This is a genomic window from Texcoconibacillus texcoconensis (assembly GCF_014202575.1).
Taxonomy (GTDB): domain Bacteria; phylum Bacillota; class Bacilli; order Bacillales; family Salisediminibacteriaceae; genus Texcoconibacillus; species Texcoconibacillus texcoconensis.
This window is the reverse complement of the sequence record NZ_JACHHB010000001.1, coordinates 57,672-288,357: the sequence shown is the minus strand read 5'-3', so window position 1 is coordinate 288,357 and position 230,686 is coordinate 57,672. Positions and strand designations below refer to the sequence as shown.

Genomic DNA, 230,686 nt, shown 5'->3' with positions numbered 1-230,686 from the left:
AGATGTAACGGCGCTTAAGGAGTGGCGTGAGGACCCAAGTATGTGGTCAAAGAAGTGGGAATAAGTAGAAAGTGAGGAAGAGGATGCGAAAACTATCAGCGCAAGAGTTTGACGACAGAGTCGATGTTTTTGATGCTATGGCGAAGACTTCTTGGTTGTCTCCTGTTCATGACCAGATGATCAAAGAGAGTGGCTCATGGAAAGGGAAAACAGTTCTTGATGTAGGTTGTGGAACTGGACAAATGTTGAAAAAAAGAGCAAATCAAGAGTCGGAGCTCATGGGTGTTGACTTATCAGTCGAGATGATTAATGCTGCTCGTCATCTTTTCGATACTTGTCATCCTTCAGTGGATGCGACGTTTCTCGTTGGTGATGTAGAATCTTTACCAATAGAAGATTCAACTTGTGATATCGTATTTGCATCTTGCATTCTCTTTTTTCTTCCCAACCCTTCATATGCGATTGTGGAAATATCTCGTGTATTAAAGCAAGGCGGTGTGCTGATTACACTCAATCCGACAAAGGAAATGTCTGCATCCAACATCGAACGTTTTCAAAAAATACATGGTTTACCTCGAAATGAAAGGGAACTTTTAAATCGTTGGTGTGAAGTGGCACAACGCCGCCATCGCTTCAATAAACTGGACTGGGCGTACCTATTAAGTGATAAACCTTTAACACCGGTGAGTCATTTGTCTGTGTTAGATGGTTTAGCGGTGATTTTGAAAGCAAAAAAGACAAAGTTGTTTTGATGTATTAGCTTGGATCTCAAAATGGAGAAAACAAAAAGAAGCTTTCGCTTAAAGGGTTTCCATTATAGCGAAAGCTTCTTTTTTTCGAGGTTTATGACTCATAAAGTCGGTAAACAAGGTCTTCATCAGGTGTCACAAACAGTGTCGTTTGATTATCGTATGTGACATAACCAGGCTTTGCTCCATTTGGTTTTCGCACGTGACGAATTTTCGTATAGTCAACGGGTACTTGACCAGAAGACCGTCCCTTACTGAAATAAGCGGCTAAATGTGCGGCTTCAATCAAAGTGTCCTCTCCAAAATCTGCACTTCGGATGACGACGTGTGACCCGGGAATGTCTTTTGTGTGTAGCCACGTATCATCTTGACGTGCGATTCGATTTGTGACGTATTCATTTTGTTTATTATTTTTACCGACGAGGATCTCTACCCCTTCTGATGAACGATACTTTTCAGGTTTCGGGGTTTCTTGTTTCTTTTTCTTCTTCTTCTTTTTCTCTGTTTTACGAGGCTTTAAGTAACCTTCGTCTGCCAATTCCTCTCGAATTTCTGCAATATCTTTCGGCGCAGCTGACTCGACTTGTTGTAACAGTCGTTCGAAGTATGCCATATCTTCTTTGGCTTTTTCTATTTGCCCTTCAACGACCGCAACAGAATTTTTGGCTTTGTTATACAGCTTAAAATAATGCTGTGCATTTTCAGACGGGGATTTACTCACATCGAGAGGGATCGTGATTGTCCCTTGATTTTCATCGTAATAATCAATGACCTCAATTTCCTCATCGCCTGTTTTTGCTAAGTGCATATGTGCGGTTAATAATTCACCATAATGTTGGTATTTCTTCGCTTTTTCGGCATCATTCAACGTTTTATTAAGCTTTTTAATTTTCTTCTTGTTTTTTGCGTATTCATTACGGAGCCAGCGATCTAAATCGTTTGCTTGTTGTTTAACACGATCTCGTTCAGCTTTTCCGTAAAAATAACGATCTAACATCTTGCTAACTGAATCAAACGTTTTTTTCGTTCCATTCAAATACGTCAAATCGAGGACGGAAAAATGCTCACCTTTAGATGTTTCTAAAATTTGCGGTGCATAATCATCGTTTTTCACCGCATCAAAGACGGAGGAAAATGCTTTCGGCAATGTCTCCCGATTAGCAAAGTGTGTCCGGTGAATGATTTCTTTACTAACAAGGGGGGAGAGACCGCTAAATGTATCAACGAGCTGTTGGTCGAGCTTCCCTTCTTGAAAATGTACTTTTTTAAGTAACGTGTCCTCGTCCACTTCAAGTGGGTTGAGTTTATCTTGCTTTGGAGGTGCTTGAAAAGCATGTCCAGGCAAAATCGTTCGTACACTTGAAACGGAAGGTGGAACGTGCTTGATCGCATCAATGACTTTTTGTTCTTTTTCATCGACAAAAATGATATTACTGTGACGCCCCATCAGTTCAAGGTGTAGTGTTTTATAAGACGTATCTCCTAATTCGTCGCGTCCTTTAAAAGATAAACGGATAATCCGTTCCATTCCGTCTTGTTCAATCGATTCTAAAATGCTTCCTTCAAGATGTTTGCGAAGTAACATACAAAACATCGGCGGCTCAGGTGGATTTTCGTAGCGCGCCTCGGTGAGATGAAAACGAGAGAACGATGAGTGGGCAGAGAGTAATAACGTATGGTTTTGTCCGTGGGCACGAACGGTCATCGTTAACTCTGTTTTAAATGGCTGATGGATTTTGCCAACGCGACCTGATACGAGAGAACGGTTCACCTCTTCTGTTACCGCTCGCGTAACAATTCCGTCAAATGACATCCATCCCACCTCCTTTTACACAGACTAAATTCATTATAGCAAGGATCGATTGTGAAAAGAAAGGGCGTAATACGGAAAATGAGGCATGTTCTTGAGGTTGTCCGAATAAAGATAGCTTGTATAAGGTCGTAAACAAGCAGTGAGCAAAACGGTGGGGTGAAGCGTATGAATTGGCATGCAATGACTGAAGAGGATGTATTACAGCGTGTTGAAAGTAATGAAAACGTCGGCCTATCAAATCGAGAAGCGAGCGCGCGCCTAGCTGAGTTTGGAACGAATGAACTAAGCGAACAAAAGCCTCGCTCTCCGTTTAGTGTTTTCGTGTCGCAATTTAATGATTTTATGATTTTCATTTTGTTAGCAGCGACATTGATCTCTGGTTTACTTGGTGAATATATCGATGCGATCACAATCTTAATCATCGTCTTTATTAACGGATGTCTCGGTTTTTTTCAAGAACGAAAAGCTGAACGTTCTTTACTTGCATTAAAGAAGTTATCTGCACCTGAGATGACAGTGCTTCGTGAAGGGAGTTGGGTTAAAATTCCTTCTCGTGATGTTGTCGTAGGTGATGTAGTGAAATGTTCTACTGGAGATCGAATCGGTGCAGACGTACGTTTTATTGAAACGTCAAGGTTAGCGGTAGAGGAATCGGCTTTGACAGGGGAATCGGTGCCTGTTCAAAAAGCACAAGTAGCGTTAGAGGAAGAGGATATCAACCAAGCTGATAAAACGAACATGGGCTTTATGGGTACGCTCGTGACGAGTGGACAAGGAAAAGCTGTCGTCGTTGCGACAGGAATGAATACAGAGATGGGGAAAATCGCTCACTTAATGAGTTCAGAGTCCAATCAAATCACCCCTTTACAAAAGCGGTTAGAGGAACTGGGGAAAGTGTTGATTGCAGGTGCGCTCGTTTTGACGGCGCTTGTCGTTTTGTTTGGGATTTATCAAGGACATGAATTGTATACGATGGTTTTAGCAGGCGTATCACTAGCAGTAGCCGCAATTCCTGAAGGGTTGCCGGCGATTGTAACGATTGCGTTAGCATTAGGTGTACAACGGATGATTAAGCGGAATGCCATTGTGAGAAGGCTTCCAGCTGTAGAAACGTTAGGTTGTGCAACCGTCGTTTGTTCTGATAAAACAGGGACATTAACAAAAAATGAAATGACCGTTACGCAACTTTGGAGTGTCGATGGAACGATCGATATGCAAAAAGGGGATGGTTCGTTAGCATTTACAAACGATGATTCTTCTCAGCGATTTCCAAAAACACTTAGGCGGTTACTTTATTTTGGAACCCTTTGTACTGAAGCGGATATAACAAAGCCAGAACAAAGTGCGATTGATAAATTGCACGCACATGACATAAGTGGTGACCCAACGGAAGTGGCGATGGTCGTAGCCTCAGCAAAGGCAGGATTTGATAAGCGAGACATCGTAAAAGACGTAGAAATTGAAAAAGTGTTTCCATTCGACTCAAAACGAAAAATGATGAGTATGGTCGTAAAAGATAAGCAAACGCAAAAACGTTACGTTGTTGCGAAAGGTGCACCAGATGTTTTAACGAAACATGCACGAGCGATTGAAACAGAAAAGGGTCAAGAAAAGCTCACTTCTTCAGCAGTCAAACAAGTAGAAGAAGCTGTTGAAGAAATGGCGCAAGCAGCATTACGAACAATCGCAGTAGGTTACCGTGAACTTAGAGAAAATGAAAAGTTCGTTCATGAATCAGAAGCGGAACAGCAATTAACCCTTGTTGGTATTGAAGGGATGATCGATCCACCTAGACCGGAAGTAAAACAGGCGATTACGAATAGTTTGCAGGCAGGGGTAAGAACGGTGATGATCACAGGTGACCATCGCGTGACAGCTGAAGCGATTGCTAAACAAATCGGTTTACTACCAGACGGTGGGCGTGTCATGGATGGGCGAGAGCTAGACGAAATGAGTGTACGGGATTTGAAAGATATCATTTCAGATGTCTATGTGTTTGCTCGTGTTTCACCAGAACATAAATTGAAGATTGTCAAAGCGCTTCAACAAAACGGAGAAGTTGTAGCGATGACTGGAGATGGCGTCAATGATGCGCCGGCAATTAAAGCCTCGAACATCGGTGTAGCAATGGGGATTACGGGTACCGATGTTGCAAAGGAAGCCTCGTCTCTCATTCTTCGGGATGACCACTTTGCAACGATTCAAGCGGCGATTAAAGAAGGGCGTAATATTTACGACAACATTCGTAAATTTATTCGATACATGCTCGCATCAAATGTTGGAGAAATTCTCGTTATGTTATTTGCGATGATGTTAGGGATGCCCTTACCGCTCGTAGCGATTCAAATTTTGTGGATCAACCTTGTTACCGATGGTTTGCCTGCAATGGCATTAGGGATGGACAAACCAGAAAGTGATGTCATGAAACGAAAGCCACGTGATACAGAAGAGAGCATTTTTGCACGCGGACTCGGCTGGAAAGTGATTAGTCGTGGGTTCATGATTGGGGTTGTAACATTGATTGCCTTTTGGTGGATGTTAGAAGTTGAAGGGACAGGTTTACAAGAGGCACAAACAGTGGCATTTGCGACACTTGTGATGGCGCAATTGATCCATGTTTTTGACTGTCGTAGTGAGTATTCAGTGTTTCATAGAAATCCATTTGGAAATCTTTATTTAATCGGTGCTGTATTATCATCTGTTGTTCTTTTACTCCTAGTCATTTATGTACCAGCATTTCAACCGATCTTCCATACAGTTTCATTAACGTTTAACAGCTGGCTATTCATCCTTGCAATGGCTGCTTTACCAACGGTCGCTTTGGCAGGGGGAGCTACGATTCGTCGCAAACGTTAAATGATTGATCGTCCACCGTGAATGCGGTGGACGATTTACTTTATCCTTTATGTCATGTACACTAAAGATTTGAAAGGAATGGTTCCTCAAATGGTCTAAATCATGCATCCCCTTGTTGTTACTTGAAAAATTGTATAGAATGGAAGAGTGGATGTGGTAGATATGGTTGTAAGTATGACAGGATATGGTAGATCTGTGAAGGCTAGTGAAGATCTTAAAGTCACAGTCGAGATTAAGACGGTAAATCACCGATTTTGCGAATTTCATGTTCGGATGCCAAAATCACTTTTTATGTATGAAGATCGTATAAAAAAGGTAGTCGGTGAATATATCCAAAGAGGGAAAGCGGACGTGTTTGTTAGCGTAGAAGGGAATGGGTTTGTTAAACGTTCACTTCACGTTGATTGGGATTTGCTTGATTCATACCATCGTATGTACGAGAAAATGAATGAGGCGTACAAAACATCACAAACGTTCCCATTGGATCGTTTGCTATTAACCGATGAAATTGTTCATGTTGATGAGTCAGATGACATATCAGAAACGGTAACATCTCTATTAATCGATGCTTGTCATGAGGCTGCAAGCGCACTGCGATCTATGCGAGAGAAAGAAGGAAAAGCGCTGTATAACGACATATATGAACGGCTAAACAATATAGCATTCTGTAGTCAAGAGATTGCCCAATACGCGCCACAAGTCCAAGAACGTTACCGTGAACGATTGCAAAAACGTGTCGATGAATTTTTATCAGGTCAAGACATCGAGATAGATGAAGGGCGACTTATGACTGAAGTAGCTGTTTTTGCTGATAAATCCAACATCGAAGAAGAGTTGACCCGTCTTCAGAGTCACGTAAATCAAGCAAAACGTGTTTTAGCAGATGAGGAAGGTGCCGTCGGTCGCAAGTTGGATTTTATTGTTCAAGAATTGAACCGCGAATGCAATACGATCGGTTCGAAAGCAAATGATATACATATTGGACAGCGAGTTGTAGAGTTGAAATCGGAAGTAGAGAAAGTGAAAGAACAAGTTCAAAACATTGAATAAATTCGCACCATTGAATGAAGCACTCATTTATAATGCGAAAATCTTTAATAGTAGGCAGGGGAAATTATGAATAACAACATCCATCTTATAAATATCGGATTTGGCAACATCGTTTCCGCAAACCGGATCATTTCGATTGTTAGTCCGGAATCTGCACCGATAAAACGTATTATTCAAGAAGCGCGTGATAGAAATGTGTTAGTAGATGCAACTTACGGGCGCAGAACGCGTGCGGTGATCATCTCTGATAGTGATCATGTCATTTTATCTGCGGTTCAGCCTGAGACGGTTGCGCAACGAGTAATCAATTCAAAAGATGACGCAACAGAAGAATAAATGAGTGTAAATTGAAAAATGGTAATATCAATATCAAGTTGTACAAGTGGAGGTACGTATGAAGAAAAAGAAAGGTATGCTCATCGTCCTTTCTGGGCCAGCCGGTGTAGGAAAAGGTACTGTATGTAAGGCCTTGAGAAATGAAGGTACCGATATTCAATATTCAGTGTCTGCGACAACGCGTGCGCCTCGCGAAGGAGAAGTAGACGGGGTGAATTACTTCTTCAAATCGAAAGAAGAATTCGAAAAGATGATTGAAGGCGATCGGTTATTAGAATGGGCAAAATATGTCAATAATTATTATGGGACGCCGCTTGATTATGTGGAAGAGACGATTGAAAAAGGTTATGATGTCATTTTAGAAATTGAAGTTCAAGGGGCATTGCAAGTAAAACGTAGATACCCATCAGGTGTGTTCATCTTTTTGGCGCCACCAAGTTTAAAAGAGTTGCGTCAGCGTATTGAAGGGCGCGGAACAGAAACAAAAGAGTTAATTGATAATCGTATGAATGTAGCAAAAGATGAGATCGAATTAATGGATCAATATGATTACATTGTTGAAAACGATCAAGTTGAACATGCGGTAGAACGTATTAAATCTATTGTGACAGCAGAGAATTGTCGCAAAGATCGATTAATTGAACAATATAAACAGATCGTGGAGGTGGAATGATGCTTTATCCATCGGTTGACTCCTTAATGGAAAAAATCGATTCAAAGTACACACTTGTGTCGATTTCAGCGCGTCGTGCACGAAATTTACAAGATCAAGGCCCAGACACTGCGTTAGTCGATCGACCGAAGTCAAGGAAACTTGTTGGTGTAGCTTTAGAAGAGATTGATCAAGACAAATTAACTTATCAAAAAAACGAGCAATAAACCAGTCATGGAGCTGACTCATAAAGGTATGAACGTCCCCTTTTGAGTCAGCTCCGTTTTTTGTCAAATGGTCTTATTTCTTGTATTGTAATGATATAGAATAAGGTTAGAACGTAACTTCAGCGGTTGCCACCTATGAGGTTTTGTTAGGAGGAGGAACGAACATGCTTGAAAATAAAAATGTCTTGTTGTGCGTAACAGGTGGAATTGCCGCTTATAAGGCGGCGGCATTGACGAGCAAACTTATACAAAAAAAAGCAAATGTTAAAGTGTTGATGACTGAATCAGCACAACAGTTTGTTACACCGTTGACATTTCAATCGCTAGCACGAGACCGTGTATATGTAGATACCTTTCGAGAAGAGGATCCGAGTGTTATTTCGCATATCGATGTTGCAGACTGGGCGGATGTTGCAATCGTTGCTCCAGCTACCGCAAATGTGATTGGGAAATTGGCAAATGGGATTGCAGATGACATGGTGACGACGACATTGTTAGCGACGAGAGCAGAAGCGTTTATTGCTCCAGCAATGAATGTACATATGTACGAACACCCTGCTGTTAAGCGAAATATGGATACTTTACAACAGGATGGGTACCGATTTATCGAACCTGGTGAAGGCTTCCTTGCCTGTGGCTACGAAGGGAAAGGTAGAATGTCTGAACCAGAGGAAATTGTAGAACACCTAAGTAATCATTTTCTGTGCGTAGAAAACCCAGTATGGCAAAACAAAAAAGTACTCATCACAGCAGGGCCGACTCATGAACACGCAGATCCTGTTCGTGTATTGACAAACCCGTCGACAGGAAAAATGGGCTATGCAATTGCTAGAGAAGCGGCGCGTCGGGGGGCTCAAGTGACGCTAGTGTCAGGTCCTACACAATTGCCGGATCCTAGTGGCGTGAACGTGATACGTGTCACAAGTGCAAACGACATGTATGAACAAGTATTGAAACACTATGAAAGTTCAAATGTAGTTATTAAGGCAGCTGCTGTCTCCGACTTCAGGCCGAAAAACGTTCAGGAGCAAAAAGTGAAAAAAGAGCAAGGAAGCGAAACGATCCAACTAGAACGGACAAGCGACATCCTTGCTGAACTAGGAAAGCAAAAAAATGGGCAATTTCTCGTCGGATTTGCAGCTGAATCGACAGATGTTTTAGCTTATGCACGTGAAAAATTACAACGAAAAAACCTTGATCTCATTGTCGCCAATGATGTGTCTAAGTCAAATAGAGGTTTTGCTGCTGATATGAATGAAGTGACACTGATCGGCCCGAAACAATTTGAAAAAAACATCTCGTTAGCGCATAAAGAAAAAGTCGCTGAATCCTTGTTAGACCAAGTTGCCCATCTTCAATGGGGCGGAGTGAAATGATTGCTAATGTGATCGTTGATGTACCTGCACAACAAATTGATCGAACCTTTGATTATGAAATTCCACCCCGTTTTGAACAAGTTGTTCAACCAGGTGTTCGCGTCGCTGTCCCGTTTGGACCACGGAAAGTACAAGGGTTTGTCGTTTCTTTATCAGAAACCTCGCAATTTGATCGTTTAAAACCAATATCTGATGTTTTTGATATTAAGCCAGTTTTAACCTCGGAACTTTTAGAACTTGGAGATTGGCTCAGTGTGACGACGCTTTGTTTTAAAGTGACGGCTTTGCAGGCGATGCTTCCCGCTGCTTTACGGGCGAAATATGAAAAGACGTTATCACTCTCTGATTCGATTGATAAAGAGACGCTATCTCCTGAAGTTCGTCAATTGTTTTCTCGCCAAAACGTCGTACGGTGGGACGAATTGCAAAAATCAGCTCATGAACAATTGCTAAAAGACATCCAACGTCATATCAAAAATCACCAAATTGTCGTTAACGAACATGTAGGGTCCAAAGCGACGATGAAAAAAGTACGGGTGGTTGAAAAGGCGGTATCTGATGAAACGCTAAAAGAAACATTGGAAAACTGGGGGAATACGGCGAAAAAGCAGCGCGAAGTGCTTGAATATGTATTTCATTATTCCGAGGTAATCGTAGTCTCAGAGCTTGTCCGAATTTGTGAAACATCTAGCTCTGTCGTTAAAGCACTTGTAGATAAAGGGTTGCTTCATGAAAAGGTAGTCGAACAAAAACGTGATCCATTTGAAGGACGTTCGTTTGGCCAGACAGAACCTATGGCATTAACAAGTGAACAACAACAAGTCATGACATCGATTTTACGAGATGTGCAAAAAGAAACGCATCGAACGTTTTTACTTCGAGGGGTCACTGGCAGTGGCAAAACAGAAGTCTATTTGCAAGCTATTGAAGCCGTTTTGCAAAAAGGAAAAGAAGCGATCGTACTCGTTCCAGAAATATCTTTAACTCCGCAGATGGTAACCCGTTTTAAAGAGCGATTTGGCTCTGACGTCGCAGTTTTACATAGTGGATTGTCGCAAGGAGAAAAGTTTGATGAATGGCGGAAAATTCGTGATCAAGAAGTGAATGTGGCGGTTGGTGCTCGTTCAGCAATTTTTGCCCCTTTTACACGCTTAGGGATGGTCATTATTGATGAAGAGCATGAGACAAGCTATAAACAAGAAGAAATGCCACGTTACCACGCACGAGATGTTGCTATAGCGCGTGGAAAGTATCACAAGTGCCCTGTCGTACTCGGTAGTGCAACCCCTTCATTAGAAAGTTATGCCCGTGCCCAAAAAGGGGTGTATGAATCACTGGAAATGGCAGAACGAGTCAACAACATTGCCATGCCTTCTGTTCACATTGTAGATATGCGTGAGGAATTAAGAAGTGGGAATCGTTCGATGTTTTCAAATGACTTGATCGAGGGGATGAAAACAAGGATTGAGCGAGGCGAACAAACGGTTCTCTTTTTGAACAGGAGAGGGTATTCGACTTTTGTCATGTGTCGAGACTGTGGACACGTCGTACAATGTCCGCATTGTGATATTTCCCTCACTTACCATAGGTCGACGGGTTCTCTGGATTGCCATTATTGCGGTTATCGTGAAAGGGTACCGAATACCTGCCCATCTTGTGAAAGCGAAGCGATTCGTTTCTTCGGGTCGGGGACGCAAAAAGTAGAAGAAGCTTTAAATGATGTTTTACCCGAAGCAAGAGTGATTCGAATGGATGTTGATACGACGAAACGAAAAGGTGCGCACGAAAAATTATTAAATGCCTTTGGTAGAGGAGATGGAGATATTCTACTAGGTACACAGATGATTGCTAAAGGGCTTGATTTTCCTAACGTTACGCTTGTCGGTATTTTAGCTGCGGATACGATGCTTCACTTGCCAGACTTTCGCGCAACTGAGCGGACGTTTCAATTATTAACGCAAGTAAGTGGCCGAGCAGGGAGACACGAAAAGGAAGGGGAAGTCGTCGTCCAAACGTATGACCCTGAACACTATAGTATCCAACTCATGCAAAACCACGATTTTGTGTCGTTCTTTCAACGGGAAATGCTCACCCGTAAAAGAGGGCAATACCCTCCGTACATGTTTTTAACTGTTATTACTGTAAGTGATACAGAATTGATGAAAGTAGCACAAACGACAGACCGAATTGCGCAATTTTTGAAGGAACGATTGCAAGAACCTTCAGTTGTATTAGGTCCTGTAGCTTCACCGATCCCGCGGATCAACGATAGATATCGCCACCAATGCGTGATAAAATACAAACATGAACCGAAGCTAACCTCTTTTTTACAAGATATTTTGTCGATGTACCAAACGGAAATGACGCGAACTGATTTAACAATTACGATCGACCAAAATCCATATATGATGATGTAAGAGACATTCATTTTGAAAGGCTATCTCGTAAACTTTGTTGTTTCTGATCAACTCGGAGGTGCGCAAAGTGGTTAAATGAGGTCACGTTCACTGTTTCGTTCGCTGCGGACATTGATTCCGCTATGTACTTGAAAAAGGCTCATTTTGAGCATTTTACGGACATGAGTTCCGCTATTTGTAAAAATAAGCCCATCATTGCCTACAAAAGAGGGGGTTAACGGAATGTATGTCCGTTCGCCCCCTAAAAATGGCTGATTTGGTTGAAATAACGGAACGTATGTCCGAGAACCACGTGCAACATTTACCTGAGGCAAAAATCAGTAACGTCAACCTGCAGATAGGCTGAATAGAAAGTGACTTAGGTTTTTTAAGGAGGACAAAAATATGAAAATTGTTTTCATGGGGACACCGGACTTTGCATCTCCGGTGTTACGTTCGTTAATAAATGAAGGGTATGATGTTTGTGCTGTCGTCACACAGCCAGATCGACCTAAAGGAAGAAAAAAGACATTAACTCCACCCCCGGTTAAGGAGGAAGCAGAAAAAGTAGGGATACCAGTTTTACAACCAGAAAAAATTAAGCAACAAGAGGCTTATGAACAAGTTCTCGCATATGAACCTGATTTAATTGTCACAGCTGCTTTCGGTCAAATCTTACCGACAGAAATTTTGACGTCTCCGAAATATGGCTGTATTAATGTGCATGCATCACTACTCCCGCGTTACCGTGGAGGGGCTCCTATTCATCAAGCGATTATTGATGGAGAAAAAGAGACAGGGATTACGATTATGTACATGGTGGAAGCATTAGATGCAGGGGATATTCTCTCTCAAGAAGCGATTCCAATCGAAGAAGATGACCATGTTGGAACGTTACACGATAAATTAAGTGATCTTGGAGCAAAGCTACTTCTTGATACGATACCGAAGTTAGTACGTGGAGAGATTGAACCACGTACCCAACGTGAAGAGGAAGTGACGTATGCACCGAATATTCGTCGCGAGCAAGAACGGATTGATTGGACACGCTCTAGCCATGACGTGTATAATCACGTCCGTGGTATGAACCCTTGGCCAGTTGCATATACCACATGCCTTGGGGAACGTTTGAAAGTATGGTGGGTTGAGAAACAATCAATTACAGGGGATCGTCAACCAGGTGAGATACTGGCAATTGATGATCAGGGAATCATCGTACAAACAGGTGATCAAAAAGCTGTGAAGTTGACACGTGTTCAACCTGCAGGAAAAAAACCGATGGATACGGCAACATTTTTACGTGGTGCAGGTCAAACGTTAACCGTCGGGATGAAATTAGGAGAATGAAATGAAAAAGATGAACGTACGTGAAGCAGCATTAGAAGTGCTTGAAAAAATTGAAAAAAATCAAGCTTATAGTCATTTACTTCTTAACCATACGATAAAAAAAGCGAATCTCTCGTCAAAGGATGTTCCACTTTTGACGGAGATCGTATACGGCACGTTGCAACGAAAAAAAACGATTGATTTTTATTTATCATCATTTGTGAAACGAAAGCTCGATCGTATAGATACGTGGGTGCTCGTTCTTTTGCGTATATCGGTTTACCAAATTCACTATTTAGAAAAAATTCCCGATCGAGCCGTTGTACATGAAGCTGTTGAGATTGCAAAGCGACGAGGCCATAAAGGGATTGCCAATATGGTAAATGGAACGCTTCGTTCGATGCAAAGGTCAGAGTGGCCTGAATTCTCAACAATCAAAGATCCAGTTGAGCGATTGGCTGTTGAAACGAGTCACCCAGACTGGCTCATGGAGCGTTGGATTGATCAATATGGTTTCGATAAAGCCCGTGATTTAGCGGTTGCAAATTTACAGTCTGCACGACAAACAGCCCGTGTTAATACAACAAAAACATCAGTCGACGAGGTTTTAAATCGCTTAGCTGATGAAGGGATTCATGCAGAGAAAGGACACTTAGCTTCTGATAACATCGTCGTCATGAAAGGAACGATTGCTGCAACGGACACATTTAAAGATGGTTTTGTGACAATTCAAGACGAAGGGTCGATGCTTGTTACGGAAGTGCTAGCCCCAAAACCAGGAGAAACGGTCCTCGATGCTTGTGCAGCCCCAGGTGGGAAAACGACACACATCGCTGAACGATTGTTAGGTCGTGGGAAGGTCCATGCGTTGGACGTTCACGACCATAAAGTGTCATTGATTGATGAGCAAGCCAAAAGACTTGGTTTATCATCAATAATAAAAGCACAAACGCTGGATGCTAGGCGTAGTGGTGAACAATTTAAACAAGGGCAATTCGATCGAATATTACTCGACGCTCCTTGTTCAGGTCTTGGTGTTTTGCGTCGTAAACCTGATATAAAATGGACAAAATCTGTCCAAGATATTGAAAATATCACAAATGTTCAAACTCAGTTGTTAGATGCCGTTGCTCCACTATTAAAAGTTGGGGGAACCCTCGTTTATAGTACGTGTACGATTGATAAAAGTGAAAATGACTGGCAAATCGAACAGTTTTTAAAACGAAATCCGGAATTTATTGTACATGCGAACGAAGAGGTGCTTTTACCAAAGCAGATTGGTCAACATCTTCATGACCATGGAAAAATACAACTGTTTCCAGATGATACAGATACAGACGGATTTTTTATTGTCAAGTTAGAAAAACAACATTAAGGTGTGAAATAAATGAATTTACAACTAGCGGAAGTGGAAAAACATCAAGCATTAGGAGTGAAACCTTCTATTTTGACTCTCCGTTTTGACCATTTGCAACAGTGGTTAAAAGAACAAGGGGAACCATCATTTCGAGCGTCACAAATTTATCAATGGTTATATGAAAAACGCGTGACATCTTTTGAAGAAATGTCAAATTTATCGAAGGATTTACGGGGGAAATTAGCGAATGATTTTACTTTAGACACGTTAAAATTGATCACGAGTCAAACTTCTTCGGATGGAACAATTAAATTTTTGTTTGAACTTCAAGATGGTTACTCGATTGAAACGGTTGTGATGCGTCACAATTATGGAAATAGTGTATGCGTGACAACCCAAGTAGGTTGTCGACTCGGATGTACGTTTTGCGCTTCCACGCTCGGTGGGTTGAAGAGAAACTTACAAGCAGGAGAAATCGTTGCACAAGTTTTAGAGGCTCAACGTCATATGGATCAACAAGACGAGCGCGTGAGTTCTGTTGTTGTGATGGGAATTGGCGAGCCGTTTGATAACTTTGATCCACTTATGGATTTCTTGAAAATCATTAACCATGACAAAGGATTAAATATCGGAGCTCGTCACATCACGGTATCAACGAGCGGGGTTGTGCCAAAAATATATCAATTTGCAGATGAGAAATTGCAGATCAACTTTGCTGTTTCCTTACATGCTCCGGATACAGAAACACGTTCAAGGTTGATGCCTGTAAACCGTGCTTATCCATTAGATCAACTGATGGAATCTCTAGATTATTACATTGAGCAAACAGGTCGTCGCGTCACCTTTGAATATGGGTTGTTCGGTAGTGTCAATGATACGTCGGAGCATGCAAAACAGCTTGCGAAACTCATTAAGAACATGAAATGTCATGTGAATTTAATTCCAGTTAACGAGGTGCTAGAGCGGGACTATGTACGTACACCGAAAGAACAGATTGATGAATTTGAGAAAACGTTAAAAGACGAAGGAATCAATGTCACTGTTCGTCGTGAACAAGGTCATGATATTGATGCAGCTTGCGGTCAGTTGCGTGCTAAGGAGCGTCAAGAAGAAACGAGGGGATAATGATGGATGCTGTATTTCGCACACATGTAGGACAATTACGTGCCCATAACGAAGATGATGGGGATTATCTGAATAATCAACAAGGGCAATTACTCGTACTTGTTGCAGATGGTATGGGTGGTCATCAAGCAGGAGACGTAGCTAGCAAGATGACAAAACAGGCTTTTCGTAACAAGTGGGAGCAAGTCAACGAATACCTATCCGCCGATGAATCGAAAACATGGTTAGAAACAGCAACAAAGGAAGTTAACGAGGAGTTAATTTCGTATGCCAGAGAAAATCCTGAATGTTTAGGAATGGGAACGACGCTCGTCGTTGCGATCTGTTCTGATTCTTTCGTGACTCTCGCCCATGTTGGGGATTCTAGGGCATATCTTGGACAAGGGGATTCTTTTCAGCAAGTAACAGAGGACCACTCGCTTGTCAATGAGCTCGTAAAATCTGGACAAATTACCGAATCAGAAGCTGAACACCATCCGAGGAAAAATGTATTGATGCGTGCCTTGGGTACCGATGATGACGTGAAAGTGGATATCAATGCCGTAGAATGGGGACAAGGTGATTCTTTACTTCTATGTTCTGATGGATTGACGAACAAGGTAAGTGATGAAGAAATTCAAGAATATGTAAAAGGTGGTCAGGTTACAGAGATCGCTGACCGTCTCATCGATGTTGCAAATGAACGTGGTGGAGAGGATAATGTGACAGTTGCACTCGTTCAACATGGCAATGAGAAAAAGAGCGAGGGTTCATCATGACAAAAGAAATCATTAACGACCGCTACGAGCTTCAAGAAGTGATCGGTGGCGGAGGAATGGCTGATGTTTACCTTGCTTACGATACGATTTTAAATCGAAGTGTTGCCGTTAAAGTGTTAAAACTTGAATTTTCTCAAGACCAGGACTTCATTGCACGTTTTCGTCGAGAAGCACAAGCTGCGACAAGTCTATCTCACCCTAATGTTGTCAATATTTATGACGTTGGTGAAGAAGGAAACTGGTACTACATTGTGATGGAATATGTGTCTGGGATGACTTTAAAGCAATGGATTCAAAACCAAGGGCGTTTGTCTTTGCAAGAAACGGTGCAAACGATGCGGCAAATCATTGCGGCAATCTCTCACGCTCATGAAAACCGGATTGTCCATCGTGATATTAAGCCTCATAATATATTGATACGAGACGACGGGGCAGCAAAAGTGACTGACTTTGGGATCGCTCGTGCAGTGAGTGAAGCAACGATCACTCGAACGAATTCGGTTCTTGGTTCGGTCCATTATTTATCCCCAGAACAAGCGCGTGGAGGTCACGTTACAGAGAAATCGGACTTATATGCACTAGGGGTCGTAATGTATGAAATGCTAACAGGAAAAGTCCCGTATGAAGGGGATACGGCTGTTTCTGTTGCGATTCATCATTTGCAAACCCCTTTCCCTTCTGCGCGAGAAAAGAACCCTTCAATACCGCAAAGTGTAGAAAATGTCATTATTAAAGCAACGGCTAAAGATCCGTTACAACGTGTGGCATCCGCTGGGGAAATGGAAATCGACTTGACCACGGTGTTAAATCCAGAAAGAAGTGATGAACCACCTGTGACCATTGATGAGGGAATAGATGAGCAAACGAAGGCGATTCCGATTGTCAATGAACAAGATGAACAGCATGTAGATGATCAGGAGACGCTCATCACAAAACCTAATCAAGACAAAACGAGTGAAAACTTTGATAATACTGAAAAGAAAACAAAATCAAGACGTCGCAAATACACAATTGGCGGTTTAATAGCTTTCGTGCTATTGATCACTAGTTTTTGGTTGCTTTCGCAATGGCTTTACGTAGAGGAAGTTACGGTTCCTGATGATTTAGTCGGTGAACCTTACGAAGATGCGATTCGTACATTAATGGACTTAGACCTCGATGTAGAACGGGAGTTAACGTATGATGATGAAATTGAAGAAGATCATATCGTACGTCATCGACCTGATGCAGGTTCAACAGTTAAAGTGAACTCGACTGTGACCCTGTATGTGAGTGAGGGGAAAGAGCCAATTGAAATGCCAGATGTCATAGGGCGTTCAGAATCTGCAGCTTTGCGGGGATTACATGCATTTGATGACATTGAGATTACGTATGAAACAACGAGTGACGTCGATGATGGCACGGTTTTAGATCAAGACCCTAGCCCAGAAGAGCAAATTGTCGCAAGTGAAACTTCGGTTACACTCACTGTTAGTGAGAGACCGTCCATTCACCTTAATAATTTACTCGGATTGAGTCGCGAAGATGTGCGAGAGTATTTTGCTGAAGAGGAATATCTGATCGGTGATTTTGTTCAGGAATATTCGTCAACCTATGAAGAAGGAAGAGTGATTGACCAAGACCCTAGCGCGTTTACTGAAATAGATGAAATGACGGAAGTCACTGTCATCTTCTCGCGTGGTCCTGATCCTGATGAAGATGATGGAGACTTGGAAATGAGTGAGGATTTTGTTAATGGGCACATCCCGTTTAACATTGACGTACCCGAAGGGGGAGAGGAAGGAACCTTCGATGTTCGTCTCTCGATTTTGGATTCGACGACAGATGAACCCATTGATATTTTAAATCAACCTGTTGACTTACCGAATGAATTTAATGTGCCATCAACATTAGAAGAAGGGGAAGTTACTCTTATTTTCTTAGAAATTGACGGTGAAGAACATGGTGACTCACCATTTGAATATTCGTTTAACGAACTTGAGGAATTTGAAGACAATGAATAAATGAACATACAGGAGGTTTCCATGGCGGAAGGTAGAATCGTCAAAGCTTTGAGTGGCTTTTATTACGTGAAAAATGAATCAGGGATTTTCCAATGTCGAGGGCGGGGTGTGTTTCGTAAACAAAAGCTCACTCCACTTGTCGGCGATTACGTTGAATTTGCAGCAGATAACCATAAGGAAGGGTACGTAACGGTACTTAAAGAAAGAAAAAATGAATTAAAACGACCGCCAATTTCAAACGTAGACCAAGCGATTCTTGTGTTTTCTGCGCGTGAGCCTGATTTCAGCGCTCAACTGCTTGATCGCCTTCTTGTCCATGTCGAAGCAAGTGGAATCGACGCGATGATTTGTATTTCGAAAATGGACTTGCTAACTGAAGAAGAAAGAAAGTCTTTGGAAGATATGGGTCAAATGTACCGAGATCTTGGTTATGAGGTTGTTCATACGTCTGTGTATGTAGATGAGATGATTCAGTCTCTACGCCCTTATTTAGAAGGGAAAGTGTCGCTTTTTGCAGGTCAATCTGGTGTAGGTAAGTCTTCACTTTTAAACGCATTAAGACCAGAGTTAGACCTACAAGTAGGAGACGTATCAAAGCATTTAGGGCGTGGTAAGCATACAACTCGACACGTTGAATTGATCCCCGTTAATTCGGGCCTTGTTGCAGACACGCCAGGCTTTAGCGCACTAGACTTTGAAAATATGACCGAAGTAGAACTCAGTCATTGTTTTCCTGAATTCCTCATGTACGTAGATGATTGTAAATTTCGCGGTTGTCTACATGTGAATGAACCGAAATGTGCCGTAAAGACAGCGTTAGAAGCTGGAGAGATTTCTCAGTTAAGGTATAATCATTATGTTCGCTTTTTATCAGAAATTCAAAATCAAAAACGGAGGTACTAGTTATGGTTAAAGTCGCTCCTTCAATTTTAGCATCTGATTTTTCAAAACTTGGAGAAGAGGTTCGTGATGTCATAAACGGTGGTGCAGATTATATTCATGTCGATGTAATGGATGGTCATTTCGTTCCGAACATATCGATTGGGGTCCCGGTCGTTGAAGCGTTAAAACCAGTGTCAAACGTGCCACTGGACGTGCATTTAATGATTGAAAACCCTGACCAATATATCCCGCAATTTGCTAATGCGGGAGCAGATATCATCACTGTTCATATTGAGGCAAGCCCTCACATACACCGAACAATTCAGCTTATCAAAGACCAAGGTGTACGTGCTGGTGTAGCAATAAATCCAGGTACGCCGGTCGAGATGATTGCACCTATCTTGGCAGATGTAGATTTAGTTTTGCTTATGACAGTTAACCCCGGATTTGGTGGTCAATCATTTATCGATCGTGTCACTGATAAAATCCAAGATGTTTATAAGAGCGCGCAAGAAATTAATCCAACGGTTGAAATTGAAGTTGATGGAGGAATCAACGAAGAAACAGCGAAGTTATGTCGAGAGGCAGGAGCGAATGTTCTCGTTGCCGGATCTTCTGTTTATAAGAGTGAACAGAGGAATCTTGCGATTGAAGCGATTCGTGGATAAAAGAAAAAATAGAAATCACAAGGGGAGCCTATTGAAGGCTGAGAGGAAGTTCGTGACTTCGACCCTTCGAACCTGTGAGATGATGCTCGCGTAGGAATGTGACTTGTGAAGGAAACACAGCTTACAATCTTGGGAGCTGTGTTTTAATTTTGTTAAGGGAGTGATCCATATGCGTAATACAAATACGTTATATTACGTCGAAATCGCCGTGATGGCAACGCTAGCAGTTGTGCTTAGTTTTATTAAGTTTGGTGGTTTTTGGGCGCAAGGAGGTTCAGTGTCGCTTGCGATGATTCCATTAATTGTCATTGCTTTCCGGCGCGGAATAAGAGCTGGTGTTTTAGCAGGTCTTTTATTCGGACTTATATCACTTATTTTGCCAGGTGCTTTTATTGTTCACCCTATTCAAGCGATGCTAGATTACCCAGTTGCATTTAGTGTTGTCGGATTAGCAGGGTTGTCGGTATTTCGAAAAGGACGTCAAAAACCATTGCGCATGACTTATATAATAACAGGCGTTTTTGTAGGGGTTAGTTTACGCTTTTTGTCACACTTTGTAGCAGGAGTTGTTTGGTTTGCAGAAATGGCACCAGAAGGTATCCCTGTCGTGACGTATGTGTTTTTGTATAATATCTCTTATTTAATACCTGAATTCCTTTTATCAGCTGCTGTGTTGTTGTTATTAAATCGACGGAATTCGTCTTTATTCCAAGCGTCATAAGGAGGTTGACATGGAATACATTGTTGTTGCGGGCGGTCCCATCTCGCATATGCCGCGGTTCACAGAGGTGAAAAAAAGGTACCCGAACGCAAATTGGGTTGGTGTTGACCGTGGTGCCTACCATATCGTTGAAGCAGGGATCGAATTATTGCAAGCATTCGGTGATTTTGATTCATTATCTGAAGATGAACGTGACGTTCTTTCTTTGCATACAGTGAAGAGAGATGTCTATCCGCGCGAAAAAGACCGAACAGATTTGGATATCGCGCTCAACTGGGTTGTTCAGCAAAACCCAACCTCTGTGACCATTTTAGGTGCGACAGGGGGGAGACTTGACCACTTTATGGTCAATATCCATTTGTTAACAAAACACGATTATGTTAAGCATCAAATTGTTATTGAAGATGTGAATAATCGTGTCCGTGTTGAGCAACCGGGAACGTACTGTTTACCGAATTCAGGAAGATATCGTTACGTTTCATTTATCCCGTTAACGGATGTTGTAAGTGGATTGACACTAGACGGTTTTTATTATCCGCTCAATGATGAACAAATAATACGAACATCTAGTTTAACGATCAGTAATGAATGGAAAGAAGATAAAGGATTTTTTTCCTTTACTGACGGGATTTTAACGGTGATTGAAAGTCGAGATTAAGAAAAATCGGTACTATTTCCGCTCGTTTGAATATACTTAATAATAACGAGACGAAATATGGTACGTTCTCAACGGGCGTTCTCCTAAACGAAAGTATTGTTGACAGTTCATGCAAGGAGGGGGAAAGATGAAATTTTATACGATTCGGTTGCCCAAGTTTTTAGGAGGGTTTGTACGCGCAGTATTAGGAAGTATACGTAAAGAGTAGTCAAAAAAGCACCGATGATGGTGCTTTTTTGTTCTTAAAAACGACTTTTATTTTAAATCGGATTGTAGAATAATACTATCGCTATTAATGTCTCTAAGAAGGAGCTCATCCATCTTATGGTACCCTCAAAACCATGTGTGAAGATAACAAAGTTACTCATATCTCAAACAAGAATTAAAGGGGGAGATAATTTTTCACCCATAAATGTAACCCCTTATTTGTAACGGAGAAGCATAAGTAGTTCTATCAACGACCGATTTTGGATAAAAAAATTTCTGAGCTCGTTATGGAAGGTAAAGATTCTTGAAAAAAACAAAAACGGCACAGGCTTCAGCCTTGTACCGTTTAGTCTCAGTCGTTTAGCGATTATACACGCTGAACTTTTCCAGATTTTAAAGCTCGAGCAGAAACGTACGCGCGTTGTGGCTTGCCATCAACCATAATACGTACTTTTTGCACGTTCGCTCCCCAACGGCGCTTTGATTTGTTCATCGCGTGGGAACGCTTGTTACCAGAACGTGCTTGTTTTCCTGTAACGACGCATTTACGTGCCATAAAATTCTCCCTCCTTCAACGATCGATGGGATGAATGATATCTAGTCATTCTAAATACTTGACAATGTTAGCATAGGAATGTAAAGTTTGCAAGCATAAACTTGATAATTACAAGGTCACAGCCTTTACACATGCCTTTTTTATTTTACTGTATCATTGCCCGCTTTTAAAAAGAAAAAGATTATAGTAAAATAAGCTTAGCCATAAAGGCAAAATTCCAAAGGAGGATTTTTGCATGTCTATCGAAATGAAAACAAACTACGGAAAAATTGATGTATCGAAAGATGTTGTTGCGATTATTGCTGGTGGTGCTGCTATTGATTGCTATGGTATTGTCGGCATGGCATCGCAAAAACAGCTTAAAGATGGTATTACTGAACTATTAGGGAGAGAAAATTTCAGTAGAGGCGTTGTCATAAGGCATGGAGAAGAGGACGATTTACATATCGACATGTATATTATAGTCAGTTACGGGACGAAAATTTCTGAAGTGGCTTATAATGTCCAGACAAAAGTGAAGTACCAACTCGAACAAATGCTTGGTCTTCAAGTTGACTCTGTCAATATTTTTGTCCAAGGTGTGCGAGTGACAAATTCATAGGTGAAGTTAGGAGGAACATTAGTGTCGGTGAAGAATTTAGAAGCAGAAATGTTTGCCCAAATGCTTATCGAAGGTGCGAACAACTTATCTAATCATTCAAAAAAAATAGATGCATTAAATGTATTTCCTGTTCCAGATGGTGATACAGGAACGAATATGAACTTGACCGTTACTTCTGGCGTCAAAGAAGTGAAACAAGCAAATGCAAATCGAGTCGGTCAAGTTGCAGGTTCGTACGCAAAAGGGTTGTTGATGGGCGCGCGTGGAAACTCAGGCGTTATTCTATCCCAACTATTCCGTGGGTTCTCAAAATCTGTGGAAGGCAAAGAAACCCTCGATGCCCAAGGTTTAAGTAAGGCATTTGAAAATGGTGTCAACATGGCTTATAAAGCGGTCATGAAACCTGTTGAAGGTACAATTTTGACCGTGGCTAAGGATGCAGCAAATCGAGGAATAGAAGTTGCGAAAACATCCGAGGATGTCGTAGAAGTCATGGATGCCGTCGTAAAAGAGGCGGAAGCATCACTTGAGCGAACACCTGATCTCTTACCTGTTTTAAAAGAAGTCGGTGTTGTAGACTCTGGAGGACAAGGACTACTAACGATCTATGAAGGCTTTCTTTCTGTTTTAACTGGAGAGAAAATCGTTGATTTAGTACAAAATGAACCTTCGATGGATGAGCTTGTGAAGTTTGAACACCATTCTGCGCAAAGCCATATGGCAACAGAAGATATTGAATTTGGCTATTGCACGGAAGTGATGGTGAAGTTTGAAGACGAAAAAACGTCGCAATATCCATTTGATGAACAAGAATTTAGAAGTGCTTTAAATGAACTCGGAGACTCATTACTCGTTGTAAGTGATGACGACCTATTGAAAATACATATACATGCAGAGTATCCAGGTGATGTGATTACGAAAGCTCAAAAACATGGTTCGCTCGTTAATGTAAAGATTGAAAATATGCGCGAGCAACATTCAGCGATCCTTGACTATGAAGGTGAAAATGAGCCCAAACCAGTTCAAGCACCGACTGAAACGAAGGAAGAGCGACAGGAATATGCGATTATTGCTGTAACAATGGGAGAAGGGATTGCGTCGTTGTTTAAAGGCGTGGGTGCTAGCCACATTATTGAAGGCGGCCAAACGATGAACCCGTCGACGGAGGATTTTGTAAAGGCGATAGAAGAAGTGAATGCTGAGAAAATCATTTTACTTCCAAACAACAGTAATATCGTTATGGCAGCCGAACAAGCTGCGTCTGTCGTAGATGCTGAAGCGGTCGTTGTTCCATCGAAGTCTGTTCCTCAAGGGCTTACAGCTCTGTTGTCTTTTAATCCTACGAGCGATTTACAGGACAATAAAGAAGAAATGAGCGAAGCACTTTCTGAAGTGAAAACAGGTGAAGTGACTTATGCTGTGCGTGATACAAGCATCAATGGTATTGCTATTAAAGAGGGAGATTATATGGGGATCTCTGAGAAAGACATCACTTCAACGGACCCATCTGTACAAAAAGTGACTGAAGAATTGCTAACATCACTAATTGATGATGAATCTGAAATTGTCACAATTATCAAAGGTGAAGACCGAGATGAACAAGAAGGACAAGCTGTTGTTGATTTTGTAGAAAAGATGTTTTCCGATGTTGAAGTAGAACTTCACGACGGAAAACAACCGTTGTATTCGTACATTATTTCTGTTGAATAAATATATTTCTCAATGTATGGAGGTGGTCGGATGGGTCATGTGCGCATCGTTACTGATTCCACCGCCGATATTCCTAAGGAAAAAGCAGATGAACTTGGGATCACTGTCGTTCCTTTAAAAGTCCACATCGATGGTGTAACTTATGAAGATGGGGTTGATTTATCTGCCTTGTCATTTTATGAAAAATTGCCAAGGACTGAATCAATCCCAACAACTTCACAACCAACACCGCATCAGTTTGAAATGATTTATCGAGAATTGGCTGAAAATGATCCGGATTCAGAAATTATATCTATCCATTTATCATCCCAACTGAGTGGTACGTATCAATCAGCCTATATAGCATCGCAAACGGTCGGTGAAGAGTTGTCGTTGACTGTTGTTGATTCAAAACGCGCTTCTTATGCGATTGGTGTAATTGTTGTAGAAGTGGCGAAACTGGCGAAAGAAGGAGCTAGTAAACAAGCGTGTCTCGATCGTATAAATGAGTTGTTAGAAGAAACAAAGGTCTACTTCATGGTCGATACACTAAAATATTTAGAAAAAAACGGACGGATAGGACGTGCCTCAGCGCTTGTTGGTTCGTTATTGAAAATTAAACCAATTCTGTCTTTAACGACAGAGGGTGAAGTTTATCCTCATGATAAAGTGCGTGGACAACAAAAAGCGTTGAAGCGTGTATTTGAACAGTTTGAAGAACATTTTGGAAATGACGCTGTTCATGTTGGTATTTCACATGCGAATGTTGAAGGATATGCACGGGAATTGATGGAAAAAATGAAGCAACAATTCAATGTCACAGACGAATGTATCACTGACATTGGACCTGTTATCGGCGCCCATGTAGGCCCTGGAACAGTGGCTATTTCTGTTGCTCGTACACGTTCTTAATTCCTGTTAGTGTTCTATCTTTTAGAGTCGCTTCCCATAAAGTGAGGCTTTCCTTGCTTACGTGGAGAAGTGGCTCTTTTTCTTTTATCTAGCGTGCTAGACAGCGGTTTGTTAAGATATTGATAGTAATGATTGCGGTTGTTGAGTCGGAGAAGGAGGAAGAGGATGAAGTTTCGAAGTGTTTTCGATATTATCGGTCCAGTTATGATTGGACCTTCAAGTTCTCATACAGCTGGTGCAGCGAGGATTGGCCGCGTTGCAAGGCACTTATTTCAAAAAGAACCAGAATGGGCGATGATTCATTATTATGGATCTTTTGCAAAAACGCACCAAGGACATGGCACAGATGTTGCGATCGTCGGAGGGTTACTCGGTTATGAAACTTATGATGACCGAATTCCGTCTGCATTGGCCGTTGCCGAAGAAAAGCAGGTTGAAATCAAGTTTATTGAGGAAGAAGCGCAAACAGATGACCCAAATACGGTGAAAATTCGTCTCGGCTACGGTGAAGATGAGATGGAACTTGTCGGGGTTTCTGTAGGCGGTGGGAAAGTCGAAATTAAAGAGTTGAATGGCTTTGCCCTTCGTTTAAGTGGGAACCACCCCGCTATACTTGTCGTTCATAATGACCGCTACGGTGCGATTGCATCTGTCTCAACAGCATTAGCGAACGAAGAGATCAATATCGGGCATATGGAAGTGTCTCGAAAAGAAAAAGGAGAACAGGCACTAATGGTTATTGAGGTCGATCAAAACGTCGGTGACGATGTGCTTGAGCAATTACAGCAGCTAGATACGGTAGAAAAGGTGACAAAAATTCATGATTAGCCAAGCATTGGAAGGTAGGGAAAGTCGATGTTTCGTAATGTTGCAGAACTTGTAGAAAAGGCAGAAAAGGAACAAAAGCTGATTTCCGATGTGATGATCAGTCAAGAAATGGCCTGGTCTGAATTATCATATAGCGAAATTTATGAACGGATGGAAAGTCAGTTAGATGTTATGGAACAAGCGGTTAAGCGTGGTATTGAGGAAAATGTGACCTCAGTTTCTGGTTTAACGGGTGGAGACGCGAAAAAACTACACTCTCATATACAGTCCGGCAGCTCTTTGTCGGGAGGACTTATGCTTGATGCGGTCAGTAAAGCAATGGCAACAAATGAAGTCAATGCAGCGATGGGCACGATTTGTGCGACACCAACTGCTGGCTCTGCTGGGGTCGTTCCAGGAACGTTATTTGCAGTTAAAGAACGCCTTGAGCCAACGCGTGAACAAATGGTGCGTTATTTGTTTACAAGTGGTGCTTTCGGATTTGTCGTAGCAAATAATTCTTCGATCTCTGGTGCTGCCGGAGGGTGTCAAGCAGAAGTGGGATCTGCTACAGGTATGGCAGCTGCCGCCATCGTTGAGATGGCTGGTGGTACACCGAAGCAATCGGCTGAAGCGATGGCGATGGCATTAAAAAATATGCTAGGTCTTGTTTGCGACCCTGTTGCTGGCCTTGTTGAAGTCCCGTGTGTTAAAAGGAATGCGATGGGCGCTTCAAATGCACTTGTGGCAGCTGATATGGCGCTAGCAGGCATCGAAAGCCGTATTCCTTGTGACGAAGTCATCGATGCGATGTATCGAATTGGTGAAACGATGCCAAGTGCACTAAAAGAAACAGCGGAAGGAGGGTTAGCGGCGACGCCAACGGGTCGAAAGTTGCAAGCTGAGGTGCTGAAAACGTCGTCGCCTTCGCCGTGAATGAAGAATTAAATATTCCTACTACAACGGTCAATGGAATTGGTAAACAAAAGGCGGAATCGTTAAAAGAATTAGGGATTGAGACGGTTTATGACTTACTTATGTATGTCCCTTTTCGTTATGAGGATTTTAGCGTTCGGCCTTTAGAAACAGTGCGACATGACGAGAAAGCGACGGTACAAGGGAAAATTTATGGTGAACCTGTCGTTCGCTACTTCGGGAAGAAGAAATCTCGCCTGTCCGTTCGTTTACTTGTTGGCCCCTTAATGGTGACAGTCGTTGCTTTTAACCAAGCGTATTTACGTGATCGCTTAACGCCAGGGCAGGATGTTGTTGTGACAGGGAAATGGGATCAACATCGGATGACGATAACGGCTCAATATATTAAATCTGATCGTGAAGTAAGTGATCAGTCTTATTTGCCTGTCTATCCGTTGAAAGGGAATTGGAAACAGCAAACACTTCGTCGTTATATTCGCTTAGCTTATGAGCAATTCAGTCATTTGCTTGATGATACGCTGCCAAACCAGCTAAGAGAAGCTTACCGTCTCATGTCTCTTTCTGAATCGCTACGTGCGCTTCATTTTCCAGAGGGGGAAGCGGACCTTAAGCAAGCAAGGCGTCGCATGGTTTATGATGAACTTCTTCGGTTTCAACTCAAGGTGCAAGCGTATCGTAAACAAAAACGAGAAGAGGAAGAAGGAAAAGTGTCTGCGGGCCCTCGCGAAGAGATGGATCGTTTTATCTCTTCGCTCCCATTTACATTAACGAATGCCCAAAACCGTGTATTAGATGAAGTGTATACGGATATGAAATCTCCTTATCGCATGAATCGTTTGTTGCAAGGAGATGTAGGATCTGGGAAGACGATTATTGCTGCTGCAGCTTTATATGCAACGGTAATGAAAGGGTATCAAGGAGCGCTAATGGTACCGACAGAAATTCTTGCTGAACAACATACGACCTCTTTAACAGAATTGTTTGAGCCATTAGGTATTCGAGTTGGTCACTTATCAGGTTCACAAACAAAGAAACAGAAGCGCGAACAATTAGAAAGAGTCGCCTCAGGGGAAATTAATGTCGTCGTTGGTACGCATGCTTTGATTCAGGAAGGTGTTCATTTCCACAACCTTGGTCTTGTCATTACTGATGAACAACACCGATTTGGTGTTGAACAGCGACGTATTTTACGAGAAAAAGGGGAAACGCCGGATGTCTTATTTATGACTGCAACGCCGATTCCTAGAACACTAGCGATTTCTGCGTTTGGCGATATGGATGTTTCCGTGATTGATGAATTACCTCCAGGACGTAAACCAATTGATACTCGTTGGGCGAAACCGAATATGTTAGATGACGTCCTTCGTTTCATACGACGAGAAGTTCAGAAGGGGCGCCAAGCGTATGTGATTTGCCCTTTGATCGAGGAATCTGATAAGTTAGATGTTCAAAATGCCATTGATGTTCATGCCCAACTTCAATTAGCTTTTCAGGATACGAATGTGGGTCTTATGCACGGTCGGTTAGGTGCTGAAGAGAAAGATGCCGTTATGGGAGAGTTTGTCGATCAAAAAGTACAAATTCTTGTCTCGACAACGGTTGTTGAAGTTGGTGTAAACGTACCTAACGCCACAGTCATGGTCATTTATGATGCAGAACGCTTCGGTTTGGCACAGCTCCACCAACTGCGCGGGCGTGTAGGGAGAGGTGCTGAACAATCTTACTGTGTTCTTCTAGCCGACCCTAAATCTGATGTCGGTAAAGAGAGAATGCAAATTATGACGGAGACAAATGATGGATTTGAACTTTCTGAACGCGACTTGGAATTGCGAGGGCCTGGAGACTTGCTCGGAAAAAAACAGAGTGGTCTTCCTGAGTTTTCCGTTGCGGATTTGACGAGAGACCAACGTACATTAGAAGTCGCTCGCCAAGATGCGATTAAATTAATTGCTTCAGAAGCTTTTTGGTCAAGGGAGGAATACGTACCACTTAGAGAGTGGCTTGAAGCTGAAGGCGTATTGGAACAAAAAGCATTAGATTGAAAATCTGTTATATTTCATTCTTGAAATCATTCAAACCTGAATATATACTACTATTAGTACCTAGTCACAAATACTTGGAAGTGATGTCGTGAAGCTATCTAAGAAAAAACGTCAACCTTTATTGAAGGAAAAGATAGAATCGAATCCATTTATGACCGATGACGCGTTAGCTGAACATTTCGGAGTAAGCGTACAGACGATACGACTCGATCGTTTGGAACTCAATATTCCTGAAGTGCGTGAAAGAATTAAAGATGTTGCACAGCAACAATCTGTTAAAGCTTTACCTTTAGAAGAAGTGATCGGTGAAGTGATTGACTTGCAACTTGATCAGTACGCGTTATCGATCTTTGATGTTCGTCGTGAACACGTGTTTTCACGTAACCGTATTGCAAGAGGACATCACCTTTTCGCGCAAGCGAACTCATTAGCAGTGGCTGTCATCGATGATGAACTCGCATTAACGACGAAGTCGAACGTATCTTTTAAACGGCAGGTTGTAGAGGGAGAGCGAGTTGTTGCCAAAGCGAACGTAACAGGAACGCAAGGTGATCGTACTGAAGTTCAAGTACATAGTTACGTTGATCAAGAGCTCGTTTTTCAAGGAACGTTTGAACTGTATCGAGCAGACTCAGAAGAAGCGTAAGAAAGGTGTGGGGTTATGAGAATTGCTGTGGATGTAATGGGAGGAGATCACGCCCCTGATGAAATTATCCAAGGATGCCAAGACGCCATTGAATCCTTTGATGATATTCAATTAACCTTAGTAGGTGATAAAGCGCGAATTCCTTCACAATTAACAAAGGATGAGCGCATCAGTGTCATTCATACAGAAGAAAAGATTGAAAGTGAGGACGAGCCTGTACGAGCTGTTCGTCGAAAGAAACAATCTTCAATGGTCTTAGCCGTTCAAGAAGTGAAAGAGAAAAGAGCAGATGCTGCGATTTCTGCAGGGAATACAGGGGCACTTATGACTGCAGGCCTCCTACATATCGGTCGCCTTAAAGGTATCGAACGACCTGCACTAGCACCGATGCTTCCGTCATTAGAAAGTCAAGGTTTCTTACTCCTAGATGTTGGGGCAAATATGGATGCTAAGCCTTCTCACCTTGTGCAATATGCTGTTATGGGGAGTAAGTACATGCAATATGTACGTGGCGTGCAATCTCCGAGCGTTGGCTTATTGAATGTTGGAACAGAAGCAGGAAAAGGTTCAGAATTAACGAAAGAAGTATATGATCAACTGCAAAGTGCGCCCGTTTCTTTCGTTGGTAACGTTGAAGCGAGAGATTTGTTAAGTGGTGCAGCTGATGTCGTCGTGTGTGACGGTTTCTCTGGAAATCTCGTACTGAAATCGATCGAAGGGACAGCACTTTCACTTTTTTCTCTTTTAAAACAGGAATTAACATCTTCAATGAAAAACAAATTAGCAGCAGGTGTATTGAAACCTTCCTTTAAAGCTGTTAAAGAACAAATGGATTATTCTGAATATGGAGGGGCCGGCTTGTTCGGTCTAAAAGCACCTGTTATTAAAGCGCACGGTTCTTCTGATGCACGAGCGGTTGTTAGCGCAATTAGGCAAGCTCGTACGATGGTCTTAGAACGTGTTGTTGAAACGATTGCTGAAGAAGTTTCAAAAATGAATGATGAAAAGGAGTAAATCATGGGAAAAATTGCATTTTTGTTTCCAGGTCAAGGATCTCAAAGTGTAGGAATGGGTCAGTCATTTTATGAGACAGAAGAAGGTAAATCGGTGTTTGATCGCGCTGATGAGGATTTAGGGACGTCTTTAACACAAACCATGTTTGAAGGGCCTGAAGAAGAGCTGGTTCAGACGGCAAATACACAACCGGCACTTTTAACTGTCAGTACAGCTGCACTTGAGCGCTTGAAATCTGCAGGCGTTACCCCAGATTATGTAGCAGGTCACAGTCTTGGGGAATACAGTGCGCTAGTTGCCGCGGGTTCATTATCATTTGATGACGCTGTGTTAGCAGTGAGAAAGCGCGGAGAATGGATGGAAGAAGCTGTGCCTAACGGCCAAGGGGCAATGGCTGCCATTTTAGGGATGGAACAGTCAGCACTTCAAGACGTCGTTAACCGTGTTAATGATGAAGGTGGTGCTGTCGACTTAGCAAATATCAATTGCCCAGGACAAATTGTGATCTCTGGTGAAGCTGAAGCTGTGAAAAAAGCAGCAGACTTGGCAAAGGAAACAGGGGCGAAACGAGCGACATTGCTACCAGTGAGTGGCCCTTTCCACTCTAGGCTTATGAAGCCAGCTGCTGAGCATTTGGAAGGTCATTTGGCAAGCATATCGCTTGTGGATGCATCGGTGCCAGTTGTCACAAATGTGACCGCGCAATTTGAAACGACAGGAGATTCACTAAAAGACTTGCTTGTACAACAATTATACTCTCCTGTTCGTTGGCAAGAATCCATTCAAACCCTCGTCGATGAAGGGGTCGATACGTTTGTTGAAGTCGGCGCTGGGAAAGTCTTGAGTGGACTTGTGAAGAAAATTCATCGTCGTGCAAAGGTTTTGCCTGTGTATGATGAAAAGAGTTTACAAGATGCAGTAAAGCGACTAAATGAGGAGTGATTGATCATGTTAAAAGGGCAAACGGCACTCGTAACAGGAGCATCCCGCGGGATCGGCCGTGCGATTGCGATTGCATTAGCAAATCAAGGTGCAAATATTGCGGTAAATTATGCTGGCAACGAAGAAAAAGCCAATGCAGTTGTCGATGAATTAAAAGAACTTGGTGTCAATGCGATGGCCATTCGTGCGAATGTTGCTGATGAAGAAGATGTACAATCAATGGTGAAAGAAACGGTTTCCCATTTTGGCTCACTCGATATTCTCATCAACAATGCAGGGATTACAAAAGATGGTTTACTTATGCGCATGAAATCAGAAGACTTTGATACTGTTGTCGATACGAATTTAAAAGGTGCTTTCCATTGTGCAAAAGCGGTATCAAGACAAATGATGAAGCAACGTTCAGGAAGAATTATCAACATTTCATCCGTCGTTGGTGTCTTAGGTAATCCTGGACAAGCGAACTATGTAGCAAGTAAGGCTGGTGTACTCGGTTTGACGAAGTCACTTGCACGCGAACTTGCGAATCGTAACATCCTTGTCAATGCTGTCGCTCCAGGGTTCATTGATACGGATATGACTGAATCGTTAGACGAGGAAACACGTGAACAATTGCTTGCGCAAATTCCTTTAAATCAATTAGGAAAACCTGAAAATGTTGCAGATGTTGTCACATTTTTATGTGGAAGTGGAGCAAATTATATGACAGGGCAAACATTACACGTAGATGGTGGCATGGTGATGTAAACTTTTATGTTTACTCATGATAAAAATAGTAAATATCAAAAATAAGGATCTAGTTTTTTGTTGATGTTTATCCTATAATTACTGAGAGGAGGTGAATGAAATGGCTACAACTTTAGACCGCATTGCAAAAATCGTTACAGATCGTCTTGGTGTAGACGAAGCAGATATTAAACCAGAAGCGACTTTCAAAGAGGATTTAGGAGCAGACTCCTTAGACGTTGTTGAACTCGTTATGGAATTGGAAGATGAATTCGACATGGAAATTTCTGATGAAGATGCTGAAAAAATCGCCACTGTTGGTGACGTCATTCAATACATAGAAAGTCAACAATAGTGTTAGGAGTTTGAAAGGCTGACTCTCTTACTCCCTCTTTTCGTCCGAACGTTGGGCTACGGTGGGAAAGAGAGTCAGCCTAACTAGAATATAAAGGCTAATGATTACGAGAAGGATTGATGGGGGTACTCATGCAACAGTCGTCTAGAAAAGTCCGTAGAAGACCGTCGAAACGATCAACAAAAAAGATGCAAGTAACGAATGCGCAAAAGTCCAAATACAAACAGTTTTTACGTTCGGTAGGCATTGAGTGTGAACGTGTTGAATTGTTCATTCAAGCTTTTACCCATTCATCCTATGTGAATGAGCATCACATCCGCACATTTGACGACAATGAAAGGCTAGAATTTTTAGGAGATGCTGTCTTAGAATTAGCGATATCTCAATACCTATTTAAGACGTTTGATAAAATGAGTGAAGGAGAAATGACGAAGCTTCGAGCAGCAATCGTTTGTGAACCGTCGTTAGCTACGATTGCCAACGATTTATCCTTTGGTGAATACGTCTTCTTAGGTAAAGGTGAAGAGATGACAGGGGGACGTGATCGTTCTGCATTGTTAGCAGATGTTTTTGAATCCTTTGTCGGTGCTCTTTATTTAGATTTAGGTATGGAAGCTGTTTATACATTTTTAGAGAAGACCGTTTATCCAAAAATTCAAGAAGGTGCTTTTTCTCATAGGATGGATTATAAAAGCCAACTACAAGAGTTTATTCAACAAGACCGTCACGGTACACTTGAATACCATATTGTGCAAGAAAAAGGTCCAGCACACTGTCGAGAGTTTGTCTCTGAAGTTTGGCTAGATGAAGAAAAGCTAGGAGAGGGTGTTGGACGTTCGAAAAAAGAGGCAGAGCAGCAAGCTGCACAACGAGCCTTATCGAAAGTCTCACACAATAAGGAATAGTATAGAAACAAAAAAAGGGTCCGACTCCTCTAGACGTTACGCCATGGAGGTGTCAGCCCTTTTTTTCTGTGATTAGATGAATGGGATTGTAAAACCCCAGGGTTACTCGAGAGTTTGTATTTGCTGGAGGCGGAAAATTTGATAAGTGGACACTGGTTCCGTTAATGTCTGAAAATAAGCTTTTTTATCGGTTTGACGGACATAGAATCCGTTATTTATGAAGAAACATCGATAAAGAAACTGAAATGAGGATAATAACGGAACATATGTCCGCCATACTCCAAAAAGATGTGTTTTTGAGGTAAATAACGGAATCAGTGTCCATTGAATGCTCGTGTGCGAGGCGCTTCAGCTTTTCTTATTGTCTAGCTACAGGCGCTATCGGCTCGAGGTCACTTCAGGCCTTTTCAGAAGGCAAAAAGCGCCTTTACTTCCCCGCTAGTCCAAAGAGCGTTACACCGGCGGTTAAGCTTCGATTTGCCTCGACGGATACGCTACAAAGCAATGCTAGAAGAGGAAGAGGCAGTGCTTGTCGCCGATATTCAAGCGCCTTTCGCTTTTTTTGTTGTCTAGCTTCAGCGCCTACGAGCTCGAGGTTGCTTCAGGCCTTTTCAGAAGGCAAAAAGCGCCTTCTTGCAAAGTCCTTCCAGCACTTGTCGCTCGTGATCGAGGCGCTTCAGCTTTTCTTGTTACTTGCGCCATTTGCCGAATTCGGCTACGATTGCGTCCATTTCGCTTACGCTGATGCGTTCAGATTTCATCACCATGTCGTACATTTCCTTGACATCATCATATTTATCAAGACTAATCACATCCGGGTCTAATGCTTGGGCATTGACGACTTGAAGTTTTTTTCGAATAGCTTCAACCATGTGAGTTAAGTTTTCTTCATTTTTTTGTTGTAGATCCATTTGTTAACACCCTTTCCTTTCACAACTGCGTGATTTTTTGTAGTATAACATGACTGCGACACAAAAAATACACATGTCCGAAAACGAAATCGTTTTTCATTGTAATCTTATGCAATTTTTCCTTCAATTCGCTTTTATAAAGAACAACCTTCATTCTATGTCACGTTTGTGATAAGATATAACAGTTAAAAAACGCCGTTCTTGCGGTGGATTCATTGAAAAGTTGAGGTGTACGTCATTGTTCCTCAAACAATTAGACTTAGTAGGTTTTAAATCTTTTGCCGACAGACGAACGATTGATTTCGTTCCTGGTTTAACGGCAGTTGTTGGGCCCAATGGAAGCGGGAAAAGTAATATATCTGACGCTGTTCGTTGGGTTTTAGGAGAACAATCAGCAAAGAACTTACGCGGTTCAAAAATGGAAGATGTCATTTTTTCAGGAAGTGACACTCGGAAACCGCTAAATGTAGCAGAAATAACGTTAACGTTAGATAATAGCGATCATTACTTAGCGATAGATTATAGTGAAGTAAGTGTCACCCGACGCGTTTATCGCTCTGGAGATAGTGAATATTTAATCAATAACCACCCTTGTCGCTTAAAAGACGTGATCGACTTATTTATGGATTCGGGTCTAGGAAAAGAAGCGTATTCCGTTATTGGACAAGGGAAAGTAGAGGAAATATTAAGTAGCAAAGCAGATGAGCGCCGGGCAATATTTGAAGAAGCAGCTGGTGTATTAAAATATAAAACACGTAAAACGAAAGCAGAAAAAAAGCTTACTGAGACAGAGGAAAACCTCTATCGCGTGGAAGATATTTTACATGAGTTAGAAACGCAAGTGAAACCTCTTGAAGAACAAGCATCCGTTGCCAAAGAGTACCTTGCGAAGACAGAAGAATTAAAACAAGTTGAAGTTGGTTTACTTGTCAAAGAAATCGAGCAACTTCATGAGCAGTGGGTTGCGGAAAAAGAAAATCGTAAACAGTTAGCAGATACATATCAATCTTGGCATACGAAAGTTCAAGAGAGTGAAGCAAAACTTGAGGGAATGCGTACTGATATTCAAACATTAGACGATTCTATCGAGGAATTGCAAAGTGTACTTCTAACAACGAGTGAAGGTTTAGAAAAGGCTGAAGGAAAACGAGCTCTAATTAAAGAAAGAAAAAAGCACGCTGAAGAAAATCGCGATCAGTATGAACAAGACATCGCCAAGTTACACCAAGAAAAAACACGCCTTGAGCAAGATATTGAAACACAATCAGAAGTAACGAATCAGCGTGAAAATCAACTCAAGGAGTTGATAAGAAAACTAAACGCTGAAAATCAGCAACTAGAAGAGATGGATAAGCAGGCAAGTGTCGATATCGAAACACGAAAGGCGGAGTATATCGACCTTCTCAATGAACAAGCATCGATTCGAAATGAAATTCGCTACTTAAGTGACCAAAAGGAAAAACAGCGTGTTAAATATGAGCGCCTTGAAAAAGACCATAAGGACATTTTAGAAAAGCGCCAACATGTCCAAAATGAAATAGATGAGCAACAGAAACAAATTGCTTCAGTTCAAGAAAAAATCGATGAATATTATCGTGAATATAAAGAAATTGAAGCCAATTTGAAGCGCCACGAACGCACCTATGAAGACGAAGAAAAGAAACTTTATGATCAACACCAACGTGCACAACAATTGCGTTCACGTAAAGACGTGTTAGAAGAAATGCAACAAGATTATAGTGGATTCTTTCAAGGTGTTAAGGAAATGTTGAAACAACGAGACGGTCAATTTTCGGGGATTCATGGCGCTGTTGCGGAACTGATTCATGTCGAGCAACGTTATGAACAGGCGCTTGAAATGGCTTTAGGTGCTGCCCAACAACATGTCGTCGTACAAGATGAAAAAACGGGTCGAGATTCTATTCAGTATCTAAAACAGCGGCGTCTTGGTCGGGCAACATTTTTACCTTTGGATGTGATGAAACCGCGGAAAATCTCATCATATGAAGAAGACATACTTACAAACGATGAGTCGTTTGTCGGTGTTGCGAAATCACTCGTTCAATATGACGACGTGTACGAACCAGTCGTTGCGAACTTAATTGGTAACGTCATTGTAGCGACAGATGTAAAAGGGGCACAACGTTTAGCGAAACAAATCCGGTATCGTTATCGAATTGTGACCTTAGAAGGAGACGTCATTAACCCAGGTGGTTCAATGACTGGCGGTAGTGTTAAACGGCAAAATAGCCAATTACTCGGTCGGCAGAGGGAAATGGAACAACTTGATCATGATTTAAAGGAGATCGACTCCTCCATCGATAAACACCAAAAACAGATCGCAGAAATCAAAGAGAAGCGCACCCTCTTAGAAGAAGAGCTCGAGCGTTATCGAGCGCTTGGAGAAGAGACACGTGTACAGGAACAAGAAGCGAAAAGTCGTTTACAAACGCTAGAGATGGAAGCGAGCAATTATAATGATCGTTTATCTTTATTTGATCAAGAGAAGCAAGAGTTTGAAAAAGATGATGAAGAAAAACGAACACGTATTGCAGAGTTAGAAGAAAAACTGACCGATGTGAGTGAAAAAGCTGAATCAATCGATGCAGAGATTCAACGCCATTCAGAACAGCAAGCAATCAAGCAGTCATCGAAAGAAGAACTTCGTCAATCAGTGACAGACTTAAAAATTCAACAAGCTAAAGAACAAGAACAGCTTCAACACCAGCAGGAGATGTTGGCGAGGTTAAAGGAAGAAAAAACGGAAATTGAAGCGTCACTGGAAGAAAAACAAGAAACTTTACGTGCTTTAGATGATAAAGGGGACGAAGAAGAGACGTTCGATTCGTTAAATGAAAATGTTGAAGTTAAGCGTCAAGAAAAGGAAAAGACGACGACGCTCATTTCCCACCGCCGTCAAGAGCGTCTTGAACGGCAGCAAGCGCACGATGACTTGGAGCGTGAATTAAAAGAAGCACGCCGGACATTGAAACAATATGACGAACAAACCAACCAATTGGATGTAAAAATCAACCGACTGGACGTAGAGTTGGATCATCGCTTGCAGAAATTAGAAGGAGATTATGAACTAACGTTCGAAGCAGCGAGAGAGCAATTTTCCTTGACGTTAGATCTCGAGGACGCTCGGGAGCAAGTGAAGTTGATTAAATGGGGTATTGATGAGCTTGGTACGGTTAATTTGGGCGCCATTGAAGAGTACGAACGTGTGTATGAACGTTATGAGTTTTTACTCAACCAGAAGCAAGATTTACTAGAAGCAAAAGATACACTTCATCGTGTCATCTCAGAAATGGATGAAGAAATGACGAAACGCTTTCAGAGAACGTTCGAGCAAATTAAAGAACAGTTTCAACAAGTGTTTGTTGAACTCTTCGGAGGTGGACAAGCAGACTTACTGTTAACCGACCCTGAAGACTTATTGAATACAGGTGTCGATATTATTGCCCAGCCGCCAGGGAAGAAATTGCAGCACCTTGCCCTTTTATCTGGCGGTGAGCGGGCGCTAACAGCAATTGCATTACTGTTTTCAATACTGAAGGTTCGACCAGTTCCGTTTTGTATTTTAGATGAGGTGGAAGCGGCGTTAGATGAGGCGAATGTTGTTCGTTTTGCGCAATATTTAAATACGTTTAGTGAAAATACCCAATTTATCGTTGTGACACACCGAAAAGGGACAATGGAAGCAGCAGATGTACTTTACGGTATAACGATGCAAGAATCAGGCGTATCCAAGCTTGTATCTGTTCGTTTAGAAGAAGCAGGTGAGCTGATAGAATCGAATGAACAAAAACGATTGGAGGAAACGCGATGAGTTTTTTTAAAAAATTAAAAGAAAAGATTACAGGTCAAACTGATTCTGTTACTGAAAAATTTAAAAATGGCCTTTCAAAAACGAGAGAGTCCTTCGTTTCAAAAATGAATGACCTCGTGAGTCGTTATCGTACAGTGGATGAGGAGTTTTTCGAAGAACTCGAAGACTTACTTATCTCTGCTGATGTGGGCGTGAATACGGTCATGGAACTGATTGATGATTTACGTGGCGAAGCGAAAAGGCAAAACATTAAAGACGCAAAAGATATTCAGCCTTTAATCTCTGAAAAGCTAGCTGAACGTTTACAAAAAGATGACAGTGAAAATGCTCTTAATGTGAAAGAAGATGAAATGACAGTGATTTTGTTTGTTGGTGTCAATGGTGTTGGGAAGACGACGACAATTGGGAAGGTAGCCCACCGCTTTAAAGAAGAGGGGAAATCTGTACTTCTAGCCGCAGGCGATACGTTTCGTGCAGGTGCGATTGAACAATTGAGTGTATGGGGCGAACGCGTCGGTGTTGATACAATCAAGCAACAAGAAGGTTCTGATCCAGCTGCGGTTATGTATGATGCCATTCAAGCCGCAAAATCACGTCAAGTGGATGTTTTGTTATGTGATACCGCAGGCCGTCTGCAAAACAAAGTGAACTTAATGAAGGAGCTAGAAAAGGTCAAGCGCGTCATCAGCCGCGAAATCCCTGATGCACCACACGAAGTACTGCTCGTACTTGATGCGACGACTGGACAAAATGCACTTTCGCAAGCGAAGACGTTTTCTGAGGCAACAGATGTTTCAGGAATTGCGTTGACAAAGCTTGATGGTACCGCAAAAGGTGGGATTGTCCTTGCGATTCGCCAGGAATTGGATATCCCAGTTAAGCTCGTTGGTTTAGGTGAAGGGATGGATGACTTGCAGACCTTTGATGCGGAACAGTATGTTCATGGTCTTTTTGCTGACTTGGTAAACGGTGAAGAAGATGATGAGGAAGAAACGTCTACGTAAATATTACTAGGGATTTTAGTACCCACTTGACAGTGAAGGTTGATTCATGTATATTTTCATGTGTAAAGGTTTTTCACTTAACAAGGATGATGTCAATGATCGACAAGACCGTGAGAATCAACCTTCTGTATGACTTTTATCAATCGCTACTCACCGAAAAACAAGATCAATACATGACGATGTATTATCAAGATGATTGGTCGTTAGGTGAAATTGCGGATCATTTCCAAGTCAGTCGCCAGGCTGTTTACGATAATATCCGCAGAACGGAAGCGCAACTCGAGGATTATGAGTCGAAGCTTCGATTGCTTGAAAAGCACGAAGCTCGTAAGCAAGGATTCAATGAATTGAAACGCCTTGCAGAGGATCCTAGTTCCGTTTCGGAGATCAACCAGGTGATTGAGTCTCTTGAGAATCTAGAATAGGAGGCAACATCATGGCGTTTGAAGGATTAGCTGAACGACTCCAAGGGACGCTCGATAAAATCCGCGGTAAAGGGAAAGTCACTGAAGCAGATGTCAAAGAGATGATGCGAGAAGTGCGCCTCGCCCTATTAGAAGCGGACGTAAACTTTAAAGTTGTTAAACAGTTTGTCAATCGGGTGAAAGAGCGAGCTGTAGGACAAGAAGTAATGAAAAGTCTCACACCCGGACAACAAGTCATCAAAGTCGTTAATGATGAGCTTAAAGAGCTCATGGGTGGCGAACAAAGTAAAATCAACGTCGCCGATAAACCACCAACAGTGGTCATGATGGTTGGTTTACAAGGTGCCGGTAAGACGACGACGACGGCAAAACTTGCGAACCATCTTCGCAAGGATCATAACCGTAAACCACTCCTAGTAGGGGCCGATGTTTATCGTCCAGCGGCCATCGACCAATTAGAAACATTGGGTAAGCAACTCGATATGCCAGTGTTCTCTTTAGGTACCGAGGCGAATCCAGTCGACATTGCCAAACAAGCGATGGAAGAAGCGAAAGCGAATCACAATGATTACGTCATTATTGATACAGCGGGACGTTTACATGTTGATGAAGAGTTGATGGAAGAACTAGAAAACATTAAAGCTGTCACTGAGCCAGAAGAAGTGCTCCTTGTTGTCGATGCGATGACAGGTCAAGATGCTGTTAATGTTGCGGACAGTTTTAATAATCAACTCGATCTTTCCGGTGTCGTGATGACGAAATTAGATGGTGATACGCGCGGTGGTGCAGCGATTTCGATTAAAGCAGTCACCGATACACCGATTAAATTCGCCGGTATGGGTGAAAAGATTGATGCATTAGAGCCTTTCCACCCGGATCGTATGGCTTCTCGAATACTCGGGATGGGCGATGTATTATCGTTGATCGAAAAAGCCCAGACTGATGTTGATGAGGAAAAGGCAAAAGAATTAGAGCGTAAGATGCGCTCGAATGATATGACCTTTGACGACTTTTTAGAACAACTCTCGCAAGTAAAGAAAATGGGACCTCTTGATGAAATATTAGGTATGATGCCTGGTGCTAATAAGATGAAAGGTCTCAAAAATGCGAAAGTTGATGATAAACAATTGGCTCACATCGAAGCGATTATTCGTTCGATGACGAAAGAAGAAAGAGATAACCCTTCCGTCTTAAATGGAAGTCGTAAAAAACGAATTGCACGCGGTAGTGGAACAAGTGTGCCGGAAGTGAACCGTCTCTTGAAACAATTCAATGAGATGAAGAAAATGATGAAACAAATGTCAAGTATGCAAAAAGGCAAGAAAAAAGGCGGCGGCTTAAACTTACCGTTTATGTAGTACCAAAAGTGAAAGGCGTCCGCCTATTAGATAAAAAAACTTGTTAAGTTTTTTTCCTTTACTAGTTTTCAACTAGGTAGGTTTATGATAATATATCAAATTGTGTTTATATTTTTTGGAGGTGCAAGTAATTATGGCAGTAAAAATTCGCTTAAAACGTATGGGGGCAAAAAAATCTCCATTTTATCGTGTTGTAGTAGCAAACTCTAGTGCTCCGCGTGACGGACGCTTCATCGAAGAAATTGGAACATACAACCCATTGCAAGAAGCAGGGAATTTCAATGTTGATGAAGAAAAAGCACTACGCTGGATGCTAGATGGTGCACAACCATCTGACACAGTTCGTAACTTGTTCTCAAGCGTTGGTTTAATGGAAAAGCTCCATAACGCGAAAAACGAGAAGTAATTCGTTTCTGTATCAATAACCCGTAAAGGTGAGATCAATGAAAGAATTAGTTGAGTCGATTGCGAAAGCTCTTGTCGATTATCCTGAAGATGTTCAAGTTCGTGAAGAAGAAACGAACGGTTCGATTACTGTTACGTTGTCTGTTCACACAGATGACATGGGGAAAGTGATCGGTAAACAAGGGCGCATCGCCAAGTCGATTCGCTCTGTCGTCTACGCGGCAGGCGCGAATCAACAAAAACGTGTTTATTTGGAGATAGGCTAAAGGGGGAGGGTAACCTCCCTCTTTTGTCATATTTTACTTTCTATACACAAGTACAACGTTCAATGACGAAAGCTTTGTTGTTGGATGAAAGCTTGATGACTCCCTGGAGGTGTGTGACCATGGAAATTATAAAAAAAGTTGTCGTTAAACAAATTCTTACTGAAGACAGTCGAAACAAGATGAAAGAACAGTTACTAAGTAGGCAGTATCGTCTCAACAATGAAATTCAACAATTGGAGTTTGTACAACAACGGCAAATGCGTGACACGAAAGCCGATAGCTCGAAACAAGCGAACATCCAAGAAGGCTTTAAACGCGAAATGACTCGTCGCAAAGAGCGTCTACGACAAATCGAGGTTCAATTGAGTCAATTAGATGACCTAGAACTTGGATCAGAAGTAAAAGAAGGAACGTTACAAACGATTGAAAATATTGAAGAAGGTGACGACTGGCAGGGTGTAATGGGTGGTACTGAAATCGTGATTAAAGATGGTGTCGTCCATGAAATTCGTAAAGGAGGCATTTTGGACGATGAATAATACGCTCGATGTGGGTAAAATTGTAAATACCCACGGTGTTCGAGGTGAAGTACGTGTCATCGCAAATACAGACTTCCCTGAAAAGCGCTTTGCACCAGGTACGCAATTACTGACATCCGATGGAAAAACAGAGCTAACTGTTGCGAGTCATAGACGTCATAAGCAGTTCGATTTACTTACATTTGAAGGCTATGAAGATTTAGATTCCGTCGAGTCGTTGAAAAACGAAACGTTATTCGTTCGTAAAGAAGAACTTCATGACCTTGATGAAGGCGAATTTTACTATTTTGAAGTGATTGGTTCACAAGTCGTGACTGTTGACGGTGACGTTGTAGGAGAGGTCACGAGTATTATGTCACCAGGTGCCAATGATGTATGGGTCGTTAAAAAGCAAGGGAGTCAAGATGAACTGTTAATCCCTTATATTGACGATGTTGTCAAAGGCGTTGACATTGATGCAAAAAAGGTCGTCATAGAAATGATAGAAGGGCTGGATGAATGATGAAAATGACCGTTCTTAGTTTGTTTCCAGAAATGTTTGAAGGGGTTTTTCAAACATCGATTTTAAAACAGGCGCAAGAACGAGGTGCTGTTTCTTTGGAAACAGTCAATTTTCGCGATTACTCGAAAGATAAGCACAACCGTGTTGATGATTACCCATACGGTGGCGGTGGCGGAATGGTATTAAAACCACAACCAGTCTTTGATGCCGTTGAAGATATATGCTCTTCTGATACAAAAAAACCCCACGTCATTTTGCTTTGTCCTCAAGGTGAACGATACTCACAAAAGAAGGCAGAGGAGTTGGCAGAAGAGGATCATCTCGTTTTGATATGCGGGCACTATGAAGGTTATGATGAAAGAATTCGAACCGAACTTGTTGATGAAGAGATTTCAATCGGTGACTTTGTGCTCACAGGTGGGGAGATCGGTGCGATGACCATCGTCGATAGTGTCACCCGTCTTCAACCAGGTGCTTTAGGTAACGAGCATTCTGCTGTCAGTGACTCATTTAGTACAGGTTTGTTAGAGTACCCACATTATACTCGCCCGGCCAACTTTCGTCATCTACCTGTTCCTGATGTGTTGTTATCAGGGCATCATGAACGAATTGAAACATGGCGTCATAAAGAAGCGCTAAGACGTACATATGAGCGTCGTCCAGATTTACTAGAAGAAAGAAAGTTGACAGATCAAGAAAAGGCTTGGTTGAGAGAATTCTCTAATGAAACATAATTACTTCTTGTTTTAAAGGACAAATTGTGATATTATACCTTTTGTGGCTGTTAGACAGCTACATAACAAGGTGTTCCGCTGCTGCAACGCAATTGTTCAATTATTGAATAAGTATAGCGCAAGAGCATCTGGAGGAAGGAGGCGAACAGACATGGAACAAATCATTCGTGAAGTAACTCAAGACCAGTTAAAAACGGATCTTCCTGAATTCCGTGCAGGTGATACTGTACGCGTACACGTGAAAGTTGTTGAAGGCTCTCGTGAGCGTATCCAGGTATTCCAAGGTGTTGTAATCAAGCGCCGCGGTTCAGGAATCAGCGAAACGTTTACTGTTCGTAAAATTTCCTACGGTGTAGGAATTGAGCGTACATTCCCACTTCATTCACCTCGTATCGATAAGATCGAAGTGAGTCGTCGCGGTAAAGTACGTCGTGCGAAACTTTACTACTTGCGTAACCTACGCGGTAAAGCTGCGCGTATTAAAGAACGCTAAAGAACGAAAGGAGCTAGGTGTATACCGATGCTCCTTTTTTTCGTTTTAGAATCTCTTGTTCTGTTCATATCATACTTATTTTAATTATTTGAGTGTTTAAGGGGCGAATGATTATAGGCCGTTCTGTAAAGATAAAATGATTGTGTATTGGCGTGAGGTCATTTTTTCGGTAAAATAGAAAAGGTAACGATTTTATAGAGACAGCGATGATATATTCCGATATGGAGGATTTGATAATTGATGAGTAAATCAGAATCATTGGAGTGGATAAAAGCCATTGCGGTTGCCTTGTTATTAGCAGTTGTGATTAGAATGTTTTTCTTTGCCCCGATCGTTGTGGATGGGCAATCAATGATGCCAACTTTAGACCATAATGACCGTATGGTTGTAAACAAAATTGGCTACAGCCTTTCAGAGCCTGATCGGTTTGATATCGTTGTTTTTCATGCGCCATCTGATAAGGATTATATTAAGCGTGTCATCGGTTTACCAGGAGATACGGTGGCTTATGAGGGTGACGTGTTGTATGTGAATGATGAAGCACAGGACGAGCCATACTTAGAAGAGTATAAACAACAAGCGAGTAAACGTCCATTTACGGGGGATTTTCACCTTGAGGATGTAACAGGAGAAACAGAAGTTCCAGAAGGTCATGTATTTGTATTAGGTGATAATCGTCAACATAGTAAAGATAGCCGTCATATAGGAACGATTCCCTATGATGAAGTGGTAGGAAAAGCGAACTTCGTATTTTGGCCATTTTCTGATATACGAAATGTAGAGTAGGTGATGTTGTGTCAATCCAATGGTATCCAGGTCATATGGCAAAAGCTTTACGGCAAGTATCCGAGCAGTTAAAGCGTATCGATGTCGTCATTGAACTGCTTGATGCTCGTATCCCGTATTCATCGAGAAATCCAAAAATCGATGACCTTGTAGAAAACAAACCACGTCTTATCTTATTAAATAAGGCGGATATGGCTGATAAAGAAGTGACGAAGCGTTGGCGTGAATATTACGAAGCGCAAGGAGCGAAAACGTTAGAAATAAACGCGCAAGATGGTTCTGGTGTTCAGCATATTCCTGATCAAGTAAATGAGCTTGCTTCTGATATGATTGAAAAAATGAAGAAAAAAGGAATGAACCCGCGTCCAGTTCGAGCGATGATTTTAGGGATTCCCAATGTTGGGAAATCGACATTGATCAATCGTTTAGCTAAACGTAAATCAACGAAAATTGGTGATAAGCCAGGGGTTACGAAAAGTCAGCAATGGATTAAAGTAGCAAAAAAAATTGAACTTTTAGATACACCAGGGATTTTGTGGCCGAAGTTTGAAGAACAAGATGTAGGATTTCGTCTTGCTTTAACAGGTGCGATCAAAGAGGAGATATTTGACGTTCAAGATGCGGTCGTATTCTTATTACGTTATCTAAGGTCATCTTATCCGGAACAATTACAAGAACGTTACCAAGTATCTATCGATTCAGATGATATTGTTGAATGGTTTGATGAAATCGGAAAGCGTCGCGGTTGTCTAGTATCAGGGGGAAATATCGACTATGAACGAACCGCTGAAGTCATATTTCGAGATTTCAGATCAGGAAGACTCGGCCGAATGACATTAGAAGAACCTCCAAGCTAAAGAAAGACACGCTCATTGGGGCGTGTTTTTTTCTGTATATAAGGGTTATTAAACAATCTTTGTAGATAACCGATATAAAAAGTAAATGTAAAGGGAGCAAAAAGTATGAAAAAAGAAACGATCTCAGAAATCGAAGCACAATTACACGAAATTGAAGATGAAAATGATCCAAGAATAATAACCTGGACTGAAGATAGCCGAAAAGGTGTTCAGTCTTTATTAAAGCGCTGGAAAAAACGGCAGGACAAAAAGAGACATCAAGAGGAAAAGCACATTGAAATGCTAATGTACGAGCAACGTTTACGTAAGGAAGGATATCATTACATTGCTGGCATTGACGAAGTAGGCCGTGGGCCGTTAGCTGGGCCGGTCGTCTCTTGTGCTGTCATATTACCAGAGAATGCAAATTTACTAGGTTTGACTGATTCAAAACAACTTTCTATCGAAGAGCGAAACCGTTTATACGAACAAATTTATGAACAAGCATTGGCGGTATCTGTCAGCTGGGTGACAGCAGAGGAAATCGATGAAATGAACATTTATCAAGCATCTAAATATGCGATGGAACAAGCGGTAGCATCACTTGACCCTAAACCAGAGTATTTACTTACCGATGCGATGACGCTAAGCACAAACTTGCCGCAACAATCACTTATTAAGGGGGATGCTTTGTCACTCTCAATTGCGGCAGCTTCTGTTGTTGCTAAAGTCGAACGTGACCAGTATATGAGTGAGTTAGCTTCAATATACCCAGCATATGGTTTTGAAAGGCACATGGGTTATCCGACAGAAATGCATGTCAATGCCCTCAAAACATATGGGGTAATAAAAGAACATCGACGTTCGTTCGCACCTGTAAAGGACATTGTTTCGCAATAAGGAGGTTTATTTATGAATGTGATCGGTCAACAACTGTCAGGCGTTCAGTTAGGCCAAACAAAATCATCTGTGCAACTTCGACCAGGGCAAATGTTTCAAGGGCAAATTCATAAACTTTACCCAGGAAACTTAGCGCGACTTTCAATTGGTGATGTTGCATTAACCGCTCGGTTAGAAGCTTCACTAGAACAAGGGATGCGTTATTGGTTTCGAGTGCAAGGGAGTAGCGATAGCTTACCTAGGTTAAAAGTATTGGAAAATGTTAACGCATTAACGGAGCGCGGGTCTGCAGAAGACCGCTCTCATCAAGATTCTTTATTACGACAAATCGGTTTACAGGATACGAAAGCGAATCGAATGCTTATTCAGCAGTTTACACAAACAAACCTTCCTTTCTCTAAGCAAAATATACAAGATGCAGGTCAAATATTGCAGCAAACGAACATGGTTAATCAATCAGGTGTAGAGTTGATGCAAACGATGCTTGAGCGCCGTTTGCCAATAACAGAAACAACGTTTCAAAGTTTGCAAGCTTGGCACGCTACAGAACCTTTAGGTGAAACGATGTTAAAGCTGCAACAAACGCTTTCTCAAGAAGGGAATAAATATGCTATATTGCAGCAACTAAATGGGCAATTGTTACAAATGCTATCGCAGGCACAAATGGGGAGAAACGAACATCCACTCATGAACATTTTACAAATGGTCGGAAATGAATCAATGAATGATCGCAGCGTCGCTACAGGAGCAGAACAAATCCTTCGCCAACTCGGTCTCTTCCCACAAGACCAACCGATTACACAAGTGTATGAGCAGTTCAAATCCGCTGTCTTAAATGAACAAAATCGTCAGATTGTCAATCAATTATGGCCACATTTAGCATCGAATCAAGGCGTCCCACTTGCTAACATGGAAGCGAGCACTGTATTTACAACGTTGATGAGTACAATTCGACCTGAAGCTTTAGCAGATCGGCAAATGTTCAATCAATTTGTTCAGCTTCTAGGAGGTTCAGCGACTCAAGAACAAGCATTACAGCAGTTTCAGCAAATGATTCAGTCACCGACAAGCCTTACTAGTGAGATGCGTGGGGCGATTGAAGAATGGCAGCAGACAACGCGAGCAAACATTGGCTCACCAACTCATTCGAATCCCAATTTTCCATTCCAATCGCTCTTACAACAGTTAGGGATGTCGTTTGAGTATGACTTGCAAAACCAAGCTCAACAAGGGAGAGTTTCACAAAGTTTTGATGCTACACAGCAACTTAAACCTTTATTGATGCAAACTTTACAGTTACCACTTTCAAGTCAAATGCTCGAGCAAGCAGAGTTCTTGTTACAACGTTTAACAGGGCAACAATTGCTAGCCTCTGAACAAAATGGACCACTCCAGCAAATTATTAGCCAGTGGCCTGTGAAATATTCGGATTCATATCAAGACATTACTGTTCAATGGGAATCAAAGAGAACCCCTGATGGAAAAATTGATAGTAATCATTGTCGAATTTTATTTTATCTTTATTTAGAGAAATTAGATGAAACGGTGATTGATGTACAAATCCAAAATCGTATTGTTGCTTTACAAATCTTTAATGAAGAAGATAAACCGACAGACTTAATTGAAGCGTTAAAACCCCATTTACAACAACAGCTTGCGTCTTTAGATTACCGCCTATCAACGGTGAAATGGGTTCAACCTAAAGAGAAAAGCCAAGTGGCACAGCCATCGAACCACCACGAAATGCGGATCGATGAAAGGTCTTATCAAGGATTGGATGTGCGTGTATGAGTAATCATTACAAAAGCATACAAAAGTCACAACAACGTGCTGTGGCCCTTAATTATGATGGTGAAAAGGACGAGGCGCCAAAGGTGAAAGCAAAAGGGCGCGGCTATGTGGCAGACCAATTGGTGGATATTGCCGAAAAAAACAATATCCCTATTCAGGAAGATTCATCGCTCGTTGAATTGTTAGCTCAATTAGAAGTGAACGAACAAATTCCTACAGAGCTATATGAAGTTGTCGCTGAATTATTTGCTTTTATTTATCGCATTGATCGACAAATGGACACGAAATCTAACGCCAACGAGTAAACATCACATAAATCCTCTCCTTTAGGAAATGATAAACGTACCATGTTAAAGGGAGGGATAGTATGAGCTCGAGAAACCGTCTGCTCGTCGATCAACTTGATCAATATATGAATACGTACCGCGAAGAAATCGCTCATGAATTTGGTATCTTCCACTCGGCACAAGAAACGGACCGTTTAGCCGATCAAACATCTAAAAAAATGGCCGAGAAAATGAAAGATGAAAAGGATGAAAACTGTTAATAATAGAACCCTATTGTAAATCATAATGTTAAAAGTAGCTGACATTGAGGTAGAATCCCCTTTGTCAGCTTTTTCATTCGACAAAATGTGCTTTAAAATTGGTGGTGCTCTTTCTTTTTTGAAATCTTTGTTTGAATTTTGTTTATAATGGAGGAATTGTCCTTCTTGTGTAGAATGTAATTGAAAGTAAGACTGTTATAGTTTTAACAGCAAACTATCCACGTACATCAAGATTGGAGGCAAGTTTATGAATATCCATGAGTATCAAGGGAAAGAAATTCTCCGTTCTTATGGCGTTGCTGTGCCAAACGGAAAAGTGGCGTTTTCTGTCGAAGAAGCTGTTGAAGCGGCAGAACAATTGAATTCAAATGTTTCCGTTGTTAAAGCTCAAATTCATGCTGGAGGGCGCGGCAAAGCTGGTGGCGTAAAAGTTGCCAAAACAAAAGATGAAGTGCGTACATATGCTGATGAAATTCTCGGTAAAACGCTTGTAACACACCAGACAGGACCTGAAGGAAAAGAAGTGAAACGCCTTCTTATTGAAGAAGGGTGCGATATTAAACAAGAATATTACATCGGTCTCGTTGTTGATCGTGCGACTTCGAGTGTTGTTATGATGGCATCTGAAGAGGGTGGAACAGAGATCGAAGAGGTGGCTGAAAAAACGCCAGAAAAGATCTTTCAAGAGGTGATTGACCCAATTGTAGGTTTAATGCCTTACCAAGCACGACGTTTGGCTTTTAATATCAATATTCCAAATGACCTCATTAAAGAATCTGTGAAATTTATGCTTGGTCTATATCAAGTATTCATTGAAAAAGATTGCTCAATTGCAGAAATAAACCCCCTTGTTACAACAGGGGATGGACGGGTAATGGCGTTGGATGCAAAATTAAATTTTGACTCTAATGCGCTGTATCGTCAAAAAGAAGTATATGAATATCGTGATTTAGATGAAGAAGATGAAAAAGAGATTGAAGCATCTAAATATGACCTTAGTTATATCTCTTTAGATGGAAACATCGGCTGCATGGTAAATGGTGCAGGTCTAGCTATGGCAACGATGGATATCATTAAATATTACGATGGAGAGCCAGCTAACTTCCTTGATGTAGGAGGTGGCGCATCAGCCGAAAAAGTCACTGAAGCTTTTAAAATCATTCTTTCCGATACGAACGTTCAAGGCATTTACGTGAATATATTCGGTGGCATTATGAAGTGTGATGTGATTGCTGATGGAATCATTGCTGCAACGAAAGAAGCAGGCTTAAAGATTCCACTCGTTGTAAGACTAGAAGGTACCAATGTTGAACGAGGAAAGCAAATGTTGGAACAATCAGGATTGAATATTACTGCAGCTGATTCGATGGCTGACGGTGCGGAAAAAATCGTATCACAAGTAAAATAGAAAGGCGGGGGCAACGATGAGTATCCTTATCGATAAAAATACAAAAGTAATCGTCCAAGGGATTACCGGCTCAACAGGCTGGTTTCATACAGAACAGTCGAGAGCATATGGGACGAATATCGTCGGAGGTGTGACACCAGGAAAAGGGGGTACAGACATCGAGGGTATCCCGGTTTTTGATACTGTCAGTGAGGCTGTCGAAAAGACGGGTGCAAATGCATCTGTGATCTATGTTCCACCAGCTTTTGCAGCTGATGCTATTATGGAAGCGACAGATGCAGGTGTCGATATCGTGATTACGATTACAGAAGGTATTCCAGTTGTTGATATGATCAAGGTCAAGCGTTTTATGGAAGGGAAAACGACACGACTAATTGGGCCTAACTGCCCAGGTGTCATTACACCAGAAGAATGCAAAATTGGTATTATGCCAGGTTATATTCATAAACGCGGGCATGTTGGTGTTGTGTCTCGTTCAGGTACGTTAACTTATGAAGCTGTTGGTCAATTATCTAATGAAGGAATTGGTCAATCAACGGCTGTAGGTATCGGCGGGGACCCGGTGAATGGCACGAGTTTTATCGATGTCTTAAAATTGTTTAATGACGACCCAGATACCCATGCGGTGATGATGATCGGTGAAATTGGCGGAACAGCTGAGGAAGAAGCGGCAGAATGGATAAAAGAAAACATGACAAAGCCTGTTGCTGGATTTATCGGTGGGCAAACTGCACCACCAGGTAAGAGAATGGGTCATGCAGGTGCAATTATTTCTGGTGGAAAAGGAACAGCAAAAGAAAAAATTTCAAGTCTCGAGGCAGCTGGTGTAAAGGTAGCGGATACACCAGCAGTGATGGGTGAGACGCTGATTTCAGCATTAAAAGAGAAAGGGATTTATGACAAATGTGTGACTCATGAAGTATAATGGTTTTTATCCCAATTTTACTCAAGCATTTCTGAAGCACATAGGGAAGTCGGTACGTTTTTTTTCGTGCCGACTTCTAATAATGAGAACGTTACCGAAAATTCAATGAAGATGGATTGGAGGATGAAAAATGAATGAATTTGAGAAGCGGCTTCTTCATTTACATACCTGTTGTGATGGTCGCTCAAAACTTGTGTCGCAAATTGTCGTGAATGACCCGGATTTATCGGACCTGTATCATTTTTCTATTACTGACTTTCAACGCGTAACAACATCGACTTTTCGTACATTAAACGTTTTATATGACCGATTGCAGAGAAGTTCTATTGATTCCTTATTAGCTCACTTTAGTCATCAACATATCGTCCCTCTTATATTTTCTCACCGAGATTATCCCCCTTTGTTAAAAGAAATTTACGATCCTCCATTTGTCATATACGTTAAAGGAAATATAACATATTTACATGAATCAAAGAGTTTAGCTGTGGTAGGTACTCGTGACCCATCTGAGCGCTCATATCGTTTATTAAGTCAGCTTATTCCCCCTCTATGTAAAGAAGGTATTATGGTTGTCAGCGGTCTTGCATTAGGCGTAGATGGATACGCTCACCAACTAACATTGCAGAACGGAGGGAGGACGATCGCTGTCCTGGGTGCAGGTTTTGACCACATTTACCCGAAACAACATCGCTCACTAAGTCAAGGAATTGCCCAAAATCATCTTCTCCTCAGTGAATATCCTCCACACACACCGCCAGCGAAATGGCGCTTTCCCGAACGAAATCGAATCATAAGTGGACTAACGAAAGCAACATTTGTCGTCGAAGCAAAAAAGCGTAGTGGCTCATTAATAACAGCATATACGGCTTTAGAACAAGGGAGAGATGTCTATAGTTTACCAGGACCGATCGATGACCCTCGAACGGAAGGGTGTCACCGCTTAATTCAAGAAGGAGCATTATGTATTCATGATGCTAATGATATAGTTAATGAATTCGTTTTGAAGTAAGAATGAATTTCATAATAGATTAAAGATCATCTCCGAACATGGATGGTGATTTTCACTGCAGGCGGACGCTTTCCCGAGGGCTTGTCTTCAGCTAACTTATGCTCGGCCAGGCCTTGCATAAGTGGATCTTCAGACTGCGCTCTATCCTCTGGGAGTCGCCGCCTTTCGTTTCAATCACTCGTTGCCAAAACGAACGTTAACTTTCGTGATAACTGATTACATTCGTGATGTTTGTTAAACCCCTTCATTATGAAATTGGATCGTAAGATAACTCAATTAGAAAGTTTTCTAAAAGATTATTACTTTGCAATACAAACGAACTATTCCAAGTACGATACAAATGATATAGTACGCTATACGAAAACAGCGGTAAGAAAAAATTGAAATCATTTTTTAGTGGTGCTAAAAGGCGGATAAACGATGTTTTACCAAAATAAAATAGAACCATTTCCACAATTTTACCGTTTTGATGTTTGACAAACCGTAAAAGAGTGGTTAATAATAGGGAAGATTTCATTTTACCTCTAAAAGGGGGAGGAAAACAGAAAATGTCCGATTACTTAGTGATCGTTGAATCTCCCGCAAAAGCGAAGACGATAGGGAAATACTTAGGAAAGAAATATGCCGTAAAGGCTTCTATGGGACACGTGATAGATTTACCGAAAAGTCAAACAGGTGTCGATGTTGAAAACAACTACAAACCAAAGTACATTACGATTCGCGGTAAGGGTCCTGTTCTTAAAGAGTTAAAGACGGCGGCAAAAAAAGCAAAAAAAGTGTATCTCGCAGCCGACCCCGATCGTGAAGGGGAAGCCATAGCTTGGCACCTTGCACATAGTCTAAACATTGAAGAAGACGCAGATTGTCGTGTTGTCTTTAACGAGATTACTAAAGATGCGATTAAGGACGCTTTTAAAACACCACGTAAGATCGATATGAATCTCGTTGACGCACAGCAAGCACGTCGTGTTCTTGATCGTCTTGTTGGTTATAACATCAGTCCTTTGCTTTGGAAAAAAGTAAAGAAAGGGCTAAGTGCTGGACGAGTCCAATCGGTCGCTGTGAAAATGATTATTGATCGAGAGAAAGAAATACAAAACTTTGTTCCTGAAGAATATTGGTCAATTGAAGCTGCCTTAAATAAAGGGAAAGATACGTTTTCTGCAAAGTTCCATAGTCTCGATGGAAAGAAAAAAGATTTGAAGTCGAAGGAAGATGTAGACGACATTCTTTCACGAATCGATGGTAAACAGCTGACAGTAAAACAAGTGAAAAAACGGGAACGTAAGCGTAATCCTGTTCAACCATTTACGACATCATCTTTACAGCAGGAAGCAGCGCGTAAACTAAACTTTCGTGCGAAGAAAACGATGATGGTCGCTCAACAATTATATGAAGGTATCGACCTCGGGAAAGAAGGTACAGTCGGTCTCATTACGTATATGAGAACAGACTCAACACGTATATCAGATACCGCCAAAAAAGATGCGAAAGAATACATTGAAACCCATTTTGGATCAGAGTATACGAAAAAAGGCGAACGTAAAAAACAGCAAAGTTCGAATGCACAAGATGCGCACGAAGCTGTGCGTCCGACTGCAGTCTTAAAAGATCCAAAGTCGGTTAAGCAGTATCTATCGAGAGACCAGTATCGCCTTTATAAATTGATATGGGAGCGAATGGTCGCTAGTGAAATGGCGCCAGCGATCATGGATACGATGGCTGTCGACTTAGAAAATGGTGGCGTCATGTTTCGAGCGAACGGTTCAAAACTGAAATTTCCTGGTTTTATGAAAGTATACACCGAAGGAAATGATGACGGGAAGAAGGAAGAAGATCGACTCCTCCCTGAGATGGAAGAAGGAGAAGACATTTCTTATGAGAAAATTGAACCGAGTCAACATTTTACGCAACCACCACCTCGTTATACAGAAGCTCGGCTTGTAAAGACGATGGAGGAGCTAGGAATTGGCCGACCATCTACGTTTGCGCCGACGTTGGATACGATTCAGCGTAGGAACTATGTTTCATTAGATAATAAGCGTTTTGTCCCAACAGAATTAGGGGAAATTGTTTTGCAACTTATTGAGGAATTCTTCCCTGAAATTCTCGATGTGGAGTTCACGGCGAAGATGGAAAATGACTTAGATTCGGTAGAAGACGGTCAACAGCGTTGGGTTCAGATTATCGATGAATTTTATCAAGATTTTGAACAACGACTAAAGATAGCGGAAGAAGAAATGGAAGAAGTCGAAATCCGTGATGAGCCGGCTGGAGAAGATTGCGAAAAATGCGGGCATGAAATGGTTTATAAAATGGGACGCTATGGCAAGTTTATGGCATGCTCAAATTTCCCGGAATGCCGCAATACAAAAGCGATCGTTAAAGAGATTGGTGTCGATTGTCCAAGTTGTGATGACGGACAAATTGTTGAAAGAAAAAGTAAAAAGAATCGGATCTTTTATGGTTGTGATCAATATCCAAATTGCGAATTTGTTTCGTGGGATAAACCGATCGCAAGAAAGTGTCCGAAATGTGAGCATATGCTAGTTGAGAAGAAAACGAAGAAGGCTGTTCATGTTCAATGTACAGAATGTGATTATAAAGAAGAAGCAAACTAAACAAGGGCTTCAACTTTTAGGGTATGACACAAAAGTGTCGTACCCTTCTAAAGTGTTTATGGAATCGAATTTGAAGTTTTTTTGGTAGAGTACTGGAAATGATTCAGAATTTTGTGAAAAAAATGTAAAGTTCATTGATGGGGCTACTAAATTGTGATAAAATTTAGTAGCTCTAGATGTTAAGAGAAAAGGTGCTGATCGTGGGGATGAACTCAGAATTAGAACTGTTTACTCGATACTTGCAAATTGAAAAGCATGCTTCCTCACATACAATCGAAAATTATCAAAAAGATATTAAACAGCTTCTTCATTTCATGACTGAACACGGTCTTGAACGTTACTCTGCCGTGACTTATACGTTCGTTCGCCAATATTTAACCTATCTCCATAAACAAGGTTATGCCAAAAAATCAATTGCTCGTAAATTGTCATCACTTCGTACATTATATGAATTTTTATTGCGAGAAAAATATGTAGAAGAAAATGCATTTGCGTTAGCTGCCTCACCTAAAACAGGGTCACACCTTCCAGATTTCCTTTATGAAGAAGAGTTGAAACCGTTATTCACCTCTATTGACACATCAACTCCTCTTGGGCAAAGGAACTTGGCTCTTCTCGAAATTTTATATGCGACTGGGATCCGTGTTACAGAGTGTGTAACGTTGTCGGTTCGTGATTTGGACCCAGCCCTAGCAACTTTGTATGTTCAAGGGAAAGGTAGAAAAGAGCGTTACGTCCCGGTTGGTGGTTTTGCGGTTGAAGCTGTGCTCAATTACATGAATGAATCGCGTCCTCGTTTATTAGATAAAGCAAAAAACGAAACAGAAGCGCTGTTTTTAAATTATCGTGGTGGCCCTTTAACTGATCGGGGAGTCCGCTTAATATTAAAAAAGCTTGTCGATGATGCAGCGCTTTCTTCTCGGATGAGTCCGCATGTGATTCGACACACATTTGCTACGCATTTGTTAAATGAAGGGGCAGACCTTCGAGCAGTTCAGGAATTGCTAGGTCATAGTCACTTATCATCGACACAAATTTATACACATGTAACAAAGGAACATTTAAAAAACGTGTATACATCAGCACATCCGCGTGCATGATGTTGATGTTCTTTATGAAAGAAAGGGAGGATGACCATGAGTAATTCTTCATTTCACGCGACGACGATCTTTGCTGTCCAACACAATGGAGAAGCAGCTATGGCTGGTGACGGCCAAGTTACGTTTGGAAATGCCGTTGTGATGAAACATACAGCAAAAAAAGTGCGTCGACTTTATAATGGAAATGTTGTCGCAGGGTTTGCAGGCTCAGTTGCTGATGCTTTTACGCTTTTTGAAAAATTTGAAGCAAAACTTGATGAATTTAGTGGTAATTTGCAACGAGCGGCAGTGGAACTTGCGAAAGAGTGGCGAAGTGATAAGGTGCTTCGACGCCTTGAAGCGATGCTTATTGTCATGGATCGTGAGCAATTATATTTAATTGCCGGAACAGGTGAAGTGATTGAACCAGATGACGGGATTCTAGCGATTGGTTCAGGAGGGAATTATGCACTAGCAGCAGGACGTGCGCTGAAAAAATCCTCTTCACATTTAAGTGCCAAAGAGATTGCAGAAACATCGCTTCAAACTGCAGCGGATATTTGTGTTTATACAAATGATCAAATTATCGTCGAGAATCTTTCCTAATAGACAAAAGTTTGCATGAAAAATGAGGAGGGAAACAAGATGAGTGAAGCATTTACTCCGAAACAAATAGTCGAGAAACTGGATCAATATATCATCGGTCAAAATAAAGCCAAAAGATCTGTTGCTGTTGCACTTAGAAACCGCTATCGACGTAGTCAGTTAAATGATAAAATGCGCGATGAGATTACACCGAAAAATATTTTAATGATTGGGCCGACAGGTGTCGGTAAAACCGAAGTTGCCCGCAGACTCGCAAAACTAGTTGGCGCACCGTTTATTAAAGTGGAGGCAACGAAGTTTACAGAGGTTGGTTACGTCGGTCGTGATGTGGAATCAATGGTTCGAGATCTCGTTGAATCAGCTGTACGGATCGTAAAAGATCAAAAGATGTTAGACGTCAAAGATCGTGCAGAAGAAAACGCCAATCAACGAATCGTTGAACTACTTGTTCCTAAAAAACAAAAAGACTCGTCTTATAAAAACCCACTAGAGATGTTATTCGGAGGGCAAGCACAACAAGAATCGACGGATGAAGAGGATGATGAAGCATCGATTCGTGAACAAAGGCGTCGTACTGCTCATCAACTCGCACTCGGTGAACTGGAAGACCATTATGTCACGATAGAAGTCGAAGAACGTAATTCTTCCAATTTCATGGATATGTTTCAAGGTTCAGGTATGGAACAAATGGGGATGAATATGCAAGAAATGCTTGGCGGCATGATGCCTGGCAAAAAGAAAAAACGTCGCCTAACAGTACGAGAAGCCCGTAAAGTGTTAACGGAAGAAGAAGCAGGTCGATTGATCGATATGGATGAAGTCTCACAAGAAGCTGTGTCTAGAGCAGAAAACTTAGGGATGATCTTTATTGATGAGATTGATAAAGTCACAGGAAAAAGTGATCAGCAAAACGCGAATGTGTCTAGGGAAGGTGTACAACGAGATATTCTTCCGATCGTTGAAGGTTCAACAGTAATGACGAAGTACGGGTCTGTGAAAACGGACCACATGCTATTTGTTGCTGCGGGGGCATTCCACTTTTCGAAACCTTCTGACCTTATCCCGGAACTGCAAGGTCGTTTTCCGATTCGCGTTGAGTTAGGCAACTTAAATGTAGATGATTTTGTGAAGATCTTAGTTGAACCTGACAACGCATTAATCAAGCAATATCAAGCTTTATTGGAAACGGAAGGTATACGTGTTACTTTTTCTGACGAAGCTGTGTATAAGATTGCAACAATTGCGACAGAAGTCAACCAAGAAACAGAAAACATTGGTGCACGAAGATTGCACACGATTATGGAGCGTTTACTCGAAGACCTTTCATTTGAAGCATCAGAAATAACAATGGAAGAAATCACGATCACCCCTCAATACGTGGAAGAAAAACTCGATCAAATTGCTAAAAATCGTAACCTAAATCAGTACATATTATAGGTAGGAGGAAGAGAAATGAATTTACTTTCAAGAACGCGCAGAATTAATGAACTCTTACAGAAAAGTGCGGGTCAATCTGTTAACTTCAAAGATATGGCCGTAACTTTAAGAGATGTCATTGAAGCTAATGTGTTTATCGTAAGCCGACGTGGAAAACTTCTAGGCTACGCGATTAAACAAGAAATTGAAAATGAAAGAATTAAAAGCATGCTAGAGGAACGCCAATTTCCTGAAGAATATACGAGTGGGTTGTTCAAAATTGAAGAGACTTCCGCGAATCTAGATATTAACAGTGAATTTACAGCTTTCCCTGTAGAAAACAAAGAACTATTTGCTAACGGCTTGACAACTGTCGTTCCAATTGCAGGTGGAGGTCAACGTCTCGGGACGTTGATCCTAGCTAGATTGGACGAGTCATTCGATGATGATGACTTGCTTCTAGGTGAATACGGTGCGACAGTTGTAGGGATGGAAATCCTTCAGGAAAAAGCGGAAGAAATTGAGCAAGAAGCAAGAAGCAAAGCTGTTGTACAAATGGCGATTAGCTCACTTTCTTATAGTGAATTAGAAGCGGTTGAACACATTTTTGATGAGCTTGAAGGAAATGAAGGGCTCCTTGTTGCAAGTAAAGTTGCAGACCGTGTTGGTATTACTCGCTCAGTGATCGTCAATGCGCTCCGAAAATTAGAAAGTGCAGGTGTCATTGAATCCCGTTCATTAGGTATGAAAGGGACGTACATCAAAGTACTAAATGACAAATTTCTTGTAGAATTAGAAAAAATCAAGGAAGCATAAATGAATGAATGAATGAATGAATGTAAAGGCCTGTCGTTTTTCGACATGGTCTTTTTTTAATGGTAGAATAGAAAAAAATTGAATTTTTACATCTGTATGGAATTTATCCTAAAAAGTTTTAAGGGAAAACGCTGATAAGTCATGGTTGAATCTTTCTTTCTATGTTAATGTTTTAATAGAAAGTTTGTGTCGAAAAATGTCTCAGTGTGTTTTCGTATGGAAATTCATTGTGAAAATAGCAATGAGTCTTTACTCATGTTTGAAGCACCTTAAAGCCTTTAACTATCTGAAAAGGTGGGACTTTTTTATCGAACTCTAGTCAATTTTATTCACGAATAGACAAGGTAGAAAATCTTCTATAAAATACTACAAGTGGAGGTTCCAATCGACAAAATTGGAGGAAAAACGCCATGGATATTTTTGGGAATTCGACAAATCAATTGTTGGAAAATGCGCTAAAAGCAACGACTACAAGGCAAAAAACGATCGCACACAATATTGCGAACGTTGATACACCGAATTACAGTGCGAAAAAAACGGTTTTTAATCATGAATTAAACCAAGCAATGGATAATGAGCGTCTGCAAGCCCATCGAACCAACGAAGGTCACCTGTCTTTTGGAGGTATTCGTTCGGATGAACCACAAGTCGTAAAAAGGAACAATACGATGTATAACCACAACGGGAACAACGTCGATATTGATCATGAAATGACCGCGCTTTCGAAAAATCAAATTAATCATAATGCATTAGTGGATCAATTAAACGGTCGCTTTAATAAAATTCAGATTGCACTTGGACAAGGGAGGTAGTGAAGTTGTCGATTTTTAGTGGTTTAAACACCTCAGCATCCGGGTTAACGTCTCAACGGGCGAGAATGGATGTAGCATCATCAAACATAGCGAATGCAAACTCGACGCGAGCGGAATTTGTCGATGGGGAATGGCAACCATATCGAAGGAAAATGACAGTGTTGGAACCGAATCAACAATCGTCTTTCTCCTCTCACTTAGGGCGTGCGATGCAGACAACGGATTCGACTGGCCAAGGTGTAAAAGTAGGACAAATTGTCGATGATCCTACTCCGTTTAAGCAAGTTTATCAACCAGAACACCCTGATGCCAACGAGGATGGTTATGTAGCAATGCCAAACGTTGATCCATTAAAGGAAATGGTAGACTTAATGAGTGCATCAAGATCATACGAAGCGAGCGTGACAGCTGTTGATGCTCATAAAAATATTTTAATGAAGGCATTAGAAATAGGACGTTAACGTTTAAGGAGGTAGTGAAATGGAACCCTTAACAAACCATGCGGTACAGATGATGCGACCTCAGGCGTCAACACCAACAGCTGGGACGACACAGCAAAGGACCTCTACACATGAAGCGCAACAATCATTTAAGCAGATGTTAAGCGATTCGATTCGTGGTGTGAATGAATCACAAAAAACATCAGAAGTAGCTACACAACGAATGGCACGTGGTGACGACATTGACCTTCATGAAGTCATGATTGCAGGTCAAAAGGCTGATATTACATTAAGAACGGCAACGGAAATACGAGATAAAGCTGTAGAAGCATATCAAGAAGTCATGCGTATGCAAATTTAAGTTTGAGGCCCTTCTGTACATTTGGAGGGGGGTCTCAAATTTTCATGTCGTTGGAGAGTCATAGTAACCAAGGTTCATAATAAATGAAGTCTTAAATAAGACAAAAGAAATAAGACATTGAAATAGAGATGTTGCAGTGGGATTGGGAGGAAACATGAACGAAAAGCTTACGCAATATAAAGAGCGAACGTTATCATTTTGGCAATCGAGAACTGTCAAACAAAAAGGAATCATGGTTGGGTCAATTGTATTTATACTTATGCTTATCGCGCTTTTTGCTTTCTTTGGTTCTAGAACCCACTATGTCCCTCTCTACAACAACCTCACTGTTCAAGAAACGGGTGAGATTCAAGCGCAATTAGATTCAATGAATGTTTCGTCACAAGTAAGTGATGGTGGAACAACGATTAATGTCCCTGAATCACGCGTCGATGATTTGAAAGTTCAACTTGCAGCTGAAGGTGTTCCTGAGAGCGGAAGCATTGATTATTCTTCATTCGAAGAAAATATGGGATTCGGAACAACCGACAATGAATTTAATGTTTTAGAACGTGCGGCAATGCAAACAGAAATTGAAAATTTAATTCGTAATATCGAAGGTGTAGAAAATGCACAGGTGATGATTACCTTACCTGAAGAAAGCGTTTGGGTAGCTGAGGAAGGTGATGTCGCAACGGCTTCTGTATTGTTAAATTTACGGCAAGGTTACTCTTTGGACCAAGAAGAAGTGGCTGCATTATATCACCTTGTCTCAAAGAGTGTGCCGAATTTACCACCTGAAGAAGTGGCGATTATGGACCAAAACTTCCGAGACTATGCACTAGATGATCGTCAGTCAGGCTCAGGTATTAATTCACCCCTTGAGGCATATGACCAACAACGAGCGATTCAAAGAGACATCGAACGAGATATTCAAAGAGAAGTTCGGCAAATGCTCGGAACGATGATGGGACCTGATAAAGTTTTAGTGACTGTGTCAACAGATATGGATTTCACACAAGAAAATCGAGAAGAACATTTAGTTGAACCTGTTGATGAAGAAGAGATGGAAGGGATCGCGATCAGTGCCGAAAGGGTTACGGAAACCTATGAAGGAGATGACGCACCAGCAGAGGGAGGCGTTCCTGGTACTGGTGAAGATGACGTTCCGAACTTTCCTGCTGGCGCAGCAGGTGGTGGTGGCAACTATGAAATGCAAGAAGAACGAATTAATAATGAAGTGAATCGAATTTATCGTGAAATATCTGAAAGTCCTTATAAATTAAGAGATATAGGAATCCAAGTGATGGTTGAACCACCAGACCCAGAAGATCCTAACTCATTGCCACAAGAACGAATTGATGATATTGAAGAAATTCTTAACCAGATTGTTCGCACATCTTTACCACAAGATGTTGTTGACGATTGGGGAGATGCCGATGTTGGTGATCGTGTATTTGTCTCATCACAAGCGTTTATAGGGCAGCCAGAAATGCCTGAACCTGAAACAGGTATACCAGGATGGTATTACGTTGTGGGGGGACTTGTAGCACTCATTCTTCTTCTTTTAGTCTTGTTATTCCGACGTCGACCAAGGGAAGATAGTGAAGAACGAACTTCGTTCAGTGAAGAAGAAATGCCCGCCAATATTCCTGATATAAATGACGAGGAAATGACGGAGGAAAAAGCCCGTCGTGAGCAGCTCGAACGCTTAGCGAAGGAAAAACCAGAAGAATTTACAAAATTGATACGTTCCTGGTTATCAGACGATTAAAAAAGGAGGGAGACTGTCATGAAAAATAAGAAGGAGTTGACAGGGCGTCAAAAAGCGGCGGTTCTTTTAATCTCCCTCGGTCCAGATGTTTCAGCTCAAGTTTATAAACATTTAACTGAGGAAGAAATCGAAAAGTTAACGCTTGAGATAGCTGGTGTTCGTAAAGTGGACTCAGACATGAAAGAAGAAGTGCTTGACCAATTTCACCAAATGGCTAGAGCACAAGATTACATTTCTGAAGGTGGTATTTCTTACGCGAAAGATGTATTGCAGAAAGCGCTCGGAGAAAATGAGGCGATGGGCATTATTAATCGCCTCACTTCAACCTTGCAAGTGCGCCCCTTTGATTTCGCTCGTAAAACGGATCCAAATCAAATCTTAAATTTTATACAAAACGAACACCCACAAACGATTGCTCTTGTTTTATCCTACTTGGAATCGGAACAGTCCGGGCAAATTTTGTCGGAGTTGCCGCAAGAGCTACAGGCGGACATTGCAAAGCGGATTGCAACAATGGATTCCACATCACCGGAAATCATTAATGAAGTTGAAAACATCTTAGAACAAAAACTTTCAGCAACGATGACCAACGATCATACGCAAGCTGGAGGTATTGAAGCGGTTGTTGAAGTGTTAAATAGCGTTGACCGCAGTACTGAACGGACGATTTTAGACAGTCTTGAAATTCAAGATCCTGAACTAGCCGAAGAAATTAAGAAACGTATGTTTGTTTTCGAAGATATCGTAACGTTGGATAACCGTTCGATTCAGCGTGTTATCCGTGATATCGAAAACGAGGATTTACAGTTGTCGTTGAAAGTGGCTAGTGAAGAAGTACAAAAGGTCATTTTCGACAACATGTCACAACGTATGGCAGATACGTTTCGTGAGGAAATGGAATATATGGGACCTGTCCGTCTTCGTGACGTTGAAGAGGCACAAACGCGAATTGTTGCTACGATTCGTCGCCTAGAGGAAGCAGGTGAAATTGTCATCGCTCGTGGCGGAGGAGATGATATTATTGTCTAAATTCATCAAAGCTACAAATGTGAATCATATTGATACGGAACAAAAAAAGATAGCCATCCGCAATATCATGACAGAAAGAAAGCTTGAAGAAACCGCTGAAACAGACAATAGTGAAACGGGTCATGAAGAGAATGCATCATCATATGAAGGTGACCACAAGCCTGATGCCCAAGCAATTGTAGAAGAAGCAAAACAAGAAGCGGCACAAATCGTTGAACAAGCAAAACAAGAAGCTGAAGATTTGAAGAAGCAGTTAAAACAAGAAGAAAAAAAACAGAAAAAACTCGTTAAGCAAGAAAAGGAAACAGCACGTTCTGAAGGGTACGAGAAAGGTTATCAAGAAGGAGCTCAAGAAGCTAAACAGCAATGTCAAACCGAGATCGACCGCGCTCAACACGTTGTAAGCTCGGCAAAGCTTCACTATGAGGAACGTATTCAAGAGGCTGAACCAGTTATTTTAAACTTGGCGATGAAAGTAGCTGCACGAATAATATCAAGCACTTTCGACACAAACGAAAATGCATGGTTGGATCTTGTCAAACAAGCGATTGCAGAAGTGCGTGAACACCCAGACGTGAAAATTTACGTTCACCCCGACTGGTATGAACTTACTTTAAAACATCGCCAAGAACTACAAGCGATTGTGATGCACACTGATGAGCTCTATATTTACCCAGATATGAACCTTCCTCAAAATGGATGTATCATTGAATCACCTTTAGGGCAAGTTGATGTGTCGGTTGATAGTCAATTGAAAGAAATAAAATCACAATTAGCGGAAAAGTTAAAGGAGCGCACAGAAGATGGCAGTGGAAACGCTCATTCATGATGTGGATCAAATTAACCCTTATAAGCATTATGGAAAAGTAACGCAAGTTGTCGGTTTAATGATCGAGTCCAAGGGCCCACAAGCATCCGTTGGTGATTTGTGTTATATCCTCGTAGGAAAACAATCGCGCCGAAAAATTATGGTCGAAGTCGTCGGTTTTAAAGGGGAACATGTTCTTCTTATGCCATTTGACAATGTCGAGGAAATTGCACCAGGAAGTCTTGTAGAAGCAACACGTGCGGCGTTGCAAGTAAAAGTTGGGGCATCACTCATTGGTCGTGTCGTAGATGGTATCGGAAGACCCCTTGAAGGAGAGCAACCCCCGAATGGATTAACGCCGTTCCCAACGAACAACCGTCCACCAAACCCACTATCCAGGCCTAGAATAACGGAACCCTTAAGCTTAGGTGTACGCGCAATTGATAGTTTGTTTACAGTTGGTAAAGGCCAACGTGTCGGTATTTTTGCTGGTAGTGGTGTTGGAAAAAGTACAATGATGGCCATGATCGCAAAAAATTCAGAAGCCGATATTAATGTGATTGCTTTAATAGGTGAACGAGGCCGGGAAGTTCGTGATTTTATTGAGCGTGATTTAGGAGAAGAAGGGTTGAAGAATACGATCGTCGTTGTTGCCACCTCTGATCAACCTGCGCTCATGCGTATTAAGGGAGCTTTGACGGCAACGGCGATCGCTGAGTTTTTCCGTAACCAAGGACAAAATGTAAATTTAATGATGGATAGTGTGACTCGTGTTGCTATGGCACAACGGGAAGTTGGTCTTGCGGTTGGCGAACCACCAACGACGAAAGGTTATACCCCATCGGTTTTTTCAATACTCCCGCAATTACTAGAAAGAAGTGGCACGAACGGATCCGGTACAATCACAGCTTTTTATACAGTTCTTGTTGATGGTGATGATTTAAATGAACCGATTGCTGATGCAGTTCGGGGGATATTAGACGGTCACCTTGTTTTGGATCGTGAACTTGCAAACAAAGGTCAGTTCCCAGCGATTAATGTGTTGAATAGTGTTAGCCGTGTTATGAATGATGTTGTTTCAGATCAGCAGAAAAAAGCAGCTGATCGCCTTCGAAACCTTTTAGCAACCTATCACGATAATGAAGATTTGATTAACATCGGTGCTTATAAACGAGGGTCTAATAAAGAATTAGACAAGGCGATCAAGCTTCAGCCAAAGATCACTTCCTTTTTAAAGCAAGAAACGGATGAATCTGTCACATATGATGAATCCGTCACTCGCCTTATTAATGAGTTTACGAAAGGAGAGTAAGAATGACTTTCCAATTTTCGTTACAAAAAGTGCTTGAGTATAAAGAAAATGAGAAGCTAGAAGCGGAACAAAACTATCAAAACGCGATGGATTCTTTTGAAAACATCGCCACAGAACTTTACCATGTGCTAAAGCGGAAAGAAGAATTAGAAGAAAGTTATGAACAAAGGATAAAACAAGGGGTACCTATTGCAGATATTCAACAAATTCAAGACACGCTCAGCCATTTATATAAAAAAATCGACCATCTACAAAAACAAACGCAATCAGCGAGAGATTCGATGAATAAAGAGCATGAGATTCTTATCGACCGCTCCGTTGATGTGAAGAAATATGAAAAAATGAAACAAAGAAAATATGATCAGCACCGACGAGATATGTTGCATGAAGAAATGAAGCAATTAGATGAAATCTCAGTGCAACAGTTCATGTCAAAGTAAGGGTGAACGTATGGCTAAGAAAAAAAAGAAAGAACAACGTCATAGTAAGTGGCAATGGATCTTATTAGTGATCGTTATTCCAACTTTGTTTGCGATTATTCTCGCTTCTATCGTTTTAAGTTATATAGGTGTTGACGTCAATTCACAAGCAAGGGAAATCGCTGGAAATATACCGGTAGTCAACCAGTATGTTGAAACAGAAGAAGATGCGGAAGAAGCTGCATACGAAGAACGGATAGTTGAGTTGGAACAGGAAAACCAAACGTTAGAAAATGAAGTGAATCGACTATTAAATGAACAAAACGCCTATGAAGATGAAATTGCATCATTAGAAAATGATATTGAAGCGCTAGAGGACCAACTTGTATCTGAGGAAGAAGACGCTCTAGAAGCAGAGGAACGGATCGAAGGAGCGGTTGAAACCTTAAGTGAAATGTCAACCAATCGCGCCGCAGAAATTATTCAGGGTATGGATACAGGTGAGGCTGTATCATATTTGCGAGAAATGGAGCCAGGTACACGAGCGGATATCCTTGACCAATTAGAGTCTGATGTTGCATCTACTTTGATCTCGGCTTTAGCACAGTAAAAACTTTTAATCCTATGAAAGGAGGTGAAAAACATGCAAGGACTGATGGCAATGCCTAACGCTTTACCTTTACAAGGTGCAAATGCCTCTGGTGGTACAAGCTTGAAGGAAGGTTTAGCTGAGTTGGAAGGCGGTGAAGAATCAGCATTTGCATCACTGTTTACACAAGCGTTGCAAAATGGAAAAGGAGAATCGTTTTTAGCTAACCTAGAAATTGATGAACAAGCCGTTGCAGAAGCCTTACAAATGCTTGAAGGGGAACTCGATTTTGATGACAGCCTTTGGGAAGAACTAGATGTGTTATTCAGTGAGTTGTCCATGGAGGATGGATTTGCAGATTTAGCCTGGCTTGAATCAGATGGTGTTCAAAGTTTGTTAGAATCACTCCCAAGCGATCTTTCAGAAGAAGTGAAAGCTTGGTTTGCAAGTGAGGAAGCACTTGAAAACATTGCTTCAAGTGATATGTCAGAACATGCACAAATGATTGCAGCTCTGATCGCTGTCAATGAAACAACTTCTGGTGGGCAATTAGAAGGTGATAAAACGGCGCTTATGAGAAACATGGAGCAGTCGATACAAAGACTATTTCCAGGATATCAACACTCAGAAATGAAAGACGAGAAGAGTTCTCAAGCGATGATAAACCGTTTGAATGATCATATGAATGCACTACGTTCGCAAGGTGTTGCAACGAAGGAGGATTTCCAAAACCTCCTACAACAAAACGGTAACAGCGATCATATGCAAATGCTTAAAGATGTGTTTGCCAGGATGAATCTTGACCAAGAGCGCCCGACAGTCCCTTCTCAGAACACAGCAAATCCTGCTTTGTCTCTAGATAATATGAACCAGCCGATGGCAAGGGCTCAACAACTTGCGATCCACTTAGGTGATCAACAAGCGGAAAGACCGAACCAAGAGCAATTTATACGTCAATTTCAAGATATTTTAAGTAGAAGTCATCTACAATCATCAAATCAAGGAACGCAACAGTTATCAATTAAATTATATCCTGAGTCTCTCGGTCGCTTAGATGTGAACCTGACCCACCAGAATGGTGTACTTGTCGCGCAAATGATGACGACAACGGGGATGGCAAAAGAAATGATTGAATCGCAACTGAACCAATTGAGACAAGCTTTTCTCGCACAAAACATCCAAGTTGATAGAATTGAAGTTAACCAACAACAGGGGCAAACACACCTAAAAGACGCTACATCTGATGAACAAGGCAATCAGCAACAGCGGGAAGAATCGAAGCAAGATGATTCGCACCAAGAAGGTGATGATCAAGGTGAAACAGGGCGTTTCGCAGATTATTTAGAACATACGATTAACACAGAAGCGTAGGGAGGTTTGACTATGGATGTGCTAGGTGCAGCGCAAACACCGATGCAGCAACAGCAACAAGCGATGCTAGAGGAACAGCAGCGAAAACAAAAAGATCCTCTTTCTTTACAAGGTAAGCAAAACCAAGATTTAGTTCGCGACCCAGAAGAAGATGATATGGATCGTGATGCGTTTTTAAAGTTACTTATTACGCAATTGCAAAACCAAAACCCGTTAGATCCGATGGATGATACCGAGTTTGTATCACAAATGGCCAACTTTTCATCGCTCGAACAAATGACAAATATAAATGAAAACCTCGAATCATTTCTCGAACAGCAAAACCAAGAACAGTTCGTATCGCATAGTGATATGATCGGAAAGGAAATTTCTTGGCAAGCAGAAGTAGCAGATGGGAATGGTGAAACAACGACAGAGACAAGAACGGACATTGTTCAAGCTGTTAGTTTTAAAGATGGCGAAACAAAATTAGTTGTTTCAGCTAATGAAAAAGTATCAGCAGATGAAATTAAACAAGTGACTCTTCCGCATGAAGAGTAGTGGAAGATAACGGAGGTGAGGGCGATGGGCAATAAAATTATGCCGCATCACCTGCAACAGCCACTGCCAAAACCACCACCTAAGTCAAATCCGCAAACGGAAAAAAGTCATACGTCTTTTAAAGCAGTATTTGATCAACAGTTGCAAAATGAGACGTCTTTAAAGCTAAGTAAACATGCGGAAAAACGTCTTCAAGAGCGAAACATCGAACTTGGTGATAAGAAGTGGCAGCAGATTGAAGAAAAAGTCGCTGAAGCTAAACAAAAAGGTGTCAATGATTCACTCGTGATTACAGAACAAGCTGCGCTTGTCGTTAGTGCGAAAAATGACACGGTGATAACAGCGATGAATCGACAAGAAGCAAAAGATCAATTGTTTACGAACATCAACGGCACGATCGTCGTTGATTAAGAAACATACATGGCTGGACCGAAAGGAAGCCGAACGCTACTGAATGATGGACGTAGCGAATGAAAAAGAAAAGGAGTCGATCATATGTTACGAGCAATGTACTCTGGTATCGGAGGCATGAACAATTTCCAAGATAAATTGGACGTGATCGGAAATAACGTTTCTAACGCAAATACACATGGTTTTAAAAAGGACCGTACGACGTTTCAAGATTTAGTGAGCCAACAATTAGCAGGGGCGAGTACACCTCAAGATGACCGTGGAGGTACCAACCCGCAACAAATCGGTCTTGGTACAACAATGGCCTCAACAGATACGATTCATAACCAAGGATCAATGCAAACGACAGGCCGTGATTTGGATATGGCGATTAGTGGCGATGGATTTTTCGTTGTTAATGACGGCGAACAAGGGCTATACACAAGAGCCGGTAACTTTTATTTAGATGAAGAAGGGACACTCGTAAATAGTCAAGGTTTGCGCGTGCAAGGTTACGGTGCTGATGAGGGCGGAAATATAGAGATTGATGATGATAACCTAGGTGATCTCACGATTCAAGCAGGTGATGCGAGAAACCCTGTACCTACATCGAACTTTGATTTTGCTGGAAATCTAAGTACAGAAACAGAGGCAGAAGAATCTATCACAGTCCCTTATAGTGTGACAGATTCACAAGGGGAAGAGCATGAACTAGAAATTACATTCACACGAGCAACTGATGATGATGATGATGAAATCACCTCGAATGAATGGAATTTTGAAATTTCTTCACTGGGTAATTCTCAACTAAATGGTAATAGTTATAATGCAGATGATGATCAATCTGTGGAGGATTTAGATGATGAAGAAGATGATGACTTTTCTATCAGTGGTACACTAAACTTTAATCCAGATGGAACTTTAGATGAAATAGATGATGTTGAGAGTGGACAGGTAGAATTTGATGATGATGATGATAACTACGATGCCTTATTTTTAGATCCAAATAACGGAGCAGAAGTTATTGAAGTACCTATAGATGAAGAGATGTTTGCAAGTGTTACTCAAAATGCTAGTTCAACTACGGTTGACTTAAATAGTGTTGACGGTTCACAACAAAGTACCCTTGAAAGTTACAGTGTTTCGGAAGCAGGAGAAATTACAGGTGTTTATGCAAATGGAACAACACAGTTGTTAGGGCAAATTGCCATCGCCAACTTTAACAATCCTGGTGGTCTTTCAAAATCGGGAGAAAATACGTATGAAATCTCTAACAACTCAGGTGGAGCACAGATTGGAGCCCCTGGAACGGAAGGTCGCGGATCGCTAACTGGTGCAGCTCTTGAAATGTCCAATGTTGACTTATCTGAAGAACTTTCAGAAATGATCGTTGCCCAACGCGGTTTCCAATCAAACTCTCGTATGATTTCGGCATCTGATGAGATCTTACAAGAACTCGTTAACTTAGGAAGATAGTTTTTGAGCAACGTCGAGGGGTTGTTTAAAAATTGGCAAGAAACATTGTGTAAAGGAGGTAGGCTAGGGTATTAACCCCCCTAGCCTTTCATACCTATGATTGAACTGACTCGCTTAAACGGCCAAACATTCACATTAAATGCACTGTATATCGAACAAATTCAGTCATTTCCAGATACGACGCTCACATTGACCAATGGAAAGAAACTTGTCGTACGAGAAGAGGAAGAAGAAGTGTCGCAACGTTTGCTACAATTTTATCAACAGGTAGGTTTAGCGCCTATGATGATGCACAAAGGTTTACTTACAGATTCGGAGGGGTCGGAAGGTGTTTAATAACCGGTTAGTTAATATTATGTTCATCATCCTCATCGCACTCGCGTTAATCGGTGTTATGACGCTCGTATTGTATACGCAATTTTTTCAAGCCAGTCCAAGTGATGATGGTGAGCCAACTATCGATGAAATCTTGGATGTTTCGCTTGAGACAGAAGAAATTACGACGAACTTAGCAACCAATGAAATTTTACGTGCTCGCTTTATGATTCAACTAGATAGTGACGATGCCCGCGATGAGTTAGAAAAACGAGATTTTCAAATGGAAAACATTATTATATCCGAATTATCGGATATGAGAGGATCAGAAATACGAGGGTCTGAAGGGGTCAAGAACCTGGAAGATCGCCTACGAGATGAAATATCAAAAATATTACAAGAAGGCCAAGTCGTCGATGTATATATGCATGAGCGAGTGGTGCAGTAAATGATTAAGCTAGAGATGTTAGCAGTAAAGAGAGGTGAGGCTCATGACGGATGTATTATCGCAAGGTGAAATTGACGCCCTCCTATCAGCCTTGTCAACCGGAGAAATGGATGCCGAGGAATTAAAAAAAGAAGATGATGAACGGAAAATCCGTGTTTATGATTTCAAACGAGCGCTCCGCTTTTCAAAAGACCAAATCCGTAGTTTGACACGAATTCATGAAAATTTTGCGCGGTTATTAACAACGCATTTTTCCGCACAATTAAGGACATTCGTGCAAATTAGTGTAGCAAGTGTTGACCAGCTTCCGTACGATGAATTTATCCGTTCCGTTCCACAACAGACGATTTTAAATGTGTTTGAACCTTACCCACTTGAAGGACGCTTTGTCATGGAAGTGAACCCAAACATTGCTTATGCAATGCTCGACCGCCTTCTTGGTGGGCAAGGTGAAGCATTTAATAAAGTTGATAACTTAACTGAAATTGAGTCAAGGATTATGTCTCAACTATTTCAAAGAACGTTAGAAACATTTACTGAAGCGTGGAGCTCAATTGCTGAGTTTGATGTGGAAATGGATGACATGGAAGTGAACCCGCAATTTTTACAGCTCGTATCTCCAAACGAGACAGTTGTTGTCATCTCGCTTTCAACGACGATCGGAGAAACGTCTGGAATGATCAACCTATGTCTTCCCCACGTCGTAATTGAGCCGATTTTACCGAAATTGTCGGTTCACCTTTGGATGCAGACAAAGAAAAAAGAGCGTGAACCAGAAGAAATTAAAGCACTTGAGAAAAATGTCAAGACTGCGCCATTGGATATTAAGGTGGAATTAGGCAAATCAGAAATTACAATCGAAGAGTTCTTACAAATGTCGAAAGATGATATGATTGAATTAGATCAGCTTATTGAAGATCCACTGTTGGTTCGTGTCGGTGACCATCCAAAGTATTATGCGCAGCCAGGAAAATCGAAAAACCAATTGGCCGTGCAAATTACCGACGTGATTGAGGAGGTTGACGACGATGAATGATGATATGTTATCACAAGAGGAGATAAATGCCCTTTTACAGGGTATGGATACAGATGGTGGAGGTGAATCCGAGTCTGAGGAACTAGCAGTGGATAATTACTTGTCAACTATTGAGCAAGATGCGCTGGGGGAAATCGGAAATATTTCCTTCGGTAGTGCAGCGACTGCTTTATCAACGCTATTGAACCAAAAAGTGGATATTACTACGCCTCAAGTAGAAGTTGTAAAAAAATCAGAGTTAGACGATGAGTTCCCTCAACCGCACGTGGCCATCCATGTTGAATACAAAGATGGGTTTCAAGGCATGAATTTACTCGTCATTAAGCAATCAGATGCAGCGATTATCGCTGACCTCATGCTTGGCGGAGATGGTACAAACGCCGTTGAAGAATTAGGCGAAATGCATATTAGCGCCGTCCAAGAAGCGATGAATCAAATGATGGGTTCAGCATCGACATCGATGTCGACAGTCTTTAACGAACGTGTTGATATTTCGCCGCCAGGGGTGGATTTATTGGATGTGCAAGCAGATCAAGGTACGTCTAATCTTCCTGAAGAAGATGTGATGGCGAAAGTTTCTTTCGACCTCAAAGTAGGCAATTTAATTGACTCGAAGATTATGCAACTCGTATCTATTTCGTTTGCTAAAGAGATGGTCGATAAATTGATGAACCCAAGTAGTGGGGAAACGCCACAACCGGTAGATGAGTCAATGAAAAGCTCAGAAGTTAAACAGCAAGCAGCGCCAGCGGCGCAGCCAGCACAACAGGAAGCACAAAGACAACAAGCGCCTACTCAGCCATCTGTGAACGAACAACCAATGGCACAACGAGAACCGCAAAATTTTGGAGGGAATAGCCGAACAGCTGATGCTCAACCGGCAGCGTTTTCAAGTTTCGAGCCTCCGCAGTTAAATGAAACGGAGACACGAAATCTTGATATGTTAATGGATATTCCATTAGAGGTTACGGTTGAATTAGGAAGAACGAAAAAATCAATTCGGGAAATTCTCGAGCTAAGTCAAGGCTCAGTTATTGAACTGGATAAATTAGCTGGGGAGCCTGTTGATATTCTCGTGAACCAGAAGTTAATAGCAAAAGGCGAAGTGGTTGTTATTGACGAAAACTTTGGTGTCCGAGTGACAGACATCGCTAGTCCTAAGGATCGTATTAAAAATTTAAAATAAATGTGAAAATATGAAAAAAATGATGAAACAGTTCAAGGAGGTATTTTACTATGGCAACGAAAGTATTAATTGTAGATGATGCAGCTTTTATGAGAATGATGATTAAAGATATTTTAGAAAAGAATGGGTTTGAAGTTGTTGGTGAAGCAGCTGATGGTCAACAAGCTGTCGATATGTATAAAGAACAATCACCAGATTTAGTAACAATGGATATTACGATGCCTGAAAAAGACGGGATTGCCGCGTTAAAGGAAATACGTAGCCACGACCCGAATGCGAAAGTTCTTATGTGCTCAGCGATGGGACAACAAGCGATGGTTATCGATGCGATTCAAGCAGGAGCAAAAGATTTTATCGTAAAACCGTTCCAAGCTGATCGCGTATTAGAAGCGATTAACAAAACGCTTGGATAAAGCAGGCGTTTGTGATGTATAGAGGAGGAAAGTATGTTGTCCTGTAAGTCTTTAAGTAAGCAGGCTTTAACGTTGGTTTTTATCACTTTTTTTGCTCTTATGACGTTCGCTAGCCCAGCATTAAGTTTTGAGAGCCCTGATGACGGTTCTAATGACCGATTTGTTGATGATATTTTAAATGATAGTGACGAAGAAGATGAACCATTACAAGGTGAGCAAGAAGGAACCGATGAGGACATCTCTTCAGATTCTGATACCCCTAAAGAACATGAGCCTGACGAAGAAGATGGTACGCCTGTAGCGAGCGGATCGCAAAACCTCTTTTTATTATCGTTACAAATGTTTGCTGCTTTAGGGGTAGTCATTTTCCTCATCTATACTGTTTTACGTATGATTCATAAACGGTCGCAATCGTTTCAAGACCATTCGACATTACAAAATATAGGTGGTGTCAATCTAGGGACAAACCGTTCTGTACAACTTGTTCGTGTAGGCGACCGTTTACTCATCGTCGGTGTCGGTGACACGATACAGTTATTACGTGAAGTGGATGACCCTGAAGAGATTGAAAAATTACTTCAAGATCAAAAAGCTTCTGATGTATTCGATCAGCCGGTTTCAAAAATGTCTAAATGGTTGAAATCGAATATTTTTCAGCGTTCAAAAGCAAATTCATCTGAGCCAACATCACATTTTGGACAACTTCTAGACCAAGAGTTGAAAGATGTTTCTGATGAACACCGAAAAGCGCATTCAACGGTAGAGGAGAAAGAACGATGATGGAAATACCAGGCCTTGATATATTTAGTAATGATGCAGAAAGCTTAACTGCAACCGTTCAGTTATTATTACTGTTAACCGTACTTGCACTCGCGCCGAGTATTCTCATCTTGATGACATGTTTTACGCGAATCGTTATTGTTTTGTCGTTTGTACGCTCAGGACTCGCGACACAACAAATGCCACCAAACCAAGTCCTAATAGGTCTAGCTCTTTTCATCACGTTTTTTGTGATGGCCCCGGTGTTTGCTGAGGTAAACGAAGAAGCGCTTCAACCATTGTTTAATGAGGAAGTGAGTCAGGAAGAAGCCTTTGAAGCAGCGACTGTTCCTGTTAAAGAATTTATGGTTCAGCATACACGGGAAAAAGATCTTGCTTTGTTTATGGGGTATGCAGGGATGGACAGACCGGAGACGCTTGATGACATTCCGTTAACATCTCTTGTTCCTGCATTTGCAATTAGTGAATTAAAAACAGCATTCCAGATTGGTTTTATGATTTTTGTTCCTTTCTTGATTATTGATATGGTTGTTGCCAGCGTTTTGATGTCGATGGGAATGATGATGTTACCACCAGTTATGATCTCTCTACCATTTAAAATTTTATTATTTGTTATGGTAGACGGTTGGTATTTAATTGTCAGGTCATTGTTATTAAGTTTTTGAAGGGTGAATTGAGATGAGTCCAGAACAAGTAATCGCGTTGGCTGAACAAGCAGTCTATGTCGTCATTATGACAGCAGGTCCTCTATTGATTACAGCATTAGGAATCGGTTTGTTAGTGAGTATTTTCCAAGCAACAACGCAAATTCAAGAGCAAACGTTAGCGTTTATCCCGAAAATTGTTGGTGTTTTCGTTGCATTAATCATCTTTGGTCCATGGATGCTTAATCATGTGACATCGTTTGCCGAACAATTATTTAACAATCTTCACTTGTTTGTAGGATAGGTCAGAGTTATGGAATGGATTGAATATTTTCCTGCTTATGTCTTAATTCTTGTTCGTGTTACAGCTTTTTTTGTCACATTACCTTTCTTTTCCTACGAGAACATTCCCGGAATGTACAAAGTAGGTATAGCTCTATTTGTTTCTTGGCTCATCTTCTTTGCTTTTGAATGGCCCATTCTTGAGATCGATGGTACATTTGCATTGCTTATTATCAAAGAATTACTCGTCGGTTTAACAGTCGGTTTAGTAGCGATGATTATGTTATATGCCATTCAAATCGCTGGTGGATTTATTGATATTAAACTCGGGTTTATGCTTGCCAATGTGATGGACCCACAAACGGGTTCGCAATCACCGATGATTGGTTCGTTTTTATATATGTTTTCTATGATGTTCTTACTTGCAACGGATGCTCACCACATGATTCTTGATGGTGTGTTTTACAGTTATGAATATGTACCGCTTGATCAATTATTCTTACCGATGGGCGATGAAAACGTCATTGAGTTTCTCGTCACGAGTTTTAACACAATGTTTATCATTGCTTTTCAAATGGGGATGCCGATTGTTGGGTCGATCTTTCTCGTTGACGTGGCGTTAGGGATGATATCGCGAGCCGTACCACAGGTAAATGTGTTTGTTGTCGGCTTGCCATTAAAGATTTTTCTCGGGTTTATTATGATGTTTCTCGTGATGGCACCGTTTTTTATGGTTGTACAACAACTTGTTGAAACGATGACTGAAACGATGAGAACACTCATGCAACTGTACGGAGGGGTGTAAAAAATGTATCAATCCCTCGATTTACAATTTTTTGCGCAAGAAAAAACAGAACAAGCAACACCGAAGAAAAAGCGAGAAACGAGAGAAAAAGGACAAGTTCCGAAAAGTACGGATGTTAATACAGCATTTATCTTATTATTTGTATTTTTATTTTTATGGTTTATCGGATCGTATGTAGCTGAACAATTGTTTACCATCGCACAATTTACGTGGCAAGCTGATTATTTATTGATGGATATAACGAGCGAGAACGTAAGTACATTGTTAGTTGAGTACATCTACCAAATCTTCTTGATACTTGGTCCAATCTTGCTTGCGTCTGCACTTGGTGGTATCGCTAGTAACTATTTGCAAGTCGGTTTACTATTTGCCCCAGAAGCGGTGAAGATGAAGCTAAGCAAAATTAACCCACTTAAAGGTGCGAAACGGATTTTTTCGATCAGAGCCATTGTCGAATTACTAAAATCGTTATTAAAAATTACTTTCGTCGCTCTTGTTACATTTTCAGTCATTTGGTTTGCGATGGACGACTTGTTAGCGTTGGCTCTATTTTCTGTGGAAGATGGCATGGTGTTAATCGGAAATTTAATTGTCATTATGGGACTTTCTGTTGGATTTTTGCTCATGCTCATATCGGTCCTCGATTATACGTATCAGCGTTATGACCATGAAAAAAACATTCGGATGTCGAAACAAGATATTAAGGACGAGCATAAAAAAACAGAAGGTGACCCACAAATTAAAGGGAAAATGAAGCAGCGTCAAAAGCAAATGGCGACGAACCGAATGATGCAGGAAGTTCCGAAGGCTGATGTTGTTATTACAAACCCTACTCATTATGCTATCGCCCTTAAATACGATGATGAAACGATGGAAGCGCCACAAATCGTTGCAAAAGGTGTTGATTACGTCGCCTTAAAATTGAAAAACATCGCCAAGCATAATGACGTTGTTACCGTAGAGAACCGTGCGTTAGCGCGAGCACTTTACGACCAAACAAACCTTGGAGATCAAGTCCCAGAAGATTTATTTAAAGCAGTAGCAGAAGTGCTTGCTTACGTTTATCGGATTCAAAACCGTTTGTAATAGATGACGAAGCTGCTGGCCATTCTGCAAAGGATGAATTTGTTCATTATTGAAGGAGAGAACCGAACATGTCAGCGAAAGATTTAAGTGTTTTAGTCGGTGTGATCATGATCGTGATCATGCTGATCATTCCATTACCACCTGGGATGATCGACTTTCTAATAATTATTAATATCTCTTTGGCTCTTATCATTATTCTCGTTGCCATGAACACGGAAGAGGCGTTGCAATTTTCCATCTTTCCGACGCTCCTGTTGCTGATTACGCTCTTTCGGCTCGGTTTGAACGTTTCAACAACGCGTTTAATACTCGGAAATGAGGGGGATGCCGGAAACGTTATCGAAACGTTCGGCCAGTTCGTTGTAGGGGGAAATGCGCTCGTCGGTTTTGTCGTTTTCGTTATCCTCGTCGTTATCCAGTTTATCGTGATAACAAAGGGAGCTGAACGTGTATCTGAAGTTGGTGCGCGTTTTACGTTAGATGCGATGCCAGGTAAACAAATGAGTATCGATGCTGACTTAAATGCGGGAATGATATCTGATCAGGAAGCAAAAGAACGCCGAACTAAAATTGAAAACGAAGCGGACTTTTACGGTTCAATGGACGGTGCTAGTAAATTCGTCAAAGGTGATGCGATTGCAGGGATCGTGATTGTGCTTATCAATATCATTTTTGGTCTTGTTATCGGTATGATGCAACAAGGCTTAGATTTACAAGAAGCAGCAAGCACTTATACGCTTTTAACAGTCGGGGACGGTCTTGTCTCGCAAATTCCAGCATTATTAGTATCTACAGCTACTGGTATTGTCGTTACGAGGTCAGCATCTAACGGAAACCTCGGCCACGATGTCACAGAGCAATTGTTTGCCTACCCGAAAATGTTATACGTCGCAGGAGCAACAATTGCGCTATTAGGATTTATTACGCCTATCCAAGCTTTAGTGACAACGGCTGTCGCGTCTATTTTAGGTGTTGGAGCCTTTTTACTTGAGCGCAGCGACCAGCAAAAAGTTGAAGAAGAAATCGAGACAGAAGAAGAACCGAAGGAATCGGAAGAAGAGATGACCTCTCCTGAAAATGTTGTGAACTTATTACAAGTTGATCCGATTGAATTTGAGTTTGGTTATGGCTTGATTCCACTCGCTGATGCTAATCAAGGTGGAGATTTATTAGACCGTGTCGTCATGATTCGCCGTCAAATTGCGATTGAAATGGGGATGATTGTCCCAGTCATTCGTATTCGCGACAATATCCAACTACAACCAAATGAATATGCGATAAAGGTTAAAGGTAATGAAATCGCCCGCGGTGAGTTATTATTAGATCATTATATGGCAATGAGTCCAGGTATCGAAGATGAGTCGATTACGGGTATAGAAACGTTAGAACCTGCGTTTGGACAACCAGCACTTTGGATAGGGGAAGACATGAAGGAACGAGCGGAATTGTCGGGCTATACCGTTGTCGATCCGCCATCGGTCGTTTCCACCCATTTAACAGAAGTTGTCAAGCGCCATGCACATGAGTTACTTGGGCGTCAAGAAACGAAGAAACTCGTTGACCACCTAAATGAATCGTATCCAACACTTGTTGAAGATGTGACACCAACACCACTTTCAACGGGAGATATTCAAAAAGTATTGGCGAACTTGTTAAAAGAGAAAGTATCGATTCGTAATTTGCCTGTCATATTTGAAGCGCTTGCTGATTACGGCCAAATGACAAAAGACACTGATATATTAACAGAATATGTTCGACAGTCATTATCTCGTCAGCTAACACACCAATATGCACCAGATGGTGGTCCACTTTATGTGTTGACTGTAAGTGCAAGTGTCGAAAAGACGGTATCTGATGCCGTTCAACATACAGAACATGGTGCTTTTCTCGGTATTGATCCAAATGAAGGTCAGAAGATTATCGAAAATACGATGGCTGAAGTCGAACGTATGCAACAAACAGGGCACATGCCAATTATTCTTTGCTCACCAGCGGTTCGAATGTATATCCGAAACTTACTTGAACGGTATATGCCACACATTCCAGTACTTTCTTATAATGAACTCGAACCTACTGTTGAAGTACAAAGTATCGGGGTGGTGAATGGATCATGAAGGTAAAAAAGTTTTTGGCAAAAGACATGCCTGAAGCAATGAAAAAAGTTCGTAGTGAACTCGGCGATGACGCTGTTATCTTGAACTCAAAAAATGTGGAAACGGGTGGGTTTCTTGGCTTTTTCACAAAGAAAAACATCGAAGTGATTGCAGCAATTGACCCACATCAGTTATCTGATGCAAAACGTTCACAAAAGAAAGAAAATCAAGGGTACAATCAAACAAATAAGTATACAAATAAACAAACGAATGTTTCGGAAACAAGAACAAAGCCGCCCAAAAGACCTGAACCACCAAAGGCTCAAGAAAAGTTTCAAACGGCAAACCTACAGAAAAAAGATTCTGAGTACGAACTGAAAAAAGAGATTGAAGATTTAAAAGGGCTTGTGCAAAAGATGAGTGGGACATCGACACCTAATGAGGGATATCCTCCACCATTGGAAGCCGTTAACCGTCGACTTAAGGACCAAGAGGTCATCGATACGATACGCTATCAAGTCATGAAAGATTTACTTCGTTTTTACTATACTTCAGGGGAAACAAGTGAAGAAAGCACAGTAAAAGAGTGGGCGGAAAACGCTTTGAAAGACGTATTACCGAATGTGACATTCGGAGGTATTAACTTTGATAAACGGTTCTTAAATGTCGTCGGACCAACAGGTGTAGGGAAAACGACGACCCTTGCAAAGATTGCAGCACACGCAAGTTTAAACGATAACAAAAGTGTTGCCTTTATCACGACAGATACGTATCGTATTGCCGCGGTTGAACAATTAAAAACATATGCAAAAATTTTAAACGTTCCCGTTGAAGTAGCTTACTCTATTGATGACTTTAAAAAAGCGAAAGAAAAACTTTCCGGTTATGACGTTATACTTGTCGATAGCGCGGGTAGAAACTTTCGAAACCCTCTTTATGTTGAGCAATTAAGTCAAGTGATTGATTTTGATAACGAAATGGAGACCCACCTTGTTTTGGCATTAACCTCTAAATATCGGGATATGTCAAAAATTATAGAACAATTTCAATTGATTGATATTGATAAACTCATTCTTACAAAAGAGGACGAAACGGACACAAGCGGTGCCGCTTTGAACCTTGTCTGCGATTATCAAATAGGAATTTCTTATATGACTGATGGTCAAAATGTCCCAGACGATATGTCAGAAGCGACAGCCGATTCGTTAGTTCAAAAAGTGGTAAGGGGTTGACCATTTTGGTTCATGATCAAGCAGCTCGTCTTAGAAGCAAGTTAAATGAGCGTCGAACAAGTGAGCGTAGTAATCCCCAAAGTACAAACGCTGAAGTGCTCTCAATTGTCAGTGGAAAAGGGGGGGTAGGAAAATCAAATATCGCTTTAAACTTTTCCCTTGGCTTGGTTGAGAAGGGATATCGTGTCCTTCTTTTCGACCTTGATATCGGAATGGCAAATGTTGATATCTTACTAGGTCAATCTGCTACGTATTCGATTGTCGATATGTTAGAACAGCAAATGCCGATATCAACGATTATTGAGACAGGTCCAAAGGGACTCTCTTATGTAGCAGGTGGTTCGGGGTTAAACGATCTTTTTCGGATGGATGACGCGCGAATGGCTTTTTTTACAGAGCAGCTAACCCAATTGGATCAAGATTATGATTTTATTTTGTTTGACATGGGCGCTGGAGCAACCGAAGATAGTTTGAAGTTTATACTATCGTCACATGAAGTCATTTTAATTACAACGCCAGAACCAACGTCGATTACAGACGCATATGCGATGGTGAAATACATTCATATGCACGATCATAATCTCGGGCTATCTTTAATGATCAATCGTAGTGAGTCGGAAAAAGAAGGGAAACAGACGGGAAGGAACCTTCAAAATGTCTGTCGGCAATTTTTAAAAAAAGAGGTTCGTCTTCTCGGTGCGATCCCTCAAGATGAAACGGTATTAAAAGCAGTTAAGGCACAAGTGCCATTTACGATTCATTCACCAGCAGCAAAGTCGACAAAAGCTTTACGTAAAACCGTTTCCTTTTTTATAGGCGAACGAATACAACAAGAGGAGCAAAGGACATTCTCGTCGTTTGTTTCAAAGTTTAAACGTGTTTTTCAACCTCATAAAGAGGAGTGATGACTTTGATACATGTTCTTGTCGTTGATGATTCAGCATTTATGCGTCGAATGATCTCTGACATCCTTGAAAGTGATGAGCGATTAACCGTTATAGGGACAGCTAGGAACGGTGAAGACGCTTTAAAGAAACAACAACAATTAAATCCAGATGTGATCACCCTTGATGTGGAGATGCCGGTGATGGATGGGCTAACAACCTTACAAGAGATCATGAAAGTAAAGCCGGTTCCAGTTATCATGGTTAGTAGTACGACAAAAGAAGGTGCCGACACGACAATGAAGGCGATCGCATATGGCGCGATCGATTTCATTGCCAAACCTTCTGGGGCTATTTCGTTAGACATTGATAAAATCAGTCACGAACTTATTGAAAAAACTGTGCTAGCTTCTACTGTTGTTCTTGAGAAACTAGCCGACCAACGGTTAGAAGACTCGACACCAAATGAGGATGAAAAAAAGACCGAGACGGACACGTTACTAACAACAATACCATCACAAACAACTCGACCATCATTAAAAAAAATCGTTGCGATCGGAACCTCTACAGGAGGCCCTAAAGCCCTGCAAAAGGTACTATCTTCCTTTTCAGAAAATATTGACGCACCAATTATTATTGTTCAGCACATGCCGAAAGGATTCACGGCATCTTTGTCGAAAAGATTAAATAGCGTGTCGAAAATTTTGGTGAAAGAAGCAGAAGAAGGAGATATTTTGCAAAAAGGTGTTGCTTATATTGCGCCTGGTGGATACCATTTAACAGTAAGGTCTATTGGGACTTCAGTCGCTATCCAATTAGACCAATCGCTACCTGTGAATGGGCACCGTCCTTCTGTTGACAAAATGTTCAATTCTTTAACCGGACTTTCGACCTACTTAAAAATCGCCGTCGTGTTAACAGGAATGGGATCTGATGGGAAGGAAGGGCTACATCAACTTAAACGATCGGGGGAGACAATTGCGATCGCAGAATCTCATTCCTCCTCTGTCGTGTATGGTATGCCGCGTTCTGTCATAGAAGCACAGTTAAGTGATCATACACTTGATATTAAAGACATTTCATTAGCTATTGAAAGATATTGCACATAAGGAGGTACACCTTGTGGAAAGAAACCAGTACTTAGATATGTTCATTGATGAAAGTAAAGAACATTTGCAAATGATGAATGACCAACTATTAAACCTTGAAAAGAATCCAGAAGATGTCTCGATTGTTAACGAAGTTTTCCGTGCGGCTCATACGTTAAAAGGGATGGCTGGAACGATGGGATTTGATGATTTAGCGAGTTTAACCCACCGTATGGAAAATGTGTTAGACCAAATTCGCAACGAACAATTACATACGACAAGTGACTTGGTCGATGTCATTTTTGATGCCGTCGATGATCTAGAAGCCATTGTCAATGATGTTGCAGATGGTGGAGACGGAAAACGGGATGTATCAAATGTCGTTAACCAATTAGAACAAATTGAAAACGGTACATGGTCAGAAGAAGAACATGCCGCTACAGCTGAAGAAATGAAGAATACTAGTGGCGGAGAGACACCATTCTTTGATGATTTTGAACGAACGGTCTTAAATCAGTCTAAAGAACAAGGGTATAACGCTTTTCATTTTCAAGTTTCCTTAAGAGAAGATTGTATTTTAAAGGCAGCCCGCGTTTTTATGGTTTTTGAAGTTCTCGAGAAATGTGGAGAGGTCATCAAATCAACACCGACTGTTGATCAGCTTGAGGAAGAACAGTTTGAACAGACGTTTTCGGTGACACTCGTCACGAAAGAAGAAGCCGAGGAAGTTCAGCAAAAGATAATGAAAGTTTCCGAGGTAGAAGAAGTGTTAGTTAGTGTCGTAGATGTAGGTATGCTCGAGCAAACGGATCAATCAGATCAATCAAACGAAGATACAAGTGACCAATCCGTTGAACAACAAGAAGAGTCTAAAAGTATACAACCAGCTCAGGAAGTACAAGAAAAACAAAGTGCAACACCTCGAACGCAACAAGCAGAGAGTAATGACAAACAGCAGCAACAAACAAACAAAACCATTCGCGTGAATATTGATCGCTTAGATAGTTTAATGAACTTATTTGAAGAACTCGTGATTGACCGGGGCCGACTTGAACAAATTGCAAGTGACTTAAAGAGTAATGAATTAACAGAAACAGTCGAGCACATGTCACGAATTTCAGGCGACTTGCAAAATATTATCTTAAATATGCGCATGGTCCCTGTAGAGCAAGTATTTAATCGTTTTCCAAGAATGGTTAGAGGTTTAACGAAAGAATTAAACAAAAAAGTGAACTTAGAAATTATCGGAGCTGAGACGGAACTCGACCGTACAGTTATCGATGAAATCGGAGACCCACTCGTTCATTTGTTGCGTAATTCACTAGACCATGGTATTGAAACACCTGACGAGCGTACAAAAGCTGGGAAACCAGAAGAAGGTCATGTTACGTTAAAGGCATATCATAGTGGGAACCACGTCTTTATTGAAGTGTCTGATGATGGTAAAGGAATTAACAGAGAAAAAGTGTTACAAAAAGCCTTGGACAATGGTGTTGTTTCGCACGATAATGCGTCTTCGCTATCTGACAAACAGGTTTATGAGCTATTGTTCTCAAGTGGTTTAAGTACAGCTGATCAAGTATCAGATATTTCCGGGCGAGGCGTCGGCATGGATGTTGTGAAAAATAAAATCGAATCTTTAGGCGGTAATATATCCGTTGACTCTGTACCAGAGGAAGGTTCAACTTTTTCGATTCAATTACCATTAACTTTATCGATCATTTCTGTCATGCTCGTTGATGTTCAAGAAGAGGTGTATGCAATTCCTCTTTCTTCAATTATCGAAACAGCAATTGTAAAAAAAGAAGACATTATGTCAGCACATAATCAAGATGTGATCGACTTCCGTGGACATGTTGTGCCACTCGTTCACTTAACGGACTTTTTTGATGTCCCAAGAACACGTGAACAAGACGATTATTACTCGATCGTTATCGTTCGAAAAGGTGAAAAGATGGCTGGACTTGTCGTTGATTCATTTATTGGCCAACAAGAAATTGTTTTAAAATCTCTCGGGAATTATTTACAAAACGTTTTCGCAATTTCCGGAGCAACGATTCTCGGCAACGGACAAGTTGCGCTTATTATCGATTGCAATGCGATGATTAAATAGAAACAAACGTTATTAGTTTAGATGCAATCAATGAATAACAGCTAGGAGGGATTGTAATGGCTGAAATGGTTGAAAATGAAACAATGAATGATATGAAAGTGATTGTCTTTCAATTAAAAAATGAAGAGTATGGTGTTGCCGTCGAACAAGTTCGATCGATTGAGCGTGTCCAGCATATTACGCGGGTCCCGCGAACACCAGATTTTGTTAAAGGTGTGATCAATTTAAGAGGTGTCGTTACACCGATTATTGATTTGCGCAGTCGATTTAATATTGAAGAAGTCGATTATTCTGATAGTAGCCGCGTCATTATTGTTAGTGTAGGTGAAATGGATGTTGGTTTGATTGTAGATAATGCCAACGATGTCATTGACATTCCTGCAAATGCAATTGAACCACCTCCAGAAGTCGTAGGTGGACTAGAAGCGGAATACTTAAGAGGCGTAGCTAAGTTAGAGAAACGACTACTCATTTTATTGAATCTAGATAAAGTATTAAACCCAGAAGAGATCCAAGATTTAAAACAAATTGAGGCGGAAGTGTAACATGGATATGTTTCAACGAATTGATGCCCAGCAACTCGACCTTTTGAAAGAAGTTGGAAATATCGGCGCTGGAAATGCAGCTACAGCTCTTTCTACGATGTTAAATAAGACGATTGAAATGAACGTTCCTTCTGTTAATGTTGTTCCTTTCAATCAAATGACAGAAACCGTCGGAGGCGATGAGGCAGTCGTTGTAGCCATCTTTCTTAGGATTGAAGGTGAATGCCCAGGTAATTTGTTTTTCATGTTACCAGTAGGCGAAGCAACAGTATTAATTCAAAATTTGATTGGAGAAGAACAAGTTGACTTCTCTAATCCACCAGTTTCTGAATTAGCTGCAAGTGCAATGCAAGAAGTTGGGAATATTTTGGCAGGGTCTTATTTATCGTCGTTATCTGATTTTACGAAAATCCCTCTTCAACCGTCAGTCCCAGCTCTTGCAGTTGACATGACGATGGCTATATTAAGTCATGGTCTGATTGAAATTTCGAAAGTCGGGGATTATGCGATCGTTATTGAGACTGAGATTAAAGAGGAGACAGCAAAAAATGAGACAAAAACGACAGGTCACTTCTTTTTATTGCCGGATCCGGAATCGTTTGCGATCATTTTTAATGCTTTAGGGGTAGACACCGATGAATGAAGTTGTGAAAGTAGGAATGGCTGACCTTAATGTTTCCAAATCACCAAATTCGATTCGAACATCAGGTCTAGGATCATGTGTAGGTGTTGTCATTTACGATGAGCGTATGAAATTGGCTGGAATGGCCCATATTATGCTTCCAGACTCGTCGATGGCTAAAAACGGTGGTTTGAATCGGGCAAAATATGCAGATACAGCGATCACTGATTTGCTTGTACTCATGGAACGTGAAGGGGCTAATAAAATAGGTTTAAAAGCAAAAATGGCTGGCGGTGCCCAAATGTTTCAATTTTCTTCATCGAGCGAAGTGATGCGAATAGGCCCTCGTAACGTAGAAGCGGTTCGGGAACAACTAAAGAAGCACAAAATACAACTAATTAGTGAAGATGTAGGTGGTAACAGTGGGCGCACCATCGAATTTGACCCAGCCTCGTTTTCGTTATCGATTCGAACAGTCAGTCAAGGAACGAGGGAAATCTAATGCTTCATGGAACTTGGCGAATCAATATCGTTTTTGCTCTTATTGGATTTATGATCGTGTTTATCGCTAGCATGATGATCAATTATTTTCCTATTTCGCTTTTTAGAGGTGTGATCGCCTTTTTTATTGCGTATGTCTTAGGATATTTCATTCGTTTTTTATGGGCATTAACATTTGCTCATGTGAAAAGATATTCTGGAGATCATACAAATGTTTCATCAAAGAAAGAGAAAACCAATGAACAAAGTGACAATAAAGAACATTCGCAAAAACAAGCCACTAAAAATGATGACAAACAAGAAAACAACATTGAAAGTAAACTCGCTGTATCTAGCGAAGAGTAATGCTTCATACTAACAAGTGTAGAGGGGGGTAAGGGTTCATGGTACAAGTGGAAAATGTCGAACAACTTCAACAAGATTGGGAACTTTGGACAAATGAACGAGATGACCAAGCATGTACACGTTTGATTGAAGCGTACTTTCCACTTGTTGAATATCATGTACAACGTATAGGTGCAAATGTACCGAAAAGTGTAAAACACGATGACTTACGGAGCCACGGTTTTATGGGATTATACGATGCACTTGAAAAGTTCGACACATCACGTGATTTGAAATTTGATACATATGCATCTTTTCGTATTCGTGGTTCGATTATGGACGGCTTGCGTCAAGAAGATTGGCTTCCGCGTTCAGTTCGGGAAAAATCAAAAAAAATCGAAGCAACGATTGAAAGATTGGAGCAGGAGCAAGGACGTAACATTGAAGCCAAAGAAATTGCTGAAGAATTAGGGATGAGTGAGACTGACATTCTACATGTTATGAATGAAACTTTTGTTGCTAACGTGCTGTCAATCGACGAACCTGCTCAAGAGTCAGACCGTGATGAAACCTATTTGTCAACGATCGAGGACAAGAAGACCCTTACCCCAGAACAAGAAATAGTCAAACAATCTTCAAATGACGAACTTGTCAATGTGATCGATAACTTAAATGAGAAGGAACGACTTGTTATTACCCTGTTTTATTTTGAGGAATTAACATTGACAGAAATTGGTGAAGTTTTAAGTTTATCGACCTCAAGAATTTCACAGATACACTCAAAAGCGCTCTTCCGATTGCAACAAGTATTAAAAAAAGCTAATTAACTGTAAATAAGAGGAACAAAAGCTATGGTATGTTTTTCAAAAACCTAGATGGTTATGAAAGCATAACATGGCTTTTTCTAACAATAAAAGCTATAATAGTAAATATGAAACTTGTTTAAAACAGTCATAGAGGGTGAGACAAGTGGGTTCATTATATGAGGTTTTAGAAGTAGAAATAAGTGAAGAAAAGCAACAAGCAATCCTTAAACAAAATCAACGTCAAGAAGCCCCGATAACTCTAGATGAATTAAAGCATTTCCTTGTTGAACATGGTATTACCTATGGATTGAAAGAAGAAGTTTTAAATAGTTTTATCGAAGGGTCAATTAGCGCTCCTGTTGTCGTCGCGGAAGGTAAGCAGCCGATAGATGGTGAAGATGCTTATTTACAGCCGGTTTACCCTACAAATGGTGACGGGAAAATGGGAGATGACATGTATGTTGATTTAAAACATGTGATAGATATTCCTTCGGTCACGCAGGGGACGCTTGTAGGAAAAAAGGTGCCCAAAACAGAAGGCCAAAAGGGCATGAATATATTTGGTGAAGAAGTTGAAGCAAAACCAGGTAAAGATATGAAACTCCGTAAAGGAAAGAATACTCAAGTTAATGACGACGGTACAAAATTATATGCAGTTGTCGATGGACAGATGAGTGTGGAAACGAAAGTGATTCATGTTTATCCGGTTTACGAAGTCAATGGCGATCTCGATTTAAAGACGGGAAATATTGATTTTGTCGGTAATGTTAATATACGAGGTAATGTACCGACAGGCTTTGAAGTACGTGCCGGCGGTGATATTCGAATTAATGGGTCTGTGGAGGCGGCAACTTTACACGCAGGAGGATCCATTTTTATTAACCAGGGGATTGTGGCCGAAGGGAAAGGTGAAATCCATTCAGCCAACGATTTACATACATTGTTTATTAACCAAGGTAATGTTGTTGTTGAAAAAGACGTACATGTTACACAATCGATTTTCCATAGCGATATACAAGCAAACGGGATGGTTTATTGTACGCAAAGGAAAGGAAATATCGTAGGTGGTAGTGTCTCTGCAGGCCGAGGTATTGAAGTCAATGAAGTAGGTAACGACATGAACACACCTACTTCTCTTTACCTTGGGGTGAATAAGAAAGGTTTGGAAAGAGAACAACAGTTACAAAAACAAATCGAGGAAAGTAACGATGAAAAGGAGAAATTAAACCAGCTTCTTAGCCGTTTATTAGAAAAAGAAAAACAAGGTTCTCTTACAGGCCAAGAGCGAGTCTTAAAACTTCGAATCCGTAATTCGCTCAATGAAAATGAACAAAAGCAGCTTGAAGGAAAAGAAAAATTAAATGAAATCCAAGACCTATACAAAAGCGAAGCGCTAGCACAAGTTAATGTTTATCAAACCATTCACCCAAACGTTGATATTTACTTTGGTAAATATCGCCGTAAAGTGATTACAAAACATCAAAATGTTCGTTTTCGTTTGAATGATGGAGAAATCACATTTATGAACCTGTAGCTTTTAAAGGTGAAGGCATATGGATTGGCGAACATAGTTAAAGAGGGATCGTATGACGTACATTATTATTTTCAGCTTCATTCTTCACTTGGTAAGTTTCTTTTTTATCATTCTCTTTTATATGAAGTTGCAAGAAAAGAGTCAGAGCACAGGTGAAGATGAGAAAACGAAAAAAGAAATTGAAGATTTGCTTATATCCTATACACGTGAAATGAAAGATAACAATGATCGATTTTTACGTCAATTAGCAAGAAGGAAAGAGCAACAAACACGTGAAGAAGTACATAAAACAATGGACAAAGCTACAGACAAGACTGAAGCATCGGAAGGACAGAGGTACCAAAACGAGGACTATGAGAGAACGTACACGCCTCCGACATCACCACTTACGTACTCGGTTCCTGTTGGGCCACGGGTAGAGAGTGACAAAAACTTGGAGGATGACCAAGCAAAGTTTTCTCAGCAAGCAAATGAAGAAAATAAAATGAATTATGAAGATTATCAACCACCAACACCTGAGGAAAATGGCACACATATGGAATCATCACAAAATGCAAAAGTTTTAGCTTTAGCAGAAAAAGGGTATAATGCGAAGGAAATTGCACAACAATTGGAAATGGGAGCCGGTGAAGTTGAATTGTTATTAAAATTTCACCAACGTTAAAAGTATTGTTGCGCACACGCAAACATTATGGTATAGTAATTTTCGGTGTTCATCACACACGTTCGTTGATTTGTACAATGGTGCTGTCACATGACAGTTTTGTACAAAGAGGATATGAACGGAGGAACAAAAAACCAAGGAGGTGTTGGAGATGGCAGTAATCTCCATGAAACAATTGTTAGAAGCCGGCGTTCATTTCGGTCACCAGACACGTCGCTGGAACCCGAAAATGGATCGTTACATTTTCACTGAACGTAACGGGATTTACATCATTGACTTACAAAAGACTGTGAAAAAGGTTGACGAGGCATTCAAATATGTTCGCGACCTTGCAGCACAAGGCGGCAATGTTTTGTTTGTCGGTACGAAAAAACAAGCACAAGACTCTGTAAAAGAAGAAGCAGAGCGTTGTGGCATGTATTTCATCAACCAACGTTGGTTAGGTGGAACTTTGACAAACTTCGAAACAATCCGTAAGCGTATTGCACGCCTAAAAGACTTAGAGCGTATGCAAGAAGACGGTACGTTTGACGTTCTTCCTAAGAAAGAAGTTATCCTTTTGAAAAAAGAAATGGATCGTCTTGAGAAATTCTTAGGCGGAATTAAAGAAATGGATCAACTACCAGACGCATTGTTCGTCATTGATCCGCGCAAAGAGCGCATTGCAATCGCTGAAGCGCGCAAGTTGAACATTCCGATTGTTGCAATTGTTGATACAAACTGTGACCCGGATGAAATCGACTACGTGATTCCAGGAAATGACGATGCGATTCGTGCGGTAAAACTTCTAACAGCAAAAATGGCTGATGCAATCCTTGAAGCAAACCAAGGCGAAGAAACTTCAGCGTAACAAATTGGAGCAACGAAGGGTGATAGAGGGGTTGGCCCTTTATCACCTTTTTTTCACGAAAGCACGTTTCGTTTTTCGGTTCTTTCATGATAGATGAAACGTTCTAACATTACATACTCACTAAGGAGGAATAAAACATGGCAATTACAGCAAGTATGGTAAAAGAATTGCGTGAAAAGACAGGCGCAGGCATGATGGATTGTAAAAAAGCGTTGAACGAAACAGATGGAGATATGGAAAAAGCAGTCGATTTCTTACGTGAAAAAGGAATCGCAAAAGCAGCGAAGAAACAAGACCGTGTTGCTGCTGAAGGTTTAACTTATGTTCAAGAAGAAGGAAACGTAGCAATTATTGTCGAAGTAAACGCAGAGACAGACTTCGTTGCGAAAAACGAAAACTTCCAAAACATGGTTTCCACTGTAGCGAACCACTTACTTCAAAACCGTCCAGCGACAGTTGAAGAAGCATTCGGTCAAGCATTTGACGGTGAAGCAGAAACGCTTCAAGACTACATTAATGACCAAACTGCAAAAATTGGTGAAAAACTTTCCCTGCGTCGTTTTGAAATCGTTGAGAAAACAGATGCTGATTCCTTTGGCGCGTATTTACACATGGGTGGACGCATCGGCGTATTGACGCTTGTTGAGGGAACGACTGACGATCAAGTAGCAAAAGACGTTGCAATGCACGTAGCAGCGATCAACCCAACTTACATTTCACGTGATGAAGTACCAGAAGATGTTGTAAACAACGAACGTGAAGTATTAAAACAACAAGCAATGAATGAAGGGAAACCTGAAAACATTGTTGAAAAAATGGTTGAAGGTCGTTTAGGCAAGTACTTCGAAGAAATTTGCCTAAATGAACAAGCATTTGTTAAGGATAGCGATCAAAAAGTAGGGAAGTACGTTGAAAGCAAAGGTGCGAACATTAAAACATTTGTTCGTTACGAAGTTGGCGAAGGAATCGAGAAAAAAGAAGAAAACTTTGCTGATGAAGTTAAGTCTCAAATGAAAAAATAGTCAAAAAAGTGAGGAAAGGGGCACTCCGTGTCCCTTTTCCGCAATATTACCAAGGTGATGATAAAGATTTAGGGAACAAGGTCGTTCCAAATATGTGTGTTGGCAAATGGCCCACCTATTCAACGAACGTAAATCTTTATTTTCGCTCCACGTACGACATATTCTAAACATAAGCAACCGACGACTTCACATGACAATGGAGGGGACTATGGAAAATCCGAAATATCAACGTATTGTATTAAAGTTAAGTGGAGAAGCATTAGGTGGCGATCAACATTATGGCATCGACCCCAAAGTCATTCAATCGATTGCAGCGCAAGTGAAAGAGATTGCTCAACTTGGTACAGAAGTTGCGATCATTGTTGGAGGCGGCAATATTTGGCGAGGTATGGCAGGAAGTGCGCAAGGGATGGATCGAGCAACTGCCGATTATATGGGAATGCTTGCGACTGTGATGAATTCATTGGCACTTCAAGACAGCCTAGAAGATAACGGAGTTCCGACTCGCGTTCAAACATCAATTGAAATGCGTCAAGTTGCAGAACCGTACATACGTAGAAGAGCAATTCGTCATTTAGAAAAGAAACGTGTTGTGATTTTTGCAGCTGGTACAGGGAACCCATACTTCTCAACAGATACAACTGCCGCGTTACGAGCAGCTGAAATTGAGGCAGAAGTCATTTTGATGGCGAAAAATAATGTTGATGGTGTTTATAGCGCAGATCCTTCCGTTGATCAATCGGCCGTTAAATACAATCGTTTAACGTATTTAGACCTATTAAAAGAAGGGTTGAATGTCATGGATTCAACGGCTTCATCTCTTTGTATGGACAATAACATTCCTCTACTTGTCTTTTCAATTATGGAAGAAGGAAATATCCGTCGAGCTGTGCTTGGTGAAGATATAGGAACGATTATAAGGGGGACAAATGACGATGAGTAAGGAAGTATTTAAACAAGCTGAAGAACGTATGGAGAAGTCAATCGATTCATTACGTAAAGAGTTAGCGACACTTCGTGCAGGTCGTGCTAACCCTGCGATGCTTGACAAAGTTCAAGTAGAATATTATGGCATGCAGACGCCGCTCAATCAATTAGCAACAGTATCAGTTCCTGAAGCTCGTATGTTGATGATTCAACCGTTTGACAAATCGGCGATTTCAGAAATTGAAAAAGCGATTCAAAAAGCTGATTTAGGTTTATCCCCATCGAGTGATGGAAATGTTATTCGCATTGCAGTACCAGCTTTAACTGAGGAGCGTCGTGCGGAACTTGTGAAGTTCGTCAAACGATATGCTGAAGATGCAAAAGTAGCTATTCGAAATGTCCGCCGTGACATTAACGATGAGTTGAAGAAACAGCAAAAAGACAGTGAATTAACTGAAGACGAACTTCGTCGAAACACAGATGAAATTCAAAAAATCACCGACAAATTTACTGATCGCGTTGATGAATTAGCTTCACAAAAAGAAGACGAAATTATGGAAGTATAAGCTAAAAGAAGGTAAAATAGGAGCATAAAAGACCCTCAATTTTGGGGGTTTTTTTACACGCTCAACTTGGGTGTTTTCATAAGGGAAGGTTCATTCGTCAGTATAGTTTGTTTTTAAAATAGATATTTCAAACCTTGGGGGACCATGTAATGTTGAAACGTTTTTCAACGCGAAAAGATAAATACACGGATGATACAGATGTAACGCCTATCGACCCTGAAAATGTTCCTAACCATGTGGCGATTATTATGGATGGTAATGGCCGTTGGGCAAAACAAAGAGGGTTACCGAGAATTGCTGGTCACCGTGAAGGGATGAACGTTGTTCGTAAAATTGTTCGTCAAGCAAGCCGTTTGGGTCTTCATACACTTACTTTATATGCATTTTCAACAGAAAATTGGAAGCGACCGAAAATGGAAGTTGATTTTTTAATGAAATTACCCGATCGATTTCTCCAATCTGAACTTCCGACGTTAAAAGAAGAAAATGTACGTGTCCAGGTCATGGGGACTTTAAATGAAATACCAAAACATACTGTAGACGCTGTTCAAAAAGCTGTAGAGGAAACAAAAGAAAATGATGGGATGATCTTAAATTTTGCCTTAAATTACGGTAGTCGCTTTGAGATGGTTGAAGCGATAAAATCCCTATATGAAGATGTTGACGCTGGTAACGTGAAGGTGGAAGACATCGACGAAAACTCGATTTCTGATTATCTGATGACAAAGGATTTACCTGACCCGGACTTATTAGTTCGCACAAGTGGCGAAGTTCGGTTAAGTAATTTCATGCTTTGGCAACTGGCGTATGCAGAATTGTGGTTTACAGATGTGCTGTGGCCAGACTTTACGGAAGAACACTTTCTAGAAGCGATTCGTGTGTATCAGCGACGAACACGGCGATACGGTGGGGTTTAAAGAAAGGGAGATATTGATGAAGCAACGGATTATCACAGGGGTGGTCGCAGGCCTCGCATTCATCATCGTTATCGCGATCGGGGGCTTACCGTTTGCATTACTATCGCTATTATTAGCGACAGTTGCTATGGTAGAAGTCTTGAAAATGAAAGGAGTATCTGTGTTATCACTAGTAGGAGGGGCTAGCCTCCTTCTTGTGTGGGCTGTTTTTGTACCAACAGATATCATTGACACATTTTCGATTGCGGTATTAGACAAAAACGTACTTATCTTTACGTTCGTGTTCTTATTATTAATATTAACTGTTGTTACGAAAAATCGTTTTTCGATAGATGATGCTGGCTTTGTTTTTATTATGAGTGTTTATATTGGTATCGGTTTTTCCTCTTTTATGGAAACCCGTTTTTTAGATCAAGGACTAGCTCTTGTATTTTTTATTCTCTTTATTATTTGGGCAACAGATTCTGGTGCGTACTTTATTGGCAAACGGTTTGGAAAACGAAAATTAGCTCCCCATATTAGTCCGAAAAAAACGATTGAAGGTTTTTTCGGAGGAATTGCGGTAGCTTTAGTCGTCGGAATGGTTTACACATTGATGATTTCACTTTTCGAATCGGTGACATATACACTACTATTAATAACGGTTGCCTCTATTGTAGGTCAACTAGGTGACTTGATCGAGTCAGCACTAAAGAGACATCAAAATGTCAAAGACTCTGGGAGTATCTTGCCAGGCCATGGAGGTATTCTTGACCGTTTTGATAGTTTACTGTTTGTGATGCCAATTGTCTATCTGTTTTTTATGATTTAACGACTGCTACCGTCCTCTTATTAAAAGTGTAAAACAATAGAGAAAAGGAAATGATTTTTAACATAGCTAAAAGGGGAGAAACCGATGAGAAACATAAGCTTACTTGGTGCGAGTGGGTCAATTGGGCAACAGACGATTGATGTATTACGGAATCACCCTCATTCTTTTCGTTTAGTTGCACTGTCCGTTGGAAGAAATGTTGAATATGCTGCGCAAATCGTAAATGAATTTCAACCACTTCTCGTCAGTGTTCAATACGAAGAAGATGTTGCACGTCTAAGAGCCCTTATTGAATCTTCAACAGAGGTGACATATGGAGAGCAAGGGTTAACTGAAGTAGCCACACTCACTGAGACAGACGTTCTTGTTAATGCTGTGATGGGAAGTGTTGGTCTTAATCCAACGTTACAAGCAATCGAAGCGAAAAAAACGATAGCGATTGCCAATAAAGAAACGCTTGTCACAGCTGGGCACCTTGTCACTGAAGCTGCCAAGCGAAACGGAGTCGATTTAATTCCTGTTGATAGTGAGCATTCAGCGATCTATCAATGTTTAGAAGGAAATAACCAACAAGAGGTAGAGCGTTACATATTAACAGCATCGGGTGGAAGTTTTCGTGATCGCAGTCGTGAGGAATTAAAAGGGGTTACAGTGGAAGATGCGCTTAAGCACCCGAATTGGAATATGGGGGCAAAAATCACAATTGATTCTGCTACGATGATGAATAAGGGCCTTGAAGTGATTGAGGCGCATTGGTTATTTTCAACGCCTTATGAGAGAATTGATGTTTTATTACATAAAGAGAGTATGATTCACTCACTCGTTGAATATATTGATGGTAGTGTACTAGCTCATTTAGGTTCTCCGGATATGCGCGTTCCGATCCAGTACGCGCTTTCTTTCCCTAAAAGGCTTGATTTAAAAGGGAGAAAACCGTTAAACTTATGGGAAGTCGGAACACTTCATTTTGAAAAGCCAGATGCTGATCGGTTTCGCTGTCTTAAACTTGCATATGAAGCAGGTAAAGAAAAAGGGACAGCACCTACAGTATTAAATGCTGCAAATGAGGCAGCAGTGGCTGCATTTCTCGAAGGAAAAATCCCTTTCCTTGAAATTGAGACACTCATTGAAAAAACGCTAGACTCATTTGTGACGGTGGCGAACCCGGATTTAGAGACGATTCAAGACATTGATCTTAGGGCTCGTCGTTACGTCCAAACATTAATGAAATAAAGGTTGTGATACCCTGTGAACACGTTTATCTCCATCATTCTCATTTTCGGATTGCTAATCTTTATCCACGAACTTGGTCATCTCATATTCGCTAAACGAGCGGGTATTCTTTGTCGTGAGTTTGCGATTGGTTTTGGACCGAAAATGTTTTCATTTGTAAAAAATGAAACAAAGTATACGATTCGTCTCCTTCCAATCGGTGGTTTTGTCCGGATGGCAGGGGAAGATCCGGAAATGATAAACATTAAAGCTGGATATGAGGTTGGGCTCGTGTTCAATGACCAGGGACATGTAAAAGAGCTTGTCATCAACAATAAATCAAAACACCCAGAAGCTCATATTATCCAAGTTGAGAAGGTCGATTTGGAACACCAATTATTTGTTCGTGGTTATTTAGACGGGGAAGAAGAGTGTAGAACGTTTAAAATCGATGAAAAAGCACTCTTAATTTATGATGAACAACATACACAAATTGCTCCATATGATCGTCAATTTTCTTCAAAAACAATTGGTCAACGTGCACTAGCAATTTTTGCTGGTCCAGCTATGAATTTTGTTTTGGCTGCTGTGCTGTTGATGGTGTACGGTTTACTAGCTGGTATGCCAACGGATGAGGCGAAAGTAGGTGATTTAACAGATGACGGTGTGGCGATAGCTGCAGGCTTACAGCCGGAAGATGAAATTATCGCCATCGATGGTCAAACGGTTGAGTCATGGCAAGACATGACCGCGATCATTCAATCACACCCGAATGAACCACTAAATTTTGAAATCGCTAGAGGTACACAAACCTTCGAGCAAGAGATCGTTCCCGCAGATCGGGTAGGTCCAGGGGAAGTAGAAGAAGGATATATTGGTGTGTATCCTCCGACCGAACACTCGTTAACAGGTGCGATAGCATTTGGTTTTACACAGACGTATGAATTTACAAAATTGATCTTCGAAGCACTCGGGATGCTAGTTACTGGTCAATTTAGTCTGGATCATTTATCTGGACCTGTTGGCATTTATAGCTATACTGGAGAAGCTGCAGAAATGGGTTACCTTGTCCTGATTCAATGGGCAGCTGCTTTAAGTATCAACCTTGGAATTATCAATTTGCTTCCACTCCCAGCATTAGATGGGGGAAGGCTTACTTTCATTGGTTTGGAAGCTGTTCGAGGCAAACCGATCGACCCTGAAAAAGAAGGTGTCGTACACTTTATCGGTTTTGCTATGCTTATGTTATTGATGCTTGTCGTTACATGGAATGATATCAACAAATTTTTCCTTTAATATAGAGGAGAACATTGAGGTGTTTAAATGAGACAGAGTACGTATTTAGTCCCTACATTACGAGATGTACCAAGCGATGCTGATATTGCCAGCCATCGCCTCATGCTAAGAGCAGGCCTTATTCGTCAGAGCGCTGCTGGAGTTTATAGTTTTTTACCTATCGGAACGAAAGTGTTAAGAAATATTGAAGCCATCGTTCGTGAAGAGATGGATGCAAAAGGCGCACAAGAATTATTGATGCCAGCCATACAACCTGCAGAACTATGGCAAGAATCAGGGCGTTGGGAGGCATATGGTTCTGAGTTGATGCGTATTAAGGATCGCCATAACCGTGATTTCGCACTTGGTCCAACGCACGAAGAAGTCGTTACAGCCCTTTTAAAAGCAGATGTGAAGTCGTATAAAAAATTACCGATGAACGTCTACCAAATTCAGGCAAAATATCGTGATGAACGTCGCCCTCGCTTCGGAGTCTTGCGGTCACGAGAGTTCCTCATGAAAGATGCTTATACTTTCGATACGTCCTTCGAAGGACTAGACAAGCAATACGAAGCGATGTATGATGCTTATACGAAAATCTTTCAACGTTGTGGCTTAGATTTTCGTGCTGTTGTTGCCGATTCAGGTGCAATGGGTGGTAAAGATACACACGAATTTATGGTTCTTTCTGATGTTGGTGAAGATACGATCGCATATTCAGATGAATCAGACTTTGCCGCAAATATTGAAATTGCACCAGTCAATGTTCAATATGAACGCGCCGATGAAGAACAACAACCTTTGCAGACTGTTGATACACCAAATGTGAAGACGATCGAAGAAGTCGCTTCTTATTTACAAACCTCTGAGGATCAACTAATTAAATCACTGTTATTTATTGTTGATGAACGCCCAGTGCTCGTTCTTGTTCGTGGTGATCACGAAGTTAATGATGTAAAAGTGAAACACGTGACAGATGGACAATCCGTTGAATTGGCTACCGAAGAAGAAACGAAGCGATACATCGGAACAACGCCAGGTTTTGTCGGTCCAATTGGTGTTTCTGAAGAGGTGAAAGTATTAGCAGACCATGCTGTTGAAGTGTTGGTTAACGCAGTATGTGGTGCAAATGAGACAGATAAACATCACAAAAATGTAAACCCTGAGCGCGACTTTTCAGGTGTACAATATGATGACTTGCGTACGATTCAAGAAGGTGACCCTTCACCAGATGGAAAAGGAACAATCCAGTTCCGTGAAGGCATTGAAGTTGGACACGTATTCAAACTAGGAACCCGTTATAGTGAAGCATTAGGCGCGACCTTTTTAGATGAAAATGGTTCGGACAAGCCGATGGTTATGGGAAGTTACGGCATCGGTGTTTCTCGTACACTTGCTGCGATTATCGAACAACACCACGATGATCAAGGCATTATTTGGCCTGCAAGTGTCGCTCCATTTGATGTTCACCTCATTTGTGTACAAACAAAAGATGACGAGCAGCGTCAACTTGCTGAGTCATTGTATAGCCAGCTCCAAGGGGCAGGCCTTGACGTGTTACTTGATGACCGTAAAGAACGCCCTGGCGTGAAGTTTAACGATGCAGACCTTCTTGGCTTACCAATCCGTATTACTGTTGGGAAAAAAGCATCTGAAGGAATCGTTGAATTAAAAGTTCGTAAGAGTGGGGAAATGGATGAAATTGCATCTGATGAATGCATTGAAGTGATACAAGAACGTTTAGCTCATTTATAAATTTGAATAAGCTTCAGCGTTTACTCAAAAGGGTCTAACGCCGACGAGTTTACCAAAGTATAGGTTGTATTTTTCTATATGAACCTATATATGTAATTCGGGGCGTTTGGACCCTTTCTCTATGAATACTTGTAGCTAGTCATGTAGTAAGCAGGATTGAGGAGGATGGCCATGACTGACGATCAACAAGTAAGAAAAGAACGTTTTCAATTATTAATGGAACAAGTAGCGATGCCTAAAGAATTGGTAGACGCACACTTGCAAAACGGTAAGATTCAAAAATTATCGATCTATAAAAAAGAAAAACGATGGGATCTGTATGTGCAACTTCCCGCTCCGTTACCATATAAAGCTTTTGAATTGTTTCTTTCCAAGATAACAAATGGATTAAATCATATCGCTCAAGTCCAAGTCTATTTACGTTATGATACGACTGATCACTTAAAAGATATGATTCAAGAATATTGGCCGTATTTTATTGAACAACTAAAAAAAGAAACGAATGGACTGATCCATCGTTTGCAAAATCAAACGCCTAACTTTGACGGGCAAAAGTTATCGATTCGTGTAGCGAATGAAGCCGAGGCTGAAGCTTTTCAAAGACGTGTTGCACCCGTATTTCGTGAACGGCTAAAAGAAGTAGGGTTTGCCGATATACAACTGGCCACATTCGTTCAAGAGTCAAAGGAAGAACGAGAAAAGTTTGAGGAAACGAGAAGGCAAGAAGACCATTCAAAAATGGTTGAAGCGATGATGGAAAAACAGAAGCAACAAAAGAAAGTTGACGCCGAAAAAAGCGGTGGAGCATCAACTGTACAGATTGGTTTACCAATTAAAGATGACCCGATTGCATTGGAGACGATTCAAGATGAAGAGCGTCGCGTTACTGTACAAGGGTATGTGTTTGAAGCCGAAACGAGAGAATTGCGGAGTGGTCGTACGCTTCTAACCTTTAAAATCACCGACTACACGGATTCGATGATGGTGAAAATGTTCTCCAATGATAAAGAAGATGTACCTTACCTTGAAGCGATTAAAAAAGGAATGTGGTTAAAAGTTCGTGGTAGTGTGCAACACGATACATTTGTCCGTGACCTTGTGATTATTGCGAAAGATATCCATGAAGTCACCCCCGTTGAGAGGACAGATGATGCAGAAGAAAAACGTGTTGAACTACACCTACACACTCCGATGAGCCAAATGGATGCGATCACGTCAACATCTGACCTTGTTGCGCAAGCTAAAAAATGGGGACATCCAGCAATTGCGATTACAGACCATGCTGTGGCACAGTCTTATCCAGAAGCTTATGCTGCTGGTTCAAAACACGGTGTGAAGGTCATTTATGGTGTTGAAGCTAACCTCGTAAATGACGGTGTTCCTGTGGCCTATAATGTGTGCGAACGCGCTTTACTCGATGAAACATACATTGTTTTTGACGTCGAAACAACAGGATTATCAGCGGTTTATAATACGATTATCGAACTTGCTGCGGTCAAAGTGAAAAACGGGGAAATTATCGATCGCTTTGAACGTTTCGCCAATCCACATGAGCCATTATCAGCAACGATCGTTGAACTAACAGGGATTACAGATGACATGCTAAAAGATGCTCCGGAAGTCGACACAGTGCTACGTGAGTTTTATGAATGGGCAGGAGACGACACATTCGTTGCTCACAATGCGAGCTTCGATATGGCGTTTATTAATGCTGGTTATAAAAAGATCGGCTTGCCACATGCAACCAACCCTGTTGTAGATACACTTGAATTAGGTCGACTGCTGTATCCTAAAATGAAGAATCACCGTTTAAATACGCTATGTAAAGCATTTGATATTGAGCTCGTCTCTCACCACCGTGCGATTTATGATGCGGAGGCAACTGGTTATTTGCTTTGGAAAATGGTCCGTGACGCCCAAGAAAAAGAAATTGTTTATCACTACCAACTCAATGAACAACAAAGTAGTGATGACTATAAAAAACAGCGTCCGACACATTGTACGTTACTTGCGACCAATCAAGATGGACTGAGAAACCTATATAAGCTCATTTCATTAGCTCATACCCACTACTTCTACCGTGTACCGAGAATCCCACGCTCTGAACTGGTCAAACATCGAGATGGCATTCTCGTAGGATCAGGCTGTGATCAGGGTGAAGTTTTCGATGCGATGCTGCAAAAGTCGCCTGAGGAAGTCGAGCAAGTCGCGGCATTTTACGACTATTTAGAAGTTCAGCCACCAACAAACTATCAGCGTCAGCTTGAAAGGGAAGTCCTTCGTGATGAGCGGGCGTTAAAAGATTTATTGAAAAATATCGTAGACCTTGGTGAAAAGTTGGACAAGCCTGTTGTTGCTACAGGAAATGTTCACTATTTAAACGAAGAAGATAAAGTCTATCGTAAAATTTTGATTGCTTCACAAGGTGGTGCAAATCCGTTAAATAGAGGAACGCTTCCTGATGTTCATTTTCGAACGACAGATGACATGCTTGAATGCTTTTCATTTTTGCCAGAAGCGAAAGCTAAGGAAATTGTCGTTGAAAACACGCAAAAAATTGCCGATTCCGTAGAGGAAACAAAACCGATACCCGATGACTTATACACCCCTCATATCGAAGGGGCAGATGATGAAATGAGAGAAATGAGTTACGGTCGAGCTAAGAGTATATATGGTGATCAACTGCCTGAAATCGTAGAGAAACGTCTCGATAAAGAATTAGAAAGTATTATTAGTAACGGCTTCTCCGTTATCTATTTAATCTCTCAAAAACTTGTTAAAAAATCACTTGATGATGGATACCTCGTCGGCTCGCGTGGGTCTATTGGTTCTTCGTTTGTTGCGACGATGACGGAAATTACCGAAGTTAATCCATTACCACCACATTACGTTTGCCCAAGTTGCCGTCATTCAGAATTTTTTAATGACGGTTCCGTCGGATCAGGGTTTGATTTACCTGATAAAGAATGCGAAAATTGTGGTGCCCAATATAATAAAGACGGTCATGATATTCCGTTTGAAACGTTCCTTGGCTTTAAAGGGGACAAAGTCCCCGATATCGATTTGAACTTCTCTGGCGAATATCAACCAGTTGCCCATAACTATACGAAAGACTTGTTCGGTGAGGATTACGTGTATCGAGCAGGGACGATCGGTACTGTTGCAGATAAAACTGCCTATGGTTTTGTGAAAAATTATGAAGATGAGCAAGGATTACATTTGAAAAATGCGGAAGTTGATCGACTCGTTCAAGGGTGTACAGGTGTTAAAAGAACAACAGGTCAACACCCAGGTGGAATTATCGTTGTCCCTGATCATTTAGATATTTATGATTTCTCACCGATCCAATATCCAGCCGATGACCGTTCTTCAGAATGGATGACAACACACTTTGACTTCCATTCGATTCATGATAATTTGTTAAAGTTAGATATACTTGGCCACGATGATCCGACCGTCATTCGTATGTTGCAAGATTTAAGTGGCATGGATCCGATGGACATCCCGGTTGATGACCCTGAAGTGTTTAAGTTGTTTAGCGGCACAGAATCAATTGGTGTTTCTGAAGAACAAATTATGTGTAAAACGGGCACTTACGGAATTCCAGAATTCGGAACGCGTTTTGTGCGACAGATGCTCGAGGAAACGAAACCGACGACATTTAGTGAACTTGTGCAAATTTCAGGTCTTTCACACGGTTCTGACGTGTGGGTAGGTAATGCTGCCGATTTAGTTGCTGAAGGTACTTGTGAGTTAAAAGATGTGATCGGTTGTCGTGATGACATTATGGTTTATTTAATTTATAAAGGTGTAGAACACTCTTTAGCCTTCCAGATTATGGAGTTTGTTCGAAAAGGCAAAGGGTTAAAAGAAGAATGGATTGAAGAAATGAAAAAACATGGCGTCCCTGACTGGTATATCGGATCTTGTTTAAAGATTAAATACATGTTCCCGAAAGCACACGCTGCTGCTTACGTGTTAATGGCGATACGTATTGCTTATTTTAAAGTTCATCATCCGATTCTTTTCTATGCTGCATACTTTACGGTGCGTGCAGATGACTTTGATCTTGATACAATGACGAAAGGATCGACAAGTATTCGAAAACGGATCGAAGAAATCCAGGAAAAAGGATTTGATGCATCACCGAAAGAAAAAAGTTTAGTGACCGTTCTCGAACTTGCCTTAGAAATGTGTCAACGCGGGCTTTCGTTCCAAAAAGTTGACTTGTATCGTTCAAAAGCGACCGAGTTTGTCGTTGACGGTGATTCTTTAATCCCTCCTTTCAATGCTTTGACAGGGGTTGGAACGAATGCGGCGATCAATATTGTAAAGGCGCGTGAAGAACGAGAATTTTTCTCCAAGGAAGATTTACGAAAACGGGCTAAAGTTACAAAAACAGTATTAGAACATTTAGATGATCATGGCTGCTTGGAAGGTTTGCCTGATTCAAACCAGCTATCCCTCTTCTAAACGTTTGTGGCGGTTTGCAAGACATTTAGGATTATGTTACACTTTTATGGTAATACTGAGAATAGCGTCTAGGAGAAGAGTGGGAGCGCCCCACTCTTTCTTTTGCACTTAAGGACTTTCTTACAGTAAACGGCTAACATGTAAATAACGTTAGGTATGAATAATCGTCTAAACCAACCGCATTATATGAAGAATGTTGTTGTTCAAATAGCAATAGCTCTGCAAGATCTTGCTGCATTCAAAGGAGGATTGACATGGGCAAAAATATTACTGCATTAGTTGAAGAGATCGCTCAGCCAATCGTTGAAGATATGGGCATGGAAATCGTGGAAGTTAAATATCAAAAAGAGGGAAAAAATTGGTTTCTACGTGTATATATTGACCGCGAAGGCGGCGTTGACCTCGATGATTGTACAGCTGTTAGTGAACGTTTAAGTGAAGAGTTAGATAAAAAAGACCCGATCGAGGGCGCTTATTTTCTTGAAGTGTCTTCACCAGGTGCGGAACGTCCGCTAAAAAAGGAAACAGATGTTGAAAAAGCGGTTGGGAAAAACGTCTACATAACGACGTATGCTCCTGTTGAAGGAGAAAAAGTATTCGAAGGAACGTTAAACTCCTTCGATGGGACGACGTTAACGGTTGAAATGAAACAAAAGCAACGTGTAAAGCAAGTGGAAATCCCTTACGATCAAGTTGCTTCTGCCCGTTTAGCGGTTGTTTTTTAATTTGAAAGGGGGAAACTTAAAGTGAATAGTGAATTCATAGATGCGTTAGAAACGCTTGAAAAGGATAAAGGGATCGATAAAGAACTCATCCTTGAAGCGATTGAAGCAGCGCTCATTTCAGGCTATAAACGAAACTTTAATCAAGCGCAAAACGTTCGTGTAACGATTGATCGAAAGACCGGAGATATTCGTGTGTTAGCTCGAAAAGAAGTTGTCGAAGAAGTTTTTGACGACCGTCTAGAAATTTCTCTTGACGCAGCTAAGGGCATCAGTCCTGAATATGACGTTGATGATATCGTTGAAATTGAAGTGACACCGAAAGACTTCGGACGCATTGCAGCTCAAACGGCGAAGCAAGTCGTCACACAACGCGTTCGTGAAGCAGAAAGAGGCATTATTTATTCAGAGTTCATCGAGCGTGAAGAAGACGTTATTACAGGTATTGTTCAACGACAAGACCATCGTTTTATTTACGTTGATCTCGGTCGTGTTGAGGCATTAATGCCTGTTGGTGAGCAAATGCCAAATGAATCATATAAGCACAATGATCGTATTAAAGCTTTTATAACAAAAGTTGAAAAAACAACAAAAGGTCCACAAATTATGATCTCAAGAACACATCCTGGTCTTTTAAAGCGATTGTTTGAATTAGAAGTACCTGAGATTTATGATGGAACTGTCGAAGTTCGGTCCGTATCAAGAGAAGCAGGGGACCGCTCAAAAATCGCGGTTTATGCAGAAGACCCAGAGGTGGATCCTGTCGGGTCTTGTGTTGGACCTAAAGGTCAGCGTGTGCAAACGATCGTCGATGAATTAAAAGGCGAAAAAATCGATATCGTCAACTGGTCAGAAGACCCGAAAGTTTACGTTTCAAATTCATTGAGCCCATCGAAAGTGTTACAAGTAACAGTTGATGAAGAAGAACAGATGACACAAGTGATCGTACCTGATCACCAGTTATCATTAGCGATCGGTAAACGCGGACAAAATGCTCGTTTAGCAGCAAAACTTACAGGATGGAAGATTGATATAAAGAGTCAATCTGAAGCTGAAGAGTTAGGCATTTATGATCCTAATGCGCCAGTAGAAACTGCTGAAGTAAGCGAACGACCAGAAATTGAGTTCGAAGAAGAAACTGAATTTCTCTTTGAAGATGAAGGTGAAGAAATCAACGATACCGAAGATGTCGAAGAATGGTTAACAGGGGACCTTGACGGAGACTTCGGAGATGAATCACCTGAAGAAGACAATGAGGAATCGTAAAAGAGGTGATAGACGATGAAAAAAAAGAAGACCCCCCTTCGTAAATGCGTCGTCACTCAAGAAATGAAAGATAAGCGATCATTAATTCGTGTCGTGAGAACACCGGAAAAAGAAGTGGTTGTCGACCGTACCTCCAAAAAATCCGGAAGAGGTGCGTATGTAACTGCCTCGCTCGAAGTCATTGATGAAGCGGAGAAAAAGAACGTCCTTTCAAGACATTTGAATGTAATGGTTCCAGCCAACATTTATGAAGAACTTCGTCAAATTGTGCGAGAACAAAGTGAGGGGACATCGTCATGAGTGCTCCTTGGCTTAACCTTCTCGGACTTGCTTTTCGCGCAGGCAAAGTTGTCTCTGGGGAAGAACTTGTACGGGCAGCTTTATCGAAGGGAAATGTACATTGTATCGTGCTAGCAGGTGATGCATCTGAGGCGACGAAGACAAAAATGAAACAAAAAGGCTACTCCTATAACGTGCCCGTTTTTATTACCGATGACCGACAAACATTAGGGCATGCCATTGGTAAACATGAACGTGTCGTAATTGGCATTCAAGACGTCGGGTTTGCTAAGAAACTCGAGGCCATGTTTGACAGGAATAGCTAGTTTTCGGAGAAGACTAACTCTACGAACACGAGAGTTAAGCTCTCTGACACTACGGAACATGGGAGGTAAATATATGAGCAAAATGCGAATATACGAATATGCGAAAAATAAAAATTTGACGAGTAAACAGGTTTTATCAAAGCTAGAAGAATTAGGTGTATCCGTTTCAAATCACATGAGTGTGATTCAAGAGGATACAATGAAGAAGTTGGATCAATCGTTAGGGAATCGATCTTCAGACAAACAAGAACAAGGAACGAAAAAAGAAGGTCAACCATCCCAACAACAAAATTCCAACCAGCAATCGAATCAACAAAGTAAATCAAAACCTTCCCAAGGACAGCAAAACAAAAAAGATCAGTCGAAGGGGAAAAAGGTTGATAAAAATAAAAAAGGTCGCGGTGGCGGAAATCGCCAGAATCAGGGACCACGTTCGCAAAATAAACGAGACAATGCTAATCAAATGCCAAGTAAAATTACTTATACAGCACCGATCTCTGTCGGTGAATTTGCTGAGAAATTAAACAAAGAACCTTCTGAAATTATTAAAAAGTTAATGTTTCTCGGTGTCATGGCAACGATCAACCAAGAACTAGATAAAGATACCATTGAACTTCTCGTTGACGATTATGGTATCGAAGCTGAAGAAGAAGTTGTTGTTGACGAAACGGATCTTTCTGTTCACATTGAAAAAGACGATCCAGCAAAACTTACAGAACGTCCACCAGTTGTAACGATCATGGGTCACGTTGACCACGGTAAAACGACGCTCTTAGACAGTATTCGTCATACGAAAGTAACTGCAGGTGAAGCGGGCGGTATTACACAACATATCGGTGCTTATCAAGTTGAAGAAAGTGGCCAAAAGATCACGTTCTTAGATACACCAGGTCACGCAGCCTTTACAACGATGCGTGCACGCGGTGCACAAGTAACAGATATCACGATTCTTGTTGTTGCAGCGGATGACGGTGTGATGCCACAGACGGTTGAAGCGATTAACCACGCCAAAGCTGCAGAAGTCCCAATTATCGTCGCTGTTAACAAAACAGATAAAGAAGGGGCAAATCCAGACCGTGTTATGCAAGAGTTAACAGAGCATGGCCTCGTTGCAGAAGCATGGGGTGGAGATACGATTTTCGTTAACGTATCTGCATTACAAGCTAAAGGCATTGACGAATTATTAGAAATGATTCTTCTTGTCGCAGAAGTGGAAGAACTGAAAGCATCTGCTGACAAAGTCGCGTACGGTACCGTTGTTGAGGCAGAGCTTGATAAAGGTCGCGGCCCTGTTGCAACTTTACTCGTTCAAGAAGGAACGTTAGAAGTAGGTGATCCACTCGTCGTTGGTCATACGCACGGCCGTGTTCGAGCGATGGTCAATGATATTGGTCGCCGTGTGAAAACAGCAGGTCCATCAACACCTGTAGAGATTACTGGTTTGAATAGTGTCCCTTCAGCTGGTGATCCATTTATCGTATTTAAAGATGAGAAGAAAGCGCGTCAGATCGGAGAAGCACGTGCAACACAACATCGTGAAGCAGAACGAAAAGAAACTTCACGTGTCAGCCTTGACGATTTGTTTGAACAAATCCAACAAGGGGATATTAAAGAAATCAACGTCATTATTAAAGCTGACGTTCAAGGATCTGTCGAAGCATTACGTGGTTCATTAGAAAAAATCGAGGTTGAAGGTGTGAAAGTCAACATCATTCATGCTGGTGCTGGTGCGATTGCTGAATCTGATATTATTTTAGCGAGTGCATCCAATGCGATTATCATCGGGTTCAATGTGCGACCAGATGCAAATGCTAACCGTGTAGCTGAATCTGAGAAAGTTGATGTTCGTCTTCACCGCGTCATTTACGATGCAATTGAAGAAATCGAGTCAGCAATGAAAGGTATGCTCGACCCTGTATATCAAGAAAAAGTGATCGGCCAGGCTGAAGTGCGTCAAACATTTAAAGTTTCCCGTATCGGAACAATTGCTGGTAGCTATCTTACAGATGGTTATATTACGCGTGATTCTTCGATCCGTTTAATTCGTGATGGTGTCGTTCAGTTTGACGGAGGTATCAGTCACCTAAAACGTTATAAGGATGACGTGAAGGAAGTTCGTAAAGGATATGAATGTGGTATTACGCTTGAGAATTATAATGACATTAAAGAAGGCGACATTCTCGAAGCGTACATTATGGAGGAAATTAAACCGTCGTGATCGGTTCAGTAACCTTCGACATTTACATTTATGAATCTACGTCACTGAAACAAAAACGTGCTGTGCTCCAAAGAGTACTCACGCGTATCAAACAACGATTTAATGTCTCGGTGGCTGAAACGTCACATCAAAACCTTTGGCAGCGATCGGAACTCACGATTGTCGGTGTTAATTCCGATCGCGTTGCTTGCGAAAAGGAATTACAAAGAGTGTTAACATTTATAGACTCTTTTCCTGAGGTTGAGCGCACCGAAACAGTTTGGGAATGGCTTTAAATGTTTTGAAGGCGTAGTATGAGGAGGTGTCAATACGTGAGCAACGTGAGACCTAATCGAGTAGGTGAGCAAATAAAAAAAGAGCTCTCCGACATTATACAACGAGAAATGAAAGATCCTCGAATCGGATTTGTCACTGTCACAGCTGTTGACGTTACGGGTGATTTACAACAAGCGACTGCATATGTGACTGTGTATGGAGATGACGAACAAAAAGACGAAACGATGAAACGTTTAACAAAGGCGAAAGGATTTTTACGTTCTGAAGTTGGCAAACGAATCCAACTGCGAAAAATCCCTGAATTAGAGTTCACCTTTGATGAATCGATTGAGAGAGGAAACCGTATTGAGGAACTGCTTAGAGACCTCAATAAAGAGTAATTGACGGTTTAAGGATAGATGCCCGCGTCTATCCTTTTCTTTATGATATTTAAAAAGGCTGTTTTTTTTAAAGCGGAAAGGGGATGGATTGATGGGAAATATATCTGGTGTAATTCCGTTTTGGAAACAACGTGGTGAAACATCATTCGATTGTGTCAAGCAAATACGTGAACGGTATGGAACAAAAAAAGTCGGACACACCGGCACGCTTGACCCCGAAGTAGATGGGGTGCTTCCAATCTGCTTAGGGACCGCGACAAAACTCGTTGAATATTTGACCGAGTATCATAAGACGTATGAAGGAGAAGTAACGATAGGTCGTTCGACAACAACCGAAGATGCAACTGGTGAAGTAGTCGCTGAAAAACGTATCGAAGCATCGATTTCAGAAGCTGAAATAGAAAAAGCTTGCGAACCGTTACGCGGAAGAATTAAACAAATTCCACCGTACTATTCAGCGGTCAAAGTAAAAGGCAAGCGTTTGTATGAATATGCAAGAGAAGGAATTGAAGTGGAGCGCCCTGAACGCGAAGTGACGATTTATTCGTTAACACTCACAGGTTCTCCTGACTTTGATGAAGAACGTAGCGAAATTCGTGTACCGTTTCGTGTAACGTGCAGTAAAGGAACGTACGTACGCACACTAGCTGTTGCGATTGGAGAAGCCTTAGGTTATCCAGCACATATGTCTCAATTGACGCGAACATCTGCAGGACCGTTTACTTCATCAGATTGTTGGACGATTGAGCAAATTGATGAACTGGTCAAAAACAATCAACAATTTAAAGCGATGGACCCGATTGAGAAGGCTATGCACGAGTGGCCATCATATACGATTGATGAAAAAACAGAAGCCTCTGTACGAAACGGCGCTGTCTTACCGATGTTAAAAAACGTAGACGAACAACAATTTGCTTTGTATAATCAACAAGGAAGCATTTTAGCAATTTATCAACAACATCCTAATAAGCGAGGCTTTATGAAGCCAGAGAAAATGCTATTAGGGTCATAAAGGTTGAACAACTCGAAAAAAAGTTGAGGTGTCATTTTTGGACGTCATCCACATTCATCACCCTCACAGATATGAGCGATCGTCATTTCCACCACAGGTGATCGCCCTCGGTTTTTTTGATGGGGTACATAATGGCCATCAAGCAGTGATTGAAAAAGCGGTTTCGATCGCAAAAGAAAAAAACATAGAAGTTGCTGTGATGACTTTTTACCCTCATCCAAAAGAAGTGTTACGTAAAGAAAACGAAAACATGACTTATTTAACACCACTTAATAAAAAGATCGCTGAGATTCGAAAACTTGGTGTAGATCGCATCTTTGTTGTTGAATTTACACAAATGTTTGCTGATCTAAACCCACAACAATTTGCAGATGATTACTTTATCGCTTTACATGCTGAACATGTCGTTGCTGGGTTTGATTTTACATATGGTCATTTAGGTAAAGGAACGATGGAGACGCTCCCTTTTCATTCACGTGAGATGTTTACACAAACGACTGTTGGAAAAGTAAATAACCATGGAGAAAAAATTAGTTCTACAAGAATTCGTGGTTTACTTTCGAATGGTGATGTTGAACAGGCATGTCATCTATTAGGTCGGCCGTATTCAATTGAAGGAGAAGTCGTAGATGGTGAAAAGCGAGGCAGAACGATTGGTTTCCCAACAGCCAATGTGTCTTTAACAGATCGATTTCAAACACCGCACACAGGCGTATATGCTGTTCAAATGGCGGTTGAAGGAGCCTTGTATAATGGGGTATGTAACGTCGGCTATAAGCCGACGTTCAATAACGAAAAAATAAATGTACCAACAATTGAAGTTCACTTATTTGATTTCCATGGCGATCTTTATGGGAAAACAGTGGAAGTATTTTGGCATTCGCGCTTACGAGGGGAAGTTGCTTTTTCATCTGTGAATGAATTAATTGAGCAAATAAACAAGGACAAACAACGAGGAATTGAATTTTTTTCGCGTTGATGTTGGACTAGCCCTTGAAATCTGCGATAAAAACGTGTATTCTAAAATATGCATTAGAACCTTTGCTTGGCGGAGCGAGTCACCGACGTCCGCTCAGTGATAGGGGATTTACAAAAAAGGAGGTGAAATAGGATGGCCTTAACTCAAGAACGTAAAAACCAAATCATCGAGGATTTTAAAACCCACGAGAATGACACAGGTTCTCCTGAGGTTCAAATTGCTATCCTTACTGAACAAATTACGGTATTGAACCAACACTTGCGTGACCATAAACAAGATCACCACTCTCGTCGTGGTCTACTTAAGATGGTTGGACAACGTCGTAACTTGCTTACGTATTTACGTAAAAAAGACGTATCTCGTTACCGTCAACTCGTTGACAAACTTGGTTTACGTCGATAAAACAAAAAGCGGGCATTGCCCGCTTTTTTATTGTTGAAAATTTTGCTACAATAGAAAAGATCAATTTTTTCTTATTCATTCGTTTGTGTACATAGGAAATGGTTAAACTAATACAAAGCAATTTTGAGCACGAGAGGAGTACTCGTAAATGAAAGAACAAAAAAAGCAAACGTTTTCAATGGACTGGGCTGGTCGAACGTTAACGTTCGAAACAGGTGAACTGGCAAAGCAAGCAAATGGTGCCGTTCTCGTTCGTTATGGTGATACAACAGTCCTTTGTACAGCAACCGCTTCTAAAGAACCGAAAGACATACCATTCTTTCCACTAACCGTAAATTATGAAGAAAGATTATATGCCGCTGGAAAAATTCCAGGTGGTTTTATTAAGCGTGAAGGGCGTCCGAGTGAAAATGCCGTTCTTACAAGTCGATTAATCGACCGTCCAATTCGTCCGCTTTTTCCGGACGGATTTAGAAATGATGTACAAGTGATCAGCATGGTGATGAGTAATGATCAAGATTGTTCACCAGAAATGGCGGCAATGATTGGATCGTCACTTGCATTGTCGATCTCAGATATTCCATTTGGAGGTCCGATTGCTGGTGTAACAATTGGTCGCGTAGACGGAGAGTTCGTGATCAATCCAACAACAGAACTTATGGAGAAAAGTGACATTAACCTTGTTGTTGCAGGTACAAAAGATGCGATTAACATGGTTGAAGCTGGTGCAAATGAAGTGACAGAGGAAGTCATGCTTGAAGCGATTATGTTTGGTCACGAAGAGATCAAGCGCTTGATCGCATTCCAAGAGGAAGTGATTGCTGCTGTAGCCGTTGAAAAAATGGATGTCAAATTGAAAGAGATTGACCCAGAACTTGAACAAGAAGTTCGTGGGAAAGTCGAGAGCGATTTAAGTGAAGCGGCAAAAGTGACAGAAAAACATGCTCGTGAAGATGCGATTGATGAATTGAAAAATCAACTCGTCGCAGAATATGAAGAAGCAGAAGAAGATCGAACAGAAGAAGTCAAAGAAATTTTTGACAAACTGTTGAAAGAACAAGTTCGTCGTTCGATTACAAAAGATAATATTCGTCCAGACGGCCGTCAAGTTGATGCGATCCGCGGACTTTCCTCAAGTATCGATTTACTACCGCGAACGCACGGTTCTGGTTTGTTTACAAGAGGACAAACGCAGGCATTGAGCGTATGTACACTTGGCGCTTTAGGAGATGTACAAATTTTGGACGGGCTTGGTATTGAAGAATCAAAACGCTTCATGCACCATTACAACTTCCCATCCTTCAGTGTTGGTGAGACAGGACCAATCCGCGGACCTGGCCGTCGTGAAATTGGCCACGGTGCATTAGGGGAGCGTGCACTTGAGAAAGTGATTCCGTCAGAAACGGAATTCCCATACACGATCCGTCTCGTATCAGAAGTGCTTGAATCAAATGGTTCCACATCGCAAGCAAGTATTTGTGCAAGTACATTAGCAATGATGGCGGCCGGTGTACCAATTAAAGCGCCAGTTGCTGGTATCGCTATGGGTCTTGTTAAAGATGGAGACGACATGACCGTATTAACAGATATCCAAGGTATGGAAGATGCGCTCGGTGATATGGACTTCAAAGTAGCAGGTACAAAACAAGGTGTCACGGCGCTACAGATGGATATTAAGATTGAAGGGATCAATCGAGACGTTCTCGTTCGTGCCTTAGAGCAAGCTCGCGAAGGAAGAATGAAGATTCTAGAAAATATGGAATCAGCCATCGGTTCCCCACGTAACGAATTGTCTGAACATGCACCGAAAATTTTAACAATGTCGATTAACCCAGATAAAATCCGTGATGTAATTGGTCCAAGCGGGAAAACGATTAATCAAATTATTGAAGACACGGGTGTGAAAATTGACATTGAACAAGACGGAAGTATTTTCATCTCTTCTTCTGATGAACAAATGAATCAGCAAGCGAAGAAATTGATCGAAGATTTAATTCGTGAAGTTGAAGTTGGTGAGACGTACGTCGGTAAAGTAAAACGCGTTGAGAAATTTGGTGCTTTTGTAGAGTTATTTAAAGGAAAAGATGGGCTCGTTCACATTTCTCAATTATCCAACGAACGTGTTGGAAAAGTTGAAGACGTAGTGAACGTTGGAGATGAGTTAAAAGTAAAAGTTACGGAAATTGACTCTCAAGGCCGCGTGAACCTATCACATAAAGCGACCTTAGAAGAAGGCGAAGAACCAAAGCCAAAAAAAGCTGAGGAAAACAAAACAACTGAATCTAAGTAGGTGAAGGAGACTGGAGGTGCAAGCCAGTCTCTTTTTATATCGGATGGATATAACAGAATGATCTAACCTCGTTCTAGGTGATTTTTTTCATGCATATGGATGTATGGACAGGAGGGACGAGGGATGGTTAAAAAAAGTGTTATTCAAATATCAACGTTTTTGTTTATTTTAGTGCTATCGTTATCTAGTGTCAAAAATCCAATCACCTCAAGCTACCTTCATGACTTAACAGATGAAGCGACGATGACAATGCAAGCCGAGGATCCCCTTTATCAAGAAATTTTAGAGTACAGAGACGATTATGAAGAAGATCCAATCGATGCAAGAGTTGATAAAGTGTGGAAAGCTGTCCCTGGGTATAATGGTTTGCAAGTAGATGTCACTTCATCATTTGAACAAATGAAGGAAGAAGGACAATTTGATGAGCGCAGGCTCGTTTATGACCAAATATCACCAGAAGTATCACTAGAAGACTTGCCTCCGTCTGCCATTTATCGCGGTAACGAAAATAAACCGATGGTGACGTTAATGGTCAATGTCGCTTGGGGAAATGAAGAACTTCCAGAGTTGTTGAAGGTGATGAATGAACAAGAAATCCGTTCAACGTTCTTCCTTGATGGCTCATGGGTGAAAAATCATCCAAAACTTGCTAAGATGATTGTTGAGGAAGGACATGAAATCGGAAACCATGCCTATTCTCATCCAGATATGCGTCATTTATCATCAGGACAAATCGCTGAAGAATTGGATAAAACGAATGAAGTAATCGAAGCGACGTTGGATGTCACACCAGACTGGTTTGCGCCACCGAGTGGTAGTTATCGAGATGAAGTTGTTAAACTTGCAGCAGACCGTAATATGGGAACAATGATGTGGAGCGTCGATACGATTGACTGGCGCAACCCAGCTCCAGAACAAATGACGAGAAAAGTGCTAGACAATGTGCATAATGGCGCGACGGTATTAATGCATCCAACCCAGTCGACAGCACGTGCCCTTGAGGATATCATTGATGGAATCAAAGACCAAGGATATCGTATCGGAACAGTTAGTGAACTAATGGACGAAAAACGTCTGCCAGTAACGAGAGATACAGATGAGAAATAGGAGGTCAAAGCTTGATACAACGTAGACAAACGGATAAAGGATTACGAATTGTATATGAAAAAAATGAAAGTGTGAGGTCTGTTTCCATTGGTATCTGGATTCGAACGGGTTCCCGATTTGAAACCGTTGAACAAAATGGGATCTCTCACTTCTTAGAGCACATGTTTTTTAAAGGAACAGAAAAGCGCTCAGCACAAGATATTGCAGAAGCATTTGACGCAATTGGAGGACAAGTCAATGCGTTTACTGCACAAGAATTCACATGCTTATATGCAAAGGTCATGGATTCACACGCTGAACAAGCGTTAGACATTCTAAGCGACATGTTTTTCGGTTCCAAATTTGATGAGGATGAATTAAACAAAGAAAAAGGGGTCGTTTTAGAAGAAATTAAAATGTATGAAGATACCCCTGACGATATTGTTCATGATTTATTAGGTGAAGCCATCTACCAAGATCACCCGCTTGGTTTTCCGATCTTAGGCACTGCTGAGACGTTAAAAACATTTGATGGAGATGCCCTGCGAAAGTATATGGACCAACATTACCATGCTGAGAATGTCGTCGTAAGTGTTGCAGGTAATGTGGATGAATCGTTTATTGATTTAACTGAATCATCTTTTTCAACAATCAAAAAAAGAAGCGAAACAGAACAGCATAAACAACCGCAGTTTTTTAACGGACAAATTGTCCGAAAGAAAGATATCGAGCAAGCACACCTTTGTCTTGGGTTTAATGGTGTAGCTGTCGATGAAAAAGATATATACGGGACAGTGCTCATTAATAATGTCCTAGGTGGAAGTATGAGTAGCCGTCTCTTCCAAGAAGTACGTGAAAAACGAGGACTAGCCTATTCGGTCTTTTCTTACCATTCAGCATTCTTAGATTCAGGAATGATGACTGTCTATGCAGGTACTGACCCATCTCAATTAGACGAGGTATCTGACATTATGATGACGACGATTGCATCCATTCGTGATCAAGGCTTAACGGATAAAGAACTCACGAATGCAAAGGAACAATTAAAAGGTAATTTGATGCTAGGCTTAGAAAGCACAAGCAGCAGAATGAACAGAAACGGTAAGAATGAATTACTCGTTGGTAGACATAAAACATTAGATGAGCTTGTCAAAGATATCGAGAATGTTACAGCTGCTGATATTAAACGGATAAGTGAACGCTTATTCGATCATTCTTGTGCCGTTTCACTTATTAGTGCCAATGGTGAAGTACCTAAAATTTTAAACTAACTTCCTTCTGTTCAAGGTCTAACATCGAGATATCCCCCATAAAGTGAATTAAGAGTTCGTCTAAGGGGGAGAAATATGAGACTAAGTGAGATTAGTAGCAAGGAAATTATCGATTTTGAAAAAGGAGAGCGGTTAGGCGTTCTCGGACAAACCGATCTCGTCATCGATGAGGAAACAGGCGAAATTGAAGCGTTCGTCGTTCCGACAATGAAGTGGTTTGGATTAGGAAAACGAGACAAACAGGTGACATTTTATTGGAATCAAATTAAAAAAATCGGTGCTGATATGATCATTATCGAAGTATGATCATTTAAGGTCTAACCTACACAAAACTTCTCGTCCATATCCGTTAGGGTATGTTTACACTTGTAGAAGTTTTTGTGAAAAGGTTAGACCTTTTCTTTTTTTGCTCTTCTCTAAAAGGTCCTTTTTTATTTTTGACAAGCTAAGGCGACACGCCTATAAAGATTCTTACATAGACTATCGTGAAATAACCATTCCAATAACCCATCCCCTTAAAAAAATATCTTGAAAGGGGAGAAAACGATTGCTTAACAATATGAACGTTGTAATTATCGGTGGTGATGCGCGACAGCTAGAAGTAATCGACACATTGTCGGAGCGGGGTGTTCAACTTTCTTTAATCGGTTTCGACCAGATTGAAGAACCATTTGCCGGTGTTGAAAATCATACGTTTTCTTCCATTCATCCTGCAGACGTTGATGCCGTGATTTTGCCAGTCAGTGGAATTGCTGCTGATGGAAAAGTTGAATCGCGTTTTTCAAGTGAGTATGTTTACTTTGATGAACACTGGTTTATGAACACGAAACCGTCTTGCACACTGTATTCTGGGATTAAAACGAACCAAATCGAAAAACTTATCCAGAAATCAGAGAAACGTTTTGTTGAACTACTTGGCCGTGATGACGTTGCTATTTACAATTCCGTTCCGACCGCTGAAGGGACCGTTATGACCGCAATTCAGCATACGGATAAAACCATTCATAATAGTCATGTTTGTATATTTGGTCTCGGACGTGTAGGTACGACGGTCACTCGCCTTTTTCAAGGGATGGGAGCAAAAGTAACCGTCGTTGCACAAGAATCAGAGCGTCTTGCTCGGGGCTACGAAATGGGTGCAAATATTGTACCTCTGTCTTCGTTACAAGAAGAAAACTTAGAAGATATTGATATTGTCATAAACACGATTCCAAGTCCAGTTGTGACAGCAGAAACGATTAGTAAGCTATCCTCTCACGCTTTAATTATCGATTTAGCAGCCAACCCAGGGGGAACTGATTTTGACTATGCGAAAAAGGCTGGCATAAAAGCGAAGTTCGTTCCAGGGTTACCGGGCATTGTTGCTCCGAAAACGGCGGGGAAAATCATTGCCACCACGTTAGCAAAACTTTTACGAGAGCAGCATGAATAAGAAAGGAGAGGTTAGAATGACCCTAGAAGGAAAACATATAGGGTTTGGCTTAACCGGATCTCACTGCACGTACGAGGAAGTCGTCCCTCAAATAAAGGAGCTTGTCAATTTAGGGGCGAAAGTCACACCGATCGTTAGCCATACTGTGCAAACAACAGATACGAAATTTGGAACGAGTGAGAGTTGGGTTGAGGCGATTCAAGAGGCAACGCCTGAACCAATTATTGATTCGATTCCGAAAGCGGAGCCTTTGGGCCCGAAATATCCATTAGATTGTATGATCATTGCGCCCATGACAGGTAACTCAATTAGCAAGCTAGCAAACGCGATGACAGATTCACCAGTTCTAATGGCAACAAAAGCAACAATGAGAAATCAGTCTCCAATTGTTCTTGCAATTTCAACAAATGATGCGCTTGGCTTAAATGGAACGAATATTATGAGATTAATGTCAACAAAAAACATCTTTTTTGTTCCTCTCGGCCAGGACCATCCTTATAAGAAACCAAACTCGTTAGTTGCTGATATGACGCTGATTCCAGACACAATCGAAGCTGCATTAGAGCGTGAACAATTGCAACCTGTTTTACGAGAAAGATATAAAGGGTGATGAAAAATCCGGCGACAGTTGCTAAAATAGAATCAGCGTCGGTTCGATAGCTTTTTATGATAAACTAGTATCGTCGTTTCTTTAAACGGCCTTCATATCGAGCCAAAGCCGATATAGTAGAAACAAAAACAAATGATCTGCTAGAGAAAGGGGAACTGGAGTATGAACAACAAATTAGTCAATGTCGCTGTCGTCGGAGCGACTGGAGCCGTTGGAGAGCAAATGCTAGAGATCCTCGAAGAAAGGTCGTTTCCAGTAAACACGCTAAAGCTTCTTTCGTCAAAGCGTTCCGCGGGAAAAACGTTAACGTTTAAAGGGGAAGAGTACGTCGTGGAAGAAGCGACAGAAGACTCGTTCGAAGGAATTGATATTGCACTGTTTAGTGCAGGTGGTTCCGTATCGAAACGTTTTGCAGATGCTGCTGTGAAAAGTGGCGCTGTTGTCATTGATAATACAAGTGCTTTTAGAATGGATGAAAATGTCCCGCTTGTCGTTCCAGAAGTCAATGTCGATGATGTTTCTAAGCACAACGGAATCATTAGTAACCCAAATTGTTCAACGATTCAAATGGTCGCAGCGCTTGAACCACTTCGTGAAGCATTTGGATTAAATCGCGTCATTGTATCAACATACCAAGCTGTTAGTGGTGCAGGTGTTGAAGCAGTTGACGAAATGAATGAACAATCAAAAGATGTATTAGAAGGTCGAGACTTCGAAGCGAAAGTATTACCTGTATCTTCTGATGAAAAATATTATCAAATTGCTTTCAATGCTGTTCCGCAAATCGATAAATTTGAAGATAACGGATATACTTTTGAAGAATTGAAAATGATTAATGAGACGAAGAAAATCCTTCACGATGATCAACTACCTGTTGCTGCAACATGTGTTCGTTTACCCGTTGCAACTGGTCACTCAGAATCCGTTTATATTGAAGTAGACAAAGACGGCGTGACGGTCAATGAATTACGAGAGCAATTAGAAAAAGCACCAGGGATTACTGTAACTGATGATCCATCAAATCAAGTGTATCCAATGGCGACAGATGCAGCGGGCCAAGATGACATTTTCGTCGGTCGCATGAGAAAAGATCTTGATAATGAAAAAGGTTTTCATCTATGGGTCGTTGCGGATAACTTACGTAAAGGGGCCGCATTAAACTCCATTCAAATTGCTGAATCTTTGTTAAAAAAAGAATTGATTTAGATTATAAGGAATCATGAGGTGAACCATGAACGTCATTATACAAAAGTTTGGTGGAACATCATTAAAAGATGAAACGTCGAGAACGCGTGCTGCGGGTCATGTCCGAAGTGCTCTGAAAGAAGGTAGAAAAGTTGTCGTCGTCGTTTCGGCAATGGGGCGTTCAGGTGATCCGTATGCAACAGACACGTTACTTGAATTAATCGGCAGGAGATCGACGAGTGTATCAAGCCGTGAACAGGATTTACTAGCCTCGTGTGGTGAAGTAATTTCTTCTGTTTATTTTTCACAATTACTCAACGAACAAGGGATTTCAGCTACAGCCTTAACTGGAGCACAAGCAGGTTTTCGAACAACAGAAGATTACACCGATGCAAAAATCATTGATATGGACACAACGCAAATTAAAACTTGGTTAGAAAAGTACGACGTAGCGGTCATCACTGGTTTCCAAGGTGAGACACCAACTGGAACAGTGGCAACGCTAGGGCGTGGCGGAAGCGATACATCCGCTACCGCCTTAGGTGCCGCTTTACAAGCAGAGTATGTGGACATTTTTACAGATGTCGAGGGAGTTATGACAGCTGACCCTCGGATTGTTTCAAAAGCGAAACCACTTAATGAAGTCACTTACAACGAAATCAGCCATCTAGCTTATGAAGGGGCTAAAGTGATTCATCCGCGAGCCGTTGAAATTGCTATGCAAGCAAAAATTCCAATCCGTATTCGTTCAACGTTTAGCGAAGCAGAGGGTACACTAATCTCCGCAGGGTCTAATGGTCGGTTAGGCAGTGATGTTGAGGAGCGCGTCATTACAGGAATTGCCCACGTGAAAGGGGTTTCGCAAATAAAAGTGTTTGCAGAAGAAGGGGATTATACGCTACAATCACGAGTGTTTGAAGCCATGGCGCAAGAGAACATCTCTGTCGACTTAATAAATATTCATCCTCTTGGCGTTGCTTATACTGTTAAGGATGAGATGACCGATCGTGCGATTGAAGTATTGCAACAAAGAGGTTTAGAGCCATCTGTTTTGCGTAATTGTGCGAAAGTGTCCGCTGTAGGTGCTGGAATGACCGGTGTGCCTGGGGTCGCGTCGCAAATTGTTGAAGCACTTACTGACAGGAACATCAAAATTTTGCAATCTGCCGACTCTCATACGACAATTTGGGTACTTGTGAGTGAGGATGATATGGTCGAAGCGGTCAATGCTTTACATGAGCATTTTCTCGCAAAAGAATAAATTTTTATTGGTTAGGAGTGGAGCACAGTGAATTTTGGTCAAGTTGTCACAGCGATGGTGACACCGTTTGACAACAAACAAAACGTCGATTTGAATAAAACGACAACCTTGATTGAACATCTGATTCACAAAGGAAGCGATGCGATCGTCGTTTCCGGAACGACTGGTGAATCACCGACGTTAACAAAGGAGGAGAAGCTCACCCTCTTTGAACATTGCGTAAAGGTTGTCAACGGCCGTGTACCCGTCATTGCTGGAACCGGCTCCAATAACACGAGCGAATCAATCGCCTTGACAAAAGAAGCGGAAAAGCTTGGTGTCGACGCGATTATGCTCGTAACCCCATATTATAACAAACCGTCACAACGTATGCTTTATGAACATTTTAAGGTGATTGCTCAAGAAACGTCACTTCCTGTCATGCCTTACAATGTACCAGGTCGAACAGCTGTGAACATGCAAGCAGAAACGACAATAGCATTGTCAAAAATCGACAACATTGTTGCGGTTAAAGAGGCAAGCGGTAATTTAGAACAAATTACGAAAATTATTGCCGAGACGGATGCAGGATTTAAAGTCTACTCAGGTGACGATTCTTTAACTTTACCGATCGTTGCTGTAGGAGGAGACGGAATCGTCTCTGTATCCTCTCATATTATTGGTGAAGAGATGCAAGAGATGGTGACTGCTTATAAAAATGGAAACATTGTCGAAGCGGCTCGTATTCATCAGGAAATATTACCTGTGATACAAGGAATGTTTAGCGCTCCAAGCCCTTCTCCTGTGAAGGCGGCATTACAATTGATTGGCGTGGATGTTGGAAGTGTACGCCAACCAATACTTCCATTGACAGAAGAAGAGCTCGCTTACGTTTCCTCTCTTGTCAAACAAACCTCATAAAGGTGACTTCCCCCGCTACGTTGTCAGTAACGGGGGAATTTCTTTATTAAGATAACTTGTTTTCTAAACTTAAGTTGAGTTATACTACATACAAGTGAACGGTTCGGGCGTCTTTTCATTACTGAATATAGGAGGATATATACCATTGTCAAAGCTACCAACAACAGAAAAAATTCGTGTCTTTTCACTCGGCGGTGTAGGTGAGGTCGGAAAAAATATGTACGTCGTCGAAGTGGATAACGAAATGATCGTGGTCGATAGCGGGCTGATGTTCCCCGACGACGATATGCTAGGCGTAGATATCGTTATACCAGATATATCGTATCTCGTTGAAAATAAAGACCGCGTCAAAGGGATTGTGTTAACACATGGCCATGAAGACCACATGGGGGCAGTTCCCTATCTTATTAAGAAATTAAATGTTCCGGTTTACGGAACAAAGTTAACGTTGGCACTAGTAAAAGATTGGATGAAAGAATTGCAAATCAAACAACGTGTCAATTTTAAAGAGATCCACGCAAATTCAAAAGTGAAAATTGGCCAAGTTCGTGTATCTTTTTTCCATACAACGCACAGCATTCCAGATGCGATCGGTGTTTGCCTACATACATCACAAGGTGCGATTGTCCATACAGGAGACTTTAAATTCGATCAAAATCCGATCGACGGAAAACATACTGAGATCGGAAAATTAGCAAAGTTCGGTGAAAACGGTGTACTTTGTTTGTTATCGGACAGTACAAATGCTGAAATCCCAGGATCTAGTTTATCTGAATCAACGGTTGGTTTAGGTCTTCAAGAAGCATTTTATGAGGCAGAAGGACGAATTATCGTCGCTACGTTTGCTTCAAATATCCACCGTATTCAGCAAGTCATCAATGTGGCTAGTGATGAAGATCGTTACATTGCTGTTGTTGATGATAATATGCAGCGAATCGTAAAACTTGCAGCCAATTTAGGGTATTTAGAAGTTCCAGAAGGTTTAATTGTTGATGTGCGAAAGAAGGATAAAATCGCAGATGAAGATCTTGTTATTTTAACGGCAGGAAATCGCGGTGAACCGATGAGTGTACTTTCGCAAATGGCTAAAGGGATGCATAAGCAAGTCAAAATTAAAGCCGATGACAGGGTGATTATTTCATCTACGCCTGGTCCAGGGCAAGAGAAATCGTTGTCACAAACGATTGACTTGTTGTATCGTACAGGGGCTGAAGTTGTCTATAATCGTTCTGATGTACAAACATCTGGACATGGCTTTCAAGAAGATTTAAAACTCATGCTTAATTTATTGAAACCTAAGTATTTTATCCCTGTTCATGGAGAGTATCGCATGCAACATGCTCATGCTCATTTAGCTGAATCGTGCGGTGTTCATCGAGATCATATGTTCCTTTTAGACAAAGGAGAAACTGTAGAAATTAACGAAAAGGGTGCGAAACTTGCTGGAAAAGTTCCGTCTGGACATGTCTTAATTGACGGATTAGGCGTTGGCGATGTTGGAAACATCGTATTACGAGACCGTCGTCTTTTATCAAATGACGGGATTCTCGTTGTCGTTGTAACATTAAAGAGAAAGTCGAGTCAAATTATTTCAGGTCCTGATATTATCTCTCGAGGTTTTGTATACGTTCGTGAATCTGAAGAAATGATCGATGAGGCGCAATCGATGGTAAAAGAAACGCTTCAAAAGAACTTAGAAAACCAAGTCAATGAATGGTCAGAGTTGAAAAGCAGTGTCCGTGATGTATTAAGCCGTTACTTTTATGAAAAAACAAAACGACGCCCAATGATTTTACCGATCATTATGGAAGCGTAAGAGATCAGATCGCGCTTTCTGTTCACTTAGAAGAGGTCTACCTTCAAAAAGGTAGGCTTTTCTTTTATCACTACGCTTTTCGTCAGCGCCCCCTTTCCCTTTTCTAGTCGATCATGAATGAATGTTTGCACCTACACTCATACTACAAACAGTAAATATATCTATAGAAAGGTGTGTCAATCGTATGAGCGATCGACAAGAAACGGCGCCAAACCAAGATGGAAATAAACAAAACGATAAAAGTGATGGCATTTTAAATAAAATTCAGCAATTGGGACAAACGAACGTGCCACAAATGGAACAATCAAATTTACACTGTATTACGATTATCGGTCAAATCGAAGGACATACCCAGCTTCCACCCCAAAATAAAACGACGAAATATGAACATATCATTCCACAACTTGTTGCAGCAGAACAAAATCCAAAGGTTGAAGGGCTCATGATCATACTAAATACAGTCGGTGGCGATGTAGAAGCAGGTTTAGCGATATCAGAAATGATTTCATCGCTTTCTAAGCCAACGGTGACCCTCGTTTTAGGTGGTGGACATTCAATCGGTGTTCCAATCGCTACATCGAGCGATTATAGCTACATTGCCGAAACAGCGACGATGACGATCCATCCAATTCGCTTAACGGGCTTAGTGATCGGTGTTCCGCAAACATTTGAATATATGGACAAAATGCAAGACCGAGTCATTCAATTTGTTACCCGGCATTCAACGGTGGAAGAAGAAAAATTCAAAGAACTGATGTTTTCAAAAGGAAACTTAACAAGGGATATAGGTACAAATGTCGTTGGTGATGATGCTGTTAAATATGGGATCATTAACGAAGTTGGCGGAATTGGTTCTGCGATCAAAAAGCTTAATGAAATGATTGAAGAACGAAAAGAGCAAAATGGGGATGACCAATCAGGCTCTGAGGGTGTGATCCAATGATATTATATACGACACAACCTCAGGAACTCATTTTTCCGACAGATGACAAGGAGTTTGAAAAGCAACAGACGATACCATTTGGTGATGGACATTTAGTTGTCGAGCCTGACAGTGAGTCACTAGATCAGTATCGCGTTGTACGAGTGATCAGTTCTAATCCGAACGCTTACATGGATGAATCTCTAGCGCCAGGAGCAACATTGAGTGTTCGTGTTGATCTTGAAGGAAACTTATGATAAATTGACCACAATTTGCTGAAACGTTGATATCACTATGATATAATAAATAAAAGGTGAAACGAATGTTCGCATTCTTCAACTTATTCGAGCAGCCCCATGAGGCTGCTTGTTCCGTTTATTTCACTGTTTTTCGGCAAATTGAGGTGTATAGAGGTATGGGCAAGAAGAAAAAGCGTAAGCAAAAACGTAAAACGACGCTCAAGCGTTATTTAATGTTTGAACTGATTGGATTAGCATTACTCGTCGTATCAACAGTCACATTTGCTCGTTTAGGAGCTGTGGGGGAATCGATCGTACAATTATTTCGATTTTTTGTTGGTGACTGGCACGTTGTATTAACGGCTGTTGTGTTTTTCCTTTCTTTTTACTTAATGGTGAAGCGAGAGATCCCACCACTTTGGTCAAGAAGGCTCGCAGGGGTTTACCTATTATTTTTAAGTGTCATCTTATGGGGGCATATCAATTTATTCGATGACTTGTCCCGGTCTGGCACGTTTATTGATCCGTCAATTATTCGCAACACGTGGGAACTGTATATTTTGCAACTCCAAGGTGAAGTTGCAAGTGAATCTTTAGGGGGCGGAATGGTCGGTGCCATTGGCTATTCGTTCACACATTTTCTCTTTGATTCTGGAGGGACGATGGCGTTTTCAATTGCATTGATGATTACCTCAGGAATATTAATTACAAACCGGTCGTTTATTGATTTGTTCAGAAAGGCTGGAGAAAAACTCAAGCCCGCTTTTAAAAACAGAACAATTCAATCGTTGGCAACGCTCAAGGCGATCCCGGCTAAGCTCGTAGATCGGCTTAAAACCCGTCAACCGTCTACAGAGATTCATACGAACCAGTCGGACAATCAATCATATGAACCGGACATTGAGGAATCCCCAGAAGTGGTCATCGATGATATAGAAGAGCCGGTGATTTATGATTTTTCAAAAAAAGCTTATCAAGAGACAGAAAATCAGCAATTACAAGAACAAGAAAATCAATCACAAGATTCGGATCAGCCTGCTTCTAATTCTGAAAATGAATCGCCAACGTTAAGTGAAGGTGAGAGCTTAATCGTTCCTGAAGCAGAGAATGTGGCCTATGAATTACCGACTTTAGATTTACTTACACATCCGACACAAACGAATCAACAACAGGAGCATCAAGTTGTTTCTCGTAATGCTCGAAAGTTAGAAAAAACGCTTGAAAGTTTTGGTGTTCACGCACGCGTGTCGAAAGTTCATTTAGGTCCAGCTGTGACGAAGTACGAAGTGTATCCAAACACCGGGGTGAAGGTTAGTAAAATTGTGAACCTATCTGATGATTTAGCGCTTGCTTTAGCTGCAAAGGACATCAGAATGGAAGCACCGATCCCAGGTAAATCAGCGATCGGAATTGAAGTGCCTAACCAAGAGGTAGCGATGGTGACACTTCGTGAAGTATTGGAAGCGAGTGATCTTACCCAATCTGACAACCGATTGTGCATTGGTTTAGGACGAGATATTTCAGGTGAGGCGGTTGTGGCTGAATTAAATAAAATGCCCCATTTACTCGTAGCTGGGGCAACAGGAAGCGGGAAAAGTGTTTGTATTAACGGCATCATATGTAGCATTTTAATGCGCAGCAAGCCTCATGAAGTGAAACTGATGATGATTGACCCAAAAATGGTTGAATTAAATGTCTATAATGGCGTTCCACACTTGTTATCGCCTGTTGTTACTGACCCTAAAAAAGCAGCGCAAGCGTTGAAGCGAGTGGTTAGTGAAATGGAACGTCGTTATGAATTGTTCGCTGATTCGGGCACACGAAATATAGAAGGATACAATGTATATGTCCAGAAAGAAAATGACAAACGTGCTGATGATGATGAGAAAAAGCAGGAACTTCCGTACATCGTCGTGATCGTTGACGAGTTGGCGGACTTAATGATGGTCGCCTCTTCAGAAGTCGAAGATGCGATCACACGTCTTGCGCAAATGGCGCGTGCAGCGGGCATTCATTTAATCATTGCAACGCAACGACCTTCTGTCGATGTTATTACAGGTGTCATAAAGGCGAATATTCCATCGCGAATTGCCTTTGGCGTCTCAAGCCAAACGGATTCACGAACCATTCTTGATGGTAATGGCGCAGAAAAGCTACTCGGAAAAGGGGACATGCTCTACTTACCTGTAGGTGCATCGAAACCGACGCGTATTCAAGGCGCGTTTCTATCAGACGAAGAAGTCGAACGAGTCGTCGATGCTGTTGTTGCGCAACAAAAAGCTCAGTATGCTGAAGAGATGATTCCATCTGATGAGGAACCTTCAAATAAAGATGATGTTGACGATGATTTATATGATGATGCGGTTCAACTTGTCATTTCCATGCAAACAGCATCCGTATCGATGCTGCAACGTAGGTTTCGGGTTGGGTACGCGCGGGCTGCCCGTTTGATCGATGAAATGGAAGCACGCGGCATCGTTGGGCCGTACGGGGGAAGCAAACCCCGTGACGTGCTCGTATCCCAGCAAGAACAAGAAGAAGAAACGAGCTAAAATTATTAGGCCTTAGAGACGACCTCTCTAAGGCTTTCTTACTTTACTCATAAAAATTTAAAATGAGGTGTAACATTTTCGATCTTTTTACGTTATAAGGGTGAAAGGAGGACCGAAGCTTGAAAAATACGAGGAAACAACAAATTGAAGACATTTATAAACAGCATGCCAAGTCGCTTTATCAGTACTTGTATCAGCTTTCAGGGTCCTCCACAACAGGAGAAGACCTCGTACAAGAAACCTTTTACAAAGCGACGATTTCGTTATCATTTTATCATGACCACGAGATTCGGAGTTGGCTTTTTAAAGTTGCTAGGCATGCTTATCTAGATGAATGGCGAAAAAGAAAGCGGTGGGACTGGGTTCCTTTTATTGAAACGATTCATAAAGGAAGGGATATGTTGAGTCCATATGAAGAGCCAGAGGGCTATGTAACGAGTCTTGAGAGCGAAACTGAACTCACTGGTCTTTTAAAACAATTAAAAGAAACGTATAGAACGATTCTTCATTTGCGAGAAAAAGAAGGTCTCACGTATAAGGAAATAGCGACGATCCTCGAAATGAATGAAAATCAAGTGAAAGTTACGCTACACAGGGCGCGAAACAGGTTACACGTCTTGGCGAAAAGACAGCACATACATGAAAGGGATGAAAATGAAGATGGAAGCATGGAATGACAAAAAAGAAAAAAAGGTTTTGCGGCGCTATCGGTTCATGTTGACACTAAAGATTATTCGTGTCGCGCTTATGATTCTATTTCTTTTCGCGATGTATATGTTAGTTCTTTCAATTGCCTATGATAAAACGTCAAAAGGTGAAAAGCTAGTTGCTTATTCGAACCTCGCACTTGATTGGAGTTATCCAGGGATTACAGGTTATCATCACAGGTTACAGTCCGCAGAGATTTCACCGTTTTTTACGCAGGAGACCTCGGTCCAGATGTACCGAAGAATCGGTAACGAAGATGTCCATGTTGGTGAGTTAGAGGTCAATAAACCTTTTTTTACGAATTTAACTTCTGTACGCGCACAACATGAACGAGAGAATGATCAACCACAATTTCGCTTTTATCTTCCTGATAACCCTGAGACAGGTGATGATTTAGACGCGGGTAGTCACTTTGGCGTATGGGAGACGTTAGAAAAAGTTCATGAAGGAACCGTAGCAGACCTTGCTTTTTCCACCGATGAATTTCTTTCACCAGAAGACATGTTTGTTCTTTTGGAAGACTATGATCTCGATGTTACTTGGATGCCCCTCTACATGGGTGAGCTTGATACGTTTTCTGAAGGTTGGTCAGGAGGAAGCAATGAAATGACTGTGGAACCGTGGGGATTAACACATGGAAGAGAGTACGACAGTGATTACCGTATATCGTCAAGTATAGACCTTAATGAAGATTATGTTCAGGAAAATCAAGACATGATACTGGAGAATATGAACCGTCTCTATGATGAGGATAAGAAGTTAGCAGAAGCGGTTTTTCAAACGCAACATTTCAAAGAGCGTATTGATTATCTCGAGGAAAATGGATTTAACGTGTATGGAGCGGTTGTTACAGGTCCGACGAAGGAATTGTTAAAGTTACAAGAAGTTGAAGACATTCGCGGGGCTCAACTAGGTGAAGTAACATATTGGAACTGGTAACGACGTTCGACTGCTGTTCGTTAAAGGGAGGTGGCTTTCTTTATTTGTTTTTATTATCGAATGAATTTCATCATGCCGTTTTATGAGCTACAAAACGAATAATATCTATTAATTTTTATTTCATATACGGATCATAAAAGGTGGCTGAAACGAAAGACGGCGACTCCAAGAGGATAGAGCGCAGTCTGAAGATCCACTTATGTGAGCCTGCCTCGCATAAGTTAACTGAAGATAAGCCCTCGGGAAAGCGTCCGTCTGAAGTGGAGGCTCCATTCATTATTCGTTCGGATTTCAATATCTTATTTTGAAAGGTGACATTTATTCTATCTGAAATAGTGTGTCAATTCTTGCAAAAAATATGAAAAATTGAGTGAATATTGTAGGCGAACCTTTGAAAAAATGGTACATTAATAGGGAGTTCATGTAAGCGGTTGTGCTATTGAAATGCAGGAGGGTATACGATGATTAAAACCGATCAACGTCCACTATACTTACAAGTGATCGATAAGATGAAGCAAGATATTGAAGAAGGGATTTATGAAGCTGGGGAAAGGTTACCATCTGAATTTGTGCTTTCAAAAAGGTTAGGTGTGAGTCGGGCTACATTAAGAGAAGCGCTTCGTATGCTCGAAGATGAAAGCGTTATTATACGTAGGCACGGTGTCGGAACTTTTATTAATACGAAGCCGTTATTTAATGCAGGAATCGAACAATTATTTAGTGTAACTGATATGATCGAACAAGGCAACAAAGAAGCGGGAACGATGATTTTGTCCTCAGATATTCAAGAAGCGTCGTTAAAAGACCATCACCTTTTTAATGACGATCAATTCGATGATATCATTCACATTGAACGTGTGCGAACAGCGGATGGTGAGCCTGTTGTTTACTGTCTTGATAAAATGCCTCGTAATTATTTAAAAGATCTTAAATCGTTCGAAGAAGAATCGATTTTCACACAATTGGAACAGGCAGGGATAACGATCGCTTATGCACATACCCAAATTGAACCACTAGGTTACCATGAGCGTATTTCAGATATTTTACAATGCGAACCAGAGACTTCATTATTAATCTTAAAACAAATGCATTATGACGAGCGTGAACGTCCTATTCTATACTCAAAGAACTATTTTCGCGCCGATAAATTCAAGTTTAACGTTTTGCGGAAGCGTGTTTAAATGAAAGATACATGATTTCATAAAAAGGTTTGACGTCCAACATCTAGAAACCGAAACGTCGCACCTAACTGGAGAAGGTCGGTTGCTTTTAAGCACCGGCCTCTGCTTTTGAATAGGGTAAATGAACACATCTTCTTATTTGTTCTAGAATATAGATTCTGCTATTTTGGCCAAAAACATGTATGATTTGCCGTGGTTTTTGGGAATAACGAAACATAAGTCTATTGTCCTTAATCAAAATAACACATTTGTAATTAATGAAATTTCACAGGCGGTAGCGATTTCATATGAACCAATTTATCTCTATGTTTTGCAAAGTAGCTTGACTATTCGATACAATCAAAGTATTTCCATTAGAAGTTCATAAATTAAGAATGACACGGAATGCTAACAGCAGAGTAGGAAGAAGGAGGGAAATTCTTTGGAAGCGATCAATGAAAAAACTTTTCAAATTGGACCTTTAAATGTTCACTTGGTTGAATCACAAACGTATAAAACGAACACGCTCGTTTTACATATGAAAGCTCCATTAAAACAAGAAACAGTCACGAAACGAGCGCTACTTCCATCAATTTTACAATCGGCAAGCGAGGATTATCCGAGTCGTCAGCAAGTGCGTTCCGCATTAGACGAATTATACGGTGCAACTTTACAAGCGGATGTAGGAAAAAAAGGAGAAAACCAACTGATATCATTTCGGATGGATGTTGCAAATGAGAAATTTCTTAAAGCGGATACTCCGCTCCTAAAAGAAGCATTAAGCATGTTAGCATCGATTGTTCTCCGTCCTAAATTAGAAGATGGCGCTTTTGCTTCAGAGGTCGTCAATGCAGAGAAGCGTACGTTAAAGCAACGTCTTGCGTCTGTTTATGATGATAAAATGCGCTATGCAAACAAACGCTTAACGGAAGAAATGTGTGCAGAGGAACCGTATGGTCTATTCGTCTACGGGAAAGAAGAAGAGGTCGATGAGATCGACCCATCTTCATTATATGAATATTATAAGCAAGTATTAAAAAAGGATAAACTTGACTTATATGTTGTCGGAGATGTCGATGAAGATACCCTTAAAACGTTACTTTTGGAAACGATGACTTTTCCAGAGAGGGACAATAACAATCAGGAAACAGCTCAAGAACCGACAAAACCAGCGATTAAAGAACCAGGTCGTGAAGTGATTGAAGAACAAGATATTCAGCAAGGAAAACTTCATCTCGGCTATCGAACAAATGTCACCTACAGAGATGACAATTATTTTGCTTTGCAAGTCTTTAATGGTTTGTTTGGAGGCTCTTCACATTCGAAATTGTTCTTGAATGTTCGTGAGAAAGAAAGCCTTGCTTATTACGCGTCATCTCGTGTGGAAAGCCATAAAGGATTAATGATGGTCATGTCTGGTATTGAGCCAGCAAAATATGATCGAGCTGTAGATATCATTCATAAACAAATGGAAGATATGAAAAACGGTGAGTTTACCGATCAAGAATTAGATCAAACGAAAGCTGTTTTAAAAAATCAATTGCTAGAAACGATGGACGTCCCACGAGGGCTTGTCGAATTATCGTACCATAATGAACTTACAGGGGTCGATCGCCCATTACACAAGTGGTTTGAAGCGGTTGATAACGTAACGAAGGAAGACGTCACCCAAGTTGCTAATCAAATTGAGCTTGACACGATTTACTTCCTCAAAGGAAAGGAGGCATAAAACGGTGAAAACAAAACATTTCGATCAGCTAAATGAAACGCTTTATCATGAGCAGCTAGACAACGGACTTGAAGTTTACATTTTACCGAAAGAAGGCTTTCATAAAACATTCGCAACATTTACAACGAAATACGGTTCGATTGACCAACAGTTTATACCGCTAAAAGAAAAGGAAACGATCACGGTTCCAGATGGCATTGCCCACTTTCTTGAACACAAATTATTTGAAAGTGAAGAAGGCGATGTTTTCCAACAGTTTAGTCAACAAGGGGCCTCAGCGAATGCGTTTACAAGTTTTACAAGAACTGCATATTTATTCTCAAGTACTTCAAATGTACAAAAGAATGTGGAAACGTTGATCGACTTTGTGCAGGATCCTTACTTTACAGAGGAAAGTGTTGAAAAAGAAAAAGGAATCATTGAGCAAGAAATTAAAATGTACGACGATAACCCGGATTGGCGCCTTTATTTTGGGTTAATTTCGAGTTTGTATGAGAAGCATCCTGTACGTAATGATATTGCCGGAACCGTCGATTCAATTTACGAAATCACAAAAGATGCATTATATACTTGCTATGAAACATTTTATCACCCGAGCAATATGGTCCTATTCATTGTCGGAAATGTTGATGCCGAAGAGATGATGACCTTTGTACGTGAAAATCAATCTCAAAAATCTTTTGCGCCTCCTGAAGAGATTGAACGTTTTTACGAAGCAGAGCCGCAAGAAGTTAACCGCAAAGAACATGTCGTCAATATGAATATCAATACGAGCAAATGTCTCGTCGGTTTTAAAGATAAAGATCCGACATTGCAAGGTGAAAAGCTGCTAAAGCATGAATTATCACTAAGTATTGCTTTAGAATTGATGTTTGGCTTAAGCTCTGACAATTATCAATCCCTTTATAAAGAAGGGCTTATTGATGGCAGTTTTTCGTTTGACTATTCTGGTGAGTACGGTTTCGGTTTTTCAGTCATTGGTGGCGATACAGATGATCCAGATACATTAGCAGAACGTATTCAGACGATGGTATCTGACTTCACCTCTAAACCGATGGATGCCTATGCGGATGCACTCGAAGCAACGCGAAAGAAAAAGATTGGGTCATTTTTACGGTCTTTAAACAGCCCAGAGTTTATTGCTAACCAATTTACCCGTTACCGATTCAATGACATGGATTTGTTTGATTGCATCCCGGTACTTGAAGGACTTAGCTTAGAAGATGTTCAAGAAGCGGTACATGATCATTTTGATACCAAAACACAAATGACTACTTGTATGGTGAAGCCGAAATGACGCTTGATGACGCCAAGAAATCTAAAAAAAAAGCCTTAATAACAGGGGCTAGTGGTGGTATTGGCACGCATGTTGCGGAGCGGTTTGCAAGAGAAGGTTACGACCTTCTTTTACAGTATTGCTCGAACGAAAAAGCAATAAAGTCATTGTGCGAAAAACTTGAAGCGCAATTTGAAATTCAGGTAACGGCTTTGCAAGCGGATTTTAGTGATCCTACTTCTGTTGATGAGTTTTGCACCAATATCAATGGACCGTTGGAAGTCATTGTTCATACGAGTGGTACAGCACCTTTTGGTTTACTCACTGATATGGCCGATGAAGATATTGACCGTCATATGGAAATTGGTTTGAAAGCACCAATCAAAGTGACGAAACGATTACTTCCAAAAATGATTGAACAAAAAAGTGGTTCAGTTATTGTGATCTCTTCAATTTGGGGGCAAACCGGTTCCTCGTGCGAAGTCGTTTATTCAGCAATTAACGGAAGTTTAAATACATTTTGTAAAGCTTTAGCTAAAGAGGTTGCGCCCTCAGGAATACGAGTAAATGCCATTGCACCAGGTGTTGTTGATACACCTATGATGGGTGACTTCGCCCGTGAAGACCGTGAGGAAATTGAAGAAGATATTCCATTAGGACGGTTTGCTCAACCTAAAGAAGTTGCAAATGTTGTATATTTTCTTGCGTCTAAGGAGTCCTCATATGTAACCGGACAAATCATTCCTGTAAATGGTGCTTGGTATTGCTGAACCGTTTTCTACTCATATTTGTATATCTCCCTTGGTGACGGGGAAAATAACCGTGAACCTTAGATAAGGGAGGGACATTTCATGTCTGTATTAGATAATTGGGAAGAGTGGAAAGGTTTCTTAGGAGATCGTTTAAACAAAGCTGAAGGTGATGGGATGGATCAAAATGCCATTTCTGAAATGGCTTATGAGGTTGGCGAATATTTGGCCAATGAAGTTGATCCTAAAAACGAACAAGAACGTGTTCTTTCAGACCTTTGGCACGTTGCCTCTGAAGAAGAACAACATGCAATTGCCAATATGATGATTAAACTTGTTCAAGGGAAATAGTGGAAAGTGCTGCGTTAAATCCGCAGCACTTTTTTTGAAAAACATGCGCGTGTATAAATTTGGCATAAGCGTCTGTCAAATGAGAAACGGTTGGGTCTAAGGTTTCACCTACTGTTCGACATTTCTGGTAATAAGCATCGACTTTTATAAAATCCAACCTCCAGTTTGTTAAACCTCTTTCATTACAGTGTAAAATCCATTATGATTGTAAGAGAGTGACGTTTCACCTCTCATATGAATAGATGGGATGAAGGAGCGCGGCTATGGAACAAAAAGAATGGTACCTTGAATATCAAATTCATGAAAACCGCCCTGGGCTACTCGGGGAGATCGCTTCCCTTCTTGGAATGTTATCGATAAATATCATCATGATTAATGGTGTTGAAAACGACCGACGAGGAATGCTGATCAGAACGGAAGATGAAGAGCGTTTATTACGACTTCGTACGATTCTGAATACGATGGATAATATTTCAGTTACGAAATTGCGTGAGCCGAAATTGCGGGACCGATTAGCTGTAAGGCACGGGCGTTATATTGAACGTGATAGTGATGAAAAGAAAATTTTTCGCTTTCTTCGTAGTGATTTAGGTTTACTTGTTGATTTCATTGCAGAGTTAATGAAAAAAGATGGCCATCGTCTCATCGGTGTTCGTGGAATGCCCAGAGTAGGAAAAACAGAATCGATCGTTGCTGCAAGTGTATGTGCAAACAAAAGGTGGGTTTTTCTTTCATCGACATTGCTTAAACAAACAGTACGTAGTCAATTAGCAGGTGATGAGATGTCAGATGATCATGTTTTTATTATCGATGGGATCGTTTCAACATTAAGAGCGTCGGAGAAACATCGCATGCTTTTAAGTGATATGTTACGATTGCCGACGACAAAAGTGATAGAGCATCCAGATATCTTCATTCGAGAAACAGAGTATACGCTCGATGACTTTCATTGTATCATTGAATTACGCAACGAAGAGGGAGAAGAGATTACATATGATATTGTCGAACCCGGTTTTTCCTCTTTCGATATTAGTTAGTTGGTAGGTGTTAGGATTGTCAGAATTAGGACAACGATTAAAAGCAGCAAGGGAAGAGAAACAATATTCTTATGAGCAGTTACAGAGTGTGACAAAAATTCAAAAACGATACCTTGAAGCGATTGAAGAAGGGGATTTCGATCGCTTACCTGGAGATTTTTATGCCCGTGCTTTTGTGAAAAATTATGCAGAAGCCGTCGGTTTAGACCCAGACGAGCTATTTGATGAATATGCAAACGAGCTACCAAAGCCGAAAGGTGACACTGTCGATATTCCGCCGCGGTCGTCGAGGAAATCGGAGCTCGTGTCGAACAGAAAGTCTCGATTTACATCTTTCATCCCATCATTGATTGTTATTGTCTTTATCGTTGCGATTTTTGTCGGAATATGGTTTTTTGTGCAAGATAATGATGGTGATACGGGTGTACCAAATGATGAACAACAAGGTGGCATTGACGTCGAAGGCGGAGATGACGAGCTACCTTACGAAGATGAATTAGAAGGTGATGAAGGCGTAACGGATGAAGCGGAAGCTGCTGAAAGTGAAGACAGTACAGATGAACAATTAACTGAAGGTCGTGAAGAAGAAGAGAAAGAAGAGGAAGAAGAGCGTGAAGAAGAAGCAGAACAGACACCGGTGTTAGAATTCGACGAAACAGAAGGAATTAACTCGTATTTTGATTTAATCGGTGCTGAAGACTTCGATGTAGAGATTAGATTCACTGGCCGTAGTTGGTTGCAAATCGAAGATGAAACTGGAACAGTCCACGAAGTAGGCGAATTTGATGAAGGTGAGGAATTAAGCTTTGATTTCGTTGATCAAGAAGAGATCACTTTTAACCTTGGGAGTGCATTGACGACGGATATCAAGATTAATGGTGAAGAGCTTGATTACCAGATTGATGACACAAGGCAATTTGTGATTGTTCGAAACCTCCCAGATGAGACGCTTTAAACTTGAGGGTCAGGCTTATACATGTGAGTGTCTCGCACATTGTGACTGAGACAAAAACAATCACGTGTAGCCGACCCTTGTTTTTTTAAAGGATATTTCTATTCCTTAAAGGGATGTGTTACAATAGTATGCATGTTTTTATAATTGAGGAAAATATTCTCTTTTATGATTCATTGTGTGTCCTTTTAAGTTTTGTGGGCGTTTTAGCAGACCGTAAATATATGTAGTTGTGCAGGTGTGAGGAGGATCACTGTGAACGTACCAAATCAAATCACTGTATCGCGAATGTTACTTATTCCAATATTCGTCGTCTTTTTGCTTGTGGACTTTTCTTTCGGGGATATCTCAATTGGCGAGCAAGTTTTACCTATAGAACATATCATAGCGACAGCGATCTTTATTGTTGCTTCTGCTACTGATTGGTTAGACGGCTATTATGCTAGGAAGTATCAACTTGTTACGAACTTAGGTAAATTTCTTGATCCACTTGCCGATAAGTTGTTGATTACAGCAGCGTTAGTTTCGCTTGTCGAATTAGGTTTATTTCCAGCTTGGGTCGTGATCTTGATTATTAGTCGTGAATTTGCTGTTACTGGACTCCGGCTTGTGGCCGCAACTGATGGTGAAGTGATCGCTGCCAGTAGCTTAGGGAAATGGAAAACAGTGACGCAAATCGTCGCTGCAATAGCAGTTATGTTACATAATATTCCTTTTCAATTCTTAGGGGTTCCATTTGCAGAAATGATGATTTATGTTGCCGCTTTTATGACAGTTTGGTCGGGGTGGGACTATTTTATTAAAAATAAACATATTCTTGCTAAATCTAAATAGCCGGTATTGAAAAAGGGGGAGTGCGATGAATACGGAAATTATCGCTGTCGGTTCTGAGTTGTTGCTTGGTCAAATCGCCAATACCAATGCTCAATACCTCTCACAACAGCTAGCGCACCTTGGTGTGGATGTTCATTATCATTCCGTTGTTGGTGATAATCCTCATCGTTTACGATACGTTTTTGACAATGCGTGTCAGCGAGCGGACCTCGTCATTTTAATGGGGGGTTTAGGACCGACGAAGGATGATCTAACAAAAGAAACGGTTGCATCAGTGATAGGGCGGAAGCTTGTTGAAGATGAGCAAACTTTACAATCAATCCACGAGCATTTTGCTCAACGCCAACAAACGATGACAGACAATAACCGTAAACAGGCACTTGTCATTGAAGGAGCCGATGTGTTTGCTAACCACCATGGGCTAGCTTGTGGAATGGCGGTTCATGAAGGGAAGAATCACATTCACCTTCTCCCAGGTCCGCCTCAAGAGTTGAAGCCGATGGTTGAGCAATATATGATTCCATATTTGCTTGAACAAAAATTTGCAGAAGAAGCGATTGTTTCGAGGGTTCTTCGATTTTTTGATATTGGGGAATCTCAACTCGTGGACCTTATTGATGAAGAACTCGAAGCACAGACAAATCCAACAATCGCCCCGCTCGCATCGGATGGTGAAGTCACTGTTCGCTTAACGGTAAAAAGTGCAGATAGCTCTGAACAAAAACGTTTATTGGATGAAACAGAAGAGAAGATTTTAAAGAAATTATCTCCTTATTTTTATGGATACGGTAACGATACGCTTGTTGAACGAGTCAAAGATTCACTACAAAAACAATCTTTGACACTTTCAGTTGCAGAAAGCTTAACAGGTGGAGCGTTTGCTAATATGTTGATGACTGTTCCGGGGGTATCAAATGTATTTGCAGGAAGTATTACAGCTTATACGAATCACATTAAAGAGCGTGTGTTAGGCGTTGCCCCGACGATCATCCAAAGTGATGGTGCAGTGAGTGAGTCATGTGCAAAAGCGATGGCTGAACAAGTGCGCGAATGTTTCCAAAGTGATGTAGGAATTAGCTTTACAGGCGTAGCTGGCCCTGAATCGCTAGAAGGAAAGATGCCAGGGACTGTTTATATAGGTGTCGCAAGTGAAAGTAGTTGTGAGTGTTATATGATAAACTTGGCAGGTAGTCGAGAGCAGATTCGTAAACGTGCAAGTAAATATGGTTTATACTACGTGTTGAAACAATTTGAAAAGGTGGAACGATAGACAATGAACTTTGAAGATTTTTCAATTTCAACAAATGTAAAAAAAGCAATTAAAGATATGGGGTTTGAAGCCCCTTCACCGATACAAGAAAAAGTGATTCCAGAGATCGCAGAAGGTCACGATGTCATCGGACAAGCTCAAACAGGGACAGGAAAGACGGCAGCTTTTGGCATTCCTCTTGTAGATAAAGTAACAAATGATAAGCATGTACAAGCAATTATTTTAACGCCTACCCGTGAGTTAGCGATTCAAGTATCAGGGGAATTGCAGAAGCTATCCCAACATATGAATGTCCGTACACTTCCAGTGTATGGAGGACAGTCGATTGGTCATCAAATTAAAGCGTTAAAGCGTGGTGTTGACATCGTTGTAGGTACACCAGGGCGTGTTCTTGACCATTTAAGACGAGGAACGTTAAAATTACAAAACGTTCATACGGTGATTATGGATGAAGCAGATGAGATGTTAGATATGGGCTTCATTGAAGATATCGAATCGATTCTAAAGCAAGTCAATCGTGACCGGCAAACACTTCTTTTCTCGGCAACAATGCCGTTCCCAATTCGAAAACTGTCGAATAAATATATGCAAAAACCAAAACATATTTCCATTAGCAAAGGTGAAGTAACAGCACCATCGATCAATCAAGTATATTATAAAGTCCTAGAAAAAAATAAACTGGATTCTCTTTGCCGTATTATTGATAGTGAACAAGTTGAATTAGGTATCGTTTTTTGCCGAACGAAAAAAGGGGTTGCAGAGCTTACAGAAGCCTTACAAGCTCGTGGATACATGGCAGATGGTTTGCACGGAGATTTAACGCAAACACAACGTGATCAAGTGATGAAGAAGTTTCGTGACACAACCGTTGAATTTCTTATTGCCACAGATGTTGCAGCTCGAGGCATCGATGTTCAAAACGTCAGCCACGTAATCAACTATGATATTCCACAAGACCCAGAAAGCTATGTACACCGAATCGGGCGTACTGGACGTGCAGGCAAAAAAGGTATGGCCTTAACCCTCGTGACACCGCGTGAGATGAAACACTTACGTTCGATCGAGTCAGAAATCGGCATGCAAATTCCTACACAAACGATTCCGACGATCGAAGAAGTCGTTGAAAAGCAACAAGCTACGTGGAAATATCAAGTGGCTAATACGATTGAATCGGACGTTGATTGGTCGATGTACGAACCAATGGCAGAAGAGCTTCTAAATGAGTATGAGGCAAAGGATGTTGTTGGTGCATTATTAATGACAGCATTTCAAGGGACGAGCAATATTGAAGATGACGGATATGACTTCGGGGAAACGGGTGCTGCCCAGGGTATGGTTCGCTTCTTCATTAATGTCGGACGTAATGTTGAGTTAACACCGAAAAAGTTAGCTCAAGAAGTTGCTCAACTCGTAGGGATTTCAGAGAAAAATGTTGGTAAAATTGATTTGTTCGAGAACTTTTCTTTTATCGAAGTACCAGAGGACGCTGCACCGTTCGTCTATGAAGGTTTACGTCATTCTAGACTAAACGGAGCACGTATCAATTTGGAACCAGCAAAGCCTCGTAAAAAACGATAGATAATAAAGTTCTAAAACTTTTAGATTGAAATGCCGTATCTCTTGCTTTATGATTACATTTTGTCACGTAAATAAGACGAAATGATAAGGCATGGGATACGGCTGTTTTATTTTGGCTGTTTTCTAAAAGATATCTCTTTTTAGAGAATTCGTTCACACTGGATTTGCGACGGCTTCAGCTTTTCTTGTAAAAACACGAATGAATGTTCGTAAATCTATTGGCAAAAAAGAAAAAACGAGATAAGATAGAGATAGTTGAATGACTTACACATCCCTAAAGGTTGCATATAAAGGAGAGATATTATGAGTGATCGGAAACAAGCTTTAGATATGGCTTTACGACAAATTGAGAAGCAATTTGGTAAAGGATCTATCATGAAAATGGGGGAACAAGCTGAACAAAGAGTGTCAACAATTTCAAGTGGTACACTTGCACTCGACATTGCTTTAGGTGTTGGTGGGTATCCGCGCGGTCGAATCATTGAAGTTTATGGACCAGAATCTTCTGGTAAGACGACCGTAGCTCTTCATGCATTAGCAGAAGTACAGCGTGAAGGTGGAACAGCTGCGTTTATCGATGCGGAACACGCTTTGGACCCTGTTTATGCGCAAGCGCTCGGCGTAGATATCGATGAACTACTATTGAGTCAGCCGGACACTGGTGAACAAGCGTTAGAAATCGCAGAAGCACTCGTTCGTAGTGGTGCTGTCGACATGATCGTCGTCGACTCGGTTGCTGCACTCGTGCCAAAAGCGGAGATTGAAGGGGAGATGGGCGACAGTCACGTCGGTTTACAAGCTCGCCTTATGTCTCAAGCACTTCGTAAACTATCAGGAGCTGTTAATAAATCAAAAACAATTGCGATGTTTATTAACCAAATCCGTGAAAAAGTAGGCGTCATGTTTGGTAACCCAGAGACGACACCAGGTGGACGAGCACTCAAGTTCTACTCTTCTGTTCGTTTAGAAGTTCGTCGTGCTGAAACGTTAAAACAAGGTAATGACATGATTGGAAACAAGACGAAATTAAAAATTGTTAAAAACAAGGTCGCGCCACCGTTTAAAACGGCTGAAGTTGACATTATGTACGGGGAAGGAATCTCTATGGAAGGCTCGGTCCTTGATATTGGTTCGTCGCTCGATATCGTTCAAAAAAGCGGTGCATGGTATTCATATAATGAAGAACGCCTAGGGCAAGGCCGAGAAAATGCAAAACAATTCTTGAAAGAAAATCCGGAAACAGCAAAAACGATTGCAATGAAAATTCGTGACTATCACGGATTGGATGAGGACCACCAATTACCTCCTGAAGCGGACGTAGATGAGGAAGAAGGTTTACCGGTAGATTCATAATAAATGTGATGTTTTCCTAGTCAATAAGGGCTTGCTCCGTTCTTTTCTATTGTAATGTTACAGAGGAAAAGACGGTGTCCAGCCCTTTTCGTCGTTGTAAATAAGCTCGTCAATCGAACGGTAAACGCATTACCAATGCTTGACATGCTAGAATTGCGACTATACAATTAGAAAGAATACTGCCTTTCACATACTCATACTGAACTAAACTGAACTGTACTGGATGTGCGATGAACCAGTGACAATTATTTTTCCAGAAACGAATGAAGACAAGCGTTATGAAAACGTAATAGCAAGAGGAGGTGAATGACGTATGGATAACCTGTTTGTTCAAATCCTCATTTTGCTATTCGCTGCAGCAATTGGTGTCGTCATCGGATATTTTGTAAGAAAATCCATCGCCGAAGCCAAAATTTCCAGTGCGGAACAATTAGCGAATCAAATTGTAGAAGATGCGAAGCGTGATGCAGAATCCAGTAAAAAAGAGGCTGTCCTTGAAGCCAAGGATGAGGCTCATAAAATCCGAATGGAAGCTGAACAGGATGTGCGTGAGCGCCGTAATGATGTTCAAAAGCAAGAGAATCGCTTAGTGCAAAAGGAAGAGGTCCTTGACCGTAAGAGTGAAACTTTAGATAAAAAGGAAGAATCACTTGAAAAACGAGAAGAGGACCTGGCGAAGAAACAAGAGCGAATTGACGAAATGGATAGCAAAGTGCAGGAATTACTGCAAAAACAACAAACGGAACTTGAACGTATCTCAGGGCTTTCTAAAGAGGAAGCTCGTGAAAAGATTATGAGTGCAGTTGATGAAGAATTAACTCATGAAAAAGCAGTGAAGATTAAAGAGTCAGTTAACGAAGTGAAAGAAGAAGCGGATAAAAAGGCAAAAGAAATTCTGTCTCTAGCTATGCAGCGTTGTGCTGCTGATCATGTGACAGAAACGACTGTATCCGTCGTTTCATTGCCAAACGATGAAATGAAAGGTCGAATTATCGGTCGTGAAGGTCGAAATATCCGTGCATTAGAAACATTAACTGGTATCGATTTGATTATCGATGATACGCCTGAAGCGGTCATTCTTTCAGGATTTGATCCAGTTCGACGTGAGATTGCCAAAACAGCTTTAGAAAAACTTGTCCAAGATGGTCGAATCCACCCTGCACGCATTGAAGAAATGGTAGATAAGTCTAGACGTGAAGTGGATGAGCTCATCCGTGAATACGGAGAACAAACGACCTTTGAAATGGGCATCCATAGCTTACATCCTGATTTAATTAAAATTCTAGGTCGCTTGAAATTCCGTACTAGTTATGGTCAAAATGTATTAAAGCATTCTATGGAAGTTGCTTACCTAGCAGGGTTAATGGCTTCTGAACTAGGAGAAGATGTCCAATTAGCACGTCGTGCCGGTTTATTACATGATATCGGGAAAGCGATAGACCATGAAGTTGAAGGAAGTCACGTTGAAATTGGCGTAGAACTAGCAAGCAAATATAAGGAACATCCAGTTGTTATTAACAGTATTGCTTCTCATCACGGTGACACAGAAGCGACGTCAGTGATTGCAACGCTCGTCGCTGCAGCAGATGCTTTATCCGCTGCTCGACCAGGAGCACGTCGTGAAACGTTAGAAACATACATCAAACGATTAGAGAAATTAGAAGAAATTTCTGAGTCTTTTGATGGCGTGGAGAAAACGTATGCGATTCAAGCTGGACGTGAAGTCCGTATTATGGTGAAACCTGATACGATTGAAGATGACGATTCTTATCGTTTAGCGCGAGATATTACGAAGAAGATTGAAGATGAACTCGATTATCCTGGTCATATCAAAGTCACGGTGATTCGTGAAACGAGGGCAGTTGAGTATGCAAAATAAAGTGGCTGCGGCCACTTTATTTTTATTGATTGCACGTATGATCAGGTGATAAAAAGGGAATATTATTAGAAGTTGTGAAGAGGAGTTTGAAGAAATGAAAATATTATTTATCGGAGATATCGTAGGTTCACCAGGTAGAAACGCATTTGCAGAATATATACCTAAGTTGAAAAGAAAATATCGTCCAGATCTTACAATCGTAAATGGGGAGAACGCAGCTGGTGGAAAGGGAATTACTGAAAAAATTTACCGTTCCTTACAACAGCAGGGTGCTGATGTTATCACATTAGGAAACCACACATGGGATAAACGGGAAATCTTTGATTTTATTGACAATGCTGATCATTTTATTCGCCCAGCGAATTTCCCTGATGAGTGTCCCGGTGTAGGAATGACCGAGTGGAAACAAGGATCACAATCTGTTGTTGTGATTAGTTTACAGGGACGTACGTTTATGCAAGCCATCGATTGTCCGTTTAAAAAAGCTGATGAATTAGTTGCAAAAGCAAAAAAGTTATCACCATACATATTTGTAGATTTTCATGCAGAAGCAACGAGTGAAAAGCAGGCGATGGGTTGGTATTTAGATGGTCGCGTTTCTGCGGTAGTAGGTACACATACACACGTTCCAACAGCAGATGAACGTGTATTACCAGGTGGAACGGCTTATTTAACGGATGCGGGTATGACTGGCCCTTATGACAGCATTCTAGGTGTCGAAAAAGAAGCGGTCATCAATAAATTCATCACAAGTTTACCTGCAAAATTTGAAGTGGCAACTGGTCGAGAACAAATAAATGGAGCACTTATTCAGTTAAACAAAAAAACAGGAGCAGCAGAATCGATTAAACGTGTGCAAATAAATGAAGATCGACCGTTTTTTGATTAAAGAAAAAAATCATATTTTTTTATGTTTTGAATATAGTCAAAATGAGGAATGGATACTGTAAGTCACCGTTTTAATGTCCAGTCAATGCACGGCCTTACATTGGAGGAGGAAACCTTCATATTTGCGAGATCCATTTTCTTGTCAAAATAGGCCACCAATTCAACACATAAGGAGGTTTCTAAAAGTGGAAGTATTAAAAGTTTCAGCAAAATCTAACCCTAATTCTGTCGCTGGCGCATTAGCAGGAGTGATTAGAGAACGAGGAGCAGCAGAAATTCAAGCGATCGGAGCAGGAGCATTGAATCAGTCGATTAAAGCAATCGCTATCGCGAGAGGATTTGTTGCACCGAGTGGGATCGATCTCATTTGTGTCCCCGCATTTACAGATATTCAAATTGACGGTGACGAGCGAACAGCAATTAAATTGATTGTTGAACCAAGATAGTAAAAGCTCGTAATCATCTTGCTTGCCGATTTTGGTGAGCAAGTTTTTTTTTGAGAAGTATGGTGAATTATGTTATAAATGAAGTGGTAATATTTTAAAAAATTTAGAAAAAACACAACCATCAAAAATTTTCGTACTTCCAAAGATTGTGAACGTTGTGTTACAATAATTACTAGATAAAGGTAATAAAACATATATGAAAGCGTTTTCTTTTCGTCTGTTAACTTTAGCTTCTAAGTTCATTGAGAGAACGCAAAAAAGTTAGCATGAAAAGTGAGGTGTTTTACTGGCAACCAACTGAATAATGTACAATATTGTAGAATTACGTCTACATATGACTCTATGAAAAAGGGTCTACAAAGGGTTTATAATTCACAACGTTTAACGACGTAACAAATTGATGACAGTCAAATGAAAGGGTGGAACTCATGATCAAACAACTTTCATGGAAAGTTGGTGGACAGCAAGGGGAAGGGATTGAAAGTACTGGTGAAATCTTTTCCATGGCATTAAATCGTCAAGGTTATTATTTATACGGTTATCGACATTTTTCTTCTAGAATTAAAGGGGGACATACGAACAATAAAGTTCGTATTAGTACAGAACCTGTTAATGCAATTTCTGACAACTTAGATGTTCTCGTTGCCTTTGATCAAGAAACCATCGATCTTAATCATCATGAATTAAAGCAAAACGGTGTAATTATAGCAGATGAAAAATTTAAACCTGTTAAACCAGAAGATTGTAATGGCTCGCTAATTGTTATTCCATTTACAAAAATTGCGAACGATTTAGGGACATCCTTAATGAAAAATATGGTTGCCGTTGGCGCATCCAGTGCCCTTCTTGGTATTGACGAAGAATCATATAGAGGTGTTGTTGAAGAGATTTTCTCCCGTAAAGGTGAAGCAGTCGTTGAAAAAAACATTGAAGCAATAAGACAAGGGATTCAGTCTTTTCATGATCAAGCAGGAGAAACTGTCGGTGAGCAACTCTATCTAGAGAAGGCCGATGGGCAAAATCGTTTATTTATGATTGGAAATGATGCGATTGCTCTTGGTTGTGTTGCAGCAGGCGTTCGCTTTATGGCAGCATACCCAATTACCCCAGCATCAGAAATTATGGAATATTTAATTAAAAAACTTCCTGAGCTCGGAGGAACGGTCATACAAACTGAGGATGAAATAAGCGCTTGTACAATGTCAATTGGCTCAAACTATGCAGGTGTTCGGTCACTAACCGCTTCAGCCGGTCCTGGTTTATCTCTTATGATGGAATCGATAGGGTTAAGTGGAATGACAGAAACACCACTTGTTGTTGTTGATACTCAGCGTGGTGGACCTTCAACAGGCTTACCGACAAAACAAGAGCAGTCCGACTTAATGGCAGTCATTTATGGCACACACGGAGAAATTCCGAAAGTAGTCATGGCACCAAGTACTGTTGAAGAAGCCTTTTATGATACAGTAGAAGCTTTTAACATTGCTGAAGAGTATCAGTGTCCTGTCATTATCGTTACAGATCTAGCATTATCACTCGGTAAACAAACGGTCGAACCACTTGATTATAATCAAGTAGAAGTCCGTCGCGGTAAGTTTGACCCAGACCAAACGCTTCCACCGCTTGAAAAGAATGAATATTTTAAACGATACAAAGTAACGGAAGATGGGGTTTCAGAACGAGTGATTCCAGGTATGAAAAATGGCATCTTCCATGTTACTGGTGTTGAACATAATGAAGAAGGGAAGACATCAGAGTCACCGGTAAACCGACAACAACAAATGGATAAACGAATGCGAAAATTAGCGACTATTAATGACCATTTTGACAGACCTGTATGGAAAGATCGTCGTCATGAAGACGCAGATCTTCTCATCGTAGGAATCAATTCCACAAAAGGGACGATTCAAGAAGCGATCCCACGACTTGAAGAAGAGGGTCTAAAAGTGAACCATGCTCACGTACGGCTCGTTCACCCGTTTCCAGGTGAAGAATTACAAGCAGAAATGGAAAAAGCGAAAAAAGTTGTCGTCGTAGAAAACAATGCTACAGGTCAATTGACACAACTGATTAAAATGAACGTCAATGCTAATCACATTGAATCGGTCTTGAAGTATGACGGAAATCCGTTTATTCCTACGGAAATTTATAGCGAATGTAAGGAGCTGTTGGTTCATGGCCACGTTTAAAGATTTTCGCAATAATGTAAAACCAAATTGGTGTCCAGGGTGTGGGGACTTTTCGGTACAAGCTGCTATTCAACGTGCTTCAGCGAATGTAGGATTAGAACCTGAAGATCTAGGCTTAGTTTCAGGTATTGGTTGTTCAGGAAGAATTTCTGGATATATTAAGTCCTACGGTTTTCATAGTATACATGGTCGTTCACTTCCAGTTGCCCAAGGGGTAAAAATGGCAAACCGAGATTTAACGGTCATTGCTTCTGGTGGTGACGGTGATGGATTTGCAATCGGAACGGCACATACTGTTCATGCAATCCGTAGAAATATTGATGTCACATACATCGTCATGGATAACCAAATTTACGGGTTAACAAAAGGGCAAACTTCACCACGAAGTGAGGCGGGTTTTAAAACGAAAAGTACGCCGAATGGTTCCATCGAATCATCACTTAATATTATGGAAATGGCTTTATCTGCAGATGCAGGTTTTGTCGCACAAAGTTTTTCAAGTGACTTAAAAGAATTGACACAACTGATTGAGCAAGGGATTCAGCACAAAGGGTTTTCATTAATTAATGTTTTCAGTCCGTGTGTTACGTTCAACAAAGTCAATACGTACGATTGGTTTAAAGAAAACTTGACGAAACTGTCAGATATTGAAGGGTATGATCCAAATGATCGTACAGCTGCGATGAACACACTCATGGAATATAATGGCTTAGTATCAGGTTTAATTTATCAAAATAAAGAAAAACAAGCCTATGAAGATATGGTTGATGGTTTCTCTCAGGAACCACTTGTAAATCAACAACTGACACTGGATCAAGAATACTTTGACCAATTAGTTGCAGAATTTAAATAATATACGAATGTCATAAGAAAAGGCGCCGAAAACGGCGTCTTTTCTATTTTCATACTTTAATTTGATGATGAAATGTCGCTTTTTGAATTATTTAAGAATGAACAAGAAAATGCTTTCACATAAAAAAAATTATACCTTCTTTTCTTGGTAAACTTTTGTCCGTTACTTGTGTACAGTTCGTTTTACGGAAACACTTTTTCGTGCTAGAATTAGTTGAATTCGTAAAAAGAGGTGGAACTATGGGTAAGAAGATGAAAGCCATCGTTAAACACGAACGTGGTTACGGGGCGGAACTACAAGAGGTAGATGTTCCGACAATTGGCGACAATGATGTATTAATTCAAGTAAAAGCGACATCGATTTGTGGTACAGATGTCCATATTTATACGTGGGATGAATGGTCTCAGAGTCGAGTGAACCCACCATATATTTTCGGTCATGAATTTTCAGGTGTTGTTATTGATAAAGGCGCAAACGTTGATCGCGTCGAGCTAGGAGAACATGTTTCTGCAGAAACTCATATTGTGTGTGGAAAGTGTCCGCAATGTTTAACAGGCAATGCACATATTTGTGAAGATACGAAGATCATCGGTGTTGACACAGATGGTTGTTTTGCAGAGTACGTTGCATTACCACAAGAAAACCTTTGGAAAAATGATCCAAACTTACCGTTTGATGTGGCTTCTGTTCAAGAGCCGTTTGGTAACGCTGTCCATACTGTGTTGAACGGAGAAGTTGCTGGGAAATCAGTTGCTATCGTCGGTTGTGGTCCGATTGGAATTATGGCCGTTGCTGCAGCTAAAGCAGCGGGTGCTTCACAAGTGATCGCTTCAGATTTAAATGAGTATCGTCTCGATCTTGCAAAAAAAATGGGAGCAACAACGGTCATTAATCCTAGTGAAGAAGACCCTGTAGAAAAGGTGAAAAGTTGTACGAATGGACATGGTGTCGATGTCGTTTGTGAAATGAGTGGTCACCCAGTTGCGATGGACCAAGGTTTCAAAATGGCGACAAATGGTGCGCGTGTTTCAATTTTAAGTTTACCAGTACAACCAGTTCAAATTGACATAACAAATGATATTGTTTTTAAAGGCTTGACTGTTCAAGGGATTGCAGGCAGAAAGATGTTCAAGACGTGGCAACAACTCTCAGGATTGTTGCAAAATGGTTCTGTTAACTTAGAACCAATTATTACACATCACTTATCACTTGAAGACTTTGAACACGGCTTTGATTTAATGATCCAAGGTCGATGTGGTAAAGTCGTCTTACATCCGTAAGAAGAACAGTTTAAACATAGTAATAAAAATGCTAAAACGTTCATCAAAGCGTCAACTTCATCGCAAACAGCATTTTTACGTCACACCTTGAGCAAATCTTGGCTAAAAAAATTTGTCTTGTGATATAAACGTGCAAATTTCATTAAAAAATGTTCTTAAGAGCAGTGTCGATATATATTACAATTAGTTCTGAATAAATGATAAGATTTTGTTCACAAAAAGAAGGAGGGAACATATATGCAAGGTTTTGAACATATTGAAGAAGAATTAAACGCGATGAAAGAAGAAGGATTGTTCCGCTCCCTTGTTCCGATTGAATCTGATCAAGGGCCGAAAGTAACGATCGATGGACAAGAGCTCATTCAATTGTCTTCAAATAACTACCTTGGCTTAACGACACACCCGAAAATGAAACAAGCTGCGAGTGAAGCGGCAGATGCGTATGGTGCGGGAACAGGTTCTGTACGAACAATTGCCGGTACGTTTTCGATGCATGAAGCTTTTGAACGTAAATTAGCTGAATTTAAACATACAGAAGCGACACTCGTTTTACAATCAGGGTTTACTGCAAACCAAGCGGTACTATCTTCCCTTTTATCAAAAGAAGATGTCGTCATTTCCGATGAACTCAATCACGCGTCGATTATTGATGGTATCCGCTTGACAAAAGCAGCGCGAAAAATCTATAGACACGTTGATATGGCTAGTTTAGAAGAGGCGCTCAAAGCGTCCCAGTCATATCGTAAAAGACTCGTTGTTACTGATGGCGTCTTTTCGATGGACGGCAACATTGCACCACTTCCAGAGATTGTTGAACTTTGTGAAAAGTACGATGCACTCATTATGGTTGACGATGCGCATGCGAGTGGCGTACTTGGAAGAAATGGCCGCGGAACGGTGGATCATTTTGACTTAAATGGCCGTGTTCATATTCAAGTTGGTACTTTAAGTAAAGCTATTGGTGTATTAGGCGGCTATATTGCCAGCACACAATCAGTAAGAGACTACCTAATCCATAAGGGACGTCCTTTCCTATTTAGTACATCTCATCCGCCAGCGGTCACAGCGGCGTGTTCAAAAGCGATTGATATTTTAAATGATGAGCCTGAATTGATTGAAAAGTTATGGAACAATACACGCTTTCTTAAAGACGGCTTAGAAAAACTCGGTTTTGATACAGGTAAAAGTGAAACCCCAATTACACCAGTTGTGGTTGGCGATGGTGCAAAAGCACACGAGCTATCCGATCGTTTAGTAAAAGCGGGCGTATTCGCACAAGGGATTGCTTTCCCAACGGTTCCTAAAGATTCGGCGCGTGTTCGTACCATCGTAACAGCAGAACATGATGAAGCGATGTTACAACAAGCACTTGATGCATTTGAGGAAGCAGGTAAAGACCTGGGCATTATTTAGATAAATCAAGACTTGAAGGAACGGGAAACAAGATGTAAATAAGTGAATAAACAAGTGGGCAGACAGAAGGCATGGATGATTTCCATGTCTTTGTTTGTGTTTATTCGCTAGACGATTCCTTCATTTTTGTTCGACAAAGTCACTCCCCCCTTGGTATGATCATATCAACATACAAGGAAAACAGACGAACTTTTAGGAGGATACATAGATGTTTACACTGATTAAACAAGCCGATGTTTATGCACCTGAATCGATGGGAGTAAAAGATGTGCTAATAACCGCAGGAACGATAAGCAAAGTGGCTGATCATATTGAGTTACCTACAGGTTGGGGTGACGTTGATGTGATCGATGCGAAAGGAAAGAAACTCGTGCCTGGATTTATTGACGGTCACGTCCACATTCTAGGTGGTGGCGGAGAAGGAGGATATCACACGCGTACGCCTGAATTAATGCTTTCTGATGCAATCAAAGCAGGTGTTACGTCTGTGATAGGTGTGATTGGTACCGATGGGACGACACGGACGATGGCTTCCCTTGTCGCCAAGGCCAATGGACTAGAAGCAGAGGGGGTTACTTGTTATTGCTTAACAGGAAATTATCACGTGCCTGTTCGCACATTAATGGATTCAGTCGAAGATGACATCCTCCTCGTTGATCGAATTATTGGCTCAGGTGAAATCGCGATTGCTGACCACCGTTCTTCACAACCAACGGTCGGTCAATTGGCGAAAATTGCTTCACAGTCTCGTGTTGGTGGGATGTTATCTGGTAAATCAGGGATTGTCAATGTACACGTCGGTGGTGGGGATGATCAGCTTTCTTTATTAGAAGAAGTTATTGAAACGACGAACGTACCGATACAGCAATTTATACCGACACACATGAACCGAAGTGCATCCCTTTTGGAAGCGGGCATTGAATTCGCAAAAAAAGGTGGTCGCTTAGATTTTACGACAAGCACGGTACCGAAATTTTTAGAAGAAGGCGAAGTGACGTGTGGACAAGCGTTGAAAACCTTGTTGGATGAAGGGATCGATATTGAACAAATCACGTTTACATCAGACGCACAAGGAAGCCTCCCAACCTTTGATGAACACGGTCATTTTGTCGGTTTAAAAATCGGTCGAATGGATTCATTATTTGAAGCCGTTCGCGATGCCGTGCTGACACAAGACATTGCGCTTTCAACAGCTTTAAAAGTAGTTACAACAAGTCCTGCACAAGCATTCCAATTGGATAAAAAAGGTGAAATTATTGAAGGCAATGATGCAGATTTTGTGATGCTAGACGAACAATTACATGTCGATACTGTGATCGCACGTGGTAAAGTCATGATGGAAGGTGGAGAAGTTATCGTGAGAGGAACATTTGAGTAAGCCAACTTCTCTAATCTTCCTAAAAGAGCCTTGTTTTTTCTTGTCTTATGACGTGGTATAATGCGGTGAGTGCTTGTTTTATACAAGGGAATATCAAGAATTTTGTTTAAAAAAGGAGTTTCGAATAATAATGAACGAACAGCAACGCAAAACGCTTACTGTGGCAAATGAAACGTCTTTTTCTACGGACAAAAAATCCGAACAGGAAAAGGACTATTCACAGTATTTCCAAACAACCTATGAACCACCTAACATGAAGCAAGCGAAAAAGCGCGGGAAAGAAGATGTTGAAGTTCATTACGACTTTGACATTCCTGAAAATATGAAAGACATCGGTAAAGGGAAGAAGTTTCTGATCCGTACCTATGGTTGCCAAATGAACGAACATGATTCGGAGAATATGGCTGGTATTTTAATGAATATGGGCTTTGAATCAACGACGATCACTGACGACGCAGATGTGATTTTGCTTAACACGTGTGCGATTCGCGAAAACGCAGAAAACAAAGTGTTCGGTGAAATCGGTCACCTTAAAGCATTGAAGCGTGAAAAGCCTGGGCTTATTTTAGGTGTATGTGGTTGTATGTCCCAAGAAGAATCCGTTGTCAACACGATCCTGCAAAAGCACCAACAAGTTGACTTGATCTTTGGTACGCACAACATCCACCGCTTACCTCATTTGATTCACGATGCGATTTTCAATAAAGAAATGGTCATTGAAGTATGGTCCAATGAAGGTGACATCGTTGAAAATATGCCTCGTGCTCGCAAAGGAAAACTACAAGGTTGGGTCAACATTATGTACGGTTGCGACAAATTCTGTACGTATTGTATCGTCCCTTACACACGTGGAAAAGAGCGTAGCCGTAGGCCAGAGGATATTATCGAAGAAGTTCGTCACTTAGCGCGCAATGGGTATAAAGAAATTACTTTGCTCGGACAAAATGTCAATGCTTACGGTAAGGACTTAGTCGATGTCGACTATGGTCTCGGTGATTTAATGGATGAAATCCGAAAGATTGATATCCCACGTGTCCGTTTTACAACGAGTCACCCACGTGATTTTGACGATCATTTAATTGAAGTATTAGCCAAAGGCGGAAACTTAGTTGAGCATATCCATTTACCAGTACAAAGTGGAAACAATGACGTATTGAAAATGATGGCTCGTAAATATACGCGTGAAAGCTTTGTAGAGTTGGCAAACAAGATTAAAGACGCGATTCCGCAAGCATCGTTTACGACAGATATCATTGTCGGTTTCCCAAATGAAACCGAAGAACAGTTTGAAGACACGTTATCGCTCGTTCGCGAAATGGAGTTTGACAGTGCGTTCACATACATTTATTCACCACGTGAAGGAACACCTGCAGCGAAAATGGAGGATAACGTACCAAAAGAAGTGAAAAGCGAGCGTCTGCAACGCTTAAACGACGTTGTAAATGATCTATCAGCTAAGAAAAACAAGCAATATGAAGGTGAAATCGTAGAAGTCCTTGTTGAAGGTGAAAGTAAAAAAAATCCAGACGTCTTAACTGGTCGAACGAGAACGAATCGTCTCGTCAATTTTGAAGCACCGAAATCAGCAATTGGCGAACTCGTCCACGTGAAAATTACCGAGACGAAAACGTGGTCGTTAGATGGTTATGTCGTGGAAACTGCAGAGGTGACGGGGAATGAGTAAATACACAAAACAAGAAGTTTTAGACCAAGCAAAAACATTAGCACAAGTGATTGCAGAAACAGAAGAAGTTGAATTTTTTAAAAAAGCCGAGCAAAAAATTAACGAAAATGTTCGCGTTCAAGAATTAATCGCGCAAATTAAAAAGTATCAAAAAGAAGCCGTTAATTTGCAGCATTACGAAAAGGCAGAAGCATTAAAAGAAGTAGAAGCAAAAATTAATGAACTGCATGATGAAGTCGATAGCATTCCTGTTGTTCAAGAGTTTAAACAATCACAATCAGATGTAAACGGATTATTACAACTTGTCTCAACGACGATTTCCAATACGGTAACAGATGAAATCATTAAATCGACCGGCGGTGATTTATTAAGAGGGACAACGACGAAAAATCCTTTTCAATGTTAATTTTATAAAAAGCTAAATGATCCAAACCTACCCTTATCACGTTTTCGTGCTTTCATAGCGATAGAAAACGTGACATGAGCGGTAGGTTTTTTTTCGCCGTCATGTTTTGGATATTTCATACATATAGATAAATGAACGCTACCATCGGATGGAGAACGAAAATTTCTGCGAGGTGTTGCACCAAGATTTGTTCGCAAACATAGGCTGAAGAAATAGTATCGGATTTAATTTCATAGCACACTAGTCATACGCCTTGCATAGGATGGAAGTGAACGTGTCCTTACAGTCATTTGAATGTTGTTTGTGATATCAATCGTTGAGGAGGGTATAAAGCATGTCACCGACAGATAAAGATCTAAATTACAGAGAGATTATTACGAAAGCGGTTTGTGGAAAGGGGAGAAAGTTCTCGCAAGCGAGTCATACGATGAGCCCTTCCGAAAAGCCGACGAGTATTCTTGGTTGCTGGATCATTAACCACCAATATGATGCGGAGAAAAAGGGCGATGCCATCGAAGTAAATGGTAGGTATGACATTAACATTTGGTATTCTTATTCCAATAATACACAAACAGACGTCGCAACAGAAACGGTATCCTATACGGATATTGTTCCGCTCGTTATGCATGATGAAAACGTTCTCTCCGATGACCTTGAGGTGATCGCTCGAGCGATTCAACAACCTAATACATTAGAAGCTTTAGTTGAACCAAATGGGTACGATGTCAGTGTTGAAGTAGAAAGAGAGTTCATTGTCGAAGTCGTTGGTGAAACAAAAATAAGCGTCTATGTCAATCCAGATGGTGTTAGTGATGACTGGGATGAAAAAATCTGGGATGTGGATATCGAAGACGAAGAATTTGAAGATTTAGATCCAAACTTTTTAATGGGTGAATTAGAAGAGTAATGAAACTAGGAAGAAGGGAAACTTCTTCCTAGTTTCTTTCACTTCACCTCATTGATAGACGTGTGACGAGAGGCGGTTTTAAATATGGAAGAACGGCTAACCGCTGCGCAGTTTTCAAAAGGAACCGGAGAAAACAACCTATGGCAATATGAAATATACCTCGATGAATTAACGATTAAGAACCTGAAAGTGAAAAAGCCTTATTCAACATTTCGGGAATTGATATCACCTGTACAATTTAAAGAATATTATTTAGCTGACCGTATGTTAGAAATGGCTAGACAAATTGCTTGTCTCGTCACACCGTCGTCTTTATACGTGCGTTTGGAAAGGAAAGGAAAGTGCATTCGTTGGCTTGATGTTCAAACGTTGCCTTCTGAAAGCGAACAAAAAAATCACACACCGATTGCGATGACTTTCGGTGCTGATGTTGAGTTTATGATTGTAAACCGAAAGTCCGGAAAGTTTGTAGCCTACCCAGGTGCCACTTATGATGACGGAACAGTAGGAACAGACCGTGCGTTGAGCCGACACGAACACCACTTTTATCGACCGATTTTTGAATTGCGCCCACCCCCTGCGACTTCTGGTGAACAACTGTATCAATCAGTGAAACGTGAATATGAGCGGTTGAGTTATAGGTTAAATCGACATGGGTATGATATCGACAGTCGTCCGAATCCATTTGGTCGCTGGACGCTTGGTGGACATTTTCATATCGGAGGGTATTGGCCGAGAAAAGTAGATATTCGCCGCTTAGATCGTTACGTAGCTTTGCCGCTTCGAATTTTAGAAGATTCAAGCGGTGACGAGCGACGAAAAACAGACGGCCGTTTGAGTGCAGTGCGACCGAATGCATTCCAAGGGTTCGAGTACCGTACCCTTTCCACTTGGTGTGATAAAATATTAGAAGCGAAAAGCTTATTTCAATGGTTTGACGCATGTATTCGCAAACAAGGCATTGAATACTTAGACGATACACCGCTAAAAAAAGCAGAACTGGAAGCTTTCTATCAAGAAGACGATAAACAAGCGCGTGCGATATGCGAAAAGATGTATGAAAACATCAAGCGGACCTTACCACAAGGTTCGTTTTATGACGATGCCAAGTCTTTCTTCAATTGGGTCTTAAACAAACCTTCGAACGATTGATTTTCAATTAAGTCGTTTGCTGTGTATGTTATAATAAGTCGGAAATGATTTGTAGGAAAGTTGGAGGAATACGATGGCAAAAGAAACGCCAATGATGGAACAATACAAAAAGATTAAAGCGGAATATCGCGATGCATTTTTATTTTTTCGACTCGGTGATTTCTATGAACTCTTTTTCGAAGATGCCAAACGCGCAGCAGAAGAATTAGAGATTACATTAACGAGCCGTGGCAAAGGTGAGGACGGCGTTCCGATGTGCGGCGTTCCTTATCATTCGAGTGAAACATATATTGCACAATTGGTTGATAAAGGTTTTAAAGTGGCGATTTGTGAACAAACCGAAGACCCTCAACAAGCAAAAGGGGTCGTTAAACGTGAAGTCGTCCAATTAGTAACACCTGGAACCGTCATGCAAGGGCGAGCTGTACAAGAAAAAGAAAACAACTATATGGTCAGCGTCGATACGTTTGACGATGATACATATAGTCTCGCTGCGTGTGACTTAACGACAGGTGAATGTAAAACGACCATGGTCGCTGAAGATCTAGAAGCAGTAATTCAAGAAATAGCTTCATTTTCTCCACGAGAAATTGTCGTTTCAAGTGAAGTCGATGAAGAACTTATCGAGTGGTGTGAACGACGTCTACAGCTAACAGTTTCCGTTCAAGATGAAACAGAACTGCCTGCTGAGATGAGCTACGTGCTTTCAGATATTGAACAGACAAAGCTTCGCCAAGTGACAGCTCGACTGATCGCTTATTTTGTTCGCACGCAAAAACGCTCGCTTGATCACATCCAAAAAGCACAATATTATACAACAAAACAGTTTATGTCGATTGATCCTGATTCAAAGCGAAACTTAGAATTAACGGAAACGATTCGTGGCAAATCCAAGCGCGGATCTTTATTAGGTTTATTAGACAAAACCGTAACAGCAATGGGTGGACGGGCTTTAAAGCAATGGGTCGAGCGGCCGCTTATGGACGAAGAAGCTTTGAGTTTTCGTTTAAATGTCGTTGAAGCGTTGCTTGACGATTTTTTTGTTCGCCAATCACTACAAGAAGATTTAAAACACGTTTATGATGTTGAGCGTCTAACAGGGAAAGTCGCCTTTGGGAGTGTCAATGCACGTGAATTTGTCCAACTACGGCAAACATTAGCGAAAGTGCCACCGATTTTTGAACAACTGAATAGTCATCATAGCCCAGCGATACGAAAACTCGTAGAAGGCATTGATATGTGTCAATCACTGCGTCATCGACTAGATGAAAGTATTCTAGATGACCCGCCTGTTTCGATTACGGAAGGGAACCTTTTAAAAGATGGCTATCACGAACAATTAGACCAGTACCGAGATGCGATGAGAAACGGCAAAGCGTGGATCGCTTCTTTAGAGCAACAAGAACGTGAGGCAACAGGGATAAAATCCCTAAAAGTCGGTTTTAATAAAGTGTTCGGTTATTATATTGAAGTCACAAAAGCGAATTTAAACCAATTACCTGAAGGCCGTTACGAACGTAAACAGACACTTACAAATGCAGAACGTTATATTACACCAGAATTAAAAGAAAAAGAACAATTAATCTTTGAAGCGGAAGAAAAGAGTGGACAGCTCGAATACGAATTGTTTTTGCAGCTTCGCGAAGAAGTGAAGCAGTATATGAAGTCCCTTCAGCAATTGGCGCAAACGTTAGCGACCATTGATGTGTTGCAGTCGTTTGCAAAGCTTAGTGATGAAAATCGTTATGTTCGCCCGCAGTTTTCTCAGAATCGTGATGTAAAAATTACAGCAGGGCGTCACCCTGTCGTTGAACAATCGATTGACATTGGATCTTATGTAGCAAACGACGTGTTTATGAACGAAAAACGAGATATGTTGCTCATTACTGGACCGAATATGGCAGGTAAAAGTACGTACATGCGTCAACTGGCGCTTATTAGTGTGATGGCACAAATCGGTTGTTTTGTCCCTGCTGACGAAGCTCATTTACCGAAGTTCGATCAAATTTTCACCCGTATTGGCGCTGCTGATGATGTGGCACACGGGCAAAGTACGTTTATGGTAGAAATGGTTGAAACGAACCGCGCTGTATCGAAGGCAACTGAGCAAAGTCTGATTTTACTAGATGAAATCGGACGTGGTACATCTACTTATGATGGGATGGCTTTAGCACAAGCGATTGTTGAACATATCCATCATGACGTTGGCGCGAAAACGTTATTTTCTACCCATTACCATGAATTGACGACGTTGGAGACAGAATTGGCGCGTTTAAAAAACGTTCATGTTTCCGCTACAGAAGAGGATGGCAAAGTCGTCTTTTTACACCGAGTGATTGAAGGTGCTGCCGATCGTAGTTACGGTGTGTATGTAGCCGAACTTGCAGATTTACCTAAAAATGTGATTGAGCGAGCGAAAACGATCTTATCAACCCTTGAATCACAGACCCAAGATGCAGATCAAAGTGGACAAGTTAAAGAATTGATCGCTTCTCATGAGCCGAAGGAAGAAACAGAACAATTACCGTTGTTTCAAATAGAAGAGGAGCCGCAAAGCTCAAACGTGAAAGAAGAGCCGGAGTGTGCGTTTGAACAAATAGAGCCGGATGTCGATGAACAAGATGTTTTAGCAACGATCAAAAACTGTGACGTTCTGAATATGACGCCTCTTCAAGCGATAGAAACGTTAAATCAAATGAAACAGAAATTAGGTCATAAATAGATTGGAGGTTTTACGATGACAGCGACGATCAAAGTTTTGGATGATTTCTTAGCGAATAAGATCGCAGCAGGGGAAGTCGTCGAAAGACCAGCCTCCGTCGTGAAAGAGCTCGTAGAAAATGCCCTTGATGCAGGTAGTCGATCGATTCAGGTCGATGTGAAGGAAGGTGGCCTATCTTACATTCGTATCAATGATGATGGACAAGGTATACCTAGTGATGAGTGTAAAAATGCTTTTGAACGGCATGCGACGAGTAAAATTCACTCAAGCCGTGATTTATTTCGTATTGAAACACTTGGATTTCGTGGCGAGGCATTACCGAGTATTGCCTCTGTTTCATCCTTGACTTTACGAACGAGTCAAGGGGAAGGCCCAGGTATTGAATTGCAAATCCAAGGTGGTGCGATCAATAATGAAACGACAATTGGTCGAAGCCGCGGAACGGAAGTCATCGTTGAAAATTTATTTTTTAATACGCCTGCACGCCTAAAATATATGAAAACAATTCATACTGAACTAGGTCACATCAGTGACTGTATCAATCGAATGGCGATGGCCCATCCGGATGTGTCGTTTCAATTGCGTCATAATGATCGCGTGCTTTTAAAAACAAATGGAAATGGCGATTTATTACAAGTGGTCGCTTCCATTTACGGTGTGAGCACAGCCCAGCATATGATTAAAATCGATGCCTCTTCACTTGATTTTCAAGTGACTGGCTATATCGCCAAACCTGAAGTGACTCGTTCGTCACGGCAGTATATGTCGACGTTTATAAATGAGCGTTATGTTCGACATTACGGCCTTAATCGTGCGATTCATGATGGGTTTCATACGTTACTACCAGTCGGGCGTCACCCTGTTGTCGTTTTACACATCAACATGGACCCACAACTTGTCGATGTGAACGTACACCCATCAAAATTAGAAGTTCGTTTAAGTAAGGAAAAAGAACTCGTCGACACAGTCTCTGAGGCGATTAAAAAAGCGCTAAGTCGTGAACAATTAATTCCAGATGTTGCAAAACCGAGACCAAAAGCAAAAACGCCATCAGAGCAGCTGAGCTTGTCTTTTTCATCAGCTTCACAACCTTCATCTGTTCATGAAACAAACAAAATGACAGAGCCGGAGGTAGGAGAGCAGGAAGAGAACCACATCATTGTTCAACATGACACTGAAGGCGTCAAAGAAGAAGGAACAACGCCGCGTTTTTCGTCTCAACAAACTTTTGAGTCGCAAGAAGAGTACCAGGAAGCTGCGCCGACAACGGTTGAACAACCTTCAGTGGAACAACCAAAAGACAGTTCCAACATAGCGAAACAAGAGGTGCAGACAGAAACTGTCGCCGAAGCTGAGGACGAAGACGAACAAGAACGAATCCCAGACTTAGAGCCGATCGGTCAGCTTCACGGGACGTACATTTTGTCCCAAAGCGAAGACGGTTTATACATCGTCGACCAACATGCTGCACAAGAACGGATTTATTACGAAATGTTTTATGAAAAACTCGCTAACGAAACCGCTGACCAGCAATCTTTACTTGTGCCACTAACGTTTGAATGGACGGTAAATGTCGCAACGAGAATCGAAGAAGAAAAAGAAAAACTAGAAAACCTCGGCCTTTTCTTTGAACCGTTTGGCTCAAAAACGTACATTGTACGAAGCCATCCGTCTTGGTTTCCGAAAGGGGAAGAAGCCGAGATGATCGAGGAAATCGTTGAAAAGGTCATCGATAACCCGCGTATTACTCTCGGTCAGATTCGAGAAGAAGCGGCCATTCTCATGTCTTGTAAAGCAGCGATTAAAGCAAACCGTTATTTACAACGCGAGGAGATGGTTCAGCTACTCGGTGATTTAAATGAGTGCCAGCAACCTTATACGTGTCCGCACGGCCGACCGATTGTTGTACACTTTTCTTCTTATGATATGGAAAAAATGTTTAAACGAGTGATGTAATCTCGGAGGCGCTGATGATAAAAAGAATGGTCACAACAGCAGGAAAAGTACATCCTTCGCTTGTGAAACGAGCGAAAAAAATAAGTGAAGACTGGGATATTCCTTATGTTTCAAGAGAGCAGTCCAGTATGGCTACGATCATTGATCAATATAAAGCGGACGTTTTTGTGGTTGAAAAAGATCGTCTTTCCTACGTGTCACAACATGATCGAGAGACGGTCTTCTTTCATCCGAACGCCGCAATGTTTCGTAGTAAACAATGGTTAAAAACAGGTAAAGATGCGTTTTTACAAGCGGCTCGCCTTGAACGTGGCATGACAGTGATCGATGCGACGATGGGCCTAGGTGCAGATAGTTTACTAGCGCAAATTGCCGTCGGCTGCGCTGGAAAGGTCATCGGTGTTGAAAAACATCCTGTTTTAGCTTATTTATTAAAAGAAGGGTTGCAAACGTACCGTACGAAGTTTCAACCCCTCCAAGAAGCAATGAAAGAAATATCTGTTGTTAACAAAGACCATACGGCGTTTTTAAAAGAACAACCGTCAGCACATGTAGACGTCGTCTACTTTGACCCGATGTTTACGGAAACGATCGAAAAATCAACTGCGATGCGTTCATGGGAAACTGTGGCGCAACAAGAAGTATTAACAGAGGAGGCGGTAGCTGAAGCGGTTCGCGTCGCAAAAAAGAGAGTTGTCCTTAAAGACCATTTTCGTAGCGATCGCTTTCAGCGTTTAGGTTTTAACGTAACGAAACGCCCCTCTGCTAAGGCTCATTACGGTACCATTGAAATCGAAAGGTCAAACAGGTGATGATATGGAAAAATTAATAGCAATCGTGGGGCCGACCGCGGTTGGGAAAACGAAGATAGGCATCGAATTAGCAAACCGTTTTAACGGTGAAGTGATTAGTGGCGATTCGATGCAAGTGTATAGAGGAATGGATATCGGGACAGCGAAAGTAACAGAAGAAGAGATGGAAGGGGTTCCGCACCACTTGATCGACTGTAAGGAACCGACCGCATCGTTTTCTGTAGCTGAGTTTCAACAAGCGGCAGAAGAGAAGATTAAACAGATCAATCAAAGAGGAAAAACCCCTTTTCTTGTTGGTGGGACGGGCCTTTATGTCAATAGCATCATTTATGGTTACCAATTTTCTGATGTGCCTGAAGACGCAAAATACCGCGCTGAACTAGAAGACTTTGCGGCTAAACATGGCAATGAAGCACTCTATGAGCGCTTGCAAGAGGTTGATCCGAAAAGCGCAGAACAGATTCACCCGAACAATGTTCGCCGTGTCATCCGCGCACTCGAAGTCGCTTCATTAACAGGGACATCGATCCACGGACGTGAAAACACCCATTCATCTCCTCGTTACGACGTGACAATCATCGGTCTTGATATGGAACGGAGCTTGCTTTATGAACGTATTAATCAGCGCGTCGACCTAATGGTTGAACAAGGATTAGTTGAGGAAGCGAAAAGGTTATATGATTCAGGCGTTCGCGATTGCCAATCTGTACAAGCGATTGGATATAAAGAAATTTACGAGTATTTGCAAGGGGATGTATCCTTAGAAGAAGCGGTCGAGACTTTAAAACGTAACACCCGCCGCTTTGCAAAACGTCAGTTAACCTGGTTTAAAAATAAAATGGATGTCGAGTGGTTTGATATGAATGAAGGCGTTCATAAAAACGTCGAAAAAATCAGTAACTTTGTAGCAGGAAAGTAGCGTTTGATGGCGAATAAAGTAAGTAATGCTAATGAGGGAGGCCTGTCGACGATGAAACAGCAACCAGTCAATATTCAAGATCAGTTTTTAAATCAATTACGAAAAGAAAAAATTCCCGTGACGGTGTTTCTATTAAACGGATTCCAACTTCGTGGATTAGTGAAAAGTTTTGATAATTTCACCGTTGTTTTAGATACTGATGGTAAACAACAATTGCTGTATAAACACGCCATTTCCACTTTTTCACCGCAACGAAACGTGAAGTTAAACCAAGAAAACTCGTAATGAGGAATGGATCCGGTTCTACTAATGACAAGGGATAGAAACATGTAAATCGACATAACAAACGCATGGGTTTTTATTATGAAAATCCCATGCGTTTTTATATTGTTATATCCACGTTTTATCACGAGCGTTTTGATTTCCCTTGAAGAATGGGTTGTGCTTCTTTTTTAGACAATGTGTATGCTAACGCCACACGGTGATAAATATTTTTCATCATCTCTTCGGGGACCTCTTCGGTTTTTCCATCCACATTGATAAAAAATGTGTCATATTTCATCCTTTTTAGTTGAGTGAGACTAATATCAGCTACGGCGTGAAGGTTTGCCTTTATCACAAACGAGAATCCTTTCTTTTGCATATGGTTTATGTATGTACCTAACTGATTGCTGACCCTAAGGTAAAGTTGATTGTTCGACTGATCGAAACCTGTTGCAATCGATGGTTCATTTTCCCTAATGTTTACTTCAGTAATGGTGACCTCTTTCATTGAATCATCGTTTTTGAGGTCTTGTTCTCGGTCATCACGCTTTTTTATTTTTTCAATATAAGATAAATGATTGTGACAATTCTCTCGGATAGCCTGCCAAAACTGTTTGTTTTGCGATGCTCTTTTGTTATCGGTCATCCATTGAAGCAAAAAAATCGTTAATTTATAAAATAAGAAGGCAGCGAACGAAGCTGTAAGTATTGCCAATAAAGATAGGAGAGCTGCTATATCCTCGGTTGTGATTAGAGCGATACGAATGAAAGAAAAAGAGGGGATCGCAAAGACAAATAATATCATGAGGACGGCAACTCCTTGGTTGATTTGGAAATCGTAATGGTCGATATCTGCTTCACTGGGCAGTGCTTTATCCAAAAGATCTTCTTCATATGCTCTGTAAGAAGGTAATTTGCCGTCTTCTTCTACATGGTGCTCAAACCTTTGAAGAAGTGCACGTACTGTAGCTAAAGCACTTTCTTCTCGATTACTTTGGTCATCCATGAAAAAAGCTCCTTTACATGAAAGTGAGAACGAACAGTATGATATGAAAATCATACTAAACCATGATAAAGAAGTAAATGTTATTTTATTTGCTGGGATAGGCGGAGCGAGAGGTGAGCGTCGTATAATCATCATGCAAAAGTTTTTTTGTTCACCCCCTTTCAAATGAAATGAATGTTAAAATTGAAATCATTGGAACAAGTGATCATGAGAATCGTTCTAGGGAGAAGTTGATGGAGCTTTAAAATGAAATATAAAAAACGACAACTAAGCGCTGTCATAACGTGTACATACAAGTCGACAGCATCACAAATATTGAATTAGGTGATAATCATCAAAAATCTGATATCAAAAAAATAGAAGACTTTTACGATCAAGAGGGGGAAGTATATTGAAACGGTGATCGCGCATGAAACATATCAAGTGTCTACTGTGACATGGGCGGACAGTGAAGAGAAGCAACAAAAAGTGATTGATGAGCCCTCAACCATTCTTATACCAGAAGACGATTTTGAGCGTTTTACATTAGATGATAAGACGGAAGAAGAGAAACAAAAAGTAAAAGAACATGTATTATCATTTATGGAATTGTTCTAGCATTGGAGGTGAGTTTGATGACGCCACTAGTCTTACTAGGTATGCTACTTATTGGTTATACATCGATTTCGTTGATCGCTTTTAAATTAACGAAAGAAACGGGCCTTGTGATTTGGATTAAATTGATTCTTAGTATAAGTGCAGGGTGGCTCCTAGCCTACCTGCTAACAGGGAGTTTATTTTATTTAAGGTGGGAAATACAAATACAAATCCAAGAACAATCAATGAACCTCACGATGTATGTGTCTTTCATTGCATTCGTTTGTTTTCAAATGCTTCTTTATAACTTATTTGATATCAAAGGGAAAAAAAGGGAATAGATACAACGTAATGTTAAGATTTAAAGTGTAATGAAAAGGAAAGCCTTAATTGAAAACGCAATCAAACAGCCTGTATCAAAAGATGATCAAACCATATACGATACGGGCTGTTTTTATTATAGAGGAAAACTTTAATTATGCAACCTTCATTCCTTTCGATTTTAAACCGACGGGTAAATCCATCACCGATTTTTGTCATTCAGTTTGGATCAATCGCATAATGGGCACAAGAGTTACTCAGTCATTCACTACTAGGAAACCAACTCTTGACAATTTCGTGAATATCGTGTATATTTTTTAGATATTTAAATATATTGCAAACAAAATACATGTCCTTTGTCATAAGTACAGGTCATGACATCATGAAATAAAAATATGAATATCAAATACGATGAAGAAGACACGTTCATCGTGATTGAGAAATCACAGAGAGCTAGTGGTTGCTGAGAACTAGTATTTCCGCACGATGAATAACACTTTGGAGTAGTCAGGTCGAACTTGTAGTAGACTTGAACGTGGATGCACGTTACGCATTGACCAATGAAGGCTATTGTCATAGCAAAATCAGGGTGGTACCGCGAAAACCTTTCGCCCCTAGGATCGTTCTAAGGGGAGGAGGTTTTTTATTTTGGCATATTTTCAAAAACGTATATAAAGTTTACAGAATATAACGAAAGGTTCGAAAACAAAGGAGGAGATATATCATGACAACGTTAATTAAACCAAAGGGGTATCACTCACAACTAGATATTAAAGAAACAGAGAAAGCGATTAAATTTGTTAGGCAACGTTTTGAGGAGAAGTTTGCCGATGTCCTCAATTTATCGCGCGTCTCGTCACCATTATTTTTACAACCAGAAACAGGGTTAAATGACAACTTAAGCGGTAAAGAAAATGCTGTTTCGTTTCATGTAAAGGATGCGGATAATGCCAAAGTAGAGATCGTTCACTCCTTGGCAAAATGGAAGAGAACAGCGTTAAATGATTATGGATATGAATATGGAGAAGGCATTTATACAAATATGAACGCGATTCGCGCCGAAGAAGAGCTAAGTAACCTGCACTCCATTTACGTTGACCAATGGGACTGGGAAAAAATTATTACAGAAGAGGAAAGAACGGAACAGCAACTCCAACAGGTTGTGAAAAAAATCTTTCGTATTTTTCAAGAAATTGAGTGGAATTTATCAAACGAGTATGCTTATATCGAACCGATTTTACCTGATGAGATTAGTTTTATCTCGACACAGGAATTAGAAGATCGGTACCCCCATTTAACACCAAAAGAACGGGAAAATGAGATCGCTAAAGAGAAAAAAGCAGTCTTTATTACTCAGATCGGTGGTCCATTACATTCAGGGAACAAACACGATGATAGATCTCCAGATTATGATGATTGGACATTAAATGGTGATATCCTTTTCTGGTATCCCGTATTAGATCAGGCGATTGAAATGTCGTCTATGGGGATTCGCGTAGACCAAGCGGCGTTAGTCAGACAGCTGAAAGAAGCGGATTGTGAAGATCGCTTAACTTTAGATTATCACAAGATGGTTCTAGGAAATGAACTCCCTTATACCATTGGTGGTGGGATCGGTCAATCTAGAGCGTGTTTGTTCCTGTTACGAAAAGCCCATATCGGAGAAGTTCAAGCGTCAGTTTGGTCGAAAGAAATCATTGAAGAGTGCAAAAGTTCAGGTATTCAGTTATTGTAAGTATAGCAGTCTTGGTTGAAGATCTATCATTTTGTTAAGGAGAGGAAAAGTAGATGATCAAAGCGGTGTTTTTCGACTTAGATGATACGCTACTGTGGGATAAGAAAAGTGTAAAGGAAGCCTTTGTAGTAACATGTAAACGAGCAGAAAAAGAATATGGCATCGACGCTGAACAGTTGGAGGATGCAGTACGAGAAGAAGCGAGAGAACTTTATGCATCGTATGATACGTATGAGTTTACGCAAAAAATCGGCATCAATCCATTCGAAGGCCTATGGGGAAACTTTTTAGATGACCATGATGAATTTCGAAAAATGAAAGACATCGTTCCTACCTACCGAAAAGAGGCGTGGACGAAAGGTTTAAAGCGTCTAGGGATCGAAGATGAGAAATTCGGGGAAGAGCTGGCAGAGCAGTTTCCGATTGAACGACGAAAGCATCCCTATATGTATGAAGAAACGATCCGCGTCCTCGAACAATTAAAAGGAAAATATCAGCTTTTACTTTTAACGAATGGTTCTCCTGATTTACAACATACGAAGCTAGATATTACCCCTGAGCTCGTCCCATATTTTGATGAGATCATCATATCAGGTGGATTTGGAATCGGAAAACCTGACCCTTCGATTTTTGAACACGGATTAGAGAAAATAGGTGTTGATAAAAGCGAGGCGATTATGATTGGAGATAATTTACTCACAGATATTCTAGGTGCCTCACGCGTAGGGATGAAATCGGTTTGGATTAATCGAGAACAGAAAGAGAAGCGAACGGACATCACCGCAGATTTTGAAATCGAGCATCTTGAAGAGTTATTTCCGATTTTAGAGAAACTGAACAAAAAAGCACAGGTTTAACAGAATCCCCTCCAAGTAGTTATTCAAATCTACTTGAGGGGGATTTTTGTGGTTATCTGAATTGAGGAGCGAGGGTGTTGGGGGGCTGTGACCGATTTGATGGTTATGAGTGAAAATCGGTAGTTTATGAGTGAAATTCACCACTTTATGAGTAAGTTGCGACTTTAGGCCTATGAAGAACTGGTCTCTACCGAATATTAATTCGATGTGACGAATCACATCGAGGTTGATACATACACAGTTTGCTATGTTATCATGATATCTATTGTATGTTTAGTATCTATGAAGGAGTTTATGTGTGATGCAAATCCCAATTCTTTATGAAGACAACCATTTACTGTTTGTCCAAAAGCCAGTGAATGTACCTGTGCAAGAAGACCGTACGGGAAATCAAGACTTACTATCGATCTTGAAAGAAGATATAAAAGTTCGTTATCAAAAACCAGGCAATGTTTACCTGGGCCTTGTACACCGTTTGGATCGCCCTGTCGGAGGAGTGATGGTGTTTGCAAAAACATCGAAAGCGGCTTCGCGCCTCTCAGATGCGATCCGAAGACAAGCAATCACGAAAAAATACTTGGCAGTTGTCCGTGGACAAATGCCGAAACAACGTGACGTATTAGAAGATTATTTAGTTAAGGATTCTCGTGAAAATAAAGTGTATACTGCCTCCCCAAAGGATAAAAACGCCAAAAAAGCGATATTAGAATATGAAGTCATCGGCGAAAATGATGGTCTAAGTCTATTGTCCATCGATTTACAAACTGGACGCCCGCACCAAATTCGTGTCCAACTGGCATCACGAAATTGTCCACTATATGGCGATCAAAAATACGGACAACATGTCAATAAACCAGGCCAGCAAATCGCTTTATGGTCAGAAACTCTTGGGATCGAACACCCAACGAAAAAAGAAGAAATTAAGATCAGTTCTAAGACACCGAATGAATACCCTTGGAACCTTTGGTAAAGGTGAGCTTACGTTGAATGCACTTGATCTATACACCTCTAGTGCATCCGATTACCTGATTCGTGAAAAATGAGGATGGTGCCTGAAGTGGCAATAGCTCAAAGAAAGGTCGAATCGGGGGAGTAGTTCAAAACAGAGGTGAAAAGAATGAAACGATTTTTCTTATTATTGTTGGTCAGTTTATTTTTCTTTACAGCTTGTGTAGGTGATGAGGATGAGCGATCGATTCAGGGAGATCCAATAGATGACGAGCAGATGCTGGATTTGGGTCAAAAAGGTCCAGAAACAACAAAATACGATTTAAAAAATGGGGGATCGATACATATTCCCGAAAGCGAAGACCTATCGTTAGAGGATTATACGATGTATGGAGATGAGACTGAATATAACCACGTTCGGCTCGTTTCAGCGACTTCGTTTTCAGAATGTCCGCCAGAACAAGACCGTCACCTCCATCTACCGAATCAACCCAATATTATTGGAGGATATGTAGAACCGATATCTGATGATTGCTATGAACAAATCGTGCAACACCCATTTGGTGAAGTGCAATTTGATATAAGAAAGGTTGAGTCTGAAACAATCACGACACCAGAAGATGATAAAAAACGTGTGATTTTAGCCATGGAAAGTCACAATGCAGTTGAAACGGTCTCGGACATAGGCTTAAGTGAACACCCTGATTTTAAAGAAGTTTATGATTACTATTTAAAAGTGGAAGGGACTCATCCGGAAGATACATCACAGAATGAACGATTAATAGGTAGAGAATACGTTCTTCATATTTTCACGATTGTGGAACAAGGCGTTACGTATACTGTACGAATCGAGTATCCTTTAGAAAAAGAAACAGAGGAATTACGAGATAAGCTCTTGTTTATGGCGAAAACGTTAGAGGTGGATCTTTAGAGCTAGAATAAACTGATGGCAAATAAAATGAACCCCCGTAACGGATGTGTGACAAGATGAAAATTTGGCATTGAAAAGGGCATTAGAGGTGAACCTCTAATGCCTGTTTTTTGCTAGACTTTTTCGTAAACTTTGTTATTTCTGACTGAACTCGGAGGGTGAAAGGAGGCGGCGCCAGGTTGGCTAAATGCAGTCACGTTCATGGTTTCGTTCGATTCGGACATTGATTCCGTTATTCGCTTAAAAAAGGCAGTTTTTGAGCTTTCTTCGGACATGAGTTCCGCTATTTGTGAAAAAATCGCCCTTCATTGCCTGCAAAAGAGAAATGTAGCAAATCCCGATTCATTCCACCGCTTTTTGATCTATACGAGGAAAATCTTCGAGTAGGTAAGACGGAAGCTTTGTTTGATTTTTTACGATAAACGATTCGTAGCGATCTAAAGGTTGTGTCGTGACAAACGCCAGTTCGTCGCGTAAAGCTTCTTTAGAAGCCCCTTCAATCATCCGTTGTAAAATGTAGGAGTGACGGAGTTGGCGGGCTGATCGTTTTCGATAAATACCAGCGCGTTTCATTTCATTACGAATCATTTTTTGAATCGCCACTTCTGATAACCCTTTAGGCCCTTCGACTTCATAATCCCAGCGAAATGTCCCTCTTTGGTAGTCAAACGCAACGAAAAAGGGGTCTTCACTGTAATAGGCAGGTCGGACAGGTTCGGGGATTGTTTGATAATAGCGGTATAAAATTTGTTGGTCCTCAACGTGTAATTGAATTTCACGTTCTTTTTGTAGGCGCGTTTGAATGATAATCGCGTGTCTAGCAAAATGGAGGTCTTTCATTGTTAATTGCACTAATTCTTGTACAGATAAACCGTAATAGACGATCAATAAAATGATGCTTCGGTTACGGTCTGTGAGAAGCGGGCGGTATTTTTGTTGGTGTTCGCTTAATCCGATGTCGGTATCAATGATACGAAACAATTGTTTGATTTCACTTGCAGTGAAGAAGGAATGGTTATTTGTCGTGAGTTCGTACGGTTCTTTCTGTAGAATATTTTCGACGGTTTCTAATACATCTAGATTGTTCGGGTCAGCATAGGTTATAAATTGTTTTAATACTGAAAAAATTCGGCGTATCGTTGTTGCAGCATATTCATCTTCATCGAGTAGTTTTTCATGAAAACGTACAATCATTTGTGTGGAAAATGTCTCTTCTTCTAAAGGTGATTGGTCTTGGAGCCAGTTGCTAAAGTGATTTAAGTCGTAGCGGTATCGTTTCAGTGTGCTAGGTTGCATTTGTTGTTCTTGCTGAAGAAGGAATTGTTCGACAGTTTCGGATAGGTCGTTTGTTTTTTCTTCCATGACTTCTCACCTCATCCTAATTATAACAAAAATTAAGTAGGATGGCTGTTCGTAACAAAAAAAGCACCGCGATTTGCGGTGCTTAAGGTGCCGTTTTAAAAAGCTTTTTCTTCGTTACTATGAGGAAAAGAAAAGCGGTCGTTGGGCTGAATGTCTGCGGTTGGTTCTTGTTTTGTTACGTGTTTTGGTTCTTTTAAGTGAATGGCAATAAAGAAAAAACCGATAAATACGTAGCCGATCGCAAATTCTGTTGCTGCTCCAAAAGCGAGTTCTGGTGCGTGCATGAAGCCGAAGTAGCTTAGAAACGCGGCAATGCAGGAGAAGATGGCTGCTTTATGAAATGCGTGATCAATGATAAAGACAGTGATCGCCCCTAATAAAATCGCTGTAAACATCGCGCCTTCCCCTAATGGAACGATGCCCGTTGATACGTCTGAAACAACTTGAGGTGCATCATTACTGAAGTTTGTCATTAAATAGTTGGCGAAGTAGGGAAGCATGGCAAGTGCAACGGCTGGATAGTATTTTTTCTCGTTTTTATCAAAAGCAGATGAAACCATCATGACCCCTACATAAACTAAGATCGGTGCAATAACCGCGATCGGAATCATTTCCGAAAGTGCGGCAATTACCCCTGTCATCGCTGCGAAGGCAAATACGCCTGCGTTTAACAAACTATAGCCACGACCTGCGCCCATCGATTTCGCGCCGACAGAAGCGAGGTAAATCGTCGTAGGAAACATTCCTCCAAAAGCAGCGCCGAGCATCGTTCCGACGCCGTCTACTGCTTGGCATTCACGGACATCGTAATTGTCTCCTTCGGCAGACATCGCTTCAACATTGTTCATCGTCTCCACAGCGTTGTAAATTGTGATCGGCAAAATCACCGCTAATAAAGCGATCATCCCACCAAATAAGTATTGCAGTCCTTCAAAGACGGCGAAAGATGGAAGGAGTGGATAAAATCCGATGTGACTGAGTCCTTCACGAATGGCACCGAATTCAACGTAGCCGATGCTAAATGCAAGGGCGGTACCGATGACAATCGCAAATAAAGATGTTGGAATGCGGAAAGGAAGGGTGATCTTTCCGACAATCCCGACTAAGATGACGGCTAATACAAACAAACCGACAATCGGCATTTCAAACGTATGGAAGATCATTTCACCAGCAATAAACGTTAAGGCAACCCCCGCTAACGCCCCTAACATCGCAGCGCGTGGCAAGTTTCGCTGAATCCAATTTCCCGATAAGCTTGCTAACAGTTCAATCAAGCCACTAAGAAAGGCGGCAGCTAAGGCAATTTGCCAAGCGAGTACAGGATCGCCTGTTAATGAATGTGCAGGAACGAGGACCCCGAATAAAAACACAAACATAACAGGGGTACTAATTCCATAAGACATCGCGGTGACATCTGTGCGATTTTCTTTTTTTGCTAATCTGTTTGCCATATAAGCATAGTATAAGTTCCCGAAAATAACAGCGACCGCTGCACCTGGAATCACTTGACCAAATACGAGACTTGTAGGAAAGCCAAGTCCTAACATCGTGACAGCGATGATGACAAAGTTAGCTAAGTTATTTTGAAATAACGCAAAGAACGCATCGGTATCTTCTTTTTTAAACCAAGGGTAAACATTTGCTTTTCCAGTCATCTCTATCTTCTCCTTCTACTGTGAGGTCTGTTCTTTTTCTGTATAAAACGTGACTTTTCCGTCACTTAAAGAAGCAATTCTTGCAAGGGATTCAATTTTGTACCCTTCTTGTTCTAATATTTCACGTCCCGGCTGGAAAGTCTTTTCAATCACAATACCAATGCCAGCAATAGAAGCACCGGATTGTTTGATGATATCGATCAAGCCTAAGGCTGCTTGCCCGTTTGCTAAAAAGTCATCAATGATTAATACGCGGTCTGTCGGTTGTAAAAATTCCTTTGAGACAGAGATTTCGCTTGCTTGTTGTTTCGTAAAAGAATAGACTTCTGCTGAATATAAATCATCACGCATTGTGAGAGACTTACGTTTGCGGGCAAACACAAGCTCTGACTGCAATTGCAAGGAAGTCGTTAAAGCTGGCGCTATCCCCGATGATTCGATGGTTAAAATTTTTGTAACCCCTTCTTCTTGAAAACGTTCAGCAAATGTTTCACCGATTTTTGTCATTAAGTTCGGATCAATCGCATGATTTAAAAAGCTATCTACTTTTAATACGCCATCGGAAAGGACAGCACCGCGCTGTAGTATTTCATCTTTTAGTGTTTTCATATTTTTCTCTCCCCTAATTTGAATGTTTTAAATAAAAAAAGCCCGAGACGTTCGTTCAACAAAGAGTGAACGATCATCTCGAGCTAAAATGCTATCTTATGAATATAGACACACATCTCCCTATAAAGAAAAGATATGTCAGATTCATTAAGAGATCCTTCACTCGTAGTCAAACAATTTACGGTTGTTTGGTAGAAACGCGTGAGCCTTATTCTCACATTTATACGAGTGCTTTTTTTGAATGTAGAATAGATTATAACATATCATTTCAGAGGCACAAGGTTTTTCCGTATATAATTTCAAAAAAATCATTTATCATTCGGATTCTGCGGAAAATTTTGTTAAAAAGAACAAAAGAAATCAGATTAATCAAAATATGGGGAGTGTGACATTTTACCAAGAAGTAACAACAACTTTCATCCTAATGATGAAGTGAAACTCGCTGAGTTAGCTGTAACAAGCTTTCGTCTTGCTCAAAAAGCGAATGAAATCGGCATATAATCTTGGCGTGCAAAAGCCATGTTGGAGGTCATTCTCTAACATGACTTTTATTAGTGAATAAGAATCAACCTTACCATGTAAGGTGTTTTTAGTTGAAAGGCGAGAAGTGTCGAGTGTGAAAATACATATTCTGTAATTGGGTAATCAATAATAAGGAAAGGTGGATGTGAAGGAGGAAATGGTCATGAAACATAAGCATATATACATAATTCTTGGCGTCATTCTTTTTAATGTAATAAGGGGCGATATTAAGAATTTCCCTAAATTTTACAAAAACTTAGTTTATGTTTGTTTTATAAATGTGCTTTATTATGTGGTATGTAGGAGACACTTACTGTGGGAATTTATGCCTCTTTCGTCTGATTGGCGGCTCATAAGAGTGGGGTATGTATTGGTCGTTACACCGTTGATTGTTCTTTCCTTTTTATCTCGATGTCCTAGGTTACTATGGCCACGTATACTTTACATTGTAAGGTGGGTGCTAGCTGCCTCAGCTATTGAAAATTTTTTTCATAAACAGAAGGTCATTCAATATAAACATGGGTGGAATATATGGTGGTCAGCGCTCGTATATTTAAAGATCTTTTTGTATAGTTATTTTATCAAGAAAAAACCTCTTATAATTTGTTTTCTCACATTTTGTTCGATGGTCTTTTTTATCGTGAAATTTAAGATTCCTATAAATAAAAACCACACGTTTTCGCGCAAATTCAATCGGTCGGTTGATTTTTTTTATCATTCATTTTTAGAAGATGTATTTTGATAACATACATATTTTTCCGTGAACAGGGCAAAGTAATTGTGTAATGTTTTCACTAATTAAACAGGTTTACAGGAGGTAATCTCTATGGATGCACAACGCGCACAAGAAATTGTTTCTACCCAAGACATGATCAATGTGGTGTACAATGGTGACAAAGTATTTATTGAACATGTAGACGAAAGTGAAGGGAAAGCGACCGTTCATCCGCTTGATAACCCAGAACAAAAACAAAGTGTATCTGTCAATGATTTAAAAGAACAGTAATCCGAGATCATGAAAAAACACCGCTCTAGGGCGGTGTTTTTAGTCACAGGAGAAAGTCGATCGAGGATATTCGAAACTGTCAAAACGTATCTTTTCTTACGCTTTGCCAAGCACGAATGTTTAGAATAATAGCGTACACTCCAATCAGAATGAAGAATGCTTGCATAAGGTAAAAATCATGGCCAATCCAATAATTGTTGAACAACAAAAATGAAATCACGATAAAAATGATGACGGCGATATTTCGAATATATGGGTTCATTGTCGTCTCCTTTGTTGGTAGGATTTATCAGATGATAAAAATCGTTTTCGTACTTCTGGTGACGGCACAGAACATTGCTCTTTTTTTCCGAACCACCTATAGCGATTCTTGGCAATCATCTCATACACAAAGTCACGGACGGGTCTTGGAATGATGAACAAACCATAAAAAAGCTTCCATAAACCGGATAAATGTTTACATATATGAAGAGCAGCGCTTGACTTGATATAACAATGCTTATCGTCAATGAGGACGAGACTATCGATATGTGCAGGAGCGTGATACGTTCTTAAAAGTTCCTGGCCGATGTCACTTTGAAGAGAGGCGAACTTAAATACAGCTTTTTTGTCACGTTTGAAAATAAAATGAACGCTGCGGTCGCAAAAATGACATTCACCATCGAATAAAATGATTTTGTTGCTCATAGATCACCCTCCGTGACGTGATTCTCTTCCCATCATAACATATGATTGACCTTGTTTTAGATATCGTGAAACGTATAATGAAGTTGATTGGCGAGCTCTCCAATCATGTAAAAGACCCAACAGTTTAAAAGCGAACAGTTGGGTCTTTTCTAATCGAGCTGCCGAAAACCTTTGCTTTTCCAAACGAGTAGAAAGCTCAGCAATAGGCCAAAAACACCAGATAAAGCCAAGACGGTTTGGATTGGCAAATCCATCGCCACAAGAATTGAAATGAGCCCAAATGCGATCGGCTCAAAGCCACTTGCAGCTAATGTAATAAGACTCATTACCCTCCCGAGCTTATCTTTATCTGTCTTTTCCTGAACCATCGTGACGGTTGGTAAGTAGACAAACATCCCCACGAACCCTGTCAACCCGGCTAATAATACGAGAACGGGTAATGTTTCAAATTGACTAAACATGATGAACAAGACAAAACTGATTAAAAGTGAAGTGAATACAAGCTTTCCTCGCTGCTTTTGCACATTCCAAATGACGATCAAAATACTTGCTAAAAATGTCCCAACTGACAACCCGCCTTCAAATAAACTTAGTTCGAAGGGCGTTCCGCCAAGTGCTTCGACGAGAATTGGAAAACTGATGAGGATCGGTCCTAGCAAAAATAAATTCACAATCACAATAGATAGCGTACCTGTCCTGTGTATCTGCGATTGTCTCACATAACGAAGGCCTACTTTGAGGTCTTTGAGTGCACTTTGTTGATCTTCTGTTCTATCAGGCTTCGGGTCATTGATGAGCGGTGGAAATACAAAAACTGCTGATAAAAAGATTAAGAAGGCTGAAGCCGAAAAGGTGAGTGTAAAGTCGCCAATCGTTAAAAGAATACCTGCAATGAGTGGTCCGATGATAAACATTAATTCTGTTGAACCTTGAAATAAAGAATTTGCCCGCTGTAATTGATCTTCTCGGACAATGATTGGGATCATCGATGATACAGCAGGGAAGAAGAATGCATCTAAAAATCCAAAAATTAAGGCAATCACGATTAATGAAGTCATGTTGAGCCAGCCATTTAGAAACAAAATAATCAATGCAACCATAATCCCTACTTGCATCAAGTTCGTTACAAACATGATGAGAGACTTTCTTACTTTGTCAGCTAAAACCCCGCCATAGATCATCATGATAACCCTTGGAATGGACATTGACATGAGAACGATACCTAGTACGGCTTGTTGTTTTAATACATCCACAATAAACCAAGATACAGATAAAAAGAACATTGAAAAGCCGAGCATCACACAAAGGCCGGCGACCCAAACGAAAAGAAACGAACGGTTTCTTAATAGCGAACCTTCAGAAAACATCAATAAAACTCCTTATGTATGTTTACAAACGATGGTTTTACGCATGACCATCTCTTATCTAGCTTTAAAACAGCAAGGCTATTATATACCAAGATGATAGCGTGAGAAAACAAAGTGATAGCTAACGTGAAATTTTTAACATTATTTTGAAAACTCTTTGAATTTCCACCTTTTTCTTGAAATATCAATTATAATTTAATTAAATCTTTTTGTTTCACTCGAATTCGAGCGCTTCCATTTTAAACATTCAAAGGTTTATCCCCGATGTTTAAGTGAAACAAAACTCACCACTAACGATCATGACAGCCTTTCATCATGAAATCACTTGTCTCTCAAAATTTCACATCAAAGTCATTATTTTCACGTCAGCAATCACAGCCCTAAATCAACATAAAATTTGCCAGTAACTTCACGTTTCCACACCTAGAAAAGGTGGGCACATGAAAGAGGGGAAGCTCATGGAAGAGAAAAAGTGGTACCATATTGAAGCAGATGACGCGATACGCCATTTTCAAACCAACAAAAAAACAGGTTTAACAAAGGAAGAAGCCGAGGGGCGCTTAGAAAAATACGGTACGAATGAGCTACCGGAAGGAGAAAAAGAGCCTAAGTGGAAGAAATTCATTCGTCATTTTCACGATGTGCTCATCTATATTCTTCTCATTGCAGCCATGATTACGATTTTTTTAGGCCACTACCTCGATACAACGATCATTCTGCTCGTTGTGATTATTAATGCGACCATCGGCTACATTCAAGAAAGTAAAGCAGAAAAAGCATTAGATGGGATTAAAAAACTTTTGTCATCAAAGGCGAATGTCGTTCGCGATGGCAAGCGGATGGAGATCCAGGCTAAGGACGTTGTCCCAGGGGATATCGTTGTTTTAAGTCCTGGTGATAAAATCCCAGCCGATATTCGTCTGTTTCGAGCGGATAACTTAAAAGCAGAAGAGTCCCCGTTAACAGGAGAATCTGTTCCAGTAGAAAAAGGCGTGGCTGTTTTGGATGAAGATACCGTTTTAGGGGATCGAACCAATATGGTGTTTTCAGGGACGACAATTGCATCAGGTTCTGGCTTAGGGGTAGTCATATCTACAGGATCCTATACGGAAATTGGAAAAATTAATACGTCTTTAGCAGAAGTCGAAGAAATCAAAACCCCATTGTTACAACAAACAGCGAAGTTTGGCAAAATGATTTCTGTATTTATTTTAGTCGCGACGGTCTTGTTGTTTATCTTTGGTTATTTTATCCATGACTATGCGACAGCAGAATTGTTACTCGCTGTGATCGGAATGGCTGTGGCGGCGATACCAGAAGGATTACCGGCGATTCTATCGATTATTCTTGCCTTAGGTGTGCAAACGATGGCAAGAAACAAAGCGATCGTTCGGAACTTGCCATCTGTAGAAACGCTAGGTGCGGTCTCTGTGATTTGTTCCGATAAGACAGGAACGTTAACGAAAAATGAAATGACAGTTACCTCAGTTATTTTACCTGATAGAGAATTGAAAGTTACGGGGGTTGGTTATGCCCCTTATGGTGAGATTCAAGATGGAGAGGAAGAAATAGATATTAAAACGGATGACACATTAGAAGATTTTTTAACATGTGTCAAAACCGTCAATGAAGCAAGTTTAGAGCAAACCGAAGATGGGGAGTGGGTAACGGCTGGGGAGCCGACGGAAAGTTGTCTGTTAACGCTTGCTGAAAAAGCGAATCAACCCATCCCACGCTTAGAAGGAATGGCTACGATTCCATTTGATTCTTCATATAAATATATGGCTTCGTTAGTAGAAAAAGATGATGGGGAAAAGGTGATTTACGTAAAAGGTGCCCCAGACCGCCTTTTCGATATGGTTGGTTTAAAGGCAGGTTCAGAAGAACGGAGCGTTTGGGAAGAGGTCATGTCAAAGCATGCGAAAATGGGGCGGCGAATCATTGGTGCAGCAATGAAAAAGGTTCCTCAAGAGCAGACAAATGTTAACCATGAAGATGTCGCATCAGGAATGACCTTGCTTGGTTTAGCTGGTATCATTGATCCTCCTCGAGAAGAGGCGATCTACGCTGTAGAGGAATGTAAAAAAGCAGGCGTAACCGTTAAGATGATTACTGGTGACCACAAAGATACTGCTGTAGCCATCGGTAAGGAAATGGGTATAGGAGATGAAAATAGCGGTCACGTACAAGCGATTGAAGGTCGAGACCTTGATGATATGACGGAAGAAGAATTCCACGCAGCAGCGAAGTCGTGTGATATTTTTGCTCGGACAAGCCCGGAAAATAAATTACAGCTCGTGCAAGCATTACAAGAAGAAGGCCATATTTGTGCGATGACAGGAGATGGTGTCAATGACGCGCCTGCATTAAAACGTGCAGATATCGGTGTTGCGATGGGCATAAAAGGAACGGAAGTATCAAAGGATGCTTCAGAAATGGTTCTTGTCGATGATAATTTCAAAACGATTGTCAACGCCGTCCGAGAAGGAAGACGGGTGTACGATAATTTAAAGAAGACGATCCTATTTATTTTACCGACGAATGGAACAGAATCTTTTATCATCTTCGCGAGCATTTTATTTGGTGCGATGATGCCGCTCACGCCAGTGCAAATTCTTTGGATAAATATGGTTACCGCTGTGACGATATCACTTGCGATTGCCTTTGAGAAAATAGAACAAGGGACGATGGAGCGCCCGCCACGTGAACCAGATGAGAAGTTATTAAGCGGTTATTATATCTTTCGGATCGCCTTTGTTTCTTTAATAGCTGGTGGTGGCATTTTGACGATGAATGCTGATTTGATACAAAGTGGTTATGATCAAGCGGTTGTCAACACGGTTACATTACAAGCTTTAGTCATGGTTCAATTGTTCCACTTATTTAACTGTAGAAACGAACGAAATTTCGTTTTCAATAAAGACTTTTTTTCAAATAAAATCGCCTTTTTAGTTTCCGCTCTTCTCATTCTCATTCAATTAGGCGTCACGTACATCCCGTTTATGAACACAGCCTTAGGTACAGTGCCAATCGATGCCGAATATTGGGTGTTCCCGATTGTTATCGGATTCGCTGTTTTTGTGATCGTTGAAATTGAAAAGTGGATCACGAGGAAAGTAGTGAAGTTGAAGGTGTGAATTCCATTAACGGGTATATTTAAGGTGCAGTACATTTATACTGCACCTTTCTGAATACATTCAGTATTCATCATAGATTTCATCCGCGTTCTTGAAGCGAATGTCCTCAGAATTCACCTTTCTTAATTGATCACTTCGATCTTCACGCCCACCTGGCAATTTTCCTTCTGGAGTCATATCTTGATTATCTTTAAATACGGTTTTCTGTTGTTTCTTTTGATGATCGTTAGCCATCATTTCACTCCCTAGATTCGTTTGTGATTGATTATTATGTCTTGATGAGCAATTAGAAATGCATAATCATCATTTAAGTGAGGAGATATATGGGAATATTTCCTGAATTTGAAGGGTTATGCGATGGATGAACAGGTGGGGTGTTTGGATAGCTGACAAAGGGCCCTGGTTGAGCATGGAAATGATTAGGCTCGATGTGATAAAATCCCGGACCATAACCATGGTTTGGGTAGGCATAGGTTGGGGGAGGATAGTGTCCCCAATAATGATAATACCAATGTTGATACATACGAGATCACCTCTTTTGAATTTCCTCTAATGTATCGTATGCAGTGTTTTGGAAAAGGACAAATTAACATGCTTTCGGTCGTAAAAATCCTCCAATGTCTTTTTCATTGAAGGATTTAAAAATTCGTGCTATGGCTCATTGATATAAAGGGGGATACCCTTGTTTACATATTATCTTGAATGAACAGGGAAGGGAAAATAATTGAATGGTTATTAGCGCTATACAATGGTGAAGAGACGATTTCAAAATCAGTCATTATATATGGGTATAACCTCATCATCGTGATGTTAGCTTTCGCTGAAATCATCGACGCATTGTATGAACGTAAAAGAAATACATTTTCAAAGTTTGCTAATTGTTTCTGATTTAAATGGTTTTCCAAGGTGCGAAGCCAATCATTTTCATTAAACTTTTGTTCATTTATCCATATACGAACGGCTTGGAATTGCCTTTGGAGGTTAAGGAATGTCTCAACGGTCCGTTTATGGTTGTTATTTATAATTTGTTGCCTACTTATTATATGAATATAATTTTTCTTATAATGTTTATTTTCAGAAAAAAGAGATTCAAGCTGCTTATGAATATGATGTATGTTGTTATCATCATCAATAATTAAACAATGGATTTCTTTTTCGACGGCAGTTATAAGAAAAGAAATCACATTTTGAAGATAGCTTTCTGGATGATTATATAGGTATACGATACTGCTGTTCTCAATTGCTTTAAAACTTGCGCAAATGGAATAATTCAGATCATCTTCCGGTGTACGGGCATGAAAATGATCTTGAAAGAACATGAATGGGTCAAAACCCAGTACCTGTGAAATATTAATAGCTACATCGAGACTAGGAGTACGCTTTCCTGTTTCGATCTGTGAATAATAAGCTCTATTAATATACGCAGCTGCGGCAACTTCTTCTTGTGTCATTTTTTTCGATTTTCGGAGTTCAATCAACCAATTTTTATGCAGCAAAACTAACCTCCGTTCCTTGACCTTAAAGTATCATTTACTTGTCCTAAAAAGGTATATAAAAATTAAAACATAATTCAATGGATATGGGATGCGGTAAATACTACCTTTTCTAGGGTAATAATGTTTCTAATATCCCGAATAGCATTTTATCAAATTTTATCATCCCTCAATGTGGCTTTTAGCCACTATGATGTTTTCTTTATTATCGATAAAATTTATTGTGAGTGAAAACTGTAGTAGTGCAGTCGCCCCTACAACCCAAGAAATAGGCACATAGTGGAGCAAGGAGGAAGGCAGGATGTTATCCTTAAAGAAGACAAGCACGTATCCTAAGAAGAACATGGATGATAGAAAGGTCAGTAAATCATGAATCTTCTAACTGATGAAGCATTGATAGAGGCATATAAAAAATCAATTGAATTAAATTTGGATTTGGATTTTCTAACAATATTGGAAAATGAAATCCGAAGCAGGAAAATAGATGTTTCACAGTTGTCTGTGATTACTGATCATACGGAAAATAACATGTAAGGAGATAGGACGGTGCTGTTTCTTGAGGAAAAGAAACATAAGCACCGTCCTATTTTAAGTTAAGCGGCGTGTTTAATAATGATGATGTTCTTCGGAAGCCATAGCAATGTCTTTTGTTTCATGAACTGTTCCGTATGGATGCTCGGGTGGGGCGTAAATCGAGTACAGTTTAATTGGGACATTTCCTGTATTTGTGAGATTGTGCCATTTTCCAGCAGGGATGAAGATTGCATAATCAGCAAAGGCTTCTTGTTGAAAGTTTAAATGAGATGGGCTGTCACCCATTTGAACGATCCCCTGGCCTTGTTCAATGCGGATGAATTGATCCAAGTTTGGATGAGCTTCTAATCCGATATCTTCGCCAACGCCGATACTCATTAACGTTAATTGTAAATGCTGTCCTGTCCATAAAGCGGTGCGAAAAGTATTGTTCTGCTTTGTAACTTCCTCAATATCAACGACAAAAGGTTGAGAACCATAGTCTTTGATCATATTGTGTTCGTAATGATGACCCCAATGGTGATGAGGCCAATAAGGGAGTTGCCAGTGATGATACATTGGCTGATATCCGTGATGATAAAAGTGTGGATGACCGTACATATTTAGTCTCCTCTCTTGATACTTTCCTCTTATCCTATGTGAATTGTCTAATAGTGGGGTAGTCAAATGACGAAAATAGGCAAGAGTTTAAAGAAGAGGAGGTTTGACAGCACCTTTTCATGTGATGAACTTCGCTATTAGCTTGGGATTGCACAAGCTTTTTTATCGACTTATTTAAATCACCTTTTATTTTTCGTGAATCCAATATCATAAAGAATAAGCTGCAGTGTTGTAAAAAGAATGCTAGGTAAAGCAAAAAATAATATAATAAAAAAGGAAGTTCCACTTATAATTTGTGCTGTTCTCAAGCTTTGTACAGTTCCTTCGATAATAAATGGTAGCATTATAGCTAAAGTGACACTAAATGTAAATCTTGAACCTTTTTTCTCTTTTTCTGCTTTGTCTGCTGCACTAAAACTTGCAAAACTTATTATTAGTAAAATAATCATCAACAAATATAAAAACATAAAATTCTCCTTTAATAATTCCCTGCTACAAATGCAATTAATGTTAATGTCTAATATATTTTTATTTTAACATAAATATCCAAAACCTTCTTATTAGCAGTTCAATTCACATGGAAAATCACGAGATGGATATATTTATTTCCAACCATGAATAGGGGTGTTAATTTTTATGATAGTTTTCGACTATATGGTGATAAAATTTAATATTGCATTAAAAAAACGCATGTGATTTCCAGTGTGAAAATCAATGCGTTTTTCTAACATTTACAGACCTTATTCTTGTTCTTCCAACGTCAAGTTCGTAAATTCTTGAATAGATATATTTTGTTCTTCTGTATCAATATAGTTGATTTCTAATTGATCACCCGGTTCGATGAAGGTTGCCATCGTTGATTCGCTAGAGGTAATTGTGAAAATGCGGTCGTCATCTTCGAAAAGGAGACGAATTACTTGACCATCTTCACCTTCTGTAATACTGACTCGAAGCACAGTTTTTGTCTCAACGACTTCATTGGCGACATCTGTTGGAATATCCGCATCACTTTGTAAGTCGGTCGCTAGCATATACTGATATTCATCAAAGGCTTCCCGTCTCGTGTCTCCGTAGACGACATTGCCGCTGTCGGCGTGGACGAGTGCCAGTTTTCTATAGTTATCATTTCGGTCGACAACGGGAACAACCCATGTATATTCTTCATAAATCGAATATAAAACAGGTTGCGTACCAACCCAATTTTCTCGTTCAAACGTTCTGTCGACGAGGCTGCGGGAGGCTTCACCATTTAAAATCCCACTTGCACCTTCATAATAAGTCATTTCACCCGTTCTGGCATTGATCATTGAAAAACCAACCATCGTGTTTCCTTCACCTGTTGGCCTTTCGTGGTCAACAAACCAGTGCATATCTAAATCTTCATTGAACACACCGATTAATTCTTCTCTTCTCGGTTCATGAACGCCTTCACGTCCTAAGAAACGGTTCAAAAACCCATTTTTGTACCAACCGAACCATTGGTTGTAGTTATAGCTAATTGATTCGGCGATCCCTTGGTCAATAAAGGCTGGCATTTCACCTAAAGCGTAGTCTTCCATTTCCCCTGTGACAGCATCAACAACAATGACACCTTCGGCTTTTGCTCCATGACGGAAATGTTGATAATTCGCATAAGAATACACGTAATAAGGATGGCCATCTTCATCGGGCTCAAATGACGTACCAATTAAAATCTCTTCTGGATACGACCTTCTGACATGTCGTTTTAAATTCTCACCAAAGAATGCTGAAGGAACAACCGTCATTTCATAGTCATCGACAAGCTCCGCCTGGTCGTTCGGGTCTTCTGCACTCACAGCGATATAACCTGGCACACTGTCTGTTCTGATCCAACGGAAAAAGTCGGAGTACTCAATCGGTGTCACCCAAAATAGTTCATCGTCAATTTTTTGAATCGAAGACTCACCTAAGCTATAAAATGCATAGTTATCAAGACTACCAAAGACAACTTCTGATTGATATCTCGCGTATTCATAAGGAACGACGCGAATGTTTTCTTCGTTAATAGGTTCTAACTGTTCTTGAGAGACTTCTGCTTCCGGGATTTCGTTTCTTTCGCTAGCTGTAAATATCGGATTGATAAACGTGAAATAACCCGCAGCTAAAATCAAGATAACGCCCATTCCTGAAAGGATGTTTAACTCCATATTTGTTCGCTTTTTTCTAAAGGAAGAAATAAAGAAGTTTAAAGCAACAACGACGGCATACCATGCAAACGCGGCATCAAGTGTCACATCGATGAGGAAAATATAAAATACGACAAATGTGTAAATCGCTCCAATGATTAAACGGAGAACTTGCTCCTTGTAAAATAAAGCATTTCTTTCGTAAATCCAGGCCAGCGGATTAACATTTAGAAATAATAATGGTAATAAATACATCAACAAGTTTATCATCTTCCTTATTTTAAAATTTTCAATGATTGTATGAAGCATTTTCTTGATCACACAGCGTTCATTTTAGCACGTATTCCTTTAATAGTGGCGGAAATGTGTAAATTTCCACTGTTTTGTTCGCTCTGGACATTGTCTGTCTGAACCCTAAAAATGACGTGTTTGGTTGAAATAACGGAACGTATGTCCGCGAGCTCGAACCCTGACTAGCTCAAAGATCGTGTGGTCGAAGTTGCTGTGGTACGAATTTCTCCTGTGAACGAAAACAACCTTTTAGAAAAGGCCATGTTAAGGCGGTACCATAAACATGGCCTTGGTCATCATTGAAGCGGGAAGTATGATGGTGTGTTATTCATTACGTTCGCTACCGTCTAAAGCTTCAGGGATCATCGTGAAACCGTCAATGACGGTGTCTTCTTCTACTTCAATCATTAAATAACGTTTACCGCTGAAATTGATCTGCTTCACGTAGCTTAAATCTTGCGGGCTAATCGATATGTTCGCTACTTTCGTTTCGATCTTGATCGACTTTGAAGTATATTTAGGGACGACGTTGCTGGCTTTAATTTCATAATTCTCATCATCTATAACTTTTTTGAAAGCTGTTTCTACCTTTTCTGTATCAACGTCTTGAATCCCGCTATGAAGTAAAACTTTTTCTACATCTTTGTAGTCTAATTTTGGTGCATCTTCTTCTTCATTTTCTTCGACAACGCGGTTAATCTCTTCATAAACATTGGAGAGTTTGGATGTATTGAGTTGATCTCCTGTCACATCTTTGACGATTTCTTCAAAGACGAGTTTATCATCCGCTGCCGTCATCGTGTCTTCACCGTTTAACACTTCTTCAATGAAGTGATAATCAAGCTCATATGCTTTTCCAGATGAATAGAGAATATGGTTCACGTCAGATGCATTGTCGGTGATTGTAGGAAACAGGAAGCCGCCAACCGGAGCGTTCAGGTTAATAATTGGGTCGACCACAACATTGTATTTGAATTCTTTTTCTACATAGTCAAAAAGCAATTCCTTCTTAGGGTCGAGGGTTTTGTTGATGCTACATAAAATAAAAGGGTGAGAATAAACGGTATCCCGTTCGCTTTCCTCAGATTCAACATTTCGCTTTTTCATCGCTTTTTTATAATCTCCCCGAATGAACGTAACGACAATATCCATCTCATATTGTCGATCTTTCAGCATCTTTTCGACGAGCAGAAGCATTTGATTTTTCCATTCTTCCACATCGTTACTCAATAAACCTTGATGCAAAATGAGCTGGCTGTTATTTTCTGCATCGCGCTGAAACTTTAATTCAAATAACTTTTCATCTATTTGACCAGAGAGGGTCTTTTTAAAGGTATTCATAAATAATTCTTGTTGATCTTCTTCGAGCATTTCAAAAGGTTGGCTTTGATAATGGTAAATCTCACTTGATTCTTTCAGAATATACACATTAAAAATGTCCTGGATGGTTAGTAGGTCATTATTTACTTTGAATTGTTTTCGAATATCGGCAATGTCTTTTTTGTTCATATGTATTTTCACTCCTAAGTTCATCTAATTTGCCATATACAAGAAAGGATTTTTCCTTTTGCACTAGAAAGTCGTTAGCATATGTTTCATATTCGAATGTCTCATTATATCATATCAAAGGCAACATCTTCTTCGGCTTTATCTTATGATTTAAGTATTCGAGGTTTATCACAATTTTTATTAGAATGGAATATCAAGCTAGTATTATAAATGTTTTTTCAACAAAGTACTAAATAAATCTGAATGGAAATTCTTTTTGTAAAATTATTCAATTATCAAATGTAATTACCATTGTATCTACGTTAAGAAAACTTTGTGAAATAGTGAACAAAGTTATTTACCATTCATTTACACACATTTAAAATAAAGTTATGAAATCGTACATATTTTCACATCTATTTATGATTTCATGCTCATTATTTCACAAGGAGGTAAAGATGGGTCTTGTCTTAGCTACAGGGTTATTATGTGGAATTTGGACTTTTATTGCACCGCTCGTAGGGATGTTTTCATGGGCTGGTTTTGCCGGATGTACAACCTTTTTTTCAATTGGTACAGGGGGCGGAAGAGCGATGGGAAAAGCGATGCTTTGCAATACGACAGGCGTTGCGTGCGGGATGATGATACTAGGCTTGGCAGCTACTGTAAATATTCCAAATGAGGTAGCCGTTTTTAGTGGGGTCGTCACCTGTCTTATGTGTTTGCTAGGTAAAGTGTGGCCGATTGATTACACGCCCGGAATATTTATGGGATGTTTTACTACATTTGCTGCAAACGGCCAGTGGGTTGTTTTGACAGTTTCTTTGTTAAGTGGCGCGGTACTCGGTTTTTTATGTGCTGAACTCGGTAAAAAATTTTCAAGCTGGTATCAAAAAGTTGTACCGGAAAATGTCGCTGGAGTAACTCACGAAGAATGGAAAAGTTCAATAAAAAAATAGTGCAGTCATTTCTCATTATTTGTAAAGTATTCACATCTGACCACTTATTTTAATAAAAGTAGGAGGGATTATTTTATGGACCGAAACCAAACGCTGGTATACGAACCAGTAGAAATCGAAGCATTTGATTTTCGTAGAGCAATGGAAGAAGCATCACGGTGTTTACTTTGTGAAGATGCACCATGTAGTACGGCATGTCCTTCTGATACCGATCCTGAAAAATTTATCCGTAGCATCCGTTTTAAAAACGTAAATGGCGCTGCAGAAACGATCCGTGAAAGCAATATACTGGGAGCGAGCTGTGCACTGATTTGCCCTCAAGAGAAACTTTGCGAGCAGGCTTGCAACCGTTGTGGCATTGATGAGCCAATCCAAATTGGGAAACTACAACAGTTTGCTATGGAGTATGAAAGAAAACTAGATAAAACTTATCTGTCTAAAACAGATACATACATTGATAAACACGTAGCTTGTATCGGAGCGGGTCCAGCAAGCCTTGCTTGTGCGGCAGAGCTTGCCAAAGAAGGCGTGGAAGTAACCATTTTTGATGAAAATGAAAAACCAGGCGGTATGTTACGCTATGAAATTCCACCATATCGCCTGCCGGATGTTGTCATAGAACAAGATATTAGACAGTTAGAAAAGCTCGGTGTCAAATTTGAACTTAATCATAAAGTAACTATAGATGAAAAAGAACAAATGAAAAACGAATATGACGCCGTTTTTGTAGGTGCTGGCACATGGGAGGCGAAAAAGATAGACATTCCAGGCATCAATCTAGAAGGTGTTGTCAATGCGCTTGACTTTTTGGAACAAGCGAAAGTGAGTAATGGCAAGTCGCCTTCCCTAGGTCGTGTTGTGATTGTCGGCGGTGGAGATGTAGGGATGGACTGTGCATCTACTTGTAAACATTTAGGTGCTGATTCTATTTATGATGTATTCATGGAAACTTTAAAAGACGCGCCTGCGACAGAAAAAGAAAAGGTTGAGAGTTTTAAAATAGGTGTTCCGCTGATTTCTGAATTTAAACCGGTAGAAATCATCGGAGACGAAAAAGTTGAAAAAGTTAAATTTGAGCATATCACGAATGGGTCAACCATGGAAATGGTCGCAGATACCGTCATTATGGCAGTCGGACAAAAAACGCGGCAAGATGCGCAATATTGGAATCAAAGATCAGATATCTTTACAGGTGGAGATATGGTCAATGGTGGAGATACGGTCGTTCAAGCTGTAAAGGAAGGAAAGGAAGCTGCCACAAAAATCATCAATACAACTTTCAAAAACTAGGAGGCGACTGACATGAAAAAAGATTTATCTATCGATTTTTTAGGTGTACATTGTGAAAATCCGTTCTTTTTGTCATCCTCCCCTGTGTGTAACAACGCAGAACAGATTGCTAAGGCATTCGATGCAGGGTGGGCCGGTATCTTTTATAAAACGGTAGGCATCGAAGGGATGAATGAATGTTCGCCACGATTTGATGTTCTATCTGATGACCCTTCATCATGGTCTGGTTTTAAAAATATGGAACAGATTTCTGAAATGTCATTGGAACAGAATGTGGAAGAAATTAAGAAACTGAAAGAAAATTATCCGAATAAAGTGCTCGGTATAAGTATCATGGGATCGACTGAAGAGGAATGGAGAACATTGGCTAAGGCCGTCACAGAGGCGGGAGCCGACCTTATTGAGCTAAACTTTTCTTGTCCGCAAATGACGAGTCATGATATGGGGTCTGATGTTGGACAAAACCCACAACTAGTGAGTGATTATACTAGAGCGGTTGTCGAGAGCACACATGTTCCAGTGATCGCTAAAATGACACCAAATGTTGCTGAGATGTCTGATACTGCAATCGCTGCAGCGAACAGCGGCGCGAAAAGTGTTTCTGCGATCAATACGATCAAGAGTATTACGAATATTGATATAGATAATATGACAGGGAAACCAGTTGTTAACGGAAAATCATCCGTGTCAGGTTATTCCGGAAACGCAGCAAAACCGATTGCCTTGCGGTTTATTACAGAGTTAGCTCAATGCGAAGACTTAAAAGACGTCGAGCTTAGCGGGATTGGAGGCATTGAAACTTGGCAGGATGCGTTAGAATTTATGCTGCTCGGCTGCCGAAATGTTCAAGTGACCACTTCAGTTATGCAATATGGTTATCGCATTGTAGAAGACTTAATCAGCGGGCTCAGTCATTTTATGGAGGAGCGAGGTGTAGATCATTTAGACGAAATCGTCGGCAAGGCAGTAAACAACATTATTCCGTCAGAAGAACTGGACCGGTCATTTATGATTATTCCAAAAGTGGATGAAGACAAATGTGTCGGTTGTGCAAGGTGTTACATTTCTTGTTATGATGGTTCTCACCAAGCAATAGAATGGGATAACAAAACGAGAACGCCAAAAATTCTAGAGGATAAATGCGTTGGCTGTCACCTTTGTATTAATGTGTGTCCAGTTACCGATTGTATCACACCAGGAGATATCGTCTTTAAAGATGGGCAATCTAACAGTAGATCAGAGAAAGAGATTGCGCAACAATTGGTATATCTCTAAAGAGAGCATATTATTTTGTGGTTACAGGCTCTCGGGTAATGTATAGATGCTTGAATGAAAGTGGAAAACAATTACCTCAAACTCTTTAGAGTTTCTTTTAGAGGCTCTCATGATGAATATAAGGGGATAGGCGAGCGTTCTTGATTAATATCAGGAGCGCTTTTTTCCGTGTATTTTTGTCGGAGAGGAGTGTGTAATGTAAAAATAAACTCAGGTGCGCAAGATCTCTTATGAAATCAGTCAAATTTATTCCCGTAGACATGTTCCTTCCCCCTGCGAATATCCAATGCGCTATGTAAATTTGTCTTATCCATCTCAAAAGCAATTGGATCATTTAAAATAGTTATCTATTGGAATATACTCGTCCAAGCAGAATTGGTAATTGTAGAATACATTATTAATAAGTGGAGAGAACTCCACACAAAATCACGCAAAGGGGGACGAGAAAATGTCTCATTATGGAACTACGGGCTTTGCCTTGATTTTGGTCCTGTTCATCCTCTTAGTGATCATTGGAACAGCATATGTTTAATCGCACGAAAAAAAGGCCTCTTCTTGAGGCCTTTTGTCTTAACTTTTTCCGTCTTCTCCTGGACGCGGTTGATTTTTTAAGGAGATCGGATAGTAAAATGTGTAATAACGAGACATATATGAAGTGGTGATGAGGACATGAGATCCGTTATTTGAGGGGAAATGGTGGATTTTTTGTGTTTCTCAGACATCAGGTCCGTTAGAAAATGAACGAAAAAGGCCTGTTTTTAGCGATTAACGGAATTTATGGACCTAGAAATAACCAAAATAGCTAAAATGATAGAAATAGCGGAATAGATGTCCGAGAAAACAACGATATTGGCTTTCCAGCTGACTGCCAATACAACTTCGGAGATGGAATGAACGTGAGTTTCATCAAAAAAGACAATAAAAGGGTTACCTTCACTATTTTGAAGGTAACCCTTACGTTATTAGAAATAAAAAAAGTGAACGATGATGTTCACCTTTGCAAATACGATATTGTGTTTCATCAGTTCATAACATTCGATAAGCCATGTTTTGTACCGTTGTACTAATAGGTTGATGAAACCTCGTACTCAGGTGGTAATCATCTATCTACGGAATCTAAATTCCGTCTTTCTCTCCGTTTTATTCCTTTGAGAAAGTTCCCCTACCTAATTTGGGTTTCTCGCTCGTGGGGTTTACCGCGTTCCACTCTATCCATTTCTAGATAGACTTCGTCACTGTGGCACTTTCAAGAGTACTCAGTCTTATACACAAGGAAACCCATGTACTTAGACATTTTCTCTGCCGTCAATTCCGTTCAACCGAAATTGCCTTGGCTTATGGCTTCGCCAAGCACGAACACTACGGGCATCTCAGCCCGTGCGAGCATGGACTTTCCTCAACATCAACATGATGCAGCGATTACCTGAATGCTATGTAAAACATTATAACCCTTAAAACCACCTTCATCAATGAGTGGTTTCGACCAATAGAGTTAAATGATTCCAATTCCATTCTACTATAGGTCTTTTTGTTGCTAGACATTCAGTCAGATGTGTTAAATTAGTGATAAATCATGTTGGAGGGATGCAAATGAAAATTTTCATTACGCTACTTTTACTTGCAGCGATCATTATGGCTTTTGTAGGTGTAAAAAAACAAAATCGGCAAATGACAAGCATTTCTGCAGTAGCAAGTGTTGGACTGCTCGTATTATATTTTATCTTATTTCAATTTTGAGCCTAAAAGAAATCTAAAAGTAACTTATATTCAGCCATTTGTATAGAGGTATTAATCATAACAGAATGCAAAGGAGCCATTATGGCTCCTTTATTAATGTTGGACGGATTGTGTCAGTTTAAGTATCCATTCTTTTATATCGACACTCTTAAATATTCAGGTTTCGTATCAATACCACACACGATCATTGGTTGGAATGAGAAGCCATAATTTCTTTGTGCATCAATATTTCATAAGACCAACACTTCCTTACGCGTTAATGTGACGAGCTCTGTTCTTCCAGTCGTTTTTTTGCTGGTATATCAATACTGTACGAGCCATAAGAAAAATGTTATTTGTTTATGCTTGTTTTAAGTGCCGTGTTTGCATTTAGTTTTGCAAGCGTCGAAAAGCAGTTAGTTTTAGCGGGGATTCCACAAAGGAATGAACCAATTTTACTTATTTTTGATTGATGTTGTGATCGCACTTTTCGCTTATTGGGTTACCATATAGCTTCGAAAAATTAGAAAAAAAGCAAAATCATGATAGTTCGTCGCTTCAATCATTAGCATATGAAGATCAAGTTGTCATAACTGAAAAAGGAGAAGGGTACTGTGTTCTTTTGATCATTAGTAGAGGAAAACATGAAACAAAAGAAAAATAGTTATGAATCAAACGAAAACGTTTCTGTAACAGGAACGTTTTTTGTATGTCAAAAAATCAACAGCTATAGTGAAAAACGGGAGGTTACGAACCTAGAAATACATATTTTGTGAAAATCTCCAAATAGTAAAGTTGTGTTGAGTTCGAAGGAGGATCGTACTGATGAAACAAAAACATTTAGCTTTAATATTGAGTTTATTATTACTAAATATATTGAGGGGATCTTGGCGGGATATTCCTAAGTATTACAAGAATTTAACTTATGTGATTTTTGTTAATATTCTTTATTATTTAGTGTGCAGAAGGCATCTCCTTTGGGAATTCCCATCCTTAGGAGTCAATAGGCTGGTTTTACGGGTGGCTTATGTGATTTTTGTTACACCATCAATCGTGCTTGCGTTTTTGTCGAAGTTTCCTAAGTCACCCTTTCGTCAAATCTTGTATATAAGTAAATGGGTTATCGTATCCAGCATGATCGAATACTTTTTACATAAAAGGAAGTTGATCCAGTATAAACATGGGTGGAATATTTATTGGTCAGGGTTAGTGTACTTAAAGATGTTTGTCTATAGTTCAATATTTCATAAAAAACCATTGATCGTTTGGCTCCTCACATTTTGTTCCTTGATCTATTTTATCGTGACATTTCAAATCCCGGTCTTTTCGAAACATACATTTTCCCGTAAATTCGATCGCATTATTGACTATTTTTATCATTCATTTTTAGAAGATGTATTTTAATGATTTAAATGTGAATGGATACATATCATTGTTGAATTAGGAAATCGTATCGATAGTAAGGAGGTTTTGTATGTTTTGGAACAAAGATAGAAAAATTGAAGCATCAATTATAGGTGGAATGGTTTTAATTTTAATGTTATTTATCCCTAAAAGAAAAATACGTGAAGCACAAGTAGCATTTTTATTTAAACAAGTTATTACGTGGCTTTGGGGGTTAATTGTGGTTGAGAAAGGTTTGATTGAGTATCCGAATCGACTTTTTTTTCAAAAAGCTAATAAAGCAAGTTTTACATTTGAGTACTTTATATATCCCGGATTTTGTGTATTATTTAACATTTATTATCCTGAAAAGAGAAGTCAAATCATTAAATCATTGTACAATCTTTTCTGGACTTCTCTCATTACCCTTCCTGAAGTTTACGCAGTAAAATATACGAATTTAATTAAGTATAAAAAATGGACATGGTATTGGAGCTTTATCACGATCTTTATTACGAACGCAATATCACGCTGGTATTATAAGTGGTTTTTTCAACAAAGTACTAAATAAATAGAGAAATGAAGCGTTTCGATAAAGGGAACGCTTTTTTATGTGTTTAAGGCATGAATTCTTCCTTATTTGAAAGCTCTGTAAAAAACGGTATGATGCATATCGCCAATAGAAATGATCCTATTAATAAGAATAAGCCAGTGATAAAGGAGATGTTAAACAATAACGGTAAGAGTAGAGTGAATGGTGGGAGCATGGTACATACAACCATTTTCATTCTTGATCTGCCCGTGAGGTATTGCTTTTTTCCACAATAGTTGCAATTCATCCCACGATTCATCACACCATTGATTTTTAACCGTGTGTTTCCATGTCCATTTACTTCCGCAATGTTGGCATGTTGGCATTTGTCCGACACTTCCCATGTTTGTCATGATCTTATCTGGTAAACAGAATCACAATAACCGCCGTTTTAATAGGTTAAAAATGCTTTTGTTTAATATCTATATATTACATAAAATGTTAAAGTATTTAAAGAGTTCAAAATGCATGTAGGTGTTTGGGATCATGAAAACGTAAATGAGGTGAAAAAATGGAAACGGAAGTCAGCAAACACAAAACGAATACAAAAGCGGTTATTTCGTTGGTTGTTGGGGTCGTCTCAATCGTTTTGGTGTACTTCCCAATGTTTGGTTTCCCGCTTTCAATAACAGGAATTGTGTTAGGAATATTAGCCTTACGAGAAATCAAACAAACGCAAGAGCCAGGTAGAGGTGTAGCCATTTCAGGGCTTATTTGTAGTATTTTAGGGTTCGTGGTTGCGATTCTATTTACTTTAACGGTCGTCTATATCTTTTTGGAACTAAGTGCAAATCCATTGTAGAGTTTGCTTGGTCTTGATACTTTTGAACGAAGATCGTAACTATTCAACAAATGGCAGGAGATCAACCTATAAAGCACATAACATATATGTTTTTCAAGGAGGTACATACAATGAGACTAGTCATGATTGTCGTTATTTTCATATTTTCACTCTATTTTATTCCTAATGACGCATCAGCAGAGACTCTCGAAGAAATTGAATTAGCAAATGGAGAAGTCGTGGAGGTGCTTTTTGAAGATCGTTCGAATGGGTACAAGTATGAAGTGAGATTCGCAAACGGCCGTGAATATTTTTGGGAACAATCAGGAAACACCGGACGAGGGGGCGGTTCCATGGCATTAACAGATGAAGAAATGGATTTGGCCCAACAAGCAATTGATGAATATGAACAAATATATGGGGATCCCACTACATCGAATAATCAATCATCAGGAAATCCAGTCGGTATCATCTTCATTTTAGGCGGCTTGTTTTCAGCGTTTTTTCCACATGCGGCTTGGTATCTACAAATAGGTTGGAAGCTAAAGGACACAGACCCTAGTGAACTTGCCTTAATTGCTAACCGTGTTGGAGGGGGAATTGTTGCAATTATCGGGTTGTTTACCTTATTTTAGCTTTTATTTTACAAATGTAACTATTTTATAAAATGTCCTCAAATGAGCCCTTCTCAATTGTAAAAGGAAAGTGTTTGTTATATAATGAACTTAACGCAAACATACGTTCCTTTTAAAAGGAGGGGCTCGACCATGCCAGTGGATCACGACCGTTTGTTTAAGGAACTCTTAACGACATATTTTGAAGAATTTATGCTGCTTTTCTTTCCCGAAGCCTACGAAGCGATTGACTTCCAAGAAATTCGGTTTCTCCCTGAAGAGCTGTATACCGACGTCACAGTCGGCGAAAAATACCGCGTCGATTTGCTCGCCGAGACCAAGCTCAAAGGAGAAGACAGTCTCATCATCATCCACGTCGAACCGCAAAGCTATATTCAAGACAACTTCGACGAACGCATGTTTATCTACTTCAGCCGCTTATACGAAACCTACCGCCGTAAGATCCTGCCAATTGCCATCTTTAGCTATGATAAAATAAGAGAAGAACCTGCCAGCTTCGAAATGACATTTCCTTTTACTGATGTCCTACAATTTCATTTCCTAACCGTACAACTAAAAAAGAAAAACTGGCGCGATTTCATCCGCTCAGAAAATCCCGTCGCAGCGGCTTTACTTTCAAAAATGGGGTATAATGAAACTGAGAAGATCGAAGTCAAAAAAGAGTTTTTACGGATGCTCGTTCGTATGAATATCGATGCCGCTCGCCAAACGCTAATTTCAGGATTCTTCGAAACTTACCTGCAACTCACACCCGAAGAAGAGGAAAAACTACTAAATGAGGTGAAAAAAATGAGTAACCAGGAAGGAGAAAAAGTGATGGAACTGATGGTTTCTTATGAGCTGGAAGGGAGAAAAAAAGAAAAGGTTGATATTGCAAAAAACATGTTGAAAAAAGAAGCCGATGAAAACTTCATTGCCGAAGTCACTGGATTAAGTTCTGAAGAGATCGAGTTATTAAAGGAAGAAATCGAATGATTTCGTCGGAGCAAGAAAACTATAAAGACCGACCGGTCCCTCAACTTCGAAGGTAGGAGAATGATATTGAACGAGTTTCATCAAAAAAGACAATAAAAGGGTTACCTTCACTATTCTGAAGGTAACCCTTACGTTATTAGAAATAAAAAAGTGAACGATGATGTTCACCTTTGCAAATACGATATTGTGTTTCATCTGTTCATAACATTCGATAAGCCATGTTTTGTACCGTTGTACTCATAGGTTGATGAAACCTCGTACTCGGGTGGTAATCATCTATCTACGGAATCTAAATTCCGTCTTTCTCTCCGTTTTATTCCTTTGAGAAAGTTCCCCTACCTATTTTGGGTTTCTCGCTCGTGGGGTTTACCGCGTTCCACTCTATCCATTTCTAGATAGACTTCGTCACTGTGGCACTTTCAAGAGTACTCAGTCTTATACACAGGGAAACCCATGTACTTAGACATTTTCTCTGCCGTCAATTTCGTTCTACCGAAATTGCCTTGGCTTATGGCTTCGCCAAGCACGAACACTACGGACATCTCAGCCCGTGCGAGCATGGACTTTCCTCAACATCAATATGATGCAGCGATTACCTGAATGCTATGTAAAACATTATAACCCTTAAAACCACCTTCTTCAATGAGAAGTTCGAACCAAAAAAGTTAAATACTGCCAAGCGATAGATGATCATGAATGAATGGATTCTTTTCCTTATTGAGACTTCTGTAAAAACATGCCTATCGCCAATAAAAATGATCTAGTTAATAAGAGCAAGCCTGTGGTGAAGTTGTTGTTAAAAATATAAATCTATTGATATATCATTCCATTTAATGCATATTTTGACTAAACTAAAGTGTAAGGATGCAAGAAATCTTTTGTGCGGCCTTAGTTAACTTAGGAAAGCCATAATTGACACGGTGGAGGTTCGTTTATGAATAAGTTTACTTATTACATCATTGCAATACCATTTTATTTAGTGTTAACTCGCGTTGTTTTCTTTGTACTTGACTACTTTATCACTTTTAGTAATCAGTTCTTTCTTTTAGTAACTGCTTTATCAATTCTAATGATCAATGTTGTTATCATTAGAATTGTCCTTGAAAACATTTTACCTCCTGTGAAAGAATAACAAACATGTCATATAATGTTATGTTGTTTGTTGTCACAGTTGGTATATATCATAGTTTCTTCGATCGATATTAAATTCCCTTATGATCATGTCATTCTTTGTAAAACCACTCCGTTGGTGTGGGCGGTTCCCAGGATGAAGTTGTCAGAATTTGTGAGTAACAAATGTATTTATTCAACTAACACAAGTGTTGTAAAGAAATGAGGGGGAAGGCGTGGAACAATTATGGAGAGCATTTAGTCAAGTCATACCACTATTTTTAATGATAATTCTTACTGTGATTTTAATAGGTTGGTTTATCTACAATAAATTTTTAAAAAAGGGAGAAACAAAGAAAAAGGCACTTTATGCAGTAACTATAAATAGTCTCTTAATACTATCAATAATTGGTGTTTTAATGGTAACACTTCTTCCAAGACCAGTAGGAGGGCAATCCGTTCAACTAGTTCCCTTTCTAAGTATGTGGGATGAACTGGTCAATTCTGTGCATTATACTGTTCCGGTTAGAATTTTAGGGTTTAATATTATATTGTTTATTCCGTTTGGTTTTTTCTTAGCATTAATAGTTCAATCTCGTCCAAAAATGTTGAGGATTACATTGATAGGTATGTTGTTTTCATTGGGAATAGAAATATCACAATATATACTTGATATTGGAAGAACATCTAATATTGATGATGTGATTCTAAATACATTTGGTACTTATATAGGTGCATCATTAGGAGTGTTTGTAAAGAAAAGGTTTCTTAAGTTCTAATCAACTAATAATTGAATTTACAGAAAAGGGCTTCCGGGAATTTTAGTGGAATAAAGAGCATGGTGATTGAAGATGTGATACATTCTTTAAACAGCTCGTGAACAAATTCATATGATCTTGCTTTTAATTAAGAAAATTAATTTCGCTTTAAATAGTGGATTTCTCTTTCGTGGTCATGTTGTTTTGTTTTAATAAAGTCCAAGCTAACTTCAATGTGTCCGACTCGCTGATCACTTCTTCTAACATCACTCTTTAGCTCAACGATATCTTTTTTGATTTTCTCTTGTTCAGTACTAAGATCATGAAGGGTGTCAATATTTGCTCGAATTGATCGTCCCGCATTTACAACCCTCATTTCTATTTAATATTTTTATTATACATAGTCGAGGACAGGTTGTCATAACTCGACAAACGAAGTTGTCTCGGAGGGCTTCTTAAGTTAGGTTTCCAATAATTCCGGGTGCAACCTTTGTAGGAGCTCATTTGCAAAGCCAGCCAATTTGTCGTGATATACCTCCCGACAGGATTGGTGATTTCTGTGAGTGGTGTAATTTGGTAAAATATAATTTTTTAATTCGCTTCCATTTATTCCGTCTTGTGACAAAACCGTTATGGGAGCATAAATAACGAATTAGGTAACGAGTAAACCTTAAGCTGCAACAAGAACAGTGGTGGAGGGTTTAAATGAAGTATCTTGTATTTGTGTTAATAAGCAAGATTGTAGTGGCGGGTTGTGAATTGGGTGATGATACAATGACTCGAGAAGATGCAGAAAAAAATGGGGTTGATTAACTTCGATGAATAATTCAGTTGAATTTATAGCGATATTTATGACAGTCTTTACTATTATATTGATTCCCACCGCAATTGTTATCATACAAAAGAAAAGAAAAGGGTTAAATAACGTTTATGGAATTATGGGTTATGTTACACCAGCATGTTTTTTATTAATTCCTATTATTGGCGTATTGTCTTACTGGTTTAATTTCATGGTGTTTTCTAGCTTATTTCATTGGGGGATAAATTTAGTATTATTTATCGTTGCAGTATATTTTACTAAATTCCTTCCTGTACCTGAAGAAACATCTTCGTAATTGCTTATTTAACAAACGGAGAGCGTTAGTGAAAGAAACTATCGCTGCTTATTATGTAACTAAAGGAAGCATGTAGGATAAACAAATAGAAATGGAGGGGAAATATGAAGTACTTAATGAATTATGGTTTTCTTTTGTTCACAATAGTACTTACCTTTTTAGGATATTTAAAATTAATAAATAGTGTTGAAAATGGTAGAAACTTAGCAAACGAGTATCTACGTAAATCTATGGGCGGAAGTATGGATTCAGATAATTTCCGAATTATAACGGAAGGGTACATTTTATCTAATGTCACATTAGGTGGAGTTATGTTTTTTGTAGGGCTTTCATCTTTTTGTTTTTGTATATATAAAATCTTTAAAGAATTCAGCTAACGGAGCTTTAGCACAAGATGCAGTTGTTTCCCTTATGGTGTTGACGGGGAGTACGAATTTCTGATTATTGATAGTTTGAAGAGTTGAATTTTTTAATCGGAGTGATTTATTTGAACTTACAATTTTCACAAGATTACAAAGAAATAGATGAAACGATGGATGCTGAGAAAGTCAATAAACTAGTAAATGTTTGGACTCTTGTATTAGCGGTTGTTCTGATTATCCCATATTGGAGAATTTGGGGTATTGGAGAGTATGAAATTTCACTTATGTTTAAAGTTATTATAAGTTATTTCATATTTATCTTGGTTCATGAATTATTACATTTAATTGGATATATTTTTGTAGGTAAGGCAAGTATCGATCAAGTTAAGTTGGGGATCATCTGGAAATATTTGATGCCTTATGCACATTGTAAAGTTCCTATGAAAATCACACACTACAAAATTTCTGTTTTGTTACCGTTCATCTTAGGGATAGTGCCTATCATTTTTGCTTTTTTGTATGGTAATGGTTTTTGGTTTATTATAGGTTTTCTGATGACAGTCGGTTCTTTAGGAGACTTTATTATTATTTGGATCTTAAGGAAGTACCCCCGTGAAGTTTATATTCAAGATCACCCAAGCAAAATTGGTTGTATAGTATATACGCCACATTGATATTAGGGTGGACAGTATTGCTTTTCCACCAAGGATAAACTGTAAATGAGGAAACAATTTTTGTGTTTTTTCTATCCAATGAAAAATGTTATCTGTAAGATTTGTGTTGGTAATTGACGATAAAATAAAATGAATGTCTTTTTGTTTTATTAAGAAGGTGTACAATGTAATATTTAAATAAACAAACGAACTTATCCAGTTGGAAACAATCATTTGAAAGGTTTGCTGACGAAAAAGAGGTGTAAAATGTTTGAAAAAATGATTGAAAAACCAAAAATCACATTAATGTTTCTGCTTATTTTAATTGTAGTTGGCATATTAACGGTATTTCAATTACCACAAAGAGAAGTTCCAGAATTGTCCTTCGATACTGGCACCGTCTCAACTGTTTATCCTGGTGGTACACCAGAAGAAGTAGAAAGACAAGTTACCGAACCTATCGAATCAGAAATAGAAGGGATTAATGGTATTAGTCAGGTTCATTCTGTTTCCACGTCTGGCTTTTCAAACATTGTTATTGAATTAGTAGATGGTGTGGGTAGTAAAGAGGTTTTTGGAGAAATTCAACAGGCAATTAATTCTGCTCAACAAACGCTTCCAGAAGAAGCGAAGGAATCTTCCTTTCAAAAGGGTTTTTCCTACGGTGGTTTATCAAGTTATCATTTGTTAGCAGATGACAGAGAAACGTTATATGAACAAAGAGAACTTATACATTCTTGGCAGCAGGAAATTGAATCGCTTTTTGATATTGATCAAACGCTTGTAAAAGGCTTTCCTGACCAACATTTTTCTATTGATGTAAAATCTGAGGAACTGTTTCGTCGTGGCCTTCAAATTCCTGATGTCATTGAAGCCATAGATGAAGAATTAAACACTATTCCATTAGGTGTTCAGTCAGAAAGTGATAAAAACTTCCAGTTATCTTTGTCTTCGTTAAAAGATTTAGAAGAGGTTAGTAGTATTTTTGTTGCAAATGATTCACAAGGGGATTCGATATATGTAAAAGACATTGCAGATGTAGGCATCGCGCAGGATACTCCCGAAGATATCATTACTTATGAAAATACGACGGCTATTTCCTTTACTGTATTTGCGGAAGAAGGTGCAGATATTCCGAAAGTACACGACCGGGTACATGAGCGGATGCTTATGTTAGCAGAGGATCTCCCTCAAGACGTCGAGTTGGACTTATTTTATACACAAAAAACGATCGTAGATGAAATATTTGGAGACTTGTCCTTGGCTTTTTCATTAGCCGTTTTATCTGTTATTGTCGTTACTTTACTTGGCTTGAATATTTCTACAGCAGTCATCGTTGCATTAGCAATTCCTTCTTCAGTATTAATTGGACTTATCCCACTACCTTATTTGAATGTTGATTTGAACCAAATATCGATTATTGGGATGATCATTGCTATAGGAATTCTTGTAGATGATGCAATTGTAGTCGGGGATAACATTAGAAATAAATACAGACAGGGGCTATCTCCATTAGAAGGGGCCAAAAAAGGGAGTAAAGAGGTTAGAGTGTCGATCATTACTTCGACCTTAACGATTGTATTTACGTTTCTTCCTCTCGTATTTATTTCAGGAGGGAACGGAGATTTTATTAGAGCCTTACCGTCCGTATTGATTACAACTATTCTAGCATCTACGATCGTTGCCTTATCGATTGTTCCTTTATTCTTAATTTGGCGTCAAAAAAAGCGAATGAAAAAGAAGGAGTCAACTCTAAATCAAAGTAAAGAAGGTTTAATCGGAAATCAATTAGACAATTTATCTAACTGGTACAGTGATAAGATTTTACGACGAGTCGTAAAGCATCCGTGGAAAGTTGCAGTTGCTGGTTTCATTCTTACGACAGGATTTTATGCATTGATTCCCTTCATTCCAGTGGAATTCTTTCCTAGTACAGACCGTGATGAGGTTACAGTAGATGTTCGCTTACCTTCAGGAACTACGATTGAAGAAACAGATGATACTTTAGAGGAAATGAGAAAGTTTATTTTAAGTCAGGATGAACACGTTTATGAAACAACCTTGTATACAGGTGACGGTTTACCTCCTTTATTCGGAGAGAGCCTTTCCAATAGTGGAGTAAACACAGGCAATATTTTATTACGAGTAAAACGTGAAGAGCAAACTGCTGAAGATACAATTGATCGATGGACGGAACCACTACAAGAGAAGTTTCCTCAAGCTGAGGTAGAGTTAAAAACAATTGAAGCTGGTCCTCCTGTTGGTGCACCAATTGCTATTAAAGTGCAAGGTCCAGAGCTCAATAAGTTAATGGATGTGAGTAATGAGTTAAAGGAACGAATTGCTGAGTTACCAGAAAGTGGTACTGTTCGCGATGATATGGGGCCGTTAAGGCCGACGATTAAATACGAGCCGATTAGAGAGAAATTAGAGAAGCATGGTATTACAATGCAACAAGTTAGCGAACAAATTTCTCTAAAAACAGACGGGATGCCATTAATGACGATGAGGAATGGGGAAGAGGATATACCTCTTCAGCTAACTCTTGATCAAGTGAAAACAAATGAACGAGTTGATCTCTCAGACTTAGTAATTCCAAGTGAAAAAAGCGCAGGAGATGAAGATGCTTTATCGTTTGTTTCTTTAGACACGTTATTAGATGTGGAAGAAACAAAAGAAATTCCACAAGTACTTCGGGAAGATGGAGAACGGACGATTACCGTTCGAGTATTCCCAAGGAGTGAAGAGAATGAAAATCTTGAAGCAGCAATTGAAGGAATCGTAGCAGGGACTAGTTCTGCTATAGGGACTGATTATACGATCAGTTTAGGTGGAGAAACAGAGCAACGGTCAGACTTTATTCTAGAGTTATTTACGCTATTTCTAGTTGTTATCTTTTTAATATATGCCGTTATGGCCGTTCAGTTTTACTCGTTAACATTACCTATTCTTGTTATGAGTACGGTTTATATTGCTGGTGCTGGTGCGGTCATTGGTTTATTTCTCACTCAAACAGGTTTAGGATTTATGGCACTAATGGGGATTGTTTCCTTGGCTGGAATTGTTGTGCGTAATTCTATCGTCCTATTAGAGTTTATTAAGCAACAAAGAGCAGCAGGCATAGGAATTGAGGAATCGGTGATCGAAGCAGGGCGCCTCCGGTTACGCCCGGTATTACTAACTGCCGTCACAGCGATTGGCGCATTAACCCCTGTAGCATTAAGTGGAGATGTTTTATTCGTCCCCCTTGCGATTTCAATCATTTCAGGGTTGATGTTCTCTGCCATCCTAACTGTTGTTATTGTACCAGCGGTGTATACGGCATTTGCAACAAAGTTTAGCAAATAAGAGATCATGCACGATTTCCTTCTAAAACCGATATATATAGGATATGGAAAGGTGTTTAAGGGAAGCTATAAATATACGATAGAAATAACGAATTAGATTTCGTATGGGCGTTTTTTTTCAGCAGAAAATTTAGTGAGGGTAAGTTTACGATATGATCAAACAATCAACCCTAGAATGGACGATCGTCTGTCCTACTTATTTGTCGGATGGAAAAAGGATGAGCAAATATCGTATAGAGCGAAGTTTTTTGCCAAAGGGTGGAGTTGAAATTTCCGTACCGGATACAGCAAAATTTACATTTCGGCAGATTAAATCATGTGATTATATCAAATCACGTGTAGGGGTTGCTTACTAATAATACTTTGATACTACTTACGTATTAGGTTCATTCATTTCTAAAAAAGGAAAGTTTTGTTTAGTCTAATATTCACAAGCGATAAATATATTTTTATATCCATACTGCCAATTCAGGAGTGCATTCTAGAAAAAGGAATGCACTTTTTTGTGTTTCGTATGTCTATCAGCTGCATTCATGATTTATTACACTGTCATTACAAATTTGGCTAACTGGATACGTCCCAGTTCTTCACCAGTTCTTCAAAATTGATATTTTAATGAATAATTACTAGAAAAGAACTTTTTATCTGAAATCTCGATTATAATAAAATGGAAAATATTAATATTTTCCACTTTTTTCGCAAGGAGGTTTTCACATGCCTACAGAATTTAATCCCGGATGCGAACGTCCGGCAAAGAAAGAAAAGTCACCCTCTATCGACATAGAAGTACAAAATAATGAGGAAAAAAAGGAGGAACAAGTGATGTTAAAGGTTGGTAAACCAGTACCTGAATTCACAGCGCCTGCCTACTATCAAGGGAAATTTATGAATGTCGATTTATCTGAATACAAAGGCAAATGGTTACTGCTGTGTTTTTATCCAGGTGATTTTACATTCGTTTGAGCGACAGAAGTTTCAGCAGTTGCTGAAAAGTATGATGAATTGCAAGAAATTGGCGTTGATGTTCTTTCTGTAAGTGTAGATAGTGTATTTGTCCATAAGATCTGGAATGATAACGAATTATCAAAGATGGTTAATAAGGATGTTCCATTCCCTATGTTGTCGGATCAGAATGGAAGTATCGGAAAAATGTATGGTGTTTATGATGAAGAGAGTGGTGTGGAAACAAGAGGAAGATTTATCATTGATCCAGATGGTATTTTACAGGGATTTGAAGTGTTGACACCTCCAGTTGGAAGGAATGTCGAAGAAACGATTAGACAAATCAAGGCATTTCAACATGTAAGAGGATCAGAAGGGACAGAAGTGACCCCTGCTGGTTGGAAGCCGAATAAGAAAACCTTAAAACCAGGAACAGAACTTGTTGGTAATGTGTGGAAAGAATGGGGAGTAAACGAAGCGTTTGAAGACTAATCATAGAAATGCATCTTGATAGTTAGGTTTATATAGCTATTGGAGGTGCATTTTTTAATACAATTAGAAATCAAATTTTTAATTAAAGGTGCTTATGTTGAATAAGAGCAACTAACAAATAAAAGTTTTACTGCGCAGCAAAGGTTGTCGATCTAATTACATGTTGGGTTATAGGGAGTATTTTTATGAAATTGTTGGATATCAAGAACCTTTACAAACGATGGAGATCTTCCAACTGGCGTGATTTGGAAACATTAGTTATCGTGATTAAGGGGAGAGGAGAAGAATGTGCGAATTGAGCACATCTTAGGGCGTGCTGTATCCCGTACACAGTTGATGGGTGGTTACTTGCTCCTATCGGTAGTCATTGGATTTTTAATGGTTTCCCTAGGTGCCATTGGTTTATGGTCTGCAGGGGCCGCAGTAATGGAGGAGGAAATCGCCTTCGGTACTATTTATGGTGCCGCGATAGCTTATTTACCTGCAACCCTAGTAATGATAGGGGTCTCATCCTTTCTGATAGGATGTTTCCCAAAGGCAACGTTTTTTGTTTGGATATATCTCCTATACTCTTTCTTTGCTCTATACTTAGGTGATATTTTACAATTGCCAAAATGGGCTCGAGAGCTTTCTCCATTCGGTCACGTGGCGCAAGCTCCTATTGAAAAAGTGATATTTATGCCATTGTTCACCTTAAGTCTTATTGCAGCGGCACTCATGGTGATCGGTTTAATTGGTTTTAGTAAGCGTTATGTAGTCACGTAGTAAATCTTTTTTTGCCTCTAGTTGATATTGTTGTACTAGAGGCTTCGGTTTGCTTCGCCTTCGCTTGAGGTTTCATAGAAATATTGAAAGCTTGTTTTCTAACGCGAAAAAAATCAATAAAAGTCACTTATTTGATACAATTCCTTTTGCATTGTGTCTTTTTTTGTTGAAAATATGTTTACATAGGAAAAATCCAATTGGTATAATTATGGATGAAATGGTTATAAATGGAACGCTCTTTCGTTGATTAGGGGGAACTTTATTTCATACTTTTTTGCTAATGCTAGTCAAGGAAGGTGTGATCGAGTCTACGAAGAACATTTTTGGGGGTTCGATGAGGATGAAATTATGGATTTGTACTTTGGGGGTAACAGTAACGATCACAGGCGGTGCAATGATGCTCAGTAGCGGAGTAGATGAAAAACAAAGTGAAAATGATAAAATGAATGTCAAAGAGAGTGAATCACTAAACATCGGTCATAACAGTGCGGAGGTTCGAGGAGAAGACATGGAACCGAAACTAGAAGAATTGAATGAAGTCAAGCGAAACATTAATAGTGAAGACAGCACTAATGCTGAAGAGCCAACAGAAACGTATGAAGAAGCACTTGAAGCGGGGCGTGAATTATTGGAGACAATAGATAAAATTATTGATGAATAAATGTATTTCCGTCGCCAAAATTCGGGCGACTTCAAAATGTTAGAGAAAACGCTGAAAATTGTATGCTTGGAGTATTTTGGTTCTTTACTTGTTATCATAATAGATAAATATATGTTTCTATCAATACTGCCAATTCAGGAGTGCATTCTAGAAAAGGGAATGCACTTTTTTGTGTTTAGTATGTCTATTCTCATCTATGTCACAAGGGAAATATACTACATAATTAAGAGTGCTTCCCTAATATCTTAATCTTTTTTAAGATTTTAATAAGTATATTATAAAATCCACGTGTAATAATGTTGTTAGACAAATGCGGGAGGGATTATTTTGGAAAATCAAGCAGTTGTTGAATTGATAAATGTAAAAAAACAAATTGGAAATATCAATATTATTGATGACATATCTCTTAAAGTATTTCAAGGTGAAGTTTTTGGCTTTTTGGGTCCTAATGGTGCAGGTAAAACGACAACTATTCGGATGATGGTTGGATTGATTGGGATTACAGAAGGTGAAGTTCTCATCAATGGGGTGAGCATTAAGAAAAATTACGAAAAAGCGATTTTGAATGTCGGGGGGATTATAGAAAATCCAGAAATGTATAAGTTCATGTCTGGCTATGACAATCTCATTCATTATGCCAGAATGGTTCCAAAAAAGGTAACAAAGGAAAGAATTAATAAGGTTGTTCAGCTTGTTGGTTTGGAAAAAAGTATTAATCATAAAGTAGGGAGATATTCATTAGGAATGCGGCAAAGGTTGGGGCTTGCTCAAGCATTGCTTCATTCCCCTTCATTGTTAATTTTAGATGAACCTACGAACGGTCTCGATCCGGCGGGTATTCGTGAAATTCGAACTTATATTCGAAAAATTGCCCATGAGGAGAATATGGCCGTTTTTGTATCTAGTCATTTATTATCAGAAATGCAACTAATGTGTGACCGGATTGGTATTATTCAAAACGGAAAGTTGGTTCGGGTGGAGACAATGGGAGACATTGTTGATATGTCCAAAGAAGCAACAATTCGGATTCACGTGGAGCCTCTGGATGAAGCCTTTCATTTTTTGTATGCGCTGTATGAAAAGACAGATATAGAAATCGAAGATAATTTTATTAAGATAAGTTTAAAACAAGAACAAATTCCTCAATGTAATAAAGCTCTAGTGGAAAATGATTTCATGGTTTATGGAATTACATCTACTCAAACTACACTAGAAGATAAATTCTTAGAAATTACGGAGGAAAAATAGATGGTTTCATTCATTGACTTAATAAGAAACGAAAATATGAAGTTGTATAAACGTACTGGAACTTGGGTGATGATCGGGTTAATCATACTAGCAATGAGTGGTGTTGGACTTTTCACAAAATTTGTTTTAGATTCTGATGCACATATAAATTGGAAAGAGGAACTGAAAACTGAGAATATGCAGTTGGAAAGCGCACTGAAAGACACAGAACAAATGGGTGTTGGAAATGATTATGTGGAACAACAATTAGCCATCAATCATTACAGATTGGAAAATGATTATCCACCCGTCCATTCTGAATCTCTGTGGGGCTTCATGATTGATGTAACGAATTTAACTGGTTTTGTTGCATTATTTACCATTGTCGTTGCAGCAGGTATTGTAGCAAATGAGTTTTCATGGGGAACGATAAAATTACTCCTCATTCGACCAGTAAGCCGTTCAAAAATTTTACTATCCAAATTTATTACGACCATTTTATTTGCAATAGGTATGATCATATTATTGTTTAGTTTATCCTTTATATTCGGTAGTTTGTTGTTCGGAGTTAGTGGCGTTGAACAACCTCATTTAGTGTATCAAGATGGGCAGGTTGTTGAGCAAAATATGATCACCTATATTATTAGCCTATATGGGTTTAATAGCATTGATCTTTTCATGATGCTTACCCTCGCATTTATGATATCAACTGTGTTCCGAAGCAGTTCGTTAGCCATTGGCATTTCTCTTTTTTTAATGTTTACAGGGCCTCAACTTGTGCAACTGTTAAGTAATTATGAATGGGTGAAGTATATTTTATTTGCAAATACGAATTTACAACAATATACAAATGGAACTCCTATAGTAGAAGGAATGACAATGACTTTTTCGATTAGTATGATTATGATATATTTTATTATTTTTGTTGCTCTTTCTTGGGTTATTTTTGAGAAGCGAGATGTTACGGCATAATAATGGGTTGGTAAAGGTGGAAGATTATGAATGCAGATAAAATTTTAATTGTAGAAGATGAAGCAGAACTTGGAGAATTAGTAAGAGATTATCTTACAGTAGAAGGATATCAAGTCATTCTTGCTTACAATGGAGAAGAAGGACTGCAATTATTTTATCAGGAACAGCCAATTTTGGTTGTTCTTGATATTATGTTACCTCATTTAAATGGAACAGAAGTTTGTCGTAAAATTAGACAAGAATCTACTGTTCCCATTCTAATGATGAGTGCAAAACAAAGCGATGCTGATAAAATCATTGGTCTAGGGATTGGTGCCGATGATTACATTACAAAACCGTTTAGTCCTGGAGAGTTAGTAGCGAGAATTAAAGCTCAATTAAGGCGTTATAAACATTTTTCTGGTCAAAAACAGTGCGAAGGCATCGTGTCATATGGAGAATTAAAGTTAGATAAAAACAGGTTTGAAGTATATGTGAAAGAAAAGAAAGTCGATTTAACGGCGAAGGAATTTCAGTTACTGTATTTATTGGTCGCTAATAAGGGGCAGGTCTATACAAAAGAACAATTGTATGAGCAAATATGGGGATACAATCATATTGGTGATGTAAATACAGTTACGGTGTATATTCGGAAGATCAGGGAAAAAATTGAGGTCGATTCCTCCAAACCACAGTATATTCAAACCGTTTGGGGCATTGGTTACCGATTGAATGATGCGCTATGAAATCAAGCTTGAAAAATAGGTTAATCCTTGCCTTTTTATCTATTATCATCATTCCTATTCTTGCTATCATCGTTTCTTTTTTGGTAGGCGCCAAAAATATAGATTCTCAAGATGGTGACCAGCTTCATGCATTATTTAATGATGTTGAAATGACAATTAGAAATTATGAAGACTCTCTTTCTGATCAACAGCTTTTTTACACAAAGATCGTTTCTTTATTAGACCAATACGATATTCATTTGACCATTCATGGACAAAATCATGAATTGCTATTTGATTCCAAAGAGTTTCGCCCTCGTGATGAAAGTAATAAACTCCCTCTTGATATCGATACTTTTACAATAGATGTACAGACTTCCCAGGATGAATTATGGAAGGTAGAAATTGAAGCAAATTCTTTTCGAGCTGAACCCTTTAGTGCTTTTCGTGATGTTTTACAAATCATTTTTGTAAGTCTAGGAATGGGTCTATTTACTTTGATCGTGCTAATGGTTGGATGGGTATGGTACATAACGAGAACGGTACTCGATCCAATCAGAAGTATCTACCAAGCTACAGAGGAAATGAGGGAGGGGAATCTTGATTATGCCATACCATACAAGCGAAATGATGAGATTGGTAGGTTTATTCAAGGGTTCAATTTGATGAGAGAACACCTTAAAGAATCATATGCAAAACAAAAGCAATATGAAGATTCACGAAACGTGTTAATTGCCAGTATCTCTCATGATTTACGAACACCACTATCGTCAATAAAAGGATATGTAGAAGGACTACTAGATGGCGTTGCAAAAGATGATGAAATGAGAGAAAGGTATCTGAAAGTAATTCACGATAAATCCAATCACTTAGATAACCTTATTGATGACTTGTTTGAGTACTCAAAAATGGAGTTAGAACAATTGCCTATTCATAAAGAAGTTGTAGATGTAAATGATTACTTTATGGGAATGTTGGAAAAATTAAAGTTTGATTTGAATTATAAAGAAGCGGAACTTGAATATGTTTTGAAGGCCCCGCCTGTTCAAATGAAACTTGACCCCAAACGTATGAGACAAGTGATTTATAACCTCGTTGATAATTCGATTCAATATGGTAGTGATAAGATATTTATTCAAGTGGAACAAGTAAACAAACACCTTATTGTAAAAGTGAAAGATAATGGTCAAGGTATTGACGACGAAGATTTACCATACATTTTTGATTCTTTTTTTCGTGGTGAAAAGTCTAGATCAAAAAAACATCGTAGTGGCTCAGGCTTAGGTCTTTCCATTGTTCATTACATTTTGAAAGCTCATCATGGTGATATTCATGCCGAAAGTCAAAAAGGGACAGGAAGTATTTTTACACTCACACTTCCATTAAACGCTAACGATTTTAGTTCATGAAACCCACATTTTTCGTAACTCAGTCTTGTGGAAGTAAAAGGTGGATGCCTTGATACCCCAGAACAAAAAGAAGTGTATCCATCGAAGAGTTAACAGAACAGTAAAAAGGAACACCGCTTTTATAGCGGTGTTTTTTCTATTCAAGAAGACATGGGCAACAACCGATCTATAGAGCTGAATATGCCCATTTGTCACAGATAAAGCACCACATGTCCGCGACCTCCAAGGAACCGTCACATACCTCACAAAAATATAAGTCTATTTATATTTGGTTCTATTTTTTCTGAATTTCCGTTAAACTCAATTGCAAACATTGGGTTGAAAGAGTGATGTTCATAGTAAATCGTTTGTTACTCCTTTCAATAATGATTTTGTTATGGGAGGGACTCTAATGCAAAAATGTGATAAATGTAATACACCATTTAGTTGGGGGAGTATGATTAAATCGTTTTTTTGTTCTTATAAACCTACTCATTGCGATCATTGTGAAACGAAACATGAGATCACAATTTCAGGTAGATTTACTCTTGTATCACTGACAATCTTACCATTACTTATCGTTGGTTTATTCCTTACACCATTCAATAGCAGCTTTATAAACATATTTGTTGGATTTTCAATTTTGATTGTAGGGTTTTTATTGGCACCTTATTTTGTAAAATATAAAGCGAAGTAATTTATGAGGAGAAGGTAAATGGGAGTGTTAAATTAACGGATGGCAACTGTTGCACAGTCGAAAAAGTAATACACCTAATACATCTTTTTCCAGTGAACCGAGTTATAAAGAGTTTCCGGATGAACCTTTTATGATGGAACTAACTCAAAACTAATCGCGATCTTTCTCTTTAGCGAAAGGGAACACTTTTCGTGAGTCAAAAATCCTAAATTGCTCATAAAATGGTGGATTTCACTCATAACCTACTGAGTTTCACTCATAAAGTATCGAATCTCACTCATAACGTACCGAATTTCACTCATAACCTTCTGAATTTCGCAAGAGGAGTGATTAAATGGACAAAAATAAGCAGGATACGAATAACAAAAAGAAAAAAACAATAACCCAATAATTGTGCAGGTGGTGTAAACCGCTCTATGGCTGGGGAACCAGGTGCATTATCCCAAGGTGGTTGTTTAACGAAAATCATAACAATCGTTTTAATTATAATAGCTTTTCTTTTAATCAGATTATTAAACTAACAGGCAAGCGTTATGAAATAGGTTGGCGTTGCTCTTGTGGTGCAAACGGTGAGGATAGTTTTGTGAATTTTTAACTTAATTTAGTAAAGGAGATGCGGTAATGGAACAATTATGGAGAGCATTTAGTCAAGCTATCCCACTATTGTTAATTCTGATTCCTTTTGTGATTTTAATAGGATGGCTTTTCTACAATAAAAATGTAAAAAAAGGTGAAACCAAGAAGAAGGCACTTTATGTAGTGATTATAAATAGTTTCTTAATACTATCAATAATTGGAGTTTTATTAGTGACACTTCTTCCGAGACCTGGAGGAGGACAATCCGTTCAATTAGTTCCTTTCCTTAGCATATGGGATACATTGGTCAATTCTGTGCATTACACAGGACCAATTCGGAACATAGGGTTTAATATTCTATTATTCATCCCGTTAGGTTTCTTTCTTACGTTAAAACTTCAATCACAATACAAATTATTAAGAATCACTATAATTGGCATGTTATTTTCTATTGGGGTAGAGTTAGCTCAGTATTTCCTTGCAATCGGAAGAGTCTCTAATATCGATGATGTCATTCTGAATACTTTTGGCACGTTTGTCGGTGTATTAATGGGGTATTTTGTAAAGAAACATTTCGTAAAACCTTACCTAGAGTAAAGGGGAAACTTGGGAGGAACAAGTTAAACTGTCATTATCCTTATGTAGCTAACGGGGAGAATATTTCAATAAAGAGTTACTATTTTTATTGCATTAACTAGCAGGATTGTGGAATAAGGAATTTACATATACTTGTGTTAACAATGTTACGATTAAATCAATGATTTTTGGAGGTTATGAGGTTATAATGAGAAAAAAATTATTAGGTTCTTGTTTGTTTCTTCTATTCTTGTTGATATCAGCTTGTTCGAATAATGAAGATGTGATTACAAAAGCAGTAGAAGAATTGGACTACGATGTACTTGTTCCAAGTTATATACCAGCTGAATTTGAATTAGAAGAAGTTGTTTTTGAAGGTGACTTAGTTCTTCTAAGTTATACTAATGCAGATAACTCTGCGTATATTGAAATAACTCAAAGACAATATGCGAGCAGTTTAAACACAGAAAAGTTACTAGAGTTTACGGAAACTGGTGACGATCCTTATGAAGTCATTCCTCATTTATCATATCTAATGGTTAATAATTATGTTGGTGAGTACAAGGTTAATGACAACTCAGACAACATAAGTTTTCAGTTTATCCCAGCTAGTGCGGAAATCGACTGGCATCCGTTTTATTGGGTTAATTCTGTTGGAATAGATGAGGAAGAATTTCAAAAAGTAATTAAATCATTAGAATAAGAGGTATTAAACGAAGGGAGAGCGCTATCAAAAAGAACCTCTCGCTGCTCTTATGTAGCTACAGAGAGAAGAATTGAAGAAGAACAGCTAACCCTAAGTGTTACAGTTTAAGTATCATAATTAGTCAAGTCAAAAGAAAGTAGGTTGATATATATGAGTAAAGAAGCACGGGGACGTATTTAGTTAGTCGATTTTGTAATGAAAGTGTAAAAAATTATGAAGGCAAGGTAATAAAGTTGGAAAGGATATTCCTTGAGAAAAAACTTAACATTTACCATGATTATAGATTACTGAAACAAGAATGTATGTTCTGGTTAAATGTAGTTTGTAACGATGTGAAGTAGGTGTGTGGTTGACCATCTCTCGACAGAAGGGAGGTGAGAAAATGACAACACAATGATTATTGTACTAACATCAAGTATCGTTCTGATAAGTGTATGGAGATTGATTCTAGAAATCGTTCAAAGAAGCAAAGAAAGTAACTGCCTGCCCCTCCACGAAAGGATAGTAGGTGGTTGCTTTTTCAGTGATCACAACTTCATGCGACATATTGCTGCTTCGTTCTAATATTATTATACATGAATGATAGGAAAAAGTTTTTGCCGTCCTCTTGGGTGTACGGGGATAGTTCGCGCAATTTCTCCCTAAAATATATTGTGATAAATTACCAGTAGCATGTTCTTTAAGGTGTTTGATTTTGGTGAAATATTCGTTTGTTCCTTTAAGTGCATCATCAAGGAGGGATGATTACAATTTGATTACAAATTTGGAAAAGGAGATCCGTCCCCGCGCTTCAGAAGAAAGAACAGAAGGAAATATTTTCGACTTACAACTTGATCAAGCCGATCATTTCCCGGTGTATACAGCAGAAAAAATTAAACACGTAACCATCGAGCGAACAAGAGAAGACATCATTGAAACTCTTAAATCCTATGAGGACGGAAAATACACGCTACGAGCATTTTACAAACATGAAGAAGCAGATGACAAGACAAATCAAGATATAAAAGTTGATGATGTCATGGATTTCATTTCTGAAACGGAAGAACTAGAAACCGGTTCAGTTAAACAATTCAATCAACCAGTGGAAGAAGCAGAACTGCTAGATGTTGACGAATACCCAGCTTTTGTCGTTTTTGATACCGAAGACATTGTATTTGTAACAAATACATTTGCTGATGTGAAAGCATTTTTTGATCAGGAAAGTGGAGAATCATAAAACAAGCCTCTAAGGGGACTTCCAAATCCACGGAAGTTCCTTTTTTTTTTTCGAAAATCTCCCTTTTTACGTAAACTGGCTCGTTTATAACCAAAAAGCCCTGACAATGGACGGTGACACAAGAAACATTGAGTACCTACTAGAGAAAGGCGGCACGATCTCGTGCCACATATTCAATCTCATCGCAACAAGGTGGAAGCGGAGTGATGGAAGAGTATGTTCACTATTTATTACGATAAAATACGTATCAAATTACATTGAAAAAACATTGGTGGAACAATTTGTACTATCACTTCATCAGACAACTTAGGTACAATTGTAATGATAGTTAGCGAAAATAATAAGTAGTGTAATAGATTGAAGGGGGAGAATCGTGAAAAAAATAGGTTTGTTTTTAATCGTTGTGGCCTTTTTACTTAGCTTATATTTTATCACTGTTATATTCGAAGATGATGATCCCATGACAATTGGTGTCCTTTATTCTAGTGATAACAGGGTAGATAAACTTGATGGGCTGAAAACAGGTCTAGTCGATTTAGGGTATGACCTGGATTCATTAAAGTTTACAGCTTTTGAATCAGAAGAAACACCAGAAGGGTTAGAAGAGAATGCAAAGAGGCTCGTAGAAAATGAGGTAGACGTGATAACTTCCTTTGGAGGGATCGAAACGCAAGTCTTGGCAAAGGTAATGGAAGAAAAGAATCAAATGATCCCTACTGTTTTTATAGGAATGGCCGCGCCTAAAGAAATTGGCATCATTAGTGATTTTCGACATCCAGAAGGTGTCTTCACAGGTCTTAGCAACCACCACATGCACCTTTCAGCGAAAAGGTTAGAGTTATTTATTGATATGGTTCCCGATGTAGAAAGGATGATCCTCCTCTATTCTGAAGATATTGATATTAGTAGACATTCATTGCAAGTTGCTAAAGAAGCAGCACAGTTTTTAGGGATTTCTGTGCAACCTTTTCATGTCGGTGAATCTTTGGATTTTAACGCATTGGAAGATGAACTAAAGCCTGGTGATGGGATCATGACACTACCTAGTTTTAGGATTGAGGGACAAACAGATCAAATCGCTGATTTTTCGTTGTACCAAGGTGTACCAGTTATGGGAATGTATGATTACGAGGTTGAATCTGGCTTTCTCTTAGGATATGGCTCCTCCTTTTATGAACAAGGGGTTCAAGCAGCGAGGCAGGTTAGTTTGTTGTTGCAAGGAAATGAACCGAGTGATATTCCAGTAGAACTACCAGATCAAATTTCTTTTTATATGAACGAGACAACCAAGAAGAAGCTTGACGTTGACATGGATAAAAATATGCTGAAGCTGGTTGAACCGTTGCACATGAATGGAGGACAAGGGGGATGAAACAAAAGCTTCACTCCATCCGTTACAAAGTTTTGTTGTTTGGACTGATTATGTCAAGTATCCCATTGGTTCTTATTTCGGGATATTATTTATTGGTCATGTCAAGTCAAGTTGAAGACACTGCGGCCCAATCTCAGAAATTGCGTGTAGAAAGTGTAGCCAGTAGCATCAGTGATCACGTGAATCATATCTTCGAAAGAATGGAGATTGTAGGGAATTCCGTTGCCACCCTAGAGGATACAGGGGTGTATTACGATTTACTCAATCAGCAAGAGTCGATAGATGAAATCGTGCTACTTAATGATACTGGTGACGTTTTACGGCGGGTTTCTCGTTTTAACTTAAATGATACAAATGCCGAACCGTGGCTAGATGATCAAAGTCTTTTAAATGAGTTGAAAGGTGATCAAATAGACCATATATTTTCTGGAGTGAAGTTTAATGAATACGGGCAGCCGTATGTCCACCTTCTCGTTCCAGTTAGTGAGGACTTTGCTAACGCACTCGGTGTGAAACTCCACTTGCAAAAGCTTATCGGTGATGTCTCATCCCATTATTTGGATGGTGACAGTGTCATGTATTTGCGTGATCAGGATGAAAGAATTATCGCACATCAAGATTATTCGAAGCTATGGCAAATAGATGACGGTCAATTATCATCAGACAACACTGGCATCATTACGACAGCTCCGATAGAAGAATTGAATTGGGAGTTAGCGATGGAACAACCACGCAGTGATATGCTTTCTCCTGTGTATGGTATGCTTACAAGAGGTGGGCTGGTCGCCGCGGCGATGATTTTGTTTGGAAGTGTCATCAGTATTTATGCTGGCCTTTACTTTGTAAAGCCGATTGAAAAATTACAAAGCGGGATGCGCTATGTGAAGACAGGTTACTGGCCGGATGAGATGCCTGTTGAGCGACGCGATGAATTCGGGGAACTAACGCGAGCTTTTAATGAAATGAATAAAGAAATTCAACAAAAAGAAAGATCACTCGAACAAGAAAAAGAACGTCTGAGTATCGTTGTAAACAGTATGGAAGCAGGTTTAGCAGTGATAAGAAAAGATTATTCCATCGCTTGGATGAATCCGACACTCAAAGGATGGATCGGAGAACGCTCTGAAGTCCCTTGCTTTCAAATGTTTAGTGATCACAACGACTCCCCTTGTTATTCGTGTCCATTAAGTGAAACGACTTTTGAAAAAATGGACGAAACCCTCACGAAAACAGATGAAAATGGGGAACAGCGCATTTATCGACATCGTGTTTTTCCACTACAGCATACGCTTGAAGAAGGTGAGGAAGCATTGGTTGTTATGGAAGATATCACAGAAGAGAAGCGTTTAGAAGAAAAGCTCATTCAAACAGACAAGTTATCGGCTCTTGGTAGAATGGCATCAAGCTTTGCACATGAAGTGAACAATCCGTTGGCATCTGTCCAAGTATATGCCGAAGATCTCACGGACCGGCTTGAAGAAGATAGAGAAGAGCTGTTAGATAGCGGGGATATGGATCATTATTTACATGTCATTCGAAAAAACATCCATCGCTGTAAAGAAATTACCGCTAACTTGCTCAATTTTTCTCGTCAATCATCATGGAAAATCACGACGTTTTCAGTAGAAGATGTGATGAATGAAAGTTTAATGCTCATGGAGCATAATTTGAAAAAACATGGCATCAAGGTCACTGTAAAAGTTGGCGACCATTTACCTCCATTGGATGGAGATCCGTTGAAAACGAGCCAAGTATTTGTAAACCTTCTTCAAAATGCGATCGATGCGATGAGTGATCAAGCGGATCCACAAATGATGATCTTCATGGAAAAAGTAACTGAAGGCGTCGCTATATCAGTGAAAGATAACGGCTCTGGCATTCCGGAAGAATATATCCCAAAACTTTTTGATCCGTTCTTCACCTCTAAACCTACTGGACAAGGAACAGGGCTTGGGTTATCTGTATGTTATGGGATCGTCGAGCAGATGAACGGAACGCTGGAAGTTGATAGTGAACAAGGAAAAGGAACGACATTTAAGGTTGTTCTTCCAAAAAGCAGATCAATCAATGACTAGAGGAGAAAGGGGGATATGATGACACGTGTTATCGTTGTAGATGATGAAGAAGATTTGCGTGAACTACTCGTGAACCGTCTTAATCGAAGAGGGTACGACGCGGTAGGCGTCCCTTCTGCAGAACAGGCGCTTGAGCGACTGGAGAAGGGAACCTATGATATCGGGATTTTTGATATCAAAATGAATGGAATGGACGGACTTACACTTCTCGAGAAGGTAAAAAACAGTGGAGCAAAAGACATAGAAGTGGTCATGCTCACTGGTCACGGCACGATAGAAACGGCAATTGAAGCAATGAAGAAAGGTGCTTATGACTATTTAACAAAGCCGTATAAATTATCAGAGATGGAAGTGGTTTTGCAAAAAGCTGTTGAAAAGAAGCAGCTTAAAGAAGACCGTGATTCAATGAAGGCATTACTTCATGCCAAAGAGAAGACTTTTAATATTATCGGATCCAGTGAAAAATTGTTACAAGCACAAGAGCTGACCGCCAAAGTCGCAGACTCCGATGCATCGATTCTAATTGAAGGTGAAAGTGGGACGGGGAAGGAACTTTTTGCCAAGGCGCTGCATTATTGGAGTAGCAGAAGGGATGAGGCCTTTATCGCAGTGAACTCAGGTGCGATCCCGGAACAGCTCCTAGAGAGTGAGCTGTTTGGACACGCGAAAGGTGCGTTCACTGGTGCGCAGAAAGAGAAAAAGGGTTTAGTTGAAGTCGCTCATAATGGTACGCTTTTCTTGGATGAAATCGGGGAAATGTCTCTTGATGTACAAGTGAAACTCCTTCGTTTTCTAGAAACTGGCCAATTTCGTAGAGTGGGAGAAGTAAAAGAGCGAGAGATCAATGTGCGGGTTGTGGCGGCTACAAATCGTGATATGGAACATGAAGTTGCTGAAGGAAGGTTCCGTGAAGATTTATATTATCGCCTCCAAGTATTAAAAATCACTGTACCTCCGTTAAGAGAAAGAATGGATGACATCCCAGAGTTGGTATCATTCTATCTTCAGTCACATTCGAAGTGGAGCGACAAAACCTTGTCTAAAGAAGCGATGGAAGCTCTCGTGTCATATGACTTTCCTGGAAATATCCGTGAGTTATTTCATATCGTTGAACGAGGGTGTTTACTTTCTAAAGGTCATGAAGTATCTGCCTCAGATTTGATGCTCCCTACTTCTCCTAAAAAAGAGGTCGCTCAGTCCGACCCTTGTGGTGATGTGGAAAGAACCCTTGAAGAAGTAGAAAAAGAACATATCGCTCATGTATTGGAACATACAGAGTGGAATAAATCTGATGCCGCTCGCATTTTAGGTGTCAGTGTGCGTAATATTTACCGCAAAATTGAGCAGTACAAGCTATCTCCCGATGGTCGCTAAACTTTGTGTCATGACATTATGTCATATGGGGCGTGTCAATTTGTCGCATAGTCATAAAAAATCGCGTTTATCATGTCATGAAAGTGCTGGCTTGTCTGATCAAAAAGAAAAATAAATAAATCGTTGACCCCCTGTTATGGTAGAGTTTCTTAACTTTTTTAAGTTTAGGAAACTCTTTTTTTATTTTTTTGGCACGAATGTTGCATTAAATATAAGTGAGACGAAAGAGGAGGGGTAAGATGTTATCTAATATTGGTATTCCAGGTTTAATACTCATTCTAGTGATTGCACTCATTATTTTTGGTCCAAAGAAGCTCCCTGAAATGGGTAGGGCTGTTGGGGATACGCTCAAAGAATTTAAAAAATCGACAAGAGAATTAACGAGTGATGAAGACACAGAAAAAAAGAAGGAAGAGTAACATTCTTAACTGACTGAAGAAGAGGGGGAAACTGGAAATGGCTACGAAGTATGATGTACTTATAAATAATGGATTGGCAAGCGGATCTGACATCTTGAAATCATCCAAGTATGATACCAATTTAGGTCTAAATATGGCAGAAGACGCCAGACGGTTGTCGGATGGGCTCATCACAGAAGAAGAATTCGTCAACAAATATCAGGAATCCGTAAGTAAAGAATTCAATCAAAAGTTGGAATATCAAGCTGCTGTAGGCAATGATAACACAGGCGTGAAATGGGGCATGGTCATCGACTTAAGAAAATGCGTCGGTTGTGAAACGTGTACTGTTTCCTGTAAGGCAGAAAACAGAACCCCACCAGGTGTGACGTATAACCAAGTGTTTATAGAAGAAGAAGGAACTTTTCCGAATGTGTCACGCACAAATATTCCACGTCCTTGCATGCATTGTGACAGACCGCCGTGTGCATCTGTTTGCCCAGTAAGAGCCACATATAAAGCGGAAAATGGGATTGTCGTGCAGGATTCCGACCGCTGCATTGGCTGTCGGTACTGCATGGTGGCATGTCCTTACGGTGCGCGCTCCTTTGACTTCGGTGAAAACTATGACGAAATGCTAGGTTTTGAAGATATGCAGTCACCGGAACACGGGATGGATAGAGGAGAAAGAGAAGACGGGAAATCTCCGATTGGCACAGTACGTAAATGTAACTTCTGTTTTCACCGACTAGAGCGTGGGGAGGAACCAGCTTGTGTGGAAACATGTATCGGTGATGCTCGCTATTTTGGGGATTTAAATGATCCAGAAAGCACGGTCTCAAAGCTTGCTAGCAGTTCGAGAGCTTTTCGTTTAAAAGAAGAGTATGGCACAGAACCACGTGTCTACTATTTACGCTAAATCAATTTGTTTAATACAGGAGGGGGAACTATGAGTCAATCAGCAGTATCAGAGAAATGTGATACGAATCACGTCTCGGAAGCCACACTAGAAAAACGTTTTAAATTATGGATGGCTGCTCTTATCCTCGCGATGTTCGCAGGAGGCGGTGCCATTCTTTACCGAGCTATAGAAGGTCTGGCAGTAACGAACCTTAGTACATTTGTACCATGGGGAGGATGGGTTGCCTTTTATATCTTTTTTGTCGGTTTAAGTGCAGGAGCGTTCCTGTTATCAACACTCATTTTCGTATTTGGTATGGAACAGTATGAAAGAGTGGGCCGCTTTGCATTGTTTACGGCATTCATATGTATGGTGGTGGCATTGACGTTTGTTCTTCTCGATTTGGGAAGGATGGACCGAGCGTTTAATGCTATGGCTTATTGGAATATTCTCAGTGTTCTGTCATGGGAAGTCCGTTTCTATTTAATTTATATCTTGTTACTTCTAACCGAACTCTGGTTTGCTATGAGAATTGATTTAATTAAACTTTCTAAAGATCGATCAGCTGGTCTTAAATCCAAGCTAGCAAATATCATTCGGTTTGGCAGTGAAGATACGTCAGAGAAGTCAGCGAAAAAAGACCATAGCTGGATGAAAATATTAGGAATCATCGGTATTCCAATTGCGATAATCGGTGTTCACGGGGGAACAGGTACTTTATTTGCGGCAGTTGGTGCACAGCCTTATTGGAATACACCGCTGTTTCCTGTCATTTTCGTCGTTTCAGCACTCGTATCTGGTACAGCATTGTTAATTGCCATGTACGTCATTCAGCGTAAAGTGCGAGGGAAGTCAGTAGATTTGCAGATGATCAAAAGTTTGGCTCTACTTATGATTTTCTTCCTCATTATCGATCTTGGACTTGAGTTTTATGAATTTTTAGTTGCAGGTCTCACCATGAAGCCAGATAAAATGGCTGTCCTCGATGTGATGTTTACGAGTTCAATGTCTTGGTCATTCTGGGGCGTTCAACTTTTCCTTGGAGCGGTGATCCCGATCTATATTGTATTTAGCAAGCGATTCAATCAGTCTGTTAAAGCTTTGACTGTAGCTGCGATCCTCGTTGTGATCGGAATCATTGGTGTTCGTTTTAACATTGTTGTTCCGACACAGGTCGTCCAGTCTATGTATGGTCTGCCTGAAGGGTCTTATTTCCCTAACTGGGTAGAGTGGTTAAGTTCAATCGGAGTTGTAGCGATGGGGTTATTCCTTTATTCCATAGGAGCAAAGTTATTACCGTTGGAAACGCAGGAAGGAGATGTGGAAGATTATGAGTAAAACCGTTTTTGATAAAAGAGTAAACCGCCGTTCATTTGTTAAAGGAGCAGGAATCCTTAGTGCCATCGCGTTTGCCTCACCATTTTTCGGAAGTCCGGTTCGGCAGATCACAAGTGGGAATGTCTGGGCTGATGTCGAACACGGTGTCGGGACGGAAACGGAAGATTACACAGCGGAAGACGTGATTTATACGACGTGTGAACAGTGTAATACGCACTGTACCATTAAAGCTTTTGTAAAAGAGGGTCGCATTGAAGGTGGATGTACGTCTCTCGTTCGAAAAATTGCAGGGAACCCTTATAGTCCGTTAACGATGAAGCCGATGGGCCAAATCGATTATTTGAAACCAGCAGCTGCGGCCGCGCTTGGTGGCGGAAGTGTTGCTGTGGCAGGAAGAGGTCTCCGTGGCGGTAGAACATGCCTGAAAGGGCAAGCGGGCATTCAGACTGCCTATGACGCGTATCGACTGAAAAAACCGATGAAACGTGTAGGGCCACGTGGGAGTGGCAAATGGAAGACGATTTCATGGGAACAGGCATATAAAGAAATCGTAGAAGGAAGCGATGATTTAGGCACACCGGGATTAAAAGAGTTGATCGCTTATGAAGAAGAAGAGAAAGTCATGGGTGATTGGAAAAAAGTGTCCGATGGCGACATGTCACAGGCTCAATTTGATGAAAAATATAAGGATGTCCTCATCGACACAAAGCATCCTGATTTAGGTCCCAAAGTAAATCAGGTCGCCTGCCTTGGTGGAGACCGCAGGCACTTTACGAACACTCGTATCTGGAGTCAAGGGTTTGGTAGCGTGAACTTTGATGACCATGGCGGCATATGCGGAGTAAGTAGTGTAATCGGTAATAATCGTTCATTTGAACACGGAAAGCGTAGAACGTATACCGATATTGATCATATTGAATATATGATGGCGTTTGGTACAAACCCTGTTGTCGCCAATAAAGGTCCAACATGGATGGCTCCGCAGATTACAAACGCAATCGAGCGTGGCATGAAAATGGCAGTCGTCGATTCTCGTATGTCGAAGTCAGCGGAGAAAGCCCATCACTGGATTCCAGTTATTCCAGGGGCGGATGGTGCCTTTGCCCTTGCTATGGGCCGTTGGATAATCGAAAACAAACGTTACGACCACAAATATTTAGTAAATCCGAATAAGAAAGCGGCAGAAAAAGACAACGAACCGACTTGGAGTGATGCGACGCATCTCGTTAACCTAAGCGAGCCGAATAAACAGAAGCTCCGCGCTTCCGATTTAGGAATCGGTGCCGAAGATGAGTACGTTGTTTTCAAAAATGGGCAGCCTCATGTTTCGACAGACGTTGATGAAGCGGACCTAGAAGTGGATACAGTCATTAATGGGATTGAAGTGAAGTCTACTTTCTCACTTTATAAAGAAGAAGTGATGAAGCATACGCTTGAAGAATATTCAGAGATTACGGGTATTGACGTAGCGATGATTAAAGAAGTGTCCAAAGAGTTCACGTCTTACGGTAAAAAAGCGGCAGCATTTGGTTACCGCGGGAATGCGATGCATACGAACGGCTACTACAGCGTACGTGCAATGAACATCCTCAACCATCTTATCGGGAACTATGACTGGAAAGGTGGTAGCATTTCAGCAGGTGCTGACTATAGTCCGTTTGGTGGAGTGTATGACTTGGATACTGTACCTGATGCGCGAAAGCCTTGGGGGACACCAATCACTCGTAAACAATCTAACTATGAAGAGAGTACATTATTTGATCGTGATGGTGGGTATCCAGCTCTTCGTCCTTGGTTCTCAGCGACAGGGAATTCATCACATGAATTGATTCCGAGTGCAGCGGACGAATACCCTTACGGATTAAAAGCACTGTTTATATACCGAATAAATCCTATCTTATCTTTCCCGAATGGACACGTATACCGTGACATTATGAAGGATGAGAAGAAAATCCCACTATTAGTTTCACTTGATATTTCAGTCAGTGAAGGAGCGGAACTATCGGACTATGTCTTGCCTGATCTGACTTATTTAGAGCGTTACGGTCAAGAAACGATCTACCCGAATCAGCTTCATCGATTAAGTAGTATTATGCAGCCAGTAACACGTGTAGTACCGGATGCGAAAGCAGTAGAAGATGTGTTCATTGATATTTGTAAAAAACTAGACCTTCCAGGTGTTGGAGATCATGCCTTTACTGATGGAAGCTCATTGAATAGTTATGAAGAATATTACATGAAGATGGCCGCTAATATTGCTCATAACGAAGATCCCGTTCCTGATGCAGATCAAGAGGAACAGCAAATCTTTGTTAATGCAAGAAAGAAAGCTTTAAAAGAATACTTTGATCTAGACCGATTGAAAAAAGCGGTGAAACCTGAAGAATGGGCCAAAGTTGTTTATGTTTTAAATCGAGGTGGGCGCTTCGAGGAACCAGGAAGTGAATATATCAATGGTGGTCAGCATGTGAAATATCAGTATGGAGGTCAAGCGAACTTCTATGATGAGGTAACGGCTCGTAATAAGCACTCATTCAGTGGTGAGTTTTACAGCGGTATTCCAGTATATGAACCGATCAAAGAATACGACGAAAGTGAATATGACAAATCACTGCCGCTAATTATGACAAACTGGAAAGCAAAGCATATCGGAACGCACAGGGCGATTTCTAATGCGTGGCTACGTGAAATTCGCGAAGATAACCCAGTATGGATGAACGGACGTGATGCAAAAGCGCGCGGGTTGAAAAACGGAGATAAAGTGAAAATTACAGGTAGCGATTATGAGGCAGAAGGCCGTGTGATGGTTACAGAAGGGATCCGCCCTGGTGTTGTTGGAAGCAGTTATAACTTCGGTCACACCGCATTTGCGTCTTCTCCGATTAAAGTTAATGGCAAGTGGACAGGAGCTGCTTCGGAGTATGGCCACACAAGTTATGAATTTGCAGAGCCGAAGAAAGAGTCCGGATTGTATGCGAAAGGGAGAGACACAGGCTTTTCGGCAAACGACATGTTAAGCATAGATCCAATTCTGAAAAATAACGGTTTGTTTGATCCGATTGGAGGTTCTGCGGCTCAACTTTATGCAAAAGTAGAGGTGAAGAAGGCATGACAACGATAAATTATGCGGATGAAGAACGGAGTTTTCTTTACGCCGCATTTGCCAGGATGCTGTATGGTGAGACTGAGTTTTTGAAAGAACTTGCTGAACAAGACTTAGAAGCGTTTGAGCAGTTTGATGAGAAGCTTATCAAACTGCTCAAAGAGGCCGCGAATGTACCAGAAGAGGAGTTAGCATTTCAGTACGAGAACCTTCTCTATATTCCTGGGCATTATTATGCACCTCCGTTTGCTGCGCAGTATCTTTATAAAAATGATCCAGAAAAAGAAGAGCAGTTGCTACGAGAAATTGCTTCATGGTATGAGGTGTCGGGATTTAAGTCGTTCGTCGAAGCAAGCGATTTTAAAAATGACCATCTCGGTCATCTGCTCATGTATCAACATTATCTACTGATGATTAAAGCAGAAGCCGGTGAAGAGGAAAAACAAGAGATCGAGCAGGTTCTGCAGCGTACTTTAGTAGACGTGTTGAATCCAGTGTTCGGCCAGTTCGAACAGAAAGTATCGGATAAAATGAAAAAGGGCTTCTATTTAGATGCGATTCAGTATATCCACGAGTTTATCGATGACGAGATTCAAGCCGTTTGAGTGATTAGTTGTTAGAAAGAATAGACGTTGCAGAACATAAAGCAGGGTGTTCCTGCTAAACTGGGAAATGTAGTTCCCGTATATTACAACCTAGTAAGAAATAGCTTCACAAATCAAATGACAAATAACGAGGTGAATGCATCAGTGTCACACTGTTGTGTTCACCTTTTTCATGTTCGTCGTAGATTACGAGATCCCAACTGTCAATAAATCCAAAAATGATTGTATTCCCATTCGCCCCTTCGTCCGTTATAATTGGAAGAATGCGAAAAAATATTTACCGAAAACATTTCAGGTTTGTTCCTTATATATAGGAGTTGTCGAAGGAGGAAATGAGAGTGACTGCAGAAACAATGAATGCAAAAATTCACGCACTAGACCATAAAGGCTCAGGACGAGCGGAAGTTTGGCGTGAAAATGACAAAGGAAATCTAAAAAAACTTCGCTTGACGATACCACAAACTCTTCCTGGAGAAGAGGTGTGTGTCACAGTTGATCAGCCGACGAAAAAGAGTTGGCGCACGATGCCAGATGAAATCTTAACGACTCATAAAGAAAGAGTCGACCCACCTTGTCCTCATTTTAAGAAATGTGGCGGTTGTGTATGGCAACACTGGTCCTATCGCGGCCAATTAGCAGAAAAAACCGACTATGTAAAACAAGCGATTGCATCCCAAGGATTTGACCCAAACCTTGTGTTCAATACGATTGGTATGGATGAGCCTTGGCACTACCGTAATAAGATGGAGTTTACGTTTGCACCAGACGGTTCATTAGGTCTTCATGAACAAGGGAACTTTAGAAAAGTCATTCCACTTAAAACGTGCTTAATTGCCGGTAATGACATGGTTGCCGCTGCAATGGAAGTGGCTGAATGGGTGAATGAATTCCAATTAAAAGGATATGACAAAGACGAACACGTTGGTTTACTTCGTCATCTAATGGTTAGACAGTCATTTGCGACAGGTGAAATCATGCTAGGTGTTTTTGCGACAGAAGCACCTGATGGCGAGTTAAAAGAAGCGGTTGACAACTTGGTGAAGCGAATTTCAGACAAGTTTTCACAAGTGAAAAGTATCTTATGGCTTGAAAATAGAGACTGGGCCGATCGAGCGCAGGCTGAAAAAACACATCTATTAGCTGGTCGTGACTTCATTTATGATGAGATGGCAGGCTATCGTTTCCGCCTTTGGTTCGATACATTTTTCCAAACGAACCCAACCCAAGCCCAGAAGCTCGTCGATATTGCCATCGACATGGCAGAGCCGAAAGAAACGGAGAGAATGATCGACCTTTTCTGTGGCGTCGGAACGTTCTCTCTACCGTTTGCCAATCGAGTAGGAGAGCTTGCAGGTATTGAAATCGTCGAGAGCTCGATTGAATCAGCAAAGCGAAACGCGACTGAAAACGGCATCGACAACACAACCTTTTTAGCCAAAGATGCTAGAAACGGGATTGATCAGATGCTAGAAAGTTTCGGCAGCCCTGAATTACTACTATTAGATCCACCTCGATCCGGAGCAGGTGGAAAAGTGATGCGTAGAATTGGACGCGCGAAGCCGGAGCGCATTGTTTATGTATCATGTAACCCAGATTCATTTGCGACAGATATTAAAGAGTTAGAAGCCTTTGGCTATGAATTACAACAAGTACAACCTGTGGATCTATTCCCGCAGACGGTGCATGTGGAGTGTGTGTCGCAGTTAGTTTTACGCGACGAAGATTAATTAAAAAGGATTGAATGCCTGTACTTGATAATTGGTGTGCCGTCCTTTTTTACATCAATCCGTTCAACGAGGTAATGTAACATTTCGTTCGTTACCTCTTCGAATGGAAAGAAGCGGTGAAGGACTTTTTTTACCTTTTCAATTTCTTCGCTAAAATCATTAACTTGGAGTGTAGCTTTTAGCTCACTCTTTTTTACGTTTAATTCATTAATTTTATTCTGGGATTCATCAGCAACTTCAACGAAAAGGTCAACTCGCTTAAGGGTTGACCTTTTTATGTACCTAGGAAAGAGTAAATCGATATGATGAAAAATAGACAACTTATATGTTAATGTTTTATTTCTTATAAATTCCATCAAGAATATTGCCATCTTTTACTACCTAAGGTGTTCTAATATTTGGAGTGTCCTTAGGAATGGGTTACCCAAGTCATTTTTTTGGTTAGCTGCGACTTCTCTCATTTCATCGATGCAACTTGTGTAATCCTTATTGATGATGAGTTCTAAACTATCTATTTTATTAAGTTCATTTGTCATATAGCCTTCAGGAACATAAGGGGACCAGAACATGTAAGTGATACTTGAGAAATCACTTAAAACTTGTTCAGCATAATCTTTTTGAGCTTCATGTTTTTTGGATATTTTCTCAACGGTTTTTTTGTTGTTTCCATAAAGTAATCCTCGTATATGTGTCGTAACCTCGCATAAGTAAGCTGATTTGTTTTTAAAATCCAAGCCAACAACATCCATTTCGCTTAAACCTTTTAATCCTCCACCAGGTAAGCGGACATTGTAGTCGACAAAGTCACACTCTTTAATCACTTTTAGGTAGCCGCCTACGATATATTCCCCAATGTCAGTTTTTATCAAAATACTCCCCACCTTATTAGATATAAATTACTTATTGCCATAAACTTTAATTTATCTTTCCATATTATAACACGAATGAATTTGTCAAAAATCCGTTAATAAACCTCTAAACACTCACTTTCATTTATTAGAAACTGTATATAACAGATGTATAATATTGTATAATAGGGATATAAAATGTGCGGAAATGGTGATGTCGATGAGTAGCAACTTTTCGTTTTTTCGAGGGAAATGGGATGCACTGGCTGACCTAGGTGAAATGGCTGAAAGAAATGTCTATCAAGACCCACATACAACGCTTATGAAGCTTCGTTTATTTGCAGAAACTTTAACGAAGTTTATTTTAGCATCTGAAAACATTCGTGAAGCGCCCCGAACGACTCAAGTAGACCGGATAAATACCTTGCGTCGTGAAGGGTTAATTGAAAAAGAACTCGATGACATGCTTGAATCGATTCGGTCCAAAGGAAACAAAGCAGCGCACCGAGCGGATTATGGAGAGGCAGAAGAAGCGAAAAACATGGTAAGAATCGCCTTTCAATTAGCCGTTTGGTTTATGGAAGTGTACGGAAGCTATGAATTTGAGGCACCTGAATACGAGGAACCGAAAGATAGAGAAGCGGTCGATACTGACAAGCTACAGCAAGAGTACGAAAAGAAAGTAAAATCGCTTGAAGAAGAACTTGAACGACTTCGCGAACAAGCAGCAAATGAACCTCAAGTAGAAAAGAGCGAGCGTAAGAAAAAATCGAAAAGGTTTTTACACCGCCAACCTTTAACAGAAGCAGCAACACGAACGATTATTGATGAAAAATTACGTTCGGTAGGCTGGGAAGCGGATACGGATAACCTGAACTATCAAAAAAATGGTACGTTGCCTGAGAAAAATCGCAACATGGCAATTGCTGAATGGAAAGTAAAAGGTGGCTGGGTTGACTATGCGCTCTTTATCGGAAAAAAGCTTGTTGGTTTCATTGAAGCCAAAGCAGAAAAGAAAAACATTCCAGGAGTGCTTGAAAGCCAAACAAAAGTGTATGCCAAAAATGTGATACAAGTTGAAGGCGAAGAGCTACCTAATTCGAATGGCGACTATCAAGTCCCGTTTTTATATGCCACAAATGGCAGACCTTATTTACCACAGCTTCAAGAGGAATCGGGTATTTGGTTTTGGGATTCTAGAAAGCCAAAGCAACATGCTAGACCCCTTGAAGGCTGGCATTCTCCTCAAGATTTAAAACTACTTCTTGAACAAAACGACGAGTATGCTGATAAACGTTTAGAGGAAGAAGACATCACAAAGTTTGGGCTTCGGGATTATCAACAAAAAGCCGTTCTTACAGCAGAAGAGGCGATGAAAGAAGGACAACGAAGAATGCTCATTGCGATGGCAACGGGAACAGGTAAGACCCGAACAGCGATTGCATTAATGTATCGTCTTATTACAGCGAAAAAGTGTCGTCGTATTCTCTTTCTCGTTGACCGAAACTCCTTAGGGAAACAAACGGAAGATGCACTGAAAGATACAAAAATTGAAGGTTTGTCCTTTTCTGATATTTACACCGTACAATCATTAGAGGACATGATGCCTGAGTTGGAAACGAAAGTTCAAATTGCCACTGTACAAGGGATGGTCCGGAGGCTGTTTTATAATGAAGATGGAGTCCTCCCGAGTGTTGGGCAATATGATTTAATCATTGTCGATGAGGCACACCGTGGTTATACACAAGACCGCGAAATGACAGAAGAAGAGCTCTTGTTCCGTGACCAAAATGATTATATTAGTCAATACCGTCGTGTGATTGACTACTTTGATGCAGCTTGTTTGGGACTAACAGCGACACCAGCCCTTCATACGACGAATATTTTCGGAAGTCCTATATTTAAGTATTCCTATACTGATGCTGTTCTAGATGGGTACTTAGTTGACCATGAACCGCCGTATCTTTTTAAATCTGAACTCGCTAAAAAAGGAATAAAATTTGAAAAAGGTGAAGAAGCAGAAGTCTATGATGTAGACAAAGGTGAAATTGAATTAGAAAAGTTAGAAGATACGGTGAAGTTTGATGTTGAACAATTTAATAAAAAGGTGATTACTGAGCCATTTAACCGTGCCGTTCTCAATAAATTAGCGGACTACATCGACCCTTTCTCAAAAGAGAAGACGTTGATTTTTGCTGCGACAGATGACCATGCGGATATGGTTGTAAGATTACTCAAAGAAGCTTTTCAAGAGCGTGGCGATGAGATTGAAGACGATGCGATTATGAAAATTACAGGTACGATATATAGACCTTTGGATGCTATCAAAAGGTTTAAAAATGAACGTTTACCAAACATCGTTGTTACCGTTGATTTATTAACAACCGGTGTCGATGTACCAACGATTACGAACATCGTTTTCTTACGCCGTGTTCAGTCACGGATTTTATATGACCAAATGTTAGGGCGGGCGACTCGACTTTGTCCTGACATTGGAAAGACGCACTTCAACATTTATGATGCGGTCGGCATCTATAATAAGCTGCAAAGCTATACAGAGATGAAACCTGTTGTCAAAAAACAGCATGACAGCATTGGTGATTTGTATGAGTCACTTACTCATGCTGAAAGTGAAGAAGAAGCGACTTTCTTTCGGGACCAGCTTGTGGCAAAAATCCAACGTCGGAAACAACGTTTTGACTACGAAGGGAAACAAAAGTTTGAAGAACTATCAGACGGAAAAAGCGTTGATGAGTGGGCTGAGGAAGTACAAACTTACACGCCAAAAGAAGCGAAAAACCATAGTATGCTTTTTGATTACGTCGAGTCATATCGACCTTCGGGGGAAAAAAGGTATATATCGACCAAAGAAGATGAAGTGAAAGATGTTGACCGAGGCTATGGTGAAGGAAATAGCCGCCCTGGTGACTATATTGATGGTTTTACAGAATTTATCAAAGAGAACATGAATAAAATTCCAGCACTTCAGCTCGTTTGTACGAAACCTAAGGATTTAACACGGCAAGATTTGCGTGAATTAATGACCATTTTAGAAACGAAAGGTTATAAAGAATCTTACTTACAAACAGCTTGGAAAGAAGAGAAAAACGAGGATATCGCAGCAGATATTATTAGTTTCATTCGCCAAGCAGCACTAGGTGAAGCCCTTGTTGACCATGAAACACGCGTTAAACGAGCGATGCAACACGTCTACTCTCTACATGATTGGACACCGAGACAAAAGAGATGGTTAGAACGAATTGAAAAACAACTGCTTCAGTTCCCAGTGTTAGCACCGACACCAGAAGATGCGTTTTCTGAAGAACCGTTTAAAAGTCACGGTGGATATAACGTATTAAAACGAGAATTCGGTGAACAGATTGACGACATTGTTAAAACGATTAATGAAAACTTATATGTTAGTTAAATGTTAGAAGAGAGTTCCTAAGAGCTCTCTTTTCCTTTGACTTGAATAAATAAGGAAGTCACCCTCGTTCAATAAAAATGTTATCATTGTACTTGTGTAAATTATAGGAGGAATGAGCCAATGGGTAACCAAGATATCGTACAAAAACTTTGGAGATTATGTGATGTACTTCGTGATGACGGGATTACATATCAACAATACGTGACCGAACTGACGTATATTCTCTTTTTAAAGATGATGAAAGAACAAAATACAGAAGAAGTGATTCCAGAAGGGTACCGATGGGATAATTTAGTTGAAAAAGAAGGATTGGAACTAAAGACCTTCTACCAACGTCTATTACTCGAGTTAGGAAACAGTGACAACGCATGGTTAAACCAAGTGTACAGTGACGCGTCAACGAGTATTACCGAACCGAAAAACCTAGAAAAAATCATCAAATCCATTAGTGAGTTAGATTGGTACAACGCGAAAGAAGAAGGATTAGGGAACCTTTACGAAGGTTTATTAGAGAAAAACGCCAGTGAAAAGAAATCAGGCGCCGGGCAATATTTTACACCGCGTGTGTTAATCGATGTCATGGTCGAACTAATGGACCCGAAGCCAGGTGAGCGTTGTAACGACCCCGCTGCGGGAACATTCGGCTTCATGATTGCTGCTGACCAGTATTTAAAGGAAAAGACGGATGATTATTTTGACTTAGACCCACAAATGGTGGAGTTTCAAAAAAGGCAAGCCTTTACGGGCATGGAGCTTGTTAAGGACACACACCGTCTTGCCTTAATGAATGCCTTGCTTCATAACATTGAAGGACGCTTAGAACACGGCGACTCATTATCAGGAACCGGAAAGTGGA

219 protein-coding genes, 2 other RNA genes, 1 pseudogene, 2 riboswitches and 1 other annotated feature (2 of these 225 only partly in view) are annotated in these 230,686 nt (G+C 40.3%); of the genes and pseudogenes, 201 read left to right on the top strand and 21 right to left on the bottom strand.

Going from position 1 to position 230,686, the window contains the following annotated elements:
* On the top strand, positions 1–64 hold the final stretch of the coding sequence (pyrE, locus tag HNQ41_RS01370; RefSeq protein ID WP_184662615.1) for an orotate phosphoribosyltransferase. 575 nt of this gene lie to the left of the window's left edge; the window shows 64 of its 639 coding nt (coding positions 576–639); its start codon lies beyond the left edge, outside the window; it ends in the stop codon at positions 62–64.
* A gap of 19 nt (positions 65–83) precedes the next feature.
* Positions 84–752: a class I SAM-dependent methyltransferase gene (locus HNQ41_RS01365; protein ID WP_184662614.1), complete on the top strand. Its 669-nt coding sequence runs from the start codon at positions 84–86 to the stop codon at positions 750–752.
* A 91-nt stretch (positions 753–843) separates the two neighbouring features.
* Here HNQ41_RS01365 and HNQ41_RS01360 read toward each other — a convergent pair whose 3' ends face one another.
* The gene (locus HNQ41_RS01360; protein WP_184662613.1) at positions 844–2,562 is read right to left on the bottom strand and encodes an Rqc2 family fibronectin-binding protein; all 1,719 of its coding nucleotides are present in this window, start codon (positions 2,560–2,562) and stop codon (positions 844–846) included.
* Between the two features lie 165 nt (positions 2,563–2,727).
* Here HNQ41_RS01360 and HNQ41_RS01355 point away from each other — a divergent pair, with 165 nt between their 5' ends.
* The 17 genes from HNQ41_RS01355 to spoVM all read left to right on the top strand — a co-directional run bounded on the left by HNQ41_RS01355 (position 2,728) and on the right by spoVM (position 21,161).
* On the top strand, positions 2,728–5,418 hold the full coding sequence (locus HNQ41_RS01355; protein WP_184662612.1) for a cation-translocating P-type ATPase: 2,691 nt from the start codon (positions 2,728–2,730) through the stop codon (positions 5,416–5,418).
* 162 nt (positions 5,419–5,580) lie between these two features.
* A complete protein-coding gene (locus tag HNQ41_RS01350) occupies positions 5,581–6,468 on the top strand; it encodes a YicC/YloC family endoribonuclease (RefSeq protein ID WP_184662611.1) in 888 nt (295 codons plus the stop codon).
* A gap of 66 nt (positions 6,469–6,534) precedes the next feature.
* Positions 6,535–6,804: an extracellular matrix/biofilm regulator RemA gene (remA, locus tag HNQ41_RS01345; RefSeq protein WP_184662610.1), complete on the top strand. Its 270-nt coding sequence runs from the start codon at positions 6,535–6,537 to the stop codon at positions 6,802–6,804.
* Between the two features lie 58 nt (positions 6,805–6,862).
* Entirely contained in the window at positions 6,863–7,477 is a 615-nt protein-coding gene (gmk, locus tag HNQ41_RS01340) for a guanylate kinase (RefSeq protein WP_184662609.1), read from the top strand.
* A complete protein-coding gene (gene rpoZ / locus HNQ41_RS01335; protein ID WP_184662608.1) occupies positions 7,477–7,683 on the top strand; it encodes a DNA-directed RNA polymerase subunit omega in 207 nt (68 codons plus the stop codon). Before gmk ends, rpoZ begins: the two co-directional genes overlap by 1 nt.
* Before the next feature lie 164 nt (positions 7,684–7,847).
* On the top strand, positions 7,848–9,059 hold the full coding sequence (coaBC, locus tag HNQ41_RS01330; protein ID WP_184662607.1) for a bifunctional phosphopantothenoylcysteine decarboxylase/phosphopantothenate--cysteine ligase CoaBC: 1,212 nt from the start codon (positions 7,848–7,850) through the stop codon (positions 9,057–9,059).
* Complete coding sequence (priA, locus tag HNQ41_RS01325) at positions 9,056–11,476, top strand: primosomal protein N' (protein WP_184662606.1); 2,421 nt, start codon at positions 9,056–9,058, stop codon at positions 11,474–11,476. Before coaBC ends, priA begins: the two co-directional genes overlap by 4 nt.
* A gap of 384 nt (positions 11,477–11,860) precedes the next feature.
* Positions 11,861–12,802 carry a methionyl-tRNA formyltransferase gene (gene fmt, locus HNQ41_RS01320; protein ID WP_184662605.1) on the top strand — a complete coding sequence of 314 codons (942 nt, stop codon included), beginning with the start codon at positions 11,861–11,863 and terminating at the stop codon, positions 12,800–12,802.
* Position 12,803: 1 nt separating this feature from the next.
* A complete protein-coding gene (rsmB, locus tag HNQ41_RS01315) occupies positions 12,804–14,156 on the top strand; it encodes a 16S rRNA (cytosine(967)-C(5))-methyltransferase RsmB (RefSeq protein ID WP_184662604.1) in 1,353 nt (450 codons plus the stop codon).
* 12 nt (positions 14,157–14,168) lie between these two features.
* Positions 14,169–15,263 (top strand): dual-specificity RNA methyltransferase RlmN, encoded by a 1,095-nt coding sequence (gene rlmN, locus HNQ41_RS01310; RefSeq protein WP_184662603.1) that lies wholly within the window; start codon positions 14,169–14,171, stop codon positions 15,261–15,263.
* Between the two features lie 2 nt (positions 15,264–15,265).
* Positions 15,266–16,021 carry a Stp1/IreP family PP2C-type Ser/Thr phosphatase gene (locus HNQ41_RS01305; RefSeq protein WP_184662602.1) on the top strand — a complete coding sequence of 252 codons (756 nt, stop codon included), beginning with the start codon at positions 15,266–15,268 and terminating at the stop codon, positions 16,019–16,021.
* Complete coding sequence (gene pknB, locus HNQ41_RS01300; RefSeq protein WP_184662601.1) at positions 16,018–18,024, top strand: Stk1 family PASTA domain-containing Ser/Thr kinase; 2,007 nt, start codon at positions 16,018–16,020, stop codon at positions 18,022–18,024. Before HNQ41_RS01305 ends, pknB begins: the two co-directional genes overlap by 4 nt.
* A gap of 21 nt (positions 18,025–18,045) precedes the next feature.
* The gene (gene rsgA / locus HNQ41_RS01295) at positions 18,046–18,927 is read left to right on the top strand and encodes a ribosome small subunit-dependent GTPase A (protein ID WP_184662600.1); all 882 of its coding nucleotides are present in this window, start codon (positions 18,046–18,048) and stop codon (positions 18,925–18,927) included.
* Positions 18,928–18,929: 2 nt separating this feature from the next.
* Positions 18,930–19,574: a ribulose-phosphate 3-epimerase gene (gene rpe / locus HNQ41_RS01290; protein ID WP_184662599.1), complete on the top strand. Its 645-nt coding sequence runs from the start codon at positions 18,930–18,932 to the stop codon at positions 19,572–19,574.
* 10 nt (positions 19,575–19,584) lie between these two features.
* A riboswitch (TPP riboswitch) is annotated at positions 19,585–19,688 on the top strand.
* 55 nt (positions 19,689–19,743) lie between these two features.
* Entirely contained in the window at positions 19,744–20,295 is a 552-nt protein-coding gene (gene thiT / locus HNQ41_RS01285) for an energy-coupled thiamine transporter ThiT (RefSeq protein ID WP_184662598.1), read from the top strand.
* Between the two features lie 10 nt (positions 20,296–20,305).
* A complete protein-coding gene (locus HNQ41_RS01280; RefSeq protein WP_184662597.1) occupies positions 20,306–20,953 on the top strand; it encodes a thiamine diphosphokinase in 648 nt (215 codons plus the stop codon).
* 127 nt (positions 20,954–21,080) lie between these two features.
* The gene (gene spoVM, locus HNQ41_RS01275; RefSeq protein WP_184662772.1) at positions 21,081–21,161 is read left to right on the top strand and encodes a stage V sporulation protein SpoVM; all 81 of its coding nucleotides are present in this window, start codon (positions 21,081–21,083) and stop codon (positions 21,159–21,161) included.
* A 366-nt stretch (positions 21,162–21,527) separates the two neighbouring features.
* Here the strand turns inward: spoVM and rpmB are convergent, their stop codons facing one another.
* Positions 21,528–21,716, bottom strand: a complete 189-nt coding sequence (gene rpmB, locus HNQ41_RS01270; RefSeq protein ID WP_184662596.1) for a 50S ribosomal protein L28 — start codon at positions 21,714–21,716, stop codon at positions 21,528–21,530.
* A gap of 235 nt (positions 21,717–21,951) precedes the next feature.
* Here rpmB and HNQ41_RS01265 point away from each other — a divergent pair, with 235 nt between their 5' ends.
* From HNQ41_RS01265 to rnc, 12 genes are all read left to right on the top strand, one after another.
* Positions 21,952–22,317 carry an Asp23/Gls24 family envelope stress response protein gene (locus tag HNQ41_RS01265; protein WP_184662595.1) on the top strand — a complete coding sequence of 122 codons (366 nt, stop codon included), beginning with the start codon at positions 21,952–21,954 and terminating at the stop codon, positions 22,315–22,317.
* A 21-nt stretch (positions 22,318–22,338) separates the two neighbouring features.
* On the top strand, positions 22,339–24,027 hold the full coding sequence (locus HNQ41_RS01260) for a DAK2 domain-containing protein (protein ID WP_184662594.1): 1,689 nt from the start codon (positions 22,339–22,341) through the stop codon (positions 24,025–24,027).
* A gap of 30 nt (positions 24,028–24,057) precedes the next feature.
* Entirely contained in the window at positions 24,058–24,918 is an 861-nt protein-coding gene (locus tag HNQ41_RS01255; protein ID WP_184662593.1) for a DegV family protein, read from the top strand.
* Positions 24,919–25,083: 165 nt separating this feature from the next.
* Entirely contained in the window at positions 25,084–25,746 is a 663-nt protein-coding gene (gene sdaAB, locus HNQ41_RS01250) for an L-serine ammonia-lyase, iron-sulfur-dependent subunit beta (protein WP_184662592.1), read from the top strand.
* 27 nt (positions 25,747–25,773) lie between these two features.
* Positions 25,774–26,661: an L-serine ammonia-lyase, iron-sulfur-dependent, subunit alpha gene (gene sdaAA / locus HNQ41_RS01245; protein ID WP_184662591.1), complete on the top strand. Its 888-nt coding sequence runs from the start codon at positions 25,774–25,776 to the stop codon at positions 26,659–26,661.
* Positions 26,658–28,703: an ATP-dependent DNA helicase RecG gene (gene recG, locus HNQ41_RS01240; protein ID WP_184662590.1), complete on the top strand. Its 2,046-nt coding sequence runs from the start codon at positions 26,658–26,660 to the stop codon at positions 28,701–28,703. The genes sdaAA and recG overlap by 4 nt, the downstream gene beginning before the upstream one ends.
* Before the next feature lie 88 nt (positions 28,704–28,791).
* Positions 28,792–29,349, top strand: a complete 558-nt coding sequence (gene fapR, locus HNQ41_RS01235) for a transcription factor FapR (protein ID WP_184662589.1) — start codon at positions 28,792–28,794, stop codon at positions 29,347–29,349.
* A 15-nt stretch (positions 29,350–29,364) separates the two neighbouring features.
* Positions 29,365–30,363, top strand: coding sequence for a phosphate acyltransferase PlsX (gene plsX / locus HNQ41_RS01230; RefSeq protein WP_184662588.1), 999 nt, complete (start codon positions 29,365–29,367; stop codon positions 30,361–30,363).
* Between the two features lie 3 nt (positions 30,364–30,366).
* Positions 30,367–31,305 carry an ACP S-malonyltransferase gene (gene fabD / locus HNQ41_RS01225; protein ID WP_184662587.1) on the top strand — a complete coding sequence of 313 codons (939 nt, stop codon included), beginning with the start codon at positions 30,367–30,369 and terminating at the stop codon, positions 31,303–31,305.
* Positions 31,306–31,311: 6 nt separating this feature from the next.
* Positions 31,312–32,052: a 3-oxoacyl-[acyl-carrier-protein] reductase gene (fabG, locus tag HNQ41_RS01220; RefSeq protein ID WP_184662586.1), complete on the top strand. Its 741-nt coding sequence runs from the start codon at positions 31,312–31,314 to the stop codon at positions 32,050–32,052.
* Between the two features lie 100 nt (positions 32,053–32,152).
* Entirely contained in the window at positions 32,153–32,386 is a 234-nt protein-coding gene (gene acpP / locus HNQ41_RS01215; RefSeq protein ID WP_184662585.1) for an acyl carrier protein, read from the top strand.
* A gap of 119 nt (positions 32,387–32,505) precedes the next feature.
* Positions 32,506–33,291 carry a ribonuclease III gene (gene rnc, locus HNQ41_RS01210; protein ID WP_281393716.1) on the top strand — a complete coding sequence of 262 codons (786 nt, stop codon included), beginning with the start codon at positions 32,506–32,508 and terminating at the stop codon, positions 33,289–33,291.
* A gap of 689 nt (positions 33,292–33,980) precedes the next feature.
* On the opposite strand, the gene HNQ41_RS01205 is transcribed toward rnc, so the two are convergent.
* A complete protein-coding gene (locus tag HNQ41_RS01205; RefSeq protein ID WP_184662584.1) occupies positions 33,981–34,202 on the bottom strand; it encodes a DUF1128 domain-containing protein in 222 nt (73 codons plus the stop codon).
* 238 nt (positions 34,203–34,440) lie between these two features.
* Here HNQ41_RS01205 and smc point away from each other — a divergent pair, with 238 nt between their 5' ends.
* From smc to hfq, 122 genes are all read left to right on the top strand, one after another.
* Positions 34,441–38,034, top strand: coding sequence for a chromosome segregation protein SMC (smc, locus tag HNQ41_RS01200; protein ID WP_184662583.1), 3,594 nt, complete (start codon positions 34,441–34,443; stop codon positions 38,032–38,034).
* Positions 38,031–39,038, top strand: coding sequence for a signal recognition particle-docking protein FtsY (gene ftsY, locus HNQ41_RS01195; RefSeq protein WP_184662582.1), 1,008 nt, complete (start codon positions 38,031–38,033; stop codon positions 39,036–39,038). Before smc ends, ftsY begins: the two co-directional genes overlap by 4 nt.
* A 95-nt stretch (positions 39,039–39,133) precedes the next feature.
* Positions 39,134–39,463 carry a putative DNA-binding protein gene (locus tag HNQ41_RS01190; RefSeq protein WP_184662581.1) on the top strand — a complete coding sequence of 110 codons (330 nt, stop codon included), beginning with the start codon at positions 39,134–39,136 and terminating at the stop codon, positions 39,461–39,463.
* Positions 39,464–39,474: 11 nt separating this feature from the next.
* Positions 39,475–40,821, top strand: coding sequence for a signal recognition particle protein (ffh, locus tag HNQ41_RS01185; protein ID WP_184662580.1), 1,347 nt, complete (start codon positions 39,475–39,477; stop codon positions 40,819–40,821).
* 133 nt (positions 40,822–40,954) lie between these two features.
* Positions 40,955–41,227: a 30S ribosomal protein S16 gene (gene rpsP, locus HNQ41_RS01180; RefSeq protein WP_184662579.1), complete on the top strand. Its 273-nt coding sequence runs from the start codon at positions 40,955–40,957 to the stop codon at positions 41,225–41,227.
* Positions 41,228–41,264: 37 nt separating this feature from the next.
* The gene (locus HNQ41_RS01175) at positions 41,265–41,492 is read left to right on the top strand and encodes a KH domain-containing protein (RefSeq protein ID WP_184662578.1); all 228 of its coding nucleotides are present in this window, start codon (positions 41,265–41,267) and stop codon (positions 41,490–41,492) included.
* 119 nt (positions 41,493–41,611) lie between these two features.
* On the top strand, positions 41,612–42,031 hold the full coding sequence (locus HNQ41_RS01170) for a YlqD family protein (protein ID WP_184662577.1): 420 nt from the start codon (positions 41,612–41,614) through the stop codon (positions 42,029–42,031).
* On the top strand, positions 42,024–42,533 hold the full coding sequence (rimM, locus tag HNQ41_RS01165) for a ribosome maturation factor RimM (RefSeq protein ID WP_184662576.1): 510 nt from the start codon (positions 42,024–42,026) through the stop codon (positions 42,531–42,533). Before HNQ41_RS01170 ends, rimM begins: the two co-directional genes overlap by 8 nt.
* Positions 42,533–43,267 carry a tRNA (guanosine(37)-N1)-methyltransferase TrmD gene (gene trmD / locus HNQ41_RS01160; RefSeq protein WP_184662770.1) on the top strand — a complete coding sequence of 245 codons (735 nt, stop codon included), beginning with the start codon at positions 42,533–42,535 and terminating at the stop codon, positions 43,265–43,267. Before rimM ends, trmD begins: the two co-directional genes overlap by 1 nt.
* A 151-nt stretch (positions 43,268–43,418) precedes the next feature.
* Positions 43,419–43,760 (top strand): 50S ribosomal protein L19, encoded by a 342-nt coding sequence (rplS, locus tag HNQ41_RS01155; protein ID WP_184662575.1) that lies wholly within the window; start codon positions 43,419–43,421, stop codon positions 43,758–43,760.
* A 240-nt stretch (positions 43,761–44,000) separates the two neighbouring features.
* A complete protein-coding gene (gene lepB / locus HNQ41_RS01150) occupies positions 44,001–44,546 on the top strand; it encodes a signal peptidase I (RefSeq protein ID WP_184662574.1) in 546 nt (181 codons plus the stop codon).
* A gap of 8 nt (positions 44,547–44,554) precedes the next feature.
* Positions 44,555–45,403 (top strand): ribosome biogenesis GTPase YlqF, encoded by an 849-nt coding sequence (gene ylqF, locus HNQ41_RS01145; RefSeq protein ID WP_184662573.1) that lies wholly within the window; start codon positions 44,555–44,557, stop codon positions 45,401–45,403.
* Positions 45,404–45,508: 105 nt separating this feature from the next.
* Positions 45,509–46,282 carry a ribonuclease HII gene (locus HNQ41_RS01140; protein ID WP_184662572.1) on the top strand — a complete coding sequence of 258 codons (774 nt, stop codon included), beginning with the start codon at positions 45,509–45,511 and terminating at the stop codon, positions 46,280–46,282.
* Positions 46,283–46,294: 12 nt separating this feature from the next.
* The gene (locus HNQ41_RS01135) at positions 46,295–48,073 is read left to right on the top strand and encodes a hypothetical protein (RefSeq protein WP_184662571.1); all 1,779 of its coding nucleotides are present in this window, start codon (positions 46,295–46,297) and stop codon (positions 48,071–48,073) included.
* Positions 48,070–48,378 carry an EscU/YscU/HrcU family type III secretion system export apparatus switch protein gene (locus HNQ41_RS01130; protein ID WP_184662570.1) on the top strand — a complete coding sequence of 103 codons (309 nt, stop codon included), beginning with the start codon at positions 48,070–48,072 and terminating at the stop codon, positions 48,376–48,378. Before HNQ41_RS01135 ends, HNQ41_RS01130 begins: the two co-directional genes overlap by 4 nt.
* A gap of 62 nt (positions 48,379–48,440) precedes the next feature.
* On the top strand, positions 48,441–48,620 hold the full coding sequence (locus HNQ41_RS01125) for an alpha/beta-type small acid-soluble spore protein (protein ID WP_184662569.1): 180 nt from the start codon (positions 48,441–48,443) through the stop codon (positions 48,618–48,620).
* Between the two features lie 247 nt (positions 48,621–48,867).
* Complete coding sequence (sucC, locus tag HNQ41_RS01120) at positions 48,868–50,028, top strand: ADP-forming succinate--CoA ligase subunit beta (RefSeq protein ID WP_184662568.1); 1,161 nt, start codon at positions 48,868–48,870, stop codon at positions 50,026–50,028.
* Between the two features lie 16 nt (positions 50,029–50,044).
* Positions 50,045–50,953 carry a succinate--CoA ligase subunit alpha gene (gene sucD, locus HNQ41_RS01115; protein ID WP_184662567.1) on the top strand — a complete coding sequence of 303 codons (909 nt, stop codon included), beginning with the start codon at positions 50,045–50,047 and terminating at the stop codon, positions 50,951–50,953.
* Between the two features lie 130 nt (positions 50,954–51,083).
* Positions 51,084–51,962 carry a DNA-processing protein DprA gene (gene dprA, locus HNQ41_RS01110; RefSeq protein WP_184662566.1) on the top strand — a complete coding sequence of 293 codons (879 nt, stop codon included), beginning with the start codon at positions 51,084–51,086 and terminating at the stop codon, positions 51,960–51,962.
* 548 nt (positions 51,963–52,510) lie between these two features.
* Positions 52,511–54,583 carry a type I DNA topoisomerase gene (gene topA, locus HNQ41_RS01105; protein WP_184662565.1) on the top strand — a complete coding sequence of 691 codons (2,073 nt, stop codon included), beginning with the start codon at positions 52,511–52,513 and terminating at the stop codon, positions 54,581–54,583.
* A gap of 200 nt (positions 54,584–54,783) precedes the next feature.
* Positions 54,784–55,683: a tyrosine recombinase XerC gene (gene xerC, locus HNQ41_RS01100; protein WP_425506935.1), complete on the top strand. Its 900-nt coding sequence runs from the start codon at positions 54,784–54,786 to the stop codon at positions 55,681–55,683.
* A gap of 36 nt (positions 55,684–55,719) precedes the next feature.
* Positions 55,720–56,268 (top strand): ATP-dependent protease subunit HslV, encoded by a 549-nt coding sequence (hslV, locus tag HNQ41_RS01095; protein ID WP_184662564.1) that lies wholly within the window; start codon positions 55,720–55,722, stop codon positions 56,266–56,268.
* 39 nt (positions 56,269–56,307) lie between these two features.
* Complete coding sequence (gene hslU, locus HNQ41_RS01090) at positions 56,308–57,705, top strand: ATP-dependent protease ATPase subunit HslU (RefSeq protein WP_184662563.1); 1,398 nt, start codon at positions 56,308–56,310, stop codon at positions 57,703–57,705.
* Positions 57,706–57,720: 15 nt separating this feature from the next.
* A complete protein-coding gene (codY, locus tag HNQ41_RS01085; protein ID WP_184662562.1) occupies positions 57,721–58,500 on the top strand; it encodes a GTP-sensing pleiotropic transcriptional regulator CodY in 780 nt (259 codons plus the stop codon).
* Between the two features lie 410 nt (positions 58,501–58,910).
* Positions 58,911–59,312 (top strand): flagellar basal body rod protein FlgB, encoded by a 402-nt coding sequence (flgB, locus tag HNQ41_RS01080; protein WP_184662561.1) that lies wholly within the window; start codon positions 58,911–58,913, stop codon positions 59,310–59,312.
* Positions 59,313–59,317: 5 nt separating this feature from the next.
* Positions 59,318–59,773 carry a flagellar basal body rod protein FlgC gene (gene flgC, locus HNQ41_RS01075; RefSeq protein WP_184662560.1) on the top strand — a complete coding sequence of 152 codons (456 nt, stop codon included), beginning with the start codon at positions 59,318–59,320 and terminating at the stop codon, positions 59,771–59,773.
* 19 nt (positions 59,774–59,792) lie between these two features.
* Positions 59,793–60,113 (top strand): flagellar hook-basal body complex protein FliE, encoded by a 321-nt coding sequence (gene fliE / locus HNQ41_RS01070; protein WP_184662559.1) that lies wholly within the window; start codon positions 59,793–59,795, stop codon positions 60,111–60,113.
* A gap of 154 nt (positions 60,114–60,267) precedes the next feature.
* Positions 60,268–61,866 carry a flagellar basal-body MS-ring/collar protein FliF gene (fliF, locus tag HNQ41_RS01065; RefSeq protein WP_184662558.1) on the top strand — a complete coding sequence of 533 codons (1,599 nt, stop codon included), beginning with the start codon at positions 60,268–60,270 and terminating at the stop codon, positions 61,864–61,866.
* Between the two features lie 18 nt (positions 61,867–61,884).
* On the top strand, positions 61,885–62,895 hold the full coding sequence (fliG, locus tag HNQ41_RS01060) for a flagellar motor switch protein FliG (protein ID WP_184662557.1): 1,011 nt from the start codon (positions 61,885–61,887) through the stop codon (positions 62,893–62,895).
* Positions 62,888–63,724, top strand: a complete 837-nt coding sequence (gene fliH / locus HNQ41_RS01055) for a flagellar assembly protein FliH (protein ID WP_184662556.1) — start codon at positions 62,888–62,890, stop codon at positions 63,722–63,724. The genes fliG and fliH overlap by 8 nt, the downstream gene beginning before the upstream one ends.
* Positions 63,699–65,015: a flagellar protein export ATPase FliI gene (gene fliI / locus HNQ41_RS01050; RefSeq protein ID WP_184662555.1), complete on the top strand. Its 1,317-nt coding sequence runs from the start codon at positions 63,699–63,701 to the stop codon at positions 65,013–65,015. Before fliH ends, fliI begins: the two co-directional genes overlap by 26 nt.
* 2 nt (positions 65,016–65,017) lie before the next feature.
* Entirely contained in the window at positions 65,018–65,455 is a 438-nt protein-coding gene (gene fliJ / locus HNQ41_RS01045; protein WP_184662554.1) for a flagellar export protein FliJ, read from the top strand.
* A 10-nt stretch (positions 65,456–65,465) separates the two neighbouring features.
* Entirely contained in the window at positions 65,466–66,044 is a 579-nt protein-coding gene (locus HNQ41_RS01040) for a magnesium transporter MgtE N-terminal domain-containing protein (RefSeq protein ID WP_184662553.1), read from the top strand.
* A gap of 33 nt (positions 66,045–66,077) precedes the next feature.
* A complete protein-coding gene (locus HNQ41_RS01035; protein WP_184662552.1) occupies positions 66,078–67,394 on the top strand; it encodes a flagellar hook-length control protein FliK in 1,317 nt (438 codons plus the stop codon).
* Positions 67,395–67,406: 12 nt separating this feature from the next.
* Positions 67,407–67,934: a flagellar hook capping FlgD N-terminal domain-containing protein gene (locus tag HNQ41_RS01030; RefSeq protein ID WP_246421445.1), complete on the top strand. Its 528-nt coding sequence runs from the start codon at positions 67,407–67,409 to the stop codon at positions 67,932–67,934.
* A gap of 24 nt (positions 67,935–67,958) precedes the next feature.
* Positions 67,959–68,345, top strand: coding sequence for a TIGR02530 family flagellar biosynthesis protein (locus tag HNQ41_RS01025; RefSeq protein WP_184662551.1), 387 nt, complete (start codon positions 67,959–67,961; stop codon positions 68,343–68,345).
* An 84-nt stretch (positions 68,346–68,429) separates the two neighbouring features.
* The gene (locus tag HNQ41_RS01020; protein ID WP_184662550.1) at positions 68,430–69,800 is read left to right on the top strand and encodes a flagellar hook protein FlgE; all 1,371 of its coding nucleotides are present in this window, start codon (positions 68,430–68,432) and stop codon (positions 69,798–69,800) included.
* Between the two features lie 96 nt (positions 69,801–69,896).
* A complete protein-coding gene (locus HNQ41_RS01015; RefSeq protein ID WP_184662549.1) occupies positions 69,897–70,136 on the top strand; it encodes a flagellar FlbD family protein in 240 nt (79 codons plus the stop codon).
* Positions 70,129–70,563, top strand: a complete 435-nt coding sequence (fliL, locus tag HNQ41_RS01010; RefSeq protein ID WP_184662548.1) for a flagellar basal body-associated protein FliL — start codon at positions 70,129–70,131, stop codon at positions 70,561–70,563. Before HNQ41_RS01015 ends, fliL begins: the two co-directional genes overlap by 8 nt.
* Before the next feature lie 43 nt (positions 70,564–70,606).
* On the top strand, positions 70,607–71,599 hold the full coding sequence (gene fliM / locus HNQ41_RS01005) for a flagellar motor switch protein FliM (protein WP_184662547.1): 993 nt from the start codon (positions 70,607–70,609) through the stop codon (positions 71,597–71,599).
* Positions 71,592–72,785: a flagellar motor switch phosphatase FliY gene (gene fliY / locus HNQ41_RS01000; protein WP_184662546.1), complete on the top strand. Its 1,194-nt coding sequence runs from the start codon at positions 71,592–71,594 to the stop codon at positions 72,783–72,785. The genes fliM and fliY overlap by 8 nt, the downstream gene beginning before the upstream one ends.
* A gap of 50 nt (positions 72,786–72,835) precedes the next feature.
* Positions 72,836–73,198: a response regulator gene (locus HNQ41_RS00995; RefSeq protein WP_184662545.1), complete on the top strand. Its 363-nt coding sequence runs from the start codon at positions 72,836–72,838 to the stop codon at positions 73,196–73,198.
* A 33-nt stretch (positions 73,199–73,231) separates the two neighbouring features.
* Positions 73,232–73,978 carry a flagellar biosynthetic protein FliO gene (locus HNQ41_RS00990; protein ID WP_184662544.1) on the top strand — a complete coding sequence of 249 codons (747 nt, stop codon included), beginning with the start codon at positions 73,232–73,234 and terminating at the stop codon, positions 73,976–73,978.
* A complete protein-coding gene (gene fliP / locus HNQ41_RS00985) occupies positions 73,975–74,643 on the top strand; it encodes a flagellar type III secretion system pore protein FliP (RefSeq protein WP_184662543.1) in 669 nt (222 codons plus the stop codon). The genes HNQ41_RS00990 and fliP overlap by 4 nt, the downstream gene beginning before the upstream one ends.
* A 13-nt stretch (positions 74,644–74,656) precedes the next feature.
* Positions 74,657–74,926 carry a flagellar biosynthesis protein FliQ gene (gene fliQ, locus HNQ41_RS00980; RefSeq protein ID WP_184662542.1) on the top strand — a complete coding sequence of 90 codons (270 nt, stop codon included), beginning with the start codon at positions 74,657–74,659 and terminating at the stop codon, positions 74,924–74,926.
* 9 nt (positions 74,927–74,935) lie between these two features.
* Positions 74,936–75,709, top strand: coding sequence for a flagellar biosynthetic protein FliR (gene fliR, locus HNQ41_RS00975; protein WP_184662541.1), 774 nt, complete (start codon positions 74,936–74,938; stop codon positions 75,707–75,709).
* 3 nt (positions 75,710–75,712) lie between these two features.
* Entirely contained in the window at positions 75,713–76,795 is a 1,083-nt protein-coding gene (flhB, locus tag HNQ41_RS00970; RefSeq protein WP_184662540.1) for a flagellar biosynthesis protein FlhB, read from the top strand.
* A 68-nt stretch (positions 76,796–76,863) separates the two neighbouring features.
* Positions 76,864–78,909 (top strand): flagellar biosynthesis protein FlhA, encoded by a 2,046-nt coding sequence (flhA, locus tag HNQ41_RS00965; RefSeq protein WP_184662539.1) that lies wholly within the window; start codon positions 76,864–76,866, stop codon positions 78,907–78,909.
* Complete coding sequence (gene flhF, locus HNQ41_RS00960) at positions 78,906–80,120, top strand: flagellar biosynthesis GTPase FlhF (RefSeq protein WP_184662538.1); 1,215 nt, start codon at positions 78,906–78,908, stop codon at positions 80,118–80,120. The genes flhA and flhF overlap by 4 nt, the downstream gene beginning before the upstream one ends.
* Positions 80,121–80,125: 5 nt before the next feature.
* Positions 80,126–81,025 (top strand): MinD/ParA family protein, encoded by a 900-nt coding sequence (locus tag HNQ41_RS00955; protein ID WP_184662537.1) that lies wholly within the window; start codon positions 80,126–80,128, stop codon positions 81,023–81,025.
* Positions 81,025–82,113 carry a protein-glutamate methylesterase/protein-glutamine glutaminase gene (locus tag HNQ41_RS00950; protein ID WP_184662536.1) on the top strand — a complete coding sequence of 363 codons (1,089 nt, stop codon included), beginning with the start codon at positions 81,025–81,027 and terminating at the stop codon, positions 82,111–82,113. The genes HNQ41_RS00955 and HNQ41_RS00950 overlap by 1 nt, the downstream gene beginning before the upstream one ends.
* 13 nt (positions 82,114–82,126) lie before the next feature.
* On the top strand, positions 82,127–84,205 hold the full coding sequence (locus HNQ41_RS00945) for a chemotaxis protein CheW (RefSeq protein ID WP_184662535.1): 2,079 nt from the start codon (positions 82,127–82,129) through the stop codon (positions 84,203–84,205).
* Between the two features lie 65 nt (positions 84,206–84,270).
* Positions 84,271–84,750 (top strand): chemotaxis protein CheW, encoded by a 480-nt coding sequence (locus tag HNQ41_RS00940; protein ID WP_184662767.1) that lies wholly within the window; start codon positions 84,271–84,273, stop codon positions 84,748–84,750.
* Position 84,751: 1 nt separating this feature from the next.
* Positions 84,752–85,393, top strand: coding sequence for a chemotaxis protein CheC (locus HNQ41_RS00935; RefSeq protein WP_184662534.1), 642 nt, complete (start codon positions 84,752–84,754; stop codon positions 85,391–85,393).
* Positions 85,386–85,874 carry a chemotaxis protein CheD gene (locus HNQ41_RS00930; RefSeq protein WP_184662533.1) on the top strand — a complete coding sequence of 163 codons (489 nt, stop codon included), beginning with the start codon at positions 85,386–85,388 and terminating at the stop codon, positions 85,872–85,874. The genes HNQ41_RS00935 and HNQ41_RS00930 overlap by 8 nt, the downstream gene beginning before the upstream one ends.
* The gene (locus HNQ41_RS00925; protein WP_184662532.1) at positions 85,874–86,218 is read left to right on the top strand and encodes a hypothetical protein; all 345 of its coding nucleotides are present in this window, start codon (positions 85,874–85,876) and stop codon (positions 86,216–86,218) included. Before HNQ41_RS00930 ends, HNQ41_RS00925 begins: the two co-directional genes overlap by 1 nt.
* 38 nt (positions 86,219–86,256) lie before the next feature.
* Complete coding sequence (locus HNQ41_RS00920; protein ID WP_184662531.1) at positions 86,257–87,024, top strand: FliA/WhiG family RNA polymerase sigma factor; 768 nt, start codon at positions 86,257–86,259, stop codon at positions 87,022–87,024.
* 142 nt (positions 87,025–87,166) lie between these two features.
* Entirely contained in the window at positions 87,167–88,537 is a 1,371-nt protein-coding gene (locus tag HNQ41_RS00915; protein WP_184662530.1) for a FapA family protein, read from the top strand.
* Between the two features lie 52 nt (positions 88,538–88,589).
* Positions 88,590–89,201, top strand: coding sequence for a DUF6115 domain-containing protein (locus HNQ41_RS00910; RefSeq protein ID WP_184662529.1), 612 nt, complete (start codon positions 88,590–88,592; stop codon positions 89,199–89,201).
* A gap of 151 nt (positions 89,202–89,352) precedes the next feature.
* Positions 89,353–90,051, top strand: a complete 699-nt coding sequence (gene rpsB / locus HNQ41_RS00905; protein WP_184662528.1) for a 30S ribosomal protein S2 — start codon at positions 89,353–89,355, stop codon at positions 90,049–90,051.
* A 137-nt stretch (positions 90,052–90,188) separates the two neighbouring features.
* Positions 90,189–91,073 (top strand): translation elongation factor Ts, encoded by an 885-nt coding sequence (gene tsf / locus HNQ41_RS00900; protein ID WP_184662527.1) that lies wholly within the window; start codon positions 90,189–90,191, stop codon positions 91,071–91,073.
* A gap of 208 nt (positions 91,074–91,281) precedes the next feature.
* Entirely contained in the window at positions 91,282–92,016 is a 735-nt protein-coding gene (gene pyrH, locus HNQ41_RS00895) for a UMP kinase (protein ID WP_184662526.1), read from the top strand.
* Positions 92,009–92,566 (top strand): ribosome recycling factor, encoded by a 558-nt coding sequence (frr, locus tag HNQ41_RS00890; RefSeq protein WP_184662525.1) that lies wholly within the window; start codon positions 92,009–92,011, stop codon positions 92,564–92,566. The genes pyrH and frr overlap by 8 nt, the downstream gene beginning before the upstream one ends.
* 149 nt (positions 92,567–92,715) lie before the next feature.
* On the top strand, positions 92,716–93,483 hold the full coding sequence (gene uppS / locus HNQ41_RS00885; protein WP_184662524.1) for an undecaprenyl pyrophosphate synthase: 768 nt from the start codon (positions 92,716–92,718) through the stop codon (positions 93,481–93,483).
* Between the two features lie 16 nt (positions 93,484–93,499).
* Positions 93,500–94,294, top strand: a complete 795-nt coding sequence (locus HNQ41_RS00880; RefSeq protein ID WP_184662523.1) for a phosphatidate cytidylyltransferase — start codon at positions 93,500–93,502, stop codon at positions 94,292–94,294.
* Between the two features lie 84 nt (positions 94,295–94,378).
* Positions 94,379–95,527 (top strand): 1-deoxy-D-xylulose-5-phosphate reductoisomerase, encoded by a 1,149-nt coding sequence (locus HNQ41_RS00875; RefSeq protein ID WP_184662522.1) that lies wholly within the window; start codon positions 94,379–94,381, stop codon positions 95,525–95,527.
* A 15-nt stretch (positions 95,528–95,542) separates the two neighbouring features.
* Entirely contained in the window at positions 95,543–96,802 is a 1,260-nt protein-coding gene (gene rseP / locus HNQ41_RS00870; RefSeq protein WP_184662521.1) for an RIP metalloprotease RseP, read from the top strand.
* 27 nt (positions 96,803–96,829) lie between these two features.
* Positions 96,830–98,536 (top strand): proline--tRNA ligase, encoded by a 1,707-nt coding sequence (locus HNQ41_RS00865; RefSeq protein ID WP_184662520.1) that lies wholly within the window; start codon positions 96,830–96,832, stop codon positions 98,534–98,536.
* Positions 98,537–98,707: 171 nt separating this feature from the next.
* Positions 98,708–103,009: a PolC-type DNA polymerase III gene (locus tag HNQ41_RS00860; RefSeq protein ID WP_184662519.1), complete on the top strand. Its 4,302-nt coding sequence runs from the start codon at positions 98,708–98,710 to the stop codon at positions 103,007–103,009.
* A gap of 254 nt (positions 103,010–103,263) precedes the next feature.
* On the top strand, positions 103,264–103,734 hold the full coding sequence (gene rimP / locus HNQ41_RS00855) for a ribosome maturation factor RimP (RefSeq protein ID WP_184662518.1): 471 nt from the start codon (positions 103,264–103,266) through the stop codon (positions 103,732–103,734).
* A gap of 21 nt (positions 103,735–103,755) precedes the next feature.
* A complete protein-coding gene (gene nusA / locus HNQ41_RS00850) occupies positions 103,756–104,997 on the top strand; it encodes a transcription termination factor NusA (protein ID WP_343043303.1) in 1,242 nt (413 codons plus the stop codon).
* Positions 104,998–105,012: 15 nt separating this feature from the next.
* Positions 105,013–105,297, top strand: coding sequence for an RNase P modulator RnpM (rnpM, locus tag HNQ41_RS00845; protein ID WP_184662517.1), 285 nt, complete (start codon positions 105,013–105,015; stop codon positions 105,295–105,297).
* The gene (locus tag HNQ41_RS00840; RefSeq protein ID WP_184662516.1) at positions 105,294–105,602 is read left to right on the top strand and encodes a L7Ae/L30e/S12e/Gadd45 family ribosomal protein; all 309 of its coding nucleotides are present in this window, start codon (positions 105,294–105,296) and stop codon (positions 105,600–105,602) included. The genes rnpM and HNQ41_RS00840 overlap by 4 nt, the downstream gene beginning before the upstream one ends.
* A 73-nt stretch (positions 105,603–105,675) precedes the next feature.
* Complete coding sequence (infB, locus tag HNQ41_RS00835) at positions 105,676–107,820, top strand: translation initiation factor IF-2 (protein WP_184662515.1); 2,145 nt, start codon at positions 105,676–105,678, stop codon at positions 107,818–107,820.
* On the top strand, positions 107,817–108,095 hold the full coding sequence (locus HNQ41_RS00830) for a DUF503 family protein (RefSeq protein WP_184662514.1): 279 nt from the start codon (positions 107,817–107,819) through the stop codon (positions 108,093–108,095). Before infB ends, HNQ41_RS00830 begins: the two co-directional genes overlap by 4 nt.
* Positions 108,096–108,131: 36 nt before the next feature.
* Positions 108,132–108,476, top strand: coding sequence for a 30S ribosome-binding factor RbfA (gene rbfA, locus HNQ41_RS00825; protein ID WP_343043302.1), 345 nt, complete (start codon positions 108,132–108,134; stop codon positions 108,474–108,476).
* Positions 108,477–108,576: 100 nt separating this feature from the next.
* The gene (gene truB / locus HNQ41_RS00820; RefSeq protein ID WP_425506940.1) at positions 108,577–109,488 is read left to right on the top strand and encodes a tRNA pseudouridine(55) synthase TruB; all 912 of its coding nucleotides are present in this window, start codon (positions 108,577–108,579) and stop codon (positions 109,486–109,488) included.
* 37 nt (positions 109,489–109,525) lie between these two features.
* Positions 109,526–110,467, top strand: coding sequence for a bifunctional riboflavin kinase/FAD synthetase (ribF, locus tag HNQ41_RS00815; RefSeq protein ID WP_184662511.1), 942 nt, complete (start codon positions 109,526–109,528; stop codon positions 110,465–110,467).
* Positions 110,468–110,599: 132 nt separating this feature from the next.
* The gene (gene rpsO / locus HNQ41_RS00810; protein WP_184662510.1) at positions 110,600–110,869 is read left to right on the top strand and encodes a 30S ribosomal protein S15; all 270 of its coding nucleotides are present in this window, start codon (positions 110,600–110,602) and stop codon (positions 110,867–110,869) included.
* A gap of 148 nt (positions 110,870–111,017) precedes the next feature.
* Positions 111,018–113,159 carry a polyribonucleotide nucleotidyltransferase gene (locus tag HNQ41_RS00805; RefSeq protein ID WP_184662509.1) on the top strand — a complete coding sequence of 714 codons (2,142 nt, stop codon included), beginning with the start codon at positions 111,018–111,020 and terminating at the stop codon, positions 113,157–113,159.
* Between the two features lie 123 nt (positions 113,160–113,282).
* Positions 113,283–114,266: a polysaccharide deacetylase family protein gene (locus tag HNQ41_RS00800; protein WP_184662508.1), complete on the top strand. Its 984-nt coding sequence runs from the start codon at positions 113,283–113,285 to the stop codon at positions 114,264–114,266.
* 11 nt (positions 114,267–114,277) lie between these two features.
* Positions 114,278–115,516: a M16 family metallopeptidase gene (locus HNQ41_RS00795; protein WP_184662507.1), complete on the top strand. Its 1,239-nt coding sequence runs from the start codon at positions 114,278–114,280 to the stop codon at positions 115,514–115,516.
* A 75-nt stretch (positions 115,517–115,591) separates the two neighbouring features.
* Positions 115,592–115,822, top strand: a complete 231-nt coding sequence (locus tag HNQ41_RS00790) for a YlmC/YmxH family sporulation protein (RefSeq protein ID WP_184662506.1) — start codon at positions 115,592–115,594, stop codon at positions 115,820–115,822.
* Between the two features lie 241 nt (positions 115,823–116,063).
* Complete coding sequence (gene dpaA / locus HNQ41_RS00785; RefSeq protein ID WP_246421444.1) at positions 116,064–116,948, top strand: dipicolinic acid synthetase subunit A; 885 nt, start codon at positions 116,064–116,066, stop codon at positions 116,946–116,948.
* Between the two features lie 16 nt (positions 116,949–116,964).
* Positions 116,965–117,558: a dipicolinate synthase subunit B gene (locus HNQ41_RS00780; protein ID WP_184662505.1), complete on the top strand. Its 594-nt coding sequence runs from the start codon at positions 116,965–116,967 to the stop codon at positions 117,556–117,558.
* A 162-nt stretch (positions 117,559–117,720) separates the two neighbouring features.
* A complete protein-coding gene (locus HNQ41_RS00775) occupies positions 117,721–118,764 on the top strand; it encodes an aspartate-semialdehyde dehydrogenase (RefSeq protein ID WP_184662504.1) in 1,044 nt (347 codons plus the stop codon).
* Positions 118,765–118,789: 25 nt separating this feature from the next.
* Positions 118,790–120,004: an aspartate kinase gene (gene dapG, locus HNQ41_RS00770; protein ID WP_184662503.1), complete on the top strand. Its 1,215-nt coding sequence runs from the start codon at positions 118,790–118,792 to the stop codon at positions 120,002–120,004.
* A 27-nt stretch (positions 120,005–120,031) separates the two neighbouring features.
* Entirely contained in the window at positions 120,032–120,904 is an 873-nt protein-coding gene (gene dapA / locus HNQ41_RS00765) for a 4-hydroxy-tetrahydrodipicolinate synthase (protein ID WP_184662502.1), read from the top strand.
* 145 nt (positions 120,905–121,049) lie between these two features.
* Complete coding sequence (locus HNQ41_RS00760; RefSeq protein WP_184662501.1) at positions 121,050–122,720, top strand: ribonuclease J; 1,671 nt, start codon at positions 121,050–121,052, stop codon at positions 122,718–122,720.
* A gap of 184 nt (positions 122,721–122,904) precedes the next feature.
* Positions 122,905–123,663 carry a ClpP family protease gene (locus tag HNQ41_RS00755; RefSeq protein ID WP_184662500.1) on the top strand — a complete coding sequence of 253 codons (759 nt, stop codon included), beginning with the start codon at positions 122,905–122,907 and terminating at the stop codon, positions 123,661–123,663.
* Positions 123,660–123,899, top strand: a complete 240-nt coding sequence (locus HNQ41_RS00750) for a YlzJ-like family protein (RefSeq protein WP_184662499.1) — start codon at positions 123,660–123,662, stop codon at positions 123,897–123,899. Before HNQ41_RS00755 ends, HNQ41_RS00750 begins: the two co-directional genes overlap by 4 nt.
* A gap of 158 nt (positions 123,900–124,057) precedes the next feature.
* Positions 124,058–126,433, top strand: a complete 2,376-nt coding sequence (locus tag HNQ41_RS00745; RefSeq protein ID WP_184662498.1) for a DNA translocase FtsK — start codon at positions 124,058–124,060, stop codon at positions 126,431–126,433.
* Between the two features lie 119 nt (positions 126,434–126,552).
* Complete coding sequence (locus HNQ41_RS00740) at positions 126,553–127,110, top strand: sigma-70 family RNA polymerase sigma factor (RefSeq protein ID WP_184662497.1); 558 nt, start codon at positions 126,553–126,555, stop codon at positions 127,108–127,110.
* A complete protein-coding gene (locus tag HNQ41_RS00735; protein ID WP_184662496.1) occupies positions 127,094–128,080 on the top strand; it encodes an anti-sigma factor in 987 nt (328 codons plus the stop codon). The genes HNQ41_RS00740 and HNQ41_RS00735 overlap by 17 nt, the downstream gene beginning before the upstream one ends.
* Before the next feature lie 461 nt (positions 128,081–128,541).
* The gene (locus tag HNQ41_RS00730) at positions 128,542–129,261 is read left to right on the top strand and encodes a GntR family transcriptional regulator (RefSeq protein WP_184662495.1); all 720 of its coding nucleotides are present in this window, start codon (positions 128,542–128,544) and stop codon (positions 129,259–129,261) included.
* Positions 129,262–129,682: 421 nt separating this feature from the next.
* Positions 129,683–130,969, top strand: a complete 1,287-nt coding sequence (gene yfmF / locus HNQ41_RS00725) for an EF-P 5-aminopentanol modification-associated protein YfmF (RefSeq protein WP_246421443.1) — start codon at positions 129,683–129,685, stop codon at positions 130,967–130,969.
* 4 nt (positions 130,970–130,973) lie between these two features.
* Complete coding sequence (yfmH, locus tag HNQ41_RS00720; RefSeq protein WP_184662494.1) at positions 130,974–132,266, top strand: EF-P 5-aminopentanol modification-associated protein YfmH; 1,293 nt, start codon at positions 130,974–130,976, stop codon at positions 132,264–132,266.
* Entirely contained in the window at positions 132,263–133,015 is a 753-nt protein-coding gene (gene ymfI / locus HNQ41_RS00715) for an elongation factor P 5-aminopentanone reductase (protein ID WP_184662493.1), read from the top strand. Before yfmH ends, ymfI begins: the two co-directional genes overlap by 4 nt.
* An 81-nt stretch (positions 133,016–133,096) precedes the next feature.
* Positions 133,097–133,345 carry a DUF3243 domain-containing protein gene (locus tag HNQ41_RS00710; protein WP_184662492.1) on the top strand — a complete coding sequence of 83 codons (249 nt, stop codon included), beginning with the start codon at positions 133,097–133,099 and terminating at the stop codon, positions 133,343–133,345.
* Positions 133,346–133,608: 263 nt separating this feature from the next.
* The gene (locus HNQ41_RS00705) at positions 133,609–134,382 is read left to right on the top strand and encodes a DUF3388 domain-containing protein (RefSeq protein ID WP_184662491.1); all 774 of its coding nucleotides are present in this window, start codon (positions 133,609–133,611) and stop codon (positions 134,380–134,382) included.
* Between the two features lie 16 nt (positions 134,383–134,398).
* Complete coding sequence (locus tag HNQ41_RS00700) at positions 134,399–135,337, top strand: helix-turn-helix domain-containing protein (protein ID WP_184662490.1); 939 nt, start codon at positions 134,399–134,401, stop codon at positions 135,335–135,337.
* A gap of 252 nt (positions 135,338–135,589) precedes the next feature.
* Complete coding sequence (gene pgsA / locus HNQ41_RS00695; protein ID WP_184662489.1) at positions 135,590–136,168, top strand: CDP-diacylglycerol--glycerol-3-phosphate 3-phosphatidyltransferase; 579 nt, start codon at positions 135,590–135,592, stop codon at positions 136,166–136,168.
* Between the two features lie 25 nt (positions 136,169–136,193).
* Positions 136,194–137,438 carry a competence/damage-inducible protein A gene (locus tag HNQ41_RS00690; RefSeq protein ID WP_184662488.1) on the top strand — a complete coding sequence of 415 codons (1,245 nt, stop codon included), beginning with the start codon at positions 136,194–136,196 and terminating at the stop codon, positions 137,436–137,438.
* A 3-nt stretch (positions 137,439–137,441) separates the two neighbouring features.
* Positions 137,442–139,016 (top strand): DEAD/DEAH box helicase, encoded by a 1,575-nt coding sequence (locus HNQ41_RS00685; protein WP_184662487.1) that lies wholly within the window; start codon positions 137,442–137,444, stop codon positions 139,014–139,016.
* A gap of 303 nt (positions 139,017–139,319) precedes the next feature.
* On the top strand, positions 139,320–140,369 hold the full coding sequence (gene recA, locus HNQ41_RS00680; RefSeq protein WP_184662486.1) for a recombinase RecA: 1,050 nt from the start codon (positions 139,320–139,322) through the stop codon (positions 140,367–140,369).
* A gap of 313 nt (positions 140,370–140,682) precedes the next feature.
* Entirely contained in the window at positions 140,683–142,248 is a 1,566-nt protein-coding gene (gene rny / locus HNQ41_RS00675) for a ribonuclease Y (protein ID WP_184662485.1), read from the top strand.
* Positions 142,249–142,342: 94 nt separating this feature from the next.
* Positions 142,343–143,137, top strand: a complete 795-nt coding sequence (locus tag HNQ41_RS00670) for a TIGR00282 family metallophosphoesterase (RefSeq protein WP_184662484.1) — start codon at positions 142,343–142,345, stop codon at positions 143,135–143,137.
* Positions 143,138–143,321: 184 nt separating this feature from the next.
* Entirely contained in the window at positions 143,322–143,582 is a 261-nt protein-coding gene (locus tag HNQ41_RS00665; RefSeq protein ID WP_184662483.1) for a stage V sporulation protein S, read from the top strand.
* Positions 143,583–144,010: 428 nt separating this feature from the next.
* Positions 144,011–145,771, top strand: coding sequence for a 2-oxoacid:acceptor oxidoreductase subunit alpha (locus HNQ41_RS00660; RefSeq protein WP_184662482.1), 1,761 nt, complete (start codon positions 144,011–144,013; stop codon positions 145,769–145,771).
* Positions 145,758–146,624, top strand: coding sequence for a 2-oxoacid:ferredoxin oxidoreductase subunit beta (locus HNQ41_RS00655; RefSeq protein WP_184662481.1), 867 nt, complete (start codon positions 145,758–145,760; stop codon positions 146,622–146,624). The genes HNQ41_RS00660 and HNQ41_RS00655 overlap by 14 nt, the downstream gene beginning before the upstream one ends.
* 239 nt (positions 146,625–146,863) lie before the next feature.
* Complete coding sequence (gene tdh / locus HNQ41_RS00650) at positions 146,864–147,904, top strand: L-threonine 3-dehydrogenase (protein WP_184662480.1); 1,041 nt, start codon at positions 146,864–146,866, stop codon at positions 147,902–147,904.
* Between the two features lie 237 nt (positions 147,905–148,141).
* Positions 148,142–149,317: a glycine C-acetyltransferase gene (locus tag HNQ41_RS00645; RefSeq protein ID WP_184662479.1), complete on the top strand. Its 1,176-nt coding sequence runs from the start codon at positions 148,142–148,144 to the stop codon at positions 149,315–149,317.
* Positions 149,318–149,525: 208 nt separating this feature from the next.
* A complete protein-coding gene (iadA, locus tag HNQ41_RS00640; RefSeq protein ID WP_184662478.1) occupies positions 149,526–150,695 on the top strand; it encodes a beta-aspartyl-peptidase in 1,170 nt (389 codons plus the stop codon).
* A 130-nt stretch (positions 150,696–150,825) separates the two neighbouring features.
* Positions 150,826–152,379 carry a tRNA (N6-isopentenyl adenosine(37)-C2)-methylthiotransferase MiaB gene (gene miaB / locus HNQ41_RS00635; RefSeq protein WP_184662477.1) on the top strand — a complete coding sequence of 518 codons (1,554 nt, stop codon included), beginning with the start codon at positions 150,826–150,828 and terminating at the stop codon, positions 152,377–152,379.
* Positions 152,372–152,785 carry a YlbF/YmcA family competence regulator gene (locus HNQ41_RS00630; RefSeq protein WP_184662476.1) on the top strand — a complete coding sequence of 138 codons (414 nt, stop codon included), beginning with the start codon at positions 152,372–152,374 and terminating at the stop codon, positions 152,783–152,785. Before miaB ends, HNQ41_RS00630 begins: the two co-directional genes overlap by 8 nt.
* A gap of 334 nt (positions 152,786–153,119) precedes the next feature.
* Positions 153,120–153,692, top strand: coding sequence for an outer spore coat protein CotE (locus tag HNQ41_RS00625; protein WP_184662475.1), 573 nt, complete (start codon positions 153,120–153,122; stop codon positions 153,690–153,692).
* Positions 153,693–153,776: 84 nt separating this feature from the next.
* The gene (locus HNQ41_RS00620; protein ID WP_184662474.1) at positions 153,777–154,844 is read left to right on the top strand and encodes a putative amidoligase domain-containing protein; all 1,068 of its coding nucleotides are present in this window, start codon (positions 153,777–153,779) and stop codon (positions 154,842–154,844) included.
* 73 nt (positions 154,845–154,917) lie between these two features.
* Entirely contained in the window at positions 154,918–157,566 is a 2,649-nt protein-coding gene (gene mutS / locus HNQ41_RS00615) for a DNA mismatch repair protein MutS (protein WP_184662473.1), read from the top strand.
* Positions 157,567–157,581: 15 nt separating this feature from the next.
* Positions 157,582–159,522, top strand: coding sequence for a DNA mismatch repair endonuclease MutL (gene mutL / locus HNQ41_RS00610; protein ID WP_184662472.1), 1,941 nt, complete (start codon positions 157,582–157,584; stop codon positions 159,520–159,522).
* Positions 159,523–159,536: 14 nt separating this feature from the next.
* Positions 159,537–160,334 (top strand): class I SAM-dependent methyltransferase, encoded by a 798-nt coding sequence (locus HNQ41_RS00605; RefSeq protein ID WP_184662471.1) that lies wholly within the window; start codon positions 159,537–159,539, stop codon positions 160,332–160,334.
* Between the two features lie 4 nt (positions 160,335–160,338).
* Complete coding sequence (miaA, locus tag HNQ41_RS00600) at positions 160,339–161,253, top strand: tRNA (adenosine(37)-N6)-dimethylallyltransferase MiaA (RefSeq protein ID WP_184662470.1); 915 nt, start codon at positions 160,339–160,341, stop codon at positions 161,251–161,253.
* A gap of 51 nt (positions 161,254–161,304) precedes the next feature.
* On the top strand, positions 161,305–161,538 hold the full coding sequence (gene hfq, locus HNQ41_RS00595; RefSeq protein WP_184662469.1) for an RNA chaperone Hfq: 234 nt from the start codon (positions 161,305–161,307) through the stop codon (positions 161,536–161,538).
* A 121-nt stretch (positions 161,539–161,659) separates the two neighbouring features.
* Here hfq and HNQ41_RS00590 read toward each other — a convergent pair whose 3' ends face one another.
* Positions 161,660–162,523, bottom strand: coding sequence for a hypothetical protein (locus HNQ41_RS00590; RefSeq protein WP_184662468.1), 864 nt, complete (start codon positions 162,521–162,523; stop codon positions 161,660–161,662).
* A 399-nt stretch (positions 162,524–162,922) separates the two neighbouring features.
* On the opposite strand from HNQ41_RS00590, the gene HNQ41_RS00585 reads away from it, so the two are divergent.
* From HNQ41_RS00585 to HNQ41_RS00560, 6 genes are all read left to right on the top strand, one after another.
* Positions 162,923–163,120 carry a hypothetical protein gene (locus tag HNQ41_RS00585; protein WP_184662467.1) on the top strand — a complete coding sequence of 66 codons (198 nt, stop codon included), beginning with the start codon at positions 162,923–162,925 and terminating at the stop codon, positions 163,118–163,120.
* 17 nt (positions 163,121–163,137) lie between these two features.
* On the top strand, positions 163,138–163,440 hold the full coding sequence (locus HNQ41_RS00580; protein WP_184662466.1) for a hypothetical protein: 303 nt from the start codon (positions 163,138–163,140) through the stop codon (positions 163,438–163,440).
* Positions 163,441–163,822: 382 nt separating this feature from the next.
* Positions 163,823–164,039 (top strand) — a binding site (T-box leader).
* Positions 164,040–164,144: 105 nt separating this feature from the next.
* The gene (gene asnA / locus HNQ41_RS00575; RefSeq protein WP_184662465.1) at positions 164,145–165,155 is read left to right on the top strand and encodes an aspartate--ammonia ligase; all 1,011 of its coding nucleotides are present in this window, start codon (positions 164,145–164,147) and stop codon (positions 165,153–165,155) included.
* 53 nt (positions 165,156–165,208) lie between these two features.
* Complete coding sequence (locus tag HNQ41_RS00570) at positions 165,209–166,012, top strand: HAD family hydrolase (protein WP_184662464.1); 804 nt, start codon at positions 165,209–165,211, stop codon at positions 166,010–166,012.
* Positions 166,013–166,313: 301 nt separating this feature from the next.
* Positions 166,314–166,982 carry an RluA family pseudouridine synthase gene (locus tag HNQ41_RS00565; protein ID WP_184662463.1) on the top strand — a complete coding sequence of 223 codons (669 nt, stop codon included), beginning with the start codon at positions 166,314–166,316 and terminating at the stop codon, positions 166,980–166,982.
* Between the two features lie 147 nt (positions 166,983–167,129).
* Positions 167,130–167,891, top strand: a complete 762-nt coding sequence (locus tag HNQ41_RS00560; RefSeq protein ID WP_184662462.1) for a hypothetical protein — start codon at positions 167,130–167,132, stop codon at positions 167,889–167,891.
* Positions 167,892–168,233: 342 nt separating this feature from the next.
* Here HNQ41_RS00560 and HNQ41_RS00555 read toward each other — a convergent pair whose 3' ends face one another.
* The 3 genes from HNQ41_RS00555 to HNQ41_RS00545 form a co-directional block, all read right to left on the bottom strand.
* Positions 168,234–169,253 (bottom strand): tyrosine-type recombinase/integrase, encoded by a 1,020-nt coding sequence (locus HNQ41_RS00555; RefSeq protein WP_184662461.1) that lies wholly within the window; start codon positions 169,251–169,253, stop codon positions 168,234–168,236.
* Between the two features lie 95 nt (positions 169,254–169,348).
* Complete coding sequence (locus tag HNQ41_RS00550) at positions 169,349–170,908, bottom strand: NCS2 family permease (RefSeq protein WP_246421442.1); 1,560 nt, start codon at positions 170,906–170,908, stop codon at positions 169,349–169,351.
* Between the two features lie 15 nt (positions 170,909–170,923).
* On the bottom strand, positions 170,924–171,517 hold the full coding sequence (locus HNQ41_RS00545) for a xanthine phosphoribosyltransferase (protein WP_184662460.1): 594 nt from the start codon (positions 171,515–171,517) through the stop codon (positions 170,924–170,926).
* A gap of 146 nt (positions 171,518–171,663) precedes the next feature.
* A riboswitch (purine riboswitch) is annotated at positions 171,664–171,765 on the bottom strand.
* A 431-nt stretch (positions 171,766–172,196) separates the two neighbouring features.
* Here HNQ41_RS00545 and HNQ41_RS16900 point away from each other — a divergent pair.
* A complete protein-coding gene (locus tag HNQ41_RS16900; RefSeq protein WP_425506939.1) occupies positions 172,197–172,781 on the top strand; it encodes a CBO0543 family protein in 585 nt (194 codons plus the stop codon).
* An 84-nt stretch (positions 172,782–172,865) separates the two neighbouring features.
* Positions 172,866–173,045: a small acid-soluble spore protein H gene (locus HNQ41_RS00535; protein WP_184662458.1), complete on the top strand. Its 180-nt coding sequence runs from the start codon at positions 172,866–172,868 to the stop codon at positions 173,043–173,045.
* A gap of 79 nt (positions 173,046–173,124) precedes the next feature.
* Here the strand turns inward: HNQ41_RS00535 and HNQ41_RS00530 are convergent, their stop codons facing one another.
* The 3 genes from HNQ41_RS00530 to HNQ41_RS00520 form a co-directional block, all read right to left on the bottom strand.
* Positions 173,125–173,307, bottom strand: coding sequence for a hypothetical protein (locus HNQ41_RS00530; RefSeq protein WP_184662457.1), 183 nt, complete (start codon positions 173,305–173,307; stop codon positions 173,125–173,127).
* On the bottom strand, positions 173,304–173,732 hold the full coding sequence (locus HNQ41_RS00525) for a thiol-disulfide oxidoreductase DCC family protein (protein WP_184662456.1): 429 nt from the start codon (positions 173,730–173,732) through the stop codon (positions 173,304–173,306). Before HNQ41_RS00525 ends, HNQ41_RS00530 begins: the two co-directional genes overlap by 4 nt.
* A 149-nt stretch (positions 173,733–173,881) precedes the next feature.
* Positions 173,882–175,099, bottom strand: a complete 1,218-nt coding sequence (locus HNQ41_RS00520; protein WP_184662455.1) for an MFS transporter — start codon at positions 175,097–175,099, stop codon at positions 173,882–173,884.
* Positions 175,100–175,557: 458 nt separating this feature from the next.
* Between HNQ41_RS00520 and HNQ41_RS00515 the strand changes: the two genes are divergently transcribed.
* A complete protein-coding gene (locus HNQ41_RS00515) occupies positions 175,558–178,236 on the top strand; it encodes a cation-transporting P-type ATPase (RefSeq protein ID WP_184662454.1) in 2,679 nt (892 codons plus the stop codon).
* Between the two features lie 60 nt (positions 178,237–178,296).
* Here HNQ41_RS00515 and HNQ41_RS00510 read toward each other — a convergent pair whose 3' ends face one another.
* Positions 178,297–178,470 carry a hypothetical protein gene (locus HNQ41_RS00510; protein ID WP_184662453.1) on the bottom strand — a complete coding sequence of 58 codons (174 nt, stop codon included), beginning with the start codon at positions 178,468–178,470 and terminating at the stop codon, positions 178,297–178,299.
* Positions 178,471–178,922: 452 nt separating this feature from the next.
* Entirely contained in the window at positions 178,923–179,732 is an 810-nt protein-coding gene (locus HNQ41_RS00505; protein ID WP_221301798.1) for a helix-turn-helix domain-containing protein, read from the bottom strand.
* A gap of 366 nt (positions 179,733–180,098) precedes the next feature.
* On the opposite strand from HNQ41_RS00505, the gene sda reads away from it, so the two are divergent.
* On the top strand, positions 180,099–180,263 hold the full coding sequence (gene sda, locus HNQ41_RS16725; RefSeq protein WP_184662452.1) for a sporulation histidine kinase inhibitor Sda: 165 nt from the start codon (positions 180,099–180,101) through the stop codon (positions 180,261–180,263).
* Between the two features lie 72 nt (positions 180,264–180,335).
* On the opposite strand, the gene HNQ41_RS00495 is transcribed toward sda, so the two are convergent.
* From HNQ41_RS00495 to HNQ41_RS00480, 4 genes are all read right to left on the bottom strand, one after another.
* Entirely contained in the window at positions 180,336–180,863 is a 528-nt protein-coding gene (locus HNQ41_RS00495) for a cupin domain-containing protein (RefSeq protein WP_184662451.1), read from the bottom strand.
* A 179-nt stretch (positions 180,864–181,042) separates the two neighbouring features.
* Positions 181,043–181,330, bottom strand: a complete 288-nt coding sequence (locus tag HNQ41_RS00490; protein WP_184662450.1) for a hypothetical protein — start codon at positions 181,328–181,330, stop codon at positions 181,043–181,045.
* 273 nt (positions 181,331–181,603) lie between these two features.
* Positions 181,604–183,271, bottom strand: a complete 1,668-nt coding sequence (locus HNQ41_RS00485) for a hypothetical protein (RefSeq protein WP_184662449.1) — start codon at positions 183,269–183,271, stop codon at positions 181,604–181,606.
* Positions 183,272–183,625: 354 nt separating this feature from the next.
* The gene (locus tag HNQ41_RS00480; protein ID WP_184662448.1) at positions 183,626–184,810 is read right to left on the bottom strand and encodes a DUF4317 domain-containing protein; all 1,185 of its coding nucleotides are present in this window, start codon (positions 184,808–184,810) and stop codon (positions 183,626–183,628) included.
* A 437-nt stretch (positions 184,811–185,247) separates the two neighbouring features.
* Here HNQ41_RS00480 and HNQ41_RS00475 point away from each other — a divergent pair, with 437 nt between their 5' ends.
* From HNQ41_RS00475 to HNQ41_RS00460, 4 genes are all read left to right on the top strand, one after another.
* Positions 185,248–185,748, top strand: a complete 501-nt coding sequence (locus HNQ41_RS00475) for a DUF1097 domain-containing protein (protein ID WP_184662447.1) — start codon at positions 185,248–185,250, stop codon at positions 185,746–185,748.
* A gap of 75 nt (positions 185,749–185,823) precedes the next feature.
* Complete coding sequence (locus HNQ41_RS00470; protein ID WP_184662446.1) at positions 185,824–187,038, top strand: FAD-dependent oxidoreductase; 1,215 nt, start codon at positions 185,824–185,826, stop codon at positions 187,036–187,038.
* Between the two features lie 12 nt (positions 187,039–187,050).
* On the top strand, positions 187,051–188,313 hold the full coding sequence (preA, locus tag HNQ41_RS00465; protein WP_184662445.1) for an NAD-dependent dihydropyrimidine dehydrogenase subunit PreA: 1,263 nt from the start codon (positions 187,051–187,053) through the stop codon (positions 188,311–188,313).
* Positions 188,314–188,761: 448 nt separating this feature from the next.
* Positions 188,762–188,845: a YjcZ family sporulation protein gene (locus HNQ41_RS00460; RefSeq protein ID WP_184662763.1), complete on the top strand. Its 84-nt coding sequence runs from the start codon at positions 188,762–188,764 to the stop codon at positions 188,843–188,845.
* 502 nt (positions 188,846–189,347) lie between these two features.
* Here the strand turns inward: HNQ41_RS00460 and rnpB (HNQ41_RS00455) are convergent.
* An RNA gene (gene rnpB / locus HNQ41_RS00455) (RNase P RNA component class B) lies at positions 189,348–189,744 on the bottom strand.
* Positions 189,745–189,903: 159 nt separating this feature from the next.
* Here rnpB (HNQ41_RS00455) and HNQ41_RS00450 point away from each other — a divergent pair.
* The 3 genes from HNQ41_RS00450 to HNQ41_RS00445 all read left to right on the top strand — a co-directional run bounded on the left by HNQ41_RS00450 (position 189,904) and on the right by HNQ41_RS00445 (position 191,983).
* On the top strand, positions 189,904–190,050 hold the full coding sequence (locus HNQ41_RS00450) for a hypothetical protein (RefSeq protein ID WP_184662444.1): 147 nt from the start codon (positions 189,904–189,906) through the stop codon (positions 190,048–190,050).
* 804 nt (positions 190,051–190,854) lie between these two features.
* Complete coding sequence (locus HNQ41_RS16895) at positions 190,855–191,433, top strand: CBO0543 family protein (RefSeq protein WP_425506934.1); 579 nt, start codon at positions 190,855–190,857, stop codon at positions 191,431–191,433.
* Between the two features lie 70 nt (positions 191,434–191,503).
* Positions 191,504–191,983: a CBO0543 family protein gene (locus tag HNQ41_RS00445; protein WP_184662443.1), complete on the top strand. Its 480-nt coding sequence runs from the start codon at positions 191,504–191,506 to the stop codon at positions 191,981–191,983.
* Between the two features lie 46 nt (positions 191,984–192,029).
* On the opposite strand, the gene HNQ41_RS16890 is transcribed toward HNQ41_RS00445, so the two are convergent.
* The gene (locus HNQ41_RS16890) at positions 192,030–192,251 is read right to left on the bottom strand and encodes a TIGR04104 family putative zinc finger protein (protein WP_425506938.1); all 222 of its coding nucleotides are present in this window, start codon (positions 192,249–192,251) and stop codon (positions 192,030–192,032) included.
* A gap of 264 nt (positions 192,252–192,515) precedes the next feature.
* Between HNQ41_RS16890 and HNQ41_RS00435 the strand changes: the two genes are divergently transcribed.
* From HNQ41_RS00435 to HNQ41_RS00425, 3 genes are all read left to right on the top strand, one after another.
* Complete coding sequence (locus HNQ41_RS00435) at positions 192,516–192,806, top strand: DUF4190 domain-containing protein (protein ID WP_184662441.1); 291 nt, start codon at positions 192,516–192,518, stop codon at positions 192,804–192,806.
* Between the two features lie 110 nt (positions 192,807–192,916).
* A complete protein-coding gene (locus HNQ41_RS00430) occupies positions 192,917–193,420 on the top strand; it encodes a DUF6199 family natural product biosynthesis protein (protein WP_184662440.1) in 504 nt (167 codons plus the stop codon).
* Positions 193,421–193,552: 132 nt separating this feature from the next.
* Positions 193,553–194,395, top strand: a complete 843-nt coding sequence (locus HNQ41_RS00425; RefSeq protein ID WP_184662439.1) for an RpnC/YadD family protein — start codon at positions 193,553–193,555, stop codon at positions 194,393–194,395.
* A gap of 207 nt (positions 194,396–194,602) precedes the next feature.
* On the opposite strand, the gene rnpB (HNQ41_RS00420) is transcribed toward HNQ41_RS00425, so the two are convergent.
* Positions 194,603–194,999: RNase P RNA component class B (gene rnpB, locus HNQ41_RS00420), an RNA gene on the bottom strand.
* 742 nt (positions 195,000–195,741) lie between these two features.
* On the opposite strand from rnpB (HNQ41_RS00420), the gene HNQ41_RS00415 reads away from it, so the two are divergent.
* The 26 genes and pseudogenes from HNQ41_RS00415 (at position 195,742) to rlmD (ending at position 225,555) form a co-directional block, all read left to right on the top strand.
* Positions 195,742–196,284, top strand: coding sequence for a VanZ family protein (locus HNQ41_RS00415; RefSeq protein ID WP_184662438.1), 543 nt, complete (start codon positions 195,742–195,744; stop codon positions 196,282–196,284).
* A 797-nt stretch (positions 196,285–197,081) separates the two neighbouring features.
* On the top strand, positions 197,082–197,378 hold the full coding sequence (locus HNQ41_RS00410; protein WP_184662437.1) for a hypothetical protein: 297 nt from the start codon (positions 197,082–197,084) through the stop codon (positions 197,376–197,378).
* A 104-nt stretch (positions 197,379–197,482) separates the two neighbouring features.
* Positions 197,483–197,755: a hypothetical protein gene (locus HNQ41_RS00405; RefSeq protein ID WP_184662436.1), complete on the top strand. Its 273-nt coding sequence runs from the start codon at positions 197,483–197,485 to the stop codon at positions 197,753–197,755.
* 110 nt (positions 197,756–197,865) lie between these two features.
* Complete coding sequence (locus tag HNQ41_RS00400; RefSeq protein WP_184662435.1) at positions 197,866–198,414, top strand: DUF3267 domain-containing protein; 549 nt, start codon at positions 197,866–197,868, stop codon at positions 198,412–198,414.
* A 246-nt stretch (positions 198,415–198,660) separates the two neighbouring features.
* A complete protein-coding gene (locus tag HNQ41_RS00395; protein WP_184662434.1) occupies positions 198,661–201,741 on the top strand; it encodes an efflux RND transporter permease subunit in 3,081 nt (1,026 codons plus the stop codon).
* 142 nt (positions 201,742–201,883) lie between these two features.
* A pseudogene (locus tag HNQ41_RS00390) lies at positions 201,884–202,096 on the top strand (NAD(P)H-binding protein); the annotation flags it as partial.
* Between the two features lie 358 nt (positions 202,097–202,454).
* On the top strand, positions 202,455–203,174 hold the full coding sequence (prxU, locus tag HNQ41_RS16530; protein ID WP_184662432.1) for a thioredoxin-dependent peroxiredoxin: 720 nt from the start codon (positions 202,455–202,457) through the stop codon (positions 203,172–203,174).
* A 288-nt stretch (positions 203,175–203,462) separates the two neighbouring features.
* Positions 203,463–203,939, top strand: a complete 477-nt coding sequence (locus HNQ41_RS00380) for a hypothetical protein (protein ID WP_184662431.1) — start codon at positions 203,463–203,465, stop codon at positions 203,937–203,939.
* Positions 203,940–204,279: 340 nt separating this feature from the next.
* Positions 204,280–204,600, top strand: coding sequence for a hypothetical protein (locus HNQ41_RS00375; RefSeq protein ID WP_184662430.1), 321 nt, complete (start codon positions 204,280–204,282; stop codon positions 204,598–204,600).
* Between the two features lie 327 nt (positions 204,601–204,927).
* The gene (locus HNQ41_RS00370) at positions 204,928–205,848 is read left to right on the top strand and encodes an ABC transporter ATP-binding protein (protein WP_184662429.1); all 921 of its coding nucleotides are present in this window, start codon (positions 204,928–204,930) and stop codon (positions 205,846–205,848) included.
* Positions 205,849–206,799, top strand: coding sequence for an ABC transporter permease (locus HNQ41_RS00365; protein ID WP_184662428.1), 951 nt, complete (start codon positions 205,849–205,851; stop codon positions 206,797–206,799).
* Positions 206,800–206,825: 26 nt separating this feature from the next.
* Positions 206,826–207,524 (top strand): response regulator transcription factor, encoded by a 699-nt coding sequence (locus HNQ41_RS00360; protein WP_184662427.1) that lies wholly within the window; start codon positions 206,826–206,828, stop codon positions 207,522–207,524.
* Positions 207,525–207,532: 8 nt separating this feature from the next.
* Positions 207,533–208,912 (top strand): sensor histidine kinase, encoded by a 1,380-nt coding sequence (locus tag HNQ41_RS00355; protein ID WP_184662426.1) that lies wholly within the window; start codon positions 207,533–207,535, stop codon positions 208,910–208,912.
* A gap of 376 nt (positions 208,913–209,288) precedes the next feature.
* Entirely contained in the window at positions 209,289–209,588 is a 300-nt protein-coding gene (locus HNQ41_RS16885; protein ID WP_425506933.1) for a TIGR04104 family putative zinc finger protein, read from the top strand.
* Between the two features lie 621 nt (positions 209,589–210,209).
* Positions 210,210–210,761, top strand: a complete 552-nt coding sequence (locus HNQ41_RS00345) for a VanZ family protein (protein WP_184662424.1) — start codon at positions 210,210–210,212, stop codon at positions 210,759–210,761.
* Between the two features lie 187 nt (positions 210,762–210,948).
* The gene (locus HNQ41_RS00340; protein WP_184662423.1) at positions 210,949–211,443 is read left to right on the top strand and encodes a hypothetical protein; all 495 of its coding nucleotides are present in this window, start codon (positions 210,949–210,951) and stop codon (positions 211,441–211,443) included.
* A gap of 754 nt (positions 211,444–212,197) precedes the next feature.
* The gene (locus HNQ41_RS00335) at positions 212,198–212,662 is read left to right on the top strand and encodes a hypothetical protein (RefSeq protein WP_184662422.1); all 465 of its coding nucleotides are present in this window, start codon (positions 212,198–212,200) and stop codon (positions 212,660–212,662) included.
* Between the two features lie 373 nt (positions 212,663–213,035).
* Positions 213,036–214,034 carry an ABC transporter substrate binding protein gene (locus HNQ41_RS00330; RefSeq protein ID WP_184662421.1) on the top strand — a complete coding sequence of 333 codons (999 nt, stop codon included), beginning with the start codon at positions 213,036–213,038 and terminating at the stop codon, positions 214,032–214,034.
* Entirely contained in the window at positions 214,031–216,109 is a 2,079-nt protein-coding gene (locus tag HNQ41_RS00325) for an ATP-binding protein (protein WP_184662420.1), read from the top strand. Before HNQ41_RS00330 ends, HNQ41_RS00325 begins: the two co-directional genes overlap by 4 nt.
* 18 nt (positions 216,110–216,127) lie before the next feature.
* On the top strand, positions 216,128–217,483 hold the full coding sequence (locus HNQ41_RS00320) for a sigma-54-dependent transcriptional regulator (RefSeq protein ID WP_246421441.1): 1,356 nt from the start codon (positions 216,128–216,130) through the stop codon (positions 217,481–217,483).
* Between the two features lie 239 nt (positions 217,484–217,722).
* Positions 217,723–217,902 (top strand): twin-arginine translocase TatA/TatE family subunit, encoded by a 180-nt coding sequence (locus tag HNQ41_RS00315; RefSeq protein WP_184662418.1) that lies wholly within the window; start codon positions 217,723–217,725, stop codon positions 217,900–217,902.
* 37 nt (positions 217,903–217,939) lie between these two features.
* Entirely contained in the window at positions 217,940–218,800 is an 861-nt protein-coding gene (dsrO, locus tag HNQ41_RS00310) for a sulfate reduction electron transfer complex DsrMKJOP subunit DsrO (protein WP_184662417.1), read from the top strand.
* 30 nt (positions 218,801–218,830) lie between these two features.
* Positions 218,831–220,120, top strand: a complete 1,290-nt coding sequence (nrfD, locus tag HNQ41_RS00305; protein ID WP_184662416.1) for an NrfD/PsrC family molybdoenzyme membrane anchor subunit — start codon at positions 218,831–218,833, stop codon at positions 220,118–220,120.
* Positions 220,113–223,232, top strand: coding sequence for a molybdopterin-dependent oxidoreductase (locus tag HNQ41_RS00300; protein WP_184662415.1), 3,120 nt, complete (start codon positions 220,113–220,115; stop codon positions 223,230–223,232). The genes nrfD and HNQ41_RS00300 overlap by 8 nt, the downstream gene beginning before the upstream one ends.
* A complete protein-coding gene (locus HNQ41_RS00295) occupies positions 223,229–223,828 on the top strand; it encodes a TorD/DmsD family molecular chaperone (RefSeq protein WP_184662414.1) in 600 nt (199 codons plus the stop codon). The genes HNQ41_RS00300 and HNQ41_RS00295 overlap by 4 nt, the downstream gene beginning before the upstream one ends.
* Positions 223,829–224,160: 332 nt before the next feature.
* Positions 224,161–225,555, top strand: coding sequence for a 23S rRNA (uracil(1939)-C(5))-methyltransferase RlmD (gene rlmD, locus HNQ41_RS00290; protein WP_184662413.1), 1,395 nt, complete (start codon positions 224,161–224,163; stop codon positions 225,553–225,555).
* Here the strand turns inward: rlmD and HNQ41_RS00285 are convergent.
* Both HNQ41_RS00285 and HNQ41_RS00280 read right to left on the bottom strand, forming a co-directional pair.
* Positions 225,552–225,926 carry a hypothetical protein gene (locus HNQ41_RS00285; RefSeq protein WP_184662412.1) on the bottom strand — a complete coding sequence of 125 codons (375 nt, stop codon included), beginning with the start codon at positions 225,924–225,926 and terminating at the stop codon, positions 225,552–225,554. The genes rlmD and HNQ41_RS00285 overlap by 4 nt on opposite strands.
* A gap of 6 nt (positions 225,927–225,932) precedes the next feature.
* Positions 225,933–226,424: a hypothetical protein gene (locus HNQ41_RS00280; RefSeq protein ID WP_221301796.1), complete on the bottom strand. Its 492-nt coding sequence runs from the start codon at positions 226,422–226,424 to the stop codon at positions 225,933–225,935.
* Positions 226,425–226,623: 199 nt separating this feature from the next.
* Between HNQ41_RS00280 and hsdR the strand changes: the two genes are divergently transcribed.
* On the top strand, positions 226,624–229,830 hold the full coding sequence (hsdR, locus tag HNQ41_RS00275; RefSeq protein WP_184662411.1) for a type I restriction-modification system endonuclease: 3,207 nt from the start codon (positions 226,624–226,626) through the stop codon (positions 229,828–229,830).
* Between the two features lie 120 nt (positions 229,831–229,950).
* On the top strand, positions 229,951–230,686 hold the 5' portion of the coding sequence (locus tag HNQ41_RS00270) for a class I SAM-dependent DNA methyltransferase (protein ID WP_184662410.1). Its footprint extends 695 nt past the window's final position; the window shows 736 of its 1,431 coding nt (coding positions 1–736); its start codon is at positions 229,951–229,953; its stop codon lies beyond the right edge, outside the window.

Coding starts and splice junctions, on each gene's coding strand:
- HNQ41_RS01365 (WP_184662614.1), top strand. CDS start 84: ATGCGAAAACTATCAGCGCAAGAGTTTGACGACAGAGTCGATGTTTTT.
- HNQ41_RS01360 (WP_184662613.1), bottom strand. CDS start 2,562: ATGTCATTTGACGGAATTGTTACGCGAGCGGTAACAGAAGAGGTGAAC.
- HNQ41_RS01355 (WP_184662612.1), top strand. CDS start 2,728: ATGAATTGGCATGCAATGACTGAAGAGGATGTATTACAGCGTGTTGAA.
- HNQ41_RS01350 (WP_184662611.1), top strand. CDS start 5,581: ATGGTTGTAAGTATGACAGGATATGGTAGATCTGTGAAGGCTAGTGAA.
- remA (WP_184662610.1), top strand. CDS start 6,535: ATGAATAACAACATCCATCTTATAAATATCGGATTTGGCAACATCGTT.
- gmk (WP_184662609.1), top strand. CDS start 6,863: ATGAAGAAAAAGAAAGGTATGCTCATCGTCCTTTCTGGGCCAGCCGGT.
- rpoZ (WP_184662608.1), top strand. CDS start 7,477: ATGCTTTATCCATCGGTTGACTCCTTAATGGAAAAAATCGATTCAAAG.
- coaBC (WP_184662607.1), top strand. CDS start 7,848: ATGCTTGAAAATAAAAATGTCTTGTTGTGCGTAACAGGTGGAATTGCC.
- priA (WP_184662606.1), top strand. CDS start 9,056: ATGATTGCTAATGTGATCGTTGATGTACCTGCACAACAAATTGATCGA.
- fmt (WP_184662605.1), top strand. CDS start 11,861: ATGAAAATTGTTTTCATGGGGACACCGGACTTTGCATCTCCGGTGTTA.
- rsmB (WP_184662604.1), top strand. CDS start 12,804: ATGAAAAAGATGAACGTACGTGAAGCAGCATTAGAAGTGCTTGAAAAA.
- rlmN (WP_184662603.1), top strand. CDS start 14,169: ATGAATTTACAACTAGCGGAAGTGGAAAAACATCAAGCATTAGGAGTG.
- HNQ41_RS01305 (WP_184662602.1), top strand. CDS start 15,266: ATGGATGCTGTATTTCGCACACATGTAGGACAATTACGTGCCCATAAC.
- pknB (WP_184662601.1), top strand. CDS start 16,018: ATGACAAAAGAAATCATTAACGACCGCTACGAGCTTCAAGAAGTGATC.
- rsgA (WP_184662600.1), top strand. CDS start 18,046: ATGGCGGAAGGTAGAATCGTCAAAGCTTTGAGTGGCTTTTATTACGTG.
- rpe (WP_184662599.1), top strand. CDS start 18,930: ATGGTTAAAGTCGCTCCTTCAATTTTAGCATCTGATTTTTCAAAACTT.
- thiT (WP_184662598.1), top strand. CDS start 19,744: ATGCGTAATACAAATACGTTATATTACGTCGAAATCGCCGTGATGGCA.
- HNQ41_RS01280 (WP_184662597.1), top strand. CDS start 20,306: ATGGAATACATTGTTGTTGCGGGCGGTCCCATCTCGCATATGCCGCGG.
- spoVM (WP_184662772.1), top strand. CDS start 21,081: ATGAAATTTTATACGATTCGGTTGCCCAAGTTTTTAGGAGGGTTTGTA.
- rpmB (WP_184662596.1), bottom strand. CDS start 21,716: ATGGCACGTAAATGCGTCGTTACAGGAAAACAAGCACGTTCTGGTAAC.
- HNQ41_RS01265 (WP_184662595.1), top strand. CDS start 21,952: ATGTCTATCGAAATGAAAACAAACTACGGAAAAATTGATGTATCGAAA.
- HNQ41_RS01255 (WP_184662593.1), top strand. CDS start 24,058: ATGGGTCATGTGCGCATCGTTACTGATTCCACCGCCGATATTCCTAAG.
- sdaAB (WP_184662592.1), top strand. CDS start 25,084: ATGAAGTTTCGAAGTGTTTTCGATATTATCGGTCCAGTTATGATTGGA.
- sdaAA (WP_184662591.1), top strand. CDS start 25,774: ATGTTTCGTAATGTTGCAGAACTTGTAGAAAAGGCAGAAAAGGAACAA.
- plsX (WP_184662588.1), top strand. CDS start 29,365: ATGAGAATTGCTGTGGATGTAATGGGAGGAGATCACGCCCCTGATGAA.
- fabD (WP_184662587.1), top strand. CDS start 30,367: ATGGGAAAAATTGCATTTTTGTTTCCAGGTCAAGGATCTCAAAGTGTA.
- fabG (WP_184662586.1), top strand. CDS start 31,312: ATGTTAAAAGGGCAAACGGCACTCGTAACAGGAGCATCCCGCGGGATC.
- acpP (WP_184662585.1), top strand. CDS start 32,153: ATGGCTACAACTTTAGACCGCATTGCAAAAATCGTTACAGATCGTCTT.
- rnc (WP_281393716.1), top strand. CDS start 32,506: ATGGGGGTACTCATGCAACAGTCGTCTAGAAAAGTCCGTAGAAGACCG.
- HNQ41_RS01205 (WP_184662584.1), bottom strand. CDS start 34,202: ATGGATCTACAACAAAAAAATGAAGAAAACTTAACTCACATGGTTGAA.
- ftsY (WP_184662582.1), top strand. CDS start 38,031: ATGAGTTTTTTTAAAAAATTAAAAGAAAAGATTACAGGTCAAACTGAT.
- HNQ41_RS01190 (WP_184662581.1), top strand. CDS start 39,134: ATGATCGACAAGACCGTGAGAATCAACCTTCTGTATGACTTTTATCAA.
- ffh (WP_184662580.1), top strand. CDS start 39,475: ATGGCGTTTGAAGGATTAGCTGAACGACTCCAAGGGACGCTCGATAAA.
- rpsP (WP_184662579.1), top strand. CDS start 40,955: ATGGCAGTAAAAATTCGCTTAAAACGTATGGGGGCAAAAAAATCTCCA.
- HNQ41_RS01175 (WP_184662578.1), top strand. CDS start 41,265: ATGAAAGAATTAGTTGAGTCGATTGCGAAAGCTCTTGTCGATTATCCT.
- HNQ41_RS01170 (WP_184662577.1), top strand. CDS start 41,612: ATGGAAATTATAAAAAAAGTTGTCGTTAAACAAATTCTTACTGAAGAC.
- rimM (WP_184662576.1), top strand. CDS start 42,024: ATGAATAATACGCTCGATGTGGGTAAAATTGTAAATACCCACGGTGTT.
- trmD (WP_184662770.1), top strand. CDS start 42,533: ATGAAAATGACCGTTCTTAGTTTGTTTCCAGAAATGTTTGAAGGGGTT.
- rplS (WP_184662575.1), top strand. CDS start 43,419: ATGGAACAAATCATTCGTGAAGTAACTCAAGACCAGTTAAAAACGGAT.
- lepB (WP_184662574.1), top strand. CDS start 44,001: ATGAGTAAATCAGAATCATTGGAGTGGATAAAAGCCATTGCGGTTGCC.
- HNQ41_RS01140 (WP_184662572.1), top strand. CDS start 45,509: ATGAAAAAAGAAACGATCTCAGAAATCGAAGCACAATTACACGAAATT.
- HNQ41_RS01135 (WP_184662571.1), top strand. CDS start 46,295: ATGAATGTGATCGGTCAACAACTGTCAGGCGTTCAGTTAGGCCAAACA.
- HNQ41_RS01130 (WP_184662570.1), top strand. CDS start 48,070: ATGAGTAATCATTACAAAAGCATACAAAAGTCACAACAACGTGCTGTG.
- HNQ41_RS01125 (WP_184662569.1), top strand. CDS start 48,441: ATGAGCTCGAGAAACCGTCTGCTCGTCGATCAACTTGATCAATATATG.
- sucC (WP_184662568.1), top strand. CDS start 48,868: ATGAATATCCATGAGTATCAAGGGAAAGAAATTCTCCGTTCTTATGGC.
- sucD (WP_184662567.1), top strand. CDS start 50,045: ATGAGTATCCTTATCGATAAAAATACAAAAGTAATCGTCCAAGGGATT.
- dprA (WP_184662566.1), top strand. CDS start 51,084: ATGAATGAATTTGAGAAGCGGCTTCTTCATTTACATACCTGTTGTGAT.
- topA (WP_184662565.1), top strand. CDS start 52,511: ATGTCCGATTACTTAGTGATCGTTGAATCTCCCGCAAAAGCGAAGACG.
- hslV (WP_184662564.1), top strand. CDS start 55,720: ATGAGTAATTCTTCATTTCACGCGACGACGATCTTTGCTGTCCAACAC.
- hslU (WP_184662563.1), top strand. CDS start 56,308: ATGAGTGAAGCATTTACTCCGAAACAAATAGTCGAGAAACTGGATCAA.
- codY (WP_184662562.1), top strand. CDS start 57,721: ATGAATTTACTTTCAAGAACGCGCAGAATTAATGAACTCTTACAGAAA.
- flgB (WP_184662561.1), top strand. CDS start 58,911: ATGGATATTTTTGGGAATTCGACAAATCAATTGTTGGAAAATGCGCTA.
- fliE (WP_184662559.1), top strand. CDS start 59,793: ATGGAACCCTTAACAAACCATGCGGTACAGATGATGCGACCTCAGGCG.
- fliF (WP_184662558.1), top strand. CDS start 60,268: ATGAACGAAAAGCTTACGCAATATAAAGAGCGAACGTTATCATTTTGG.
- fliG (WP_184662557.1), top strand. CDS start 61,885: ATGAAAAATAAGAAGGAGTTGACAGGGCGTCAAAAAGCGGCGGTTCTT.
- fliI (WP_184662555.1), top strand. CDS start 63,699: ATGGCAGTGGAAACGCTCATTCATGATGTGGATCAAATTAACCCTTAT.
- fliJ (WP_184662554.1), top strand. CDS start 65,018: ATGACTTTCCAATTTTCGTTACAAAAAGTGCTTGAGTATAAAGAAAAT.
- HNQ41_RS01040 (WP_184662553.1), top strand. CDS start 65,466: ATGGCTAAGAAAAAAAAGAAAGAACAACGTCATAGTAAGTGGCAATGG.
- HNQ41_RS01035 (WP_184662552.1), top strand. CDS start 66,078: ATGCAAGGACTGATGGCAATGCCTAACGCTTTACCTTTACAAGGTGCA.
- HNQ41_RS01030 (WP_246421445.1), top strand. CDS start 67,407: ATGGATGTGCTAGGTGCAGCGCAAACACCGATGCAGCAACAGCAACAA.
- HNQ41_RS01025 (WP_184662551.1), top strand. CDS start 67,959: ATGGGCAATAAAATTATGCCGCATCACCTGCAACAGCCACTGCCAAAA.
- HNQ41_RS01020 (WP_184662550.1), top strand. CDS start 68,430: ATGTTACGAGCAATGTACTCTGGTATCGGAGGCATGAACAATTTCCAA.
- HNQ41_RS01015 (WP_184662549.1), top strand. CDS start 69,897: ATGATTGAACTGACTCGCTTAAACGGCCAAACATTCACATTAAATGCA.
- fliM (WP_184662547.1), top strand. CDS start 70,607: ATGACGGATGTATTATCGCAAGGTGAAATTGACGCCCTCCTATCAGCC.
- fliY (WP_184662546.1), top strand. CDS start 71,592: ATGAATGATGATATGTTATCACAAGAGGAGATAAATGCCCTTTTACAG.
- HNQ41_RS00995 (WP_184662545.1), top strand. CDS start 72,836: ATGGCAACGAAAGTATTAATTGTAGATGATGCAGCTTTTATGAGAATG.
- HNQ41_RS00990 (WP_184662544.1), top strand. CDS start 73,232: ATGTTGTCCTGTAAGTCTTTAAGTAAGCAGGCTTTAACGTTGGTTTTT.
- fliP (WP_184662543.1), top strand. CDS start 73,975: ATGATGGAAATACCAGGCCTTGATATATTTAGTAATGATGCAGAAAGC.
- fliQ (WP_184662542.1), top strand. CDS start 74,657: ATGAGTCCAGAACAAGTAATCGCGTTGGCTGAACAAGCAGTCTATGTC.
- fliR (WP_184662541.1), top strand. CDS start 74,936: ATGGAATGGATTGAATATTTTCCTGCTTATGTCTTAATTCTTGTTCGT.
- flhB (WP_184662540.1), top strand. CDS start 75,713: ATGTATCAATCCCTCGATTTACAATTTTTTGCGCAAGAAAAAACAGAA.
- flhA (WP_184662539.1), top strand. CDS start 76,864: ATGTCAGCGAAAGATTTAAGTGTTTTAGTCGGTGTGATCATGATCGTG.
- flhF (WP_184662538.1), top strand. CDS start 78,906: ATGAAGGTAAAAAAGTTTTTGGCAAAAGACATGCCTGAAGCAATGAAA.
- HNQ41_RS00950 (WP_184662536.1), top strand. CDS start 81,025: ATGACTTTGATACATGTTCTTGTCGTTGATGATTCAGCATTTATGCGT.
- HNQ41_RS00940 (WP_184662767.1), top strand. CDS start 84,271: ATGGTTGAAAATGAAACAATGAATGATATGAAAGTGATTGTCTTTCAA.
- HNQ41_RS00935 (WP_184662534.1), top strand. CDS start 84,752: ATGGATATGTTTCAACGAATTGATGCCCAGCAACTCGACCTTTTGAAA.
- HNQ41_RS00930 (WP_184662533.1), top strand. CDS start 85,386: ATGAATGAAGTTGTGAAAGTAGGAATGGCTGACCTTAATGTTTCCAAA.
- HNQ41_RS00925 (WP_184662532.1), top strand. CDS start 85,874: ATGCTTCATGGAACTTGGCGAATCAATATCGTTTTTGCTCTTATTGGA.
- HNQ41_RS00920 (WP_184662531.1), top strand. CDS start 86,257: ATGGTACAAGTGGAAAATGTCGAACAACTTCAACAAGATTGGGAACTT.
- HNQ41_RS00910 (WP_184662529.1), top strand. CDS start 88,590: ATGACGTACATTATTATTTTCAGCTTCATTCTTCACTTGGTAAGTTTC.
- rpsB (WP_184662528.1), top strand. CDS start 89,353: ATGGCAGTAATCTCCATGAAACAATTGTTAGAAGCCGGCGTTCATTTC.
- tsf (WP_184662527.1), top strand. CDS start 90,189: ATGGCAATTACAGCAAGTATGGTAAAAGAATTGCGTGAAAAGACAGGC.
- pyrH (WP_184662526.1), top strand. CDS start 91,282: ATGGAAAATCCGAAATATCAACGTATTGTATTAAAGTTAAGTGGAGAA.
- frr (WP_184662525.1), top strand. CDS start 92,009: ATGAGTAAGGAAGTATTTAAACAAGCTGAAGAACGTATGGAGAAGTCA.
- uppS (WP_184662524.1), top strand. CDS start 92,716: ATGTTGAAACGTTTTTCAACGCGAAAAGATAAATACACGGATGATACA.
- HNQ41_RS00880 (WP_184662523.1), top strand. CDS start 93,500: ATGAAGCAACGGATTATCACAGGGGTGGTCGCAGGCCTCGCATTCATC.
- HNQ41_RS00875 (WP_184662522.1), top strand. CDS start 94,379: ATGAGAAACATAAGCTTACTTGGTGCGAGTGGGTCAATTGGGCAACAG.
- HNQ41_RS00865 (WP_184662520.1), top strand. CDS start 96,830: ATGAGACAGAGTACGTATTTAGTCCCTACATTACGAGATGTACCAAGC.
- HNQ41_RS00860 (WP_184662519.1), top strand. CDS start 98,708: ATGACTGACGATCAACAAGTAAGAAAAGAACGTTTTCAATTATTAATG.
- rimP (WP_184662518.1), top strand. CDS start 103,264: ATGGGCAAAAATATTACTGCATTAGTTGAAGAGATCGCTCAGCCAATC.
- rnpM (WP_184662517.1), top strand. CDS start 105,013: ATGAAAAAAAAGAAGACCCCCCTTCGTAAATGCGTCGTCACTCAAGAA.
- HNQ41_RS00840 (WP_184662516.1), top strand. CDS start 105,294: ATGAGTGCTCCTTGGCTTAACCTTCTCGGACTTGCTTTTCGCGCAGGC.
- infB (WP_184662515.1), top strand. CDS start 105,676: ATGAGCAAAATGCGAATATACGAATATGCGAAAAATAAAAATTTGACG.
- rpsO (WP_184662510.1), top strand. CDS start 110,600: ATGGCCTTAACTCAAGAACGTAAAAACCAAATCATCGAGGATTTTAAA.
- HNQ41_RS00805 (WP_184662509.1), top strand. CDS start 111,018: ATGAAAGAACAAAAAAAGCAAACGTTTTCAATGGACTGGGCTGGTCGA.
- HNQ41_RS00800 (WP_184662508.1), top strand. CDS start 113,283: ATGGTTAAAAAAAGTGTTATTCAAATATCAACGTTTTTGTTTATTTTA.
- HNQ41_RS00790 (WP_184662506.1), top strand. CDS start 115,592: ATGAGACTAAGTGAGATTAGTAGCAAGGAAATTATCGATTTTGAAAAA.
- HNQ41_RS00780 (WP_184662505.1), top strand. CDS start 116,965: ATGACCCTAGAAGGAAAACATATAGGGTTTGGCTTAACCGGATCTCAC.
- HNQ41_RS00775 (WP_184662504.1), top strand. CDS start 117,721: ATGAACAACAAATTAGTCAATGTCGCTGTCGTCGGAGCGACTGGAGCC.
- dapG (WP_184662503.1), top strand. CDS start 118,790: ATGAACGTCATTATACAAAAGTTTGGTGGAACATCATTAAAAGATGAA.
- HNQ41_RS00755 (WP_184662500.1), top strand. CDS start 122,905: ATGAGCGATCGACAAGAAACGGCGCCAAACCAAGATGGAAATAAACAA.
- HNQ41_RS00750 (WP_184662499.1), top strand. CDS start 123,660: ATGATATTATATACGACACAACCTCAGGAACTCATTTTTCCGACAGAT.
- HNQ41_RS00745 (WP_184662498.1), top strand. CDS start 124,058: ATGGGCAAGAAGAAAAAGCGTAAGCAAAAACGTAAAACGACGCTCAAG.
- HNQ41_RS00735 (WP_184662496.1), top strand. CDS start 127,094: ATGGAAGCATGGAATGACAAAAAAGAAAAAAAGGTTTTGCGGCGCTAT.
- HNQ41_RS00730 (WP_184662495.1), top strand. CDS start 128,542: ATGATTAAAACCGATCAACGTCCACTATACTTACAAGTGATCGATAAG.
- ymfI (WP_184662493.1), top strand. CDS start 132,263: ATGACGCTTGATGACGCCAAGAAATCTAAAAAAAAAGCCTTAATAACA.
- HNQ41_RS00710 (WP_184662492.1), top strand. CDS start 133,097: ATGTCTGTATTAGATAATTGGGAAGAGTGGAAAGGTTTCTTAGGAGAT.
- HNQ41_RS00705 (WP_184662491.1), top strand. CDS start 133,609: ATGGAACAAAAAGAATGGTACCTTGAATATCAAATTCATGAAAACCGC.
- HNQ41_RS00690 (WP_184662488.1), top strand. CDS start 136,194: ATGAATACGGAAATTATCGCTGTCGGTTCTGAGTTGTTGCTTGGTCAA.
- HNQ41_RS00685 (WP_184662487.1), top strand. CDS start 137,442: ATGAACTTTGAAGATTTTTCAATTTCAACAAATGTAAAAAAAGCAATT.
- recA (WP_184662486.1), top strand. CDS start 139,320: ATGAGTGATCGGAAACAAGCTTTAGATATGGCTTTACGACAAATTGAG.
- rny (WP_184662485.1), top strand. CDS start 140,683: ATGGATAACCTGTTTGTTCAAATCCTCATTTTGCTATTCGCTGCAGCA.
- HNQ41_RS00670 (WP_184662484.1), top strand. CDS start 142,343: ATGAAAATATTATTTATCGGAGATATCGTAGGTTCACCAGGTAGAAAC.
- HNQ41_RS00660 (WP_184662482.1), top strand. CDS start 144,011: ATGATCAAACAACTTTCATGGAAAGTTGGTGGACAGCAAGGGGAAGGG.
- HNQ41_RS00655 (WP_184662481.1), top strand. CDS start 145,758: ATGGCCACGTTTAAAGATTTTCGCAATAATGTAAAACCAAATTGGTGT.
- tdh (WP_184662480.1), top strand. CDS start 146,864: ATGGGTAAGAAGATGAAAGCCATCGTTAAACACGAACGTGGTTACGGG.
- HNQ41_RS00645 (WP_184662479.1), top strand. CDS start 148,142: ATGCAAGGTTTTGAACATATTGAAGAAGAATTAAACGCGATGAAAGAA.
- iadA (WP_184662478.1), top strand. CDS start 149,526: ATGTTTACACTGATTAAACAAGCCGATGTTTATGCACCTGAATCGATG.
- miaB (WP_184662477.1), top strand. CDS start 150,826: ATGAACGAACAGCAACGCAAAACGCTTACTGTGGCAAATGAAACGTCT.
- HNQ41_RS00630 (WP_184662476.1), top strand. CDS start 152,372: ATGAGTAAATACACAAAACAAGAAGTTTTAGACCAAGCAAAAACATTA.
- HNQ41_RS00625 (WP_184662475.1), top strand. CDS start 153,120: ATGTCACCGACAGATAAAGATCTAAATTACAGAGAGATTATTACGAAA.
- HNQ41_RS00620 (WP_184662474.1), top strand. CDS start 153,777: ATGGAAGAACGGCTAACCGCTGCGCAGTTTTCAAAAGGAACCGGAGAA.
- mutS (WP_184662473.1), top strand. CDS start 154,918: ATGGCAAAAGAAACGCCAATGATGGAACAATACAAAAAGATTAAAGCG.
- mutL (WP_184662472.1), top strand. CDS start 157,582: ATGACAGCGACGATCAAAGTTTTGGATGATTTCTTAGCGAATAAGATC.
- HNQ41_RS00605 (WP_184662471.1), top strand. CDS start 159,537: ATGATAAAAAGAATGGTCACAACAGCAGGAAAAGTACATCCTTCGCTT.
- miaA (WP_184662470.1), top strand. CDS start 160,339: ATGGAAAAATTAATAGCAATCGTGGGGCCGACCGCGGTTGGGAAAACG.
- hfq (WP_184662469.1), top strand. CDS start 161,305: ATGAAACAGCAACCAGTCAATATTCAAGATCAGTTTTTAAATCAATTA.
- HNQ41_RS00590 (WP_184662468.1), bottom strand. CDS start 162,523: ATGGATGACCAAAGTAATCGAGAAGAAAGTGCTTTAGCTACAGTACGT.
- HNQ41_RS00580 (WP_184662466.1), top strand. CDS start 163,138: ATGACGCCACTAGTCTTACTAGGTATGCTACTTATTGGTTATACATCG.
- asnA (WP_184662465.1), top strand. CDS start 164,145: ATGACAACGTTAATTAAACCAAAGGGGTATCACTCACAACTAGATATT.
- HNQ41_RS00570 (WP_184662464.1), top strand. CDS start 165,209: ATGATCAAAGCGGTGTTTTTCGACTTAGATGATACGCTACTGTGGGAT.
- HNQ41_RS00565 (WP_184662463.1), top strand. CDS start 166,314: ATGCAAATCCCAATTCTTTATGAAGACAACCATTTACTGTTTGTCCAA.
- HNQ41_RS00560 (WP_184662462.1), top strand. CDS start 167,130: ATGAAACGATTTTTCTTATTATTGTTGGTCAGTTTATTTTTCTTTACA.
- HNQ41_RS00555 (WP_184662461.1), bottom strand. CDS start 169,253: ATGGAAGAAAAAACAAACGACCTATCCGAAACTGTCGAACAATTCCTT.
- HNQ41_RS00550 (WP_246421442.1), bottom strand. CDS start 170,908: ATGACTGGAAAAGCAAATGTTTACCCTTGGTTTAAAAAAGAAGATACC.
- HNQ41_RS00545 (WP_184662460.1), bottom strand. CDS start 171,517: ATGAAAACACTAAAAGATGAAATACTACAGCGCGGTGCTGTCCTTTCC.
- HNQ41_RS16900 (WP_425506939.1), top strand. CDS start 172,197: ATGGTCATGAAACATAAGCATATATACATAATTCTTGGCGTCATTCTT.
- HNQ41_RS00535 (WP_184662458.1), top strand. CDS start 172,866: ATGGATGCACAACGCGCACAAGAAATTGTTTCTACCCAAGACATGATC.
- HNQ41_RS00530 (WP_184662457.1), bottom strand. CDS start 173,307: ATGAACCCATATATTCGAAATATCGCCGTCATCATTTTTATCGTGATT.
- HNQ41_RS00525 (WP_184662456.1), bottom strand. CDS start 173,732: ATGAGCAACAAAATCATTTTATTCGATGGTGAATGTCATTTTTGCGAC.
- HNQ41_RS00520 (WP_184662455.1), bottom strand. CDS start 175,099: ATGTTTTCTGAAGGTTCGCTATTAAGAAACCGTTCGTTTCTTTTCGTT.
- HNQ41_RS00515 (WP_184662454.1), top strand. CDS start 175,558: ATGGAAGAGAAAAAGTGGTACCATATTGAAGCAGATGACGCGATACGC.
- HNQ41_RS00510 (WP_184662453.1), bottom strand. CDS start 178,470: ATGGCTAACGATCATCAAAAGAAACAACAGAAAACCGTATTTAAAGAT.
- sda (WP_184662452.1), top strand. CDS start 180,099: ATGAATCTTCTAACTGATGAAGCATTGATAGAGGCATATAAAAAATCA.
- HNQ41_RS00495 (WP_184662451.1), bottom strand. CDS start 180,863: ATGTACGGTCATCCACACTTTTATCATCACGGATATCAGCCAATGTAT.
- HNQ41_RS00490 (WP_184662450.1), bottom strand. CDS start 181,330: ATGTTTTTATATTTGTTGATGATTATTTTACTAATAATAAGTTTTGCA.
- HNQ41_RS00480 (WP_184662448.1), bottom strand. CDS start 184,810: ATGAACAAAAAAGACATTGCCGATATTCGAAAACAATTCAAAGTAAAT.
- HNQ41_RS00475 (WP_184662447.1), top strand. CDS start 185,248: ATGGGTCTTGTCTTAGCTACAGGGTTATTATGTGGAATTTGGACTTTT.
- HNQ41_RS00470 (WP_184662446.1), top strand. CDS start 185,824: ATGGACCGAAACCAAACGCTGGTATACGAACCAGTAGAAATCGAAGCA.
- preA (WP_184662445.1), top strand. CDS start 187,051: ATGAAAAAAGATTTATCTATCGATTTTTTAGGTGTACATTGTGAAAAT.
- HNQ41_RS00460 (WP_184662763.1), top strand. CDS start 188,762: ATGTCTCATTATGGAACTACGGGCTTTGCCTTGATTTTGGTCCTGTTC.
- HNQ41_RS00450 (WP_184662444.1), top strand. CDS start 189,904: ATGAAAATTTTCATTACGCTACTTTTACTTGCAGCGATCATTATGGCT.
- HNQ41_RS16895 (WP_425506934.1), top strand. CDS start 190,855: ATGAAACAAAAACATTTAGCTTTAATATTGAGTTTATTATTACTAAAT.
- HNQ41_RS00445 (WP_184662443.1), top strand. CDS start 191,504: ATGTTTTGGAACAAAGATAGAAAAATTGAAGCATCAATTATAGGTGGA.
- HNQ41_RS16890 (WP_425506938.1), bottom strand. CDS start 192,251: ATGAATTGCAACTATTGTGGAAAAAAGCAATACCTCACGGGCAGATCA.
- HNQ41_RS00435 (WP_184662441.1), top strand. CDS start 192,516: ATGGAAACGGAAGTCAGCAAACACAAAACGAATACAAAAGCGGTTATT.
- HNQ41_RS00430 (WP_184662440.1), top strand. CDS start 192,917: ATGAGACTAGTCATGATTGTCGTTATTTTCATATTTTCACTCTATTTT.
- HNQ41_RS00425 (WP_184662439.1), top strand. CDS start 193,553: ATGCCAGTGGATCACGACCGTTTGTTTAAGGAACTCTTAACGACATAT.
- HNQ41_RS00410 (WP_184662437.1), top strand. CDS start 197,082: ATGAATAATTCAGTTGAATTTATAGCGATATTTATGACAGTCTTTACT.
- HNQ41_RS00405 (WP_184662436.1), top strand. CDS start 197,483: ATGAAGTACTTAATGAATTATGGTTTTCTTTTGTTCACAATAGTACTT.
- HNQ41_RS00395 (WP_184662434.1), top strand. CDS start 198,661: ATGTTTGAAAAAATGATTGAAAAACCAAAAATCACATTAATGTTTCTG.
- HNQ41_RS00375 (WP_184662430.1), top strand. CDS start 204,280: ATGAAATTATGGATTTGTACTTTGGGGGTAACAGTAACGATCACAGGC.
- HNQ41_RS00365 (WP_184662428.1), top strand. CDS start 205,849: ATGGTTTCATTCATTGACTTAATAAGAAACGAAAATATGAAGTTGTAT.
- HNQ41_RS00360 (WP_184662427.1), top strand. CDS start 206,826: ATGAATGCAGATAAAATTTTAATTGTAGAAGATGAAGCAGAACTTGGA.
- HNQ41_RS16885 (WP_425506933.1), top strand. CDS start 209,289: ATGGGAGGGACTCTAATGCAAAAATGTGATAAATGTAATACACCATTT.
- HNQ41_RS00345 (WP_184662424.1), top strand. CDS start 210,210: ATGGAACAATTATGGAGAGCATTTAGTCAAGCTATCCCACTATTGTTA.
- HNQ41_RS00340 (WP_184662423.1), top strand. CDS start 210,949: ATGAGAAAAAAATTATTAGGTTCTTGTTTGTTTCTTCTATTCTTGTTG.
- HNQ41_RS00325 (WP_184662420.1), top strand. CDS start 214,031: ATGAAACAAAAGCTTCACTCCATCCGTTACAAAGTTTTGTTGTTTGGA.
- HNQ41_RS00320 (WP_246421441.1), top strand. CDS start 216,128: ATGACACGTGTTATCGTTGTAGATGATGAAGAAGATTTGCGTGAACTA.
- HNQ41_RS00315 (WP_184662418.1), top strand. CDS start 217,723: ATGTTATCTAATATTGGTATTCCAGGTTTAATACTCATTCTAGTGATT.
- dsrO (WP_184662417.1), top strand. CDS start 217,940: ATGGCTACGAAGTATGATGTACTTATAAATAATGGATTGGCAAGCGGA.
- nrfD (WP_184662416.1), top strand. CDS start 218,831: ATGAGTCAATCAGCAGTATCAGAGAAATGTGATACGAATCACGTCTCG.
- HNQ41_RS00300 (WP_184662415.1), top strand. CDS start 220,113: ATGAGTAAAACCGTTTTTGATAAAAGAGTAAACCGCCGTTCATTTGTT.
- HNQ41_RS00295 (WP_184662414.1), top strand. CDS start 223,229: ATGACAACGATAAATTATGCGGATGAAGAACGGAGTTTTCTTTACGCC.
- rlmD (WP_184662413.1), top strand. CDS start 224,161: ATGAGAGTGACTGCAGAAACAATGAATGCAAAAATTCACGCACTAGAC.
- HNQ41_RS00285 (WP_184662412.1), bottom strand. CDS start 225,926: ATGGCAATATTCTTGATGGAATTTATAAGAAATAAAACATTAACATAT.
- hsdR (WP_184662411.1), top strand. CDS start 226,624: ATGAGTAGCAACTTTTCGTTTTTTCGAGGGAAATGGGATGCACTGGCT.